The organism is Lacipirellula sp. (assembly GCF_965279485.1).
Lineage (GTDB): Bacteria > Planctomycetota > Planctomycetia > Pirellulales > Lacipirellulaceae > Lacipirellula.
This window is the reverse complement of sequence record NZ_CBDIIC010000002.1, coordinates 401,106-631,791: the sequence shown is the minus strand read 5'-3', so window position 1 is coordinate 631,791 and position 230,686 is coordinate 401,106. Positions and strand designations below refer to the sequence as shown.

Below are 230,686 nucleotides of genomic sequence, written 5' to 3'. Positions count from 1 at the left end.
CGGCAACCCGATGAGATCCGCCGACCGTTTCACACTGGTTAAGTCCCACATATTTCCACAGCTCTTTGCCATTTTCGTCGATCGCAATCAGCTCATCATGATGCTGGATGCCTTTCTCGTAGTTCGGATCGACGTTGTTGGCGATGAGCAAAGCTGGAGGCGAAGTTGGCTCGGAGGCCGCCTCGTCAAAGCGAGTGATCGGAAACCTTGCCGGACGTTCAAGAGAAACGTCAGTGAACAACGCTTCATCTTTTAATGCCGTGGCCACCGCCCGTTCCAAGTCCTCGCCGCGAAGATCCCTCGCTACTACGGTGCCATCAGGGCCAATGAGGAATGTGGCGGGCAAGGCACGAACCGTGTACTCGCGGGGAACCTGGCCGTTCGTTCCGCCAACGGCTCCCTGTACCCACGTTAGGCCTTGCTTGTCGACGAAGCGTTTGGCGATTTCCGTTGAGTTGTCGCACGACAGGCCGATCAATTCGAAGCGGTCATCATCGCCGAAGCGTTCATTGATTCGCTTGAACGTCGGCATTTCAGCGACGCACGGACCGCACCACGTCGCCCAGAAGTCGAGCACCACCAGTTTCCCTCGATAGTCGGATAGCCTTAGCGGCTCGCCGCTGACTCCTTCGGCGACGAACTCAGGGGCAACTTCTCCGGCATCTAGCGTGTCAAACAGGACGGCAGTGATGTTGCCGAGGTCAAACGGCTTGTGAGCCTGCTCGCTATCTCGCGGCGGGATGGTCACGTCGAACTTAGCTTGGCCGATCTCTTCGCCCGCTCCGCAGGCATTGGGAGTTGGCGGGTTGTTGACGGCAATCTTCAGTTCGTATTCGCCGGGAGGAACGTCAGGAATGGAGAACTTGCCAGACTTGTCGATAGGCCCCAGCATCCGAACGTAAAGATTATCTCCTGCGTCCTGTGGATCTCGCTTTCGCTGAAGGCTGGCCGGCTCATTCGTCGTCCAATCGACGTTGACGCTAGGCTGCCGGTCGAGAGCCACTTGGCCGACAACTGGTCGTCCGGTGCCGCCGATCATGACTTCAGCGGTCTCATGGGGAAGGACTTCAACTGAAGTTTGCCAGCCGGGGGCATGCTGCTGGCCCTGGTTAAATTCGGTAATGACGACTCGCGACACGATGCCTGGCCCAGGGACTGCTCGATCTAACGCAAATTCACCGTTGGCATCAGTGGTCGCTCGATATCCAAAATCCCACATGACCTGATGACGACGCGATGACTCGGACTTCGGGTTGAAAGTGATCTCGCGGCCAACATCGGGCTGATCGCCGACGACAGAACGTCCGTGTATCTTGCCCCAAGGTTTCAGTTCGATCCGCTGCTGGGGATCTAGCTTCTCAGCCTCGATCTCTGCATAACCGCTCTCGTGAAAGATGAAGACAATTGCGAGCTCGTCGCCTTGGGGCGGGAATTCGAAGCGGCCCTGCTCGTCAGTTTTCGTTACTTCCGCCCGATTCTGGCGACGATCAAATCTCCCGCCACTCATTGAAGCTCGCTTTTCAGCCGTGGCCCACCCGACCTCTGCTCCGATAGCTGGCTTCCCGTCTGAGGTGAGGACGATTCCTGACGCTCCACTTCCCGATTCCAACGGGAAATCAAACGTGACGGCACCTTCAGTCGACCGAAAAACTCGCGACGTCATCGGGAGATAGCCGGGAGCGACCACCTGCAAGAAGCGTCCTTCCATTGGCTCGTCGAACTTATAGCTATACTCGCCGCCGTTGAAAACTATGCCTCGATCACCGCTCCAATACGTCTGATCAGAGTTGGTGAATTGGTACCCGTTTCGTAGTTCGAATTCCTCGATGGGTTTTCCGGTCTTGGCGTCGGTGACCTTCCCGGTCACTTCGAGGACTGGATGCAGGACGACCCGCTTCTTGCCATCTTTAGGAGCGATTGGCGTACGGCGAGCAGACATGTATCCAGACTTCATAATGTCGCAGAGGATCGTGTCTGCGGGGGCACTCTTCCAGCTAACGAGGCCCTGGTCATCGGTATTCTCTCGGAACTCCAGCGAGCGAAAACCCCGCCAAGTATCGGAGGCGACCATGGCCCCGGAGATAGGATTGCCGGCGAGGTCGACGACTTCGACTTCGAGGTGGCTAGGGGCATCTAGCTCAAATGTCAGCGGCGGCGTCTCGTCGCTGACGGTCACTTCCTGCAAGGTTGGAGCAAATCCATCTGCTTGTGCCGTGACCAGCGATTTACCGGCTTTGCAATTTTTTAGGGCGAACTCTCCCTGATCGTCGGTGCGAGCGGTCGGAAGGTCCGTCCCAAAGCGATCGAAACCCAACCGGACGGCGGCTCCCTCGATCGGCTTGCCGCTGGCGTCCAGGATCTTTCCTTTGAGCTGTAACCCCTGCTTCAGCGTTAGGACGTTCTCTTTGCCGAGACTGACTTGCATCCCGCCATTCAGATAGTCGGGATGCTCGGCTCTAACCGACATACTCTGCGTGTCTCTAGGAGCACCCTCCCACTGCCAACGTCCATCCTTGTCCGTCGTCAATTTAGCCGGGGTGAAGACATAGCTGTCGAGTAACGGCCACGTGATCGGCATTGAAATTTCGATCTCGACGTTTGCCACAGGGTCGCCTGCGGCGTCGACGACCTGTCCCCCGACCGGTTGGCCATCGGTAAGAGCGAGTTCTAATTTCTTGGGAAGCTCGATTTTCGTTGCCTCGCTTCGCCAGGTGTAATTGATGGGAACAAAAAGAGCTTTGTCCGCGGTAAACCAAAGGTTATTGACTGTTTCGCCTTTGGCGAACTTGAAGACGGCTTTGCCCTCTTGATCGGTTTTGATTTTCTCGTTGAGGCGTTTTCCGCCAATGTTGCCGTGAAAATCAAACGTCACGTCAGCCAGGGGCTGCTTGGTGCTGGCGGAGACGACGCTTAGTTCCAGCTTCTCAACGGCATCCTCATTGTCGGAGGACTTGTCTTGTGCATCAGCTTCTTTTGCGTCGTCTTTAACTACTGCTTCGACCGGCTCTGCGGCCAGTCGCTTTACATTTACCGTGCCAATGACGCCAATGCCGATCAAAACCATCAGTGACGCGACGACAAGTCGCCAACGTTGGATCCGTATGGCTGCTAGACCGCGTTGCATCGCTTGAATCCGACGCCGGACTGAGGAAGGCCGAGCCATCGAGAGTGCCGCTGCTTCGCCGTCACCAGCGACTCGTAACGCAATCGTCGCCAAAATGCGACAGTAGCTTTGAGCGTCGTTCAGATAGCTGGCCGCTTTCGCGTCGCAGAGCTGATCACAGTCGTCGGCGTGAGCGACGCGAATCCGCCAGGCAAACGGGTGAAACCACAGCAGAATTGAGAGCCAGGACAGGATTTGGTTCCAGAGTAAGTCCCGTCCTTGTAAGTGGCTCAACTCATGGGCGAGCGAAGCACGAAGTTCTTCGCGGTTAGTGTCGGACGCTGCGGTCGCTGGTAGAAGAATTACCGGACTGAAGACGCCAACGCTGCAAGGAGAGGCGACGGCTTCGGATTGCCTGATCGAGATTGGTCCCGCATATCCCAACCAATTCGCCGCTCGCTTTGCCTCGTCAACGCTGCTAACGCCAGCGAGAGTTGAAGAATTAACCACATGAGTCAGCCTACGAATACCTAAAAACCAGCGTACTCCGAGCAAGCAAACTCCCGCTATCCATCCCATGCTGACCACGATAGGCCACGGGATAGCAGTCACGACTGATGATGGGGGCGTTTGTTGGGAGCTAGGTGCAAAAGGATCGAGGTCTTCAATGTTAGTCGACGTGTTCCAGACATTTTGGGCGGCTGGGGCAACGATCGGGGAAGCTTCTAATGGTTCGGAAGAGTGTCGACCCACAGGAAGGCCATCTGCGTTCATCTGAGCCGCAGCTTGAGTTACATCAAACGTCACCACAGGCGGAGCTGCAGGAAGCAATGCAACTTCGAGCTGAAGCTTGATCTGCGGTGCAGTGAGAATCGCCGCAATCCCCAAGCAGCATCCTCTCCACAGGAGGATACGCCAGTGTGGGTTACGGCGTGAGAGGAGTCCATGAAGGACCCAAACTACCGAGAGAAGTACAGTGATCCTGAGAACCGCCATCGTCGTCGCCGTTGCGACCGACGAGGAATCGGTGATCAACCAATCCACGATACCGTTCATACGAGACTCCCAGGCTGATTAGCCTGCTTGATCGTCTGCGAGACGTTTGAGTTCGAGAAGTTCTGACTTCGAGAGCTTTTCGGAGCGGATGAGATTCATCACTAGGTCTTTCGCGGACCCGTCGCAGTACGCATCGACGATCTGCCGAATCGTCGAGCGAAACGCCGTCTGCTGTCGAGTGACAGCTGTGTAGAGGAACGCCTTGCCGACTTTACGGCGGCTAACGTGTCCTTTTTCTAAGAGGACGGCCAGGTAGGAGCGTAATGCCGGGTTCTTGATCTGCTCAGGAAACTTTTCCTGCACTTCGCCGGGCTTCAATTCGCCATGGTTCCAGAGAATTCTCATCACGGCGAGTTCGCCGGGCGTGAATTGGCTCATGCGGCCCTCCTTTGATGTGCAGAGTCTACTGCACATGGGCCGGCTAAGTCAACACAAAAGTCAGGAATTCACGGCTGAATGATTCCGCTGCATCCACAGGCGGCTCTCATCGGCTCCATGAGCGTCTCTGCATGGCCTACCGGCTCCGTCACCGAGCGGAACACCAACGATTCGATCTGGTAGGGAATGGTAACTGAAGAATCTACGGTTCCGCTGCACGGGAGCATCCGAAGTCGCCTGCAGCCAGAGAAGTCTTGGCATCAAGAGCTTTGCTCGAGACTTGGAAGAATTGGTTTGCCTTGCTTGATGCCTGGAGCGAAGAACGCCTCAGCGTAGCGGCTCAAGTAAGCAGCTAGGCATCGCCGCGATTTATCAACGGCAACTTAGCTTTCGGAGTGAACAAGAAATCTGAGGAAACTCAAAGTACCGACGACTCGTAGCTACCCGGTAATTGCCGCGGATCGGGTGGCTGTATTCAACCTTCGCGGAAATCTTTTAGGAGTACTGTTATGGGACCAATGGGATGCATCGAACATCTGAAGTCAGTCGAAAGAACGCTAGGGCCCGAAGGATTCAAGGAGCTGGCGGGCCAGATTCACAGCATCAAAGATGATGTTTTCAGCTGCATGGAGCCCCAAGAAATCGAGCACCTGGCGACGATATCTGGAGCACACGCTGCTGGTCTGTACCTGCGGCAGGTACAGCACTCCTACCCTCACAACGCAATGTCCGGCTGGTCATTGAAGCATCAACTAGAAGCAATCTACGCCTTAATCGCGTGTGAGGTGGAGTGCCCTCTAGGACCCTTTACGGTGAACTTTGCTTCCGACCTTGAAGTTCAGCACGTCGTGGCGGAATTCAAGGAGTACCCAGTCCTTAGTTAAGTCTATCGATTCTGTTGAGTGCGTCGCGTGACGTGCCGCTCACAAAGGGCGAGGGGCCTTGGATTGCACTTGGCCCCTCGCCTTCGGCGGCGGGATCCGGAAGCCGTTAATAAGTGATTTTTTATTCTTCCAGGAGATTTGAGATGTTTCAGACTGACAGTGATTCAGAACTTCAACAGTGGGAAGTTCGTCAACGAGAGGCGAGAGTGCATATGATTGGCATTCTATCGAATGCCCTCAACTTTCTAGAGCGAGTGGACGCTCTCGAAATGGCAATCTCCACTCCGCCTGGTGAGAGTGATGCCCGAGGAGGAAAACAGGCTACCGATTTCCGCAACACTCACGCTTACTATTACAGCCTGCAAAGTGTTTGGGCGGATCTCCAAATGGCCATGCACCACGTTGGACAAAAGGTCGAGTTCATCGCGAATGATCCACCAGAAACTGAGCAGTTGCTCTCACTAGTCTTGGACAAAGAGATTGTCCTAGAGCAGCTCATTGCCGATCGCCTCATGCTGATGCTGGCATCGCCAGGTGCGGCGGATTTAGAAGAGCTGCAGAAAACCCATGATTCGACGAATGCCAGAATCGTTGATCTGGAAGACCAGCAGGTTCTCCTTACGAAAGCCGAACCCCACTACAATCGATGGGATCTTCAAGCTGACCGCACGTCATCATTCATCTATGGTCACCTTCCCACGTACATACGGCGTGTGGAAGAAGATGACATTTAAGGGCGTCAGAACTGAGTCCTCGGGAATGGCGGTTCAATGGACTGAACCGCATTTCTGCCTCATGCGTGCAGGACAACATCGCCCTCGAACGACCAAGCTATGAAGTTGTGCTGTGCTTGATTGAAAACAGGCCCACTCAGTGTGAGCGTAGCACCTAGTGAGCGTAGCAGCTTGAGTTTTGCGACTCCTGGAGAAGTGGCGTTCGGGAAGCTGACTGACAGCGTTGTCAGGAGCTCACTTGCAGTGAGAAAGAAGCCGTCATCTCGAATCGGTAACAATGGAAACTGAAGGAACCATTGAAATCGTGAGGGACGCATGGCCATGTCAATTGATGCAAATCCGCTCGCCTTCCGAGGCGTATCCTTCCTGACCAAAAAGGGTAAGTTCAAGCGACGGTATCTTCGGCAGGAGAAGCTACAAATCTGTGGCTTAAGCGAGGCGGACTTAGATGCCATCATCGAGCTTTTCTGTCCTGATCGCCCTTACTATGTGACGACTGGCAGTGGGGTCGACGATTGGTATGATCCCCATCGCCGGCTGAAGCCCGATGAAGTTCTCCGTCATCTGCTAGGAAACATTCTCCAGGAAATTATCCCCAAGCACGTGGCTCCGAAATGCTGGGGATGTACCAAATTCGTCGGCATTGACGTCGACTTTCATCCCGGTGAAGAGGACGATTTCCTCAGCCGTCGTCGACTTGTCCGCAAGGGCCTTCGCATTCTTGGGGTGCCGACTGAAGGCGTACTGGTCAGCGACACGCCATCCGGCGGAAAACATTACCGGTTCTTCTTGACTGAGGCAATCAAACTCGAACAGATCCCGTATGTCTTGGGCAAAGTGGGGATTCACCAGAAGCGTGGCCGCTTCGAAATCTTCCCCTGCAAAAAAACGGGCTATCGATTGCCATTCGCATTGCGGCCTGGCCACGAGCACAATCCCGCACGAGCCGGCATTTTCATTAGAAAGTTTATTGCCGGAGAAGTTCCAAAAGTTAACTGGATCGAGTGCCTCAGAAGAGCAGAGGCATTTGAGGCGAAGTATGGTGTGCCTCGTGAGCAGTTCCAAAGGAGCCACTCAAGCTCGCCAGTTTCTGCCCGCCCTGCCAGCTTTGCTAAACCGAAACTGTCGTCAGTCATCTGCGGAGTGTCAAAGCAGACGAGACTCACGGACGCGTCGGCGGCTGACGACCGAAGGATCGAACCAAGCTACGGAAGCAAGTCAGTCCTTCTGATGGATCAACTGTTCCTGACTGGAATTGCTGCCGCAGGAACTCGCACCCAAGTGACTCTCGACCTAGCCTGGCATTTCCGGTTCGTCCGGCGATTCACAGCTTCTGCGACCTGTGACACGCTACTCGAATGGGTTAATCGCACCGGACGGGAAACGTCGACGACCGTTATCGAAGATCTACGAGGCGGAACGCGAAAAGCAGACGCACATACTCGGGCCATCGTCGACTGGGTGTATCGTTTGCCAGAAGAGGAACGAGCTCCTCAAATGGCGAGAGGTCGATTTAGCCGAGCAGAAGTCGAGCATCTTCTCACGAAGCTGAAATATGTTCCAGCGAACGATCGACTAGAACTCGTTGAATTCGTTCTTCGCTGCCTGCAGTTCGCCAAACGACATGGGGCGTGTGACGAAACCGGTTGGGTGGCTGAAATCGCCGCCGGCGAAGTGATGCGATCCTGGCCACGATGTAGTGGCTCCTCGTACGTACGAAAACGTGAGATCCTGGCGGGAGCTGGACTGCTCCAAGTCGAGCGGGGCGAATGGAGAACGAAGAGTCGTTCAGGCCGAGCCCGCACGTATCGACTTAATGTCGAACGATCGTTATCCAGCGATGCCACGATGGAGCTTGAGCATGCGGTGGCGTATGCCTCCGCCCTTCTGAGCCAAGCCGGTGACGGTGACACAAGATCGTTGCGTCTGCAGAGTGAAAATGACAGCAAAGTGAAGGTTGTTATAAACAACCTGGAGAATCACGGTGGAGTCGGGGATCGGGGAATGGGAAACAAGGCTGAAGGTCAGACGCTCAAACTAGAACATACAACTCGTCAAAGCTTCCCATCGACGCACTCATTAGTGAACTCTAAGAAGGCCGCAATGGAGTCGCTCGCCAGCGAGTATATCTCTCTAAGAGTGGGAAACAGTTCCCTGCGGACTGGACGCGTGCCAAGTTCGGTGCCCGTCGAAGTGCAGCCTAGTCAGCCCCCTGCAATGAGTTCCTGGCACACTCCGTACCTGGACCTTCCGTTACCACCCGAGTGCCGTGACTGGTTGCTCCGCAACAGCGGTCCAGGCATGGGGATTCCAAAACGGTATCGGTTGATGATAGAAGTGGCCCAGCGATCGGTCCCGATCAAGGGGCCACTCACAGATCACTTACAGGCGGGGCTGCCTTCGGGATCCAGTGGATCGCCTGCCTTGCCTGAACCAACCAACGGAGTTTTACGAGATGCACGACATGGAGCAATCGTCCGGACCGGTTTTGGCTAACTCAGCACCGCAGGTGGCCGCACTAGGCCGTCGCCGTTGGGTGAAGCTCGCGGTCGACGAATCCCTGTTCGAACACCTGCATATTGCGGCAGCGAAGTCGGGAATGCGAATTACCCCCTACCTGAGGAAGCATCTGGAAGGAGCCCTGCCCTTCCCGAAGGGGAAATAGATTTAGCACTGGAAGTCGGCGACAGCCGCGTATCCGTTCGATTCAAAAGCCCCTCAGCTTCGCTGACTACCCTGCCCCGCTTCGCCCGTCGCCAGCAACGGCAAGATTAGCTCGGTTAGGCTAATCCACGTCTCCGCAAACAAGTCAGTCACCGCGGCTGATTGCACTGTCTCGCAAGCGTAAGGGAAACCCACGCCGATGCTGAACTGAAGGTTGGCGTCCGTAGCGAGCATCAAGTGATAACTTGCTCGAATCCATTCGTAGTTTGGTTTAACGGTTGGATTTGTTAAGTCCCCTGACTCGGAACCAGCGGCAGTCCTGAGGTCGGCGACCAATTGCCCGTCAACCACAGGGTTGCTTCGACCGATGTAGTGGCGTTGCAGCACTCGGACAATCGGCGAGGCTTCCGGTGATCGGCGAACCACCAAGTTGAGTTTGTCAGCACACCTTGTGACTGTCTCGACATAGCCTTCGAGCTCCATCTCCTTGAGTGCCCGAACGAATTGACGTCGGAACGCGTTTGGCACGGTAAAGTACGCTGATGCACCGTCAACGCTCAAGTCAACGGAAAGGTGAGGACGGGTGCCCGCGTCAACTTTGGAGCCTGGGATCGCTAGCGGCAAGAAGTCCCAGACGTGCTCCTGGAGTTTTCCGGTTATGCGACTCCGACGAGGCTCGTTCGGATCAACGCCAAGACGTGCTAAGTCTGGACGGTGCTGCACTTCGTCGCATAGACCCTGGAGTAGTTTCTTCGCTTCGTCGGTGCGGTAGATGTAAGGTTCTGAAAAACGGATTCCGTCAAACACGCACTGGCTCCGATGCTGGGGGCATTTTGAACGATCAGCCAAAGAAGCAATATAGCCTGGCGGAAGCTAGAGACATTACTGCACTCAGGATATTAAGATGGGTGGATGATAGATTCAGAAAAAAGTTCGCGTGAAATTGCCGCTTGGGTTTTCCAGGCAACTCCTTCGCTCTTCGCGGTCGATCAATACTTTTCTCGACACAATTTGGTGTATTGGGGAGCTCCCCATCTATCGAAAGCCATGGAATTGGGGGCGATTGCTTACTTCAAGCGTTCGGGGGCGGGCGGAGGCATCGTGGCTGAGGGCACCATTACCGAACTCCCGACGGAGCCAGAGAAGGTGCCGTCTCCCAGCCACCTCGGCGACGATCTCTGGATGAGTCCAGTGAAGCTCGATAAGCTCGTCGTCGGAATCACGCTCAGCGACGTTCGGCTTACGGTTGAAGACGGAATGTTACCTACCAAACAGCTTGAGTCGCTTCCAGAGCTCGCTAGCCACACACTCGTCAAGTCGCGTAACAGGACGGTGTTTTGGTTGGATCCAGAGCAAGCCTCAAGTGTTCGACGAGCTTGGCGTGGCGAGACCCCAGTGGTTCCGATCCCTGGCGAGCACTACGCGGAGGGGCGACGGCAACTCACTGAACACTACCGGATTGAACGTTGCAGCAAGCTCGTCGCCGACAAGAAGGAGGCGTTTCGTGCGTTGCATGGCAAGCTCTTTTGCGAAGTCTGTCGAGAGGACCATGTCGAGAAGTATGGGCCGGCTTGGTCTGAGCGAGTGATTGAGGCTCATCATTTGAAACCGTTGGCGAGCCTGCTTGCCCCCTGTAAGACGGAGCTGGCTGATCTCATTCTCGTTTGCCGGAACTGCCATGGGCTCGTCCATCAGGACGAGAACGCAACGAACAACCTTGAGATGCTTCGGCGGCAGTTAGCGGCGTCTTAGTCACTGAAAAGTTGAGTTGCATGACTGCCATTGTGGTGCCGCCTTCGTGCCGACTGCAAAGGTGCAAGCGTCACGCTGGCGAATCCGTTGATTGTACACTTCTTTCTCTTCTGCTGATTTTTTCAGACGTAATTGGGATACCAGCATGGCCGGAGAATCAAAAAGTTGTCGTTTAGCAGAGTTCGCGGTGGCGGGTGCAGTAGCTGCAGCAGTTGCCGTGGTGCTGTCGTTTCTCATAGGAGGATTATCGACGTCCAAACTATCTGCTGCTTCAAGTGAAGAACTTAACCAAGCGATCAATGAAGCGGAGTCAGCAAGGGAAGCCGAGGATTGGGAGTATGCCGTCGACATGACGCTTGTCGCCGCTCGAATAGATGCCTCTGATTCGCGGGTGTTCGACCTGGCGACGCAATGCGTGCGAGCTGCTTCGGGCGGCGATGACTTGGAGAAGGAATTGGCGGCCGATTTGTTCGGAAGGCTCGATGCGATGGTGTATTTTCAAAGCCCCAACCAGGTGAAGCAAGCGAGAGAAAAACTGAACAAGCTTCGAATCGACCTAGAGGGGAACGATTTCGCGGAACCTATCCCTGATGAGTTCGCTGCAGTCGACCAGTATCTAGAAATTGCAAAGAACGCTCATTTGCCAGGTACAGTGCGTAGCTATGCGATTCAGGCGACCGCCGAAGCGATTGAAGGCTTGAGCAAAAGGCAAGTCGAAGTAGCGATAGAGGGAGGCAACGTCGAAGGAGCTGACGAGCGAACCGAAAAACTGCGGCTCGCTCTGGCCGAATGCAGCAAAGACATCGCTGCCGCCGATTTCCTCAAACTAAAGCCAAGCATCGATCAGTGGCAGGCTGACTCAGAGAGCCTATCCAAATCTGTTGCGTTAGCGTCTGGTCGCGATGCTAAGCACACCGAGGAGAGCGAGCGAAAAGTCGACGCTCTTTTAGAACGAGGCATCACGCACGCCCATCAGTTGCAACCGCACATCGACAATGGATTGGAAGCCGCATTAGCACTTCAAAAGTCGGTTGAGCAGCATTTGACCTCGCTGAAGCGATTGGAGAATTGGCTTTATAACCGCCGGATCCTGGACCGAATCGCGGAGTTGGGTGAGAGTAGTCTTTCATGTCAGGAGCAGTTGAAGAAGCTCTCCGATGTGAAAGACGAGCAACTTTCAGAATACGTCCTATCTCGTTTCGAAGCGGCATGGGCGACGAACATGGATGGACTCGAATCGGACGATGGTCGGGTCGAGGCGACGAAAATGCGGATTCTGAAAACAGAGTGGAAGGAGTAGATAGATGAAGCACGCACTCGAACTTTTTGTCGCAGTCGTTAGCCTGTTCTCGATAGCGTCGCCGTACTGCTACTCATACGACGCCACGCCTGCGTCGAGGTCATTTATTCAGCACCCGGTTAACCACCCCGTGGAGCTTCGCTCAAGGGGCGTGTGGACTACTCGGACTGGGGCTTGGGGGGAATCGCTGGTTGAGCAGTCGCTACGTCTCCACGGTTTCAACGACATACGCGAATTTAAGCATGGAGGCGGGAACGGAATCGACCGAATTGCAATTCGCCGAGGTGCTAATGGGCGAATGGCGGATGTTAAGGTTGTTGAGGTTAAAACCGTACGATCGAGCGGTCCGCGGCTCGGACTGACTAGATACGGCGGAACTCAAATGTCAGAAGCTTGGCTGGCCGAAAACGTTAGACACATGAGACGATCGCTCGATCCTGCGAATAAGCAGCTTGCTTCAGAAATTAGCCGTTTCATCAGAGGTCGTCCGATCGAGTCCATTGGAGAAGTCGTTCATGTCGATACTAGACGCTTGATGTTGTCGACCTACTCTGCAGATGGACGATCTTTGCGGAGAACGCAGTCCATCCCGACCGTGCTGAGCGGCGTGGCAAAAAGCCGAGACGATGTCGCACGTTCCTGGGCGATCACCGAACGGCCGAAACTTGCGGTGATCCAGACCACATCGATGGGCGGCTGGATAGCGGCAAGGCCCCTGTTGTCTAACGTGCGGAGTTCGGTGCGGGGAGGCACCGGCGTGGCCACCATCGCTTCCAATGGGGGGCTTGAAGCCAGCCGAGGCGGTATCGTTGGGACGGTGATGAGACGTTCGGTCGGACGTGTTGTTCTTGTGGTCTCGATCGCGGTTGACGCGAAGGAGTTGTGGGATATCGACTCTGACTACAGGCGGGGAGCGATCTCTAGCCGGATGCGTAATAGACGCGTCGTAAACCGCCTGGGAGGAATGACTGGAGCATCGGCGGGAGCTTCCGCAGGATTTGCTGCCGGGGCTTACGTTGGTGCGTTTGGCGGGCCCGCAGCATGGGCGACAGTGCCTGCCGGAGCGTTCACTGGGTCGGTGATCGGAGGGGTCGGCGGGTATTTCGGTGGACGTACGCTCGCAGAAGCAGGAGCTAGTGTTTGGTACGCATCGATCGATGAGCCCGTGCGAGTGAAGCTTGACCAGACCCTATTCGAGGGAAGCCCTCCACCGCTGGCGAACTAAGGTGTTCGAGCCGCTATCTAGGAATAAGCCGGTGATGATGGACGAAGCAGCTCGAAGATAGTTTGCATCACTACCTAACCCGATGAAACGACGGCACGCTGCTCGTTTCGTGAGGTTGAGCTCTGAGTCACTGGCGTTGGTGTTAGCTTAGTGTGTTTCGAAGCGGATAAATTCGGTCGTGGAGCTTTGCCATTTCCCAACTGATGGTGTCGTCGCTCTGCTCAAGGGCCATTTCATCGACCGTCCGGTAGGCACCCTCTCTCGGTGGAGGCGGGTTCCTCGTTTCCCAGTCCAGCACCGCTTGGCGACCTTCGGGGAAATGAGTTTGCATCAACGCTGAACGGCATTCCATCGTCTGGTAGTGATCGTTGCTCTCCCGGATGGCCGCCAAAAGTTCTGAGCGACTCCACGGCTGATCGATGATGGCCAGCACCGCTGCTGCAGTGATCCTGTTACAAGGAATCTCTGACCGAAGCGACCTTCGGAACGTGCTCACCGCTAACTCGGGAAAATATTCCAACGTCAGAATGGCGAGGTCCCCAAGGCAATGCGAACTAATCGTGGGAATAATCTTGGCGATTTTTCCAGGCCGACCGTGCCGCAGGAGAATCGTGACGGCGGCATGCCACAAATGCGGATTGGGAGGCGGGCCGTTAGGATCAAGTCGACTCAGCAGTCGCTCCAGCGGTACGCACCACTCCGGATCGCTAAGCTGAGCGATCACCTTGAGGGCAGCCGAACTCGCTGATGAGGGTTTGGCGTTCAACACCTGAGCGAGGATTCTTGTCAGGTCCGGACTGCCAACTGCGTGGAGTGCCAGTAGAGCGTCTGCCTGGAACTTGGTGCCGGACTTCACATGCTCAAGCAACTCGGCGTTGCGTTGTTTGATGAGGGCGGCTTTCTGCTCGGCGATTTCTTCCAGCTGTACTCTTTCCACCAATTCGTCGAGTAGCAACCAGTCGCCGACGGCGGCTGCTAGCTGCACTTGAACCGAGGGATCATGCCAATTCTGTTCAAGCTTTTGAAGCAGATCTGACAGCGGGACGTAATCAAAAGTCAGCCTGAACGCATTGCTTTCCGGAAACCGCTCAATCAGCCCCCGCTCTGCTAACTGACTAATCGCCAGTCGAATCGCTTCAATTCCTGGGTGCAGAGTTTTCAGCCGCTCTTCTACGAAGCCTGGTGATTTTAGTGAGTGCAGGTAGGTCGTGTAGAAAAACTCGTCGAACCAGTCAGCCGTTTCATCATAGAAGTCAACGTCAATCGACTCGCCGGTCTGGCGATGGCTTAAGCAGCACCCTCGCCCATGAAAGTAGTACTCCCACTCAATTAGACCTGGAACCACCCCGTGCTGCGGAATCTCTGGATGACCGAAAGCTCCGGCTTCGGCCAACGCCTCTTCATCACCCTGTAGATGGTTTCGCATCGTGTCGGCGACAAACTGTTGCCGAGTTCGATGCTTGATTAGCCCTAGCAGCGTCCAGGACTCCCAAGGAGTCAACCCGATCGGTTCGGCGAGCCATCGCTTCCAGCTGCTACTGTCAGCACCTCTCTGGACCTCGATCTCAGTCAATCGGCGGTGCAATTCACCAATGATGGGTGGCACGGTAATGTGAGCTCCAGTGCGGCGACTCAATCAAGGTGGTTGGCTGACCTAGGCCTCTTACAATCGGCTAAGACTGTTCGTCAAAGAAATCCTGAGAGAGATCGACGAGTACATAGGTTCGGCGAGCCGCAACGCCGACCCGATGTTCGATCATCAGTTGAGCAAGCTGGACGCCGTCGATGAGCACGACCTTCTTGCCCTCGATGCGATTGACGTAATCGTGGGCGTCTTGGCTATATCTCCCCGTCGTGATGACGACTCCCTTACGGCTGCGGTGCATGTCCATGCTGCCAACGAAGCCTTGGACTACTGGGCGGCCGACGGTTCCTTCCCATCGCTTTGCTTGCACGCAGACCGTATCTAGCCCCAGCTTGTCTTCGTGAATTAGTCCATCAATGCCGCCGTCCCCTGAGGCTGGAGTGATTAGGCTGCCGCCGTGAACCCCGCCGTAGCCCATCGCGGCGAGCAATGTCAGAACGACTTTCTCGAAAAAGTACGGAGAGGAGCGTTTCAGCGTCTCCAGCAGATCGCTCGCGACTTGATCATTAAGCTCGCGGTAGGCCGCCTCCATAACCTCGTCAGGGGTTAAACTGGCGACTGTCTCCGCATTCGGCGATGGCCCCTCCCCTGCCCCCTCGTCTTTCTTAGCCGTTCTCCACTCGCGAAACTCTGGGAATCGATCGAGAACCTGCTGGTTGACCTGCTGAAGGTTTTCATTCAGAACGCTCCGCCCTCGGTCGCTGAGCAACATTAGCCCGCGTTCGGGGGACTCGATAAGTCCAGCTTTCTTCAGGTACGTGCGAGCCCAACCTACACGGTTAGCAAGGACGCGTTGCCCGCTGGGGAGTAGCTCGCTCCGCTGCTCGTCGTTTAACGTGAGAGCGTCGGCCAAGCGGTCGATCAGGTCGCTGATACGGTGAGGTTTCCCATCGGCAATTGCCGTTAAGAAGGGAAGCATGAACTCTTGGTAGTTTGGAAGGCTCATGGCCTTAAGATACTCACTAGTTAATCGCTGGAAAACGCCGCTAATCCCTAATAGCCGGCACCTTAATAAGCAGCCTGCTTGGAGCTTTCGACGCCGGTTTCGCCACCATACATCAACATTCCTAGTTCCCGTCGGATCTGATAAAAGATACTCCGAAATTGAGGGAAAGTTTTTTCGATAACGACAATCTAGTGGTCAGCAAGTCTGATGCGTCTGTCCAAATGGTGCTAACCACATAACGCTGGACGGAACAGTTGGACTTCACAAACCGATTGCGGTCATGGGCGAATCGTTCAGTAGGGTTCCAAGAAGTTAGCACTCCAGCGGAGCTCCTAGATGCGTTGGCACGTCGCCCTTCTCCTTACGGCCTTCACGCTTTCGAGTGGCGTTGCCGACGGTGCCATCACATTCCTCCCCGGACACTATTACGCATCAAACTACAACTCCAGCATCATTACGCAGTTCGACGCAGATTCAACGCCCATAGCGTCGGTTAACCTTGGCCGTGAAGTTCGAGGAATTGCGTTCGGACCAGACGGACTACTGTACGCCGTCACCCGTCCGCAGAGCTTTGGGTTTGAAGTCTTGGCGATCGATGGGCAAGGAGCGATTAAAGCCGCTTACGGAGCGGATGCCCCCTACCTCGGTGGGAATCTCTCCAGTGGAAAGATTTCAGTTGGTAACAGCCATGTCTACGTTGCAGGCGGAAGCATGGTAACAAGATTTCAGATCGGCAATCCTGCTTCAGCAACGAAATTCTACGAATCGAACAAGGTATTCGACGTCGAAGTGCTGCCATCAGGTAATTTGCTCGTCGGCTCGGGGAATGAGGTCCTTGAGCTAACGGCAGACGGGGAAGCGATACGCAGTATTGGACGTTCGCACTTCTCTGGCGTCCGGGGCGTCGAATTCGACCCAGTAACAAATAAAGTGTTCGTCGCTCACTGGGGAAGCACCGGCTTATACGAGCAGGTTGCGAGAGTGGATTGGCTAACGGGAACTTTGGAAAAAGTCGTCACTCTCCACCATCCCGACGATCTCTTCATCACGAGTGAGGGAGAGCTACTGGTCGGGTCCGGGTCGCAGATCCCTCGTTTCGTTAGTCAAAACCTACACGAGGGACGAAGCCTCGGTGGTTTTCCGAATACATTTGTGACGCAATACACGATTCCTGAGCCCGCCGCTGAGCTGATGCTTATCTTGGGGGCCATTGCGATGCTCGCCACTCACACCTTCTGCAGAGTTGAACGCCCAGTCAACCTCCGCAGATCGACTAGGGCGGACGTCCGGAGTCCGGTTTTTCAGCCCGAGAAAGAAATCGCGGTTTCTCTGGAAAATCCATTCCAAAATGGGCAGGGTTTCCTCGGAAACGGTGTATGTAACTATAGAGACCGAGATGCTCCAGGACCGGGTGAATCACTCGATAAGTACTGCCGCGAGGAGGAAGATTAGGACTTTGAGAACAGGCTAGGTCTCCCGAGGGAGGCACCAATGATTGCTTTCGTGAAGCGAATCGTTATCCGATTCAAGCTGGTCATCATCATCAAGATGAGCTGAGTAATGACAGGTATGGGCGTAACGCTCATGCCTGTTTTTTTGCTCGCCGTGCGGTGTTAACCTTGCTACGAGCTCGCCAATCGGGCACATTTGCTCCGAATCGGTCCGCACTTCCGATCAGTCCCCAGGCACTTAATCGGCTATGAGCGAATCTTCGGCAATCGACATCTTCGTGAGCCACAGTTCTCGTGATGCGGAGCTGGCGAAAGCTCTCGTGGAGCTTTTCCGCAGAGCGTACAACCTCCCCTCAGCCAAGATTCGCTGCACGAGCGTCGCCGGCTACAAACTTCCGGCCGGTGCTGATACGAATGAGCAGCTCCGACGCGAAACCGTCGAAGCGAGAGCTCTTGTCGGCATCATTACTGAGGTGAGTCGGGACTCAGCGTATGTCCTCTTCGAACTCGGAGCACGTTGGGGAGCAAAGAAATATTTAGTTCCGCTCTTAGGAGCCGGCCACGGTCCTGAAGTCCTAGCCGGCCCTCTCACAGGCTTGAATGCTCTTTCCTGTTCGCGTGATGACCTACTTCAGTTGGTCAGAAACATAGCGACTGAGCTTGGATACGAATTGGAGCCGGCCGAATCCTACTCCGGGCTCGTGGACGCCGTCGTAAGGGTCAGCGATGAGCTTGCAGTGCAACGCGGTCTCGAAACGCCCGAAGATGCGGCTGAGGACAACTCATCGGAAATCAGTGACCCTGATTGCGACTATCTGCGGGAGATGAGTCGCCCTCGAAACAATGGACGAATCGGCGGCAGCATCGATGACTGGGAAGGCCGTGAGGCGGCGGAAGCTAAAGCAACGCTCTCCCGCCTACGCGATTTGAACCTCGTCGATTACAAAGGCGATTTCTACGAACTCACCAATCTAGGCTGGCTCCTAGCGGACCAATTGTGGCATCTCAAAATTCTTGATGCACTTCCATCCTCCGGCTCTGTTAAGCACGACGAGCTGAAAGACACGGTCGAACTATCCGACGGCGTTTCGGAGTATGAAGAGCTGGAGCGGCTGCTTACGCTGCTTGAAACTGAGGGCCTCGTAAAAATATCCAAGACACGCGGCCCGTGGCACGTGAGAATCACGATGGAAGGCCTGACTCAGCGGAAGCATCGCACGCTCAAACTAAAGCGGTAGCGGCCGTCGGAGCGGTTATAGGTCTCCGCTCCAACGGCCAACTGACTACTTCTGCCAATCGAGAGAAAGCGTCCCGCACTTGCAGGAGATTTTCTTCGTGGCTGGCACGTACCGTTGCTCTGATGCGGTCGTGTTGCAACCGTTGCATCGAAAGAGCCCGTGCAGCTCATCGATGTCAGCGAGAACCAAGTCCAAGTCTTCGGAACTCAGCTTCTCCAGATTATCGTGAGAGCCAAAGTTGGCGATGAAGGCTGAACCCTCGAGCTTCGGGAAAATAGCATGCGACTTTAGCTGCGTGCATTTTCGCTTATCCAGCGTCGACTTCAATTCGGGCAGCAACTCACCTGGCATACGCTTATCGTTCACTTCATTGGGACGATAGGCGACTTTGACCCCGAGCTGCTGACATAGTTCTTTTAGAACGTTCTCAAGCAGTTTCCGAAGGTCGTTCTCGATATCTACGCCTGGCAGCTTTCTCTTCTTCTCCACGAGCTCTCGGAACGTAGCATGGGTCTCATCAAGCATGGAGCCGTTGGGAGCATCCCAGGTGACTTCCTTTAGGAGCCATCCGTGCGGAGCCATTTCGCGGCGAATGATTTCAAACCACAGGTACTCGTGAGTGAGCAAAATAATCTGCCAGTCGGAGAACTCGTCCTGGAGTAGCCGCAGCAGTCGCCGACGATGACCGATGTCGAAGCTGCTGACAATGTCGTCGAGGACGAAGAATTTGCTCGTCTTGTTGAAGAGCTTCACCGAAGCCAGAAACAGAGCAATTCCGAGGCTGTTGAGATGCGATTCGCTCAGGTACTTCATTGGCGGATGCACCTTCTCTCCGTGGAAGGTGTAGTGAAATTCAACGCCCTCATCGCCAACGATTGAAAGGTGCACCCCTTCGGTGTTCTCCGAGGGATGCATCGCACTGTAGAACTTCCCAATGTCCGATGACATTACATCCAAAGCATTCTGCATCGCTTCGGATTGGACTTTTAGGAACTCCTCGAGCGTCGTTTCAAGAGAAGTGATTTGCGTTTCAACGCTGCTGATGATTGCCGAGTCGTCTTGGTGTCCCTTGTAGTGCGAACGAATTCCGTCAATCTTCTTTAGTAGCTCAACGATGGCGGTCTCTTCATGGGTGAGCTTCTCTTTCTCTTCAGCTTCGTCGACGGTTTTCTTCTCGGCGACTAGGGCCGCTCGAACGGCCTTCTCGGCCTTTGTCAATGCGGCACTCTCGACAATAGATTCGTAGGAGGTGAAGGACATCGGCACCGCGGTGGTGTGCTCCTTCAAGGCCTTAGCAAAGTCCACCAGCTCTTTCACGAAAGTGTCAGAGCAAACTCCTTTAGGCCCTAACGTGTTCAGCTCGCCGCAAACTCGCTCGACGTCCTTCAACGCCTGAACGAATAGCGTCATGGCGTCTTTCGCGGCCTGCTGCTTTGCCTGCGTCTTCTCAAGCTGCCGAATCCTAGCGTCAACGCTCTCGCCAACCTTTGCCAAATCAACCTTCGTGAGGCAGAACGGGCACTCTTCGGACGATTCATCCTCAGCTATAATCTCTTTGCCCTTGCGAAGGAAATCACCGAGCTTGATTTCCTTCAGCTGCTCAACGCTCTCAATTAAAGTCTCATACTTCGGCGTGAAATCATCACGACGAAGATTTAGAGCTTCTAGCTCTTCGATGAGCGACGCGAGCTTCTTAGAAAGTCCCTGGAGCAGCAGCTTACGCTTTGCCTTCTCTTCTTGCTTGATTCTCGCGTTCAGCGTTGCTTCGGCCTTCAGGACAGCTTCCGAAGTTTCTTCCTCAAGCTTCACATCTAGCTCTTCGAGCAACGTTCTCAGACGGCCGTAGTACGCCTGGTCGGTGGTGACAATTTCACCGGCGAGCGAGAGGAGCTCTGCTCGATGATTCTCGATTCTTCCTTTTGCACTCGTGTATTCGAGTGTGTTTCTTATTCCTCCAAGCGTCGCTAGAATCACGTCCCGGAACGCAATCACTGCGTCGTATCCCATGATTTCAGCGACAAATCGCCGTTTGTCGCCTTTGCTCATCGAGACAAACTGCGTGAGCTCTTGGTGCCGAAGAATGAGCCGTTCATTTCCGGCGTCGATAAGATAGTTTTTCAGCTCCTCTGACGCCGGCGTCAACTTAGCGGCGAGTTTGTCTGTAAGGGTGCGAGTTCCGGCGGGAGGACCGTTCCGAAACTCAATCGCGACCGACGACTTGTCGCCGGCTGCGAGATGAACGTTCCTCAGAGAGTGCGATTTGCAGTCTTCTCTCCAGAGGTGGTCCACCTTGTTACTGAAGAACCACTCGATAGCATCGGTGATGGAGCTTTTGCCGGTGCCGTTATCGCCAAAGATGGCGACGCTTTTCGTGTTCGCCGTTAAGTCCAGACTCATGTCCGTCTTAACGCCGCGAAACCCAACGAGGTTGATTTTCTTAAGCTTCGTCACTGCTATTGTCTCCACTACGGGCAATCTGCAATTCTTTGAGCAATCCCATTTTGGTCACTTTCCCTTTGGCTCGGAGACGCGTGATACACCCCAGCGTTCCCGCGTCGACCTTCGGATTGCTTGCGATGGCGATCAGGAAGTCTTTCACAACCTGGTCGCCGGATTTAATTTCTGCATCAGACATTACTGGCGTTCTCCATGAGTAGTCGAGTGACGTTTGTCGAAAGACGAGATTTCACGGAATCGGCCATTGGCCTGATTCGCCGTGAAATGATAGGAATATACTTTATATGTTTGCGGGATGTGAGCATCCCTTACCCATTTTTGGGGTCAAAACTTATCTACATCGGAATGAGCGAATCCTCGCAGCACACAATCTCCAAACGGCTGCGAGGCCACCTCTCCGGGCAATCAAAAAACGTCGGCATCAGCAACTACGCTCGGCGAACCAGCGTCTGGTTCACTTATCTCTCGCTCGAAGTGCTCTCCGTGATGGGAAGCCGCAACGTTCGCGAATGGGAAACGTTTTTCCTGTCCGACTTTGCACGCCTTCACGGCTCCTACCCAATTTGCAACGGGCAAGCGGGGATGGAGTATCCCGAATCGTTGCTTCCGACGGCGGCAATTTCGGTCGCCTGGGAAACGTTTCAGTGAAGGCAATGAGATTACTAGAGGAGCTCCGGCCGCGAAGGTTCGCGGGCGTGGAAAGAAAAGTTCCAAGAAATCTTGGGGCGTTCACGTCACCATGCGTTCGATGGCTTTCATCGAAGGCCGGCGAGGAGTTTCTGCGTCGTGCTGTTCGTCAGTGCGAGTGGTGACGGTCGACGAATCGACGACGCCAAGCTTCGAGTAATCCTCCGGCGACCACGGCTTGATGTACTGCCATTCGGTCGGAACCGGGTCGAAGGGAATGATTGGACCCACTGGTGCGAGGAATTTGTTGAGTTCGGCAGGGGTGTAAACGTCTTGATAACATCCAACGGAGCGGACCAGGTAAACGCCGTGGAGTCCGTTCTGCTCGTTTGTGACCGCCATGCTCGGGAATTCAGGCGTGGCGTCCCCTTCGGGCGTCGATAGGCAATGCTTCACTCCCTGAGCGACGTTCTATTTCTCTGCGGTGAGCGGCGTGGGGTAATCGCTTGCTAGGTTGACGCCGATGAGTGGTCGAGCTTCGCCGACGGAGAGTGGAAAGTTGACGTAGTGCCACTTCGGGTGATCGTAGACCTGGCGATCTTCGGGACGAAATCCCCGAGCCAAGTCGGGCCAGACCGCCGCTTGCTGAAAGATCCACCTGTTCTCGTCGACATCGGCCGGCAGCTGGCGAGCGAAGTCGTTGTCGAAGCGGGGATGTCGTCGAAGAATCGCCACGATGTCGTGCCGTTGGTCATCGTCAAGCTGTTGCCAAGCGATATCGGCGATGACTTTGTGGCCGAGTGCGTTCCACGCACAGGCTTCCTTCGTGGGAAGCACGCAGGCGATCCACCAACAGGCTAAAACCGCCCAGGCCTGCTGCTTCAAAGTCATTTTATTCATGAGTGCCAGCTGAATCCTCTTCGGCCGCTGATAACGCGTGTCGCTGCACATCATGGTCGCTCACGAAGAGGCCAGCTTGAGTGACTGTCGAACTAACGGTAAGGCATGCTCGATATCGGACACATGCTTTAAGTTCACTATGACGCCGCCGTCGTAGTTCGAATAGAAGAGGAACTTCGTGTCGCTGGAGTCCGCTGCCACTCCGTGCGGGTCCTCGATCTCATTGAAATTTAGTGGCAGCGATAGGACAAGTCGCCGCTTGCGAGGCAATACCTCGAGGAAGAAATCTCCTGCGTGGTAGCTGATCGACTTCTTGTCAGCCAATTCCAGGATATTGGCGTCGAGTTCCTTTATCTGTGGGCTTAGTACGTCGAACAGTATGCGAGCTTCGGTCGACATTGATACTTTTCCAACGTCGCGTTTCGCAGCAAGCTCCTTCAAATCGGCTTGGCGAGCCGCCTCGATCGACGCCTGGTCGACATCTAGCTCCGGCCAGATGCTCAAACACCGCTTGGCAAGTGTCTTTCCTCGTTTGCTTATTTCCGCCTCAGTCCACTCGTTCTGCTCCCGAACGTACTTATTGAGGCGAACTGAACTTTCTTCGAAGCCGCCTGTAACAGATTTCTTGTCTTGGAACGAGCGATCCGAGTAAGTGCTGTTGTAACCCGTCAACGTAAGATTCCCGAGACGGTGGAGCCATGTCTTTTGGATTGCTTTCCAGTCGTCCCCCAGCATTGCCTGCCAGTCTTTGGAAAGCTTGGCGTTTTGCGGCATGATATGTTCGATCGAGTAGCCGCTGGTATCTGTCAGTTCCTTGGAGCCATGATTCTCCAATCGCTCCAGAAGGTACCCGCAGACGCGGAGCCCGTAGATGTCACGTTGCTCAAGCTCTCGCTGAAACTCTTCATTACCAGGAAAACGTGAGCTGTCGTTTTGCCGACTGAGTCCTACCTTGAGCGACTCCAGCGGCTCTGAGTCGTTGATACGATACGCTAGATTTGCGAAGACTAGCCAATAGCCACGAGTCTGTTCGCCAAGGATCGCTCGACGGAGAATGTAGCTCTCAACTAATCTGAGGGCCTCTCGGAACTCCTCAACGGCGAGAGTCTTCGTGCGGTCGTAGCAATCGAACAGTCGCATAATTAACGTACTGGGAACGTCGACGAGCCGTCGAAGTCGACCAAGGTCGTCTGCCAGCTGAGGGAATTGGCCGCTGCCGATGCTGAATGCAGCGTGGTATCGGGCGAGGCGTAGCATATCGGCTAGTAGCGGCTCCAATCCCCCTGCCAGATTGCGTAGCACAGAGAAATTGCGACGGAAGCCTTGGTAGATGTCTTTCGCCTTCTCTTGCTTGCTGGCCTGGGTTCGCAAGGCGAGGTAGTCACGCACGAACGAGTCGAACTTGTTTTCAGAACCGCGGAATAATCCTTCGATCTTGCTCCAGTAGGACTCGTAGAGTTCGGTCTGCTCCTTCTCCGACAATCTCATGAGAAGGAAATTGCGTATGAGGTCGGACTGACTCAGATCCATACCTGTGGAATTGAGGCTCTCGAAGACGAGCTGTGGGTCATCGCTTCCGCGGTCCAGCGTCACGTCGACGACCACAAGGCGTCCAATTCCACGATACACGACTTCGGGATCAGCCTCGGCGAGTAATTCCCGGAAGTAGTCGTAATTGTCCTTCAGACGCTCTGAAGGATCGGCAGGCAAATCGACTCCATCGATCATCGCTTCTAGGGTCGCCTGATCATGTCGACGCAGCACCAGTTTGTGGTGGCGGTCTCCATCTTCTTCGGCGTTTTTGAGAAAGTAGGCGTCAAGCTTTTTGGCAGTTGGACCGTCGGCACTTCCCTTCCATCCAGCTTCATCGATGTGGTCGCGAAGTGCGATCATTAGCAGCGTCAGCGTCGTCAGCCGCTGCTGGCCATCGATCAGCAACCAGCGAGTAAAGCCTGCGGATGTATCGCCTGTGGCGACATATACCAGAGAACCGAGAAAATGGCCCACAGACTCCTGACTGTCCGCAATGCTGATGATATCGTTCCAGAGTTGTTCGCATTGAGCTTCAGTCCAACTGTAGTCACGCTGAAACACGGGAATCACGAACTGCATGGTGCCGTTGATGATCTTCGTAAATGGGCGGTCAAGGGCTTTCATGATTTAAGGAATGTCTCCAAACTAGATCGACATCAATGCAGCACTAGAAACCGGAACGCTGCCAAGTTTTCTCGCTCGTTATTTTCACGTCAAGATGTTGAACGGGAGCAAATATGGCCACAGCATATGGACTTGACTTGGCGGGCTACTACGGTGGGAAAACAGCCTTAGCGAAAGCAACGAATACTGGGGACGTTATCTCAGTTACTGTGTATGGGAAGCATGCCTTCAACACGAAAAGAGAAGGCTGGAACGAACTAGATAAGTTTATTGGTGAGGAAAGGAAGCTCATTGATCAACTCAAGCCACTTTACGTCGATGTACCGCTTGATCTTCAGGAACTACCGCGTCCAACAAACCCACAGCATGTATGGCAGCTAACTAAGCGTCCAGTCGACTACGCGTTTGATGGGTTGCCCCCGATCGCAGATAAGCTGGGAGCTCCCGTCGCAAGGATGCTTAACATTCTCGAGGGTTCTCTGGACTCGTTAGGGGAGACGCTCTTTGAAACCTACCCCAGGGCATCCTTGTATCCAATGCTCGGATACTTTGCGAAATATAAAAGCAAGAGAGCCGAGATAGTTGGTGGTCGCTGGCAGGGTGACGACTTAGCGGATGTTCTTAATAGCCTAAATGTTGAGGCCGATGAGGGGGTACAGGTAAATGACGACGAGTTTGATGCGGCAATCTGTGCAATCACAGGCGTGCTCGGAAGCGAAATGACTTTGAGCGGTGATTCTTTGGATGCTAAGATTCGTGAGCGAGTATTTAAGAAATGCAGCAATTGCGGTGTTTCGGCCGAAGTGCTGAAAGGCCCCCAAGGTTATGTGCTTATTGGCACGAAGCTTGAAGGAATACGCGTCGAAATCGAACTGCAATCGCGTTTTTGATAACAACCAGTCGGCTAACAACAGCCGAGGGAATGTCGGGCCTGAGGTTGCGAATACAGGGAGCAGCTATGACCGATTTATGGTTGGCCTCAGCGATGGAGTTGGCTCGTTCTGCGACCGGGGTTTGCGACAAAAGTTAGGGGAGCCTTACGTTATTTGGTCATGCTTGAGTAGCGAGCTCGCCACCCTTCATTCGACAACGTGTTTAGGCCCGACGGTAAGTTTGATTGCATCGGCTGGGCATGTATTCTCGAACCATCGAATCAGCTGGCAATTAGCTGCTTTTGCTTTCTCGTTGTAGTAGTTGGCTAGCCACAGGTACTTGGATGCAAGCTTCTCATCTTTGGCTTCTGCGTGGCCTAGTTCAATAACATGCCGAACTAGCTCTAAATACTCGCTGAAACTTATTTCGTCGAAGGCGTATCGGAGTATGCGGTGTCCTTCCTCATTCACTTCCTCTGCACTGCTAATGGCATCCTTACGAATTAGTCCAGGATGCAACACATCGAGGTGATAGAGGCCGTCAGCGTCCTGTCGAAAATAGTCAAGCAGCGTGCCGTTTGCCAATGGAAATGCCCGAGCGGCGTTTGACTCGTACAGAACCTCCAGGTGACTGCGTAGACGGTTAGACATCAGGATTCGTGGATAAACCGCAGTTTCATCTTCAAGCAAGTAGGTCTCGATGAGACCTGGTCCAAGGGCAATCTGCGGTGCAATGTTCGGCGGATCTGCCTGTGTTAAGGCATTGGGGGGCTTTACCCATGATTTATCCCAGTACATTCCCGAAATCGTAATCGCCCCGCGAACGAGAACTTTCTGGCGAAGCAGTCGGTCATGAAGTCTCCGAACTGAGGCTAGAAGCCATGAAAGCAATCTGCTTTGCACTGGAATAAATAAGCAAATTGAGTCGGAGAATGCGTGCACCTGAAGCTGCCATGACAGTTCCTCGCCGCTCGCAAAGTCTTTCGCTTCTCCGTAGAAGGGGCTTAGGTTTTTCGCCTCGTTAAGGGCGGAAATAAGATTTTGGAGCACTTCCGGCTTTGTTTCGCATGCCTTTACTAAAGACTTCATGCCCATGATATCTACGAATGCAACGTAGCATGCCGTGAAATCCGATGTGTGGTCTGTCATGCGTTGTTTCCTTTGCCTCATCAGCAGGAGATATGTAGGCTCTCGGGATTTAGTGTACAGCTAGGACGGGGGGTCGTGTTCAATTGCGGCAATGATGACGACAGGCTCTTGGTTTATCCCATACCAATCGTCAAGACGTACGGCTGCTTCGTGGCGGAAATTCGAATGGCCTGCTCCTGATGCACGTGGAGGCGGAGCTCGCGACCCGCATCTCTGTCGCTCTTGATACGGAAGACGCGACTGCAAGCCTCATTAGCAGCTCCCTAGTTTTTATCGAGTGCCTGCAGCGGACGACGGGTTCAGGTGCAATAGCGATTTTGGCCGATGACATCGTTCGAGATGCGAATAAGCTGTGCGTGCACCCTGCATAGCCATTAACAAGGTGCGTGTGAAGGTCGAAGACACCCGTCAGTACCTCTCCGCCGCCGACAATTGTGCGTCGCTACGAACAGTATTGCCTGTGATGACTCGGGAATTGAAGAGTCGTCGGTAGGCAATTCACGAGAATCCCAGCCGTTGCCGTCTTTATCGTAAAGTAATCGGACGATATTTTAAACTTGTCAAACCGAACCGCCGGCTCGTAGCTGCCACGCTCCAGCTTGCGTCTGCCAAGCGGTGAGCAGTGTGCTGGCTTTTCCAGATTAGGGATTATGTGAGCCGATCGACTCCGCCAATCGGCAAATGTGCTACTCACCCGACTCCACCGTGGTCTTAAGTTCGTGCCTCGGGTAATGCCGCTCCCTATTCCTCGTGTGGCATTCCGTTAGCGAACGAGCGTCGTTTTGCCGAGGACCGGGTAGGTAGACTGGAAAGCTTTTTGCACCTGGAGATGGATATGGCTCACGATATCGCCAGCGTTAATGGTAAGACCTCGATGGCTTACTTCGGCGAGGTTCCCTGGCATCGGCTCGGAACGAAGCTTGATGAGCCGGCTACCGCCGCCGAAGCCATCGCCGCTGCCGGACTGGACTACGAGGTGGCTCTTCAATCGCTTTGGACCTCCGATGGCGATCCCGTCGGGATGCGGCAAGCTGTCGTCCGGTGTGACAACAGTGAAGTTTTAGGAGTCGTGGGCAGAGGCTACCAGCCGATTCAAAATTTCGAGTGCTTCGGCTTTCTAGATTCTGTCGTCGCTGACGGGAAGTTGAGGTATCACACGGCCGGAGCTTTGGGGAGAGGCGAGCGGATTTGGATGCTCGCTAAGCTTCCTGGAGAGATTCGCATTCGCGGTTCAGAAGATGTCACGGAAAAATACCTTCTCCTGTCCAATAGTCACGACGGGACGTCGGCTCTCCGAGTCTTCTTCACGCCGATCCGCGTGGTCTGTGCCAATACGCTTGCCATAGCAGAGCGAAGAAGCCGCAAAGGAGGGGTCTCGATTGCCCACAAGGGAGACATCGGAGCGAAAGTAAAAGAGGCTCGGGAAATCCTCGGATTCGCCAACCAGTTCTACGATCATCTCGAAATCCAGCTCGATCGACTCGCGGCATATCACCCCACGCGTCAGCAGCTACAGAACTACTTCGAGATGCTCTACCCAGACCCGCTGCCAACGGCTAGTTCGCGAACGCGGAACGTTCGTGGAACTCTCATGCAGCTTTTCGAGTCGGGGGCAGGGCAAGAGATTCAGGCTACAAAGAGGTCGGCATGGTCCGCGTTCAACGCCGTAGCTGAGTACGTCGATCATCACCGAGCCACTCGCGGCGGAACGAAGGAAGCTAAAGCAAGCCGGCGATTCCAGTCAGCTTGGTTCGGAGCCGGAGTTCGACGAAAAGCGGAGGCTTGGAAGCAAGCACTAGCGATGCTTAATTGAAAGTGCTGATACTAGGTGCGAGGAAGTCGATAACGCCGAGTTTGGCGGCCTTTGTAGATGTGGTAGCCTTCGTCCACCCATTGATTCTGTCGAGCATACTCCTCAAGGACATCGCGGAAGAGTTTGCTGCTATCCTCGCCGGTGCCAAACTGCTCATCCCACTCTTTCTTTCGAGGCCACGAGCCGAGAATAGAACTCCCTGCTATTGAGAGATAAACGATGCTTTTGCCGAAGGCGTAGCTTTCAATCGTTTCGCACAAGTCGTCGTAAAGGTCGATGAATTCATCATGGAGTTTCTTCAGTTTAATTGACAACAGAGCAGTAGGCCATCTGTGCTCGTAGGAGATTGCTCTGCATCTGCTACGAAGCACTCTGAGCGTGTGCCCTTGACTACAAGGGTAGTTGAATCAGTGGATTCATCGCCTACACCGGGGTACCAAAATGCTTAAAGTCAACGTCGGTCTCAGTCGCAAACTCTCTCGCGATTTCAACAGTACCGGCTTCAGCGTCAACATTGAAGGCGAAGTCTTCGCGGATGTGAGCGATGCCGAAGCGACTCTCGTTCGCATCCAGGAGTTCTATGACGTCGCGGAAGAGTCCCTGGCTCGTCAAATTGAACGTTACGAGAGTGATACGGCGATTGCCTCACGAGACGAACCCGTCGCAACGCCAAGCCCGCCAGCTCAGCCGCCGCAGCGGCAAGCCCTGAACTCCTCGACTCCCACACAACCGAAGCCGTCAGCGAAGCCTCAACCGCCGCAGAGAGCAAGCTCAGCAACAACTGCGTCGGCGACGAATAAGCAGATTCAGTTCTTGCTCAATCTCGGTAAGCGACATGGGCTCGCAACGCCCAAGCTCGAAGAGCGGATTGCCGAGGTTTTAGGTCGACGCGTTGGTCTCTACGAACTCTCCAAGCGGGAGGCGGGCACCGTCCTCGATTCGTTCACGGCCGACAGCAAGCCGGCGGCCATCCGCCGCTAGGGGCTGTTTCGGATCGCAGGACCGTTTTTTCAGGGAGGGACCATGTTCGCCGAACGTCGGCATTGGAGCTTCAGTGCCATTAACCAGTATCTTCGCTGTCCGCTGCAGTATTATTTCGAGCGAGTGCTGAAGCTACCGCAGCCTACACTCAGCAGCGGCTTGGTTCTCGGCTCAGCGGTACATGCCGCTCTGGCAGACTATCACTCGAATCTGCAACGGGGAACGCCGACGACCATCGACAAACTGCAGCGAATTCTCATGGAGTATTGGACTACGCGGGAGGCCGAACGGCCGATCCAGTACAAATCCGGCGAGAACCGAGTGGTGCAGCTGGCGGTCGGCATCGGTTTGCTGGAGACATATCTCAGGGAACCGCCGCCGATCGGAATTGTTGGCGTTGAGCAACGTTTGTTCGTGCCTCTGGTAAACAGCAGCGGCGAATACCTTGAAACTCCACTCGCGGCAGTTGTCGACCTCCTGACTCGGGACGACGGGCGACTCAAAGTTCGTGAGTTCAAGACTTCAGGTCGGGCCTACGGCGGCATGGAGGTTGATACCTCATTGCAGGCGACCTCGTACGTCAACGCCGTCTGGCAGGCGTACGGCGAATGGGCTGATGTGGAATACAGCATCCTGATCAAGACCAAGTCGCCGAAGCTACAGCGATTGACGACGACACGCAACGAATCGGACGTTGGCCGACTAGGGGATATTGTCGAGAACGTCGAACGAGCGGTCGACGAGAAGATCTTCTTCCCCATCGAGTCACCGCTGAACTGTTCAACGTGTCCGTTCCGCCAACCCTGTCTCCAGTGGAAGCCTCCACGGAATGCGATGCCCGCACTGGAGCTCTCCCGCCTGAATGGACATGCCGCATGCTCACCGAACTGAGAGGCAAAGGGGGCCGCATCTGTCAGTCCGCCCTCGATGGCACGCTTCGCTGCCCTTTGATCGTTCGGCCAACGAGCGAAGATGTTGTCACCGGCAACTTGTTTGGTTCGCTAGGGGCGATCAACCCTCGATGGTGGCTGCCGGCACTGCTCAACCAAGGGCTCAAGACGGACCGATTTCGCACGCAAGTTTATCGCAACTTCAAAATCGAACTTTGGAAGAAGCAGCCAGCGATGCCTAGGCATCTTGTCCCATGGGAAGAAGGGCAGACCGAAGTCGACGTGGCAATCTCTTGGGGGAATCCGGCGACGACCGTGTTTCTGGAGATGAAGTTTCGCAGTGATTTGTCAGCGAACACCTCGCACAACTCAGGGGCAGATGGTTTTCCGGCTGACCAATTGATTCGCAACGCTCGGATTGGCCTTTGGCGATCAGGCTGGTACGAGGAATCGAGGCTCTTCGCAGCTCAGCGGAGGGATTTTGCGTTGCTGCTAGTCAATGGTACGGGGACGCACCCGCTTGTCGAAGCCTACCGCGATACGATCCGACTGCGGCGGGCAATCCCTAAGAGCCACTTGCTGCCATCGCTTCCACGCTCGCCGTTCGTCGGCTGCTTGGGGTACGCCGAGATTGCCGAAACGCTTAAACGGCAACGCCAGTGGATGCAACGATCCGAGCAACTTCTCGTCGACCAACTCGCCGAGTATCTCGAGTACAAGCTTGGGCAGATGAACGCACCCGTAGGTTGACTCCAAGCGGGAGGATCGCTTCGTGAGAGTACTAAGCATGTCCCCTGCCCTCACTTAAGGAGCCTTGCATGAGCACTCAAACGAAGCAGCGTCCGGTCCACGAAATCCGCCTCGGAGCGGTGAAAGCGACCATCTGGCCGAATGAGACGGCCAACGGAATGCGTCATAACGTCACCTTTGCACGTCTGTACAAGGACGGCGACGACCAGTGGCGGCAGACTGAAAGCTTCGGTCGCGACGACCTGCCGCTCCTCGCCAAAGTGGCGGATCAGGCCCACGACTGGATTTTCAACAATCCAGCCTAGGGGCTGCGGTTTGCGGGATGAACGGCGTCATGGAAGGCGTCGTTCATCGCCCTGACCCACCGTCGTCACAGTGATAGACGACACTAGCTGCTGACCCATCCAGGCTCGCAGCAATTAACATGGCCAAGAAAAAATCGTCGTCCAGCAGATCCATCCCTCCCGGCCGTACCTCGCCGATCCCTGCTCGCCCCGATCGTGATCGTCGCGTCCGCCAGAACGACCGCATTGCTCGCGTCTTGGGAGTCCTTTTACTTCTCCAGTCCCGCGGTCGTTGGAACGCCCGAGCAATCGCCGATGAACTTGGCGTCTCTGAGAGAACGGTGTACCGGGACCTAGAAGTGCTCGAATTCGCCGGCGTCCCCTGGTACTTCGACGAGGCCGAACTCTGCTATCGTCTGCGGTCGGATATCAGATTTCCGACGCTCGCTCTCAGCGATGACGAAGCTTGGGGGCAAGTCGTCGCAACAGCCCTCTCGAAGGCTCCGGGAATGGTCGGGGCTGGAGCGGGGCCAACCACCCGCAAGCTCGCCGCCAGCTCCAAGCCAGCGACTCAGCAGCTGATGGCGGACGCCGGGAAGCTAATCGAAGTATTCAGCCTTCAACTGGCGGACCACAGCCAGCATCAAGAGACCATCCGCACTGTGCAGCAGTCGCTCCTGCAGCGGAAGTGCCTCACCGGCGTCTACGATAGTCCGCACGAGACGGCACCCCGGAAGCTCTGCATCCATCCCTATAGGCTCTGCCTAGTAAAAGCAGCCTGGTACGTCGTGGGACGAATTGACGGCGAGGACTCGACGAAGACGTTTCGCATCGCCCGCTTTAAGTCGTTGCGGCTGTTGCAAGAAGCTGCTGAAGTGCCGACCGACTTCAGTCTCCGCGAATATTTTGGGAATGCCTGGGCGGTGTTTCGTGGGGAGAAGACATATGACGTGGAGCTTCGCTTCATCCCTGCCGCGGCGAGACTCGTGGCTGAGACCAACTGGCACCACTCGCAGCGTATGAAGCCTCATCGCGATGGATCAGTGACGTTGCAGTTTACTGTCGATGGCATCGACGAAATCCTTCACTGGCTACTCGCCTGGGCAGGAAGAGTCGAAGTACTGCAGCCGGCGGAACTCAAAGAGCGTTTCGTCGAAAAACTTCAGCAAGCGATTACTCAGAATTCTTGAGGCAGAACTTTGCCCTATCAGTCGCGTCGGAGTTGATCTCCAGGCGACTCCCAAAGCAACCAGTGACGCTTCTCCGCCCAGCCCGTGAACACCTTGCCTCCGCTGCTCTCGGGAGGATGCCCTAGCAAGGCAACGTCGAGGCCGGCCATCGCTCGACCAAAGCGAATCTGAAACTCCTGCGGCTGTGTCGCGAACTGCTCAGCAGCCCACTCTCGGAACGATGAGCGATCGTCAGCGGATGCGAAGGAGAGGAAAAACAGCATCTGCCGCCAGGCATACGCAGCCTGCTTCACTTTGATGAGCTTGGCATGCCATTCGAGGTTTGGACGCTGAAGTTCTTCGCAAACCCAGCGAAGGCACTCCTGAGCCATTGGCAGCAACTGCCCTTGAAGCGTGCGTTGAAGATCAAGGGCGGCGAACAGCTGGGCGAGGTTCTGCGTGGTGAGGATTTGTTGCTGCTCGATGAGCATGCCGCTGATTGCTGGCTGCCAACTCCCATAACTAACGCCAGCCCGTTTCGAGCAGATATCGATCAGCGTCGGTTCGCTACTAGGCGGCGACGCGTACGTCCTCAGTTGATTGAACAAGCCACGACGTTCTTCTTTCCGCGGCTCCTGGCTCTTGAGGAGCTCATCACAGTCGATGTCGTAGTAGAGGGCGTAGATCGTTCCGCGGAGGATGTTCGATGCTTGATGAACGGACCTCACGAACGTTCCGGAGAATCGCCCCATGAAGATGTCAGCGGCCAACTCGTCAACGAGTGGGAGATCGAGGCCGGCTGTTTTGACCAACGCACGCAACTCCTGGAGGAGTTTGTTGGGCAAAATGGCCTGCGGGAATGACGAGAGAGTCAGCGAGGCGATTTCCTGCAGCGTCTGCTGAGCGACCGTTTGCGTCGACTGATTCTCCGAGCGGAGACGTTCGATGGCTGCGACCCAAGGGAGCTCTTCCAACCGCACTTGGCTTTGGAGGTCAAGCAGAAGTAGCGAGCGGCGACGCCGAAACGCCCGGTAGATGGCAGCATACAACGAACGAAGGTGCGGGTCGGCAATGCCGGCAGAGCGAACTCCCGACGTCAGCTGTGGCAGCACCTTCGCGAGCGATTCGCCCGAAGTGATGAGCCCCTTCTGAATCAGTACGTCGATCGTGTCCCAAAGAGCTTGCTCAATCTTGCGACGAATCGTTTCCGGCAACGGGGTCTCTGCTGGGACGTTGCAGTGAGCGGACTCGTCGAGCGTCAGTGGTTTGGTGATCGGAGCGAGAACTTCGATGCCGCCATTCGTCGGATAGCCCTTGAGGCGGGGCAGCACGGCAGCGGCAATCTGGTGAAATAGCGGCGTGCGGGCCTGATTGGCTTGTTGCTGACGGACTTTCTGGCAACGTTCGGAATCTGGCCAACCTCGCTTAGCATGGTAGCGGGCAAGGGCCACGCGAATTCGTCCGACGTCCCGTCCTTGAAGTGAGTGGTGATTGACGACGCAGCGTTGAAGAAGCGGCAGCAGTTGTGCAAGGCTCGACTTGCGGTGAGTTGATCGTTGGCTGTGGCGGTGGCTCTGCCGAAGCCGCTCGATCTGCTTGAGCAGCGATCTGCCACGCTCCGCCCAGTCAGCAGCGAACTGGCGGCAAGGCCAACCGCCCTCGACGGACCAATGCTCGCCGGCGAACTGTGGAGCAGCCGTTAATGTTGGACGCGGCCCATCGACTGTTTCCAGGAATAAGGCGATGACTTGATCGTAGAGGGGCGTCCAAACCTCAAGCGTCTCCTGTTGAGCCAGTAGGCCTGGCTTCGCTGAGATGCTTTGGAGCTTGCTGATCGTCTGCCCCACGCTCTGCACGAAAACCCGTTGCCCCACCCGTCGCGGCGAGTCCACAAACTCAGGGAAGAATCTGAGTTTGTCGAAGAACGGCAAGAGCTCATCAACGAGTTGACGTGCGGCGTCCGTCTGACCGTCTCTGGCGAGCCAAGCGATTGCAGCCAAGGCTCCTTCTTCCGGAACGTTGATCAGGTAACTCCCCGAATCAAGCCGTTCTGAGAGTTCGGCGAGCCCATGCTCCGACAAAAAGTAGGTATTGAGTGCCCAGCGGCTTCCCCCCGAAGCTGATAGATGTAGTCGCTGTTGAAGCTGACGTTCGTATTCCGTCAGCGGACCGCCGGCCATCACGTCGCCGGTCGCAAAACCGCCTGTGACAACTTCCGGGGTCACCCAAGCTGGCGTTGACAAAAGTGGTGTGCGAGAGCCAACCGCCAATGAGCCGTCGATCATGCCTTGAAGCACAGCCGCCCATTTCTGAGCCTTCTGCAGACTCCGCTGGCGAGTCGCTGAATCAGCGTGCTCTTCAGCCGTCGTCAACGCTTTCGCGAGCTGCAGCGAGGCATAACCTGGATTCGCGGCGTACGAGCTGTTGAGAGGTCCGGAGGCTGGACTTGAACCAGCACCTTCTCGGTCCGAAGCCGAGCGTTCTCCCATTGAACTACTCCGGAACAATTGCAAACGGATAAGACAAAGGCAAATAGCTAGTCGATGGCGTAAAGATACCCTGCCAACCCTCGCGGAGACCAGAGGACTCTTCAATCGAAATCGGAGGGAGGCCCTCACAGCCGCCACCGCAAACTAGAGGGGCGTCGCCGGCAAATGGTTCGCATTGATGACCCGCCTTCGTCAGTTCATCCGGGTAGTAATAGAGTAGGGAGTAATCAGCTCAACACAGGCAATCTGGGGAAAGGCGAATATGAATTGGTTGCGTATCGCATTGGCTCTACTCCTAGCTGCTTGGTTGGGGAGTGGGAGGTTGTACGCTGGGGAGAAGCACTCTGGCTCACAGGCTGTCGCTGAGCAAACGAATGAGGAGACCGAATCTGCGACAACGAGCATTTCTTTGGAGCAGATCTTCATTGCGGTGGGAGCATTCGTCCTGTTTGTACTTGTCGCAATTCTGGCGATTGCCTACTGCCTACAGGCTCAAGAGACGCAGCAGCACACTGCTCAGACGGGTGGGAACTCCTACGACTGGCGGGAGCGGGTTCTCGACACATACACAGAATTGAACATGTGGGAAGCCATCGGACGCGGGGACGGAGACGCACTCCGTGAGGAATTGAAGTTAGTGGAGCTGCGGAGAATTCGCCGGCAAGGCCAATAGACATTGCGACATCGGCCCAGTCGTTCGTTCCTTACCATCCGGAGTATTTTGCTTGAGCTTAAGTCCTCAAATCGGGATCTGGTGGGACGATGGCACAACTCTCGTTGCCATAACCCACGCTCCAGAATCAAACTCATCGGACGGAACGCTCATCGATAGTGAGCTCAACCATTTTGAGGAGTGGGAGCGAATCTCAGAGCAGTTCGGCCTATCGCCGAACGATGAGTACTTTGAAGTTCCACGAGGTCGAGTGTTGCTCAATCGCAGGACTGAAGAGGGAATCATCTACCACGGTAACGCTACCGATCTGTCGCGACTGCAGGTGATTTCTGCTCGGTTTAAGCTGGCCGCCTGGAAGGCACAACGAAACGAGCACTATGACATGGGGCCCGACGTGGACGCCCTTTTTGACGACGACTTCGACGACTGACCCGCCCGTGTCAGCCCGGTTCGCTATTGTGGAACCATGCTCCTGGAGAGACGCATTCCCCGCTGAGGGGATACGGCGGCGGCTACAACCCGTCGGCGACTTGTGATGCACGCAAGTGCCAAGACCAAGCTGACCGACCCTGACCGGGTGGACGGGCCGCCTTGAAGCCTGAAAACCGCAGCTCTCCAGGAGCGTTATTTAACTTCGCATCCTGCCAAAGAGGGATAATTGACGGTTAACGTAACGGTTCATCGGGGCACAGCTACCGTCGGCGGTTCTTGCATCGAGGTTGCCACGGCTCGTACGCGACTGATCCTGGATCTTGGGCTGCCGCTCTTCGATGCCAATCGTGAACCGCTCGACTCGTACCAAATTCGGCGACTCGGCAATTCGGAGATGCAGGCCAGTGGTTTTCTTCCTGGTGTAACTGGCCTGTTCGACGATCAAACTTCTCCAGATGCGATCTTGTTGTCGCACGCCCATCTCGATCACACCGGCCTGCTTGACCGAACATCGACGGACATTCCAGTCTACGCGACCGTCGGAACTAGCAAGATGGCTCTCGCGGGAGCCTTATTCGCAAACCAAGTCGCCATTCCACGCGAACGATTTCGAAAGCTAGTCCCCGAGCAGCCAGTCGTCATTGGGGACTTCACCGTCACTCCGTTCTCCGTCGATCATTCCATCTTCGATTGTGTCGCTCTCCTGATCGAAGCTGGCGGAAAGAGAATCCTCTACTCAGGCGATTTGAGATTGCACGGTCGCAAACCAGGAATGCATAGACGCCTCGTCGAGGTGCTGAGGGATCGACCAATTGACCTGATGTTGATGGAAGGAACGCATTTCGGATTGCCCGACGGCAAACGAACCACCGAATACGACCTTGAGAATGCGATCGTGGACGAGGTCTCGAAGGCATCCGGAATAGTGTTCGCTTCCTTCTCGCCACAGCACGTTGACCGACTCGTCGGGTTCATCAGAGCGGCCAAGAGAACGGGACGAATCTTCGTCCCTGATTTGTACGCCGCCTTCGTGTTGCATCTTGTTGGGAGCCAGCTTGCCGTCCCCGTACCAGGACGGGACAACGATCTTCGCGTTTACTTCCCCAACTCCATGATGGAATCGGCCGAGCGAAAAGGAATCTCGCAGAAGTTCACCGACCTGTTCGAGAAGTGCCGGATTGAGATCGACGAAATCGTATCCACGCCGGAGAAATTTCTAATGGTCTTCCGGCCATCGATGTTTCCAGATTTCACGATGGGATTTCCAGAGAATTCGAGCTGCATTTTTTCGAGCTGGGAAGGATATCTGGAACGACCGGAGTGGAAATCACTCATCGATCCGGCACGGAAAAATCCCCTCCACCTAATACCACTACATACTTCGGGCCATATCCTATCACAGGACATCGTCCGCTTGGTGAATGCGATTGCTCCGCAGCGGCTCGTGCCGGTCCACACTTTCGAGCCGCATGAGTTTCAGCGACAGTTCTCGAACGTCATTCTCCCACAAGACGGCGAGAAGATGACGCTCAGCTAAGCGACATCCTGAAGTGAGCCTAACCTGTTTCGGTTAAGCCGAAGACTCGTTGACGTCCCAGCACGGCTTGAGCCACCTGCAGATGCCTGGAAGCATCTGTTGCAAGATTGAGCGGCCACGCAAAGTCACGCGGGAATGACTCGAACCGGAATGTCATTGAGATTCCCACCGCCTGACGGGCTGCCGAACCTGCGAGCTGACTATCCATTTGACGCTCAAAGCTCTCCAGCCATCCATGTGAGCTGGCGAAGCGATCGTAGTACTGAGTGGGTGCGAGTACCACGAGATCAAGTTCTGTTGCTTGCATGATCGCCGGAGAGTCGGCATCACCTCGTTCTAGCAGGTCTGGTAAAACGCACTGACGGAACAACAAATAGGCGACGCCGTATTGTATGACTTGGATGGCAGCCGACAGTGGTGTGTTTGAATTAACCTTCAGCTCCACGATGGAATACCTATCGCCACTGCGATGGACGAGATCAATCTTGCGTCGCCCTTGGCCATCGAGCGAGCCCGCGTCCACTGGAACTTGATTCCACCAGTTGCCGGGGGTTAGCCGAGCCAGCAATCTTTCAAGCACGACCTCCGAGCTTGGATTGTCTTCGCAGAGTTCTAGGTGTTTAGTGCACCCCCAGCTGTCCGCTGAAACGCGACGATGCTGAAGCTCTGTCGCCGACCGCCATGCCGCCTCGCAGCAGTGGGACATTCGGTCGATGAGATTCTCGTTTCGAAACAGGGCGGGCGACTTAGAAAGTCGTAGGAGGGAAGCGAAATGACTGAAACGAGGAGGTGTACCAGCCCAAGTGTCGTCGAGCAGCAAGAACTCGTCCGCAACTTCGTTCATGCCTTCGAAGCAAGTATTCATACGACTCTTTGCCTGTCCTAACGAGTGATGCAAGTGTCACGTGCGAGCAACCAATTGCATCGTAGCCGTTGGTTCTGACAGACGCGGGACAGCCATCCCGCCGACGTGCTCTCGATGCATCGAAAGACGAAGCTGACAAGCGGACCACGGTTACGTCACCAACTCTCGATCAAACCATCGGCGACTCCTTCCGTCGCTTAAGTCAAGGCGAGTGCCGTCGCTGCCGCACACTATCAAACCTGCGGCCACGCCCTGCAGGCTGTTCATGAGTGATGCCCAAGGAGCACGTAGCTGTAAAATGTCCCGGACTTCTTGCTTGCTGCAGCCGCCGATCACCAGCACCGGTTTAGCCAGCAGCCGTTCCACTGGGACGCCGTGGCAGGCGGTGATTCTATGGCCCAATCCTAAGCGTGCCTTGAGTCTGATGATGTTTTCGATACCCGAACGAATTGAGTTAGCCTGAGCCCGAAGCCGGTCGCTGTACAGCTTCAGTTGACTCGCGACTTCATGAAGCCCGTCAGGCCCTTCTCGCAAACGTACGTCGGCAATCTGTTTCACCTCGACAAAGCAGAAAGTCGAAGTTGCCGAATCGAACGAGAGGATGTCAATTTTGTCAGCTGTTTTATCGCCAGAGAGTTGGAACTTAATTTCCTGGTCCACAATCGTGTTGCCGGTGCAGCAGCAAAGGGCGTGGATGACCGCGTCTTCCGGGCCACCGACGCACTTGATTCTCGATTTGTAGGCTTGCAGGATTTGAGGGCGTGCGTCGCGGAGAGGCCAACCTTCGACTCGCTCGGCGAAATGAAAGTCTTCTTCATGCAGTGCAAGCTGCACAACGGGTTTAGGCGGTGGATAAATTGGAATGTACTTTTGATGGGTCGTCCCGCTGAGGACGCCGTCCCGTAGTCGTAGATCGCGAATCAACGCGGCACCGCGATAGTAGACGGTGACGGCGTCTCTCCTGATCTCAGGAAAAAGGTCATTGTCCTGGCGAATGTTCGCCCAAAACTTCGTTGCGAGGAGGGCTTGGATGAAGTCATTGCTAAGTGAGCGGAGCATCCTGATGCCTGGTCATGACGAGGAGCAGTCGGCAGCCGAGAATCGCTTGGTGAACGAGTGCCAAAAGGCTACTCATTGACTCTGCCAATAGTGGGGCACTGCCTGCTGCGTCGGTGACGACTCAGAGTCATGCGTACCCCGCAGAGGCTCTCGTGCAACCGGAGCCAGAAGGCTTTGCTGCAGAGAAGTTCAAAGTTCGGAACCGATTTCATGAGGCGGTGTGCCCCACAGCTGTCAGATATGTGCACTATGATCCGCGACTTCCTCAATAAGAGTCCGCGAGTGCATCTGAGTGGCGAAGAAGCCAAACCCGCAGCGAAGCGATGCAGAACGTCGTGCACGACAGGTGCAGCGATTGGCTCGCGTCGTGCGAGCGTTGCATTGCATCATGGGCGGCGGTCGCTGGGATGCTGAAGCTCTCGCCCAAGAACTGGGCTGCTCAGTACGCACGGTCCACCGGATTCTCCAAACGCTTGCCGAGGCAGGCGTGCCCTATCGCTTCGACCCCGAGACCAGAGCGTATAAGGTCCCTCGGGGATTCAAGTTCCCAGGCATCGAGCCTGCTGCCGAAGCTTCGCAGGCGGGCGATTCGCGACGACTCATTGCGTCCGCTCGACGACTGCTTGGCGATCTTGAGCGAACAAGTGCGAGCTTACGTGAGCTATTGGCCAGCTTCGAAGATGGGGCCTAGCTGCTGGGCCGGTGCTTAGGCACTTCTCTCCTTGCATCCACGGGGCCACCTGCCACTGTGCGGTCGCCTGCGGATTTGCTGCAGTTTTCCTGCCGAATAGAAGTCGCCTGCGGCTGGGTATTTACGTCAAGATTACCTGCTCGCCGCGGGGGCCGTTGGTTCCCGGTTGAAAGACGCACGGTTTATTAGGGAGTTTCGAAATGAGAAGTAAGACGGGGATGTCTGCAGACCTTCAGGTTGAGACGATCGACGCTGCACGGCTACGGTATGGATCAGAGGCACGCCTTCAGCAAGTCCCGGCGGCCTACCCCAGGCTCGAGCGGGCGGAGAAAACGCAGCGTTGGGCTGACCTTATGAACGAGTACGGCACAGAGGCTCATGTGCTCCCGTTTGAGGCCGGTCTCAGTGAAGCACGAGATCTTGTCGAAGCCGTAAAGAACTTTATCAGCACAGGTGGGGCCGCGGAGAGCGTCGATGCTCTAGGGAACGAGTTGCTGGGCTTCGAGAGAACCATCGACGAAATTGAGAAGCAAGTCGAGGAAATCGCTGAGATGAAACTTTTGTCGCAGCGGATCCATATGCGGCGGCATGTGATTACTCTCCGCGGTCGAGTTGTCGCCATGGCAGACTCCCGGAAAGAGCTCTTGGCGGAACTGACCAAGTAGTTCCCTAGCCTCGCGATCGGGAGGGGAGCGCAACTCGCTCCCCTCCTGTCTGGCATTCGGACCAGGGAAGGCCCGTTGAGAGGGTACTTAATAGAGCAAGGAACGTAATTACACCTTTCGAGATCATCGGGTAGATCGTGGCATCAGTTCGTGCTGTCCAAGTGTTGAAACATCCTAACGGCAGATCGCCGTACTGGTATTTGCGATGGTGGCAACCGAAGCCGAATGGCGGTGGTTGGAAAGAAAAATGGAAGTCGACGAAGACTACCGTTAAAAAAGACGCGGAGCGTCAGCGTCGTCAACTGGAACGTGAACTCGAAGGCGGGCTGAAAGAGTGCGACGACCCGCCCTGGGATCATTTCGTTGAATTCTTCATCGACACCTATGGGGTTCGCCGACCGAAGACGACGATGTCCCTTTATGGTCACTGCCTCAACGCATTCAGTAACCTGGCCAAACCGAAACGTCTTTCAGCAGTGACTCGAATCGTCATTGAAGACTTCGCCAATGAGCGGCTCCGCCTAGGGGCGGCGGCGGCGACGGTGAATCGAGACCTTCGTCACCTGCGGGCTGCACTCCGCTGGGCAAAGCGACGTGGCTTGATTCAGGAGGCCCCAGATTTTCACGGATTGTTTATCAGGGAGGAGCGGAAGAAACCGACGATTATTCCGGATGAGGACTTCATTGCCATTCTTGCCGCTGTGAAGAATCCGGAGTTGAAGTTGAAGCATCGCTCTGCCGCCTGGTGGCGAGTCTTCCTGTATCTTTCCTTCTACCTCGGCGTGCGGCGAGGCGAACTCCTGGGGATGAGCTGGAACGACGTTAATCTCGAACGGCAGGAGGTCCGCGTCGTAGCCGGCACGTCGAAGGGCCGAAAAGAAAGAATGGTCCCGATGGGGGACGACTTGGCGGCCATCCTGAAGGTATGGCACACGGAATCAGCGGCGAAACCTAGCGATCCCGTGCTGCCGTGGCCTCATGATTCTTATCGCAGCGTGTACGCGGACTGGCATGCCATTCAGGACGCGGCCGGCATTCCGGCTGACGCCCACTACGTACCCAAGAACTGTCGGTCCAGCTGTGCCTCCGCACTCATCGCCAGCAATGTCCCGACCGTCGTCGTGAAAGACTTCTTGGGCCATGCTAATGTGGCGACGACGGAGAATTACTACATCAACACCCGCCCGGCCCTGCGGGCGGCGGCCAACGCTCGCAAAATCCACATGGACGAAGCTGGGAGTTCTGCGAGCCCCACGAACACAAGTGATTCACCGGCTCAAGGCGAATCCGAAGAAGTGTAGAACTGGCTGTAGAACTACTTCTTTTAGAATGGGTTTTCCACGGGCGATTTCGAGCGAAATGCCCGGGAAAACCAAGGTACCGGAGAAAGGACTTGAACCTTCACTCCCTTGCGGGAACTGGATTTTGAGTCGCGCTTAACGAGTGCTTCTTTTGAATTGCCTCACATTGCAAATGCGTCGTAAAGCCCTCTCAGGAAAAGAATTGACGGCGCGGTGATGTTTCGAATGGATTGTACCTGTGTCGTGTAGCGTTGCCAACATTGTCCCCAGTTTGTCCCCACGTCTGCCTTTCGGATTAGGCCGAACGAAAGACGTAGCTACACAGCAACATCGGTCGTGAACACCTCCGCGCGCAAGCTACTTGCCGTTTCGCCATGTGGCCGGCCGACGGACTCACCTGCCATCAGGCACCGGTCGCAGGAAAGAGTGGGGCTTCCGCAAATGGCTCAGGACGGTTCGTCCTGGGGCACGAGCCAAGCACGCTCCTAGACGGCTACACGCCATCAGCTTTACGACAATTTGATGGCAGTCGGTGGATTCTCCAGTTGCGACATTCGCTCAGTTTCAGCCTTCGGAAGGTGATGCAACTGACACAGGTTCAATCAAATGTGGATTGACCGAGGGACATCCCTGCAGGCCACGACGAGCGAACCGAATTTCCATTGATGGAGGCGCCTTCCTGTTATGGCAAAACAGTACAGCACCTGGCTTATTGTTAACGATAGTCGCCTGAAAGCCACTTGGCGGCCAATTGGCATACTCCCCGCGAGTAGATACCAATGGCGGCCTCAGAGTCCCCGCTCAGGATGAACTGGTGGCAGGGCAGTACTATCTCGTGGTAAATCCGTTCGTATTCGCCTGCGGGAGCGCTGGACGCATCGATGCGATCGACGATTTGCGGGGCGATGGCGTAATAGGCCCCCACGAGCTCCCTGCCTTGGTCTGACGCGAGTAGACAACCATCCCGAAAGGCCCTGAGAGTCGCAAGGACTCGCTCGCCATTCTGAGTGGATAGCGACCGTACCGCAGCCGTCGTTAGAAAACATCCTCCTCCACCGCCACCTCCAGTTGCCTTCTTCCATGTATCGCTGACTTTTCCGCCAGCGTTTTTCCATCCGCTGCTGGCTTGGCCACCGTAATACTTGGCTCCACCAGAAATCTGACTTCCATAGTACTTGGCTCCGCCCGAAATCTGGCCACCGTAATACTTGGCTCCGCCGGAGATCTGGCCACCGTAGTACTTGGCTCCGCCGGAGATCTGGCCACCGTAGTACTTGGCTCCGCCGGAGATCTGGCCACCGTAGTACTTGGCTCCGCCGGAGATCTGGCCACCGTAGTACTTGGCTCCGCCGGAGATCCGGCCACCGTAGTACTTGGCTCCGCCGGAGATCCGGCTGCCGTAATACTTGGCTCCACCTTCAATACCAGTGCTCGTCTCCCAGCCGTTGCGGAATCGATCGGAGTAGTAGCTCCACCCACCTGAAACAGCATCGCTATAATATTGCCACCCATCCCGAGCAGACTGCGTATGGTAATTCCAACCTCCACTTGCAGATCTGCCGTAATAGCGGGCCCCGTCGCCGAATCGTCTGCTGTAGTAGTCGATTCCTCCCAGTGCGTCGAAGCGATTATTCAGCTCGATCGCGATTGTCGCGACTATTACATATGGATTCAGCCCCACTGCCAAGTGCCAAGCTGCGCTAGGTCCCGCGTAGAGATAAGTAATCCCAAGAGCCCAAGCAAAATCGCTGAAAAGATTCGCCCAGCCCTGCGTTCCCTTTGAGAAGGTCAGGTCGTATTCCCCAGAGAAAATGCCCTCCCCAATTCCCCACCAACTCCTCCATACAAGGGCAGCATCCGCGTAGGCTAATGCCAAATGCAATCCCGAATGAGGATGGACATAGTTTGCAAACCATACCGCCGCTGGGTCACCGTAAGTGTTGTACATCCCATAACGGTTTTGAATCGCGTCATATTCCTCGTCGTGCCGCTTGGCCGCCGCATCTACCGGAGTAACCGGCTCTCGGCCATAATGCCGATCGTACTCACGCGGAGTACGTGGACTTGGCCCGAGGTAATGACCATACCAGGGTCCATCAATTGGTCCGCCGTCGTCCATCCTTAGATTCGAGTCCATCCACGGGTCTTCAGGAGTGGTCCGATATCTCTCGGAAGTGCCAAAGTGGTACTGCCACGCTCCAGAAGCTATTTCACGATAATACTGCCATCCACCACTGATATCGCGTCCGTAGTAGTCTGCCCCGTTCTTAATTCTACGCCCGTAATATTTAGCTGCTCCGGATGCTCGGCCACCGTAGTAATCCCATCCGCCCTTACTCCTTCTGCCGTAATACCTCCTTCCACCGCTCGCTTGACGCCTGTAGTACTTGGCCCCTTCACTGGCGTCGCTGTCGGGCGTAGATACTTTGGTCGACACGCGCACAGCCGATGGGGCCTCCTTGGAAGCGAATGCCCCCAGTCGAGATGGCATTTGCAGGTTCTGCTGCGTGGAACGAATTTGTTTTGCCAGAGCAGGAATCATGTTGTATGAGTCCCCTGAGCCTGCCGTTGCGGATTGACGACGCGACCAATCTGAGGCCGCAGCGCCCTCAGGTAGAACGGATATCGCAAGGCAAGGTCTGGACTTGGAAATGACCGATTCTCTCCAGTTGGGTTCGTGCCATCTTCGTCAGGGATGGGCGCGGGAGTCGCAGCGGGGGGGACGATCAACTGCATTCGATACGTCTTAACCGCCGACATTCGCTGCTTACTATCCACAAATCGTGACTCCTTCAATCCGCCTGGAATGGGCTGACCGTTCGAGTCAAATTGGCCATCCAAGAGTTTCTTGTTCGTCTCGCTGTCCATGTCCCGAAACAGCCGAATGAATGCGGATGTGCCACCATTGAATGCATCAGTCAGCGACCATTTCAATACGATTCCCCATCCAGTTAAATCGTAGGGTGCGCGACTTGGGCTAGCCGGGTGAGGCGGTCGGGTCACCAGTGGAGCGGAGTTATCGGACCATTCAGATACCCCGCCAACGGCATCGTCACGGGCTCGAATCGCTACTACATAGCCCACATTCGGACGGGCTGGAGTATTGTCGGGGAGATGATCGAACGTGTACGGACGCTGGACGATAGCTGCAAACTCAATACCATTCACCTGGAGATCATATATTGCGATTCCGTTGACTTCATTCCATGTGAGTATCAGCCGATCATGTCGCCGGTCGGCCGGAGACTGCAAGAACGGTGGGCCAGGTTTGTCCGGGCGCGTGGCAATCGTTGCGGGATCGGACCAAGTACCTGCTCCATCCGCGGCGCTGACACCACGAACCCTAACCTGCTGATGCTGGTTTGCAAGAAGTCCCCCAAGGAAGACGCCCTTCGAGGCATTTTGTCGAACGTCCTCGGCACCAAATCGGATGTCGTAAGTATCAGCGTCGGCGACGTCCATCCAACTCAGCCGGAGCGAACTCGCACGCCGAGACGCTTCGCGTTCCGCGTTCATAGAACCGAACAGGACTGGCGGTACAGGTTTTGTGGGTACGGGCATGCCGCAACTCCGTCAGAACAAAGGACAAACACTTTCCTTGTACATTAGGGGACAATGATCTTCGTGGTGTTGCGATCGAACTGATAGTAAATGGGCAGTTTACGCCGTCCGTGACCATCCACGGGATTGTCGCATTCAATCAAGATTTCCCACTCATCATCATCGGCTTCATGTCCTCGAATCCCGCGAATACGACCTCGGAAATCCTCCGCCACATTCGCTTCAAAGAGATCAGCAGCGCGAACAATCACATCCAGTCCGATCCTGAGCATCCCGAAGTATTGCACTCTGCCCACGAGGAAGACGACCGCGTCGTTCTCGATTCGCATGACCGCTTCGCCCGGCTGTACGCACTCCCCAACGTCCTTGAAGACTGCTGTCACGATTCCAGAAATCGGAGATGTCAGGTAACTTTCCGCGAAAGTCACCTGAAGTCGACGGACTTCAGCATCCATCGCAGCGTTCTCGTCAGCAATGATCCTCTCAGTGTGCGGAGCGCTCACCGCAGCGATGGATTGCTGCATTTTTTCGCTTGAGAAGCCAGCCTGAAGCTGCTTGTGGGAAATACTGTTGTCAAGGCGTGGATGGAAGAAGGTCGGGTTGTCGGACTCGGAAATCTGCTTCCCAGTATTTTTAGTTACTGATTCCTGGGACTTATCAATGAATTGTCCTTCCTCCTTGCGCCATTCAAAGTCATTTGAATTTTCCTTCTTTCGCCGGGAGTAAGGAAAGGACGCCATGCGCTCAGATTTGTGCTTCTGCACAAGCTTTTCGGTCTGATCGTCGGTTACCTCATACACTTTAGTGTCCAGCTCCTTTTCATCCGGCGTGTCGTATTCACTATTAACACCGATCGTGTTGCGCACGCTAGTTTCTGTCGTCACCTTGTAGTCATTGGAGACCGATGATTCAGTCTTGACTTGAGTGACAACCGCTGGCGCACCGTTTTGCTGACTGGTTTGGTGGGCTTGATCAATAGCTGAAAAGCGATTTGTTGCCTCCGTTTGCAACTGAGGCAGGAGACCCAAGATTGACTGAAACCCTTGCGTCAAAGCCTGCTGGATCGCTGCAGCATGCTTGAATCTATCGAAGTATGTCCCTTCGCGACGCGCGATTGCCTGGTCCAATGCGGCTGCGATCGACTCATTTCTGAGTGCGAACAGATAAGGTGATGCTACGCCAGCTGTCATGGCGCCCGCAACTTCAGCAGAGTCATACTTCAGTCGAGCATTGTCATCTCGATTCGGTGAGTTCGCAGGTAGGCCGTGGCCCGGGTGGCGTGGGTCGTTTACGTCCGAGATTGTTTCCCCGAGGTGAGCATACAACTGTTCTTCGATGCTGTATGCCTGCACCGTCTGGCCGAGATACGCAGGGCCTGTCTTGTTCTGGTGGTTATAATTCTGCTTCGCAATGACGCCTGGCACACTGAAGCACAGGTCTGCGGAACGGCTTGGGAGAACCTGGAGATGACGGATGTTTGCTGTGGTTTCTGGCATGTTGGCAGCGCCTGTCCTGGGGGGGGTGAAGTCGGATTCTGCGTTACGACAGCTTTACAGCAGGTACCATTAGCTGACAGTCTACGTAGGAATCGTGGGTGGACTTTGCCCAGATAGCAGTCAACTTGTCCAGGCTCACTGTGTATGACTCACCAGGTTGTAGCTTACCAAAACTGTCTTCCTGTGCAGGTTGGGCTTGCTTGTAGCCAAACTCTACGACTTCTCCCACGTCATCAACACGGATGGTAAGCAGGACTGGCACAGCGAGGATTCTCTGCGAGTCGGCCTTAATTTCCGCTCCGCCCCACAAATAGGTAACCTCGTTCCTGCGAATCTTGACACGAAAACGATCCATGCTGGACTCCAGTTGCTTCGAGTTGAGTGATGAACAGAAATGGCGGACAGTGAAAGGAGATGAGCAGTAGGTCCACCAAGTCTAAGGTGATCCAACCGGACCTTTGTAAAGCAGCTTCCAAGGCTTGGCATCACCGTCGAACCGAAGCAAATACTCCTGTGCGAGTCCGCGTCCATGTGTAATGCGGAGCACACGAGTTGTAACCCATTCGAGATGAATTGGGCATGCGGAATCAATGTCGATCTGAACAATATGAGGTCCAGGATCAGTTCCCGATGCCGGATACTCATTTCGGCCACAAGTCAATGGAAACAGATCCTCACCCTTCCAACCAAAGGCTGTGAATCCGGCAGTCCCGTAGCAGATGGCGAATGTGCCTCGATCATTCTTGGCTGGCATCAAGACTCGCCCGTTTGCACACAAGTCGATGCCATCGGGTACGGAGTATCGCTGCGCGCTCTCGTTGAAGAATGCCTCAACGACATCGTGGCGCGAACCTCGAATGTGAACCTGGAGATCGGAAGATTCGTTGCCAGCTTTGTAGATGGTGGTGCATGGCTGGCACCAGCAGTAGACAGTAGGGCAGCATTGGCGAGCGCGTTCGGCGAGTAAAGGAGTGCTGTTGAAAGCTGTAGCCATGAAGACTAAGAGAACTGCGGTGCCACGAGCCATGTTTGGAACTCCGGAGGGGCTGTTTGGAGAGATGCTTAAGACTCGATAGGGTTCTACCAATCGAGGCGCCGTCGCTTCGCTCAAGGCGCAAATTCGAGATTCGATTGAATCGGGCTACGAGTTGGATCGTTCCTGGTTCACCTCAGTGCGCGGTGAAGCGAACTGAGCGCAAATTACAGACGGTTCGTCGAAAGCAAAGGACACTCAGTTGGATCGCTCTGAGCGTTGGCGGGCTACCCTTTGGAGGTTTCTCTGAAGTCGCTAATGCGGCAATCTCAATGGACAGGGAGTCATGCAAGAGGGGGCGTCAAACGGAATCGTGAAACGGGCTTGAGGCATTTTGAGTGGTACTACGCGTTACTCAACATTCAATCTCATGCGAAACAACCTTATTGATGAATAGCTCGCTGCAATTCGCCGGGGCCGTCAACCGTTCGAGTTGATGATCCGCAACGTGCGTTTGCAAGTCCTTGCTCTGCGATACCGCGGCGCGGTCGCCGATAATTAGTTGGCACTAAGCGCGGATGGCTCTGCTCTCGCTCCGCTAACCAACGATCTTCGCCTCCTCATTCCGATCGATGGACAAGTTCATTTCTCGCCGACGTTATAGTTGAGTCGGACAGCTCATTTGTGAATTGCTGCATTGAGGGTTTCAACAACGAGCTGTAGCCGCGAGAGCTGTTCCTCAATTCAGCTTTACTATGCTTCATGTCTTAGCGATTTAACCTCCATCGCCAGTGCATTGAACTTCCTCGAGGCGTCTTCATGGGACATCATGGATTCTTTGGAGTAACACAGCGAAGTTGCCTCCACGACAATGTCGTCCAGTCTTGCATTTATTTCATCGCTAATGCCGTTACTTAACGCGTCATGTGTTCTCTGCACCTCCTCAAGCAGATCCAAGTACATCGAGCAGATCGATTCGCACTCAAGGCCGATTTCTGCGATGTCAGATGAGGAAGGTGTCGTCGCTTTTGTTAAACTGTCAAAGTAAGTCATAGCGGGTACGGTAGTTCCGCTAGTATGTCCTCTTTTCTGCAGATTGACAACACAAATAAGTGGCGATGGTCAACTATGTTGAGTTTCTGTGCGCTAGTGTCGTACTCAACGAAGGGGATGCTCATATCCTGTTGTCGGCTCCTGAGTTTGCCAAGAGCCTCTGTTGTGTCTCGGATTGTCACTTGTTCTTTGTCGGAAAAGTGATGTAGGTCGCGTATCGCGGCGAGGAGTTGCGCACGAGTAACGCCAGTTCTGAGTTCCGATGCCGGGATATCGATTAGAGCTCGAACTATATAGTAGTTCAAATAAGAAGACTCTACGTTTCCGGTGTGTTGTTCGACGCCTAGCGCCTGCAGTATCTGAATTAGCTCGGGATACGTGGCTTGCAGGTTTTCGCTGATGGCCTCATCGACCCTGCCCGCATCGATAAGCTCTCGCTCTTGTAAGCACCTTTCGTCAACTCCATGCAACTGGCAGTAAACTCTCAGTAGCTCATGTAGGATACCGACATTCCCAAAGCATAGATTCTTGAATCGCTGTCGCACTTCCTCGCGTATGGTTATGTTCAGAAGCTCGGCACCAGAGTCTATTATCGAGTCGAATTCCTCGTCGTGCCATGGCTCGACAGGTATTATGCTGAGTCTGCCGCTGAGGTCTCTGTTGTAAAATTGAAGCTTATTAGACTCTTTCCATACTCCGAGTATTAGAAATCGCACTCCTAGTTCATGGAATGTTTTTAAGTCAAATGCTAGTCGCTTCTGCACATCGGCCGCTAAGTAGTGGAAGTTCTCAAGAACAATGAGGCGACGTTCGTTCAAGAGGCTCAGCAGACCGCATAAAGACTGTGCATCGGGAAATTCGTACGTTTGGCCTTGAAGTACGACAGTGCCCCGGCCGCTGCGCCATATGTTTGCTTGGGTTTGCTGTTTAACATTGCTTGGGACGTTAAGGTAGGCAATTGGGTGGTTGCGGCTTGCCACCGCAACTCCTGCATTTCGAATAATTTTTGCGTATATCGTATTTATGTTGTCCGATGGTGAGCAATGCACGGTATTGCAATGCGCGTCGGGCAGGTATCGTTTTCTGAGGCAAGTCTTGCCTTGTTTCGCTCCTCCGTGGATCACTAGGTGCGTCTGGGCTTTTATGGCTCGCTTGAAAGCGCCGTCGGCATTTTGGCGTTCGACATACGATAGGGGCAGCTCAATTCCTATGCCAAATACTTCCTGAAGTTGGGGCATGTTTCACCTCAAAGTTGTGATGCCGGGGTGTGAAAGGAACTCGTTCCAGATAGCTCTAGGTACTTCGCTAAGGAATTCCGACCTCTTGCTTAATGTTTCGATCCTAGTGCGATATGAGGTAGCGATGTGGTTAAATATCCGCTCTGGAATCACTAGTGAGCGTTTGGCAGGCGGCGCGTTCGGCACCTGAAGTTGAAGCCAAAATGCCTCTTCCTCGTTTCGCAACAGTGCTAAAAAAGCGAGGCTAGATCGTACTCTTTCCGTGAAATCCTTACGGCGAAAAGCGAATGTGCGTGATTGACTTGCCCTAGTCACGTCATCTACCGGTGTGACAATTGCGATTGCGTCGATATAAGCTGGCTCAAAGAGTAGGTTGAGGTGGGCTGCGACGACCTTGCCATCAATGTCTAGCAGCGGAACTCCGCGATGACTGTACCTGCGCAACATTTCCTTCTCTCTGAAATACTTTATGCAATTTTGAATTTGCGAGCCCTCGTAGCCCCAGTGAACCAGGCTGGCCTCAAGCTCGCGTTCATCGGTGACAGAGCGTCTTAGCAGTTGAGCAAGATGAATTCCTAGGAGCAGCGGATAGCGAGCAACTACGTCGATATCGGCGTAGAAGAGATTCGCAATGGCATTAGAATCGCGCTGATGATGTGAGTGATAGCCGGTCAGTAGCCCGTCAAGCAACGCGTAGTTGCTCATTGAGCTGTGATTTGGTTGATTCGCAAATTGACGCGCTAGCGAGTTGCTAGAAAGCATTTGTCTCCAAAGCGCTACTAGTCGTCGCATGCTGTCTGAAGCTAAAAGCTCCAGAAGTGACAATATCCGCGGCCTAGAAGTGGCAAAAACGGTCCTAATAAATTCTTGGCATGCACTGTTGCTGAAAGTTTCAATTGGCCCTGAACCATCGGGTGAGGTGGGGACGGCGACGGACCTGCCGTCTCGCTGCACCTGCGCTAAGCTGGCGTCACACCTCAGTTGCAGAACCTTTTCGTGTTTCGGGGGGCCCACCTGAATGATATCGTGATCCGGAAGAGGATGCTGACTGTGTTGAATGTTGACGAACGTCTCTGGCCAAGCAGGTAAGTATATGCGCCAAAGTGCGTCACCATGCGTGTCATAGAGCCATTGACGAATCTGCGTTACTACGTGCTCAAGGACTGGGGTATCGGATTGGTCGAGATCATCCAGGCAGAGCACGAGGTAGCGAAACGGCAGTTTGTTCTCACGGGCGAGAGTTTTACCGAGAAACTGAAAAGCTGCGTTTACAAACGTTCGGTCATCAACACCTCGGCTATTAATGTGCAAGCCGCGGTACTCGAAAGCAGAGTAGCCTGCGATGCGTTGCTGGGTAGCATGGTGCGGCGAGTCCCATCCGCCAACTAAGTCGTCCCAGATGGCGTAGTCGTTGAGCGAGGTTAGGTCGCAGTTGTGCCTTCTAAAGGCACTCTCAATGTCTAACTTCACTGATGGGAAGAAATAGTTGTCAAATTGCTCGGCGGTCGAAATTCCGCGGCATCTAACGTTCAGTATCAGCTTATGGTCGTACCGATGGGAATTAGTGCTTGGGCAGTGAGACCTGAGGAAGTAGTTAACCAAGGTGCTCTTGCCGATACCTGCCTCACCGATGAGTACAACCAGCTTCTTGCCGCTGTCATCCCAGAATTGTTCGTTGAGCAGGTCTTCGTATGGAGTTTTGCTCGTTGGGCAAGTGTAATCGGAGGCTTTCCACGCTCGCTCAGAAACATAGAGCTGCGCGTCTGAGGGTAGGAATGTCCCCTTCCCTGGTAGTATCTGCTCGTTGAACGCAGAATTGAAAGCCTCGCGGAAGCACTTCGCAATGGCGTTTTTGTCCACTGCCTTCCTGCTGCTTTGGAATGGAAGGAGCGCTGTACGCAGGTGGGGGTGTTGCATTGAAGATTGAATGCCGGCGTTCTGGCTAACGAGTTTATTAAAGAGACCAGTCAACTACGCAGATCAGGTAGTTGGCGATTCGGAAATTGAAACTAGCGGGCGTAGATATTGTTATGAGGCCTTGTTGGAAGAGGGGGGGGCGTTGCTGTTTCAGCGGATAAGAATTACTGGTGTAGTCGCTTGTTGAGTTTTCGCAAATTGAGTGATAGCGGTTTTAGATCAATATGCTGGTCGAGCAGTTGTGATTCTTACAGTTCTTGGCAACAATTTTTTGGATAATTTCGAAGTGAGTTGTTCCAGTTGTCAAATTGCATAGAGTCGCGAATGTTTTAAGCGAACTCCTTAATGTCGTGGAACTCGCGGGACTTGGCTGGCGGTAGTCGCAAGTCGACGCCAATAGACCAATAGAAATATGGCATTATTCATATGCCCGTACCACTTTTCGAAAGGCGTGCCGTCGTGGAGCGTTTGGGGTCGACTCAAGGGTTGCATGCGTCGTGGCCACGCATTCAACGAGCCATCGTTCGTAAACATTAACTAATAAGACCTGTTCGTCGCCGAATCGAGTAGATGGTGGAATGATGGGAGGCCGAAACGGCGTCGCCGATTGCGAATAGCCTATGCTTACTGCCATTACTCTTCCGTTGTGGGAGGGCATTCACGAATCGGGATTTCTATTCGTGGATCGAGAAGCCAATCGAGCAAAGAGTCTATTGGCTTTACGGTGACTGCGGCTCAGCTGATTCTCTAAGCGTTCGTGGCCTGTGTCGAAGGGATTTTGTACCGCCAACATCTCCACGTATTTCTCGCGTGGCAAGATAAAATTCGGGAAATTTTGGTGGATATTGTGGAAATAAAAGGTTCCAATGTGCCTGTTGCCCAGGTAATTGAAGGTTTGGAGGTTCTCAATGGCAGGCGGAGGAGGGAATCCTGAGGAAGCTGTTAGGGGCGAACTAGGGCGTCACTTTGAGGGAACCCCGATCTTCTGGATCGTGACTATTGCCGGTTTAATTTCAACCCCACTAAGCTTGCTCTCACAGTACGGGTTTCACTGGATTGCGATCTTTTTGTTTTTCGCCACCTCTTTCTGGTGGTACTCGGAGGTCTGGAAGCCAAAAAGGCGACTTCCAGGGCAGTTAGAGCGTCATGCTAACTCGCTCCGAAAGAGGCTTCTGTTTGCGATCCTGCCGGTATGCAGCTTTGTTGCTTTCTTAGTCCTCGTTTGGTGGAGAGTGTCCGGCTTAGAGCTCTTTCGGCAGGAGTACGATCAAGATCAAGTTGAGCTTTTAGAGCATGGAACCGTTACGAAGTACTTTGGGGAGGGCGTAGCCGAACGCACTACGCCAGCTGAAAGGTCCCGCCATGACCGCGACGATTGGATTCGCCTTCTAGAAAAAGGTGCTCAAAGTGTTGATGCTGGCGCGGACATGCTTTTCATTCGAGCAAAGCGCTTCGATAAGAATTTTCAAACGTTCACGATTGAAGTCCATTGCGCAGGTAACAGCGTTGCTGCAACCCTCCACGGCGTCGGGTTCTTGGTTCATGACCCGCCCGGCGGCGGCGACAACCGAATTTATAGAGAGATCCCCTGCAGGCCTGATCCGGATGGCCAATCGCGGCTTTATCGAGTTGATATACAGAGGCCGAATTCCGGTGAAGAGGTCTGGCTGTTCCTCTCAGTGAAACCAGTAGGCAAAGCCGCCAATTTCGATGCACTCAACCTTCAACTCACGGTGTACAGGTGATTAACACGAACATACGAATTGTTTGCGCGATGATGTCTTTGGGCATTTGCCAGGCTGCCGCGCAGCAGGGTCTTGCAGCTCCAGTCACCATCCGTGGCGTTGTCGCGGATTTGACGGGGATCGCGCACGAAGACTCTCAAATTACGATCACACTCCGAATCGTTGATTCCGGTAGGGAGCTGTCCCCGAAGGATCGAACGCTGATAGCCATTGCCGATAAGAGCGGCAATTTCACATTTCAACTCACCGAAGGACAAATTCCTGATACGGACGCTAGAGTGGCGCTCAGTGCTTCCGGCTTCGCCTTTGTTAATGGGATACGAACCCCTGTACAGACAGATCAGGAGTTGTTCGGACTAGCCGGGCAGAGAGGAACCTCCGAGGGCGGGGCGATTCCGAGTGATGACGCTCGTGAGACTCAATCTGTCGTGCTTGTGGTACCTAAAGCAGAGCAGACGTGTCGAGCGTATCAATGCCGTTGTTCTCGCTATAGATTGCGAAGATGTCGATGACTTAAATTGCAGGCTGATCCGACGACGTTAATTGCTGAGGTTCAGCTGGCCGCCTCGCTGGGGTGGGAGACCAAGGCGATGCGGTGGACATTCCACGCTGAATGAAGGCGATTCTCAGCGAACGTGGCGATACGAAGTCGCTTCAGGCAATAGGCCCTCAGACTGGACACGTATTAACTCCTCGTGACTTATTATCCATTCTCCAATCTCGCCTCGTCCACGATCTTGCTTCATTGCCATTATTCTGCCATGCCGGCACCATTCTCTTACGGCAAATTGTTCCTTACTTACGATCGGGGACACTTCGTCAGTTGTATACCATTCTTTCGCAGGCTTCAGTGTGATAGCTCACGACTTTCAGACAGCGGCGGGGGCCGCATAATGGTCTCTGAAGGAGTTCCGAGAGATGGAATCGAACGAGCAGGAGTCAGGCCGACGGCGCAGGCGTTCGTATGACGAGTCGTTCAAGCGCGACGCGGTGCGGTTGGTGTCGGAAGAGAAGTACTCATTCAAGGCGGACGCGGCGGCGGTGAACGTCTGCGAGCAGTCTGCGAGCCTGGCATGCCAAGTTCGCCCCGGCCCTAACGCCCTGTGGCGAGCACGCCACCGTCGAAGAGCTGCGCGACGAAGTGGCCCGGCTACGAAAACAGCTTATGCGGGCGGAGCTGGAGCGTGAAATCCTAAAAAAAGCCACGGCCCCGTATTGCTAGAGACAATGGCACGAAGGAGTCGCTGTGAAGTGCGCCTGGATCACGCGGCATCGCGATTTGTATCCGATTGTACTGTTTTTCGAGCTGCTGGCCGTCTCGAAGGCCGTTAGGCCCACGAAGCCCCAGAGCGATCCGACGAAACAGGCGGCGCCCAACGTGCTCGACCACGACTTTACCGCCGAGAAGCCGAACCAGAAGTGGGTGACGGACATTAGCTAACTGCCGACGTTCGCGGGCTGGGTCTACCTGGCGGTCGTCGTCGACCTGTTCAGCCGCAAGGGAGTGGGCTGGTCGATGAGCGACTCGCTCGCGACGCCGCTGGTGGCTTCGGCCCTCAGACGGTCGATCGAGTCGCGGCGTCCGGTCGGCCAAGAACTCCTGCATCACAGCGACCGGGGCTGCCAGTATACCAGCGACGCCTATCAGCAGACGTTGAGGCGGCTGGGCGTCGAGTGCTCGATGAGTCGAACGAGCGAGTGCTACTACAACGCGGTCGCCGAGCGGTTCTTCTGGTCGCTCAAGCATGAGTGGACCAAGCACGAGTCGTTAGCCGACTTGGAGTCGCGGTCAAGTCCAGCCTTGTAGTTGCGGTCTGAAGAGACGATATCATCGTCAATCTTTCCACAGTTATCGCAGATTGACGATTTCGGATGCCCCCTCCCCCGATCCGACGAACACTAGATTAACCGCCGCAAAGCTCGGGCTGGCCTCAAAAACCGCATCTCCATGCAATCAGCCCAGATCCACGCGAATTCTTGGCCTGCTCGATGTTGTTGGCCCGTGACTAGTGGCATTTTCGCCAAGAAACAAGTAATTCCTTGCTACCGCGAACGAACGTGGTAACCTTTTAGGATTTCACACTGGTGCGTGAATGTCTGGTGGTGCGCCGCTCATCGGGATTGATCTGTTTGCTGGTGCGGGCGGAATGAGTCTAGGAGCAGGCCTGGCGGGAGTGAATGTCGAGTTCGCAGTCGAACGCGATGCCTTCGCCGCGAAGACATACGCTCACAATCATCCTAAGACCGTGCTGCACCAAGGGGACGTACGCAACGTCAATCGGAATCTGCTGGAGCGATGGCTTGTTCATCGTGATAGCATCGTTTTGTTCGGTGGCCCTCCGTGTCAGGGATTCTCATGGTCGAATCTAAAGACCAGGTCGACAGCGAATATCGACAATTGGTTGTTTACCGAATTCGTAAGGGTCACGCGCCTACTTATGCCAGCATGGGTTGTTTTCGAGAACGTGCAAGGAATTGTTAATACCGCGGAGGGGGCATTCGTCGAGGAATTGACAGCCGACCTACGTGGACTGGGATACGAAACTCAGGCCGAACGACTGAATGCAAGTCAGTATGGTGTACCGCAGCATCGTACTCGGTATTTTCTAGTCGCTTCCAGAGATGGAAAACGCTTCGCCTTTCCGACAGCGGCTGCCTCCGCTGCCCGTACGGTCAACGACGCGATTCGTGACCTTCCGAGGCTATCAAACGGCCACAGTACATGTTTCTCGAAATACGGCCGCTCCAAACCTTCTAGCTATGGCAGTAGGCTCCGCCAGAAACGCCAAGGTTGCTGCAATCACCTTGTGACGAACAATGCGCCACTCGTAATTGAAAGATACCGTCACGTCCCTCAGGGCGGCAACTGGGAGGATATTCCCAGCCGATTAATGAGAAATTATGCTGATCGCAAGCGTTGCCATACCGGAATCTATCACAGGCTCCGAGCCGATCTGCCGTCAATTGTTATAGGCAACTACAGAAAGAATATGCTGATCCACCCAGTTGAAGATCGTGGGCTATCAGTTCGCGAGGCGGCTCGTATTCAATCATTTCCTGATCGCTATCAATTTTTCGGATCGATTGGTTTTCAGCAACAGCAAGTGGGGAATGCCGTGCCGCCGCTTCTTGCGAAAGAAGTATTTAGGTCCCTGAAATCTCATCATGGCCTCAATGAGTAGTATGGACAATCTTAGTCTTGAAGATGCGCTGAGCGCCCGTGCAAGAAAAGACTCAGATGCAGATGATCTGTTTGTGCGCTATCAATCGATGAAGGCGTATCTGGCAAAGGATTTCTATCCGTGGGTGCAAGCCGAGTGTCCTTACTTTACTGATCACGGAATTCTTCACGTCGAATCTGTTTTGCAGACGGTCGCCAGTTTGGTTTCACCGCATCTGCGAGCGAACAAGGCCAGTGAGCTCACCAGTTTGGACATCTTCCTTCTTATGACCAGCGTGCTGTGGCATGACGTTGGGAATGTGTACGGGCGATCTGGTCATGCGGAGAAAGTTGCGGCAATGACACAGGAGGTCAGGCGGCTGGGATTTCCAAATCCAGATATCCAACGGTTGGTGGCTGAAATTGCGCTTGCCCATTCTGGTGAAGATGGGCTAACCAAGCCTCGCTTGACAGAAGATGTATCGACGGCGAATAAGCAATACACCGTTGACACACGGTCGCTTGCAGCAATTGTAAGATTCGCTGACGAAATTTCGGAGAATCAAGCACGCATTAGTCAATCGTTGTTGCCTTCCGTCCCCAAGGAAAACCGCATTTATTGGGAATATGCGGGTTGCGTAACGGCGTCGATCGCTGTCGTGAACAGGCATTTGGTTCGCGTTAGCGTTACTGTCCCTCACGACGCTGCAACAGTGCGACATGTTATTGCTGAGGGTTCAGCGGATTCGTGCCAACGTTCGTTCGCCAATTCCACGGGCAAATTTGACATTTCGTTGATCGAATACATCATTTGCAGACTTGAAAAAATGAACAACGAGCGCGCGTATTGCGCCCCTCGTTTCGCTCGCTACGCAGACATCAGGCAAATTGAACTGTCTCTAACTCTGACCAAAGACAACGCCCGTGTGACTAACTACAGCGATGTTGTCGTGCTAGGCGACGGAGGACTTCACCAGCAAGACTACCCGCATATTGCGCTCTTCAGAGGGTTCTTCGAGGAGTACGAGCGTTGGAAACCAGACGAAATTGAGAAGGCATTGGCGCCATGATTATCACCGTAGAAACTGTAGATGTTCCGCAGCTCGCGACAAATCCCTTCGTCGTTGAGACGCCTGAGAAACTGTCGCCTCAAGAGATAGTAGCGCTCTTCATTGAAAAACACACGCCCATCGAAACCCTCAAGCAGCGAAAGCATACGTTCATCTGGGGTTCTCGTGGTTCCGGCAAGAGCATGATGGCCCGATACCTTGAGCCTCGTTGCCAGCATCTCTTGGTTGGTGGGTTGGAAGCGTTCTTTCAATCCGCCAATCCCTATCTCGCCATATACTGCCCGTGCAAAGAAGGTCATTTAAACCGGAGTGAATTGCAGCTACTTGATAGGTCATCGGCGCTCACGATAAGCGAGCACGCGATCAACCTTCTTGTCGCTGATCGTAGCGTTGCATGCCTGAGAAGTCAGTTTCCGCCGGGATTCTTCGAAGCAAACCGTTTAGTTAACTTCGCGCGAAGAGTGGTCGGCTTGTTCGACCGCGCTTCAATCGCTGCATCATTGGAGATCGCAGATGCCACCATCAAGGTCGATGACGGCCCATTAGAGTGGCTCCAGGCGATTCTCGACGCTGAGAACAGATCCATTGCTAGGTATTTGCAATCACTTGCTTTGCATCGAGTTCCTGCGGCGTACACCGGAGCAACTAGCGGATATCACGATTTCCTTCTGCCTTTCTTCAGGCTTGTGAAATCTCTTCCGAAACTCGAGTCTGCGAGTTCCTACATACTGCTGGATGATGCAGATCGCTTGACAACGGATCAACAAAGCGTCGTCAACGAGTGGATGGCTAATCGAGACCACGCAGTGGTATGTCTAAAGGTATCCTCGCGACGCGATCACTATCGCACCATGACAACGCGTTCAGGATCCACGCTTGAGCAGCCACATGACTATTCGGAAATTGATGTTGACGAACTTTATACGCGGTCTAAGTCTGAGTTTTGGGAAAAAGTGCGCTTGATCTCGGACAAGAGATTGGAACTGGCGAAGCTATCGACCCGGGATATTCGCGAGTTTCTGCCAGCGGATGCAGGCGAGACTGCGTTATTGGAAAGGATGAGAGAAGAAGCTGCTACGGAATGGGAAGAGGTCGGTCAGCCGGGGCGGAAGAACGATTTTGTTCACCGCTACGCAGTTCCTCGACTATTTCAGCACCTTCGGACGACTAAGAAGAGAAAGAGCTACGCAGGCTTCGACACGCTGGTAGATTTGTCTTCGGGAGTTGTGCGGGATTTCCTTGAGCCTTGCTATCTAATGTTCGATGCAGTGGTTTCCACAGGGATATCTCCGGTCGATATAACAAGCATTCCTCCGAAGATTCAGGATGACGTTATTTACAGATATTCAGAAGAGTTCCTGCTTGGCAAGTTCGAGAGTTTGCGACAAGAATTACCTCCCGAGAAGTGGGGGACACTCGATCGACTTCGTACGCTTGTTGAATCTTTGGGACGGCTATTCTTCAAGCGACTGCACGATCCTGATGCTCGCGAGCCGCGTGTGTTTTCATTCACAGTTCGTGGTGTTCTTTCGCCCGAGGCTAGAGAGGTGCTGGCACTCGGGGAACAGCAGCGGTACTTCCAGCACCGAACTTACAGTTCAAAGGAAGGCGGAGGTCGAGACGATTGGTACATATTAAATCGACGGCTTTGCCCCGTGTATAAGCTAGACCCAAGCGGCTTTGAAGGACGCGTCCAACTAGCGGCCGAGATGGTCGACCTCGCGTGCCAGGATACCGACCGCTTTGTCCGCACTAGGCTCAAAGTCCACGAGAAGGATCAAACGGCTCTGCTACCATTCGAAGACGAAAATGAATCCGATGAAGTTGCCAATTGAAAATCTTAGACGGCAGGGCGGCATAGACGCCGTGAACCCGAGTGAACCGGATGATCTATTCATCACATGCGCGAGCTTTGAAGAGCGTAGCCACTTCGTATCGGACAACCTGAGCCGCTCCTATCAGGCTCGGCATGCAATTGCATACGTGAACCGCGAATTCATTGTTGGCAGTGACGGCGCTGCCACACGAAGCCACCTCTATGCGATGCTTGCTGCACTAGCGCGACACTCACCTTCAGTGCGGGCGGTTGAAGGCAGTTGGCTCAATGACATGGACCAGATTAACTCACTCAGGGAAGCCCTGGGGTTTTCGTGCGAGGAGCAACCGACAAAATCACGGATTACGGTCGATTGCACGACATTTAATCGCGAGTCATTGATATCTCTCCTTTTGTTGATACGCACTGAATGGCCGACGTGTATAGTGCGCGTGGTCTATGCATCTCCCGAACGGCACGGGGAATGGCTCAGCAAAGGCTTCCGGTCCATTAGAAATATTATGGGACTCGGCGGAACTCAACTTCCTGGCCGAAACACGGTGGTCGCCATCCTCTCGGGATTCGAACAGCATCGCACCCTACGCATTATTGAAGAGCATGAACCAGTGAGGGTTCTGCTCGGGATGGGCTCGCCTCCTACCTCACCTGAGTTTCTGGACCGCAATGCGGGCGAGCATGCCCTAGTTCTTTCACGTCAAGATGTCGACCGGTTCGAGTTTGCTGCAGGAGACATAGGCAAATGTCGAGACGATATTGAACGAGCGATTACGCCTTACATCAACAAATACAATATCGTACTAGCACCACTCAGCACTAAGCTTTCAACCATCGCCGCGTTACTTGTCGCAGAGCGGTATCCGCAAATTCAGATGACCTACTGCTTACCCGGCGAATATAACGTTGAAGACTACACTCATGGAGTTAAGTCAGTGTTCCTTGAGAACTTACCAGCTCCTGGAAGTAAGCCATTCGTTGCATAGGAGTGCAGGCTATGAGTGAGGTGCAAGATAAACCAGATCAGACGCCAGGTGATAGCGATTGGCGAACGGAGCGCTTTCGAGTTCTTAATGATGGTTTCATTCGTGTTGTCGACTTTATGGGGTCCGATGACGCTGTAGTTCAGGCGGCTAGAATCTCCTACGGCGCCGGCACGAAGCAAGTACACGAAGATCGTGGTCTAATTCGCTACCTAATGCGCCATCGCCACACAACTCCGTTCGAGATGTGTGAAATCAAACTTCACGTGCGAACACCGATGGATTGCTGGCGGCAATGGATCAGGCATCGCACAGCTAATGTTAACGAGTACTCGACTCGTTACTCGGAGGCGATTGATGCTGTGCAACAGACACGGCCTACCGAATGGCGGGCCCAATCGCAGGCAAATCGGCAAGGTAGTGGCGATTTCCTAAGCGTGAGTGAGGGGGAGCAATTAACGCGTCGAGAGGAAGAATTCCAGCGGCTTGCTAGAGATGTTTATGAAGAAAGATTGGTGGCTGGCGTTGCTCGAGAGCAAGCCCGGAAAGATCTTCCAATAGCCACATACACCGAAGCTTACTGGAAAGTTGATTTACATAACCTCCTTCACTTTCTTGCACTGCGGATGGACTCGCATGCGCAGTACGAGATTCGTAGCTACGCCAATATTATTGGAAATCGGATCGTCTCAAAATGGTGTCCTCTAGTTTGGGAAGCATTCGTCGACTACCGGCTAGAGTCAGTAACGATTTCGCGACTCGAACGAGAAGTGTTGCGATTCGTAGCTGCGGGCGATAGTGGCGAAGCGATTGCGGTGGCTGAGTCTTTTGGCTGGTTGGAACGGGACGGCAAAGGGCTAAGAAGAAATCGTGAGCGCGCCGAGTGCGAAGATAAACTAGTGGATCTGGGGCTTGCTGCGCCCTGGTGAGTCATTCAAGAAATGTATACCCTCAATGAAATTTCTTGGGGTTTTTGCAGCACATGTACGCACTCATTTCTGAACCTCATGCGTGCGACTTCATGCCGAGTTACCTCGGCCTAACAATCACATGCAATCTTCAGACTCTTATGGGCTAAAAGTAACTCCTTTCGGACAGCCGCCGCGGTATCTAAAGTGATGTAACTACAATCGCTACACTATCGGATATGTCTGTAGCCCGCAGGCGACATCAGCAATCCCTCTGTCTGAATGCGCATCAACTCATCGCGACTTATAATCCACTCTTTCGCTTTTCCACGGCCACATGCTCGCTTCGCCGCGTTGATACGTTTGTGACGGCACCACTCTCGCACAGTGAATGGCGCCTTATGAACAATCAACGCAACCTCTTCTGTTGTGTACCACTCTTTGACGGCCTGCTGTCGAAGGAGTTGGCCGAGCGCCGATTCAATCCGGACGAGGTGGGCAAGAAATTCAGCGTCCAATGGTCGCATCGTGGGTTCTTGAGAATTGCTGCTCATCATTCCTCGCTCTGGTAAGAAATGTGGTCATAGCCGACTCTGGCAGATGGCGACAACGCCCTGACTTAGAGGCTCACTCAATTCGATAGTTGGCTAGCGTCAAGTATTCCTTCAGCTGCGGGACGATCGGATCCGGCGCTCAAAAGTTGGCATTCCGTTCGCACTCCGCCATCCTCGCTTATCGTAATTGCAACAATTTGCTGATTACCGAGACTTCCAAGTTGCCGCAGAGCGTCTTCCCAGGCCTTCACAATTTTAATTTGCTCGCGCGCTTCGACGACTGCGGCGCGCGCCTTCTCGTAGGATTTGCGGGTGATACGCATTTTGACTCTCCTTAATGAAGTCCAAGGGGGAGCAATTCTGTCGTCGGACGTTGTCGGTTCCGCACACCGCGGGCACTGGGACAACTTTAGGTCACTGAACCACTTTGCATTGCACACATCGCAAACGAAGTACTGGGGCATCTGGCGCATTGCCTCACACAAAATCGATTCTTCTGGTGTTGTATCTCGCACTGCATCGTTGCTTCTTGACTGTCCTCTTAGTACAGCATTAGCATTCGAGTACGATTGGCAAGCGCGACGATTGATGGGTATGTAGGGAGAGGAGATTCACACCTGATGCACCACGGTGCAGACGGCAAGGTGTATGATTCAATCGATCTTCAACGGTCTCAAACTCTTATTGCGTCCGCAGAATGTTTACAATAAAAATTTCTCATTGCATAAACTCCTAATTCTCCATCAGTTGGGGCGTTTACATGACCGGAAAGAGCGAGACCGTCAGCTTTCGACTCGACCACGACATGGTAAAACAGCTTTCACGCTGTGCCGATTTGCTCGGCGTTAGCCGAGGGGAGTATGCCAAGAGATTGGTGATCGAAGGATTGACGAATAGTTTTGCCGAAACAGCGAAGAGTTTATTGTTGGCCATACGGCATGATCTGAGCCTGCTTCGCGAAGAGCACCTGACTTCAACAAACGCTTTGCTCGTCACAGCAGGCAAGATGACCCCAGACAAAGCGGTCGAATTCATTGACCGTGTGATGCTCAAGAAATCTGAACCTGACGCGTAAAGGTCCGCGGATATGCTCTCGATCGGGGCGATGAAAGCCGGACAGAGCGACTACTACACGAATCTCGCCAGAGAAGATTACTACCTAACAGGAGGAGAGCCGGAAGGACGCTGGGATGGCAGCGGCGCGAAGGCGCTCGGGCTGTCCGGCATTGTTACGAAAAACGAACTTTCTCGCCTGTTTGAAGGTTTTTCGTCTGAGGGAATTCCGCTCGTTCAAAATGCCGGGAAGAGTAATCGGCAAAGCGGTTGGGATTTGACGTTTAGCGCTCCCAAGTCGGTTAGCTTTCTCTGGAGCCAACTTGATCAGCGGCGGCAGGAAGAGATTCAGATCGCCCACCAAAAAGCTGTCGCAGCGGCGATCAACTACCTCGAACGTCATCGGGCCTTCTCGCGAATCGGCAAAGCGGGAGCAGAACGCATTCCCGCCAATCTCGTCGTTGCACTCTTTGAACATAGCTGTTCGCGAGCCTTCGACATGCAGCTTCATACGCATGCTTTGGTGCTGAACCTAGGAATCGATGACAACGGCGTAGCCCGTTCAATTCTCTCTAGTCCCATCTACCAGTCCAAAATGCTCGTGGGAGCTTTTTATCGGTGTGAGCTTGCCAGTCAGATCCGGGAACGGCTCGGCCTCGACCTGGAGCGCCCCAGATCTCGTTACGGAAAAGTTGCTTGGTTTGAAGTCACGGGGATCAGCGCAAAGATTCTTGCTCACTTCTCCAAACGACGTGAGGCAATCCTCAAGGAACTCAATGAACGCGGCCTGGAATCCGCCAGCGCCGCCGCCTTCGCCGCTTTAGGAACGCGCGAACCAAAAACCATCGTGCCGCCGAGAAGTGAGCTGCACGCCCGCTGGAAAGCAGAGGGACGAGAACTCGGATTTGAACCGGAACAACTCGCCACTCAAACGCAGAAGCTTTCGTTACCGGAAGTGGATAAACGGTTTCAAGCAGTCTTGGCTGAAGCAGTCGCAATTGTCACCGACAACAAAAGCTCCTTTACGCAGAGCGACCTCATCAGGACCACTTTGGAAATCGCTCAAGAGCATTGCCTGCCTGCTGAGTATGTTGCGGGAAGAGTTGCTGAGAACCTTGTCTTGTCGCCTGATCGGTTCGTCTCCCTTGGGGCTCGCGATGGGCAAGCCGTTTGGACGACGCGTGAAGTGCTTCAGCTTGAGGGCGAATTCTGTCAGAACGTGCAGCAGTTGCGGGAGCGCCGTTTTCGCGGAGTCTCCAATTCCATGATCGAAAGCGTGCTAGGGCGACCGCGCGGGGAGGGTAAAGAACAATTCCTCCTAGATGTTGAACAGCAAGAAGCAGTGCGCTACATCGCCCAAGGCAAGGAAAGCGTCAAATGCATCTCGGGCTTCGCCGGAACGGGCAAAACTCAAATGCTCGCAGCCGCCAAAGAAGCCTTGGAGAGTGAAGGCTATCGAGTGATCGGCGCGGCACTTGCCGGAGTCGCCGCACGTGCGCTTCAAGAAAACGCCGGAATTGAATCCTCCACCATTCGAGCCAGAGAATACCAACTTTATCCCGATGCCAGTACCGTTTGGAAACACCACGCGTCCCAATTGTGGCGAGCGGCGAAAGGACAGGAAACGTGGGCCTTTCCCAAACTCACCATTGATCACAAGACGGTGCTGATTGTCGATGAAGCCGGAATGGTTGGCGTTCGTGATTTTCAACTGCTTGCCAGGGCGGTCGTCGAACAAGGAGGAAGCCTTCTCGCCGTCGGCGACCATCGCCAATTAGCGGCCATCGAGCGCCCTGGCGCGTTCGAGTTTCTGGTGAACGAACTAGAGGGAGCGTCGCTAACTAAGATTCGCCGCCAACGCGATATCGCGGATCAACACGCCGTTACCGATATTGTGGCCGGTGATCCCGAAGCCGCTTTGCGCCATTACGCCAAAAAGGGACAGTTCTTCGTTGGACCCGACAAGAGTCAGGTCGAAGAAGCATTGGTTTCTGACTGGCGACGACACGGCGGCGCCATTGAGCCGTCTGAGCATCGCATCTTTGCCGCGACCCGGGCGGAGGTGCAACGACTGAACCAACTCTGTCAGTGGGAGAGGGTCCAGGCTGGGGCCCTTGATGCTTCCGAACGAGTCTCCTATCGAGAACAGTTGTTCATGGTTGGCGATCAGGTCAGATTCGACGCGTCCGCCCGCGCGCTGGGAATTCGTAAGGGGGAGCAAGGCACGATATTAGCCGTCAAGGAAGGATTTACTGGAAAGTACGTTTCCGTTGCGCTAGATGCAGATGAGGCATCGCTGCGGGAACGCTTTTTGGATGGGGTGAAGCATCATGCCAAGCAGATGCTCAACGCGGCAATCGGCGAGAGAACGGAACGTCTCTCGCGACGACAGGGAATCGTCGTTGTTCCGCTGGAGTGTTTGAATCCTCAACTCGCCCCGTATCGGGGGTTATCACTCGACTATGCGATGACGACCCATTTGGGGCAGGGGCAAACAGTCGCCAACAGCTATGTCCTGCTCGGCGGCGGCATGACAAACCGGGAGCTCTCCTATGTTCAGGCGAGCCGCCACCAAGCGAACCTCTATCTTTACGCCACTGCGGAGCAAGCTGGCGCTCCACTCACTGAACTCGCCGCAAAACATCGCCCCCCTGCCCTTCTATCAAGCCAGCGTGCCGCTGATGCTCCAGCCCGCTCGCCACTGGTCGAGCAGATGAAGTGTTCCGCGTCGGAATCGCTTGCGTCGAACTATCTCCGAAAACTGCAAACCCACGAACAGGAGACCACTCATGTCGTCGAGCCCTAGGACACTCACTGAAGATGAAATCTCGCTTCGCGTCGCTGCTCCAGTTTTCTTCGAAGAACTGATCGGCGCCCATACAGCGTCTTTGGTTGAGAAAGGGGATCCCGAAGCGTTCACCTCCTGGAAAGAAATCCGACAGCAGTCGGATCGTGAATTCGCCAGCCTTTCAGCGGAAGAGCTTCTGCAAGTGAACGAACAACGGCAGGCCCAGCCGTTTGAAAGGCAAAGCATCGAATTTGCTGCGGCGCTTACTCGATTCGCCGCTGAGGCCGACATTCCTCTGGACCAGCACAACATATCACCTCATCAGGCGGTCGCGTGCTATTCCAAGATCATACGTAACGAGTGGGAGCAAGACCTCGCCGCTAGCGAAGAGGGGATGCCTCGGGAAGACTTACGTTTCGTTGCCGCCCGAGAAATTGAGCAGTCTAAAGCGGAGTATCTTGAACTAACGGAACCCGCCAAGCAAAAGTTTGGGGAGATGTCCCAAGCCGCCCGTAACGAATTCTTGGACGATCAGCGTCAAGTCGGCCAGGCAGCTCTTCAAGCCCAGCGTCAATCGCTTCAGCAATCTCCGGCCCGCGATATTGATCCTCCCGAGCACGACGATTGAAGGGCGTGATTTATCGTCGCTTGCAGGCTTCGCCTAATTGGGCGAAGCGACGATAAATCACCTCTCTCAGCGGTTAATCCATAACGGAGATGGGTGCTGAAAGAATTTAATCATGGAGGATAAAAATGAAAATACCTGCAATTGAAATTTGTGCGACTGACCCTATAAAATACTTTTCGTATTTCAAAGTCGAGAGACCTGCTGACGCTGGTCCGAACTGGGTCCACCCGTTGGACCGTTTATTCGTGAAGGATCCGATTCGGCACAACGTCCGACAGACCTTACGACTTTCGATCCCCGTCATGCAGGCTGACGATCGGGCGGCGGCGGCCGAGGTGATGGCGGCCATGCTGCTGATGTATAAGTTTACGGACAATCATTTGCGGATGATCGATTACGTGCACACCGTCCGTTTGTACGACGAGATTTACAAGTACGTTTTGCGAACGGAGAAGGCAGTCGGTTCCAACGAACAAAATTGACGCGCAGGCGGCCGTCAAGACAACGCCAAGGACTGGATTCATGTTGCGTCCCTTTCGGTGGCTTGAGGCAAGAATTGCCGACTATCAGAACGGACTCTATGAGCTGCTTCCCCATCTTGTTCGGGAAATGCTCATATGCACAGTTCTCGTTATCTTAGCCTTCATTTTTGGCGGACCGATCATCGGCGCCTTATCGCTCTGCCTGCCGCTGTACACAGCTGTTCTTTTCACGCTCAACTACTTCAACCACGAAAGACTCAGTCGCCGCAAGGGACACCGTCTCCAGCGGGATGACAGAGTGAGACGCAAAGCTCACGAACTGTGCGAGAGGAGTTGTCCGGGAGATCCGGGAATTCTATGGGGTAAGGTTCGTATTCCGACTAAAGACAGCGAGAAAAACTTTCTGATCGTCGGGAATATCGGCAGTGGCAAGACGCTTGCGATTCGCACGTTGATGAAGGATCAACTGCCATTGGTCAACCCCGCCACAGGTCGCAGGGCGCTGATCTATGATTCCAAGCAAGACTGTCTCCAAAGTCTTGCCGGCATGGGACTGCGATGTCCGATGCATGTCTTCAACCCGTTTGACGAACGGGGAGTCGCGTGGGATATGGCGCAAGACATTGACAGTATTCCCATCGCGAACACGTTTGCGGAGTACATCATTCCTAGCTCTCCCCATGCCACTCAAAAATACTTCGAGGAGGCTCCGCAAGCGCTTCTAGCGGCAGTGCTGCAGGTCTTTCTCAAAATGTCGCCGGGAAGATGGACCTTTCGGCAGTTGCTGCTAGTGATGCAATCAATTGAACGGATAGAGCAGATCGCCGCAAAGGATCACGACGCGCACGAAACGGTTCAAGCCATCCTCTCGCAAATTGGCTCACGCGGTAGAGGGAATTTGCTCTCAACGATTGTGGCCAAAACACGTCAATACAAGACGATCGCCGCCTGCTGGGAATCGGCTAGAGGAAGAATCTCTGTGAAGCAGTGGCTCAGGGAATCTTCCATCCTCGTGCTTGGCAACTACGAACCGGCGAAGGCAGAGATCAATCGCTTGGCGAGCATGTTTATCGACCGGTTGTCGAAGGAGGTTTTGTCGCTGCCCGAGAATAGCGGCAGGCAAACGTGGCTCTTCTTCGACGAGTTAACGGAGGCGGGGGAACTACGTGGCCTTGATAGTCTTGTCTTTCGTGGCAGAAGCAAAGGATGCGTTTCGGTTCTAGGATTTCAGGATATCGGTGCGCTCTATGAGGCCTACGGACGTGAGCGAGGGGATGCGTTCATTTCGCAGTGCGGCAATCGTCTCTACTTACATCTGAAGAGCCCCGAAACGGCAGAGTGGGCGAGCAGGTCCATTGGAAAGCGAGAATCGTTTCTGGAAGACCAACACGGCAGACTCAACACCGAGGACGTCGTCCCCCCCGAGCATTTTTATAGACTTCCTGAGACCAATCCCCACACCGTCGGGATGCACGGCGTTTACGTGAACGGCTCGCTAGGCTGCTGGACGGCTCACTACGCGCCGCCGGAACTCTGGCCACTGCTGCCGACTGAGAACAGGCAAGTCGAAAGTTTCCGCCTAGTGCCGCAATCGCGGTACGAGCTGCAGCCTTGGTCAGAGAACGACGCGCGGCAATTCGGCATCCTCTTTCCGAGCAGTCCGGCAAATAGTGACGGCCCGAAAGGACCGCACTTTGAGGAGGAGGGGCCATTAAGCGGGATGCGGCGATTCACGCTATAGATCGGCGCAAAGGCAAGCATGGCCCGGCCTCGATCACTTCCTCATCCCCTAGCTAACGTTGGTATGACAGCTTAGTGATGAAACGATACTGCAGGAAATCTATTCCGCCCAATCGATTGGAAACCGCTCTCGGGAGACAATGAATGTCACAGCCACAAGCAACTGCAGCGATTGAAGTTCAAATGGGTAGTTGGATTAACGTCATTCAACTGTGCTTCGGGCCTTATTTCTGGAAGTACTACGCAACAGTTGACGGCATCGAGCACCAAGTATCGTTCAAGACGCCGACTGCGATTCCGGTCACGCCGGGATTTCATATGGTTGAGTTCTATGTGCGGGGATTACTCGAAAAGCGGCGGCGAAACTGCACGCAGCAAATTGGAATCAATGTGTCGCATGGGATGGTCCAGGAAGTACGCTATCGTATCGTCTACTTTCCATTTGGGATGATTCTGAACGAATTCCGCATGGGCTATGTGAAACTCTACAACACAAAGCCAATGGGCATGTACGGCTACGCCTACGGATCGATGCCCCAGCAGCCCCACTATCAGCATTTTTCTCAAGGGGGACAGCAGAATGGGCACTATGCGCCGCCTCAGTATCCCCCGCATGTCGCCTCGCAGTTCACGGATCCATTCACCGATCAAGGACACGGCCAACAAACGGCGACATCCTACGCGGCGGCAAGCGCGAAGACCAAGTACTGCACACAATGCGGTTCCGAACTCGTCGCCGGCAACCGCTTCTGCGGGGGATGCGGCCAGCAAACCAACGCTTAGTCTTGAACGTGACTGCAGGGGAGAAAATGGCAGACGCCAAGTCACGGCTGGAAACACTCATCTTTCGATGCGAAAGCTGCAACGGAAAGCTGTCGGCTAAGCTTTCGTCCGTCGGTAAGACGTTCACTTGTCCAAAGTGCCAAGCCAGGGTGACGGTACATGCACTGACGTTTTCACAGAAGGCGGGAAGCGGAGTTTCCCAAGAAGCCATCAATGAGTTTGTGTTTGCCGTAAAGCTCATTGCTTGTAACCCCGTTTTCGTGTTGTCGGATGAGTGCGACAACTCTCAATTGATGAATCGCTATTGGGTGATTCAAGGAGATCAGGCATCCTATCCTGGCGAAGTGCTGACCTTGCTCACGGGATTTGCAGGCGAGTGCGAACGCAATCTGCAACTCCATCGGGCAAACGGCAGACCGCTCCCGTACGTCGACTGGGAAGGCGTTTGCGTGGCTAGAAGCTTTGCCAGGCTCTATCGAGCGATGAAAGGCTGTGACGAATGCTTCGCTACGCCATTTCATGTCCCCGATGAGTCGTGGTTCGATGAGAACAGAAGCGAGGAAGATATTCTCAAGGTAGTTGTGCCGCTCATCGAGAATCTCGGGCCCGCTTCGAAAGCTTTTACGAAACGCTTTCAAAATTCAGAAAGCTTCAATCGCCGTGCTCTCGAAGTAGCCTTTCGAGACGCGGCGATCGACCCTGGACGAAGACCAGCTCCACCAGTGAAGCCGCCTTCCATCGAAGAGCCCGTAGAGAAACCGACGGCTGCAGCGCCTTCCGCTAGTTGCTCGCGATGTCATGCCACGCTGCAGCCGCATCATCTTTTTTGCGGCGCCTGCGGTGCGCCCAAGATTCGTCAGTGTCACTCCTGCAACAGGCCTGCAGAAGCTAGTGACCGCTTTTGTCCCGGATGCGGAACTTCGCTGGCGAAGTAGGGGAGTCGTTGATCGTTGCGTTCACGCAGACCAAGCTGGCGCTCATTGCCGCCCCTCTGGACTCCCCGGCTAGCCCCTTCTACTGTGAAGGGAAATGCTATCCACGCCATACCTTTCGCCCATTCAAGGCTTGAATTGGACGGTTGTTGCCACCGGGAGCATAGGCCTCAATTTTCTCTAACTGCTCCTGTGACACTTCAATTGGAGTGTCGAACAAGAAGAACGGAATGCCTTCCGTGCACGGAGGCGTCGTCAGTGACCCCATATAGTAAAAGTAACTAGAACCTTGCGGATATAGCGACTTGGGATTGATGGTTTTTTTCGCAACTTTCTCAGCGAAATGCGCAGGTCTATATCTCACCTTGTCGTTCACAATTAGTTCGATTAGCTTTCCCAGCTCAGCATTCTCTTTTCCAACGTTGACGTGAACTCCGAGGACTAGCTTCTTGGATTTTTTTTGCGTTACTGTGTGGGTGTGAACTACATGAATTTCCATCGCAGAATACTTCCCGTCGAACGTGTGCTCTGACGGCGTATGCAGATGGAAATTACTAAAGAAGTATTGATTGCCCTCGTGTTCAACGTATCCCCCGGCGGTTGGCGAAGGTGACTCGACTTCGAGGTGTGACGATGTGAACACGAAATCAGAGAGCGCTACCGCTCTGTAGTGTTTGAAGCTGGGCAGCGGAGGAGCATTCTCAACTGTGACGGCAGAATCAATCGCGATCGGTGACTGTCGACGGCCGTTTGCTTTGCTGCCTTTAAGGAGGTGCCACAGTTGCGGAGGAAGGTTGTGCCCGTAATCCCAGCTGTGATTTTGCATCGCAGTTATCCTTTGCTTGGAATGACAATCAGCGCGATTGCTGCAGGAAGAAGAGAGAGCGGGCCTCAATTTAGCACAATCCGAGCAATTTTTTCACTGAAGCTGCGAAAAATCGAACGCGAGAGACGGCCTCTGACGCGAGATCCGAGGCAATTCCGACTCTTTATACTATCGCAAAGCAGGCCGCGAAATCGCCTTCTAGATGCTTGTCACCTAGAGAAGGGTGATTTCTTCTGCCTCGCCGCACGTGGTGAGGAAGAGGGGTTTCTTCGTCGTCCGCTCGGTACTTGCAGGGAGTTTCAGCCCGCGGACAGCCTTCTAGTAGCTTCATCGATTGGAAAGCCACTTTCACCCTAAGAGGGTTATCTTCTCGACCTCGCCTCGCGTAATCTCTTGCTGCCGGCGATCGTAAAGGCGGGTGGTTCGCGGATCGGCATGACCCGCCATGCGTTGAGCTTCGAGCAAATCTCCGCCGTTCTCTAGATAGTTAGTGATGCCAGCGCCGCGGAAGCTGTGATTGCTGATGGCAATGTTGACGCCAGCCTTTCTGGCACGGCGCTTCACCATTCTCCAAGCATCAATGCGACTCATCCGTCTATCGGTCAGTACGGCCGAGCGACCGCGGGTGGTGAGGAACAGAGGCTTATTCTTCGCCTTCTTGGTTTTGGTGCGATCCCGCTCATCGGTGATCGTCTCGAAAGGGAAGGCATCGACACCGCCGACCGCAGCAATGTATTCATCAAGATACTTTTCCAGCTTGTGCTGCACCGGCATGGTGATCACTTTGTCATTCTTTTCGCTCAGCCGCACCTTCCAATGCTTGCCCTCGGGATAGTAATCGGTGACGTTCATGCCCACTGCCGCGTCGACCCGGCCGAAGGTGGCAGCCATCACACTGATGAGTGCTCGGTCACGGAGGCCAACTACCGAACGGATATCGATCGCGGCAAGAAGTTCCTTCATTTCATCAGTATCAAGAATTGGCGTCAGACCCTCGCGAACCACATGTTTCGGGCCCCGGACGGCGTGAGCAGGGTTATTCGGCACGACCTGGCCGACGACGAGCCAATCAAACAGCATTCGCAGCGCCGCTAGGTGCTGCTTGACCGTCGGCTTCGATTTGTCCTTGAGCAATTCCTCGATGTAGGTCGAGACGTGGTACGATTCGATCGATTCGACGGCCAGCCGGTGGTTCTCGCACCAACTGAAGAATTGACACGCGGCCCGGAAGTACGCTTCGCGAGTGTTTGGGTTCCGAATCTCGTCGGTGAAGAATGTGGTGAAGCGTTTCTTTGCTTTGGAGCCTATGTCGGCAACGATAAGTGGCACGTCGCCGACATGCGGAGCCGGTTTCCGCACCGCCGCAGGTAGTGCTTCGCTCCGGCCTCCCGAGATCTGGGGACTAATGCCCTGCCCTATTGCGGGTTTAGAACTTGGTTTTAAAGTCGCCGTACTCGCTACCTATCCTCCACCAATTAAGCAACATAAAGGACGTTATGTATCATAATAGTTGGCTGTTTGTCGAGATTTTTTTCGACCTTATTGCAACGAGTCGCGGTTCGCGAGGCTCCAAGCGGTCCGCTTGCTAAAATGCTGGAGGTGTTGTGTGACGGTGTTCGAGAACAGTCAAAATGCTTAACAACGATGACTTCAATGAGGTTCGAGGACTTTCGACGGTGGTCCAGAGTGCCTGAATGGCGACGCCGATTTTTTTCAAAAGGATCGTTGTGGAGTTAGATTGCCTGATTTTTCCACTGCAGCGGCAGCTCGACAAAAAAGCAGTTTACGGGCTTGAGACTCGTCGCCGTGGTATTTTCCAACCAATGATGGTCGGAGACGCTTGCCGCGAGACGGTTTCCATTTGGTAATGTTGCTGGGTGCACCGCTTCAGGCCGGTGAAGGACGTCTGTTTGATGACCCAACCAACAGAGCAGTAACACGGCTTGACATTACTGAGTTGTACGTCATAAGTGGACCACCGACGCGTAAGCATCGTTCAATTATGCTGCGCGTGGTGGTTAAACGACTTCTAGTCTTAGCACATTGGCGCTAGCAAAGATTTCTTACGGTACATGCCATCCAACTTTCCAAGCAAGTCGTGATCTCGTCCACGCCTATTAGCTCCTGCCATCATGACCGATGCCGTTTTGTTGAGCGATCGACAGCAGATTTTGCTTGGCCGCCTCGAAGACCTCGCAACGGCGATTGTTCAACAGCGACTCCCCGCTAACGTCACAGAGATTCTCGGCTTTGGGAGCTTCTTCCGAGGCGATGCTTCGCCTCGGGACGTTGATTTGTTGTTTCGTGTAGCCGACGAACAGACGGAAAAATATCAGCGTTTTATTCACATACTTCGAGCTGTGCGAGAAGACGTTAATTTTCAAGTTCGCCATGACAGACCCGTCGATGCATTTCTAGAAGTTTGCAAGAGCGGTCACGACGTTACCCCCGTTGACGACGACGAGCGAATCTTATTCAGCGAGTGGTTGGCTCCCTACTCGTGGTCGATGTTATTCCCCGCGGCCATTTACGCTGGAGCGAGTTGGTACGATGCAGCCAACTTCACTCGCCGTTTAATGCTCAAACGGTTTCCAAAACTCAACATCGTCAGCTACCTCCGTTTATCTGACGATGCGGAGAACTTTGGGCTGCGAACCGGCTTCGTCGTATCGCTTTGGTCGAATCGCAGTCCCGCCATGCGTCTCAATGTCCTCAAACTCCTGTCGCCAGTGCACACGGTCGAGGCGACGTTGAAGGACCTTCGGCACCTTGATCAGCAAATACACCTTCTGCGGTTGCATATTGCTGAAATTCGTTCGCTCATTGGAGCCCTCAAAACTACGCGGCGCAACACTTCTGCAATCTCCAATTCGCACACCTGGTACAGAAACTGGATGAAGAGGCGGAAAAAGAAAGCCATCCTGCCGAGCGCCTACGACACTCTAATTGCCGCCGACTGGCTACTCCGCGACGACGATTACGTCGACGGGGCGTTCTTCCCGACTGAGGAGATTTCCTATGAGAGCGAGATGCCGTCGATCATCCGAAACGCGGCAACTAAACGTAGGCTGGTAAAGGAACTTTGGAAACAATTGGAGCTAGGAAAAGACGCTGCGCGTTTGTTGATCACGTTGAAGAGCGATGTTAGCGATTCTCCGCTCACGGATTATCAGTATGTGCTGCTGGAACTCCTTAATGGTCGCTCTGAGAAAGTGCTCGAAGAGAAGCGGCAAATTCTTCGTGGATTTGGTATACGCTAGCCGCGTCGTTAAAACGAATTTCTAGCCTCATCGTCACTTGAACTGGAGAATGGCGCTCTCGTCAGGGCCATACTCGCGATAGAGCGGCAGGCGGTGCTTGCCGAGGAGTTCATGAAACTCCATGCTTCTCGCGTCTTGAAGGAATGTCATGAGTCGCTCTGTTTCCCCCTTGATTCCAATACCGATTGGATGCTGCTCTTCGGCTAGATGGCGAGCCTTCACCTCTAAATGTTCAAGCACCCCGTCGCTCCATTTAAAATGCTCCATCGTAAACATTTGAGGGTAAGCATCATCGCGTTCCTCCATTGCATAGTGGTGCCCGTTGAGGACTCTTACCGATGGCTTTCTTAGGATCACTTTGTTGTCCCATCCCTCGGCAATGACCTTCGTCACTGGCGCGCGTAGCGGAAACACATGCTGCAGTTTCTCTGGCCAGGGGGGAATGGGAGGAGTGCTGAAACCTGGGCCGAAGCGATCAACGACGAGGCCCTCAACGCGACGAAATCCCCCCTTCTTGCAGAGATCGACGATCTGTCGGGCTGTTTTGTCGCCGAAACAGACAAACTCATCCAAGTCGGCGTTGAGAATCCAGTCATCCCCGTTGATGAACGAGGCGAGGCAGGACTCCTCGAGATCGATGAGTTGATGGGCGTAAGGTGAGTAGGCTTGGCTCGCGACATGCGCGTGAATGGTTTGCCGAGGCGCCAGGCCAGTGCGTGCGATGTAATCTTCGACGATGGTTTGCAGGACAGAGTCCCCGACAATAAGCAGGTGTATCTCGTCGACCTCCTGTGCAAGGTAATGCTCAAGGAAGTGCGGAAGCAAACCGGAAGTCCGACAGATCACTGAGAAGGCAATGAGCCGTGAGCGAACATTGCTCGAAACTGGATAACTCTTCTCAATCTCACCGACAATAGCAGAACCATCGACCGAACGACTGGGCTGAGGAATCCATGCAGCACCCTGCTCTCTCTCCGGTTTGATGATATACCACGTCGGCCAGTGCGCATCAGGCGTGACGGCTACCTTCACGTCTGCACGAGCCTCAAATTCTGACACCGCACGCGCAACTCCGAAGTCTCCTTCAGGTAATTCTCCGTCAAGAAAGTCATGACCACAAAGAATACCTCCAGGTCGAACTTTGGGCCACCATAGAGACAAATCGCTAACGCTTGATTGGTAGGAGGGATTAGCGTCTAAGTGTACGAAGTCGAGGGATTCGTCATGAAATCGAGAGGCCGCTTCGATAGACAACTCTCGCCACACTCGGAAGCGGCCCATGTGCGGATGAAGTTCTCCCAAGCAGGCACGGTACGCCATCTCGTGATCTTCGTCACTGAGGTTGCAGATATCTCGGTAGTGTGAGAGGTGGCGCCACGCGTCGACGAGATGAAGCTTTCTCCCCTCCCACGTATCGAGCAGCTGGCGCGCAAATTCGCCGCGACCGACGCCCACCTCAACTCCCTCATTCACCAAGCCTAACCGATTGAACAGCGTTGGAAGTTCCAGGCGACTAAAGATACGCAGGTGCGGTGGATAAGCGGCGAGGCGGACCGAATGTTCGATTAGAGTGGCCCGCTCCCCCATTGGAATTCCGGCGAAATGCAGCAGCAAATTATTCCAGCTCCGAAAAGCATGGTAGCCATGAAATCCCGGCTGGGGCGTTAGATGCGGGTAGACATGGCAACGATCGGCCCATAAGGGGTCATCCAGTGATTCAATGATTGCCTGCTGCTCCCACCAGTGGTGGTGTGTAAGATCTTCTCGCGCATAAATCGCATCCAGGAATCGCCTCGACCATGTACAGTTACGTACAAAGAAAACGCCCGCGTTGACGTTATCGTGGTTGCGCTGAATCACCAGATCTTTGTCTTCGTGCTGCAGCAACTGACGAAGGGCGATGCTGGGATCCCACAAGATGGCGTCGACATCAGTCCAAATCACCCAGTCATATTCCGCAAGGATTTCCTTTACCGCAAGGATCTTACTCCAAGAAGCTGGGCGAGAAGAATCCAGTAGGTGATCGAACACTTTGAAATCGTAGCCGTAGCGGTCGCAATACGCTTGCTTGGCGGGATTCACAATCGCGGCGAGTTCGTTGTACTGCTCTCCATGCCAAAGCGTCACCATCGCAAATCGCATGAGCTACTTTTCCTTCAGTGGCGTTAAAGCGATGTCACATAAGACCGCTAAGACGCGACGTGTCGATCTCCTCCCACGTCGCGCCAATGCTTTCCTCAGATCGCAATAATAACATAGCGCCCTCACCGCTCAACAATAAATGCCATCCCACCCACCGATAAGTAGCGGGATTCGCTGGCACCCATATGGTGCGAGATCGATTTTACCCGCGAGGCAAACTGACGAAGGTCTGGTGAGGCTCTCCTGTCGACTAAGTGCTGGGCCGCGTAGATGGCGCTTCCGGCGTGACGAGACCACGCCGGCGATCAACGTCAATCGATGAAGTAGGAGAAATTTTAACTCTATGACTCAATCATGAAGATCGCTGCGGTATCGGCGTATCCAAAGCGTATTTGTTGCGACACCGTGAGCTGCAGGGTTGCCTTTCTCAGCGCACGGCTTCTCCCCATTCTCGACTTACGACACGCAATCAAACTTCTGTATAGTTACGCATGCACGAAGCCCCAGTGAGCAGACGGAGCTGCGTAATCTCTGCGAAATTTGCCTGCTACGATCGATGGTTTGTCCTTGAAGGCGCGATGAAACTCTATAGGCCGTTCTTAGTCGAACTCGGTCCAGGTGAAATTCGCCTCATCACACGCATTAAGCGTCAAGGGCAGCAGCAAGAACTGTGGCACCAGTTCGCGTACGAGCTAGCACCGTACATCGATTGCACGACGAACGATTCCGGACTGACTGCCGTTCTCCTGGAAGCGATGCGGTGTAATGAACCAATTTGGTGCGAGGCGCCGATTTCCTCAACGCTGTTGAGGAACCTGCGATATTACATGCATGCCATGCGGTCGCTGTACCCGTCCCTAAACATTGTGGAGATCCAGGCGGACTCCTTGCCGAGAAACCGCCAAGCGAGCGCCGCTTCGGAGCGAGCGATGGGTTTTTCGTGCGGAGTGGACTCGTTTTGCTCACTGCTCGACTGGCATCACGCATGCAGGCAACCTGAGTTTGCAGTTACCCGCCTATTCTTCGCTGATGCAGGATCTCATGGATCGGGGGACGCTGCAGAATATCTCTTCCAGGAAAGGAAGACCAAAGTCGAGGCAGTCGCGGCGCAGCTTGGCTTACCGGTGACCACTGTTCGCTCGAATGTTCACCTATTTGGAGACTTGCCGTTCGAGCATACGCATGTAGCCCGGACAATCAGCTGCGTGATGCCGCTGCAAGGATTCATCACAACGTACCTAGTTCCTTCGACTAATCGCTATCTAGACCTCTGCCCTGACGGCTCAACGCCGCTCGCCGACCATCTGCTTTCATCAGAATTAGTTGAGGTGGTGCACGACGGCGCCCAGTACTCGCGAATTGAGAAATGTCAACGAATTGCATCGTGGAAGCTGACGTACGACCATCTCAACGTATGCACCATGGAAACGCCAGAGGCTCGGAACTGTTCTGCCTGCAACAAGTGTGCGAGAGCTATGTTGACTTTCGATATGCTGGGGTATCGAGAAGAGTATCGCAGAGCGTTCGACTATTCCAAATTCAAGGAATCAAAACGACAGTTCGTCGAGCGGATGCGGCAGCTTGGAACGGCGTCTCCAAATTTCTATTGGCGCGAGATCGTCGAATTCGCCGCCACACATGGATATCGATTAGATGAATAGTGTGATGTCGCGTCCATGCAACTCAGCGAGCTGCTGGGCGGAGTCATACAGTGAGGTCTAACGACGCATGAAGATACGCGCTTACTGGTACCCGGAGCAGAATTTTGGAGACCGGCTTACTGAGATTTTCCTCCGAGAGTACGGCTTGACCCCTGAGAGAACTGAGCCTGATACAGCGCAAATCGTGTGCGTTGGCAGCGTGCTGGAAATGATCCCAGAGCACTACTCGGGAATTATTTTCGGAGCAGGCTGTATGATGGAAGGGACGAGAAAGAGATTTTCCAAGGCAACAATCTCCGCGCTCCGGGGAAGACTTACGCGGGAGCGAGTGTCAGCAACCAATGAGATTCCGCTGGGAGATCCGGGCTTGCTCATTTCGCGGTGGCCGATCGAGGGCCGCTCAATTCACTGGCCTCTTGGCATTCTCCCCCACTACGTGGATCAGAGCGATCCGCGTATCCATGCGATCCAGGCTCGCTACCCCCGCGACGTTCGGATAATTGATGTGCGCTTAGATCCCCTGCTTGTTGTCGAAGAGATTTCGCGGTGCGAGTGCCTTCTATCATCTTCACTGCACGGATTAGTGGCGGCCGATGCGATTGGCGTCTCCAACCGTTGGGTCGTGCTAAGCAACAATGTGTGCGGTGAAGGGTTCAAGTTCAGAGATTACTATTCTGCGATGGACATTAATGCGATTCCTTGCGCCATAAGTGAAAACGATTCTCTTTCGCATCTAACACAGCTTTGCCGCCAGCCATCGCCTCGAATTCCGAGCATTGCAGATTCGCTTCACGTCACACTGCAGAAGATCTCTACGACAATCGAGTGAAGCTGATCTCGGCCTTTAGGCTCTCCGATTGGTTGCGCGAATTAACACCACGTAACAAGCATGAACTTTTCTTGCACACTTGGCTGACTCGACTGTGAATCGCGGCTATTTGTAGGCCAACCAGAGGACTGGACGGCGCGAGTCAGTCGACGAGGGCAGTAAAGTGCCCAGCTTCGGTAACACGAACAACCTGTCGCTCAAAGCAGGATAGCGAGCCGCATTTACTGCGATGATTTAGAAATACGTTAAGCAGGCGCTCTGATAGAAAGGCTGGAGCCCTCTGCTGGTAGCGATCACGCGTCGAAAGGTTCATGGCAGTCTCAATGGAGAACAACAGCCCGAAGAGCCATGTGCAGTACTGATTAAATAGACATGCCCGCATGATGAACATATTGTAAAAACAAGCCTCGTGCCCGTGCATGACTTCATCATACGCGGCAATGTATTCCGGCGATATCGACGCGATTGCATCGCGACATAGCTTTAAATCGGATGCGAAGTGAACTGATTCGTACTGGCTGGCTACACTTTGCCCCATACCCGCTGCTTGCAGGTTTGTTTTGACAGGTACCACAATGTCGTGGCGTGCCATCGTATCGAGCACCGTATGCTCGTCGAGACCGAGTGACTCAATAGCGAGTGATCGATCACCGATAAAATCGCTTCTCCCAATCGGCTCGAGTAGGTTAAGAAATCGTCGGTAGTGCATCACCCCGTAAAAATCCGCGGGATGGTTTCGCCACGCCCAGTACATTGGCGTGAGTTCACAGTACCAATCGTTTTTGGATGAGATCGAATCCCCAGAATCGTCTCCAACTGTCCCCGCGATCAACGATCCACTCGACGCCCGACCTCCGTGTACTGGCCAGACGAAAGGCGTAGAGATGGTCGGGTACGGGAGATGGTAGCAGACAGTGATAATTGCCTGCCTCTGAGGTCTAATCATCTTCGCATTCCCCCCCCTGAAGACGCACGGTGATCCAATCTGCTGCTCGACACGGAATTGCACGAGCGAGTTAACCACCCTGAATCAAGTAGCGACGCAACTGCGACACGAGAAATCGAATGGCTGCGGACCGTGTCAGCGACGTTTCAGCGAATTTCATGGCATTAGCTGCGATCTCGGCGCATTGACTTGAATTTCGATTGGCCCATTCGATTTTTTCAACTAGGTCGGATAGGTCTTGAGCTACGGGAATGAAGTTAACGAAAGGAACAAGGCCGCCGTGCCAGTATTCAACATCGGAGCGATCCTGAACAAATACGGGGCGCCCTGAGAAGAACAACATTTTCAAACGCCCTGAGTAGCCGTACCCTTCGATGTCGATCAGGTAGCGATAATCGCAGTGATCCGGCAGGCTTTTGAAGACTCCCGCGGGTCTCGAGCGAGTCTCCCCTGGCAAGCGATGCCATTGCATGCCGATTGCCTCAATAAGATCAGGATTCTCCTTGGCGATTTCCAGCAACCGTTGCCGCCATCGATTCGTTGTAGCGGCGCCAATCCAGAACGCTTTTGGGACTTGAACGGGACGCCGCGAGGACTGAGTGATTTCTAGGCACATTTCGTCATAGTCGAAAATGCCCACCTCCTCCCAATTCATAAAAATGTAGTCTGGCACAGGAATTACGCGACTCGTATCAGTGCGGACAGTACAGCAAGCATGAACCTCGTTGCTGGCGTTCGTTGGCAGCAACTCAGGGGCTTTGTCCGTGCTGTGAACGACCAAGCGAAACGAATTCGGAAATGGACGCTCGAATTCCGAGAATGCTATCCGCAGCATGTCAGCGACAGTTTTTGTACGCGTTGCATAGCCATCGTGCGGCGTAATTCGTAATTCATCCGAATGCACGCAATAATCAGCAGAGGTGGTGCCGAACTGGGCGTCCATTTGGCTAGCTCACATTCTGTGAGGATCTAGGGCGCGGTCATCACTAGGCCGATGACACTGAGCGAAAATGCTTTTGGGAGGCACTCAGTGCGGCCGAGATTACTTGGTGCATGTCAAAGTAACGGTAGGAAGCCAATCTCCCGCCAATAAGATACCCTTTTTCTAATGCCATCTTTCGATATTTCGAATGCAATTGTCGATTCGCGTCGGTCTCGATCGGGTACGCTGGCTCCGATCCTTCGCTTGCCGTCGATTCGCGCGTCACCCACGTGACTTCGCTCGCGTCACTTAAAAAATGCTTGTGCTCCGTGCGACGCGTCCATGGAATGTCGACGTCTGCGAAATTCAAAACAGCTGCTCCTTGGACGTTCTTGCGCGGGATACGTTCGTGCTCTAGATTTACATAGCGCCAGTCGAGCCGCCCATGGCAGTTCTCGAACAGCGCATCGAGAGCACCCGTGTAAAGTACGGTTTTCGCTAGTGACGTAAACCGCGACTTCTCCTTGATAAAGTCCACGCTTAATTGAACCTCGATGCCATCCAGCATGCGCATGATCAGAGGCGTGTAGCCACCGCAGGGAACTCCTTGAAAGCGATCCGTAAAGTAATCGGTACTAAAAGTCTCGCGAACGGGAAGTCTCGCGAGTATTGAGGCGGGAAGTTCACGGGGATGTCGCCCCCATTGCTTCCAGGTGAATCCCCGAACCAGCTTTTCGTAAACTGACTTGCCCAACGTTGCGAGCGCATACTCCTCTAGATTATGCGGCTGACGATGTAACTCGATCCGATCGTCATCAAGCCGTGCCTTCAGCGATTCCGGCTCCACCTCGCCGTAAATCTCGTAGAGCGTCTGTAAGGTGAATGGAAGCGAATATAGCCGCCCCTTAGCAAGGGACATCGCGCGGTGCCGATATGGCGAAAATGTCGAGAACAGATTAATGAAGCGCCAAACGCGCTCGTTATTGGTGTGAAAGATGTGCGGACCGTACTGATGAATGGTAATACCGTCGGAGTCACGGGTGTAGCAGTTGCCGCCTATATGGTTGCGCCGATCGACTACCAAGCAGGTCGCACCGGCCTCGCGTGCGCACCACGCGAACGTACTGCCGTACAATCCGGCGCCGACAACGACAAAATCGTATTTGGGGGCAGCCATCTCATGCTGACATTTTAGTCGCTTGAAACGTGAAAGCACTCATACCGCATGATGCTCAAATCGATTTTTCGAAATGCTGATAATCCTTCGCGTGCTGCCAAGCTCCGCCCCACGTCCATCCCAATTCTGTGAACGCCTTCACAATGGGGTGGCTCGCTAGGAGCGTGCCGGGAACTTTTTCGTCGTAAGTCCCCCCGCGCGGGCTGACTTCTCTCCCTCTTACGTAGGGATTCAGTAGTGGGTTAATGTCTATCGCACGCCCCCATGCGTGGTATGAAAGCACGTCGGTTCCGTCAATTTCACGATAGTTGAATGCCGAAGAATTGTTCGCCTCCATCGACAGACAATCATCCCACTGGCCATTTCGCAAGAAAGAGGGATGAGCCATCGGGATCGCGGAATGGATCGGAAAGCGATGATCGCGGGCAATTCCAAAAACAATCGAAACATCCCTAGTTAAATCGCGGTCGATCACAACCTGCCCGCGATGCAACTTTCCATCAAAGGAATAGTATTCAACCTTTAACAGCTCCTGTCTCGCGATGATCTCCTCCGGGCAGTCAGCCCTGACTCCTTGGAAGGCCTCATCGCGAGTAAAGTTACAGTCGACCACCGAAGTGCTCCTGGGTAAGTCGCTTAGGCAGAGCAGAGAAATTTCCATAAGGCGTGACCATCCCGCTCAGCGGCTGCTGCACGAATTAAGTGCTGCAGCAGCTCGGAAATGCGGCGAAGTGCATCTGTAAATGGCGAGCACGCCGATCATACCATGGAGCGTCAGCTTCTCAAGAAAAATCGCATATGCCACAGGAATTTGGCGTTGCATGACGCTCACCGTTTCGAGGACGATGGCGGCCGCCTCGGAGCTCACTGCGGCATCGCAGGCAAGGCTCCACGGCACTCAGTAATGGCCGTGGCGCGATACGAACCGCCATGACCGTAAGCCGCGCCTTCAGGGCTTGCTACCGAAGGCAAACCATCTGCAAACACTTGCTGCTCACTCCGACGCACTCATTCAGTTTCATCGAGCGGGCACCTATGAAACTCTACCGCCCATACCTTGAACAAGGGATCGCCGGCACCTTCAGGGTTGTCACGCCAGTTCAGCTTGGCGACAGACTGATAAGCTTGTGGCACGAGATTCCTGACGCTTACGCGCCCCATGCTAGTTACGCGACAAACAATGCAGGTCTCGTGGCACTCTTGCTCGAGGCGATGCGTTGCAATGAAGCTATTACCTGCGAAGCTCCCGTCTCAGCGAAGCTGCTTCGCAACCTTCGTTACTACATGCATGCGATGAAGTCACTGTACCGCTCACTAAATGTCGTGGAGATCCACGCAGAGTCGATTCCGACGGCGAGCATTCCATCCTCGACTGTGTCGCACAGGGCAATGGGGTTGTCGTGCGGTGTTGACTCTTTAAGCACGCTAATGGACTGGTCGTATCGGTGCCAGCAGCCAGAGCGAAAGCTGACCTGTCTGTTCTTCGTAGACGCCGGATCCCACGGGAGGGGGCATGTTGCAGAGGAATTATTTAAAGCTAGGCTGCGAAGGGTTGAGTCTGCAGCGAAGCTGATCGGGCTACCCCTCATCGTCATTTGTTCAAATGTCAATGAAATTGTTACTGTTCCGTTCGAGGATTCGCACGCAGCCCGGACTGTTAGCTGCGTGCTTTCCCTTGAAGGATACGTGGGATCGTACTTGATGGCTTCCACCAATAGTTACCGAGACCTGTGCCCTGACGGTTCCAATTCGTTGTGTGATCAGCTTCTGTCATCAGACCGAATGGAAGTCGTCCACGACGGAGCTCAATTTTCGCGAGTTGAAAAAACTCAACGCATTGCGTCCTGGGATATGACTCATACTCATTTAAATGTTTGCACGATGGTGACACGCGAGGCGCGTAATTGCTCCTCGTGCTTCAAATGTATGCTTACCATGCTTGCGCTTGAACTCCTGGGACTTCAGGGCGAGTATTCCGCCGTATTTGACTATTCATCATATCGCAAGCTTAGGGGAGATTTCATTGCACGCATGCACGCTCGCGGCACCGGTTCCCCCAACTTCTACTGGCGAGAACTTGTCGATTATGCCGCCAAGAGTGGAAGCTCGCTTTAGCTGGAGAAACTTGTTTCGTAATGACCGGTAGAAGCGGTATGTGTGAAACGAAAGACTGCCAGTGTTTAATCAAGCGAATAGAGCATGCAGCGTGACTACTCATCTAAATGACACATGCGAAGCCCCTCCGCTTTTAGGACGGCTGCACGCAGCAATCTTGCTGGCCAGCCTGAAAATCAAATAAGTAAACTGCGCAATTCGGTCAGGATTGGCGGTAGAAACGACTGGTCGCTTTCAATTCCGACGGACAATATTTGAAGTGGATTGCTATGCCGGGGGGCGGCACTGATCTTCGCATTGGACGTTCACCGGCGGAACTGCAGATCGAATTAGGCCACCTATTGTCACTCTTCCGTTTATCACTCTTCCGTCGGGCAATACAGTTATGCACTCTTCCATTTGCCCAGCATCGTCGGCAAGCCTCGCCGACCCGCACATCGATGAATAGGCGCCATCTAGTTCGAGTGTGAAGGACTCGTCATACGATCGACCACGACGGCGGGCATCCTTCTGCTCGTTCGCTTCCATCTTTCGGACCTCCTCAGAGACCATTATCCGGCCCCCGCCACTGTCCGAAAGTCGTGGGCTATCGCAGTATTAATTCGAGACCTCTTCGGTGTAGACATGGCATCCGGGAAGAGCAGCTTCAAGTCGTTCAACACCTTGCGGGGTTACACGCGTCCGCGAAAGATCTAATGACTTAAGTCGCTGGAGTTTCTCAAGCGGCGCTAGATCTTCATCCCCGATGTTAGTGTCGTTGAGCCATAACCTTTCCAATAACTGAAGGGTTGCCAAGTCCGGTAGGTCCTTCCCCGAAATGCCAGTGGCTTCAAGCGAAAGATTACGCAGATTCTCGAATTTATGAATGCAGGTTAGCCCATTTGCAAAACTAGAGGCCGCGAGTCTCATTGACTTTATATTTAACACAGGTACGAGTCGGGAGACTTCACAGAGGTCTACGAACGCTGCATCGATCAATAAGTCTTCTAGATTCGTCAGATTCTTTAGGAACTCCAATGGCGGTGCGCTCATAGTTGGTGGAACTATCCAAAGCGACCGGAGCTGCGTCAAACGGCCAATCGATGCGTACGCATCGGAATCGATGTTGCATTTAAAGAGATAAAGTCGACTCCACCCGTCAATGTGCGATAACTCAGTGATGTGATCAGACGTGACGTTCATCCGATTAAAGCCAATGGCTCTAACCGAATGTGCTTTACTAAGTTGCCTTAAATCCGCGAGTAGTGTAGACGGTCCGAATCGTACATCTTTAACCCTGCCGAACAGACTGTTCCCGGCTATGCGTCGCAAACGCTGCCGAAAATAACCGTCAGAACCGTCGCTTTCAGCGTATGGCCATATGGCCTGGTCATAGTAGACCTCGCCGCCAGTTCTAATAGCCGCGGCAATGAGTTGATTTTCATGGCGGGCGCGTCGATATTCAATTCCTAACCAGCTAAGCGCTGCGCATACAATACTTACTAGGATAATCAAAGTGCGTAGTCGAAAGCTTAATGGAATTCGTCTTGCAGCAGTTTGATTGACCATGAGCGCGCGTATTTTGCGACTAGGGGTAAGCGTGAGAGTGACCAGCCTCAAATTCCTGTGCCACCCGCTATGAAGGTTTCGGTTAGGGTGACTTCTCTGCACTGCTGGAGCCGAGGAGAGGGCTGAGGCGTAGCCGAAGTCCTCTCCGGAGCGGAAGCAGTGCAGCGGTCGGCGAACACGGCCGGGGCGACGTACCCCAGCGAACCGTGCGGCCGACGATGGTTGTAGTCATCTTTCCAAGCTGCGGTGAGCTTCCTCGCCGCAGCCAAACTCGTGAACTCCTCCACAGCCAAGAACTCATCGCGCAATCGACTGTGGAAGCTCTCGACGTAGCCGTTTTCCCAGGGGCTGCCCGGCTCGACGTAGAGCGTCTCGACGCCGACCTGGGCGAGCCACTTCCGCACAGCGTGAGCGATGAACTCGGGTCCGTTGTCGCTGCGAATGTGCTGCGGCACGCCCCGCATCGCCAACAGCTCGGCGAGCGTATCGATGACGTCTTCGCTGGTGATGCTGCGATCTACTTTCAAGGTCAGGCGTTCCCGTGTGTACTCGTCCACGATTGACAGCCACTTCAGCGGACTCCCGGCGGTGGTCCGGTCGAACACGAAGTCCCACGTCCAGACGGGGTCTTTCGCCTCCGCACGCTTGTGGACGAGGCCATTGGCACTCGTGCCTAATCGCCGGCGTTTTCGCTTCTTCTGCGGCACTTTCAGCCCTTCTTGTCGCCATAGTCGCAGCATCCGCGTCGCACTGGCTCGATAACCTTCCGCTCGCAATAGCACCCCGATCCGGCGATAGCCGAACCGTGGACGCTCGCGCACCAACTCGCGAATTCGCTTCAGCAGCGCTGCTTCGTCGTCGCGCGGGCGGCTCTGACGCCGCTGACTAGAACGAGGCTGACTCAGGACTCGACAGGCCCTTCGCTCGGACGTCTTGAACTGTGAACGCAACTCAACGACCGCCTCACGCTTCCGGGAAGGGCTCCCCAGTTTCCCTCCGTGATGTGCTTCAGCATCTGAATGTCGAGGGCTTGGTCGGCCACTAAACGCTTCAGGCGAGCGTTCTCGTCTTCCAACTTCTTCAGCCGGACCGCCTCCTCTGACTTCATGCCCCCGTACTGCAGGCGCCAACGCTCCAGCGTCGACTCGCTCACTTCGAGCGATTGCAGCCCTGCCGACAAATCCTTCCCAGCGGTCAGCATCGCATCCGCGTCACGCAACTTACGAACAATCTGCTCCGGCGAATGACGACGACGACGTTTCGTACTCATCTGCGGGTCTCCTCGCCCCAAGGGCTGATTCGACCTTCATGACGCATGGATCAGGAAATCGATAGCAGGCCAAGAGGAAAGCAAGTTGGGAGATACGGCCTGGCGTGTACAGGCTTCCAATCAACGACACGTGAATAAAATGAGCCAGTAAACCATTAGGGGCGTAGTAAAATGGCTTAACAAGGAAAGGTTGCGGGAAGGGCTGGCCACGCGGGCCAGACGACGCCGACGTTCCCGCACCTACCATCTGCCAGCGCTTGGTCAGCCGGATCAAGGTGCAGCAAAGCTGTGGAGACGCCGGGCCCAGGCGCATTCACTCCCCAACCAACTGTCATAACAGTGTGGGGGGAAATGTTTACTGTAGAAGTGCGGGTTTGGGTAAAGGTTTTACTTGTTTGGAAGGTTTTCGTCTGCCAAAAGCACGGAAAAATGTAGTATGTACAAACGCAATTGACGAGAATCGTTAATTTTCTCGTGGCGGTGCATTCTATGAGAGACGTTGGTGCCGCGGAAACTGTACCAGGATTTGTTCCAGGTCCAATTGAGAACCCACCGGCAGTCGCAGTAACGGTCGTTGGTCCAGCAATATACGAGACAGGCGTACATGCTAGCCCCGACGGGTCAGTTAATTTAACAGGATTGCTTGCCACATAACGATAAACGTTCGGGCCATCGTAGTACTCCATAGGATCTCGACTCATCCACCTCCCTAACTGGATGTGTAAGTACCGCCGCCGGTTGATCTGCAGGCCACTCTCCAGGTCAATCTCTCTTCCGGTAAAGCGGTACTCCCACTGATAATCGGTCCCTGAGTACGCAGAGAAGTTGGGGTTGAGCGGTTCGCTCTGCCCGTAGGGCTGATAGGCGAAGCGTTCCTGCACGGCACCCGCACTGGTTGTCAGAGCGACGACGTTGAACAGAGCGTCTTGTAGGGCATAGAGCCGATTGACGTATCCTGGCCCGACGTCGAAACGATCTCGGAGCACGAGATTGTCAACGTAACGGCTCCCCCACACCTGTTGCTGATCGGCGCTCGTCGAAGAGCCGAGCCGTTCCTCGATGACCTGCCATTGATCCGAGTAGTAATAATGGCGAACCGTGCCGAAGAATCCAGGAATGGACTTTACTGCCCTTCGATTGAGTCCATCGTATTGATATTCCGCGACGACGCCGCTCGAATCAGCTAGCTTCACAAGTCGATTCCAGGCGTCCCACGTTGCTGTATAGGAGTCGTCGAGCGTACCGGGCTGAGCCAACGAACTCATGTTGCCATTGGCATTGTAGGCCGGTGTTGCCCAGTCAAGACCTACTGTTTCGCTGATGTCAGTAATTTCGTTGACCGTATTCGAAGTACGGGTCTGCGTAAGGGCGCTTTGCACCGTCTGGCTGAAGCCTGACCAATTCCCAGTTTGATCAAGCGTCCAATCTTGCGTCAGCGTCGGACTTCCGGTCAATCCCGTGTTTGCGCCATTCAGCAGGCCCCGATCAAAACTAGTCAGCCGATTAAGCCCGTCGTAGCCGTAGAGCTCGTCGAAAAACGCGGAGTTCGTTCGAGCCACTTCATCTCGACGGTAGGTGCGGTTGCCGGCCCGATCATAGCCGTAGCCAAGTCGCACTAACTCAGTCGAGCCTTGCTTCCACTGGAGGTCGACGATTCTCCCGAATCGATCCATCCCCGCGTATGGATTGCTGCCGCTGCTGGTGACGAGCGTGTACTCGACGTCGGTCGAAGGCTCGGGATACTTCTCGATGACGAACTGCCCGAGTCCGAGATATTCGTATGTGGCAACGTCGGTGCCTTTCCAAGCGAGTTTCTCGATCCGACTAAGCTTGTCGTTCTTTCCGCCTGACGAGCCGTAGCCGTAACTCAGGGCATTTGAGTTGGGATATGTGGAACCGGTGGGGCGGATCGTGTTGGTTGACCCATTCTCGTACGCGTACTGCACCTTCGGCGACGTACTCACGTTCACCGCCGCTCCATGCTGCTGGTATTCGGTCGCCAGTTGACTGAAGTCATTGTAGGCATACTGGACGTCGCTCGTGACGCTTCCGCCACTCGTGGCTGAGCGGCTAAGAACATGTTGTAGACGTTGGCGATTATCATAGGTCCATTCGAGCCGCCGCACGGCGCCGTCGACGCCGCCCGCAATCGTCGTCACGCGATCGTCCGTTTGTCGGCCGAGCTTGTCGTAGGCGTACTCGTGAATCGAACCATTCTGGTCCGCCATCTTCGTGCGCTGGCTTTGGCGATTGTATTCGTACGTCACGTATCCATTGTCGGGACAGGTCGTCATGCGGAGCAAGTCTTTGGTCGCCACGGCCGAATTCGTCAGGTCAACGCCGTACGCGTACGTCGTCGTCTGGCTGCCCGTCGTGCCGTTGATGGCTGTGAGCGTGGCGACTTGACCGTCGGCCGTGTAGGTCGTCTGCACCTCCTCGGTCGGCGAACTTCCGTAATTGCTAACGACGCTTGTCACTCGGCGTGCTGCGTCGTAACCGCTGCGCGTCACTTGACCGACGGGATCCGTTTGATCTAGTATCTGGCCGGAGGAATTGAACGCGATCGTCGACACGAGCATGGTGTCGCTGGGAGCGGGCGCCGACGAAGGTCGCGTCGGCGGCCCGGCGTTGTTGTTCGTGCCATAGTTGGCCGTCGCCGTCAGGCGTCCGCTCCCATCATACCAGGAGGCTGAATAGCTATCTCGGCTCTTGGGCTGACTTCCCGAATGCCCGTTTAGGGCACCGTTCCCGGTGGCGTCGTGCCACCGCTGCTTCGCCGTCGAGAAGGTAACATTGCTTGCCGCGTCGTACTGCTGTTGCGACTCTTCGAAGATGACGTCGTTCGTCACGCTCTGTGGCGCATCATCGCCGGTGCCGCTGTAGTAGCCGACGTACCTCGCTGCTTGACGACCGATCGCGTCGTATACGGTCTTCGTGAATGCCTGACTCCCTGCCGATAGGCTCTTCAGAACATTCCCCCCCGCATCGTACCAAGTATTGTCGATGAGCGCATTGCCGGCGACGCCGGCATCGCTGACGGCGTACCGCTTCGTTTGATAGACGCTGCCGCGACTGTCGTAGAACACTTCGTTCTTGCCGGTCAAGACGTTCGGGGCGCCAGTTCGCTCCTGCCGAGCGACGACGGTACGATTGAGGTTGTCGATCTCCGCGACGTCATGGAACACATTCGTTCCGTCCGTCGTGATCACGGTGGTCCGCCGATCACGCCAGTCGTAGCGGTATTCGACGATGCGATCATTGGCCGAGACGCCGTCGACTGGACTAGTGACCTTCGTCAGCAGGCCGTCGAGCGAATTGTTTCCCGAACCGTAGGCGTCGGCGTCGTATTGGTTGATCGCAACTGCCTTCATGTTGTTCGGCGAGCCGCTGCCGGCGGGATTGGCGTCGGTCGCCCCGTCGTCGTTCGTGCCGACCCAACTTGACAGCCCAAGTCCCCGCGCGTCGTAAACCGTGCGAATGATCGTTCCGGCCGGCGACTTGGCGTAGTTATGCCGCCCCATCGCGTCGTCGCCGAAGTCGGTCTGATCGTAGTTGACGCCGCTGCTGCCGCTGCCGCTCGCGGGTATTGTATGATAAATCCGCGTTGACTGAAGGCGTCCGTCGTCGTACTCATTATGCATCCAGGCTCTCCAACTTGATTGCGGGAAGCTGTCGCCCGCGGTCAGCGCGCCTGAGTTCTCGACGCCGCTGCCGCGGACGGCGTTGATCTCGTCGACGATCTGGCCGCTGGCGTCGGTCCGCGTGATCGACACGGGGTTGACCAGCGTGTAGCTGTTGGTCCCGATGAGATAGCCTTTCGCGCGGCGAACTTCATGGTCAGCATCTAGATAAACTGTCCATTCAACAGTCCTTACCGTTTGGCCGTTGACGTCATGAGCCGGATCTCGCGTCTCGACGATGCGGCCCATGCCGTCCGAGATGTAATTCGTAATGAGGTTCAAGCCGGTGGGGTCTTGGGTCCTTTGCGACACCGTTCCCGTTGTATCGTCATAATCGTATTCGGTGACTGTGCCACGCGGATCAGTTTCTTTTTCAAGACGGCCTTGAACATCGAATTCCTGAATCTGCGTATTCCCTATGAGCCAGGCGCCGCCGTTTTGAGGGGCGTCAACGTCAGGCAGGCCAGTCGTCACCTTTTTAAGCTGGGTCTTGCCAGTATGAAATTCGTTCGTGAACGTCGTTTCGACCGGATCGCTGCCGCCCGAGGCGTCGCTTCGGTAGACAATCTGCTTCGTGAGCACATAGATCGTCGCGGCATTCGTTCCGGAGCCAACAGTGTGGGAGCCGTACTCCGCCTTCTGTAGCTTGATCGACGAGCCGGCGGTTCCTTGTTGGACTTGCTTGGATTCAGGATAGCCGGGAGCGGTCTGGTCATCCGCGTAATACGTTGTAATCTGAACTAGCCCCTTGTTCGCGTTCAGTTGCACATCGAGCGTCGGGTCGGAGTCATCGTAGGGCGTGGCCGTCATGTCGATTGCCGACGGACTGTAGCGATGCGTAGCGCGTCCGACGGCCTTCGAGTGGTTGCCGAGAGAGCCAGCGTTGTCTTCGAACCGAACGTAAGTGATCCAGCGGTCGCTACCCTGCTGATTGTCCACCAACATGTCTTGGCTGATATGATTGGCGTAGACGATCTTCGTCGACCCGTCCGGCAGCGTTGCCTCGGCCCGCAATTGCCAACTATTGTATCCGTCAGCAAATCCGCTCTCCGTGTAGGAGATCGCATAAGTCTGACTGCCGCCGTGAGTCTTTGCCTGGATAACTCGCTGAGTGCTTGGATCGTATTGGTAAGCCTTCGAAGCCACTGCAGCGATCTGACTGTCGCTCGCTCCTTCGGGATCAATCAAGCTGGCATAGGCAGTTGGTCCTACGACGTACTTCAGGCCGCCGACGTAACCCGTCGGCGAATTTGATGTGTAATAGCGGTAATAATGAACCGAAACATTTTCCCAAGAAACGCCTTGAGGCGTTTGCAACGTAACCGTCTTCAGGTCTCCGGCATTGCCCTTATGTGCAATCGTGCTGTCGTAGTAAGCCAGCAGCACTCGCCCGACGGCCGTTTGATGAGGCTGGGCGACGGTTCCTCGATACAGCGTCACCATCGTCACGAGGTTATCCGTGTAGTCGAACACTCGCGACTCGACGTCGTCTCCGACCGTCCGCCTTTTCTCGATAATACGGCCCGCGTTCTGTAAAAATTCGGTTACTTGGCCGCCAGGAGTAATCTGCTTGGAGACGAGCTCTGTGATGGCATCGAATTCCCAAACCGTTCCATCGGGGTCGGTGATTCGCCAGATATTGGCGTCGCGAACAAGGGTTTGACGCGCACCAAATTCGGCAGTGTAAGTTGAACCGCTCTGGGTGAACCAAATTGACTTAGCGCCACGGCCCGGCGTCCAGACGAACGCCAGTTCGCCGCCGCTCCCTTGAGTCATGTACGCGAATGCGTCCATCATCCAGTTGGCACCGACGTTGCCCTGGAAATTCGCCGGCACCCCATCATTGTTCCAACGATTCGACCAAGTGAGACGAAAATTCCCTGCATGCGGCGTCAATAAGTAACTGTTAGACTCTTCTACTCCCCCGGTCGCATAGTTCACAGGGCATGTTCCGCCACTGCACCCGGAGTTTGCGCCGCTGCACTCGCACTCGTCAGGGCATTGTGGATCGGGAGTTGGCTTAGGTTGCGTGCCCATGCGATTGCTTCCTGTCAAAAGTTCCGTTCGTGGGAACCCGATTGCAATTGACGGTAAAAGCTATTCAGTCGGCAGAAGACGAAGTCTCATCTTGCGTGGCTTCAATTGCTCTCCTTCCCAGGCGCCATCGGATGCCGGCGTCAGTCGGCAACGGCGTCTTCCGTCGCTCCCGAAGAAGAGCAAGTGGCCTTGTTCGCAGCCCCAAAAAAGCTCATTCGGCCCTTCGCCTTCAAGAACGCGCCCGCCGTCCCCCAAACGAATTGGCCAGCGATTGTGCCCTAAGCGGTCATAGATAAAACGTTGACCACTGATTGATTCGCTAAACGCCCGATCCTCCGCCGTCATGCGACGAAGCAAATGCACTTCCGGCTTCCATTGACGGCGCAGTTCATCTAAGAACTGCAAGCAAAGCTGTTCGTGCTCGAATCCAGGAATCGTTGTGTTATGGCCGTAAAGAGACCACTTTCGATAAAATCGGTGCTGAAATAGCACGTCGCCGCCAAAGTCATGTTGCTGGAGCGTAAACAGAAGCTCCCCAGAAGCAAACTTATCCGGCCAACTGATCGGTTGATCTAGGCGCTGCCAAGCGAAACGGAACGTTTCCTTGTCGCCGTAGACGTGCTGATAGTAGAAGTTGGAATGCTGGTTGTACCAGTTGCACAAATGCAACGCTTCCCAGCAGCGCGATTTGTCGAGCAGAATTTGACCGCTTTCCTGGTCTGGTGACTCTTGAGGATTTGCCCCAAAAATCTTCCACAGCGGGCTATTAAGCGGCGTGCGAAAATGTGCAGGATCAGGCCAAAAGACAGTGCCACTGTCTTTGTACTGGGGCGAATCAAGTAGGTACGTCGGATCACGAACGGGAACATTATCGGCGTCGAGAAAAAGGACTTCCCGAAACTTGCTATGCAGGATTGCGTACGGCTTTAGCTCCCATCCCCGCAACCGCCGATGCGGGTGTTCCTTCAGAACTGACGCAGCATTGACACACGTTGCGCCGTACGACTCCAGCAAGCGCACAAGTTCTGGATCAAACTCATCGTCGTCGAGTGCCCAAACCTCAATTGGGAGGTCGCAGCCAAGGAACCGTAGCAGTCGGACCAGGACCCAAGCACAGGCTCCGTATTTAACCCCGCCTCCGCAGGTAACGATGCCGCGGCCTTCGAACTTTTTGTCTTGATATGAAGCTATTGTTTTGAGGAAGTCATCCGCATGGGCTGAAGCCGATTCAACTGTCAACTCCATTGGCATCGCTTATTCCTCGAAGTCATGCAAGCGACAAAAGCATCGAACTGGGAGCAGGCGTGTGGGCATGGTAATCAATTCTGATGCGGATTACAAGAAAGAATTTCGATTCGGTTGATAGAGTCTTTTATTTGATCGCACGCAATGGTGATTAATGCTAAAGACGGCCTCGGATGTGTACCTCGCGTCGCTGGGATTCTTGCCAGATGCCGTCATCGATCAAGCTCCCGCGCGCACTGCTGGCTCTATGTGCATCCACAGTTTGTTTGGTTCAGTGGTCGCCTACGCCTTTCCCCATTGTTGAAGCCCTGAGGTCCGCATGTGCGAAGAGTCGACGAGCATGCAGTACGAATTCGCATACGGTTTTATGCAATGAGAATCAACGGCGGGCAACTATGCCCAGCAAGGAATGCTTTCTGTCAGCACTTTGCGCGGGTTCGCTACGCCGAACCGGGGACTGAATGTGCTATTGGTGGACAATTTCCTGACCATTGAGTAGCGTCTCTGTTCGTGGCATTATCGGCCATGAATCAGAAGCTTGTTTTCATCGACCTAGAAGTGGGAGGACCGAACCCCAAACGCCATCCGATCATCCAGCTTGGAGCAATCGCTGTTGATTCACGTTTGGAAGTCCTCGAGGCCTTTGAAGCGAAAATACGCTTCAATCACAGAAGCGCTAATGCCTACAGTCTGCGCAAGAATTCGTATCATCCAGGCATCTGGGCTACCGAGGCGTGCGAGCCGAAGGCGGTTGCCAAGGAGTTTGCGCAATTCCTGCGAAGGCACGCGACCGCTGCCACCATCTCCAACAAAGGAGACAGCTATCAGGTGGCGCAGCTTGTGGCCCACAACGCTCACTTTGACGGATCGTTTCTCATCGATTGGTACGAGCGATTGGGGGTCTATCTTCCTGCCAAGCGGCAACTGCTGTGTACGTTGCAGCTGGCGTTGTGGCGTTGTGTCACCTCAGGAGAAAATCCCCCGGCCAATTTTCAGCTGGCAACGCTGTGTGCACACTTTGGCGTGCCGCTCCATGCCGCAAAAGCTCATGACGCCCTAAGTGACGTGACCGCCACGGTGCAGCTGTTTCGGGCACTCGCGCCCGCCGTCGATTTAAGCCCTCGTCGACCTGGGTATGTCTGATTTGAGTAGTTGTCCCGCCCGAGGTGCGATCACACGGAACCACTATTTAGTGAGGAGAAGTTGTGCTACTGGAGGTGCGACTTCGTCGTCGATCGCACGAGCGCCGGCGCCAGAATAGGGATAGAGATGTCCCAGTAATGAAGCGGCTCGCTTAATGAGGCTGTTCGTTACGAAGTCTTCCGCAGAGTTAGCTTTTTGTTTGCGCGGCGGAGCAGGATTTTTGACGTTACTAGTGTCAGCGATGTTTAATCTCTACACACTCTTATGTGGGACCTCGTTGGCCGATGCCGTAACTGCGAACGTAGCGACTACTAGGAAAACAGTGCCCTTCATCGAGGCATTCTTTCACAAACATGCCCCCGTGAGGCCGTGCCATGTCGTTCCCAGGCTGATAAATAAGGTTCTTATAGCGATGTGTTATGTGCTTGATCGCAGGGAGTGATGCTTTTCACTGCTGCCAAGTGGCGATAATGATTACAGCTATACGGTAAGGAATAAAAACTTGCTTAAGGATTGATTTGGTCGCATCATCGCTCCAGAAACTTTTATTTGGAGGATGTATGACCAACGAACTAGAAACGGAAACTAAGAAGCAGAAATCCGGCGGCGGCAAAGGGGAAACAAAGCCCGTCAAGTCATTTCGTGACGGCGGAATTTCCGCGATGATTTGGAAACGGGAATCATCAACCGGCTTCCCCTACTACGAGTACTCAATCAGTCGCTCATGGAAAGCATCTACCGGCAAAACCGGCTACTCGTCTAACTACTTCGCAAAGAACCAAGCCCAGCTGCTGAACGTGATTCAGCAAGCGTCTACTTGGATTGCCGAGAATGAAGCTCAGCTAGTTCAAGCCGAGTCTTTGGCCGCGTAGATGAAGGGGGCAGGCTCTGCGCTTGCAGGTCTGCGTGCGAAAAGGGGCCGCAGAGGCCCCACTTCTCCCGTCTAGAATCAGCCATTTACGTAGTCTGAAATTTCTGGCCTTACCGTGCGGAATGTAGTAAAATGTTACTATGTCAACTCAACTTCAAATCTCACTTGCTCCTGATGTAGAAGCGCGCCTGCGGGCCCAGGCTAGTGCCTGCGGCGAAGAGTTGGAGCGTCACGCTGAGCGAGTCTTAAGCGGAACCTTATTGGCGCCGTCACTGGATGAGGTTCTCGCTTCCTTCCGCAAAGAGGTTGCCGCAAGTGGAGCCTCTGACGATGACCTCGACTCCTTCTACGAAGGATTGCGGGACCAAGTCTTCAATGACCGCAAGCCGAAGAAGAGTGCGTGATAGTCGTTTACGATTGCATGCTTTTCTTTCGCTCTGCCGCTCGTCCTGAGCGAGTTTCCAGGCTTTTTGAATTGGTCGATTCCGGCAAAGTAACGCTCGCCCTAGGGGCTGAAGTTCTTGCCGAAATCCATGACGTGCTGAATCGCACCGAACACCAAAGCAAATTCGCTACCCTGACGCCTGAGGCGGTCACTCTCTTTCTGCAGCACTTCCTCCGCACCAGCTTCTGGATTGACGCTGTGCCGGAGCAATACGAACTGAAGCGAGACCCGAAAGACAGCAAATACATCAATCTCGCTCTGGCGTCAGGAGCGGCTTGGCTGGTCACTTGGGACAAAGATCTGCTCGAACTTAGCCGTTCTGATTCTGCCGTCGGCCAGGAGTTCAGGGCCCTCTATCCCCGCCTGCGCATCGGCACGCCGGAGAACTTCTTAGCGGAATCGTTCGCATAGAAGCGAGACCATACTCGCAGGCACTACCGTCTTCGGTATACTTTGGTGCGTTGATTGCCAACCGTTCACAATTACGGATCTTGCTATGGACGCGATGTTCTTTAAGTTCGTGAAGGAAGAATGGAAAGACATTACAGAGTCTGCAAATCAAGTGTGGACAGACCACCAACTTCGCTGCCATGGAACTCACTCTCGTGAAATCTTTGACGCTGTGAAGGAGTATTGTGGTCAACCAGTCCCAAGCGACATGCCTGAACTGGCAAAAAGAATGATTGATCACTCAAAGTTGATTCTGAAAATCCACCGGAGTCGACCAGACTAGATGCTAAGCCGCCCGGTCAACCTCTAGTGGTTCAAACGCCTTCACAATGTTTCTTCTCCAGCGGACCGAGTCCATCAGCACCTGGCCGAAACCGGCTGCCTTTCGCTTCTTATTGACCAACCGAACTATTTTTCTGAGCTGACGCCAGACCGGCTTGTAAGGTTCAAACGGCAAGCCGTTTATCTCCACCGCCAGCCGCTCGGCCGTCCGGTGACACGCAATGGACAGGAAGTAAGCCCGCAGCTCGGTATACCGCTCCCGGGAGATGAGCACCCGAGCATGGAACTTTTCGTCCCGCACTGGAACTTCATCCTTCGAGCATTTCTTCTTGAAATCCCCCCTCTTCAGGTAGATGGAATACCCCTCAATCTGAATCGGAGCTTCGCGGATGTCTCGAAGCTGAGACTGCTCGGCCGACTTCATCGGATGGCTGCCTTCGGTCGCCATCAGCACCCAGGTCCGGTCGAACCTGACGTACTGAAGGTTGGCGAGCCCCTTCTCTTTACGACGGGCTCGAGTCCACTCGCTCTGGACGACCTCGTACTTTTCGAGCAACTTCTTGTCGATGGCTCGAGGGTCTTTGCCCTCGCCTACCGTCCCTTGAACGTAGTGACAGTAGCCATGCCGCAGCAAGCAAGTTGCGATTCGTTGCACGAACCCCGTCACGGAAGTCGTCTCGTACTTGTATGGTTCATTTCTCATTTCCAGCTCTCCTTTTTATGGAGACTCAAACTGCAAGCCGTCATAAAAAGGGGCAAGCTTCTTGCTTGCCCGGAGAAAAACATTCAATGCGAAATCAGCTTGGCGACTGATGCGGAACTGTCCATCGTTCTCGCCTCACGCCAAGTAGGTGACTTCGCAAAACCTCGAAGGAAAAACCTAGCCTTCGATTTTTGCGAACCTTCCATGCCACGCAGCCGCATTCATTTCTCGCGGGCTGCTACTAAACTCTTAGCAGCAGCCCGCCCAATTTCATGCTAACCGTGTTGCTAAACACCTCGGTGAAAAACCGTCGTGTGCAAAGCACACGTCGCCTGTCCACCGCCAATTCGCTGCCAAAAGACTTCTCTTCTCCCGAAGAGAACTCGTTTGACCACCATGCTTCCAACCAAGGACCGCCGGAGGCCTCGACATGGAGGGCCTCCGGCACAGTTATCCGTCTGGCTTTGTAAGCCAGTCGTCGCTTTCGTCGGCTCTCATGCTCGGGGTACCACCCCCAAGCAAGCACGGGTCATGACTGCCTTGCCATGACCATCGGGACGGCTCCGCCGCCCGACAGTTCGAGACCTTCGTCTCGACCACCGCCCGGAACTCTCACACGCTCCCGCGTGCTTGAGCTCCGGCTCTCTACTTGCGACCCGCTCCCTCGCCGTCGAATTTAAAGCACCAAGGCGACGAGCCTTGGCACCGGTTACCAACCGGCCTCGACGGCGATTCCTACGTTAGTCAGAATCTTCACGTTTCGAATCTCGTGGGTGAGAGGTGTGACCCTCATGGCGAACGATTCTAGGTGCGGCCGCCAGGCCGTCCTACTTTCCACCTGGCACTTTCGTGCCCGGCGATTTCCGGGGTACGAGTCTAGAAGCTCCCCCTACCGTGTGAATCATCCACTTGTCCCCCTCGGCCCTTCGCTATCGCGAGTGACCGAGAATCTCGGCAATCGACTTTCGAAACATTTACCGGCAAGCGATTACTCGCCTTTCATCGTTGAGCTTTTCACGTCACCAGACTTACTGGTGTACTCGAAGGACGTCACTCCCCCGACACGGCCTCTTGCGAGGCTCGTGGCTCCCGACGCCGGACAACGTTGAACGCTCCCAGAAGGAGACGAACCCCGCGTGTGGATTTGGCTGCACAAGTGCAGCCGCACCGACTTTGAATACTGACGGCTCTGACCAGAACTTCTGTCAGAGAATTTCCGTATCGCCCCGCATCGGGGCGAGAAAAGAACATTGAACTATAGGATAGAATGATGAGATTACTTCGAGCGTCATCGCTGCCATACAAAGGCAGCGAGCGATTTCGAGATTACTTCATCAAGCCTCCTTCGCACTGAGCGAGCATGTCTCCATGCACTCAGCGCTACCGGCAGAACGCGTGAGGGATGGTAAATCCCCTCTCCTTGGCCTGGTTGGTGACCAAGCTAAACGGATGCGTTCTCCAGACGGATAACTGCTGCCAAAGCGTTTACGAACATCGACAGTCGGGAAAACCTATCCTGGTTTCCCTGAGTGTCCGTATAACACGCAAACTGCCCCTAATCAAATCCTGCCAGGCAGTCGCTTCTCCGGCTAGTCAAACCTTCTTCGGCTCTGTTTTGATTGTGCCGCAGCGGTCAAGGTCCGCTCGTCGGAGCGCACCGGGAAGTCTCGCTGCTGCTTTGCTGCGCAAAGGCTCCACCTTGACTCGCCGCGGATGGCGGCACGCAGAGCCGATTCTCGGTTCATTTAACGTATAAATAATGTGGAGGAATTAATGAGCATTACTGTGAAAGAAAAGGAGCATTGGAAAGAACGTATCGCGCAAAAGATTGAGCGAGCCATCACCGAGCTGCTTGAAAAGAGCGACCCGCGGTACATGGAGCAAGTCTCGCTCCAGGCGCGTGAGAAAGCTATCGAGGCGCTTGGGGGAACGCAACTCTTGAGCGATCTCAACGCACTTAGTGAGCAGGAAGACGCCGTCCAAAAGGAGATCGAGAACACGCAGCAAAAGCTTGCCGACTTGGCAAAGCGAGTAGGCATCAAACCTGTAGCCCGCTACTACGGTTCTCGCGACAACATCGAGACGTGGGAGAAAGCTGTGGCAACCCGACAAGCGATTTCTGAAAGGGAACTGCTGTCCAAAGACGCTCTGGGCCAACAGGTTCTCAAGCTTCGCGGCGAGCAAGAAGCGCTCCTGGATACGGTTTGGCTGAGTACTTCACCTCTCCAGATTCGGGAACTATGGAAGAACGTTACCGAGCTAGTCTCTGGCGAATTGCCCGAACTGCAGAAGAAAGTTCTTTCGACGTCGCCTCCGAGCGGACACGCCAAGGGGACGAGTGACCAGTCCGGTTCTCGCGACTAGTTCGCACAGGCTCATTCGCCGATGCAGGTCGACGACGCCTCGCGTCAACTTGTCGGCGGTGAGCCTTTCGACAATTTCCACACGGTTTCGCGCCGGAATTCACTGAATCATCTTCGACGACACAGGATTCTTTCCGATCTGGATGACAACCGATTCCTTGCATCTGCTTTGTTTTTCAAGTTCCCGTCGAGAGGCATCACGCTCGGAGCTGCTCTGCAAAGTTCGCGGCCAGACCTTGCGGAACTGTCACTCTCTTTGCCGGTCGAGGCAGCGCGGCGTTTATTGATGCCGCAGCGACTGTCACTCCTCCAACGCAGGCAATTTGCATTTCATCCGCCGGGTGCGGAAACGCAATTTACCTTTAACTTATGGAGAAAAGAAAAATGAAAAAGCAAAGCAACAAGACAACGAACAAACCGGTTCACACCGTCCGCATCGGAGCTGTGTCCGCGAGCGTATTTCTCAATGATGGGAAAGACGGCGCGAAGTTCCCGTCGGCAATCATCCGCAGGTCATACAAGACCGAGGCGGGTTTCAAAGACTCGTCGAGCTACGGCGGAAGGCACCTCAATGAGTTGGCGGCAGTCGTCTCAGGTCTTCAGGCATGGTTCGCAGCCAACTACCCTGACACCGGCAAGTAGGCCGGTCGGCGGGCGGGGCGATTCGTCCCCGCCCGCTTTTTCTTATCTTCGTTGGAGGGTACAAGAAGCGTCAGCTTCGGAGCTTCTGGAATTATCGGGCATTTGTCGACAGCATCAGACTGAGCAACTCGCAGCACGGCTTCGGCGGCGGCGAGCTTTTCGCGTACGTCGTGAGCGACGATGGATGCCATCCCCAACATTCGGCAGGCATCGGCATGGAATCCCGTGAGAGCGAGAGCCTTGGCAATGGTTCGGAGGTCGGCTTCCGACCGCGACAGCAATTCCGGTAGTGTCATTTCCATAGCCAGGAAACCACGTTGGTTAATTGAGATACGTGTTCCCAATTTAGTGGTTGGGCACCCGCAATGTTAGTACCTAACGCCACACTCATTTTATGGAAATGATACCTTGTCGGCTTTTGCGACAGGAACACCCCAAGACGAATCGGACCAACAAAGGATGGGTTCAGAATTGTGAGGTAATCGGAAATTAAAGAGTCTTCCTTCTTGCGACCTATCATCCTTTAGGGCCCCGGCAGGGTGACACCCCAAACGATGACAGGCCGACGAAGGAAGAAGATAGTGGCTATGCAGCGGACTTTTCTGCTTTGCACTGAGTAGAAAGGAATTGCCTAGCGCCTCGCTCCAGTACCATGCGGCGGTAGACCGAGAAGGCAGAGGTCTTCGCTTGTTTGGATCTTAGGTAGCCTTCCGCAAGAGTTGCACCCACATGCTCAAGCATTGACTCTTCGAGGTCGGCGAGTTCCGTTGGCGTTAATGCCATGAGGTACGCATCGACTGCTGATTGATCGGGCGCCACATTCTCAATGGGCGAACTAATTCGTGGCATCTCGGCGACGACGGCGGGCTTCGTTTGCAGTTGCTTCTTGGGCGGAGCATACCCTTCTCGAATCGACTTGACCAAGTACCCAGCCGGATTTCGGATCGACTCGCGATCCTTCTTTTCAAGTAAGCGGTCGAGCACCTCCATCTGCATCTCGATCAACTCCGCCGGAAACTCACGCACAATTTCCGTCGCAACGGACGGCGTCACGCCGCGATCCGCTAGTCTCTTAATCAATTGAGATTCTTCTTTGCCGAGTAGCTCAACTTGCGGAACTGCTTTCTTGATGAAGACAATCTTCCATTGGCCGCGACTGATCTTAACGTATCGCTGTGCTACCGGCATCGCTTCGAGGAAACCCACCGCTTCCAATTCATCGATCGCTGGTTGAAGTCGACGCTTCAGTTGCCCCGTATCGTAGTTGCGGCTGACGCCAATGTGCTCGCAGGCAAACTCTGCGAGATCGAATTCCCAGCGGGACTTATGATAAAACCGTTTGTCGAGAAAACGGTACATCCGTTTCGCCGCGGCGTATTCAAGCTGCCGAAAGAGCCCGAGGTCAATCGCCTTCAAGTAGCCCGATTTGAAACTGCGAAAGACGACTTCGTTCCACGCGAATGATGAAAGAGGCTGCTCGGAGTTGCTGCTGCGTAATCGCTTCAGCCTTCGTTCTTGGTCGTAGAGCGTGACTTGCTCCAGGATGTGAAAGTTTTCGTCAACCCATGTTTGCTCGTCTTTATCCCACCATGCCTTGTCGTAGTAGAGCGTAACGCCAAGCCAGCGCTTGAGCGACTTCTCCAGGCGATCGTAACTCCGACCTTCATGGCGCCAACCCAAGATTTGGATGAGTTGGTAGCGACTGAAGTTCACTTTTCGTTCGGTGAAGCGATTTTGCTTCGTAAGTTGAATGAGCCCGAGGATCACTTCGTCGTCGAGTGAAGTCGGCAGCCCGTACTTGTCGGACGCTGAGATTGTGAGCCGCCGCGTGATCATTTCTGATCGACCAGAATCGAAAATGCGATCTTCGAAGACGAGCGTCTTTTGATTGTCGGGAACGCGGTCGGCGATTGCCGCCAGCGGGAATTCAGCGAGATTCAGTTCATCACGTCCATCATCGAGGTCGAATGGCAGCGGCGACTTGGTGACTAGTGATTCAGTGCGATTAGCATCTTCCATCATTTCTTTTAAAAAAAAGCAGCAACAGTCCTCTGTTGTTGCAAGTTACTTAAAGTTATTAACACAAGAGTTACACCCTTGAAAAGCCTTTTTTTATCGAATACTTACCCTCGTTTTTTCTGTCTCATTTCACCTTAGAGCGAGAAGATTCCCTGTCTCGTTTCCCTTCAGTCCCTGCTTCATTTCACGCTAGTTCCCTGTTTCATTTCCCTCTAGCCAGTAGAGATTCCCTGTCTCGATTCACCGTAGCTCCCTGTCTCACTTCACCGTAGTGAGCCCAAACGTCCATTGCCTGAGTTTGTAGGCAATTCCTGTCCCGCTTCACTCTAGTTGGCTGGATCAGACGATCACGCGACGATGGAACCCTGCTTCATTTCCCTGTAACTTGCAAGGGATTTCTGCACGCCTTCCCTCTAAGGGATTGACGTACGTTTTCGGCAGGTCTGGTTTATGATCTAACGCCGGAAATGAGTCGGGGATTGATTCAATGCAAGCATGCTTGCTGACTTGCTGGCGGACTTGCCGTATTGAAAGTCGTGATTACTGCATCGTGCATGCGCAGCTGTGAAGCATCCTGAATGGTCAGCTTGGATGCCTGAAAGAAATAAAGCGTCACAGCAAAAAAACATGCTTGTCAGTCAGGATGTTTTCGCGCTAGGGTCGAAACATGATGATCGTTTGCGCAAATTCCAAAGGCGGCGTGGGCAAGAGCACCCTCGCGACGCACCTTGCCGTGTGGCTCTTCGACCTTGGCTTTCAAACGGCGTTACTCGACACGGACAAACAACGGTCGAGTTCGCAGTGGATTGTTGAGGCGGAGCCCAAAATCACCGTTCGTGTCGCTGACACTCCCGAGGAATGCCTTTCTAACGTCCAAGAATTGCTCTCCAGCCACGATTTTGTGATAGGGGACGCTCCAGGCGGGCTCGAAGATTTGAGTCGCACCTTGCTCATTCTCGCGGATCTCGCAATTTTCCCGATTTCGCCCTCGATTCTCGATGTGAGGTCGGTCGCTGGGGCGACGACAGTCCTTCGATACGCCCAGGGAATCAATGGCGGTAAACCAGAGGGGCGACTTGTGCTCAATAAGATGAAGACCCGGGACACTATTAGTAAAGAACTGAAGGAGGGCGCTCCGCAGCTTGGACTTCAGGTCGCCCAGCACGTTGTTCGTGACCTGCAAGCGTATCGCGATGCGGCGCAACAAGGGACGGTGGTTGCAAGATTTGGCCGCAAAGGTGCGCAGGCAGCAGCCGATCTCGATGGACTATTTCGAGAACTTGTGGGAGATATCGTTACCGTAAAACAACACGCAAGGAGGCAACGCGTAGGCAATGGCTGAGAGAAGATCAATTGGAGCGGCGATGGAAATGACGCCGGAGAAGAGGGCGTTCATTAGTGGGCAATCGAAGCCACCAGGGGTTTCAATGACGCCGGTCTCGGCAAAGGATGCTTCCGAGCAAACGATAGACGTTCAACCTTCGAACAAGAAGGTTGAAGCCGATAAAGACTCGTCACCGCGGCCCCAACGTCGGAATAGGCGCTCCACGCATGATACGCCAAGTTCCAGCCAGGTTCTCGATCAGATGCTTGTGCCGGTGACGATTCGGCTCCCACGCCGGACTGCTCAGTCGCTGAGACGAGCTCACTTAGAACAAAGGTTGAAAGACGCCAAGCCTGATACACAGCAAGAAATTGCCGAGGAAGCGCTTGTGGACTGGCTAGCCAAATATGGCTATCTCGACTAGTTCGAATCAACGGCCGCCAGTGGGACCAATTGAGTTTTTTGTGAGATTGTTTGATCTCTCAGGTACGCCTGATACCTCTCAAGGGCCTCCGAGTAGGGAGTTGGCGGGAGGCATGACGGCAACGCTACGGAAATCAGTTTGCCGTTAATTCGGAAAAGGCAACTGATCGCAAATTGGAAACTCTCGCTTGCATTTTCGCCGGTCGTATGAACGAGCACCGCGCCGTCTTCTAGCGTATTGGGGATCGATTCATCCGTTGTAACGACTGACCAGCACCCATTGAAAGCCTGGAAATAATCTCTCGCTTCTGCCGGGGTGGCTCCATCTTGGTAGAACTTCGCAAGCGCGACGCGAACGTCACTACTCAAAGGGTTGAAGACGAAAGAGTACCCCAGCCTTTGGAATAATGCCAAATAAGCAGATTTTAGTAGGCACCCTTCGATTACGCCGTCGGGTACGAAGGTTGAACCGCTCACTTGCATAGGTTGAATATCTGATGGGATGAGCTTTGGATCTCTCAAAAATGGTGTGGCGACGAGATTTCTGTTTCCATCGAAAACACCGGCCTGCTGAAATCTTTGCTGAGCTCTCCTGTCAGAGAAGAATAACTCAACTTGTTCGCCTTGCGGGGTGGTAAGTTGCCAATTTCGGACTCGTCGAAGAAGTTCTTGCGGAGTGGTCATCGGAAGATTCAGCAGGTCGATCAGCAGCGGCTCAATCGTTCTTCCGAAATACCCATCGACGTCTTTGCGCTGAATGACTGTTTTGCGTGAGGCAGTGTGCAGAGCTGCATTCAACACGTGGCCGTTGGAGAGTTCTGCGTTCTCATCATCGCGGAGCGTGATTGGGCAAACGAACCTCTGTACTGCCTTGCCTGTGACTGCCGTATAGTTGGCGACAAACCACGCTAACTCTTGCGCATTGATGGCCATCACTATCTCCTGTGGACTAGAATGTGCGACAAATCGCATCTCTGGAATGGCGTCTCGCCAGGCTCTAAAGCAGAAAGCCACCGCCCTCGCAAGCCTGATCTGCTTGGGTCAGTCAATCACACGCCCGATGAAATCGATCATTTGCGCCGCTTCTGTGTTGGCGAAGCGATCGCGGATGTCAGTGCAGTCGCTGCTCGGAAACATGAACATGAAGTTATCGTCCGAATACAGTTCGAGCACCGAAGTGCTGTAATCGCTTTGAGCAGCCGCATCAAAAAGCGATTTTGACGCTGTGTGCACGCCGCCTGCCAATAAGTCTGCAAGTTGCAGGGAGGTCGAGGCTTTCGAGTCTGCCTCAACAATCTGTTTTAGTTGGAGCGGAAAGGAAATGCTGGCTACATCCGAGATGCGAAAGTCGGCGACATCGGTGTGCATCATGCTGACGATTGCATCATGATACTTTCGCATCGCGGGCGATGCGTCATGCGTCAATGTATATTCACCTCCGGAGCGAGATTCCAGCTGGCTCACTAAGCCGAATAGCAACGAGGATGCGACGTTGGTACTTGTATTTGGGCTTGATATCTCACGTCGAAATTCGGGGTGATTGTCCGCTACCGGTGTCAAAAGATCGCCAAGATGTTCGTTGCTTCTGAGCGTGCGTGCATGGCTACAGAGGGCGTCAATGTCAACCGACTCTTTGGTTGCAGATGCTCTGATATAGAGACGCATCAAGGATTCGAACTCCTGGGCGCCAAAAATCGTTGGCCCAGTTCGGCACAGAACGCTTGCCATCGCGTGGTTGAATCCGTCCTTATAAAAGTCAAATCCTCTCGCGCAAAAAGAGGGCTCGATGCAATCATCCAGGAACTTCAAGACGCAGAGGTACTGCTTGTCCGCTACAAACGAGATTCCACGATGAGTCTGAAGGCATTCTCGCTGTACTGCCAGCAGTGCCGACCAATTCTGCGAGCGCCTAGCGAGCGCCTGGTGCTTCAACTCGGGGGACTGCAAGCTAGGGAAGTATTGGGCTTTTAAGGCTTTCGCGTCGTCTTCGCTGATGAATAGTGCTGACAGCACAAGGAATCGTTGTTCCTTGTTCAGGAGGTCGCGTCCGGTGTAGCCCGATTCGTCAAGAAAGGCCTGCTGCATAGCTGCGCCTCGCCGTTGACCTGTATGGAAGTAATAGGGATTAGGCGGGAGGGCTTGAGTGTCGTTTGGGCAGAGCAAGGCCAGTTGCAAAAGTATCGGTCAGGCTTCGGCAATAATAGGCATAAATATGCTGAAGTTGGGTTGTTTGGCGGTGGCCTTAATGGGCTTGGTTCAGTTCGATTGTCGCGATCCGATTAACTGTTGAAATCGCATAGGGCTTTCATACTAAGCTCCCATCCGATAACTCGCTTCAGCATTCGTGCGGTGCCTTGGATAGTCACTGCCATGCAACTATCATCGCTACAGTGGCGATGCATTGGGGATTGTGGTCGTCTCTGGGTGAAATCGCCGAGCGGAATAATCTCCCAAACTACCCCGTCGTTTGGTTGAATGATTGCAGACCTGCACACACGTAAGGAATGACTGGTGAAAGACCCTATTCGCGATACGCCACTACGAGATCCGGGCCAGTCACTGAGGGAATCGCTTGATGATTTGCTGTTGGATGTTGCGTACCCATGGTTTATGACGGCAATTTTGGCTGCCGTGATCGCTGGGATGGAATGGTGGCGGTGGTGGTTCGTCTCCCCGCCAGTTCCAAAAACATTGACGTTCATCGCCGTCGTTATCGTTGGCATCGCGTCGTGGAAATGGCGCTCTGTCAAAGCTGAGGCGAGACTTATCAAAACCGGTCTCAAGGGAGAACGCTCAACAGGGCAGTTGTTGCAGAGCGAGTTGCTGCCCGTGGGCTACGAAGTCTTTCACGATTGTTGTTTCGATGGTTTCAATGTTGATCATGTGGCAATTGGTCCGGGCGGCGTTTTTGCTATCGAAACTAAAACTCGTTCCAAGCCGCTTGGTGACGCTCGCGTCACTTACGACGGTCAGCGGGTGCTAGTCAACGGGATGGAACCGGACCGAGACCCAGTAGTCCAGGCACGCGCGGGAGCATCGCGTATCCGAGACGTATTGACGGAATACGCCGGATTTGAAACGGAAGTGCGCGGCGTAGTCCTCTTTCCCGGGTGGTATGTTGAGTCGAAAGGCAAGGCTCAAACGTGGGTTCTGAACCCGAAGGCTTTCATCTCTTGGGCTCAGAAGGAACCTCAGCGGCTGACGCCAGAACAGGTCCGCGTGCTCGCATTCGGTTTGGCACGCTACATTCGAAGCACTTTGGATGCGTGAAGGGCGATCGCCAATTCAAGCGATGTATCGCTGGTCTGAAGGCTGCCGGTGTTTGTCTACGCAATCACTGGTGATGAATGAGCGTGGCGCAGTACAAGACTCACTGACTTGTATCGCTCAGCAGTCGCTGAGGTGACTGTCACGATGAGGCAGAAAACACCAGAGCAATGGCAGCCTGCTCATGGTTGGGCAGCATGTGTCGATAACGCTGAACCATTTCTTCCGTCTGGTGGCCGACCCAACTATTAATGATTCGCTGATCAATGCCAGCTGCGGCTGCATTGCTGCAGAATGAGTGGCGAAAAACGTGCCAACCTCTCAGCTTATTCCATTTGGTATCGCTTAGTGTTTGCTTAAAGTAGTCGTGCGCGGTATCGGCATCGAGCGGCTGGGGAGCGACCATTCGGTGTCCGCGCGTTGCCGACGCCTGATGCCAGAATGTCGAACCTGTCCCCGGGTGCGACGACACGAGACTCTTCATAGCGTCGCGGAGCGGTGGAGACATCGGAACGCGGCGAGTCGTTACTTTATCGTGCGATCTCTTCCGCTCGTGAATCGTGATGACGTTTTCTACAAAATCAATATCCGTCAGTTTCGAGCGAATCATCTCCGATCGTCTGGCGCCGGTGTGGGCCGCAAACATAAACATGGGGTGTACCGCCGGTTGCTTGCCAAAGGCCTTGACTCTTTCCAAGAGCTCGTTGATTTCGCGTGTCGATAGAAAGGCGCATTCCCAAAGTTCGGCAGCCTCGGCGACAGATGCATTGAGCACGCGTTTCTGAACTTCAGCAAACGTCATAAAAGGCAATTTCTCTTCGCCTTTCGGATACTTTAGCCCCCTCGAAGGAAACTCCTTTTCAATCAATTCGTGCTGGCGGCCCCAATTCCAGACGGTTCGTAGCGTGACGATGGCTTTCTTAATCGTCGTAGATTTGACTCGGTGGCCGTGAAGACCTTTGTCCTTTGATCGCTCTTGGATGTAGCCTTGGAGCTGCGAAAGCGTGAGTGACTGAATGAACAGAGTTTTTCCAAAATGCTTTTCAAGCTGCCTTTGGTGAATCTTCATCCCGGCAATTGTTGACTTCTCCAAGCTCCCTTCGGGAAGATTGGCCCAAAACCGCTCAAAGAGACAGGCGAGCGTTAGCCCACTAGCAGTCGGAGTCTGCGGCGGAACGGAAGCAGAGAAGGCAGTCGCATTACGGCGAACGTCTGCCAGTAAAAATCCGGCTAGGTCGCCATGCTCGGGTGCCTGCAACGTACCGAGCTGCAGGCGATGGAGATTATCCTCCAGGCGAGCCAACGCTGCTTGGGCTGTTTTTTCACTTTTGGTTTCGAGCGAACGAGCGTACTTAATGCCAGCGTAGCGAAAGACGATACGGTAAGCGCTTCCACGTTTTTCGAGCGATGCCATGACGCGATTTTCCTCGCGAGTTGCGAGAAGACCATCGACGCATCGCAATGCGAGAGCAACACTGTCCCCAGATTGTCCCCAGTGGTCGTTCGCACCACTGAGGACCACTTGCAGTTATTTGTTGCAAGTCGTTGGGACGAAAGAAGTACCGGAGGCCGGACTTGAACCGGCACGCCCTTGCGGGCACTGGATTTTGAGTCCAGCGCGTCTGCCAATTCCGCCACTCCGGCATGAGTTACCGACCGAAGTCGGCAGGCATTCCAATAACCTACGTCGATTTGGCCCGGCGTCAATTGCCTCAGGCTCAATTGCCGGCATCGACGCCGATTTTTGGGCTGAATTCCCGCGGAGCAGCCGGAAAAATCGGCGTCCGCCGTCAGCTGAGTGAAGCTTGCCCTACCACAAGTGCTCCACCCGCGCCGTCAGTCCGTTCAGCATGATCGTGTCCGACACGCCGCCGTAGTTGCTCGACTGCACCGCGTCGATGTAGTCGCTGGTCGTCACGGCGTTGAACCAGAACGACTGCGTGTACCCGGCGGCGAACCGCCAGCGGCCGCGGGGGCCGGTCCAGGCGACGCCGACTTCGTAGTCGAGCAGCGTCGTGATGCGTTGGTCGTTCCAGTTCGCCTGCACGAACGTCGAGTCGAGGTCGACGTTCGTCATCGAATAGGTCGAGCGAAAGCTGCCCGCCATCGGCGACAGGCTCGTGCGGCCGTAGAGTGACAAGCCACGGCTGCCGATGTTGCGACCGCCGTCGAGGGCCAGCTTCATACCGCCGCCGTCGAAGTCGACGTCTGATTGCGTATCGATCTGGCCCGACAAGAACTCGCCGGTTTGGCCGAAGGATTGTTCGAGTTTGCCGTAACGCAGGCCCAGGCCGCCGTTGATCCAGTAGCGCTCGCCTTGCCGCAGCCGCGTGCGGTACTCCAGATCGGCGAGTTGGAAGTCGAACTCGCTCCGAGCGGTCAGCCCGGTCGCCGACGCGCCGAGGTTGAGTCCCGGAAAGTGGACTAACGAATCGACGGAACCCGGAATGCCGTTAATCGTTGGCGGGCCGATTGAATTCGATGCATCGCTCTCGAAGTAAGTGTACGAAGCGGCGATGCTCGAGTGTTGGCTCATCGCCATGTCGCCGCCGATGCGGAAACCTGGGTTGTAGCCGATGTCGGTCTGAGCGATCTGACCCAGCGGCACGCCCGGAGTGCGAACCTGTTGGGCGTGAGCGACGTCGACGCCCGTTGGATTGAGGTACAGAAACTCGCCGAAGAACGAGAACAAGATCGGCGGCGGAGTTTCGACGACTTGCATCGCGACCGGTGCACACGGCGCGAACGGGACGCTGCACGCCCCATAGGGTTGAGCTGTGCCGCCAATGGCCGTTTGCCACGGCACGCCGCCCGCGACCGTCGGAGTTCCGCCGATCATCGGCCCGCCCGCCATCGCCGGGCCGACCAGTTGCGGCTGTTGCTGTACAATGATCGGCGGCGTCGTAGGGACGTCGCCGATCGCATCGAGATGGACGGCGCCGTCGGCTCCCATCATCACTTGCGCGGCCGCCTCGCCACCCATGCAGACGATGGCGGCGACCAGCGCAGCGAGCATCGGCGCCCGTCGGCGAAGCGTCACGCAAAGTTTTGAAGCGGCGGCGAATTTCATAGCAGCTCAGCGATCGGCTGGAGTAGCGCAGAGCGCAAAGTTCGGCCTCGTCGGACGAAGAGGCCGCGCGACTTTAATAGAAATCGCCAGATTTCGAGTCAATGCCAGCAAGAACCGCTAGCACCTCAAGTAGCCGCGGGTCAACGACCCGCCGGAGCGAAACAAAAGAAAGTTAACCGGCAAGGACGCCAAGAGCGCCAAGGAAAAGCGGGAAGTTTGAAACCGTCGACGGCCACAGGTGAGTGAATATGAGACAAGGAGCGCAGTCGCTGGCTAGGGCGTTACTTATCGATCTCTGCTTCTCATTTGCGTTCATTCGCGTTTATCGGTGGTTCCTGATTTCTTCCTTGGCGCTCTTGGCGGTTGCATTTGGTGTTTGGGGCCTTTGTTTCACCGCTCCGGCGGGTCGTTGACCCGCGGCTACTGCGATATGCTAAATCGCATGCCGCCGTCACCCGCCACCGATCTGCCTGCCCGCTTGCTCGCCGCTTGGCCGGCGGCCGCGTGGAGCGACGTCCACGTGCTCGTCGCCCTCTCCGGCGGGCCCGATAGCGTGGCCCTCCTCCGCGCGCTCCTTGCCGCGAAGCAGCAAGTCGGCGGCGCCGGGAAGCTCTTTGCCGGACATGTCGACCATTCTTTGCGCGGCGACCAATCGACCGCCGACGCCGAATGGCTGGCCGCCGAGTGCCGCCGACTCGGCGTGCCCCTCTTCATCGAAAAAGCGAACGTCGGCGAAGTTGCCGAAGTCCGCGGCGACGGCATGGAAGAGGCCGCGCGAACCACGCGCTACGCAATCCTCACCCGCATGGCGGAGACGCTCGGCGCCCGCTTTGTCGCCCTCGGTCATCACCGCGACGATCAGCTTGAAACGATTCTCTTCCGCTTGCTCCGCGGTTCAGGCCTCCGCGGGTTGGCCGGAATGCCCGCCACCCGGCCGCTTTCGCCGAGCGTCGTCGCCGTTCGCCCGCTGCTTGGCGTTGGCCGCAGCGAGATTGCCGACTACTTGGCCGCCATCGGCCAAGCGTCGCGGGAGGACGAAACGAATCAAGACGCGGAAGTCGCCGCCCGCAACGCCGTGCGGCATGAGCTGCTCCCTCCCATTCGCGGGCGTTTCGGTAAAAGCGCCGAGGCCGCGATCTTGCGCACCGCCGAGCAAGCCGCCGCCGCGCAATTGTTTATCGACGAGCAAGCCGCGGCGCTGCTAGCTGAATGCCAGATGGTTCACGAGCGGTCGGCTGCTGGCGATACCACCAGTGTCACGTTGCAGACGACACCGCTTGCCGAAGCGGCGCCGCTTCTCATCAGCGAAGTCCTCCGCCAAGCCTGGCGCACCGCTGCCTGGCCCGAGCAAGCAATGACCTACCATTGGTGGCGTCAACTTGCCCAGTTTGCTCAATCGCCGGAAAACGCGTCGCCTCTCAATCTCCCCGGCGACATCCGCGCCAGCCGCCCCGCGCCAGGAGTGCTATCACTGCGTCGCGGGACGTTGTCTTGACCGCCAGACGCCGCCGCATCTACTATCCGTAGCTCAGTTTGCGCAAATATCGCCGCCCGCTCCGCGCTCATGACGACGCGCGGTCGTGCAGCGCGTGACAAAACAGATCCATCGTGGCCAAAGCAAGGAAGCTGCCGCCATCGTTAGCCGCGTAGTCAACGTCTGTTGGTCGGTCTTCAAATTCGGCGTCGGGCTCGCGCTCGTCGGCGTCGTGTTGATCGGTCTCTACATGTACGTGCGGATGGATGATGAGATCCGCCGTCACGTCGAGGCGTTCATCGGCGAGCGCTATCCGCACCTCGACGTTAGCGTCGGCGGCGCGCGATTGATCGAAGGTCGCGGCATCGTCGTCTACGACGTCGAGTTCGTGCCGAAGGGCGACCGTCAACTTCGCGACGAACTACTCGTCGTCGACGAACTCCTCATCGTCTGCGACGTCGAAATCACGACGCTCATGCGCGGCACGCCGCCGATACAGCGCGTTGAAGTGAAGAATCCGCGGATGTCGCTCTTCCGCACCAAAGAGGGCGTTTGGAACTTCGATCAACTCATTCCGCACCATCCCAGCGGGATGCCGATTCCCCCGGTCTCTATTCGCGGCGCCGAGGCGACGCTCGCCAACGACGCCGCACCCGACAGCCAGCCGATTGTGTTGCGCGACATCGACTTGACGGTGACTCCCACGGCGCAGCCCCCGGCCACGGGCGGTTGGCCGTCGCTCAAAATCGAAGCGACTGGCGGCGGACCGCAACTCAAGCAGTTCGAACTGCGCGGCACGGTCGATGGACCCCAGCAAGCCGTCGCGGCGACGGCGACGCTCAAGGGGATTCAGGTGGACGAGCAACTCGTCGCGTGGATCCGCCCTGCCCTTCCTCCAGCCGTCGCCGGGACGCGCGTCGCCGCCCAAGTTGACGGCACCCTGAGCGTCGCCTGGCAGCGCTCGAGCGGCGCGCTGCCGACGGGTAACGTCGCTTTGCAAGTTCGCGGCGGTCGCGTCGAAGACCCGCGTCTCGCTCGCCCGATCACCGAGCTCTCCGCACGAATCCAACTCGATCCGCAGGGCCTCAAAGTCGAAGATCTTCGCGCCAAGTGGGGCTCGTCAATCCTGGCCGTGGCGCTCAACCGCCGCGGCTGGGCGCCGAACGCGGGCGTCGCGCTCACTGCCCGGCTCGACAACGTGCCGCTTGATGCGGAACTTCGTCGTACGTTGGCGGCAGCCGCCGATCCGCAGTATGGCCCGCCGATGAAGATTGCCGGCGTCTTGGGCGAGGAGTGGGACAACTACTCGCCGCACGGTGTCGTCGACGGCGCGCTCACTGCCCGCTTCGACGGCACGAAGTGGTCGCCCGCCGCGACGCTTAACGGGCGCGAGTTGTCGTTCGAATCAGAAAAGTTCGCCTACCGTCTCAACGGCGGCGCCGGCACGATCTCGTTCAAACCTCGCGACGACCAGCGCGGCGCGCCCGCGCTCCTCGACGTCAACCTATTCGGACTGACGACCGGCGGGCAGCGCGTCAACATCGTCGCTCAGGTGACTGATCCCAAACCGGGCGCCGCTGGTTGGGCCAAGATCTCCGGGCAAGACCTCGAAGTCGACGACCGCGTCATCGCCGCCCTCGATCAGCGTATTGCCGAAGAGACTGACGGAACCGCTCGCAACGTGATCGCCTCGATTCACCCTGCGGGAAAATTCAATCTCGACTATTGGCAGATTCAGCGGCCGAACCCCGGCGACAAACCGCAGGTCTCGATGCAGATTAGCGTCACCGACGGCCGCGTGAACTATGACGCTTTCCCCTACCCGCTGCAGAAGATCCAAGGCGTCATCTCCGCTCAAGACGATCAGTTCACCTTCACGAATTTCCAGTCAGGCGGCCGGCAGACGATCAACGCTCGCGGTCAACTGATGCCGGTCCAACCGGGCGGCCCCCACGAACTCTGGCTCCACTTCGAAGGCCAACAGGTTCCGCTCGACCTCAGCCTGTTCGAAGCGCTTCCCGAACCAGTCCGCAACGGTTGGAAAATGCTTCAGCCGAACGGCTCGATCAACGTCACCGCCGACGTGCGCCATCGCATGGGCCAAGGGGCGCCGACGTTTAGCATCGTCGTCGAGCCGCAAGCCAATTCGACGCTGCGCCCGCAATTCTTCCAGTACTACATGGAAGACGTGAAGGGAACGATTTCGTACTACGACGGCACCGTGACGATCGACAACCTCACCGCACGCCATCAGGATGGCGTGACGCTCGGCACCAAGGGGCGTGGAACGTTCACGACCGACCGCGGGTGGGAGTTCATCCTAAGCGGCCTGTGGGCCGACGGCATCAAGGTCCGCCCTGCGCTGATGACCGCGATGCCCGAGAAGCTCCGTCGGCTCATCGATTCGCTCCGCCCCAGCGGCGGCACGTTCGCCCTCCACGGCAGCGAACTAGCCTTCCGCCAGGCCGCCTCTGCGATCTCGCCGCTCGAAACGACGTGGGATCTCAATCTCGAATGCCACCAGACCGATCTCCACTGCGGCATCGACGTCGAGAGCGCTTCAGGCTCGATCCACCTCCGGGGACGCTCGAACCAACAGCAGAGCTTCAGCGAAGGCGAACTCGATCTGGAAAACGTCAACTACCAAGGCATTCAGCTCACTAACGTGAAAGGCCCGATGTGGGTCGATGAAAGTCGCGCCCTCTTCGGCAAATGGGCGACCGAGCAAACCGGCCAACCCGAACGCCGCGTCTCTGGCAACGTCTACGGCGGTACGATGGTCAGCAACGCCTGGGTTCGCTTCGCGCATGCACCGCAGTACAGCGCGGAAGTCGCCATCGCCGGCGCCGACTTGAACCGCATGATGGTCGAACGCTTTGGCGCACGGCAGTCGTTCTCGGGCAAGATCGACGGCAACGTCGCCATCGCCGGCGAAGGCCCGTCGCTGGCCCGCCTGACCGGCGAGGGAAAAGTCCACATCCGCGAAGCGAACATCTACGAGCTGCCGATCTTGGTCAGCCTGCTAAAGATCCTTCGCCATGGCGCCCCCGACAGCACCGCGTTCAACCAAAGCGACATCGAGTTCCGCATCCAGGGCCCCCACATCACGCTCAGCCGCATCGACTTCCTCGGCGACGTCGTCGACCTCTATGGCTACGGCGAGACCGGCTTCGACGAACACGTCAAACTCCTGTTCCGCGCCGAACTCGGCCCGCGCGAGTACGCCCTCCCCATGGTCAAGCACATCGTCGGCCAAACGACCAGCAACCTGATGCAACTCTACGTCGACGGCACGCTCACCGATCCCAAAGTCACCACCGAAGCCTTCCCCGGCTTCAACCAAATGATCCAGCAGATTCGCACCGACTTTGAAAACGGCAACGGCGCGGCGCCCAGGCAGGCGACGCGAACCGACCCATTCGGCAGGCCGATTGGGAAGTAATCGAAGAAGTGGTGAGTAGCTCCCCGCATTCCTGAACCCTGAACCCCGAACCCCGAGCCCTGACCCCTCAAAAAAAGCCTATCCTTTAACGCCCCCCACAGCCCCGATCCTCAATCCCTCACCGGAGGCGCAGATCATGAACGTCAGCGCAACCACAGGAGCCTTCGCCAGCGCGGCGGGCGCCCCCCTCTCGCAACTCGCGGGAGCGGAGACGGAACGAGCCTCGAAAGATGCGGCGGTGCAGCAGCGCCAAGCCAAGTCGGACGCCAAATCCGAAGCCGCCGCCGGCATCGGCGAGACGGAGCAAGATCAAGGAACATCTGAACGCGACGCCGACGGCCGCCGCTTGTGGGAACTCCCCTCCGAAGCCGGCCGTCCCGGCGCGGAGCCGGCGCCGCCGATCGAACACCATCAAGTCAAAGACCCCACCGGCATCGCCGGCAACTCGCTAGATCTCACCGGCTGATCTCTTCATTTCCCCTCCCTGGGAGGGAGGGGCTAGGGGAGGGATTCCCGACGCAACCACACCGCAGCCGCCAAGCATCCCACCACGCCAACTACAATTCCCCAACCAACCCGATAGAATAACCCGGCCGCAAGCAATATCTTCCCCACTGCCCACTGCCCACTGCCCACTGCTCACTCCCACTGCCCACGCAGCCATCTGACTCAGCTCCCCATGCAGTTCACCAAAATGCACGGCGCCGGCAACGACTACATCTATGTCGATTGCTTCCGCCAGCCGACGCCCGCCGACCCCGCCGCGCTCGCCCGCGCCGTTTCCGACCGTCACTTCGGCGTCGGCGCTGATGGTCTCATCCTCATCTGCCCCGTCGACGGCGCCGATGCAGAGATGCGAATGTTCAACGCCGACGGCTCATACTCGGAAATGTGCGGTAACGGCATCCGCTGCGTCGCGAAGTTCGTCCACGACCACGGCATCGCCGTCCGCGACCAACTCCGCATCACCTCCGCCGGCAAGCCGTTCGTCCTCGATCTCGAAACCCGTAGTGGCAAGGTCGAACGCGTTCGCGTCGACATGGGCGAGCCAATCCTCACCGCCCGCGACATTCCGACGACGCTCGCCGGCGATCCGCCGATCGACGCCCCGTTTGAAATCGCCGGCCGCACGCTCGCCGTCACCTGCGTCTCGATGGGCAACCCCCACTGCGTCACCTACGTCGAAAGCGCGACCGACGAACTCGTCCTCGGCGTCGGCCCGCAAATCGAAACCGATCCCCGTTTCCCCCGCCGCACAAACGTCGAGTTCATCGAAGTTCTCAATCGCGAAACGGTTCGCCAGCGCACCTGGGAGCGCGGCTCGGGCGAAACGCTCGCCTGCGGCACTGGCGCCTGCGCCGTCTGCGTTGCCGGTGTCCTCACCGGCCGCACCGAACGCCGCATCACGTCAAAGCTTCTCGGCGGCGATTTGCAACTCGAGTGGGACGAAGCCACGAACCACGTTTACATGACCGGCCCCGCCGCCGAAATTTTTACAGGCGACTGGCCCGCGTAAGAATCATCACTGCCCACTGCCCACTGCCCACTGCCCACTGCCCACTGCCCACTGCCCACTGCCCACTGCCCACTTAAGATCGGCTCCAAGGATGGACCCCTCCCCCAAACCACTCGATCGCACCCCGCTCTGGATGCGTGCCGCCGGCCTCTTCGCCGCCGGCGGCGTTCGCGCCTGGATGAGCACCCTCGAGTATCAAGCCCTTTTCTACGACAAGAACGTCGATCCCATCCATGGCGTCGGCGGCCAGCGGATCTACGTCTTCTGGCACGAATACATCCTCATCCCGCTCTATATGCGCGGCCACTGCAACCTCACGATGCTGCTGAGCAAGCATCGCGACGCCGACATCCTCTATCGGGTGGCGCATCATCTCGGTTTCGAGTGCGTCCGCGGCTCGACGCATGGCGGCGCTGCCGAAGCACTGCTCGAACTTTCGCGCCGCGGTCAGCACATGCACCTCGCGATCACCCCCGACGGCCCGCGCGGCCCGCGGCGCAAGCTCGCCCAAGGTCCGATCTATCTCGCTTCCAAGCTCGGCCTGCCGATCGTCCCGTTCGGCATGGGACTCGATCGCCCGTGGCGTGCGAAAAGCTGGGACCGCTTCGCCGTCCCGCGCCCCGGCTCCCGCGCCCGCGCCGTCGTCGGACCAGAGATTTACATTCCGCCGGGGCTGAGTCGTCCCGAACTCGAAGAACGCCGCCTCGGCGTCGAGACGCTGCTCACGCAACTTTGCGACGAGGCCGAAGATTGGGCCACCACCGGCGAACGCCGCAAAGGCGCCGTCGCCGTGGTCCGCCAAGGCATCGATCCACAGATCGCAGCCCAGCGCCGCAACGAGTCCAGCAAGCAGCCCACTTCAGCAGAGCAACCGGCGCCGCCCACGCTCAAAGTAACTCCCGACGACGCCCGCGCCGCCGGCTAGGATGCCTCACCCTAGCCCTGGGCTCCGCCCGGGGGTCGGCCTCCATCTCGCGAAACGTTGCCGCACGTCGCACCACCCCCGGGCGAAGCCCGGGGCTAAAAGCGACGCGGACTTAAGCAAGCCTCTACCCCAAGAACTCCACCGCCCCGGTCTTGATGTCATACATTGACCCGACGATCTTGATCTTGCCGGCCTGTTCCAAGTCGTGCAGGATCTCGCTCTGCGCCCGAATCTGAGCGACTTCGCGCAGCACGTTCGTCCGCGCGACCGCATCGACGAACGCCGGATTCTTGCCCGTCCGCTCGCCAGTGAATTCAGTCTTCGCGACGGCCGGCTTGATCCGTCCGAGCAACCCGGTGAGGTAACCAAGCTCCACGTCGTCGATCGCGCCCGCAACGGCGCCGCACGAGGTGTGCCCCATTACCAGTACGAGCTTTGCTCCTACGACAGCGCAGGAAAATTCCATGCTGCCGATGATGTCGTCATTGACCACGTTCCCCGCGATCCGCGCATTGAACGTATCGCCAATCCCCATGTCCAAAATAATCTCGGCCGGCGCCCGCGAGTCGATGCAGCTCAATAGCACCGCCGCCGGAAACTGCCCCGTCGAGCTGGAGATCTGCTCACGCAAGAAGTTTCGTTCCTGCCGCTCGCCCGTGCGGAACCGCATGTTCCCCGCCTTCACCAAGACGATGACGTCGTCAGGCGTCATCTTGTCGCGCTGCTCCCGGGTGAGCGCGTCGTAGGCCATCGCCGGTGTAGCGGTGGCGCCCATGGTCCCGGCCGCAGCGGCGACGCCGCAGCAACCGAGAAAACCACGCCGATTCCCGTTGAACAAAGAATCACGCCCCATCGTGCGACCCCTGGAAAGACGAATTGCGGTGAAAGTGGACTATGCTCAGCGGAAACATAGCACATTGCCGAGATCGCTAATGTTTTGCCGGAAGTCGTCCGCCAGCAAGCGTGATTCATCCGCACGACCCGCGTATCCGGCCCGTCACGTAGCGCTCATCTGAACGACGTTCAGCGCTCCAAGCCGCAACGCCCATTTAGCCCCGCCCGCTCGCGGCAGGCGGAACTCACCGCAATGCCCGCTCCCACACGGTCGCCCGGCGCGGTATGCGGCGCTCAATGCGCAATGCCTCGGCCAGCTCTCGCCTCACGTGAGCCCAACGGTCATAGGCGTAAAATAGCGGTAGCGATCCTGCAAGCGCCGCGATGCCCACGAATGCCAGGAAATCGCCAAGCATTGAAGACGCAGCCACTGTCGAGGCGACCGCCCCGCCAACGAGTAACATCGAGCCCGCAAGCATTAGCGCCAGCCCCAGCCACTTGGCGAGTTCGTTCATCGTCATGCCTGCCGCTGGCTTCGCGTCAGCCGGCACAACGCTTCGCGATGGTGTTTTGCCGGCAATTGTGGATGCCGGGATGGAAACACTCGCCGCGCCTTGAGCTTCGCCTCGCCGACGAAACCACACCAAGCTCCCGCAACAAGGACACGGCGCGTCCCGCGTCAGCGACGGCTCAATCCGAAAGCGGCTCCCGCATACCTCGCAGTGACCTGGATCCCCTTCGGGCGTTCTGGAAGAAGGAAGCATCAGAAATTCTCGCCGCGCGGCTGTGAGGAAAGTCGGCTTGCAATGATGCCGCCGATTGTATGCTGTCGCGATCGTCCACACGATCTTCGCACGTCAAGCAACGAAATTGGCCGCGTCAAAAAACAAAAACTTCGTTGCTGAAATCGGCCACTCACTTTGTTAGGTTGCAGGTTCGTTGTAACGCCATCCCGGACGGCGTCAATTGGTGGCCAATCGTGCCACTGCTGGCTCGCCCAGCAGTGCGCCCCGTGTGCCCGCGTCACACTGTTAGACAAGCCAGCAGTGGCACTGGGCGCCCGGGCCCGGGGAACTGCCAAAACCGTTCACCGAGGCGACATATAGGCCGCAAACAGCCGCATCGTAACATCAACGGTGAAGTAGACTTACAGCGGCGTTTTGCCTAAATTGCCAGCTCGTGTCGCGAAAAATCGACTTTGCGACACAATGCGACACGCGACACGACATCAAGCGACACGACACCCAGAATCCTCCGCCATGGCGAATCCCGACTCCAGTTCTACTCCCGACGCGACCGCCGCCGAAAACGAAGCTCCCGATCGCTGGCGCGAGGTCCGCTTTCGCCACTCCCCCTCGTTCGTCGACGTGCTGCGTGAGGCCCGCTGTTCGCTGCTCGTCTCGACCTACCAGGCGGGCAAGCTCCTGTCGATCGGCCTCGCCGACGGCAAGCTCCACTTCTCGTTCCACAACTTCGACCAGGCGATGGGCGTCGCCGTCTCGCCGCAGCAGGTCGCGGTCGGGGCCAAGGGACAAATCTGGTTCCTGCGAAACAACGCGCAGCTCGCCCCCAGCATTGAGCCGGCCGGCCGCTACGATGGCTGCTACCTCGCCCGCACCGCTCACGTCACCGGCGGCATCCACTGCCACGAGATGGCCTGGGGCGGCGATCGCGGCGACGAGTTGTGGGTCGTCAACACGCTCTTCTCTTGCCTATCGACGCTCCACGACGACTTCAGCTTCGTTCCCCGCTGGCGGCCGTCGTTCATCACGAACCTCGCCGGGGAAGATCGCTGCCACATGAACGGCCTCGCGATGGATCGCGGCCGGCCCCGCTTCGTCTCGATGATGTCGCAGACGGACACCGCCGCCGGCTGGCGACCGACGAAAAGCACGAGCGGCGTGATCCTCGATGTCGTCAGCGGCCAGCCCGTGACGCATGGCCTCGCGATGCCCCACTCGCCCCGCTGGTACGGCGAGCGGCTGTGGGTGCTCAACTCCGGCTTCGGCACGCTGGAAGTCGTCGACCCCGCGAGCGGTCGTCGCGATGCGGTCGCCGGCATGCCCGGCTACACCCGCGGGCTAGGCTTCAGCGGCCCGTTCGCGTTCATCGGTCTCTCGAAAATCCGCGAGACGGCCGTCTTCGGCGGCGTGCCAATCGCCGAGCATCGCCACGAACTCAAGTGCGGCGTCGGCGTCGTCGACCTCCGCACCGGCAAGCCGGTCGCTTCGCTCGAGTTCGAATCCGGCGTCGAAGAAATTTTCGACGTCCAAGTGCTCGAGAACACCGTCTGCGCCTCGCTCTGCGGCCCGCGGCCTGATCAAGATGGCGCTCAAGATATTTGGCTCGTGCCGCGCCCCGATCAGGTCGAACAGCTCGCCGCAACTTCCACCGTCGGCGGTCGCCCCGCAGCGAGCGGTAATCGCGGCCCCGCATTTCCGACGTCCGAGGCTCACGCCTTCGGCGGCAGCGACGTTACGCTCAGCGACGCCCAGTTCCAAATGGTGCTCAATCAGGCCCTCCGCCTGCAGCGGGAACGCCGCATCGGCGAGGCGATCGAGCTCTTCCAACGCGCCACGGCGGCCCGGCCGCAATCGGCGGAAGCCTGGAACCATCTCGGCAACGCCCTGCAAGACGCCGGTCAGCAAGAGCAAGCCCTCGACTGCTACCGCCTGGCGGCCGAAGCGAACCCGACCTTCGGCCCTGCCCTGCAAAATTTTGGTTACCTCCTCGTCGCGCAAGGTCGCGTCGACGAAGGTCGCCAACGCCTCGAAGAAGCCCAGCGCGTTCAGCCGGCGCCGGTGAACCACGTCCTCATCGCAACGGCGCTGCCGGTCGTTTACGAATCAATCGAAGACGTTCGCCATCGCCGCGAGAGTCTGCTCGCGCGCGTCCAACAGGTCGTCAATGACGGCGTCACGATCGACACCACCGCGACTCTCGTCCCGACAAACTTCTTCGCCGCTTACCAAGGCGAGAACGATCGCGACCTCCACGCCAACCTCGGCCGCATCTACCGCGGCGTCGATCTCACGCGAGGGCGACCGGTCGACAAGTCGCGTCCCCGCCCGCGGATCGGTTTCCTTTCCGCCTACTTCCGCGACCACACGATCGGCCGGCTCAACATCGGCCGCATTGAGCGTCTCAATCGCGACAAGTTCGAAACGGTCGTCCTCTCCGTTGGCCGGCATCAAGACGCGCTCGCCGATCGCTTCCGCCAGGTGGCCGACAAATACGTCGAAATCAACCGCGACGTCGCTGCGGCTCGCCAGTTAATCGCCGACCAAGAGCTCGATCTGCTGTTCTTCGCCGATGTCGGCATGGACGCCCTCAGCTACACGCTCGCCTTCTCGCGAATGGCGCCCGTGCAGGCCGTCACGTGGGGCCACCCCGTGACGACCGGCAGCTCGACAATGGACCTGTTTTTGTCGGGCAAAGAACTCGACGGCCCCAGCGGCGAAGGGCACTACACCGAACGCTTGGTTCGCTTGCCCAACCTCGCCACCTACTACTACCGACCGCAGTTGGCGACGCCTGCGAAGAGTCGCGCTGATCTTGGCCTCTCGCCCGATGCGAATCTCTACATCTGCCCGCAAACGCTCTTCAAGTTCCATCCGGCGTTCGACGAACAGCTTGCCGGCATCTTGCGGCGCGATCCGCACGGCGAGTTGGCGCTCATCGAAGGCCGCACGGCCAACTGGACGCGGCTGCTGCGCGAGCGCTTCGCCCGCAGCATGCCCGACGTGGTCGATCGCATCAAGTTCTTGCCGGCGCTGCCTAACGAAGACTTTTTGCAACTGCTCGCCCTTGCCGACGTGATGCTCGATCCGCCGCAGTTCGGCGGCGGCAACACCAGCTACGAAGCGTTCGCCGTCGGCACGCCGATCGTCACTTGGCCCGGCGAACTCATGCGCAGCCGCATCACGCACGCCCTTTACGCGAAGATGGGAATCAGCTCGCTAACTGTCGACTCAGGCGAGGCATATATTGCTCGCGCGCTGGAACTCGGCACGAACGCCGCGCTCCGGCAAGCGATCCGCGCCGAGATTCTCGCCAAGTGCGGCGTGCTCTACGAGGACGACGCCGAAGTCCGCGACTTCGAGCACTTCCTCCTCACGGCGACAGGGCGATGAACGTGAACGCCGCGCCGACGGAACGGCCTCCCCGCAGCGCTCGCATCGACGGGCTGCTGGCGATCAGCGGCGCCGTCGCGCTAGCGACAACGATCGGCCTCACGCGACTCGCGGCGACGGACGTTGCCGATGCGCTCACCCGCAACACGGTGCGACTCTCTCTGGCATGGTACGCCGCAGCGCTCTTCATGATGATGCGGATGCAACGCGACGATTGGGCCATCCGCACGCGCTTGGGCCAAGTCGCCCGCTGGTGCTGGACCTGGGGCGTCGTCGTCTTCCTCGTCCATCTGGCGATGGCGTTTCACTACTTCCACGGCTGGTCGCACGCCCATGCGTTCGAAACGACCCGTCAGGCGAGCGGCGTCGGCGAGGGGGTATTTGTCTCCTACTTCTTCACGCTCTGGTGGACCTTCGACGCGGCGGTATGGTGGGCGGCCCCCCGCTGGTATGCTGACAGGCCCGCGTGGATCGGTCGCACGCTCCACCTGTTTATGTTGTTCATTGTGTTCAACGGCATGGTCGTCTTCGAATCGGGACCGATTCGCTGGGCCGGCGTCGTGCTGTTCATCGCCCTCCCCGCCGCGTGGCTGCTGAGCCGACGCCCCCGCCTGGATCACGCCGTATGACCGCCTCGAACGCCGAACCGTCGGCTCTCGCCTCACCCTCACGCTCCGGCCTCGTCGCGTGGACGCCGTTCTACTACGGCTGGGTGAACGTCTTCGCCGCCGCGCTGATGATGCTCGCGACGTTGCCCGGCCGCACGCAGGGGCTCGGCCTCATCACCGAACCGCTGCTGGCCGATCTCAAGCTCGATCGCACGACGTTCGCTCAGATCAATCTGTGGGCGACGCTCATCGGGGCCCTCTTTTGTTTGCCTGTGGGACGCTGGCTCGATCGCAGCGGGGCACGGCTGGTGCTCGTCGTCCTCGTGTTCGGCCTCGGCGCCGTCGTCCTCGGTATCAGCCGCGTTGAAACGACTCTCATGCTTTTCCTACTGATCACCGCAACCCGCGCCATCGGCCAGAGCGCCCTCTCCGTGGCGAGCATTGCGCTCGTCGGCAAATGGTTCCAGCGCCGCATTAGCATCGCGATGGGCGTTTATGCACTGCTCGTCGGCTTCATGTTCGTCGTGGCGTTCGGACTCGTCGGCTATGCCGTGCAAGCTCAAGGCTGGCGAACCGCCTGGGGAGAAATCGGCATCGTCCTGCTGGCGGGGTTCGCCCCGGCGGCATGGTTGCTCGTTCGCAGCACGCCCGAAAGCGTCGGCGTGAAACCTGATGATGCGAACGCGGTCGAAGCCACGCCCATGGGCCTGACCCTCTCCGAATCACTGCGAACGCCCGCCTTCTGGGTCTTCGCACTGGCCACGTCGATCTACGGACTGGTTTACTCAGGCTTTGGACTGTTCAACCAATCGATCGTCGAGCAGCTCGGCTTCACCGCGGAGGATTATCACAAGACGCTGATCATTGCCACGTTCGTCGGACTCGCCACGCAACTGGTCGGCGGTTGGCTCGGCTGGAAGTGGTCGCTCCGCGGGTTGATGATGCTGGCGATGGGCCTCTACGGCGCGTCGCTGTTGTGGCTTCCCTCGGTCACGGGGCGTTCGGAACTCTTTTCGAACGCCGTGCTGATGGGCGCCGCCGGCGGCATGGTAACGGTCGTCTTCTTCGCCATTTGGCCTGAGCTCTTCGGCCGCCGCCACCTCGGCCTCATCCAAGGCGCTGCGCAGCTGCTCACCGTGCTCGCCTCCGCGGTAGGTCCGCTGCTGTTCGCCGAGTGCTTCGCCCGCACTGCCTCTTACAACGCGATGTTCTACGCGTTGGCCCCGGCGGTGCTGATTCTCGGCCTCGCCGCGTGGTTCGTTCCCCGACCTTCGCTCGCTGCAGCAGGAACATAAAAGCCACCGGCTCCGCCGGTGGACGTAGTACGCCAGACGCAATTTCAAACTAGCAGCGTCCAACGGCAAAGCTGGTGGCTTTTGTTGGCCATGGGGTGCGCAGTACACGCTACCCAAGCGCCGGATCGCTCAGTCCCCACTCCCCCGTCTCGACTCGCCCCGCAAACCGCCGTTCAAATGGCCTGCCGCCGTCGACGAACACCGAAAGATCGTACCAGCGATCACTCGCCACCAGATCGATCGGAATGACAAACGATTCGCCCGCTTGCAGCACGCGTTCGATTGGCGTCGCTCCATACGCATTGTCGATGATTGACACGATCTCTGGACTGCGCGAGACGTTACGAACCTTAAGTTCAACGGATCCGGCGGCACGTTTCGAACCAGAAGAAGAGGCTGGTTCGACCAGCGTCACTTCCACCGGCGATGCCACTCCCTCGCCACGGTAGCGACGATAGAACCCGTTGGGGCCGTAGACTTCCACGTCGTAACGGTCGTGTGGAAACTCATTGATCGCCCAAGCATCCGCAAGCTCGTCGCCAGCCTTCACGGCGTAGTTCCGCACCCGCAAGTCATCGCCATGCCGGCTGTAGGCGATGAACGGCGCGCCGGCCGAACGACTGCCGAAGCGTTCGTTTCCAGCCGCGAAGCTAATACTCAGTTCCCCCGTCTGCGGATCAACGGCGCCGTTGACGGCGAGTTCATACGGCAGAGGCGCCGCCGGCCGCTGTCCTGCTTCTTGCCGCGGCATCACGTCACTGCTGTTCGGCTCCTTCCGCATCGCCGCGATCTCATCGGCCGACAACGCGTGGAAGTCTGCCGGCGGCGCCTTGAACTGCGCCTGATGAATCCCTTCCAAGAACGCATCACGGTGGGGGTACGGCAGTTCGACCGCGCCCGTCGGCGGCTCCGGTTTGAATGCCGACGTGAGATCGCCGCACACAGTCCGCCGCCACTCGCTGATGTTCGTTTCCTTGATCGGCTTCCCCGTGCGGTGCTCCAGCAGCTGTTCTAGGAACTGGAGCACTGAAGTGTGATCAAAAACCTCCGAGCAAACCGCCCCGCCCCGGCTCCACGGCGACGCGATGACCATCGGTACGCGGTAGCCAAGCCCAATGGGACTATCGCGGCAATCATCCGGACCCTTCCGCTTCGACTCCTGCTCGCGGGTGACGTATTCAACGGCCGCATCGATCCCGTCGGAAACCTTGCCCGCGTCCGCCGCCCCAGGCTTTGGCGGCACGAAAGGCGGCACATGATCGAAGTAGCCGTCGTTCTCGTCGTACGTGAGGACGAACACGGTCTTCTTCCACACCTCGGGCCGCCGCGTAAGAATCTCCAGCACCTCGGCCAGATACCACGCCCCGTACCACGGCGAGCCGGGGTGGTCGGAGAATCGCTCCGGCGCCACCAGCCACGAGACGGCCGGCAGCGTGTCGTTATCCACGTCACGCCGGAACTGATGGAGCACATCCCCCTTGGGGACTTCCATCGTCCGCGGCGTCCCTTGATCGTCGTACGCCATCTCGACGACCGAGTGGTAGCCCGGATCGCCGCTATTCGTGGTGAATGCCCGCTCGTGGATGCGTTGCTGCTCTGGCGGCAGCTTCTTGAAGTTCGCCGCACTCCACTTCTTGATCTCCGCATTCACGGTGATCAGTTCGCCCCGTGCGGCGCCGAGGCGGACGCCCTCCTCCAGGCTGATTGTCTTCGCCGCGCGCTTTTTCTCCAACTGGGCGATTTCTTCCCGCAGGCCTTTCGCGTGGGCTTTCAGGTAGCGGTTGTGAGCCGGCGAGAACCTCACGCCGTAACGCGTGAACCACTCGATTGGGTTGTCGGTAAAGTTGGCGAGCCACGCTTCCGCTTCGCCATACAGGCCGGTCGAGACGCTAGTCTCGTTCTGATAGATCTTCCAGGGCACTCCCGCCGCTTCGAGCCGCTCGGGGTACGTCTTCCAGCTAGCCTCACGATCGTAGTTGACGTCGGAGTTCTGTACACAGGCCCACGAGTCGGGCGACGGTTGCTCGCGGATTGTGCCGGTCCATAGGTGGAGCCGGTTCGGCGTCGTTCCGGTCAGCGACGAGCAGAAGTTCTGATCGCACACCGTAAAGGCGTCGGCCAGGGCGTAGTAAAACGGGATGTCATCCCGATCGTAGTATCCCATCGTCAACGGCATGTCGCGGAACTCTTCGTGCCCCGATGCCTTTGCTTGCAACCACTGGTTACACTGGCCGCCGTTGCGCGCGTCGACCTGATCGGTCCAGCTATGGGGCAGCGAACCCATCCAAGTGGCGTTTGTCTCTTTGATGTTCAGCCGAAACGGCACGTAGCTGGCGCCGGCATTGTTCGTCTGCACCCACACCGGGTTGCCGTTCGCTAGCGTCAGCGCCCGCGGGTCGTTGTAGCCGCGCACGCCGCGGAGCGTGCCGAATGCGTGGTCGAACGAGCGGTTCTCCTGCATCAGGATCACTACATGCTCGGCGTCGAGGTAGGTGCTCCCTGGCTCCGGCGCGATCGCCAGCGCCTTCTCGATCGACCCATGCAGCGCCGCCCACATGCCGGCGCCAGACAGGAAGGCCGCCTTCTTGAAGAACTCTCGTCGCGTATCCATCAGCTAGGGTTCTCGAATCAGTTCGCTTGGTGATGCTAGCGAGGCCGGCCGCCGTCGCCCCATCTATTATGATTGCTCGGCCGCACCGTCTGAAGTAGGGCGATGTGCGCAATTTGGGCGGCATTCTCAGTTCGCCTCTCGCGGCCTGCATGCGTCTGTCAGCGTAATATCCGTTCATGAAGGCTTGTCGAGCAATGCCCGCGGCATTTCGCGCTTGGCCGTTCACCCCCCTAACGCTAAGCTACCCCCGCGCCGCCTGAGAGGTCGACTTCACATGTTGCGCAAATTGCAGGTACGAATGTCGCGTCATGACGACGCGGCGAGGCACGGAGGCCGTCGTTGAGATGAAGTATTTTGCGCAGGCGCTGAGAGATGCATCGCGACACAAAACGGTGCTGGCCGCGGCAATCGCATGCTCGCTGGCCGTGGCGGTGTTGTGGAGCCTGAACATCGCGGCCCTCTTTCCGATCATTCAGACGACGCTCAACGGCGAGTCGCTCCAATCGTGGAATCAGGAGCGGATCGATCGCGCCGAGACCGATCTTGCGACGCACGAAGCTGACCTCGCCGACATCGAAAAGCAGCTTCTAGCGGCGAATCCTGGTCAGCGGCAAACGCTCGAAATTGAGCGCAGCAAAACGAATGCGCTCATCACGCGCGACAGGCTCACGGCCGAGTGGGCCGGCCGCATCCAGCCAATTTTTGAGCGCTGGATGCCTTCCACGCCGTTCGCAACAGTCGTGCTCGTTGTCTGCGTCATCGTGGCCGCCACGGCCGTAAAACAGCTGCTGGCCGTGATGAACCAGATGCTCGTGGCGTACGTTTCCCAGAGCATCGCCCGCGACGTGCGGAGCCGCGTCTTCAACAAAGCGCTCGCGCTCGATCGACCGCAATTCAACAAGCAAGGCGTCAGCGGCTTCACCGCCCACATCACGCATACGACCGACATGTTGGCGCAGGGGATCACCGCCTTCTACGGCGGCGCCGTCACCGAGCCGTTGCGGATCATCACCTGCCTCATCCTCGCCGCGTTTATTTCGTGGCGGCTGACGCTGGCCTCGCTGATCTTCGCGCCCCTCGCGGCGTTCCTGATGCTGCACCTCAATCGCCGCATCCGCTCGCTCTCGTACCGCGTGCTCGATCGCTCGCTCGGCTTCCACCACATCATGATCGAGGTCTTCAACGCCCTCAACACGGTACAGGCCTACTCGATGGAAGACTTCGAGCGCAAACGCTTCCGCGAGGCGACCGGCGCCATAAAGCGGACGGCGCTCATGGCGACGTTCTACAACACGCTGTCGAGCCCGATCACCGAACTGCTCGGCATTGGCATGCTCTGCACCGGCCTGTGCGTCTCGTCGTACCTCGTGATCTTCCGCGCGACGTCGATCTTCGGCATTCCGATGACCGACACGCCTTTCGAGCCGGCGATCATCACCGTCTTCTTCGGCGCCCTCATCGCCGCGGCCGATCCCCTGCGGAAGCTGTCGGGCGTCATCACCGGTTTGAACACCGGTATGGCCGCCGCCAACTTGCTCTACCCGATGCTCGAAATGGATTCGGGTCTCAAGGAACCGTCGGCGCCGAAGCTGCTTCCTGCGACGCACAAGCAGGTCGAGTTCCGCAACATCAGCTTCAGCTACGACGGCCTGCAGCAGGTGCTCGACGATGTCAGCCTTACCGTTAGACGGGGCGAGCACCTGGCAATCGTCGGTCCGAACGGCGGCGGCAAGAGCACGCTCATCAGCCTATTGTGCCGCTTCTACGATCCGGTTGAGGGCGAGGTGCTCATCGACGGCGTCTCGCTTCGCGATCTGCCGCTGAGCGAAGTTCGCCGCAAGATCGCCCTCGTCACGCAGCAGACCGAGCTCTTCAACGAAACGATCCTCCACAACATTCGCTACGGCCGCTGGGATGCGACTGAAGCAGAAGTGATCGCCGCCGCGGAACTCGCGCGGGCCCATGAATTTATCAGCGGCTTCACCGACGGCTACCAAACCGTCGTTGGCGCCAATGGCCAACGCCTCAGCGGCGGCCAACGGCAGCGGATTTCGCTCGCCCGTGCGTTCTTGAAGAACGCCGACATCCTCATTCTCGACGAAGCGACCAGCCAGATCGACGTCGATAGCGAACGGCTGATCCACGACGCCCTCGACGACTACGGCCGCGAGAAGACGATGATCATGATCACCCACCGCGAGAGCACGCTGTCGCTCGCCGACAAGGTGGTGCGGGTGGAGTATGGCAAGATCGAGCAAGTGAAGCACGAATCGCGCGCAGCGTAGGTGGTGGACTCCTAGCCCCGGGCTCCGCCCGGGGGCGCCCCTACGCAGGACCACGCCTACCGGTAGGCAAGCCGACCCCCTGACGGAGCCAGGGGCTAGGGTTAAGCGCGGCTCATGCCTGCTTCAGTCTCGCGATGCCGAAGCCCGACTTGCCAAACCCATTGCCGTTGTAAAGCAAGTAGGTCTTCGCACCTTGCTGCTGCACCCAGCAGTACTCCATCATCTCCGAGTCCCATCCCGCATCGCCCATCGCGATGCCGACTGCATCGTCGCGGCGGGTCCACTCGATGCCGTCGTTTGATTCTGCGTAGCCGAGCCGGTAGGCCTGCTGCGGCCGCGTGCGGTAGTCGGTCGTTGAGCGATACGAGTAAAACATCCCGTAGCCGGTGCCACGGCGGAAGACGCAGGGCCGGCCGATCGCCTCGCCGTGGGCCGCCTCGACGCACGAGCGGCCGGTGATCCGCCAGTGAATGCCGTCGGGCGACTCGGCGTACTTCACGTGGTAGCTCGGCTCCCAGCGGTCGTGGATCAGCTGCCAACCGGTGCACGAGATGTACCACATCCGCCATTGGCCGCCGTCTTGCATCACGCAAGGCGCCGTGGCGAAGAACGGCTCGTCGAGGCTGCGATCGATGAGCGGCCCAGTCGCATACCGCTCGAACGACTCGCCACCGTTGCGACTGACGGCCATGCCGATTGATAGGCGATACGGTACTGTGCCGACGACGTTCCAGCCAATGTAGTAGAGCCGTTGTTCATCGCAGTGGTTGATGAGCCACGACGGCATGATGCCGCTGTCGTCGAATGAACCGGCCGGCCCGAACTCAAGCACCGGCTGCGGATCGAACGCCGTCACCTGCGGCGGCTGGTTCTCACTCAAGGCGGCGAGATCGACCCGCAACCGCGCAATCCGCGACTTGCCTGCGGCGTCGCGCGTGCTTACATAGACGCGCCACTCTCCTGGTCGGCTCGCGTCGACGACGGGGAGCGTCGCATGCGTGTGCGCCCACTCCGCTTCGCCTGCCGGCTGCCACACCACGCCGAGCTTTTCCCATTCCATGGTTCGCATCCATTCCGTTCACGGCGCGACGAGCGGCGAGCACGCTGCGCGAGTTTTCGTCGGCTTAGAAATCGATGTCGGCGCTCGACACCTTCGACGCCTTCGTCGCATCGGCCTTGTAGAGCGACCACGCCTCGGTGTCTTTGGTGATGTTCGCCCCCATGCCGATGAGCGTTCCCTCGCCGAGCGTGATCTGGTCCTTCAGCGTCGCGTTGACGCCGAGGAACGAATACTTGCCAATCCGGCAGTGCCCGCTGATCACGACGTGCGACGTGATGAAAGTGTGGCTTTCGACCGTCGAGTGGTGGCCGATGTGGTTGCCGCTCCAAATGACGACGTTGTCGCCGATCGACGCGAACGGTTGAATCGTATTATCTTCCAAAATAAAACAGTTGTCGCCGATTTGCTGCTCGGGAAACGTCGTCGCCCGGCTGCTGATGTACGAGATTAGCTCATAGCCGCGCGACTTCAGGTCACTGTAGATTCCCTCGCGGAGTCGGTTCATCTTGCGGTGCGACATCGGCGCGAACGCGCTCACCTGGCTCGGCGGATAGCGCTGTTCGAGATCCTCGAGCGCCACCACCGGCAGCCCCTCAAATTCCGCCTCTGCCGGCAAGAACTCGCGGTGGACCGTAAACGCCACGACGCGATGCGGGCTATCGTGCCGCAAATAAAAATGGGCGAGCGAGGCAAAATCCTTCACGCCGAAGATGACGACGTCGGCCATGGTTTACCTCGGTTCCCGATAAACGTACGTGGTGTATTCGTAGAGTCCGTAGTCGGCGCGGAAGCGGATATGCCGGCTCAGCCGTTGCCGCAGGAAGGCCGCGAGTTGATCGAACGGCAGATGAAACAGGTCGTCCCGCTCCCAATCGACATGCTTCGACATGACGTTGAACGCCAAGCCGCGGCGGGCGGCAGGGAAGACGCGTTCGAGCAACCGCTGCGTGTAGTCCCACATCGCGTCGAACGTCATGCCCCGCTTCTCGGTAAGGACGCCGTTCATCACGATGTAATCGACTTCGGGGAGCGGCGCCGCGTCGGCGAGCGCGTCGAGGCAGTGGAACTCCACGCCCGGGAACTTCTGCTGCGAGAGTTCCACGAATTTTGGCGAAGCGTCGAGCCCGATGTACCGCAGGTCGCCGCTGCCCTGCTCTTGCATGTACTGCCACAGGTGCGCTGTCCCGCAGCCAAAGTCGAGCAGGCTCACGCCCGGCTGCTGGGCGTCGGCGCCGAGAAGTTCGAGCATCACGCGATAGCGGGTCGCGGCGTCGTGGGGGTTCGGCCAATCGACTCCCAAATGGGTGTCGCCATGCCGCTCCAGGCACCCTTCGTAATGCTCGATCAGCGATTGATAATCGACCTGCTCCATCCGTAGCGTTGTCGCAAAGTGGCGGGCGTTTGACAACCGGCAAAGTTTTTCGGTTGAGCCCTAAACACCGCTCGTGGCCGCACTTCTAGCCCCGGGCTCCGCCCGGGGGTCGCGCACCATGCCGATGGAGTGTCGCTCCTGCTTCACACCGACCCCGGGCGGAGCCCGGGGCTAGGGACGCGGTGCGCGGTAGGCGGGAAAGAATTTCGTTCCTGCAGGCGCCGCGGCTGCAAGCCGCTCGTAAGTCTCGTGCTGCAAGATTCGCCCGCAGAGATAAACGGGCCGCGTCTCGGTCGACCATCCTTGCTTAAACCGCGTCAGCCCCGAATCGCTGGCATTCGTCCCGGCGCCGGCGCCGAGCGCCGCCCACCGCACGCCTTGTTCGGCGAACTGCTGCAGCGCCGTTGAAAAAATCGCGAACGACGCCGCCAAGCCGTAGCCCCGCTCGTTGTAGGCGCCGAGATGGTAGTAGGCGACGCCGCGGTCGACATACCAGAGCGTCATCCCGCAAATTCCCTCCGCATCGGCAGCGGCGAATGCTTGGAACCCCGGCACAGCGAACTGCTTCGCAAACGACTCGGCTGAGAAACGAGCAATGCCCTGAATGCCGTGCCGCTCGATGAGACAATCGTAGAGCCCTTGCCACGCCTGCAACGCCGCCGCGTCTTCGGGGGAGACGTTCTGCACCGTGACGTTTTTCAGCCCTTTGCGAATGTTGCGGCGATGGTGACTATCGACGATCGCATCAAGCGGCCGACTGAGGTCGGTCGCGAAGTGCTGCTTGTACGCGTAGCAAACATCGGGAAACGTCGCCGCAAGCAATTCGGGCGACGCTTCCGCAAACGAATCGGTCACGCCGTAAACGCAGACGAATCGATCCGCGAGCGCGGCGAGGTCGTTGTCCAACTCGTTCCAGTCGCGGCACGCAAGCAACGGGTAAGGGCCCACGGCGTCTTGCCCAGCGGCGCCGGGAATCGCCTGCCCGAGGAAGAATCCGCCCGATCGCGGCAATTCGACCACTTCGCCGAATTCGCTAAGCGACTCCGCATACGCCCGGCTCGCGTAGCCAGCGGCGGCGCTCATGCCGACCCGCCGACGATGTGGTCAGGATTCAGCGGCTCCTTGAGCACATCGAGCAGATAGCGGCCGTAATCGTTGTTGATTGCGCTGCCGAGCCGCTCAAGCTGCTGCGCGTCGATGAACCCTTTGCGGAACGCGATCTCTTCGATGCACGCGATCTTAAGCCCCTGGCGGGCTTCGATCGTTTGCACATATTGAGCCGCCTGCAGCAGCGTTTCATGCGAACCGGTATCGAGCCACGCGAAGCCGCGGCTGAATCGCTCGACCCGCAAGGCGCCTCGCTCCAGGTAAACGCGGTTGACGTCGGTGATCTCGAGTTCGCCGCGCGGCGAGGGTTTGAGATTCGCCGCAATGTCGACGACCGTGTTGTCGTAAAAGTAAAGCCCCGGCACGGCGTAGTTCGACTTGGGCGCCGTCGGCTTCTCTTCGAGCGACAGGACGCGGCCGTCGCCGTCGAACTCAACGACGCCGTAACGCTGTGGGTCCTTTACCGGGTAGCCGAAGATCGTCGCCCCCTCTTTGCGGCCCGCGGCGTCCATGAGCATCGCGTGGAAGCTTTGGCCGTAGAAGAGGTTGTCGCCGAGCACAAGCGCGCAGTGATCGTTTCCGACGAATTCGCGGCCGATGATGAACGCCTGAGCCAAGCCTTCAGGCCGCGGCTGAACGGCGTACTGAATCGAGAGGCCAATCTCGCGACCGTCACCGAGCAGGCGTTGGAAGCCGCCGATGTCCTCGGGCGTCGAGATGAGCAGCACCTCGCGGATGCCGGCAAGCATCAGCACCGACAGCGGGTAATAGACCATCGGCTTGTCGTACACCGGCAGCAGCTGCTTGCTCGCCGCCCGCGTCAGCGGATAGAGCCGCGTCCCCGCCCCGCCGGCGAGGATGATTCCCTTCTTGAAGTACGTGGCGTGCGACATGGCGGCGGATCAACTGAGCATGAAAGCCACCGGCTCTGCCGGTGGACGGAGTAAATGGCGAGTTCGGCGGCACATCGTCCACCGGCGGAGCCGGTGGCTTTTACCGATGCGACGCGCTGCGTCAGTCTACCGCGATTCGCCCGCCAGCCCCAGCCGCTCGCGCTGATAGTCGCCGCTAGAAATCCGGCTAATCCACTCCCCGTTTTCAAGATACCAAGCGACCGTCGCCGCGAGCCCTTCCTCAAATGTTCGCTGCGGTTCCCAGCCCAGCTCCCGACGAATCTTCGTGGCGTCGATCGCGTAGCGGCGATCGTGGCCCGGGCGGTCCTTGACGAAATTCACTAAGGAGTCGCACGGAAAATGGGGCAAATCGGGCCGCAAGTGATCGATCAGCCGGCAGATTAGCCGCACCACGTCGAGGTTGGCTCGCTCGCTGTTGCCGCCGATGTTGTAGGTCTCGCCCGGCACGCCTCGCTCCGCCGCGGCCCGCAACGCCCGGCAGTGGTCTTCCACGTAAAGCCAGTCGCGCACGTTGAGTCCGTCGCCATACACCGGCAACGGCTTTCCTTCGAGCGCGTTGAGGATCATCAGCGGGATCAGCTTCTCCGGAAACTGGTACGGCCCGTAGTTGTTCGAGCAGTTCGTCACCAGCGTCGGCAGGCCGTAGGTGTGGTGATAGGCCCGCGCGAGATGATCGGACGCCGCCTTCGACGCTGAGTAGGGCGATCGCGGCGAGTAGGGCGTCGTCTCGACGAACGCCCCGTCATCGCCGAGCGAGCCGAAGACTTCGTCCGTCGACACATGCAGGAAGCGAAACGCCTGCTGCCGCTCGCTGGGTAGCGCTCGCCAGTAGTCGCGGGCCGCGTGGAGCAGCGTGAACGTCCCCACGACATTCGTCTGCACGAAGGCCGCTGGCCCGTCGATCGAGCGGTCGACATGCGACTCAGCCGCGAGGTGAATCACCGCGGTTGGCTGTTCGGTCTTCAGCAACTCGGCGACGAGCGCTTCGTCGGCGATATCGCCCTGCACAAAGCGATGCCGCGGCTCGTTGATCACAGGCTGCAGCGAATCGAGATTCCCCGCATACGTCAGCTTGTCGAGCGTGACGACGCGCGTCGCCGGTTCCTCGGCGATGATTTGTCGAACCAGGCAACTGCCGATGAAGCCGGCGCCGCCGGTGATGAGGTAGGTTCGAGTCATGCACTCCAGCCGTCGGGGCCTGCCAATCGAAGTTTAGGCGGCCCGCTTCAGCCGCGTCGCTAAATCTTGGGGCGGTTCTTCCGGAACTTCGCGACCCAGGAACTTGTCGAGCCGGCTGCGGAACTGCTTCCAGGGCCGCATGATCTCCCGCACGACGCGATACGAGGTCATGTCGACCATCGCTTCGTAGCGTTCGTTCAGCTCGGTCAGCTGACGGTTGTCGCTCTCCAGGCCCTCGACGTACTGATTGACGACGCGCGCCTGGTCGACCTCGTGCATCAGCCAGTGGAGCGTATTGTAGCGATGTTTGTAGATTTCATCGCGGTACTTGCCGCCGAAGTGGTGGTCGATCATCGAAAACATGCGGAACGTCAGCATCAGCTGCCGCCCACGGTCCATTCCGGTCCACAGCCCGCCGGCATGCTTGCGGTAGGCCGACATCGGCTCCTTAGTGAAGCCGATGTTGCCGTGGGCGGCGTTCAGGATGTTCAGCGGCCAGTCGCCAAGATTCGTCTGCGTGAACCAATCGGGCAGCCGATCAAACAGCCGGTTCCGGAACATGCAGCCGCTGGTCGGGATGAAGTTATCTTCGAATAGATCGTGAATCGTCGCTTCTTCGCGATCGAAGTTGTCGGGCCACACGTCGGCGCCGGTGATTCCGTCGGAATAGATGCACTTCACCGGATGGAAGTGGATCGCCCAGTCGGGCCGCTCGTCGAGCTTGTCGGCCTGAATCTGCAGCTTATTCGGGTTGAGAAAGTAATCGTCACCCTCCAGGATCACGACGTACTTACCACGGCATTCAGCGAACGTGTTGACGAAATTCGGCGAGCCCCCTTGGTTCTTTGCCGGCAACCGCGGGCGGATGGTCTCCGGATAACGGCGGGCGAAATCGCGGACGATCTCGCGGGTGCGGTCGGTCGAGCAATCTTCGCCAATGACGATCTCCAGCGGAAAGTCGACCCGCTGAGCCAGCGCGCTCTCGATTGCTTGCGCGATGTAGCGTTCATGGTTGTACGTCACCATGCACACGCTGACCTTGATTTCTCCGCCTGCTTGCTCGCTCACGCCGCCCTCCGCCGTCCAATCGCCAGGTTGCCGAGTATCGTGCCGATGCTCGCGATCATCGACTCGTCCACCGCCGTGCCAGTCGGCAGTTGAAGTAAGCGGTCGCACAGCCGATCGGTCTGGGGGAGGCGTCTCCCCGTCGCTTCGTGCGCCGCGCGGTACGGTTCCATCCGGTGGCAGCCCGGTGAAAAGTACTTCTTGGCGAGCACGTTCTCTTCGTGCAGCTTCGCCACTAGCTGATCGCGGGTCTGCCCGGCGTCGCGGGCCTCGACCTCGACGACGATGTATTGGCAGTTGCTCTGTTCAAACGGCGGCGGCGACAGCAGTCTCACGCCGGGGATGCCTGCCAGCGCCCGCTCGTAGGCGGCGAGATTGATCCGATTGCGGGCGATGAAGTCGTCGACGCTCTCCAGCGAGGTGAGCCCCATCGCCGCCGAGAGTTCGTTCATCTTCGCGTTGGTGCCGACGTCGCAGACTTCGCCCCGCTCCAGGCCAAATGCCCGCATCCGCCGCAAGCGGGCGGCGAGATCGTCGTCGTTGGTCGTGATGGCGCCCCCTTCGGCGGCGTTGACGAACTTCGTCGCATGGAAGCTGAACACCTCGGCGTCGCCAAAGTTGCCCAGCATCTGCCCGCGCTGCGTGCATCCCAGGGCATGGGCCGCGTCGTACAGCACCTTCAATCCGTGCCGCTCGGCGACGTCGTCGAGTCCTGCGACGTCGCAAGAACGCCCCCAGACATGCACGCCCAGGATGCCGGTCGTCCGCGGCGTCACCAGCCGTTCCACTGCGGCCGGATCGAGCGTGTGGGTCGTCGGATCGACGTCGGCGAATACCGGCGTCACGCCGAGCCAAGCCAGCGCATGGGCCGTCGCCGGGAAGGTGAATGAGGGGACGATCACTTCGCCCGTCATGTCGAGCGCCCGGATCGCCAGCTCCAGGCCAATCGTCGCGTTGCATACGGCGACGCAATGACGCACCCCCAGATACTCGGCAAGCCGCTGTTCGAACTCTTGCAAATAGGGTCCGTCGTTGGTCAGCCAACGACGGTCTAATAAGTCGATAAATCGCTCTAGTAATCGCTCACGGTCGCCGATGTTCGGACGCCCGACGTGAAGCGGTTCGGCGAAGTGCGGCGTGCGACGCGACATGGGCGTAAGTTACTAGCTACAAAGGAGAAAACGCTAAAGGCCGAATGCGGCGAGTAACGTAACGGAGATGTTTTCGACGAGCAATACGGATCAGGTTTTTAGACGCTAGCTCGACGATTTTCGAGCCAATGATCTTGTCTATCCGACTACTTTTCGGCATATTCCCCCCTGCCCTCCAGGCAATCTATTTGGGCATGCTCGCCAAGCACCTGTGCCCACCTCCTGCTTCAACTGACGGAACACCTATGGCAGGCGCCCACTCGCCCAGCTGGTTTGAAACCCGCCGACAACATCTCGACCCCGTTGGCCTTCCGCGCGATCTGCTCTGCAACGCCGCGCAGGTGAACGCCGTCGAGAAGCATTTCTCGCCGCTGCTAAAGAACCCCGCCGTACGCGACGCGATGGTGCGCGACGAGGTGCCGATTCCCGCAACCGATGATCGCGAAGGGTACTTCGACGATCGCCACCTTTCGTACTGGCTCTCGGGGTACGAAGACATGCAGGTCATCCGCCAGATGATCCCGGACAGCGCGCTGAGCCGCGTGCTCGACTTCGGCGGCGCCAGCGGTCGCTTTGCGCGTCACGTCATCTTGGCCGATCGCGCTGCTAGCGTCACGATCGCCGAGCTGAACGTCAATCACGTCGCTTGGGTCGACCAGCATTTCGGCCCGTCGGTGCGGGCGGTGAAGGTCAGCCCCTACCCATATTGCCCAGTCGCCGACAACAGCATGACGCTGTGCGTCGGCATGTCGGTGTTCACCCACATCGACAGCTACGAAACGGGCTGGCTCGCGGAAATCCACCGCGTCCTCGATGAAGGCGGCTACGCCTTCCTGACGATTCATTCCGAACACACCTGGGGCGTCCTCGACGAGCACACCGGCGTCCGCCGCACGCTTGCCAACTGCCCCAGCTTCGCCTCGGCTTGGGAACGCGGCAAGCCGATGCCCGCCGAGCGAATGGTGTTTACCTACAACGAAGACTCGATCGAACACAACTGCAACGTGTTCGCTCACACCGACTACATTCGCCGCTGCTGGGGCAAATGGTTCGACATCGTCGAAATCGCGCCCGGCGCCCACCATGGTTTCCAAACGGTCGTCGTGCTTCGCAAGCGGACGAAAATGCGTTTGGCGGCTGCGGGGTGAGATGGCAGATGGATGAAGGCGGAACGGATCGCCTCGTTGGCCCGCCTCCCATCGGCGTCGTCTGAAGAAATCAGGAAGACAGACTTCAGGAATCTATCGCATGCGTATCGCTTTCTATTCCACCCTACAAGGTATGTCGTGGGGCGGCAGCGAAGAACTTTGGAGCGCCGCCGCTGAGGCGCTGCTGCGCGATGGACACCAGGCCTGTCTCCAGTTCCGGCAGCGTCGCTACGTGCCGCAGCAACTGCGGCCGCTGCTCGATATGGGCGCTGAAGTCACTCCCCGTCGCGGTCCGTTTTTTGGCGGGCGGATTCGGAAGCTGCTCCGGAAGATGCGGTCGCCGAATTACAACTTGCTGAAGTGGTTCCGCGCGGCTCAGCCCGACTTCGTGCTGATCTCCGTCTCGTACCACATGGACGATCTGCAAGTCGCCCACGCCTGTAAAGAAGCGGGCATTCCCTACGGCATCCTGGTCCAAGCGGCGAGCCCCTACCAGTGGACCGATCCGTGGAACGCCGAATCGCAACGGACTGCTTACGCCAACGCGGCCCGCTGCTATTTCGTCTCCGCGCAAAACCGCGACATTCTCGAAGCGAACCTGGGCGTTGATCTTTCCGACGCCGAGATCGTCGATAACCCATTCAACGTGAGCGTCGACGCCGCGCCCGCCTGGCCCGTGGCGACGAACCCCTGGAAGCTGGCGTGCGTCGCCCGCGTCCATTTCCAATCGAAGGCGCAAGACGTCCTGCTGCAGGTGATGCGGCAATCGAAGTGGCGTCAACGTCCGCTGGAACTGACGCTCCACGGCAGCGACGGCGGCAGCCTGAAGCAATTCAAGTCGCTCGTGAAGCTCTACGATCTGCAGAAGACCGTGAAGCTCGGCGGCTTCGTCGATAACATCGAAACCGTTTGGGCCCGCAATCACGGCCTCATTCTTCCATCACGCTACGAGGGCAACCCGCTCGCGATGATCGAAGCGATGATGTGCGGCCGAATGCCAATCGTTACCAACGTCGGTCGTGCGGCCGAACTGATCGACGACAACCATAGCGGCTTCATCGCCGCCGCAGCGACCGTCGAACTCGTCGACGATGCCCTGGAACGCGCGTGGCAACGTCGGCATGAGTGGCAAGAAATCGGCGCGAACGCCGCGAAGGCGGTGCGGAAGCGCCACAGCCTAAGTCCGGCGCAAGACTTTGCCAATGCGATCGTCGCCGCCACGCAGCCGCGACGTCGGGAGGCTGTCAGCCCGGTTCGCATTGCGGGCGCGATCAACGCTGCCTGAACAGATCGGGCGCGAGAATTCGCGACCGACGAATCCCTACCCCCGGGCTCCGCCCGGGGGTAGTTTTCTATTCCGATTGAGAATGCCCCTTGTGGTGCGACCCCCGGGCGAAGCCCAGGGCTAGAATGTGTTCAGCATGAGTTCGCGAGAGCTCATTGCAAAACAAAAAACGCCGGCAATCGTCTCGTGACGACTGCCGGCGTTTCGCGTTACTTACCGGTGACGTTCAGCGTGTCCTACACGCCGCCCGCTTCGAACTTCGCGTCAAGCACCTTCTGCAGTTGATCGTTGATCTCCTCCAGATGCGCCCGCGAGAGTTCATCGAGCTTCACTTCGTCGTTCTTGAGCGTGTCGCCCACGACGCGGTGAATCTCTTTCAGGTGCTGCCGGGCCAGGCTGCGGGACTCGGCAGGGAACTGGTCGCCGCCGCCCATGAACATCGCGTACGCGAGCGGCATCCCGCCGTACCCCTTCGGGCCGAGCGTGATGTCGACTAGGTACTGCAGGTGGCGACGTTGCAGATTGCGGCGAACCTTCGACAGCTTCACTTCGACCGCGTCTTCGCCATCTTCAGGCTCTTCGATCTTCTTCAGGTCGGACCAGATCGCGTCGGTGAAGGTCCGGAAGACCTCGGCTGTTTGCAACGGCTTCTGGTCGGGGTCGACCATCGCTTCGTTGCTTTCGATCAGTTCGAGCCGGGCAGACGAACCGAACATTTCCGACAGCGGAATGTTCTGGATCGCTTCGACCTGAGCGTAGTACGGGATGCCGACCTTGCCGGCGTACATTTCCATGTCGGCGCCCCAGTGATACCAATGCTCGGTTGTCACGCGACGGAGCAGCTCCGGCCGCATCGGGATCGGCTCATCGATCAGAATGTTCTTCGCGATGAACTTCAGGGCGTCGCGTTGCTTCTTGCCGCTCACCGGGGTGATCGGGTCGTGGGCATTCTCGCCGCCACGGGCGTCGCGCGAAATTTCGCGACCGCCGATATACTGCGTCGCCAGGAAGGCGGCGTCGCCATACTGGTTGAGCACCGTCAAGAACGCCGGTCGCAGCCGCGCCCACGAATCGCCGTCCTTCACGAGATTCTTTTCCATCTCCTTCAGGACTTCGTTCGAAAGCTGAATCCGCTGCTTGGCGTATTCCAACGTGTCGGAACCGAGGTCGTAGACATTGACCCGCGGATCGTTCGACATGTAGAGGTCTTCGTCGGTCGCGTACTCGAGACCCGTTTCCGGCGACCGAGCGGCGACCTTCTTCAGCTCGTCCTTCTCACTGCCCGAGAATTGCTTGTAGGCGTACTCAATCGCCCAGTAGTCGTACGGGCCGAGCGTCGTCGTGGCATAATCGCCTTGCTTCTGCCCTTCGAGGGCGATGTTCACTGGCGTGTAATCCATCACGCTGCCGACGAGACCCTTCTCGTGGGTGATCGCCGTGTCGTGAACTTCGTCGAGGTCGAGCATCGCACTAGCGCGGAAGTTATGCCGCAGGCCGAGCGAGTGGCCGACTTCGTGCATGACAATCGACTTGATGACTTGGCCAATCAACTCGTCCGGCACTTTGCCGTCTTTGTTGCTGGCGCGTCCGGCCAACGCGATGGCCGCCATCCGGAACTGATCCTGCATCGAGTTCGAATACTGGCACGCCGCACAGCCGCCGTTCGCCGCCGCTTGCTCGTTGAGCGCGGCCTGGAACGAGCTGAACGATTCCGGCACCACTTCCATCGACTTCTTACCGCCGTGGCTGTGGTTCGGGCCGTGGGCATGCAGCATCCGCTGTTGCGAAGCCGGCAGGCCGTAGCCGTAGCGAGCCGCCATGATCGGGCTCACGATTTCGCCGACCGCGACAATCGCGTCATCGTCCTTGTCGTCTCCGCCATCCGAACCGCGGCTCCCGACCAGGTAAGCGTGATTTTGCTTCCAGAAGCGAATCCAGCTGGCGTCGAAGATGACGTCGCCGTCGATCATTTCGCCAGTGATCGGATTCGAACGGAGGTTCGACATCGCGAACGTCATCGGCGTCGTGATCCAGCGGAATGTGCAGTAGTTGACGTCTTCCGGATCAAACTCGTCGCGGTCGTTCTGCCAGCGAACGCTCAGCGCGTTACGGAAGCCAACCTTTTCGAACGCTTTGTTCCACTCCAGGATGCCCTCTTCGACGAAGGGGCGATACTCGTGCGGAACGGTGTCTTCGACCCACCACACGATCTGCTTCTTCGGCGCCGAGAGCTCGGCCTCGGGGTTCGCCTTCTCCAGGCGCCAACGGTTGATCCGCCGCACGAACTGCGTGTCCGGATCTTCAGAACCGAAGTCTTTGGTCGCGCTCAGGAAGTGACCGACGCGTTGGTCGGCGAAGCGCGGGCGATAGCCGCCGTCGGGCATCTTCACGAGGCTGTAGTGCAGCACCATCGTCACGCCGCGCGGGTCGATCGTTCCCGAATCACCGGCCATCGACGAGCGGCCCATGCCGCTGCCGGCGAAGGTGACCATTACCTGCAATTCAACGTTGTTCGGGTAACCCTTCACCTTGTGCCAGCTCGAACGGCTCCGATCGAGCCCGCCGACCGGCAGGTTGGCGAAGTTGGTGAGGAAGATGTCGCCGAAGTCGATCAGCACGCCGCCGCCGGGGGCGTTGTCGCTGACGATCGGCAGAGCCATCAACACCGAGTCGGTGTAGTTCTGTTGAACGGCCTTTTCGAGCGGCGTCCCCTTGGGGGCTTCGTACCGCAGGTTCTTGCGAATCAGTTGGACGCGATCGCCGACGCGCTTGAACGAGACGACCCATTGCTCGCCGAAGTTGAGCGCGGTGCCCGCCGACGCGGCGCCGCGGGCGATCGACATCGGCGCGAGGAACGGCTGATTGAAGTCACCCCCCTTGATCACCCCGTAGAGGTGCTCTTCATCTTGGTAGAGATCGAACAAGCCTTCGATCTTCTTTGCGTCCTTGGTCACCTCGGCGAAGTCTTTGAACTTCGACGGACGAGCTGGCGCAGATTCAGCGGCTAGTGCGGCCGGGCTGGCGATTGCTCCTGCAACCGTCGCGGCGAGTAAGGAGAGAGACAGCAAGCCTCCGCGTCGGAGTCGCTCGACCAATCCAATAGCCCTCATGCTTGATTCCTTACGATGAATAGGGAGACGCCGTCACGGCGTCTGAGTTTTTTGCGGCGCCCAAGGAGGCGAAACGGGCATGCCAGGCTGGCAGGAAGCTCGCCGGCGGCCCGCAAAAAGTCGCCAGACGGAGCAGCAGTCTCCTTCAATATTCTCTGGCTGACCCATTTAGTCCACTACGGACGCCGAAATTAGGGGTTCGCTCGTAACGATCAAAACGGCCGAGTCCGGCTGATTTTTCGTCAGATTAGCGGTGATTCCGACAGATTCGCCTCAGAACCGGTCGGGCGGGAACAGCCGCTGGCCGTCGCCCGCGATCGAGTGGGGATCTCAAGGCCCCTTGAGCAGTGCTCCCAGACACGGCTAGGTTGGTCGAGCGAGCTCCCTCGGAGATAGAACGAAAGCTCGCTTAATCTCGTCCAGCCGCGACAACCCCCGAGGCCCTCAGTGCTGTACCAACGACTTCCCTTCGCGTTCGCTCTGGTCGCCTTGCTTCTGCCCGCCCCGCGCCTCTTGGCCGTTGATTCGGCTGCTGATTCTTCGCCGCTGCGGGCCGAGCTGATCAACGTGCAGAAGCTCGCCGACGACGCCCCCCACAGCGCGTTCACTGATCTTATCTACTGGCAAAATCAGTTCATCTGCGCGTTCCGCCAAGGGCGCAGCCATGTCTCCACCGATGGCCGAATCGCGGTCCTCACATCGCTCGACGGCGAGAAATGGAGCCGTATGGCGACGCTTACGCTTCCCGATCTAGACCTCCGCGACGCCAGTCTCTCGGTGACCCCTGACGGGCGGCTGATGCTGCTCGGCGGCGTATCGCCTCGCAAGGAGGATCACGCATCGGCGCCGACCGGCTCGTTTGTCGCCTTCTCCGACAATGGTCGCGAGTGGACCAAGCCTGAAGTTGTCGTTGAGCCGGGCCGCTGGCTGTGGCGCGTCACATGGCGCGATGGGAAAGCCTACGGCGTCAGCTACGCGGCGCCCAAAGAGCACCCGATGGCGTCACTCCTGGTGAGCGACGACGGCGTGAAGTTCACGCCGCTCGTGGCGAAACTATTCGGCGAGGGGTATCCCACGGAAGCGGTGATCCGCTTCGCCGGCGATGGCACGGCCTACTGTCTGCAGCGTCGCGACGGCAAACCTGCCGTCAATTCCGCATACTTGGGAGTCAGCCAGGCGCCTTACGAGCAGTGGAAGTGGACCGACCTGCACGAGTTCTTCGGCGGGCCGAACCTCCTACAACTTCCCACTGGCGAATGGATTGCCGCCGGCCGCATCATTCGGGAAGGGAAGCCGACAACCGACATTGCCCTCCTCGACGTCGAGCAGGGCAAGCTCATTCCGCTGCTTTCGCTCCCCAGCGGCGGCGATACCAGCTATCCGGGGCTCGTCTATCGTGACGGCGTCCTGTGGGTGAGCTACTACTCGAGTCACGAGGGTAAGACGAGCATCTACCTTGCTCAGGTTCGGCTGACGCCGAAATGATGGGCTACTTAGACTGATCGCATTCGCTAATGTCAGCGCATAAAAAAGGCCCCGTTCGTTTGAACGGGGCCTTTAAGTTTCATTCGTGAGCGTCGCAGCAAGTCGCTTACGACCGCTTCCGGCGGCCAGCCAAGCCGACGCCGCACAGCGCCAAGCCGGCCATTGCCAGGGTGGTCGGCTCCGGCACGACTTCCGATTGCGGGACGATCGAAATCTGGAAATTGTTCTTCGACACCGAAGCGGCGCTTCCCGCCTGGCTGATGCTGACCAACGTGTTGTTCAACACGACGTCGGCCCGCGTGGCGCCCGTGACGAACGGCACGCCGAGCGTCGTCAGCTGGTTCTGCACGTCGATGAACACGTTCAGCGCCCAAGGCGAGGCGACGCCTGCGTCGGACACCAAGTTCTTCGCCAGCGAGGCGTTGCCGATCACGGTGATCGGGGCCACGGCGACGCCGTCGATCTCGGTGATCTTGACGTTCATGATGGCGCCGACCGAGATTTGGGTCGCCGCGGTTCCGACGCCAGCCAAGGTGTAGGCGCCGTTTTCCGAGAGGTTGATCGAGCTGATGGCGACGTTGTTGCCGTTGCCGTCTTGGCCGTGAATCGTGAAGTTCAACTGACCGTCCGTGATGTCCGCGCCGGCGCCAGTGGAAGACGACGTGAACACCGTCGGTGTAAAGTTGAGGCCCGTCGCGAACGGCGAGGGGGAGTTGTAGAGGGGAACCCCGTCGGTACCCGAGGATTCGACGACGTTCAGAAACGTAACGCCCGGAGCGACCGGACCGAAGTTACCGTAGTTCACCGAGGCGGCTTGCAGCGACGCCGTCGAGCAGATCGCCAGAATCAGCGCGAGCGCGCTCCACCGAGAGAAGTGTCCCGTCTTAACCATTAGTCGCTGTTCCTCGTTGTGCGGCCGGGTGCTAATCAATGGGTTCGGCGCGGGCCGGTTGCGGATTTTTGCCGCACGTTGCCCGAGCACCGATTGTAGGCAGCCATTCCGACCTGTGCAAACAAACAGCAGTTGCTGGCAGCGAAAGTTGCGAGAAAAGCCGAGCAATTCACCTGCAAATTGCAAGGGAACACCCCAATTCACGGCGAATGATTGCACTGCCTCGGCCGGGCCTTAAGATTGCGTAATCTTCTGCGCGAGACTCTCTCAACTCGCTATTTTCCGATTCCACTCCCGCAGGCACGAAGCCGATGCACGACGAAGCCACCTATATCTGCGATAACTGCGGCGAGGAAATCGTCATCCCGGTCGACGTCGCGGCGGGACACTCGCAGTCCTATGTCGAGGATTGCCCCGTCTGCTGCCACCCGCAGGTGATCCATATCGAACTTGACGACGAAGGCGACGCAAACGCCTGGGGCGAGGCGGAGTAGTCGCTAATTCATCCCTCCGTTCGCGCGGACCGTTTGCCCGTTAATCCAACCCGCTTCGGGGCTCAGCAGAAACGCCACGACCCGCGCGATGTCCTCCGGCTCGCCGAGCCGGGCGAAGGGATTGAGGTTCGCCAACCGACTGACCGTCTCCGGCGACTTGCCATCGAGGAACAACTCCGTGGCCACCGGCCCCGGCGCTACAGCGTTCACACGGATCGAACGCCCGCGCATTTCCTTCGCCAGAATCATCGTGTAGACGTCGACCGCCGCCTTCGTGGCGCAATAGGTCGCGTAGCCCGGCAATTGCAGCAGCGTGGCGCTAGTCGAGAAGTTGACGATCGCCCCGCCGTCGCGCATCCGTTTGCACGCTTCCCGCAGCGTGAGGAACGTGCCACGGACGTTGACGTTGAACATTCGCTCGAACGCCGCCTCTTCCGTTTCGGCGATCGGAATCATGCTCATCACGCCGGCGTTATTGACGAGCGCGTCGACGCCGCCGAAGGCTTTTTCGGTTTCGTCGAATAGCCGCACGACGTCGGCCGACTTCGCAACGTCGGCTTGCACGGCAATCGCCTTGCCGCCGCTCGCACTGATGGCGGCGAGCGCTTCATCGGCCGCCGCGCGATTGCCAGCGTAGTTGACGACGACGGCGTAACCATCCGCAGCGAGCCGCTCAGCAATTGCCCGACCAATGCCGCGTGACGCTCCAGTGACGATGACGCTTTTCTGTTCGACGCTCATGACGCAACCTCGCGTGAGACGGGGAATGGATCGCCATTCCAATCTCTCGCCTCCGGCTACATCATGCAAGCGCTCAATCCACCGGCTGGATCACCAGCGAATGCCAGCCAGTCGAATAGGTCTCAAAACCGGGCGCCTGCGCGTGAGCGATGCAGCAAGCCTGCCCGCGATAGTCGCCGGTCGTGAAATTCTTCCGCTCGGCGAGAATGCTCGAGAGGTCAGGCAGGCTGAGCCGTTCCTGCAGTTGCTTGCCCCACGAGTCGGCGAGGATCGTGCCGTCGCCGTCGGTAATGACGCAGCGGGTCGCGGCCCGCTCCTCTTCAGCGACTGGTGCGCTCGTCATGATGGTCTGCGCGAGGGCTTCCCAGTTGAAGACGATGCCCAGCACGCCCAGCAACTTGCCGTCGGCTTTCCCGTCTTGCCGTACGCCGCAGGAATAGATCAGCGACAACTTGCCGTCGACCAGCGGCGACCGATTGGCCGTTTGGAATCCGAATTCGTCCCCTGAGCCGCTCGCAGCGGCTTCGCGGAACCAAGTCTCGCCCGCTTGGCTCATGCCGACTGACTTGTATTCATGCGGCCGACCATTGGCCACCACTCGGCCATGCAAATCGCACAGCACCAGATCGTAGTAGACGGTGTACGCGCTGAGGATAACACCCATCCGCTGGCTCGCATGCCGCAGCGCTTCGGCCGTCGGATTGGCGAGGGCATCGACGACACTTTGGTCGGTCGCCCACCACCGCACGTCGCACGTCCGTTCGTAGAGGCAGCGATCGATCAGATCGATGTTGGTGAGCGCGATATCGGTCAGCCGCGTGCCGCGGACTTTGGTTCCCAGCACATCGACTAATTCTTCGATGACGCGCTTCGTTTGATTGGCGAGCGAATCGGCCGCTTGGGCCGTCTTCGCCGAGAGATCTTGCATCTCTTGCGCGACGACGCCGAAGGCGGCGCCAGCCAGCCCAGCGCGGGCCGCTTCGATGCGGGCGTTGAGCGACAGCAACTTCGTGTTCGTGTTGATGTCGCGAATCTCGCCGATTGCCGCGTCGAGCGAGTTCGATAAATCTCCCAATAGCTCGGAGAACGAGCGCTCGCGGCAATTATCCGCTTGGTCGCCGGCGATGGTCGATTTGTCGGTGAGAATGGTCGCTGACATAGTGGTCACGCTGTTCGATCCGTGGGAGGACTTCACAACCACGCCGCCTACGGGGGAAGTCAACGAAAAAATGTAGGTTCGTCCCCGTGGCGAGCCACCTGCCGTGCGCATTTCCCGAGTCGATTTTTCACATCGCCTGGCGCCGCTTCTAACGGTTATGCCGTCGGCGGACCAAGCGTGTGCACATTCCGTCGACTACAATTCAGCGGCTGAACTTATGTGTCGAAATCCGCGACAGTTGCACCTCGCCCGCGACCAGGCTCCCATGACCCAACCGCTGATCCCCCAACGCCACGCGCCGGTGAAACTGGCTGACTTCGATCCGCGCCACATCGACGGCCAGTGGAACAAGCAGACCGCCGCCGAGCGGATCGCTGAGAACACCGCGATCTCTGGCGAACTCGCCTACCGCCTGTATGCGGAAAACAAACGTTCGGTCCTGCTCGTCCTCCAGGGAATGGACACCTCGGGCAAAGACGGCACGATCCGCGCCGCCACCACCGGCATCAATCCGCTCAGCTTCGCCATCACCGCGTTCAAGCAGCCGAGCGTCGAAGAACTCGAACACGACTTCCTCTGGCGGATCCACAAAGCGACGCCCGCGCGCGGGCACATCGGCATCTTCAACCGTTCGCACTATGAAGACGTGCTGATCGTTCGCGTTCACAAGCTAGTCCCCAAGTCGGTCTGGCGCGGCCGCTACGAAGCGATCAATGGCTTCGAACGTCACCTCGCCGCGAACGGCACGACGGTCGTGAAGTGCTTCCTTCATATCAGCAAAGACGAACAGCGCGAACGACTGGAAGCCCGCCTTGCCGATCCCACGAAGCGTTGGAAGTTCGCCAAGGCCGATCTCGACGAACGGAAGCTGTGGGACGACTACCAAGAGGCGTACGCCGACGCCCTCACCCGCTGCAACACCGAGCATGCCCCCTGGCATATCATCCCGGGCGATCGCAAGTGGTATCGCAACCTCGTGGTGAGCAATCTGCTTCGTGAGACGCTGGAAAAGATGAATCCGCAGTTCCCCGCTGAGGAAGCGGGCCTCGAACAGATCAAGGTCGTGTGACGCGATATGCGTTTCGCGAAGGAAGCAAAGACAGCCCGCGAATTACGCGAATCACCGCAGATAAATTCAATTCACTGATTCTTCATTCGCGCGAATTCGCGTGATTCGCGGGCTCCTCCCCCCGCCTCCTTCGTGCGTCCTTCAAGCCTTCGCATCTTCGTGGTCAATCCTCCCACGCAGGACGATCCGCCTTGCCGCCCTGCCCCGCCGGCCCCATAATCCCCGGCATGAGCTCACCAGAACATGCCGCGGCAGCGATCGATCAGTCCACTCCCTCGTCGACTGGTCGTCATATCGACTTCGACAAATTGCCAACGCTCTATCACGATCCCAGCTTTTGGGGCATGACCGTCACCCAGTTCTTGGGGGCGTTTAACGACAACCTCTTCAAGCAGATCGTGATGTTCCTCTCGGTCATCACCATCAGCGCCGCAGCGATTGTGGAGCAAGCTCCGCCTGCGGGCGCGCCGCCAGCCGCGGTTGCAAATGGCGCCAACGCCGAGGCGCCGCTCGGCGACGCCTCGGCCGAGAAGAGCAAGGTCGAAGACCGCCAAGGGACCGCCGACATGATCTTCGGCATCCCCTTCCTATTAGTCACTGGTTATGCCGGCTATCTCGCGGATCGCTACGGCAAGCGTTCGATCATCATTTGGTGCAAGGTGGCCGAGGTCTTCATCATGGCTGCCGGCGCCATCGCTTTTTACTACTACGTGCCGGGCCAGCTGACGTTTCTCTACGTCGTGCTGTTCCTCATGGGGACGCATAGCGGGTTTTTCGGGCCGGCTAAGTACGGCATCCTGCCGGAAATGCTTCGCCCATCGGACCTGCCGCGGGCGAACGGTTTTATTTTGATGACGACCTTTCTCTCGATCATCCTTGGCGGCGTCGTGGCCGGCGTGCTGAAGGAATATTTCGAAACGCAGCTCTGGCTTGCGTCGGTCGCGTGCATCTCGATCGCCGTCGTCGGTACTATCTCGTCTCTCTGGGTCCGCCGCCTGCCTGCCGCGAACCCCGAGATGAAGTTCGAATGGTCGTCGTTCACTGTTCCCCCCGACATGCGCGCCCTGCTCCGCGCCGATCGACCGCTCTTGATGGCTCTCATCGTGTCGAGCCTCTTCTGGATGCTCGCCGGCATGGTGAAATCGGCCGTCACCGCGGCAGGGCTCATCGATCAACAAGTTGGCGAAGTCGCCACGAGTTACCTCTTCGGCATCGTCAGCGTCGGCATCGCCGCTGGCGCCGCGATCGGCGGCCTCGCCTCGAAGGGGAAGGTTGACTTTCGCGTCCTTAAGGCGGGCGCTTTGGGGATGCTGATCTCAATGCTTCTGCTCGCCATCCCCAGCAGCGGCGACCCGGCTGACCTTATCGGCCCCGATGGCAAGCTAACCCATTTGCCTGGCATCGGTGAAAGTCGCCAATGGATCGGCTACTATGGCGGACTCGCGACGCTGCTCTTCCTCGGCATCTCAACCGGCTGCTTCGCCGTGCCGCTGCAAGTCTTCATGCAGCAGGCGCCGCCCGAGGGAAAGAAAGGACGCATGATCGCCGTCATGAATCAGGCGAACTGGGTCGGCATCGTGCTCAACGGCGTCATCTACGGTTGGATTGCCTCGCTCATCGAAGCCAACGGCTGGCCGCGTTGCACTGCCTTCCTGTTCATCGCCGCGCTGATGCTGCCGATTGTGCTGTTTTACCACCCGAAGGCAGACGCTACCCCCCCGCCCTCTGCATAGCGCGACGAGAGGTCGCGACGATGCGGCTGCTACGGCGAGCATCACTAACGAAAAGCCGCGGATCATGCGAATCTGCGCGAATGGAATGCAGTGCAGCACTCTCGATTTGCCACAATTCGCGTGATCCGCGGTCCGTATTCCCTTACTTCCTTCGCGCGTCTTCGTGCCCGCCGTGCCTTCGTGGTGAAGGCCTTTCGCTTTAGCTCTTCGCCGCTTCTTTCGCGGGCTCAGCCGGCGCTTCGTCTGCAGGCGCCGCCGACTGCTCTTGCTCCTGCGCCTTGGCCTTCGCAGCGGCCGCCGTTTCGGCGGTGATCACCTTCGCGTCGTCGAACTGCATATCGACGAGCGCCGCGACGGCCTTGTCGCCGTCGAACGCCTTGTCATCAACCGCCACCTTCGCCGTCAGCGAACTAAGATCGACTTCGACGTCCTTAACGCCCGGCTGAGCGGCCAAGATGCCCTCGACATGGGCTACGCACGATTCGCAGTGCATCCCCGGCACGCTGAAGTCGACGGTCGGCGCGCCAGCTTCATTGAACTTGGCCACCGTCACAACCGGCGCGTTCGCATCGCCGGTCTTCGCCACGTCGACGGACGAAGTCCCGCAACCAACGGCCAACAGCGCCGCACCCAACCAAGCCAACCGTTTCATCGCATGCTCCTTTAACTCTTTGTGGGAGGGGTCTCCGACCCCGATGCAGGATTGCAAACCGCAGCTCATTCGAAGAGGTATGCGTTATCGGCGTCGGAGACGCCTCCCACAGTTCAGCTTCATCGGCGGTTCCGAAAGAAAAAACCGCTACTTCGCCACGGGCTCCGAAAGCTCGACTAACTCGCCCTTCTTCGCCATCTCGCGGATATCTTGCGTGATCTTCATCGAGCAATACTTCGGCCCGCACATGCTGCAGAAGTGGGCGCTCTTGAATGTATCCTGCGGCAGCGTCTCGTCGTGGTAGCGGCGGGCCGTTTCCGGATCGAGCGACAACTCGAACTGCTTGTTCCAGTCGAACTCGAACCGCGCCTTCGACAGCGCGTCGTCGCGATCGCGGGCGCCCTTGCGTTTCCGCGCGATGTCGGCCGCGTGAGCCGCAATCTTGTAGGCGATCATCCCCTGCTTGACGTCTTCCTGCTCCGGCAGGCCGAGGTGTTCCTTCGGCGTCACGTAGCAGAGCATCGCCGCCCCCGCCCAACCGGCCAGGGCCGCGCCAATGCAGCTCGTAATATGGTCGTAACCTGGCGCGAAGTCGGTTACCAATGGCCCGAGCACGTAGAACGGCGCTCCGTCGCAGACCTCGATCTGCCGTTCGACGTTCATCGCCACTTCGTCCATCGGAATGTGGCCTGGTCCCTCGACCATCACCTGCGTGCCGCGGGCCCAACCGCGGCGGGTCAGTTCGCCCAGCACGTCGAGCTCCGCGAACTGCGCCTTGTCGCTCGCGTCGGCCAGCGACCCCGGTCGCAGTCCGTCGCCGAGGCTCCAGGTGACGTCGTACTGCCGCATGATGTCGCACAAGTCTTCGAAGTGCTCGTACAGCGGGTTCTGCTTCTTATGGGCCATCATCCACTTGGCGATCAGCGAACCGCCGCGGCTCACGATGCCGGTGGTGCGGCCCATCGTCAGGTGCAAATGCTCCATCTTCACGCCGCAGTGGACCGTCATGTAGTCGACGCCCTGCTTCGCCTGATGCTCGACCATGTCGAGGAAATGCTGCGGCCGCATCTCTTCGATGTCGCCGCCGAGCTGTTCGAGCATCTGGTAAATCGGCACCGTGCCAATCGGCACCGGCGAGGCTTCGATAATCGCCTTGCGAATGCCGTCGATGTTCTTGCCGGTTGACAGGTCCATCACCGTGTCGGCGCCGTAGTGGACCGCGGTGTGGAGTTTTTCGAGCTCGCCGTCGATGTCGCTGGTGACGGCTGAGTTGCCGATGTTCGCGTTCACCTTACAGCGAGCGGCGATGCCGATCGCCATCGGTTCGAGCCGGCCGGCCGCGTGGACGATGTTCGCCGGAATCACCATCCGGCCCGCCGCCACTTCCTCGCGAATCGTTTCGGCCGGCAGCGACTCGCGCTCGGCGACGTAGTTCATCTCGCGGGTGATGTTGCCGGCGCGGGCATGCTCGAACTGGGTGATCGGTTCAGCCATCGAAGGGCGATCCTCTAGAGTCAGTCGCCCCGCCGACGAGGCCGCGGCAGCAGCGAGGAAAATGCTGGAAAGTCAAGCGGCCCTTGCACTTCGGGCCGAATTAGTCAGTTCATCCTATCGGTCTCAATTTGAATGTCAATCTGCCGGTAGTGCCAGGGTTCAACCGCCGAGCGATTCCGGGCAAAGGGCCGCGCCTCGCCTCTCAAGCAACGGCCCAATCCTTGTCTAACTGCGCCGAAACGTAATCTTTCCAAGGGATTGCTGACATTGCCCGTCGACTGTCCCCCGGCAACAATGGACCTACTCCCCTGGCACCCCCGCTCCGCACACTGCAAGGATGCACGTCGCGAATCCACCTAGCGCCGCTGCTTCGTGAAGATCTCCCGCATTTGAAATCTGTGTTCATTTGCGTCCCTCGGCGGTTCCGATATTAACGCCGCCCTTCCGATTCGCCGTCCAAATAACTATCGTGTCCCGCCCCATCGTGAAGCCCGTTCCCCGCACTATCGCCGTCGGCGACGTTCATGGCTGCAACACAGCCTTGAAGACGCTGCTCGACGGCCTGCAACTCACCCCGCACGACACGGTGATCTTCCTCGGCGACGTCGTCGACCGCGGCCCCGATAGCCGCGACTGCATCGACCAGATCATCGCCCTTGGCGAACGTTGCCGCGTTGAGTGCATCCAGGGGAACCACGAGCAGATGATGCTCGACGCGATCGACGGCACGATGCCGATCCAAGAGTGGCTGGTCCACGGCGGCGCCGAAACGCTCGACTCGTACGGCAAGAACTTCGGCGTCGGCGGCATCAAGCCCGACCACGTTGAGTTCCTCCGCACCTGGGGCGACGTCGTCGAACGCCCCACGCATTTCTTCGCCCACGGCAACTACCTCGCCAGCCGCCCGCTCACGCGCCAACCGTGGCGCGACCTCCGCTGGCAATCGCTTAAGTGGCACACGCCCGAAGCCCATCTCTCCGGCAAAACCGGCGTCGTCGGCCACACCGCCAACAAGCAGGCCGAGATCCTTAACCTCGGCCACCTCGTCTGCATCGACACCTACTGCCATGGCGGCGGCTGGCTGACTGGCTTCGACGTCACCACCGGCCGCGTCTGGCAAGCCAAAGAAACCGGCGAGTTCCAATCCGCCGACCTCCCGCCGATCAAGTCGCTTGCGGCACTGCGCTTCTAGCCCCGGGCTCCGCCCGGGGGTCGGCAACCATTCCGGTAGACGTCGCCGCGCGCTCCATGATCCGCGTCCAGTCCTTCTCTGCTGCGCCGTTCGCATCGCCCACCGCCGCCGGGTACACTTACCGGCGTCGCGTCCCCCTCCTCCACTCTCGCGAGCAATCGCCTCATGGTTCACCTCGCCGCCAAGTTTGCCTGCGTCGTCGTTCTACTACTCCAAGTTGCCCCCGCACTCGCGCAGTCTCGCGCCGAGGGAATGGCCGCCGCCGCGAACGCCTTCCTCGCCGCGCTCACGCCCGAGCAGCGCACCGAAGCCGTCGTTGCGTTCGATTCGCCACAGCGTCGCGATTGGCACAATATCCCCAAGGACGATCGTAAGGGCGTCGAGTTCCGCGCCCTCTCGCCCGAACAGCGCCAACTCGCCCTCGACCTGCTCCACTCCGGCCTCAGCGACGAAGGCTATGGCAAAGCGCTCAAGATCATGTCGCTCGAGAACAACCTCCGCGAAGGCGAGAAGAACGTGCAGGGCGCTCCGCTCCGCGATCCCGAGCGGTACTTCATCACCATCTTCGGCGAGCAAACCGACGCCGGCGCCTGGGGGTGGAGCTTCGAAGGCCACCACTTCTCGCAGAACATCGCGGTGAAAGATGGCACGATCGTCGGCGACACGCCCAGCTTCTGGGGCGCCAACCCCGCGACGCTGATCACGTTCGTCGAAGGCGGCCCAGAAGTCGGCACGCGGACGCTTGCCCAAGAAGAACAACTCGCGTTCGACTTGCTCACGAGCCTCGACCAGTCGCAACGGGCCGAAGCGATCACCGCCGACAAGCCGCCCGCCGACTATCGCGGCCCCGGACAGCCGGAACCACCCCGCTCCGCCCCCGAGGGGATTCCCGCCAAGCAACTGACCGATCTCCAAAAAGAGACGCTCCGCTCGCTGCTCGCCGCCTTCTGCAACAACCAGGCGCCCGAACTTGCCGCCGCCCGTCTCGCCGAGATCGACGCCTCGGGCTTCGATCGCGTCCACTTCGCTTGGCAAGGCGCCGAAAAACCGGGCGTCGGCCACGCCTACCGCATCCAGGGCCCGACGTTCCTGCTCGAACTGGTGAACATCCAATCCGACCCCGCCGGCAATCCTGCGAACCACATCCACTCGGTGTGGCGGAGCCTCAATCACGACTTCGGCGTGGCTGACTAGCTATTCGCTGATCAGCGTTTGGCAGCTGTTCGTCTCGCCGAATCATTCTCCCAGCTCACGATGCTCATCGTAGGCTAGTTCAAGTCGCGCAATCCGGCCTTCTGCGCCGGCCGTTCGCTCGCATGCTGCCCGTTGGAGTAGGTTGGATCGATCGCCGTTGTCGCTGAGAACGGCACATCCTCCTCTCTTCCGTTCGGAGCCGTAGTCATGAACGGTCGCCGTCGTGAATTCCTCGCTGACGTTGGTCGCGGGATGTTGGTTGCTAGCCTGGGGGCGACCGCCTCGTTGGAGTTGGGCATCGTCGGCGGTTTCGCCGACGAACCGACGAAGCGCCTCACCTTCGGGAAGCTCGAGCCTCTCGTCGCGCTGATGCAAGAAACGCCGCCGGATCGGCTGATGCCCTTGCTCGCCGAGCGTCTTGCCGCGGGCGCTGAGCTTAAGACGTTGGTCTGCGCAGGCGCGCTCGCGAACGCGCGTGCCTTCGGCGGCCAAGATTACACCGGGTTCCACACGTTTATGGCGCTGGCTCCGGCGCTGCAGATTGCCGACGAGCTTCCGATCGACCGACGCCCGTTGCCGGTGATGAAGGTCCTGTACCGCAACAGCAGCCGCATTCAAGATCAAGCTGCCGATCACCACGATGTCCTTCAACCGGTAGATGTCGCATCCGGCGCCGCGCCAGGTGCCGATGAACTGCGCGCTTCCATCCGTGCGATTGATTGGAACCTCGCCGAAAATCAATTCGCGCGGCTTTCCAACGATTCGGTCGCCGATGCTTTCAATCAGCTTCAAGTCGCGGTCCAAGACGAACCCGACGTTCATCGAGTGGTTCTGTCCTGGCGGGCCTGGGTGATGCTCGGTCTGGCGGGGCCGGAGTACGCTCAAACATTGCTGCGGCAGTCGGTTCGATACTGCCTAGATACCGAACAGCGGATGCGTGACAAGAACTACCCGCACTCCGGCGTTCGTGAATTGCTGCCTCGCCTGCTCGACGAGCACCGCCTCCTCGCCAAGCCGCTCGGCAATCGTCCGGTCGACGACCAATGGGTCGAGCGGCTAGCCCGCGAGATTTTCGCCGGTACGCAGGAACAAGCGGCGACCGCCGTTGCTGCGGCGATTGCCGAAGGCATCGATCCCGAGGCGATCGGCCAAGCGCTTTCGCTCGCTGCGAATATGCTCGTCCTACACGACCCAGGCCGCCGCCCTGAGCAGACCGCGGCGGGCAAGCCGGCGGGCTGTGTCCATGGCGATTCCCCCGGCGTGCACGCCTCCGACGCCGCCAACGCGTGGCGCAACATTGCCCGCGTCGCCAACCCTCGGAACCGGGTGGCCAGTTATATCGTGGGGGCGTACCACACCGGCGGTCAGATGCGCTACGTTTCCAAAGATCACTTCCCGTATGCGGAAAAGCTTGAGGAATTGGACGACGTAACCAACGGCGTCGCCCTCCTCGCGGAAACCGAGCGCGCGATCCAAGCCAACGACCAAGCCCTCGCCTGCGCGCTGGTCGATCGCTACAGCCAACTCGAACTGCCCGCGGCGCCCATCTTCGATCTGATGCGCAAGTACGCCGTCAGCGAGGATGGCGCCCTCCACGCCGAAAAATACTTCCGCACCGTCACCGAAGAATACGCCGCCACCCGCCCCGCATTCCGTGCGCGGCAGTTAGTGGCGCTGGCCCGCGTCACCGCGAGCGAGTACGGCTATCCTGCGCCCGGCTATCAGCAGGCGTGCGAGTTGCTGCGTATCAGTTGATGCGGCCGCGCAGACTCAGAGTGCATCCCCTTAGCGCTCTTGGCGGTTCTATTCAATGCGGCAAACCTATCCGTTTGCATCGCCGCTCCCCGCCAGTTATCTTGTTCCACTGCTCTCGGGCGGCGAAAGCCCGTGGCGACTCCCGAGTCGCCGCGAAGGGAAGTCGGTGAGAATCCGACGCGGACGCGCCGCTGTGATGGACGTTTGATCGACCGATCTGATGCCACTGTTTCGAGTTCGCTCGAAATGGGAAGGCGATCGGCCGAGATGTCTGAAGCCAGAAGACCGGCCTGGGAGCGAACGTTCGACGCTATGCGTCGGGCGCCCGTTTTCCGTCTTCGCGTTTAGGACGGGCCGGACCTGGCTTCTTGCGCCTCATTTTCGCTGAACCGCTGCGTGGCGGTCGGCGTCGAGGGCGTTTTGCCAGTTCTTGCCCTTCTGGCTGTTCGTCGTGAGCGAACTTCCCGCGCAGACTCCTGCCCACCTCGGCCTCGCGATTAGGCCATGCGGCGATCACAGCCGCAGCTGGAATTCAGCTAATGACGAGACTTTTACGGTTCCGTGCGGCGCTCGCGTGCGCCCTCATGCTCGCGGCGAGCTACGCCCCTTCACATGCTCAAGCCGTCGGCATCGACGCCTACCAGCCGACTCGCAACTTTACCCTCCCCGCCGGCGGCGACAGTTCGGGCGGCAACGTCCTGTTCGACGCCATCCCCGACGGTCGGCTCCTGCTGCTCAATGGTGTGAACGTTTCCGTCGAGACGGCCCCCAAGAGCGGCGCCTTCAATTCGCTCGGCGACATCCCCGGCTTTTCGTTGATGTCCTGGGGCCCCGGATTCCTCGCCGTCTCGCCTGACGGCACCCGCGCCGCTGCTGGCAGCAACGCGGGCGGCACAATCGCCGTCTTCGAAACCGCCAATCCCGCGAGCGTCACCATTTTCAACGGCGACGACTTCGCCGGCGATTGGATCGACAACCGCTACCTCGCCATCGCCAATGGCATGTCGGGCCCGCGGGTCGAGATCCTCGATACGCAAACTGCCACGATGACTCCGGTGATCACCAACATCGGCGGCGCCTCTGCCGGCGTCGCGATCGATGCGGCCGGCAACCTCTACACCGGCAACGGCTACGGTTACAACACGGGCGGCAGCTCGACCGGGTGGATCAAGGCCTTCGCCGCCGCCGATTGGCAAAACGCCCTCGCCACGAACACCCCGCTCAACTTCGAAGCCACCGGCACGCCGGTCGCCGATTTGCTCTCGGCCTACCCTTTCGGCTTCGACGGTTCGGGCAACATGTTCGTTGGCGGCGCCGACTTCTTCGGCGGCTCGAATGACAAAGGCTACGCCGCGCTGATCAGCGCGGACGCCATCGCCGACGCATTGGCCAATCCACAAGCCGCGCCGCCGATCAACGGGAACTCGCCGGCGAGCGTGCTGCGCAAGATCGCCAGCCCGCAAGACACGATCGACTCGCTCCAACCGCCAACGTGGAATTACAACGCCGGCACTGGCGAGTTACTCCTCGGCTATTACCAAAACGGTGCGGTGACCGCCTACGCCGCCGTGCCGGAGCCCGCGACGCTGCTGCTGATGGCGGCGGGCGCTGGCGCCGTCGGTTTGCTGATGCGTCGCCGGTCGCGCTGCTTGGCGATCGCCCTGTTGGTGCTGACGGCTGCCCCGACGGCGGTCGAGGCCTCGCCTTACGACGCGTTCAATTTCAGCGACGTCGATTATTGGGTCGGCACAGGCAGCAACCGCGCGGCGCTGGTCGTCGACTTTTATTACCCCGCGGGCAATGCGAGCTATGTGTGGGGCTACCAATGGGATGGCACGGCGACGGGCGAGCAAATGTTCCGCGCGATCGCCGGCACGACCCTCGTGCGTGAACGCGACGGCGGGCCTGAGTTGGGAACTTTTTCTGGGAGCGACAATCGTCTCTACCTGCGGGCGAGTTCCTTCGGCGGCGGCCTCGGCAACTCGATCTTCGGCATCGGCTACGACGCCGACGGCGACGGCAGTTCGTTCGTTTCGAGTTTCGAGGGCGTCGAGACGGGCGCCGCGACCGATAGCGACGACTACTACCGCGAAGGTTGGTTCACCGGTTACTGGAGCTACTGGATCTCTGACCCCGCCGCGCCGGCGTGGGGCTACTCGGGCCTTGGCTTCTCGAGTCGCGAGCTGACCGATGGCTCGTGGGATGGCTGGAGCTACGTCGATTTCATGACCGGCGATAGCGGAACGCCGGCCGTGCCGACGCCCGCGCAAGTCCCCGAGCCCGCCGCGTTTGCACTCGCCGCCTCTGCCGCCTTGGCGATGTTCACCATCCGCCGTCGCCAACGGTGAGGCGCCATTGAGCGGCATTCAGCGACTGACAACGGACGACTGACCACGGACAAAACCAATCAAGGAAGTCCCATGCATGTTTCCACGACCCCGTCCTGCCGGCGCATGTCGGCAGGGCGGTTCTTCCTAGCCCTGAGCTTGGCCGCCTCGCTTGCTTCGACCGCGGCCGCCCAAAGTCCCTACGCCACAACGCTCGTCGCCCACAATGGCGCCTTCGGCGGCGCGGCCCTCTACAACGATTCACTCGCCGTCCTCGGCGAACCAACCCGCGTTGCCAACAACAACGACCCCGTCATTGGCACGGCGCCTTATCACATCAAAATCGTCGAGCCCGCGTACAACCGCGATCTCAACGGCAACAAAATCATCACCACGCTCAGCCGGCGGTCGAACGGCGGCGGCTACGACTACGGTTTTATTACCGTCAAATTCGATCAGCCGATCGTCGATGATCCGGTCAACCCGTACGGCATCGATCTGAACGTTTTTGGCAATTCGTTTTACATCGGTAACGGCTTCGTCAGCGATTCCAGCGACATGCGGGCGTACAACCTCGTCGGCGGCCTGTTCGCCGAGCCGGTCGTGATCTCGGTGAGCCCTGACAACGTCAATTGGTACACCTACGCGAACGGGCCGTACGGCGACACCGCCTTCCCGACGCAGGGAACGCAGTGGAGCGGCGCGCAGTACGACGCCATCGGCAACGGCTGGACCTCGACGCCGACCGATTTCACGAAGCCGGTGAACCCGACGCTCGATGCGGTGCTCGGCATCCAGGGGCAGCAAATTTCAGCGGCCAACGCGATCGGCATGTACCTCAACTCCGGCGGCGGCACGGGAATCGACCTTGCCCCTTCTGGGTTCTCGTCGATTCAGTACGTGCGCGTCGAGGCGACCGCCCAGTTCCGCGATGGCGAGATTGACGGCTTTGCCGACGTGCGGCCGATGACGCTTGGCGATTCGCTCTCGATCACCCCCGCCAACGTCGACGCGGGAACGCGGCTCTTCTTTCAGCGGACGGCTGACCCGACGAAGTCGGCGGTGATTGCCGACTTCTCCGCCGTCGCCGACTTGGCGAAGCTGACCACCGGCCCGCTCGCCGATGAGACTGCCCTCGCCGCGCTCGCCGGTAAGAATGTGCTCGCCAATTTCGCACTGGAAGTGACGACTCTCGTCGGCGACGCCCCGGTCGCGTTCGCCGCTGACTACCGCCTCAGCGTAAGCAGCGACTACGCCGGCGACGGCAGCGATCTGCAGGTGTTGGCGTGGCTGGACGATGCCTGGAGCGAGACGCCGTTCACCTTCGACGCGACCGCCGGCATGGCGGTGCTCGAAGATTGGACCGCTGGCGAAGCGTGGCTCGCGATCGTCCAAACCGCCGCCGCGTCCCTGCCCGGCGACTACGACGACAACGGCCTCGTCGACGGCGCCGATTTCCTCGCCTGGCAACGCGCATTCGGCGGAGCGACGCCGCTCCACAACGAAACCGCCTCGCCGGGGATTGTCGATGCCGAGGACCTGAATGTGTGGAAGCAGCATTTTGGAGTGAACGGCGATGCAAGCACGGCGGTTGTGCAAGTTCCAGAACCGAGCGCGTTCGCGCTGGCACTCGTGGTCATAGCCCCGTTTGCATGTCGCAAACCTCGGCGCTCATAAAAGAAATTCCCTCTGGCCCCCTCCCCCTCAAGGGGAGGGAACCACACGTTCATTTAATTGCAACCAGCAGCTGCGGCGCTTCAAACCTCGTCGGTAACTCAACCCATGAACTACCGCCGAACTCACCGCGCCACGCATCCCGCATTCACCCTCGTCGAGCTGCTCGTAGTTATCGCCATCATCGCGATCCTCCTCGGCCTGCTCCTCCCCGCGGTCAGCAACTCGCGCGAGGCCGCGCGGCGGACGCAGTGCCTCAGCAATCTCCGCCAAATGGCCCTCGCTGCCCACATGTATGCCGACCGCCACGCCGGACGGTATCCAATCGCGTATTACTCGGAGCAACGCGACGGCGTCCACTACTCCTACTGCTGGGACCTCACCACGATCAAGCCGCCCGCCGCCGCGGCGTACGTCGTGCCCGGGATTTTGTGGGAGGACGCTGGGCCGCTGGAGATTCAGCAGTGCCCATCGTTCGACGGCGCCGCGAACTGGGCCATCGATCCCTACACCGGCTACAACTACAACACGAGCTACATCGGTCACGGCGAAGGCGAGAACATCCCCGAGCCGGCGACGCAAAAGTCGATTCAAGCCCCGACCCGCACCGCGATCTTTGGCGACGGCCAGTACGCCGCCGGAGCCAACAAATTTATGCGGGCGCCGTTCGACAGCGAGGGAGACGACGCGTTCAACGGCCGCTACGCCGGCACGCAAGGCTACCGGCATCTCGACACGACGTGCGTCGCCTTCTGCGACGGCCACGCCGAAGTCCGTGCCGAACGATTTACGGAAACCGACGACTACCAGGGCGCCAAGCAAATCGCCACCGGCACCGGCTTCCTCTCGCCCGACAATTCCATGTACGGCGAACCCGAATAAAACGATTGCATTCGCTTGGCGCTCTTCGCGCTCTCGCCGTCCTTGGCGGTTCCCCACTCAATCTGCTAGGTTGCCCAGCAACGGACCACTGACAACGGACCACTGCCGCTCAACCAAGCATGCCCGCCGCCCGCCAACAGCCTGACCCCAACGAAATCCTCTCCGTCACGCAACTCTCCGCGCGGCTGAAGGGGGTGATGGAGGAGAACTTCCCCTCGGTCTGGGTCGCTGGCGAAATTTCTAACTACTCGCAGCCGCAGTCGGGCCACTGCTACTTCACGCTGAAGGACGACGGCGCCCAGCTTCGCGCCGTGATGTGGCGCAACACGGCGGCCAGATTAAAACTCGCCCTCCACGACGGCATCGAAGTCGTCTGCCGCGGCCGGCTCGATCTTTACCCGCCGCGCGGCAGCTACCAGCTCGTCGTCGACGAACTCCAGCCTAAAGGGATGGGCGCCCTCGAACTCGCCCTCCGCCAGCGTCGCGACAAACTTGCTGCCGAGGGGCTGTTCGACTCAGCCCGCAAACGTCGCCTGCCGACGTTTCCCCGCCGCATCGGCGTCGTCACCAGCCCCACCGGCGCCGCGATCCGCGACTTCTTGCAAGTGATGCACCGCCGGTGGCGCGGCGTCGAGGTCCTCGTGTTCCCGGCACGCGTGCAGGGCGACGGCGCTGCCGAGGAAATCGTCGCCGGCATCCGCGCGGCGAATAAGGTGCAGCCGAAGATCGACGTCCTTGTCGTCACCCGCGGCGGCGGTAGCCTCGAAGACCTCTGGTGCTTCAACGAAGAGGCCGTCGTCCGCGCGATCGCCGCGTCGAAGATCCCCACAATCTCCGGCATCGGTCACGAAATCGACGTCACGCTCGCCGACCTTGCCGCCGATGTGCGAGCGCTCACCCCGAGCGAAGCGGCCGAGCGCGTCGTCCCCTCCGCCGCCGATCTGAACGATGCCCTCCGCAGCCTCGAACACCGCCTCCGCACCGCGCTCACCACTCGCGCGGCCCACTACCGGCACCGCCTCGACGCGATCGCCAGCCGCCCCTCGCTCAGCCGACCGCTCGAAGCGATTCATCTCCGCAGTCGCCGGCTCGACGAACTCGCGCTCCGGCTGCGAGCCGCCTCGCAAACGCTCCTCCGCGACCGCCGCGGCGCCGTCGAAACGATGGCCGCGAAACTCGAAACGCTCAGCCCGCTCGGCGTCCTCGGCCGCGGCTACAGCCTCACCTTCCGCCAAGGCGAATCGAAGCTGATCACCTCCGCCGCGAAGCTGAAACCAGGCCAGCGCCTCGTCACCCGCTTTCAACAAGGCACAGCCGTCAGCATTGTCGAATCGACAGACGACCAATAACCTTTACTCGCAACTCGCAACTCGCAACTCCACCAGGCAGCGCCGTGGCCAAGAAGAAACCAGAAGCCGAAGCCGAACAACTCACCTTCGAGCAATCGCTCGCCGAGCTCGAGCAAATCGTCGCCAAGCTCGAGGGGGGCAAGCTCGGCCTCGGCGATTCGCTGGCCGCCTACGAGCAAGGGGTCAGCCGGCTGAACGGCTGCTACCAGCTCCTTCGCCATGCCGAGCGGCGGATCGAACTCGTCCAGTCGCTCGACGCCGAGGGGCGGGCCAAGACGGTCCCCCTCGACGACGCCGATGATGAGGATTTATCCGAGAAATCGGCCTCCCGCAGCCGCCGGCGGACCGCCCGGCCGGCCGGATCGGACGCCGCCCGCGTGGACGATGAGGCCAGTTTGTTCTAGCATGACGGCTTGCTGGGAGCGCGAGGAAGCCTCCCCCGTGACCTGCTGCTCGACGCCCATGGCCGCCGCTCCCACCTCAGATTCCCCCCCGCTCGACGCCCAGCGTAGCGAGCAGATCGAAACCGCGCTCCGCCGTTGGGCGCAGTTCGACGCCAATTGCCCCGCCCAACTCGGCGAGGCAATCCGCTACAGCCTGCTCGCCCCGGGCAAACGGTTGCGGCCCCACCTGGTGCTGCTCGCTGCCGAAGCCTGCGGCGGCGCGGTTGCCATCGAGCAAGCCCTTCCCGCCGCCGTCGCGGTGGAAATGATCCACGCCTACTCGCTGGTCCACGACGACCTACCGGCGATGGACGACGACGACCTCCGCCGCGGCCGCCCCACCTGCCACAAGCAATTCGACGAGGCGACCGCCATCCTGGTCGGCGACGCGCTCCTTACCCGGGCGTTTGAGGTGCTGGCCATCGGCATCCAGCCGGGCGAACGGGCCGCCCGCTGCTGTGCCCTGCTCGCCAAAGCCGCCGGGCCCGAGGCCCTGGTTGGCGGCCAGGCCGACGATTTGGCCGCCGAATTTCGTCACATCGGCCTCGAACGACTACAATCAATTCATCGGCGGAAGACCGGCGCCCTGTTCCGCGCCTCGCTGGAACTCGGCGCCGTCGCGGCCGACGGTTCGGCGGAACAGCGGCAAGCTTTGGTCCTGTTCGGCGAAAAACTGGGACACGCGTTCCAAATCGTCGACGATTTGCTCGACGTCAGCGGCAACGAAGCGAACGTCGGCAAGCGGATCGGTAAAGATCGGCATCGCGGCAAGGTGACGTACCCCTCCCTGCTCGGCGTCGAACCAAGCCGCCAACGTGCCGCGGAACTCATCGAAGAAGCGTGTCAGGCAATCGATTCATTCGGAGCGGCGGCGCAGCCGCTTCGCGAACTGGCGGAATTCGTGGGGCGTAGGAGCCGTTGATGACAACGCTGCTAGAAACGATTCGCGATCCGGCCGATCTCCGCGGAATGACCCTTCCGCAACTCGAGCAACTCGCCGGCGAAATCCGCGAGGTCCTCTGCGGCTTGATCGCTTGCCGCAGCGCGCACTTCGCGTCGAACCTCGGCGTCGTCGAACTCGCCATCGGTCTCCACCAGGCGTTCGACTTCAAACGCGACCGCCTGATTTGGGATACCGGACACCAGATTTATCCCCACAAGCTCCTCACCGGCCGCTACGAGCAGTTCCAGTCGATGCGCACCAAGGGGGGCCTCATGGGCTACCCCAACCCGGCTGAGAGCGAGTACGACCTGTTCATGACCGGTCACGCTGGGGCGAGCGTTTCAACAGCGCTCGGCCTCGCCAGCGGCGACGCCTTCCTACGCCCGGAAGAAAATCGCCACACGGTCGCGGTGATCGGCGACGGCGCCTTCCCCTCCGGCGTCGTGTTCGAAGCCCTCAACAATGGCCGCCGGCAGAGCAAAAAACTGCTGGTGATCCTCAACGACAATCGGATGTCGATCTGCCCGCCGGTCGGCAGCGTCTCCGACTATCTCGATCGCCTCCGCATGAACCCCGCCTACGCGGGGCTCAAGGGCGAGATCGCCAAGATGCTCAACCGCGTGCCGCTCCTCGGCGATCCGGCCGAGCGGTTCTTGGTGCAGCTGAAAGAAGCCGCCAAGGCGGGCCTCAGCGGCGGCATGATGTTCGAAGACATGGGCTTCCGCTACATCGGCCCCATCGACGGCCACAACATCGGCCTGCTCCGCAAATACTTCAAGATGGTGCAGCGGATCGACGGGCCGGTGCTCCTGCATGTCGTCACCGAGAAAGGTCACGGCTTCCACCCGGCCGCCGCCGACCCCGTCACCTACCACGCCCCGCCGCAGTTCGAACGGCAGCAAGACAAATACGTCATCGCGAAAAAGGGCCCCTCGGCGCCCGCGTACACGAACGTCGCCTCGCAGGCGATCTTCGACCAAATGCGCGCGAATCCGAAGGTTACCGTCCTCACCGCCGCGATGTGCCAGGGGAACAAGCTCGAAAAGGTCCGCGAGGAATTCCCCGACCGCTTCTTTGACACCGGCATTTGCGAAGCCCACACGGTCGCGTTCGCCGCCGGCCAGGCGAAGGTCGGCATGCGGCCGATCGTCGACATCTACAGCACGTTCATGCAACGGGCCTACGATCACATCTTCCAGGAAGTCGCCCTGCAGAATCTGCCGGTCACCTTCATGATGGATCGCGGCGGCCTCGCCGGCCCCGACGGCCCGACGCATCACGGCGTTTTCGACTTCGGCTACATGCGGGTCTTCCCGAACATGGTCCTCATGGCTCCCGGCGACGCGGCCGACCTGCCGGCGATGCTCGACTTCGCGTTGAAGTTCGACGGCCCCTGCAGTCTCCGCTACCCGAAGGCCAGCGCCGTCACGATCGAGCGCGAACAGGCGCCGATCGAACTCGGCCGCAGCGAAACGATCCGCACCGGCGCCGACGGCTGCATCGTCGTCTGCGGCGCCCTCGTCCGCCGCGCCCTCGAAGCGAGCGACCGCCTCCGCGAGGAAGGCCTCGACGTCGGCGTCATCAACGCCCGCTTCCTCAAGCCGCTTGATACCGAGGTAATCGTCGGCGCGATCCGCGACCTGCCGTGGGTCGTCACGATGGAAGAAGCCTCGCTCATGGGCGGCTTCGGCAGCGCAGTCCTCGAAGCCGCCGCCGACGCCGGCGTCGACGCCAGCCGAGTCCGCCGCCTCGGCATCCCCGACCACTACGTCGAACACGGCGAACGCGACGAACTCCTCGCCGATCTCAGCATGGACGTCCCTGGCATCGTCGCCACCTGCCAACGCCTGGCCGCGGGCATCCCAACTCGCTAGTCGCGCACACGGGGTCGGGGGCCTTTTGCCACCGGGTGCTCTCCACTCAGAGCAATGTCGCTAGTGGCAAAAGGCCCCCGACCCCTTCCGGCATCCATCACGTCGCGGCCGGGCTACCTACCCCAATCGCCCAACGCTATGCTCTGCGGTATGACCGCACCAGCATCACTAAAATCCCCCCGCCGCCTTCGCGCCATCCTGCTTGTCGACGGCAGCCGCCAGGCCCTCGCCGATCAGGCCGCGAACCTTCGTTCGATCATCGAACGCCACCTCGACGTCGCTGCCTCGCTCGACAACTTTCACGATCCTTTCCCTGAAGTCGACGCCGATTTGGTCGTCGTCTTCGGCGGCGACGGCTCGATCCTCCGCGCCGCGCGACAAATGGGTTTCACCCAGCTGCCGGTCCTCGGCGTCAACCTCGGCCGCCTCGGCTTCCTCGCCGAAATCCAGCCTGAAGACCTCGACGAAATCCTGCCGCAGATCGTCGCCGGCCAGTACCGCGTGGTGAAGCACCTCATGTTCGAGTGCAGCGTCCATCGCAGCGGCCATGAAGAATCTCGCACGCTTGGCCTCAACGAGGCGGTCGTGCTAGCAGGCCCCTCGTTCTCGATGGTCGAGATCCAGCTGTTCGTCGACGATCACCTCGCGACCACCTATAGCTGCGACGGACTCATCGTCAGCACCCCTGTCGGTTCGACCGCCTACAACCTCGCCGCGGGCGGCCCGATCATGGAAAAAAGCCTGCAAACGCTGGTCGTTTCGCCGATTTGCCCCCACACGCTCACCAATCGTCCGGTCATCGACTCGGCCGACCACGTCTACGAACTCGCCGTCCCGCAGCCGAACGAAGGGACGACCCTGCTGGTCGACGGCAAGCCAATTGGCCAGGTCTTGGCGGACGACCGCATTCGAATCGAGCGCTCCAGTGCAGAATTCCAGTTGATCGAAGTCCGCGGACGTGGATACTACCGGACGCTGCGAGAGAAACTCGGCTGGGGCGGACGCCTCAAGCTGAAGGAATCGTAGCAGTACTCGCGTCCCCTAGCCCCGGGCTTCGCCCGGGGGTGACGCACCGTTTAACTCAACCGTAACGCGACCCCCCGGCAGAGCCGAGGGCTAGAAGCTGGACCGCATCGCGAGTCCCGCTCACAAAACCAAACCCGCATGGAGGCGTGGTCGATGAACCTTCACCTGGCTCGCACGAGCTGTTTCGTCGCTCTGTTTTTCTCTTCCTTCGTTTCGCTGGCCGTCGCCGCCGAAACCGCAGAAAAAACGTCGACTTCTGCTCCGGCTGCCGCCGCAGCCCCCGCCAGCGGCGAGAAGTATCTCCTCCGCTACAAGTTCGCCATGGGCGAAGATCTCCGCTACGACGTGAAGGTGTCGACTAAGCTCCGCAACATTCAGGACGAGACCAGAGAAGAAGTCGAAACCGATACCGAATCGGTGAAGTCGTGGAGAGTGACCGACGTCCTTCCCAACGGCGAAATCGAATTTATGCACGTCGTCGAATGGATCAAGATGTCGAACCAATCGCCCGGCCTGCCTGTGAACAAGTTCGACAGCCGCACGAAAGATCCAGTTCCGCAAGGCTTCTCAACCGTGGCTCGAGCGATTGGGATTCCGCTGTCGATCGTCCGCATCGCTCCCGACGGCAAGGTGACCTTCCGCGAGCAGAAGCATCCGCAGCAGAAGCCTCAGGAAGACATGCCGATCACGCTCGGCCTGCCTGTAGGCGAGATCGCCGTCGGCGAAAAGTGGAGCCACCCCTACAACGTCACCGTCCCCCGCAAGGGAGGCGCCATGCGGCAGATTCAAACCCGCCGCGTGTGCAAACTCCGTGACGTAAAAAACGGCGTCGCCATTATCGACGTCGAGTACCAGATCCTCACGCCCGTCGACTCCTACGCCCAGTCTCAACTCGTCGACCGGCTCACCGACGGCACGGTCCGCTTCGATATCGCTAAGGGCCGCACCATTGCCCAAGAGCACAACATCGATAAGCGCATCCTGGGCCACAGCAGCAAGGCGAGCAGCCTGCACTTCGTCTCGAAGCTCCAAGAACGGCTGCTGCCGAGCGAAGTAAAGGGAGCGAAGAGCGAAGTCCAACAAGCGTCGGCGGTGATTGAGACGAAGCCGGCGGCGAAGAAGTAATAAACCCTGAGGTCCCCTCCCCCTTGAGAGGAGGGAGCCAGAACACATAATCCGGTGAGGCTCGTGTTCGAATAAGCTTCTACGCTGAGACGCACAACTCAGTCTCGTCCCCTTAAGTAGACCGAGAATCGCATGCTCCTAGCCGAAGTCGACGTCGTCGAAACCGTCGTCCATTCAGGCATCACCTTCGGCACAGCCATCGCCATTGTCTGCTCCTGGCAGCGCAATAAGTCGATTCTGCTGGCGATTGTGGCCGGATTTTTCAGCTGGTTTTACGTCGTATACTTTGCATTAACGCGCCGAGCGGACGAAAAGTGAGTTAGTCTCTCGCCGCCGATTCTGCCTGCTTCCAGTACCAACCCGACGCCGCACGAGCCTTGCCGATGAGTTCTCAAACGCTCAAGTACTGCCCGACTTGCGGCGCCCAGATCGCCGCGAACTCGCAGATGTGTCCCAAGTGCGGCGCCATTCAGCCGACCTACCTGGGCGAGGCGACGCGCTCGGTCGGCAAGCTGCAAGTCGATCCCGCGATTCGCGATGCCGCGTCGAAAAAGATCACTGCCGGCATCTGCGCCATCATGCTCGGCTCGTTCGGCATTCATAAGTTCGTGCTCGGGCTGAACACAGCCGGCATCATCATGGCCCTGACGACGATCCTCACCTGCGGCGCCGGCGGGATCATCATGGGCACGATCGGTCTCATCGAGGGGATCATCTACCTCACGAAGTCCGACGACGAGTTCTACGAGACGTACATCGTCGACAAGAAGTCCTGGTTCTAACCCACTGCTAGGGGCCCCCACGGCACGTCGGACTGGTCGCTTCAGCGACCAGTCCAATGCGGCCTCCATCCCCAGCGACGCCGCCTCTTCGCGTAACTCGCAGGGTGGCCGAAAATCGCCGCTCAGCGCCCTAACGCGCATCTGCTAGGCTGAACTCACGACGTCGAAGCTGCGCGCCGACCGCTCTTTGACATCCGACTCAGTCCAATCGCGTGCGCGAGAAGTCTCAGCTTCCCAGCGATGCGGGAGGCGTCTCCGACGCCGATTCCGCGCCCCACTCCAACGGCTCACGAAGCGTCGCCAGCAGTCTTGATGTCGCCCCAAATGCGACATCTAAAAAGCGACATAAAGCGTAACACACTACGTCGCAACGATTTACGGAGTGTCGCTAGTGTCGCTTAAAATCGCATTTCGCTCGCGAAGCGATGCGACACGACTAGCCCCAGGCTCCGCCCGAGGGTCGGCCTCCATTCCAAAAGACGTCGCCGCGCAGTGCGACCCCCGCGCGGAGCCCGGGGCTAGGGCCGCTACGCCTTCGTTTCCGCCGCTTCCTTCGCCGCCGTCCCTTCGACCTCGTGCACAATCACAATGTCATGCACGCCAGTCGCATTCGGATTATCCGGTCCTGCGGCCAAGTGCGAGCCGCCGACGATAATCAGACGATCGCCCTTCGCGGCCAGCCCGGCGTCACAGGCCCAGTCGTCGGCGTGCCGAATCAGTTGCTCGACATTGGTCGCCGGCGCCCCGCGCAGCGGGGTGACGCCCCAGTAGAGGCACATCTTCCGCAGCGTCGTTTCACTTGTGCTGACGCCGATCGTCGGCACAAAGCTCCGCTGCTGCGAGAGGCCGAGCGCCGTCCGGCCCGAGTGGCTCGCGACGACCACCAGCTTGGCCCCCAGCGAGTGGGCCATGGTGCCTGCCCCGCGGACGACGGCGCGAGTGATCTCCTGCAAGTTATCGGCCCGCGGCCGCGTCATCTCGCGCGGTGGCCGGCCCGCCATGCTTTCCTCGGTTACCTGCGCGATGCGGTTCATCATCTCGACCGCTTCACGCGAGAATTTACCGATCGCCGTCTCGCCCGAGAGCATGCACGCATCGGCGCCGTCGAGGATTGCATTGGCCACGTCGGTCGCTTCGGCCCGCGTCGGCCGGGGCGAGTCGTGCATGCTGTCGAGCATTTGCGTCGCGATGATCGACGGCTTCTGCAGTTCCTGGCAGACGCGGACGATCCGCTTCTGCTCGACCGGCACGCGCGCGACGTCGATCTCGACGCCCAGATCGCCGCGGGCCACCATCACGCCGTCCGCTTCGGCGACGATCTCTTCGAGCCGCAGCAATGCCTCGCGTTTCTCGATCTTCGCGATAACGCCCGCCTTCGAACTGCTCGACCGCACAATGTCCTTCAACGTCCGCACTTCGTCCGGCGACCGCACGAAGCTGAGGCTGATGTAGTCGACGCCCGCCTTCGCCGCCCAAATGGCGTGCTGATAATCTTCGACGCTAATGGCCGGAGCGCTCAGCTTCACGTCGGGCAGGTTGATCCCCTGCCGGCTGCGGATCGTGCCGCGCTGCACCACCGAGGTTCGCACGCGGCCCGGCTTCACTTCCTCGACCCGCATGCTCACCGTGCCGTCGGCGAGCATCACGATATCGCCGACCGACAGCTCTTCGAGCAGCGGCTCGTAGGTGGCGGTCAGTTCGTTCGGCGCCTTCGATTCGTCGTCGACGAAGAAGAACTCATCGCCCAGGCGACAAAAGATGCTTTCGCCCGGAATCTCGCCGAGGCGAATCTTCGGGCCGCCGAGGTCGGCGAGGATCGCGAGCGGCTGGTTGAGATCGCGGCTCACTTGCCGAATGCGATCGACGAACACCTGCTGCTGTTCGGGTCCGCCGTGGGCCATGTTCAGGCGGAAGACGTCGGCGCCGGCGAGCACGAGTCCAGTGAGTTGCTCGACTTCGCCGCAGGCGGGGCCGACGGTGGCCACGATCTTCGTGCGGGCCCATTGAGCGCGGGGGGCTGAGAGCGGATTTCCGTCCATGGCGTGATCTCGCGACCCGCGGGGGTCGTGCGGCGGGGAGAGGGGGGAAGGTAAGGGGGCGTGTATTGTGCCTACTGGACGGCGGAATGGGAATACGGTCAACTCACCCCATCGCCCCGCTGCGGAGGGCCGTACGCAGCCTTTTCTTCCATCCGCACGTCCACTCCGGCGACCCGCAACGGGCCGTCCTACACTACATGTCCTATTGGCAAGACAAAGTCTGCGTCGTTGCCGGCGGATCTGCCGGTTTGGGGCTGGCGATTGGCCGCGCCTTAGCAAAACGTAATGCTCGCGTCGTGCTCATCGGCCGTCGGCAGGACGCGCTCGACGCCGCGGCAGGCGAGTTGCAACGGGCCGGCGGAAACGTTACTTCGATTGCCGGCGACATGGCTTGGCAGGAAGACGTCGACCGCGTCGCCGCGGAGGTGACGGAAAAGTTCGGTCGCGTTGAGATGCTTTGCAACTGCGCGGGCCGCTCGACCCGCGGCAAGGTGCTCGATGCGGCGCCCGAAGATTTTCAACAATTGTTCGAAGCGAACTTCTACACGATGGTTCGCGCCACGCGGGCCTTCGCGCCGCTGCTCCTGAAGAGCCGCGGCCACTTGGTGAACATCGGCTCGCTCGCCAGCAAGGTGGCCCCGCGCTACACCGGCGCGTATCCGGCCAGCAAGTTCGCGATCGGTGCCTACACGCAGCAGTTGCGATTGGAACTCGGTGACCAGGGCGTCCACGCGATGCTCGTCTGCCCGGGGCCGTTCACTCGCGACGACAACGGCAAGCGCTACGCCGCCGACGGCGTCGGCGTGCCAGCCGCGGCTCACGCCCCCGGCGCGGGCGCTCACCTCAAGACGCTCGACGCCAACGTCGTTGCCGAGCGGATCCTGAAAGCCTGCGAGCAGCGGCGCGCTGACCTGGTAATCCCCGCGAAGGTCCGCATCCTCTGCGCGCTCAGCCAACTCTCCGCGAGCTGGGGCGATTGGCTGCTCACCCGTTCGACGAAGTAATCAAAGCCACCGGCTTGTCTGGTGGGCGTTTAGCGCGAAAAAAAAGGGCCCCACTTGGCCCTGCGAGGATGCCAAGTGGAGCCCTTCGGCGTGCGTCCCGACTCGCAACTGCCCCGTAGCGGGAAGAGTTACTGCGCCATGCGTCGGCGCCCGTGCGAGAGTCAGACACGTCTGGGTCGTCCAGGAGTGCGAAGATTGCGGGCTTCGCTGACGAGTGACGTGCCGTGTTGGACGAGAGCTACTAATGCAGCTCGCGTGCCAATCGCTGCTAAGCGATTACTCCTCGCGCGCATCTGCGAGCAAACGCCGCGTTCACTCGCTGCATGCCGCGGCATTGAGAGCAGGCAACGTACACCGTTGCCATCGAGAGTGAAGAGCCGCACTCGCGCCGCTTGTAGCCCTTACAAAAGTGCTTGCACTTTCTGGCTACCATCGCAGAGGGGTTAGCGAATCAGCCGCAGCGATTGCACGACGATCGCCGCAATGCCAACAAGCGCGAGGACGTTCTTCGTTGATTCGAACCAACTGAAGCCGCTGCCGTGCGTCGCTCCGCCATCCGCCGCCACATGCATCATCGTTGCATTCGTCGCGGCCGGCAGCGTCGCGCCTGAAGGGCTCTCCTCAACCGCCTGCCAATCGCCGTGGCTCGTCGTCGCTGCAAAGCTAAGGGCCGACTCGGCCTCGCTCGAGTGACCGCGCTTCACGGCCGCTGCATCAGCGCTGTGATTCGGCGAGTGCATTCCCACCAGCATCGCGCCCGCGCCGCGGTTGATATTGTCGGCCTCCAGCTGCGATTGCGGCGGCTCGGCGTGGGCGATCGCCGCGGCGCCTTGCGTTCCGCTGCCAATGTTCGGCGCCAAGCTCGCGAGGAAGTGTTCCACCCGCCCGCCAAAACTGCCGAGCGTCGTTCCCTGCCCTGCCCCGAACAACACGCCGGCGAGTTCGCCCCGCGCGTTAAAGATCGGCCCGCCCGAATCGCCTTGCCGGGCTTCGACGTCGAGCTCCACCATATGCTGCGGCAGGTTCTCCGCAGGGGCGTAATACTGCGTGCAACGGCCGGTCGCGGCGCGGTAATTCCCCGAGCCGTAACCACAGATCGTCAGCTGCTCGCCCGCTTGCGGAGCGGTGGCGGCCAGCTTCACCGGCGCCGCGTTCGGTCGCCAGACGACGAGCGCCGCCAGATCCCAATCGGAATCGACCTTGAGCGGCCGCGCCTTCGAGCGGAACCCGTCGGGGAAGATGACTTCCACTTCCCCATTGCCGTCGCGCACGACGTGCCAGTTGGTGACGACCAGTCCGTATTGATCGCGGACATCGACGAGCGTACCGCTGCCGTACGAGGTCGCATCTCCTTCCGGGACGACGATCCGTGCCACGGCCGGGTGTGGCTGCTGACTAGTGAAGTCGACCGCCGACCGCGGCGAGCCCACGGGCGTAAAGGCGCCTGGTTCAATCGCTTGCGGCGCGCCGAGTGAGTTCGCCCGCGCCGATGCGAATAGCGTCAGCCACGCCATCGCGAGCATGGCGATAGGCCGTAGCATCGCCATTCGCATCGTCGAGAACATTGCCGGGCGGCGGTGGAAGGTGACGAACGGCGTCGTCGATCGACGCGCGGCAGGATGGTGGGAAAGCGACCGAACTACCGCCCGTTGCGAGCCTCGTCGGCAGCTGCTTTGCGAGTCTCTTCGTTCGCGACGATCATCCGCAGCAGCCTTGCTTTCAGCTGGGCGGCGTCATCCTCACGGCGAAACTGTTTGGCGCCGTTCGAGCCGCCGGCGATGGCGGACGGCTCTCCATGCGTCGCGGCCAACCTGCCCCAGCCCGTCGAAGGCGAGGGGATGATCGGCGTGGCGGAATCCATGGCCAACTCCTTACGCAGCAATCGGACGCCCGCCGCGGAGGTCTGCGTCGCGGGGCGGGAAGTCTCGGCCGCCGTTGTAGAGCAATTTCAAACGCTCGAGCTCGGCTCGAAACGCGTTCTCCGCCAATCCGGTGAGCGTCAGCCGAGCGGGGTACCCAGCCAGAAAAACAGCGGCGTCACGGGCCTCGTCGAGCAGATCCTCGGGGAGGTAGAGCGTGGCTCTTATCTTTGGGCGCTGGTCGTCTGTGCATGGCGGCATCCTTGTCGCTGGCGTCTCCAGAGTTGTTCATCGAACCGCCTGCAGGCGTTGCATCAAACGTCAGACGTTTCCCCCACCAGCTTCGCTAGTCGGCACAACTGGCAGCGCCACGGGGTCGGGAGCCTTTTGCCACTGGAGGTTTTCCAATGAATCCAATACCGCTAGTGGCAAAAGGCTCCCGACCCCTTCCGCGGCTACATAAACGCCCTGCCGCCAGCTAGAATGGCGGATCCGCGAACCGCCGCCCCGCTCGACCGGTCCGGTAAGCTGTAACGGCATCTTCTGCCCGATCCCTGACCTCCGACCTCCCGCCCGCTCCCCGCCATGATCGCCATCATCGACTACCAAATGGGAAACCTCCGCAGCGTTCAAAAAGCGTTTGAACGCGTCGGGCACGCGGCCGCCATCACCGCGGATCCGCAGGTGTTGGAGCGGGCCGACCACATTGTGCTCCCCGGCGTCGGCGCCTTTGCCGATGCGATCGCCGAGATCCGCCGTCGCGAATTGGTCGAGCCGATCCTGGGGGCGATCAATTCCGGCAAGCCGTTCCTGGGGATCTGCCTCGGGCTGCAGATGCTGTTCGACGTCGGCTACGAAGACGGCGTCCATGAAGGGCTTGGCGTCATCCCCGGCGAGGTCCGCCGCTTCGACGTGCCGGCGGAATACAAAGTCCCCCACATGGGTTGGAACCACGTCGCCCAGCGCCGCCCGGCGCCAATCTTCAAGGGGATCGACGACAACGCCCACTTTTACTTCGTGCATTCGTACTACGTTGTGCCGAAGGACGAAGGAGTGATCGCCGGCGAGGCGTCGTATCCGAACCCGTTCTGCGCCGCGATCTGGCGCGATAACCTCTTCGCCACGCAGTTCCACCCGGAGAAGAGCCAAGGCGTGGGACTGCAGATGCTTAAGAACTTTGCGGAACTCTAGCTTCTTACCAAAATGGCGAGTCGTGGACCCAAACCCGATCAAGCATGTGGGTAGCTTGATGAAGACGATTCGTCTTCGCTTGGAACCGCAATTTGCGGCTGCTGGCTTTAACTTTGAAGCTCGTAGTCGAGCCGGTGTGTCGCCAGGAGAACCCAGATGGATTGATTTTCGCAATGCGTCCACGCTGCTATCGATACGATACATCCCTCGCGAAGCTGCGCTCGTGGCTGAGCAATTGGATGAAGTCAGCGGGACCTGCCGTGAGGCGGCGACCACCCTGAATTCGCCTCGTTCTCTTGAAGAACTCATGTCCCGTGTGGACGTTTTCGTCGAGGAAGTTGAGAGGCTTCTGATTTCCGGTTGATACGGCCTGACGCTTGAATTCGGCCACTCACTCTGCGATGATTTCAGTAGTTCGCCCGTCCGTTTTCACCCCTCGCTTCGGGGTTGTTTGCTATGCAGGTTTGGCCCGCGATTGATCTGTTAGGGGGCCGCTGCGTTCGGCTGCAGCAGGGCGATTATGCCCGCGAGACGGTCTTCTCCGACGACCCGGCGAGCGTCGCCGCCGGCTTCGAGCGCGACGGCGCCAAGCATCTTCACCTCGTCGATCTCGACGGCGCCCGCTCGGGCAAGCCGATGAATCTCGACGCGGTGCGCAAGATCCTCGCCACGGTCGACATGGAATGCGAACTCGGTGGCGGTATTCGCGACGAAGCGACAATCGAGTCGCTGCTCGATCTCGGCCTGTCGCGAGTCGTTCTCGGCACTTCGGCGCTCAAGCAGCCCGAGTGGTTCCGCGACATGATCGCCAAGTATCCCGGCAAGCTGGTGTTGGGCCTCGACGCCCGCGACGGCTTCGTCGCCACGCATGGCTGGCTGGAAACGAGCAGCGTCCAAGCGGTGGAATTCGTGCAACTCTTTGCGAACGACCCGCTCGCTGCCATCATTTATACAGACATCGCGACCGACGGCATGCTGCAAGGACCGAACGTCGCGGCGATGAGCGAGATGCAGGCCGCGGTGAAGCTGCCGGTGGTCGCCTCGGGGGGCGTCACGACAGCGCAAGACGTTGCCGACCTCTCCGCCGCTGGCCTCCACAGCGCCATCATCGGCCGCGCGCTATACGCCGGCACCCTGACGCTGAAAGATGCCCTCGCCGCATCGAAAACGCCCGTAGCGAGTCCAACCTAAAACAAACAAATACAAAGTCATGAACCGCCAAGGACGCCAAGTACGCCAAGGAAATACAAGAACAATGGTTCTTCCCTTGGCGCTCTTGGCGTCCTTGGCGGTTAAGCATTTAGGCGTTTAGTTACCTTCCCATTTTCACCCGACGACAGCCCAGGAGCACTGCCGCCAGACTTGATCATTCGCAGTCACCGGACACTCACCTTCTCTTTTCGAGGAACGGGGATCGAATCATGGTTAAGAACATTGCGGACATTAGGAACCTTGCCATCTGCGGCCACGGTAGCGCCGGCAAGACGACGCTGATTGATCAGCTGCTCGTCGAAACCGGCGCCGTCAAAGGAAACCCGAGCGTCGACGCCGGCACAAGCGTCTGCGACTTCGACGACGAAGAAAAACAGCACAAACATTCCATCGAGGCCTCGCTCGTTCACCTCGATCACGCCGGCCGGCACTTCAACTTTCTCGACACGCCCGGCTATCCCGACCTGGTTGGTCAAATGATCGGCGCCCTCCGCGCCGTCGAGACCGCTCTCATCGCGGTCGACGCCCACGCCGGCGTCAAAGTGAACACTCGCCGCGCTTGGGCCGAAGCTGGCAGCGCCGGCTGCGGGCGAATCATCGTCCTCACGAAGCTCGACGCCGAGAACGTCGACTTCCCTGCCTTGGTGGCCTCGATCAAGGAAGCGTTCGGCAACGGCTGCATTCCGCTCAACGTCCCCATTGGCACCGGCGATTCGCTCAGCGGCGTCATCAACACGCTGATGATCCCGGCGAACGTCGAAGGCGCCGTCGTCGATCCGCGGCCGATCCACGAAGCGCTTGTCGAGTCGATTATCGAAGTCGACGAACAGCTGATGGAACGCTACTTCGCCGGCGAAATGCCGTCGGACGAAGAGCTATCGCAACTGATGGCCAACGCCGTGGCGGCGGGGACGCTCACGCCGATCGTTTGCGTTTCGGCCAAGAAGCATGTCGGCATTGCCGAGTTGCTCGATTTGCTCACGCTCGCCGCCCTGGCGCCGACCGCCATCGCTCGTCATGCGCTGGTCAACGGCGACGACGTGACGCTCAAACCCGATCCATCGGCCCCCCTCGCGGCGCAAGTTTTTAAGACCCGCATCGATCCGTTCGTCCAACGGCTCAGCTTCCTGCGCGTCTACGCCGGGACGCTCCGCCGCGACGCGATCGTCCACGCCGGCGACGCCCGCAAGGGAGTGAAGCTTGGCGCCTTGCTCGAAGTCCAAGGGGGCGCCACGCACGCCGTCGACGAAGCGGGCCCGGGCGATATCGTCGCGGTCGCCAAGTGCGAAGACCTCCACACCGGTACCACGGTCGGCGACGTTGAACTGCCGCCGATCAGCTTCCCCACGCCGATGGTCGGCCTCGCCGTCGCGCCGAAGAACCGCGGCGACGAAGTGAAGCTTTCCGGCGCGCTCCATAAGATCACCGAGGAAGATCGCACGATCCATTTAGAGCACGACCCCGAGACGAAAGAGATGGTCATCACCGGGATGAGCGAGCTTCATTTGCTCCTCACGAAGGAACGGCTCAAGCGCCGCGACCACGTCGAGATCGAAACGCACGAGCCGAAGATTCCCTACCGCGAGACGGTGCAAATCGAAGCCGACGGCAGCTACCGTCACAAGAAGCAGTCGGGCGGCAGCGGGCAGTTCGCCGAGATCCACGCCCGGATCTACCCATTCCCCGAAGGCGCCGATCCGGTGGCGTTCGCCAGCAAGCAACGCTTTCCGCAGCTGAAGAACACGCACTACCACAAGGCGGCGAACTTTTTGTGGGTCGACACGGTGGTTGGCGGCTCGATCCCCGGCAACTTCATGCCCGCGATCGAGAAGGGATTTCTTGAACGCGTGAAGAGCGGCGTCATCGCCGGGTATCCGGTGCAGAACGTCTGCGTCGAGGTTTACTACGGCAAAGACCATCCAGTCGACAGCAACGAAACCGCCTTCCGCATCGCGGCCAGCAAGGTCTTGGCAGAGATCTTCAGGAAGGCGAAGCCGGCCTTGTTAGAACCGGTCGTGAACCTGCACATCAACGTCCCGGCCGTGAACGTCGGCGACGTGTCGAGCGATTTGCCCGGTCGCCGCGGCCAGATGGTCGGCATGGAGTCGTCGGGCGGGAACATGACGACGATCGAGGCGAAGGCGCCCCTGTCGGAGGTGACGACCTACGCCCGTACGCTCTCGTCGATGACAGGCGGCCAGGGGAGCTTCACGATGGATTTCTCCCACTACGACGTCGTTCCGGGAAATATCCAGCAAGAGGTGTTGAGCAAGGCGAAGCTCAAGGAAGACGAAGATTGACCCGGAAAATGGGACCTGGCGTCTGCGGCAAACCGTCGATTCCGCCGCCGACGCCGGCCCATTTCTCGACGAGACGGGAGGCGGCAACTAGCCTGGAAGCTGACGCTCGCCATCGCTTTGCCCCCTCGTCGCCATGCCTCGCCGCACCGCCGCCGCCCGTTTCGTGAAGGTCGGCGGAGCTGCGCGCCCACCGTTCGCTCCGTGGCTGCTGAGGGCGTTCTTGGCCGTCGCGTTCTGCGGAGACTTCTCGCTAAAGCCGGCCGCGGCGATCACCATCCAGTTCGATTACACGCACGACCAAGGCATCGGCTTCTTCGGCACCGCGGAGAATCCGACCCTCGCGCGAACAACGCTTGAGTTCGCCGCGAAGACGTTCACATCGTTCACCGATACGCTGGCGGCGATTGAACCCGGGGGCGGGAATCGCTGGAACGCCCTCTACGTCGATCCGTTGACGAACACCTACAAGTCGACGGTTGATCTCACGGTTCCGCAGAACACGCTCATCGTTTATGCGATGCCGCTCGATCTTGCGGGACAAACGCTGGGGCAGGCAAGTCCCGGCACCCGGTCGTTCATCGGGACGCCGACGGCGGCGTTTAGCGCTGCGGTGACCAATCGCAATCAAGGCAATTCCAGCGTCGACTTCGCGCCGTGGGGGGGTATGATCGCCGTCGACATGTTTGATTCGTCAGGCGTCGCGCGCAACTGGCACTTCGACGTCAACACGCCGCCGTCGCCGGACGAGTATGACTTCTATACGGTTGTCACGCACGAGCTAGCCCACATGCTCGGCTTCGGCACGTCGGCGGCCTTCAGCGCCGACGTGCTCAACGGTACGTTCATAGGCGCCTACTCGCAGACGCTCTACAACGGCGTCGTGCCGCTATCGGGAGGACAGCACTGGGCGTCGGACGTCACCAGCCCCCCGTACCTGCCGGGGACGCAGCCGCGACCTTCGCTCGGTCCGACGTTGCCCCGCGGGGAGCGCCGGCTCTTCACGCCGCTCGACTATGCGGCGCTCGCCGACGTGGGTTGGCAAGTTCCGGCCAAACTCTACCAGTTGCCCGGCGACTTCAACGGCGACCACATCGTCGATGGCGCCGACTTCCTCGTCTGGCAGCGAAACTTTGGCAAGTCAGGAATATTGCCCGCCGACGCGAACGTCGACGGCGTCGTCGATGCATACGACGCCTGGATTATGCAGCAGAACTACGGCGCTATGGGCGCCCAGTTCCCGCTTGACGCCGTGGCGGGAACAAGCGTGCCGGAGCCGACCAGCGTCGCGTTGACGCTCTCTGCCGCGGCTGTCTTGTTTGGCTGCATGCGACGACGCAAATCTCAAAGCATCATGAACGACGTGATGGCCGCTTCCTGCACCCACGTGAACGCGACGTAAATCAGGGCGCAGAGCACAATCTGGACGATGGTAATCGTTAGCGCCGAGAACGGCGTCGTCGGCAGCGCCACGGCGATCACGGCGCTCGTGATGAGTGCGGGAATAAGATACTGCGGCGCCATCCCGTACGCCGAGCCCGTGATCTGCAGCGCGAGCCGGAGCGTCGCGTTGGCGATGGCGATCATCACCACCATGCTGACGGCATGGGTGAATTCGGGCGGCTCAACGGAGCAAAAGCCGCACGACATCTGGAGCGCCCAGGCGGCGGCGGCGAGCGCCACCGGCACGAGCGCCGCCAGCATCCACAGAGCATCGTACTGAGCTAACGAAGGGCCCACGGTTGTCCCCCGCCTAGGTGACAATCTATCCAGCGTCGGCGCCCTACTCGAACCCTAACATGGTTTGCGAGGCGTTTTGGCCACACGCGTCAGTTTTTTCGACAAACTCGCGGGACGTGCCGCGACCGTTCCGGTGGGTGAGATGCCGGTAGGGTCGACCGTTGGCGCGGTCGATGCGGAGCCCTCGCGACGCTAGCAGCGTTTGGCCCTCGCTCGGGCGATCTTCCCCTCCGACCGCTGCAAGCGGTAAAATAGCTAAACTTGCCTCACACGCCGCGCCGAAAAGAACCTCCAAGGGGCAGGCCGTGTCCTAGCTCCCGATCCTTACTCAAGTCGCCAGGACCGCACTCGATGATCGCTGCCGGTTGCCGCTGTACTTGCCCCGCGTGACGCGGGATCTTCTTCGTCGCGTCGCCGGTCGTGGCGTCGCACCCTCCGATCATCCGTTCGAAGCTCACGCCCTTCGCACGTCCCTCCGCTCGCCGACTCCGCCACCAGAGGCGAACTGCCATGGCCACCGATTTCCGTTTGAAAGATCAATTGCCCGACATCACCGAGCGGATCGTCGCCACGTACGATCGCGCGGGCAAGATGAACCATCTCGATCATTGCCCGCTGCCGCGGTACGACGAGATTGTCGCCGCGATCAATGAGTTGAACGAGATCATGTTCCCCGGCTACCGCCGCCGCGAGGGACTACATCACGGCAACATTGGCTACTACGTCGGCGACCTCGTCGATCGGCTCCACGATCGCCTGACGACGCAGATTGGCCGGGCACTCCGCCACGAAGCGGGCGCGACGAGCATTTGCGATGGGCTGGAGGATTACGAAGCCCTCGGCCAGGCGAAGACGATTCAGTTCCTCGATCAGCTTCCAGAACTGCGCGAGATCCTCGCCACCGACGTCCAGGCCGCCTACGACGGCGATCCCGCCTGCAAGACGCCGGCCGAAGTGATCTTTTGCTACCCCGGTTTGGAAGCGATCACCGTCTACCGGCTCGCTCACCTGCTGTACGAGCTCTCGATCCCGTTCATCCCGCGGATGATGAGCGAGTGGGCCCATAGCCGCACGGGTATCGATATTCACCCGGGCGCCACGATCGGGCGGCACTTCTTCATCGACCACGGCACGGGCGTCGTCGTCGGCGAGACGAGCCATATCGGCGACCATGTGAAGCTCTACCAAGGCGTCACGCTCGGCGCGCTCAGCTTCCCGACCGACGAAGACGGCCAACTCGTCCGCGGTCAAAAGCGGCATCCGACGCTCCAAGACGGCGTCGTCGTGTATGCGAACGCGACGATCCTCGGCGGCCGTACGGTGGTGGGGCATCACTCGGTGATCGGCTCGAGCGTCTGGCTCACCCGGAGCGTCGAACCGCATACAACGGTGGTGCTTGAGGCGCCGAAGCTCCGCCTCCGCCACGACACGCCCGACGACATGCGACCCGAACTAAACTACCAGATTTGAGCGCCAAGTAGCCGCCGGTCAACGACCGGCCGGAGCGGCGCGCTATCCGGTCCCCGCCAACCATGGCTTGGCGCTGCCTACGGCATTGCGCTCTTTGCCCCCGCGCATCCCGACTGCTACGATATCGCACGTCGCGCACCCCTTTCACGCCGCCTGCGAACGTAGCACATGCTTCTCGGACCGATTTTTCAGGTAGAACTCGTCGCCGCCGCCCGGCAGGGTCGGCAATACATGGTGCGACTGATCTACGCCCTGATTATCTTGTTCGTCCTGTGGGTTTCGTACTCGTCGATGAGCGAGCTGCAATCGCTGAGAGCAGGCGGCGGAGCGCCCTCGATTAGCGACGTCGCCCAGATGGCGACGACCTTCTTCATCGCCTTCAGCTGGGTACAACTGCTCGGCATCATCGCCGTCGCGCCGGCGATGGCCGTCGGCACGATTGCTTCGGAACGCGAACGGCGGACCATTGAATACCTGTTCGCCACCGACCTTTCGAATTTCGAAATCGTCGTCGGCAAGACGTTCGCACGGCTGCTGATCGTTGGGCAGTTGGTGCTGGTGAGCCTGCCGATCCTATTTATCTTTCGTTTGCTCGGCGGAATTTCGGCCAATCTGCTGGCCGGCTCGTTCATCACCGCCGCCAGCACCGCGCTGGTGCTGACGGCGCTGAGCGTTTGCGTTTCCGTGTGGTCGCCTCGCTCGCGAGACGCCGTGATGCGCGTCTACCGCCTGCTGGCCGTGTTGCTCATCGTGCCGGGCGTGCTGTCCGCCATGTTGATGATGTTTCAGTTGCAGCTTCAACGGCGTTCGGCGCTGATCGACGCAGCCCAGGCAGTACTGCAATTTGTGCTCTCGCTAAATCCAGTGGTCGTCCTCGGCCAGTCGATGCGCAGTATTTTTGCCGCCGGCGCCGGGTTCGACTTCGAGCCGGTGTTGAAGATGGCCGCCTGGCACGTCGGCTTGTCTGCCGCATTAATCGGCCTCGCCATGTATGCCGTCCGTCGCGTCCATCTCCGCGACGCGAGCCGCGGCGACGCGAAGCAGCAGAAGAAATTGGAACGTCGCCGCGGCATGGAAAAGTTTCGTTGGCGTCCCGAACTCTCCAGTAACGCGATGCTCTGGAAGGAAGCCTTCGCCCCCACGGCGAAGACGAAGCTCGGCATGCTCGGCTCGTTCGCCAACGCCATCATCGTCGTCGTTGCCATGGGGCTGACGGCGTACTTCTTCATCTGTGCGAAATTCGAAATCCTCGACTTCAACGCCGAGGCGTATTACGTCTTCACGGCGATGACGACTGGGTTTCTCGGCTCGGGGCTCCTCCTGATGATGGCCGGCCGCGGCGCTGGCTTGGTGACGCTTGAGAAAGAACGCGACTGCTGGATCTCGCTGCTGTCGACGCCGCTCAGCGGCGGCGAGATTATGCGGGCCAAGCTGCTGGGAAACCTCTATTCAGCGCGCTGGGGGTTGCTGCTGCTGATCATTATCTGGTCGTTGGCCGTGACGTTCGACGTCCGCTTCGCCCTGATGATCCCGCCGTTGCTCATCAGTTTCACGCTGGCGGCGATCTTCGTTTCCCAGGTCGGGCTCCACTACTCGCTCGTCTCGGCGACGAGCCTTCGCGCGATGGGCTACACCCTGGCGACCGTCTTCTTCTGCGGCGGCGGGTACCTGTTCTGTTGCTGCAGCATCGCCGCATTTGGTCGCAGTTCGGACGCTTCGGAAAGTTTGATGGCCATGGGCATGGCGCCCTGCATTCCCTTCCTGCTGGTGGCGCCGGTGGCCTACACGATCGGCGACATGAACTTGCGCGGCGAGTCGGAGTTCGCCGTCGCCTACATCGTTGGCATCATCGGATACGCCGTCGTCAACGCCTTGCTGGCCTCCGATCTAGCACGCTCGTTCGATCGGCGGGTCGGGCGGACGATCGAACGCTCCGAAGCCGCGCTCGGCGGACTCGCTTAGCAATGTTGGATAGCCAAGAGGTATATCGCAATGCTGCGAGGATCGTGCTGATCTCCCCCGCGCAGCGCGTGCTGCTCTTCGAGGCGAGAAACAATCAGGGGGATCACTTTTGGGTGATGCCCGGCGGCGGGCTCGAGTCTAGCGAGACATTTGTGGAGGCGGCGCAACGCGAGCTGTGGGAGGAAACGGGGCAAATCCTCGAGATGGGACCGTGGATTTGGATTCGCTGCCATACCTACAAGTGGGACGGAATTCACTGCAATCAACGCGAGCATTTCTTCGTCGCGCGGTCCAGCGACGAAACGGTCAACGGCGCGAACGCCGATTCGTACATCCTTAGTCACCGCTGGTGGAGCATGGAGGAAATTGCATGCTCGACGGCATTGTTCGCGCCACGGCGTTTGCCAACGCTGCTGCCGCCGATCTTGGCGGGCGAGTATCCCGAGGACGCCATCGACGTCGGCGTCTAAACCCCGCGAGCCAGCAAATCGCCCGGCGAGTCGAGCCGTTTGCCTGGCGCCACCTTGCAGAGCCAGATGCCGCCAAAGTAGAGGCCGACTAGCGGCACGCCCATCAGCAGCATGCTGTACGGGTCGGGCGACGGCGTCAGGACCATCGCCAAGACCGTGATCACGATGATCGCGACCTTCCACTTGGCCCAGTAGCTCTCGATCGAGAAGATGCCGATCCGCTCGAGCAGCAGCATGACCAGCGGCAATTGGAAGCTCAACCCAAAGCCGAGCGGCATCATCAGCACGAAGCTCACCCAGTCGCTAAGCTGCAAATCGGGTTGCGTTTCGGTCCGCTCGTAGTACCACAGCATGAAGTCGAGCAGTGGTTGGAAGGCGAAGAAGAACGCCAGCAGCGCTCCGCCGATGAACAATCCCAAACCAATCGGCAGGTAGGTGTACACGTAACTCTGCTCGTGGCGGTAAAGCCCCGCCGCGATAAATTCCCAAATGAAGTAGAAGATAAAAGGGCTGGAGAAGACGACTCCCGCGATGAACGCCGCTTTGATGTAGATCGAAAACGGCTCCATCGTACTGTGGCCGACGACTCGTAGGCGTTGGTCTTGATCAGTAGGTTGGAACAAGCGGAGCTGGATAAGCTCGTCGCGATTCAGGCCCTTCGCTGGAGCCTCCGGTTCGTCGGTCGCTTTCGCGTCGCCGTCGGTCGTAGCTGCCGCCGGTGCGGCTTGTTTGAGCTGCGGGTACTGCTCTTCAATCAGCCGCCGCAAGTCGTCGGGGGCGATGAGATATTGCGAGACGATCAGCCCCGACTTTTGCATTTCCTCGGCCGTGACGACGGTTCCGCCGTGGTCCGCGTGGCCGCTGGCCTTGAGTTCTGCGGCTAGCTCGTGCTGCTGTTGTTCCGCTTGGCGTTGGTAGAACCTTTGCAGCGAATCACGAACCGGCGTCTGGACGTAGGCGACGATGTCGTTGGCAAACAGCAGCCCGAACAGGAACCCGATGAACAGCGCCGCGATCGACTTGAACAGCGCCCGCCGCAACTCTTCAAGATGGTCGCCGAACGACATCTTCGACTGCTCAAGCCGGTCTTCATCTTCAGGTCGCATCGGCATGGCAGGCGGAGTGGCGAAACGGTTGAACTGAGGGGGAAACGAGCGACGCGACGAGGGCAGAAAACTGCCAACTCGGCTCTCGCAACTCGCAGCTTCCATGTTACAAACGACCTGCTGCGGCGACAACGCGCGCCGCATCCCGCCGCCGCGTCCTAACTCGCACTCAAGCATAGGTTTCCGACCGACGCCATGACTCCTCGTTGCGACTACTTGCTCCGGTTCGAGCCCCTTTTTCGCCGTTACTTGTGGGGAGGACGCCGACTGGGGACGATGCTCGGCAAGGCGATTGGCGCTGGGGACGACTATGCCGAAAGTTGGGAAATTGTCGATCACGGCGCCGACCAGAGCGTGGTTCTTAACGGTCCTTTGGCGGGGCGGACATTGGGCGACCTCGTCCGCGAGCAGCCGGCCGCACTCCTCGGCGATGGCGTGACGACGGAGAGCTTTCCGCTGCTGTTCAAGTTTCTCGACTGCAACCGCACGCTATCGGTGCAGGTCCACCCGAACGACGAGCAAGGCGCCCAGCTCGATCCGCCCGACCTTGGTAAGACGGAAGCGTGGGTCGTCATCGCCGCCGATCCTGGTAGCAAGATCTACGCGGGACTGAAGCCGGGCGTCACGGCGGAGCAACTGGCGGCCACGATCGCCGCTGGTCATTGCGAGACATGCCTCCACGAGTTCGAGGCCCGCGTCGGCGACTGCGTCTTCATTCCGGCGGGAACGGTGCACGCGCTTGGCGCGGGATTGGTGATCGCCGAGATTCAACAGGCGAGCGATACGACGTTCCGCCTCCACGATTGGAACCGCGTCGACGCTGCCGGCAATCCGCGACAACTGCACGTCGACGAATCGCTCGCGACGATCGACTACACGCGTGGCGCCGTGGCGCCGCAGCAACCTGCGGCACACGAAGCGGGACGCGAGCGGCTCGTCGAGTGCGACAAGTTTCTGCTCGACCGAGTGTCGATTGCCGCCGGATCAGGCGCGACGTTGGGCGGCGGCGATTCGTTTCACCTGCTGGCGGTTCTCGCGGGAGCGGTGGAAGTCACCGCTGGCGGTCGGAAAGAAGTTCTGAAAGCAGGCGAAACGGCACTCCTTCCCGCGGCGGTGGAAACTGCCCCGGTGCTCGCCCGAGAAGCCGCGCTGCTGCTTGATATCTCGCTTCCCGGTTAGCAGGCGCCAACGCTAGCAAACAGGCGCCAGCTCCTCTTTGCTGGAATCGTCGGGCTTCTTACAATCCCCGCGCGTCGCTCCCCGCACTGCGCACCCGTTCCCGGATTGTTCGATGGCCCGCCAACTCCACAGCAGAATCTTGCTGATCGTCGCCGCCGCGTCGGCGATCGGGTGTTCGTCGACGATCCATCGTCCGCAGTTGCGAAGTCCCGGTCCGGCTAAGTACCAGCGGGCCAATGCCGAGGCGTTCGACCCCTATCCGCTCCCCGACTTGGGACCGGAGATCGACGGCGGCCGTCCCCGCGAGTTTGGCATCCCGCGGAACGAAGTCGAGCGAGCCCAGGACTATTCGATCGTTCAAGCGGCGCGCCGCAACTCGCTGACGACGCAGGCGCCGGCCGTGCCGTTCGTGGGCGGTTCGTCGGTTCCGATGACCATGCCCGGTACGACCGCTCCAGCGTTCACGCCGACGACTCCCAGCGTGCCGTCATACACTCCATCGGCCCCGGTTTACTCGCCGCCCGCCGCGACAGGCGTGCCGAGCTATCCGACGATTCCGACCACGCCAAGTTACAGCCCCCCCACCGGCCAGCCTGGTATCCGCTACTAATCGCTCTCGCCGTGTCATCACTAGCCCCGGGCTCCGCCCGGGGGTTGCGCACCATGTCGTGGAACGTCGCCCCTACTTCACGCCGACCCCCGGGCGGAGCCCGGGGCTAGAAATCCGGCGGAGTGCCGCGAAGCGTTGCGAGCGGCGCCACTGGGGCCGGCGGGCCCCGCGAGCTATCATGCAGGATGTTGATTTATTCGCATCCAGGCAGTTAGCAGAAGCAGTTACCCATGGCGTCCCCTCCCGGAAAGCGCGGCCCCGGTAAGCCCCGCGCTGGCAAATCGAATAGTGGGAGTGGTCGCCCCGGCAAACCAGCTGGGCGGAAGCCGATCGGCGCCAAGTCGACCGGCGACAAACCCGCCGGGCGCAAGACTACCGGCGGCAAGCCGGCGGGCGAGCGTCGCTCCACGGGCGACAGGCCGCTCCCCAGCCGACCGCCAAAGCGTCGGCCGACCCTAGCCGGCCCGCGGCCCGCCAGCGAGCCGCGCGAAGGCGAACGGTTGCAGAAGGTGCTCGCTGCCGCTGGGCTCGCGAGCCGCCGTGACTGCGAAGAATACATCTCGGCTGGTCGCGTGCAGATTGACGGCGAGACCGTCACGGAGCTCGGCGTCCGCGTTGATCGCGCCCGCCAGGAGATCAAGGTCGATGGCGAGCCGCTGCCGCGCATTCGGTTGCAGTATTTCGCCGTTCACAAGCCGCCGGGGATCGTTTCGACGAATCGCGACCCCAGCGGTCGGCCGCGCGTGATCGACCTGCTCCCCCCCGGCGTCGGCCGCATGTTCGCCGTAGGCCGCCTCGACATGGCGAGCGAGGGTCTGATCCTCGTGACCAACGACGGTCCGCTGGCCGATCAACTCACTCACCCGCGGCATGGCGTCGAGAAAATTTACGACGTGCTCGTCGCCGGTCAGCCGGCGCAAGACGTGCTCGACCAGGTGAAGCGCGGCGTTCACCTGTCAGATGGGTTTGTCCACGCCGTCGACGTCCGCGTGAAGTCCTCCAAAAAGGGGGTTACGCAGCTGGAGATGGTGCTCGACGAAGGCCGCAACCGCGAAGTGCGGCGGCTGCTGGCCCGGTTGGGCCACAAGGTACAGCGGCTGATCCGCGTCGCCGTCGGCCCGATTCGACTGGGCGAAATGCCGCGCGGCGCCGTGCGGATGCTCACGCCTGACGAAGTGAAGAAACTGCGCGAAGCGGCCGCGGCCGGCCCGAAGGAAGAAGCCGAACAAGCAGCCGCCGGGCGTCCGCCGCGACGCGGAGCGGGCGGCCCCAAGCGAGCGACGACGCGGACCCAGCGCCCTGGCGGCGGTGGTCCGGCTGGCGATCGGAAGCCGGGAGGCCGCAAGCCGCTGGGCAACAAGCCTGCCGGCGGCCGGAAGGCGCCCGCGAAGCCCCCTCGCGTGGTCGGCGGCTCGGAGCCGACTCGCAGCCTAATCGGCGACGACGGCTCGTCGGCGGTCGCTCCGCGCAAGCCTGCCGGGAAGCCGCCGCAAAAGGCAGCTGGCGGCGGCAAGAAGCCGGGACGTCCTGGCGCGTTCCAACGGAAGACCGGGCCGCAAAAAGGCCATCGGAAGCCTAAGCCGGGGGGCAATCGGTGAGCGGAGGAACTTGCAGCAAGGAAGCCAATCCGCTCGGAGCGGCCCACTACGCCGACCAGGCGGCCCAGACGACGGCCCGCGTGATTGAGAACGTGCAACTGGCGAGCGGCACCTACCGCATCCGCCTGGAAGCCCCGGAGATCGCTGCTCGGGTGACGCCCGGGCAGTTTCTGATGTTGCGGCTGGCCGGCGGCAGCGACCCGCTGTTGGGGCGGCCGCTGGCCCTCTACGACACTTGGCTCGGTCCCGATGGCACGCCACAGGGCGTCGATGTCGTTTACCTCGTGGTCGGCCGGATGACGGGGCGGCTCGCCCAGGTGAAGGCTGGCGACGCGATCGAAACCTGGGGCCCGCTCGGCAACGGCTTTTCCAATGAGCCGGTCGATCATCTGATCATGGTGGCCGGCGGCATCGGCCAGACGCCCTTCCTGGCCCTGGGGCGTGAAGCCCTCGGCGGCCGCCACTATGGCGATCCCTCGCGGCAACCGCTGCGGGCGGGCCGCGCGACGCTCTGCTACGGCGTCCGCGCGGCGGACTTGCTAGCGGGAGTCGATGACTTCCGCGGCGCCGGGATCGATGTCCGCGTGAGCAGCGACGACGGCAGCGTTGGTCGTCAGGGGCTCGTGACGGCGACGCTGGGCGAACTGCTCGACGATGCGGCCGCGAAGGGCGAAACCTCGATTCGCATCGCCTGCTGCGGGCCTGAACGAATGATGGAGGCGGTCGCCCATCTCGCGATCGAACGTGGCGTGGCCTGCGAGCTTTCGCTCGAAACCCCGATGGCCTGCGGCATCGGCATCTGCTTCAGTTGCGTCGTAAAAGTCCGGCAGCCCGACGGCGAGTGGGACTACAAGCGGACCTGCGTTGAGGGCCCGATCTTCGCGGCGGAGAAGATTGAGTGGTGAGAGTGGAGCCGCCACGCCGCGGGCAGTAACCTGAGGCAAGCTTGCCTCAGGCTAGCAGCGGCGAGCACTTCGCTCCCCGCGCACCGTCTTTCCCACGTACTCACCTAAACACCCACTCACCCGCGCCGCAGGCGCGCAGAAAGACCCCGGCCGATCCCGACCAGGGTCTTTCCTGTGATCCGATTCTGCAGCGACCAGACTAGGCGGTGGCCTTCGTCTTCAGTCCCTTCACCGCCTTCGACAACCGCGACTTCAGACGAGCCGAGGCGTTGGCGTGCAGGATGTTCTTCGCAGCGGCCTTGTCGAGCTTCACGACGGCGTTGCGGAATTCGGTTTCGGCGGCAGCGACGTCGCCGGCGGCGATGGCGGTGCGAACCTTCTTGATTTGGGTCCGGAGGGTCGAGCGTACCACGCGATTGCGGGCACGGCGGTCGATACTCTGACGGAGACGCTTCTTGGCACTCGGTGAACTGGGCATCGTGTTTTTGCGATGTGGGGTCTGAGAATTCGGATCGGCCGGCGGCGCCTCGTACGCCGCACACACCCATGATCGGCCTACGGCCGTCTGGCGAATCAACCACTATTGCGTAATGAGGCGATCTTGTCCAGCCGGTCCGACACATCCCGGTACCCATAATCCATGCCGGCCAGCTCGGCGAGGTGGCGTTCGGCCCGGTCGAGCTCCCGGAGGCCCGTGGCAAGGACTCCGGCCCGATAGAGGGCCAGTTTCCGCACTTCCTCCTCACCTGTCTCCGTGGCTTCAATCGACTGTTCGTAGTGGGACAGGGCGAGCTTGTATTGCTCGATTTTCTGGAAACATTCGCCCAGTTCCAGCAAAACGAGGCTTTTTCGCTTGGGATCGCTCCGGGCGGCCTGAAGGGCGGTGATCGCCTGCTTGGTTTTGCCGGCCCGTTTGAACCGCTGCCCTAGCTCGAACTGCAGCCGCGGGTTGTGCGGATCGCGGTCGACGCGGGAGGCGTAAACTTCCAGTTCCACCCGGTTCACCTGAACTCGAGCCCGTTCGAACAACTGTTTCGCTTCGGGCGTTTTCTGGCTTTCAAAAAACTTCTGAGCCGACGCCAGTTGGCTGGCGGCGTGGCGCACCTGCAGGTCTTCCAACCGCTCCCGAATCTGCAGATTGCCCCCGCCGGTGGCTTGGTTGGCAAGCTCCAGCGTCTGCTGAGCGTCGTCCAGGCGGGCGTCGTGCAGGTAGAGGTCGGTCAGCCGCAGGTAAGCTTCGGCCGTTGCGGGGTCTCGGGCAATCTGGGCCTTGTACCGATCTTCTGGCGAAAGCGCCCGCTCGGCGGCCTCTTCCTCGGTATCTTCGCCCCCCTTCGAGAGCCGAGCAACTGACATCGTTGCTCCCGTCGCGGGCGAGCCGTCAGTTGCTGGTTTGCCGCCGAGGAGCGCCGGATCGTATCCGCCGCGATGGATCGTGCGCTCGACGGATAGATTGCGGATCGCCTGCTGCGCTTCCTCGTCGTGCGGCTTGGCCTGTTCGACGCGATGCCAACAGGCGATTGACTGGTCGAACTGCCCCATCCGCTGCAGCGCGAGCGCGGCTTGCCGGTTCACGACCGGGTCTTTGCCGTCGACGTCGAGCGCCCGGCGGAGGTAGCTGAGTTGGGCCTCGTCAACGTGCAACTCATTGCAGGCCGCGGCCATCGCGAGCAGCGATTGGATATCCCACGGATTGAGGGCGAGGGCCCCGCAACCGGCGGTGAACGCCTGCATCCACAGCCCTTGTTGGGCCGCCTTCGCCATTGCCGAGCGATGGGACTTGATCTTGAGAGCCGCGAGCTTGGCGCCTTTTTTATTGTTGTTGTATTTTTTGTGGAGATTGGCGAGGAACGCCTGTAGGAACACGACGTTCGCCGGGTCTTCGGAGACGCACTGCGTGTAGAGTTCGTTGGCGTACTCGTGGTCGCCCTTTTCGACGCAACGCTGGGCGTGCTCGAACGTCTTCGTGAGGCGATGGCGTACGCTCGCCGCGAGGGGAGCAGGGCCGCGCGGGGCGGAGAGCGGAGCAGTTTGCGAATCCGTCGCCATGTGAGTCGTGCCGGTTCCGGGCGTGCACTGAAAAGCGAAACGAATCTTCGGCTCGCGCTGGTGCGCAAGCCGGGCCTCTGGTTGCTATTCTAACAGCAGCCCGGGCCCCAGCAACGTTGTGGCCGCAGATGCCGCCGCCACGCCGTACCAACCTTATAAATGGCAAAATCCACCGGTAAATCGTTCCTTATCGGAGCCGGTCCTGGAGACCCAGGGCTCCTGACCCTGCGCGGCCGACAGCGGCTCGGCGAGGCCGACGTCGTGCTGTACGACTACCTGGTGAACCCCAGGATCCTCCAGTACGCTCGCTCCGACGCTGAACTTTGCTGCCTTGGTAGGCATGGCCACGGGCGGCTGGTGACGCAGGAAGAGATCCACGAGCAAATGATCGCCGCCGCGCGGGCCGGCAAAATCGTCGCCCGACTCAAAGGGGGTGATCCCGCGATCTTTGGCCGTACCGCGGAAGAACTGGCGGCGCTCGATGCGGCCGGCGTGCCGTACGAAGTCGTTCCCGGTATTTCCTCCGCTCAGGCGGCCAGCAGCTACACCGGCATCCCGCTCACGCATCGCGACTCGGCGTCGTGCGTCGCGCTCGTCACCGGTCAGCAGTCGCGCGATCGTGAAGACTCGCTCGACATGGAAGGGCTTGCCCGTTTTCCCGGCACGCTCGTCTTTTACATGGGGGTGACGTCGGCGCCGCAGTGGTCGGCCGAGTTGATTGCCCATGGCAAGCCGCGCGATACGCCCGTGGCGATTGTCCGCCGTGCGAGTTGGCCGCAGCAGCAGGCGATAACGACCACGCTTGGCGAACTCGCGACCGTGCTCGCGCCGGGCAAGGTGCGGCCGCCGGCGATCGTCATCGTCGGCGAAGCGGTCGCGGCGCGGGCGGCTTCCGACTGGTTCGCCGCGAGGCCACTTGTGGGGCGGTCGATCTTGGTAACGCGGCCTGCTGGGCAATCGGAGGGATTGGTCGAAGCGCTCACCGAACTCGGCGCCGCCGTTTACTACCAGCCGGCAATTGAGATCGGCCCGCCGCGCGATTGGGCGGCGGCGGACGCGGCGATTCGCGACTTAGCGTCATTCGAGTGGCTGGTCTTCTCGAGCTCCAACGGCGTGCGTTATTTCCTCGACCGCTTGGCGACGCACAAGCTCGATTTGCGGGCGATCGGCGGCTGCAAGATCGCGGCGATCGGACCCGGCACGGCCGAGGCACTGCGCGAGTATCGCTTGCACGCAGACCTGCTGCCGGAAGAATACCGCGCCGAATCGCTGGCCGAGGCCCTGGCGCCGACGGCAAAGGGCGCGAGCATCTTACTTCTGCGTGCGAGCCGCGGTCGCGAAGTCTTGGCGGAGAAGCTCACCGCCGCCGGGGCCAGCGTGCGGCAAGCAGTCGTTTACGAGAGCCGCGACGTGAAGACGCCTGATCCCGAGATCGTCGACGCGTTGCGGGAGGGCCGCATCGAGTGGGCGACCATCACGAGCTCCGCGATCGCTCGGTCGCTGATCGCGCTGTTCGGCGTCGATTTGAAGCAAACAAAGCTCGCCGCCATCAGCCCGCTCACAGCCGGCGTCCTTACCGAAGCCGGCTACAAGGTTTCAGCCATCGCCGATCCCTACACAACGGCCGGCGTCGTCGACGCGATCCTCACCGCCGAACAGTAGCCGCGGGTCAACGACCCGCCGGAGCGCTGATCGTTTGGCTCAACGTCGCAATGCGTCGGAGAATGCAGGTTCAAATCGTACGGCAACGCGGCATCGGTACTCGCTCCGGCGGGGGCGTTGCCCCGCGGCTGCTAGCGCGATGCGAGCCGTTCTGGATAGACCACGAACTCGACGCGGCGATTCCGCGCTTTGCCGGCGTCACTGGAATTTGACACGACCGGGTGATTCCCGCCGTGGCCGATGACGAAGAGCTGGTTCGGCGCCATGACGCGCTTCTGAGCCAGCGAGTTGTAGACGGCCAGGGCCTGGGCGGCGGACAGATGGTGGTTCGTCGGGAATTGCTGCGAGTGGGTCGCGCCGTCGTCGGTGTGACCCTCGATGCCGATGAGATTGTCGGGGAAGTTCTGCCGCAGGTCGGCGGCGACGTTGTCGAGCAGTTGCTCGCCGCCATTCTGGAAGTAGTTGCTGCCCGGCATAAAGACGCGGTCGGCGGGAATCTCGACCCGCACGACGTCGCCGTCTTGCCGTACCTCGACGCCAGGGATCTGCTTAACGGTGAGATTCTTCAGCAGCGTATTGTTCGGGCGAATCTCGGCGCCTGCCCGCTGCTTCGAGGTTGCGGCGAGTTGCGTGCTCATCTGGGTAAGCTGGTCGTTGTTCGTCCGCATCGCCAGCAATTGATCGGTCGTCGTTTGCAACTGCGTCCGCGTGGCGCCGACTTCGTCGCTCAGCAACTGCACTTGTTGCTTTGATTGGGCGAGCAGCGACTCAAGCTCTTGGTTGTTCTTGTCGAGCGAGGCGGCCCGCGCTTGGTATTCCTGGTTTTGCTGAGCCAGGGTCGTCACTTGCTGCTGCATCGCGAGCTGCGCTTGCTGCTGATTGGGCGCAATCGACAGCTTGCCGCAACCGGCAAGAAGAGCGAGCGTCGCGATGGTAAGAACGGTGCGGTGCACGGCGCGAGTGACAGGCGGCGTGATGGGTGGGGCCTCGAAGCGGGCGAACGGTAGCATTGCCGCGAGCAGGGAGCAAGGGCGGTTCGCGGTAGTGCTAGCGGGCGAGATGGGGTCGGGGGCCTTTTGCCACGTCCGACTTTGCCTGGAATGCAGAGCGTCTAGTGGCAAAAGGCCCCCGACCCCTTCGGCGTAGCCCGCTCAAATGCTCGGATAAACGCCATAAAAGCGTTTGATGAAATTCCGATGCCAGCGTGACGCGGCATGCGGTTCCCAGCCGAAGCGGGCGAACAGCCGATCGCTCAGCCGCACGTTCGCCGCATCGCAGAGTAACGCATCGGTTCGCTTCAACGCTGCAATCCGATCCAGCTCGTTCACTGCCGCACAAAACGTGGCGTACGACGAGCCGGCTGTCGAGACGATGTACTTCAGCGCCAGATAATTCGAGTGGCCCAGCGGCTGGTTGTAGTAGATCAGGCAGCGATCGCCCTCGCCGCGAGCGTGATAGCGAGCCGCGGTCGGCCAGAAGTCCCGCCACGACATCAGCTTTGGCCAAGGACGCAGATGGATCGCCGTCACGCGGCCGCCAGTTGCTTCAATGACGCCGTAACGCCGCCGACGCAGCGCCTCGCGGGCGGCTTCGGCGTCGAACTCGGTAATCGTCTCAAATAATCGACGCATGATTCGTTAGCTACTCGGCCCACTCCTCTTCCACGCCCCAAATGGCTTCCTTGATATTCCGCCAGATGACGAGCATCGCTCCCAGCATGATCACGCCGATCGCGAGAACCGACGGCAGCAGCCAGCCGAGTTCGAAGATCGATTGGTAGCTTCCGGGCTCCTGGTTCCAGAACCAGGCCCAACACACCGTCACCACGGCCGTGGCGAGGCACAGGAATGGGCCATAGGGAATCATGTCGTCGCGGCGGAATATGAACTTCGTGAAGCCGACGATGAGCCCGGCAAACGGTGCGATGAAGAAGATGAAGATCGTCGGCTGCCAGCCTAGGAAGGCGCCGATCATCATCATGAGCGTGACGTCGCCGAAGCCCATCGCCTCTTTCCGGAGGGCGACGCGGCCGACGATCCGCACGGCCCACACCATGGCGCTGCCGCCGATCATGCCGACGAGCGCCGTGAGCAGCGTCAGCCACCCTGCCCCGCCGCGATACCAAACGGCCGTGATGCCGGCGAACCCGCACACGCCGATGATCGCCGAATCGGGCCGCAGGAGTTCCCGCAGCGAACGGGCCGTGAGGACTCGCAGCCCGAATACCAGCCCGCGGCGCCAGCGCATGATCCGCGGCGTCAGCGCGATCCACCAAATGGCATAGCAGGCGAGACCGATCCACAGTCCGGTCGTTTGCGGCGCCCCGCCTAGCCAAGTTGGCCAAGCATGCGGCGCGACGAGCGACAGCGGCTCGACGTACAGCGCGCTTCCTTTCATCGCCTCCGGCGGGACCGGTATGGCAATCTCGACGCCGGCGACGGGGGCCACGCTCCGTTCAGCGACGTGCGGCAGCAGCGACATTGGCAGCGCCGCCGCGAGCAGCAACGCGAGCAACGTGCCGGGCGTCGTCACGCCGTCGGGGATCGTTTTTTCGTCGAAATCGATCAAGCTCGCGGCGAGCATCAGCGTCATCAACAGCGCGTGCGAGAGAAACGTCGCCAGCGTGATCGACGCCGGCGCGACGAGGACGCCTAGCTTAAGACTAGCGCCGAAGAGCGCCTCGAACTGATGATGGAGCAGCCCCTGCCGTTCGACTTCCCACCAGTAGAGGCCGGCCCACAACGATGCGGTGGCAATCTCGACGCACAGCGGCCGCAGCCAGAAGCCAACGCCATGCACCTTCGATTCGCGGCGCAATCCGAACCAGCCCCACACCGGAATGCGATCGCTCAGCCGTCGCGCGGGCGCTCGGTCATGCGGCGGCGACCAGGGCGAGATCAGCCGGCGATTGTATGCGAGGGCGTAGGTCGCCCAATTAACGTACGCGCCGGCCGCCAAGCCGGCGACGGCGGCGATGAGGAGTCCGATCCAAAGCGGCGGGGCGAGCATCATGCAATCGCTGGAGTGAACGGTGCGGCCCCGCGGCCCGCGCGGGTAAAAATCGGCATCGCGATCGAACCAAATCGCGGTTAGGCCAAGCCGAGCGCCGCGATGATCTCATCGGCAATATCGGCTAGGCTCTTACCTTCGGTATCGACCTCAAGCGTAGCACATGCCCGATAATGGGGCGTCCGCTCGGTCAAAAGGCGAGAAATCTCGGCCCGGCCGCCGGCGGCGGTCAGGTTCGGGCGGCGCGCGGCGGTGGCGGGATCGCCCGTGATGCGGCCTTCCAGCGTCTCGACCGAAGCCTGTAGCCAGACCACGGCGCCGCAACCGCGGATCGCTTTGCGGTTCACCTCCCGCAAGATGGCGCCGCCACCAAGGGCGATGACGGTCTGCTGACGCAGGCAGAGGAGATCGACAACGATTGCCTCGAGATCGCGAAACGACGTTTCACCATCGTCGGCAAAGATCGCGGCAATCGATTTGCCGGCCCGCTCTTCCACCTCGACGTCGGCGTCGCCCCACTCCCAACCGAGGCGCGCGGCAAGCGCCTGGGCGACGGCCGTCTTGCCGCTGCCGCGATAACCGATCAGCGCGATCGAGTTGACTTCCATGAACCGTACCGAAGAGAGATGAGGTGCGAAGGGCGCTCGCGCTAGTCGTTGTCCGAATCGTCTGGAGGTAGATCGATTCCATCGTCGTCCGGCCGCTCAGGCGGCGGGAAGTACTTCACCGGGCCGATCGCCCGCTTGAGGACTTCCCGCATCAGCTCGGCGGGGGCTTCCTGCCGCGTGAACAGGAAGAACTGCAGCATCGCCTGCCTTACGAACATCTCGACGCCGGTCACCGTCGCACAGTTGCGCGAGCGGGCGTCTTTGATCAGCAGCGTCGACTCGGGGTTGTAGACTGTGTCGAACACGAGCATGTTTGGCTTGAGGAACGTCTTCTGGATCGGCGATTCGTCGACATTGGGATGCATGCCGATCGGCGTGCAGTTGACGATCACGTCGCACGGCCCGCGATGCCGCGCCTCCCAGTCGATCGCCTTCGCCTCGAACGTGTTCGCCAGCCGCTCGGCCCGCGGCATCGTCCGCGAGGCGATCGTGATCGTCGCCCCCCGCTTCCGCAGTCCGAAGACGATCGGCCGCGCGACGCCGCCGGCGCCCAGCACCAGCACGCGCTTGCCTTTGAGCGGACTCGGATCGGCGCCGACTTCCCCGAGGGCATGCTCCAGGCAGTCCATCGCGGCGTTGTAGTCGGTGTTGTAGCCGATGATTTCCTGGCCGTCGAAAATCGCCGTATTCACCGCGGCGATGCTCTTCACCGCCGGGTCGACCTTGGTCAGGCTGCGGGCGATCTGTTCCTTGTGCGGAATCGTGACGCTGAGCCCTTTGATGCCGAGCCGCGTGGCGTCTTCCATGAACAGCGCCAGCGCATCGGCTGGGACACGGAACGGCACGTAGACGGCATCAATCCCCGCCGCCTGAAACGCCGCGTTGTGAACGTGCGGGCTGAGACTATGCCCGACCGGGTCGGCGATGACGCCGAACACGGTGGTGTTGGCGCCGATCCGTTCGTAGTTGTAGATCTCGGTCATCTGCTTGTAGCTGAGCTGACCGGGAGCGAGCGTCCGCTCGTGGTGGAACGTCGCGTAGGTGAACGGAGCGCCGAACTTGCCGGCCAGAATTCGCGACGGCGTCCCGATGTCGCCCATGCACATGCCGACGGTCGGAATCTCGCTCTCCTGCATCATCTCAAGCATCCGCAAGTTGTCGTGCGGCGAGTTCGCCATCGTGGCGAGCTTGATGATGTCGGGATTGAGCTGCGTCATCCGCGCGTGAAGGTCGCGGAGGTCGTCGGGCGTCTTGCGGAAGTTGTGGTAACTGACGATACGCTTCGTCCGGCCGAAGCGCGGGATCTGCCCGGCAATATCTTCTTCGAGGTCGACGTAATCGACCCCTTCGGCAATCGCCTCGCGCAGCAGGAGCAGCCGCGCTTCCTCGGAGCCGGGCCACTTGCCGCCATCTTCCTTACGGCGGCAGGTGATGATCACCTGGCACCCCTCGGGGCGGCCTGCCATCAGCCGGCGGATGTTCACTTTGCCGGCCACGTAGTCGAGGCGCAGCTCGACCATCTTGGCGCCTTGCTCAGCCAGATGCTGATGCTCGGCCATGATATGTTTGTGGCGGCTACGACCAATGGCAACGCAGATCATGGGGGCTCTACACTTGCAAGAAGGATGCTTGACCCTCGGGGGCGGGCCATAGCCGGTCCATTGTGAACCAATCGGCCCGATCGATCAAATCCGCTTGAACTGCCGGTCGAGCTGTTCGCGGGTGAAAATCAGGGCGGTGGGCCGGCCGTGCGGGCAATGATGGTGGTCCTGGGCGAGCCCCCGCTGCTCCAGCAGGGTTTCGATTTCCTGCGGGGTGAGGCGATCGCCGTATTTGACGGCCGCCTTGCAGGAGATCATGTGCAGGAGTTCGTCGAGCACATCGCGGGAATCGGGCGTTTTTCCGCCGGCCAGAATTTGCTCCACCAAGGTGCGGAGGACCTCGGCCGGGGCGAGGTTCGCGAGCATCGCCGGGTAGGAGGAGACGAGGACCGTCTCGCCGCCGAAGCCCTCGACCTCCATGCCGAGCTTCGCAAGCACCTCGCGATTCTCGACGGCAGCGGCCGCTTCGCTGGCGGCGAGGTCGACCGGCTCGGGGACGAGCAAGCGTTGGCTCTCGACGGCGCCGGCGAGGACCCGCTCCCGTAAGGCTTCGTAAAGGATCCGCTCGTGGAGGGCGTGTTGGTCGATTACCTCGAGTCCTTCTTCGGTCTCGGCGACGAGGTAACGGTTGTGGATCTGTAAGGCTCGCGGAGCGCGGAGCGACTCGATGCCGGCGTGGGGTTCGTCGAAACGTTCGGTGGCGGAGCGGGCGTACTCGGCGCGGAAAGGATTGCCGTCGCTCGCCGCTGCATCGTCTGCGAGGTTCCGGTTGGCTTCGTCAGCCGCCAGCGGAGATAAGGAAGCGTGCGGCGCCGGCGAGCGCCCGCCAAACGGCAGCGGCGCGACGCGATGGAGTTGCAGTGCGCTGCGCTGGTCGCGATCGGCGAAGGGGACGAACTCGGGGACCTGCCCGTCGCCAGTGGCGGGGCCAAGTTGCCGCTTTGCCCAGTCCCATAAGCCTTGCGACGCGGACGGGGTCGACGCCATGATTTCATCGTCGGCTGCGCTGCCGCTCGGCGGGTTCGAGGCGCGGGCAATGAGATCGGTCGAGAGGAACTTCGTCCGCAGCGTGCCGAGCAACTGACTGTAAACGCGGCCGCCGTCTTGGAAGCGAACTTCGAGCTTCGTCGGATGGACGTTGACGTCGACCGCCGCCGCCGGCATCTGCAGATGGAGAAAGCAGACAGGGAAGCGGCCTGTCAGCAGTAGGCCGCGGTACGCCTCGCCGAGGGCGTGCTGCAGCGAGCGGTCGCGAATGAAGCGGCCGTTGAGGAACAGGTACTGGAGGCGGTTGTTCGGCCGACTGTGGGTCGGGTTCGCGACAAAGCCTTGCAGCGAGATGTCGTCTTCGGCGCTTTCGATTGAGATCAAACTATCGGCCAGATCTTGCCCCAACAGCGCCGCGATCCGTTGCCGTGCGTCGCCCGGCGGCAGGTCGTGGATGAGCCGGCCGCCATGGTTGAGTGTGAAGTGAACGTGCGGATGGGCGAGCGCGAGCCGCGTGAGCGCCTCGGTGAGATGGCCCATCTCGGTTTGCGTCGTGCGCAAGAACTTCTGCCGCACGGGCGTGTTGAAGAAGAGGTTGCGAACCTCGACGGTCGTGCCGCAGGGACCGCCGGTCGGGCGGAGCGGTTCGGCGGCGCCACCCACGACTTCGAGCTCCGTGGCGAGCGGTGCATCGACCGGGCGGCTGCGAAACGTCAGTCGGCTCACTGCGGCGATCGAGGCGAGTGCTTCGCCGCGGAAGCCGAGCGTGGCGACGCGGAACAAGTCGTCGGCGTCGATGATCTTGCTCGTCGCGTGGCTGGCGAGGGCGAGTTCGAGTTGCTCGGGCGCCACGCCGCAGCCGTCGTCGACGACGCGGATCAGCTCGGTCCCCCCCTGCTCCACCGTGACGTCGACCCGCCGCGAGCCGGCGTCGAGCGAGTTCTCGACTAGCTCCTTGACCACGCTCGCCGGCCGCTCGATTACCTCGCCCGCAGCGATCTTGTTGACGACGCTCGGCGGTAGTTGGCGAATGGTGGGCATTGGATTTCGTCCGTGGTCAGTGGTCCGTCGTCAGTTGCTGGGGATGTCACCAGCCTTTTTGCAACTGACAACGGACCACGGACAACTGACCTGCTTCCTTAATTCAATCCAAACTCTTTAATCTTCCGATAGAGCGTTCGCTCGCCGATGCCGAGCATCTCGGCCGCTTCTTCGCGGTTGCCGCCGGTCGACTTGAGCGTCTCGGCGATGAACAGCCCCTCGATTTCCGCCATTGGCCGGCCGACGAGTTCGCCGAGGCCAGCGCTGGCGCCGACCGGTTCGGGTTGTTCGCCCGGCGTGAGTAGTTCCGGCGGCAAATCATCGACGTCGAGCACTTCGTCGAAGTCGACCACCACCATGCTCTCAATCGCGTTCTTCAGCTGCCGGACGTTGCCGGGCCAGTTGAACGCCATCAGTCGCCGCCGCGCGGCGGTCGTCATGCTTTTGATCTTCTTGTGATGCCGCGCGCTGTGGAACTGGATGAAGTGCTCGATCAGCAGCGGAATGTCTTGCGAGCGTTCGCTCAGCCGCGGCAGGCGGACCGTGAGGACCTTCAGCCGGTGGTAGAGATCTTCGCGAAAGGTGCCGCTTTTGATCGCTTCCTCAAGGTCGCGGTTGGTCGCCGAGAGGATCCGCACGTTGACTTTGACCGGTTCGTTTGAGCCGACGCGAGTGATCTCGCCGCTTTCAAGGACCCGCAGCAGTTTGATTTGCGTCGGCAGGGGCATATCGCCGACTTCGTCGAGGAACAGCGTCCCGCCGCTGGCGTACTCAAACTTGCCGACGCGGTCGGCGCTGGCGTCGGTAAACGCTCCGCGGATGTGGCCGAAGAGCTCGCTTTCGAGGATGTTCTCGCTGAGGGCGGCGCAGTTGAGCGCGACGAACGGCCGGTTCTTCCGCGGGCTGTTCTGGTGGATCGCCTGAGCGACGAGTTCTTTGCCGGTGCCCGTCTCGCCTTGGATGAGCACCGTGGCGTCGGTCGGGGCGATCCGCTGCAGGCGGGTCACCACGTCGTGCATTTGCGGGCTGTTGCCGATGACTCCTTCGAAGCCGAACTTCTCGTCGAGCCGGCGATTGAGCTCGGCGTTCGCCCGCCGCAGATGCTGCGTCCGCGAGGCGCTGTCGACCACCGAGCGGAGCTGCTTCAAATCGAGCGGCTTTAGCAGGTAATTGAAGGCTCCCTGCTGCATCGCCTCGACGGCTGACTGCACTGAGCCGTGGCCGGTGACGAGAATCACTTCGGCGTCGGGGAGGAGCTCCTTCGACTTGGCGAGGAGCTCAAGGCCGGTCGAGTCTTTCATCCGTAGATCGGTGACGACGACCTCAAAGGCGTCGCGGGCGAGCATCGCCATCCCCTCGGCGCCGCTCGTAGCGACGGTGCAGTCGTACCCGACCCGCGCCAGGCTGTCGGCGACCGCCTCGGCGTGCGCCGCCTCGTCGTCGACGACGAGCACCTTAATCGGCGGACCAGCTTTAGCGGCGGTGGGAGTCGACATAGCTAACGATGATACGGGGGCTGCCGCCGGTGAAAAAGGGGAAGGAGCATTAACCGCTCAATCGCGGCGGCGCTGGGAGTTCGATCGTGAACTGCGTGCCGCGGCCGACTTGGCTTTGGACGTTCACGCGGCCGCCGTGGGCTTCGATGATCTTGAGCGTTGTCGGCAGGCCGAGGCCCGAGCCGCCTGGTTTCGTCGAGTAAAACGCCTCGAACATGTGGGCGGCCGTGTTGTCGTCGATGCCGACGCCGGTGTCGATTAGGTGGAGCGTGACGTAGTCCCCGGCCGACGTTGTGCGGACGACCAACTGCCCCCCTTTCGGCATTGCTTGCTTCGCGTTGAGTAGCAGGTTGATCAGCGCGCTGCGGAACGACTCGGCGTCGAGCATCACCCGCGGCAGATCGGGGTCGAGGTAACGGACGATCTCGACGTGGGCCGCCTCGGCCTCGGGGGTGAAGAAGTCGAGCGTCTCGTTGATCTCGGCGTTCAGGTCGGTCGGCTGGCGATGCAGTCGGCGGATCTTCGCGAAGTTCAGGAAGTCGTCGAGCAGATCTTGCAGCCGTTGGCATTCACGCTGCATCACGTCGATCCGCTTCGCGGCGCGGCGTTGGGCGGGCGTTTGCGCCTCGGCGAGATCCTCGGCGAGCAGCTCCATGTTGAGCCGGATCGTCGAGAGCGGGTTCTTGATCTCGTGGGCCAGCGCCCCGGCCAGTTGCGCCATTTCGGCGTACTGGGCGATGAGCCGCTCGTAGGCGTCATCGGTGGAGAGTGGCGTCGTCATGGCGATTGATCAGCGCAAAGCTGCGGGGTCCCAATGAATGGGACCCCGCAGGTGTTTTTCATCAACTGTAGAGAGTCGGCGAAGCTTAGGCTTCGACGGTCTCGGTTTCCGACTCGGCCAGCTCACGCATGGCGACCTTGCGGCTCAGCTTGACGCGATCTTGCTCGTCGACCGCGATCACCTTCACCTTCATGTGATCGCCGACCTTGCAGACGTCGCCGACCGACGCGACGTAACCGTCGGCCAGTTCGCTGATATGGCAGAGGCCGTCGCGGCCCGGCAGGATTTCGACGAAGGCGCCGAAGTCCTTAACGCTGGTGACGACGCCGTCGTAGATGCGGCCGACTTGGACACTGGCCGTGAGGGCTTCGACGCGAGCCAAGCCTGCCTTGGCGGTCGCTTCGTCGCTACCGGCAATCGTGACCGTGCCGTCTTCTTCGACGTCGATCGTGACGCCCGTATCTTCTTGAATGCCGCGGATCGTCTTGCCGCCGGGGCCGATGAGCAGACCGATCTTGTCGGGGCTGATCTGCGTGCGGAACAGACGCGGGGCCGACTCGGCGACGCCGGCGCGGGGCCGAGGAATCGCCGACAGCATGCTGCGGAGGATTTCAATCCGAGCTTCGCGGGACTGGGCGAGCGTCGCACGGATGATTTCTTCGCTGATGCCGTTGATCTTCAGGTCAAGCTGGATGCCCGTGATGCCGTTTTGCGTGCCGGCGATCTTGAAGTCCATGTCGCCGTAGTGATCTTCGTCGCCGATGATGTCGGTGAGTAGGACCCACTTGTCTCCATCCTTCACCAGGCCGACCGAGATGCCGGCGACCGGGTTCGTGATCGGGACGCCCGCAGCCATCAGGCCGAGGGTGGCGCCGCAGACCGAAGCCATCGAGCTCGAGCCGTTCGACTCGAGGATGTCGGAGATCACGCGGATCGTGTAGGGGAACGCATCGTGGTCGGGGAGAATCGGATTGACGCTCCGCTCGGCGAGGGCGCCGTGGCCGATTTCACGACGACCTGGGCCGCGAATCGGGCGGCATTCGCCGACCGAGAACGACGGGAAGTTGTAATCGAGCATGAACCGCTTCGAGAACTCGTCGAACAGACCGTCGACCCGTTGCTCGTCGCGGCCGGTGCCGAGGGTGATCGTGATCAGAGCCTGCGTTTCGCCGCGTTGGAACATGGCCGAACCATGGACGCGGGGGAGCAGATCGACTTCGCACTCGATCGCGCGGAGCGACTTGTAATCGCGGCCGTCGGCGCGGGTGCCGTCGAGGATCAGATCACGGACGATCTTCGCTTCGAGGTCGTGCCACGCCTTCGAGAACGAGACGTCGCTGTAGGGGGAGTTCGCGTCGGGAATGAGCGCGGCCTTGGCTTGTTCCTTGACGACCTTCATCGCGTCGGCGCGATCATGCTTGCCGGGCGTTTGCTTCGCCTTACGAGCTTGATCGTAGAAGCCGCTAGTGAGGGCTTCGTAGCAGCCATCGTTAGCCGGTAGGCTGAAGGCCTTCTTCGGCTTGCCGATCTTGTCGATCAGCTCTTGCTGCAGGTCGCAGAGTTCCTTGACGTACCCGTGAGCGACGATGATCGCTTGGGTCATTTCCTCTTCGGGAAGCTCGCGGCCGAAGCCTTCGATCATCAGCACGGCGTCTTTGGTGCCGGAGATGATCAGGTCGAGCGTGCTGGCCTCGAGTTCGTCTTGCGTCGGGAACGGCACGAACTTGCCGTCAATGATGCCGAGGCGGACCGAGCCGAGCGGGCCTTCGAACGGCAGTTCGGAAATGCCGAGGGCCGCGGCGGCGCCGTTCATCGCGAGGACGTCGCCGTCGGTTTGACGGTCGCTCGACATCACGAAGGCTTGAATCTGAACTTCGTCGTTGAACCCTTCCGGGAACAGCGGACGGATCGGACGATCCATCAACCGGGCGGTGAGGGTTTCCTTGGTCGTGGGGCGACCTTCGCGCTTGATGAACCCGCCCGGGAACTTACCGGCGGCGGCGACGCGCTCGCGGTAGTCGCAGGTGAGCGGGAAGAAGTCGATGCCGGGACGAGGCTTGTCGGTCGCGGCGGCGACGAGGACGACGGTGTCCCCATATTGAACGGTGACGGCGCCGGCGGCTTGCTTAGCGAGGGCGCCCGTTTCGATCGAAAAGGTGTACTGACCGATCTGCTTTTCAACTTTGATACGCTTCAATTTCTTGGTTCCTACTTTTGTCGTTGCGAGTCGTTCGCAGATGCGCCGTTTCCCGTCGAGGGCCTGAGAATCTCAGGCAGCCGGCGGGCGAGACGCGAACACGCAAGCATACCCGCGCCTTGAGCGCGATGATGAGCGGCGCGGCCGAATAGAGACGGCAGGGGACGCGGCGCCACGCAAAGTTGGCGACGTACCGACTCGGAGCCCCCCGCAGCGGGAGCGTTCGCAGAGAAGTTCGCGAGGCCGACCGGCGAGCTTGCCGGGGGCGATGCTCACTGGTTCGGCGAAGGCGTTACTTGCGGATATCCAGACGCTGCAACAGATCGAGATACTTTTGCGGATTGGTCCGCTTCACGTAATCGAGCAGACGACGACGCCGGCTGACCATGCCGAGCAAGCCGCGACGGCTGGCGAAGTCTTTCTTGTGAAGCTGCAGATGGGTCGTCATTTCCGCAATGCGGGTGGTCAGGATCGAAATCTGAACCTCCGGCGACCCGGTGTCGCTTCCCGTACGGCCAAAATCCTGGATCAACTCGCTCTTGCGTTCTTTCGTGACTGACATCTGTTCTTTCCGCGTGTTCTGTCGCTCTAGCGCTGGCCTGGGCCGAGTTGGTCGCAGCTGCCCCGGTGACGGGAGGCGACCCCTCTCGCGACGCCTCCGGCGACGCGAGCACAAAACTCATGCTGGCGAGACTGCTACAACTCTTCCTACAACAAGACACTGTGATAAAAACTGGTAACGATTCCCACTAATGTACAGATGCTTGCTGGGAACGCAACCGCACCTGCAGCGGGGAGTTGGGACGAATTTTACTTGGCTGCGGCGGCCTGGCGGCTGGCTAGTTGTCGCTTTGTGTCGCGTTTCGCGTTTTTGGCGACATTAATCGCAAGTTGTTTTCAGGTAATTGTTTAGGTGTTGTCGCGTCGCGTCTTCCGTGGAGCTTTGGGCGACACGTCAGTTTCGAATGCCTCATCAGTCGCCCCCCTGGGCCTAGCGATCCTGCAACGTTTCCTTTACCCCGCACTGGAAGTGCTGGGCTATTGTTGCGAGGTCCCTCTGGGGCTTCCTTACGGTTAACGCTTGGCCGTTTACCGACGGGATTGAAGGGCTTTTTCTCCAAGCCGCTTCCCTTCATCCTAGCGGTGATTCGCTTACCTGCCGAACCCCTATTTTCGGCCACTTGGGGTCGCGGCCGCCAACGAAAAACGGCCCTCTCGAAAGGTTCGAGAGGGCCGCTGCGGCATGGTGAGATTGACGGGGTCGGGGGCCTTTTGCCACTGGTAGTCGTCAATTCAGAAGCGAGTCGCCAGTGGCCAAAGGCCCCCGACCCCTTCGGACGCGACTCTACTTCTCCGTTTCCTTCGCCTCGGGCTTCGGCGGCATTTGCTTCCGATCGGCCTTTAGCTCCTTGTCGAGCCCCGGCACTTGCGCCGCTCCGCTCGGGACGTGGATTGACGCCCCCTCGAAGTCTTTGCCGACCGGTTCGTACTTGCCGCCGAGGTGTTCCGCGAGGAACGCTTCGGTGACGGCGTTGAACGACTTACGGTTCGGCTCGCGGGCGAAGCCGTGGCCTTCGTCGGGATAGAGGACGTAGGTGACCGGAATCTTCTTTTCCTCCATCGACTTGACGATTTGATCGGCTTCGAGCTGCGTGACGCGCGGGTCGTTGGCGCCTTGGCCGATGAGGAGCGGCTTCTTGATCTGGTCGACCTTGGTCATCGGCGACCGCTTGAGCAACTCCGCCTTGCCTTCCTCCGTGTCGACGTCGCCGACGCGGATCTTCATCACGGGCATGAAGGAGGCCCAATAAGGCGGGATGTTTTCGAGCAGCGTGACCAGGCTCGACGGGCCGACGATATCGACGCCGGCGGCGAAGACGTCGGGGGTGTACGTCAGGCCAACCAGGGTTGCGTAGCCGCCGTAGCTGCCGCCCATGATGGCGACTTTGTCCTTTTGGGCGATTCCCTTCTCAACGGCCCAGTTAACGGCGTCGATCAGGTCGTCGTGCATTTTGCCGGCCCACTCGCCGTTCGCCGCGTTGACGAACGACTTGCCGAAGCCGGTCGAGCCGCGGTAATTCACGGCAAGCACGGCGTAGCCACGATCGGCAAGCCATTGATGCTCGGGATCGAAGCCCCACGCATCGCGGGCCCACGGGCCGCCGTGGACGTTGAGCACTAGCGGCACCGGCTTGTTCGGCACGCCGTCGCCGTCAGGGTCGCTGCCGGCCGGCAACGTAAGGTACGAAACTAGCTCTTTTCCGTCGCGCGTCGGAATCAGCACCGGGTGCATCTTCACGAGCGGGTAGCCTTCGAGATCATCACGGCTGTTGAACAGGAAGTGGGCCTTCCCCTCGCCGCGATCGTAGCGATAGAACTTCACCGGCCCGTCGTCGAGCATGAACGCGACGGTCCATTGCTTGTCGTCGAGCGTGCGGCTAGTGACGATCACTTCGCCGTCTTCGACCGTCTTTAGGTAGTCGAGATCTTTCTTGATCGACTCGTCGAGGATGTCCCACTCGGTCTTTTCGTAGGTGAAGGCGACCGCTTGGATCGTCTTTTCGGTCGGGTGGACAAGGACTTCGCCGATGTCGGCCTTAGGGTTCTCGGCGATCAGCTTCTTTTCGTCGGTCTTGAGATCGATCGAGAAGAGGGCGCTCGTGTTGCGGTCGCGGCTATCGAGCAGGTAGAGCACCGTGCCGTCTTTGTTGAAGCCGGCGGGCGAGGTCGACATCGCGTCCTCGGGGCCGACCTTCATGAAGGTGACCCAGTCGGTAATGCCCTTGTCGCCCGGCTTGCCGGCGTCGCCTTCGGCCGGTTCGAGGACTTCGTTGCCGCCGTCGGCCGTGTAGGTGAAGGCGAAGCGAACGTTGTAGTCGTCGTCGGTGATGAACGCGGCGTAGCCGGGGTTTTCCTGGATCAGCTTGCGGTCGCCGGTCTTCAGGTTGACGCGGTAGATGTCGTGCAACTGTGGATTGCGATCGTTCAGGCCGACGAGGATTTCGTCGGGGAACTTTTCGCTCACGCCTTCGATGGTGGCGTGGATGTTGTCGAGCGGCGTGAGGTCGGTCGTTTTGCCGGTGGCAACGTCGGTGGCGTAGAGATGCCAATCTTCGTCGCCGCCCTTGTCCTGCGTGTAGAGGATGTGTTCGCCGGTGTAGGCCCAGCTGTAGCCGCGGATGTCGCGAGTCTTGTCGTCGGTCACTTGCTTGGCGGCCGACATATCGTCGATCGGGGCGACGAAGACGTTGAGAATGCCGTCGACAGGGGCGAGGTAGCTCATCCACTTGCCGTTGGGGCTAATGCGAGCGGAGGCCTTCTGCGGATTGCCAAACAAGACGCTACGGGGGATCAACTTTTGCTCCTTGGCTGAGGCGCCCTGATCGGCCGGGGCGTCGTTGGTGGTCGCCGCTGGAGTCGCTTCCGCGGCCTTTTCGCCTTCGGCGGGGGCCGCTGGCGTCGCGGCTTCGTCGGCGGCCGCCTTCGATTCCTCGACGCGCGGCGGGGGGCTGCAGCCTGCGGTGATCGCTAAAGCGATTGACGCCAGAAGAGCCTGAATGCTCATGGCTCGGTTCAGACTTGATTTGTGAAAGAGACCCATCAAACTCGCGCCTCCGATGCTAAAGCCTTGCTGGATATGGGGATCAGTGCGCCCGTATTGTTCCGCCAAGCGGGGCGGTCAGCAACCCACGAACGAGATTTCGCATCGCAGGCGCGCTTCGAGTAGACTGACGCCAAGTTAGCAGGTGGCTTTTAGTGGTGTTGAAAAGCGGTTGGAATCACTCGACGCGACAGCCGAATCGCCGTCGCCGCGGACGCCTTATCGTCCGTTGGCGTGGCTGGCCGTCGCGGGCGGGCTCGGCGTGGCGGCCGATCATGCACTCCATTCGCGGCTCGAGGCGAGTTTGTTCGGCGTCTGGTGGATTGGCGCGGTGATCGCGCTTGTTTGTGCCGTTTGCGCGGGTCGCCGCGGGGGCGACCGTGCGGCAGCGGCGGCGCTACTCGTCGCGGCCGGGTGGATCGGCGGGGCTTGGCACCATGCTTGTTGGAACGAGTTCCCTGCCGGCGATCTTGGCCGGTTCGCGCGGGAGGAATCGGCTCCGGCATGTGTGGTGGGCGTACTCGCCGACAGAGTCAAAGTTTCGCCGCCGGGTGATCGCAGTCCGTTGCGGGCGATGCCGGCGCCGCTGATCAGCGAGACGACGCTCGAAGTCGAGCAGATTCGCGACGGCGTCGGTTGGCGGACGGCGGGCGGGCTGACGCGGTTGCGGGTGGCGGGCGAATTGCGTGGCGTTGGCACGGGCGATCGCGTCGTCGTGTTCGCGCAGCTCGCGCGGCCGGCGCCGCCGCTCAACCCGGGCGAGTACGACTGGGCGGCGCACGAACGCCGCTTCCGGCGAAACAGCGAACTTTACTGCGAACATCCCCGCTGCGTCACGGTGACGAGCGCTGCTCCGCGGGTCGGCCGCGATGCGCCGCTGGCTGCGGTGCGCGATTGGTGCGAGCAGCAACTCACGGCAAATGTGCCGACGCGCGACGCTCCGCTGGTGCTCGCGACGCTGCTCGGCGATCAGGAGCGGTTGAGCGAATCGACCAAGGATGCGTTTCTGAACACGGGGGCGATTCACCTGCTCGTCGTGTCGGGCGCCCACGTAGCGCTGCTGGCCGGGATGGTGTGGTGGATCGTGCAAGGCGTGCCGCTCGGCAATGCGGCGCGGCTGGGGGTGATGCTCGCCACCGTGGCGATTTACGCGCTCGTCGTCGGGTTGCAGCCGTCAGTGACGCGGGCGACGATCCTCACGGTGATGACCGTCATCGCACTGGTGAGCGGGCGAACGCCGTCGCTGGGGAACATCCTGGGGTTGGCGGCGCTCGCGGTGCTCGCGCTCAACCCGTCCGAGCTGTTCCGGGCGGGGACGCAGTTTAGTTTTCTGGCCGTGGCGATTTTGTTTGTCCTCTCGCGCTGGGAGTGGCGGGGCGAGCCGCGCGATCCGTTGCGGCGGATGATCGTCTCGTACTACTCCTGGCCGCGGCGAGTGGTGCGGCGTGCGGGGCAAGCGGTCGTCGCGATGATCGTGTCGTCGCTGGTGGTCGGCGTCGCAATGGCGCCGCTGGTGGCGTATCACTTTCACATCGTGACGCCGGCGGGGATTCTGCTAACGCCGCTGGCGGGGCCGCTCATTGCGGTCGCCCTTGGGGCGGGGCTGGGCGTGGTGACGATCGGCTGGTTCGTGCCGCCGGTGGCGTGGGGGCTCGGGTGGGTGTGCGGAACCTCGCTGCACCTGGCGGAGTGGCTCGTGCAATTTGCCGCCGAGATTCCCGGCAGTTTTTTCTACACGGCGGGTTTTCCGGGGTGGTGGTCGCTCGTGTTTTACGGCGTCGCTGGGTTGTGGATCGCTCTGCCCTGCTGGCGGCCGCGGTGGCCGGTGCAAACTTCCGCCGCGCTCGTGTGGGTCGCCATCGGGTACGCGGCGATTGGCTTCGGCCGCGTGGCGCCCGACACGCTGCGGTGCACGTTCCTCGCGATGGGTCACGGCACTTGCACTGTGCTCGAACTGCCGAGTGGGCAGACGGTGCTGTACGACGCGGGGAGTCTCGGTTCGCCTGAGGCAGCGACCAAGTCGATCGCCGCCTTCCTGTGGTCGCGCGGCATCAACCGGATTGATGCCATCGTCCTGTCACATGCCGACATCGATCACTACAACGCGCTGCCGGGGTTGCTTGAACGCTTTCCGATCGACGTCGTTTACATTTCGCCGATGATGTTCGACCCGGTCGCCACCGGCGGCGATCTCACGGCGCCGAATTATCTGCGAGATTGCCTCGTTGCCGCCGGGATTCCGCTCCGTGAAGTGTGGATGGGCGACCGCCTACGGACCGCCGACGCCGACGTGACGATTGAAGTTCACCATCCCCCGCGCGAGGGGCTGATGGCTCGCGACAATGCGAACAGCTTGCTGCTGGCGATCGAATTCGACGGCCGCCGCATTTTGCTGCCGGGCGATCTCGAGTCGCCCGGCATTGAGCAGGTGATCGCCGACCCGGCGCTGGACTGCGACATTTTGCTGGCGCCCCACCACGGTAGCCCGCTGAGCGACCCGCCCGGCTTCGCGGCGTGGTGCACCCCCGAGTGGGTGATCTTCAGCGGCGGCGAGCGCGACCGAACCATGCTGTCGCAGCAGTCGTATCAGCATGCAGGGGGCGTCGTGCGCCGCACGGCCGTGGATGGCGCCATCAGTTGCATCGTCCGGCGGCAAGCCGCACTCGACGTCTCGACCCACCGCTCGCAGTAAGTTCCCGCCCTGCAACATGTTGCTAGTGAACTGTAATTGAGACGCTGTCGCAACAAGATCTCTGTCACGCTCTAGCGTCGTTGCGAGCAATTCCCTATCTTTACGGAGTCGGAATCTGTGGAGGGAATCGAAATTAGGTAGTTCAGCCGTGCCCAAAATGGGCGCGCCGTCGCGCTCAATCGCGCAATCCATGGCGGCGTGAAAAACTTCGGCGAGCGCTGACTTCGTTCCCAGCCAATTTCCAATTCGTCCCGCCCGCATCGCCCGCTTTACACCTCGACCATCGGTGACTTGGCGTCGCGCCGAACTCACCTGATTCACGATACGAAAGGAATCACAGCCGATGTCCACGGTCACCCCCAAGGGTTTACACAAACGCTCGAAGCGCGAGCCAGTCGACCCTAACGGCACGGCGATCGACGTCAGCGAGGCGATGAGCAACGCCGCGCTGCTGAAAATGGTTTCCTCTTACATTCGCGCTCGGCGCCCCTTCAAGGAATTCGGCTTCAATTGGCCGATCGTTTCTTGGATCGGCATGGTCCATGTGATGGCCGTCGCCGCGCTGTTCTTCTTCAGCTGGCCGGCGTTTATCACCTGCGTCGTCCTGGCGTTCATCACCGGCAGCTTCGGCGTTTGCATGGGCTACCACCGGTTGCTGACGCACAAGAGCTTTCAAACCTATCGCCCCGTCCGCTGGTTGCTCGCCTTCCTCGGCGGCCTGTCGGGCGAAGGCTCGGCGCTCACTTGGGTCGCCAATCACCGGAAGCACCACGCCTTCAGCGATCACGAAGGCGACCCCCACTCGCCGACCGATGGCGCGTGGTGGAGCCATGCGTTCTGGTTCATGCCGAACTTCGGCCGCAAGTGGCACGCGGAAGTTCTCAATCGCTACGCCCCCGACATGATGAAGGACAAGGTGATGGTCGCACTCCATTACCTCTTCCTGCCGTCGCACCTTGCCTGCGCCATTGGCCTGTACGTGATGGGCTACTTCGGTCCCGAAAGCTGGGGCCTTGGTTCCAACTGGGCCGGCTGGTCGATGGTCTTCTGGGGCCTCGGCATGCGGATGGTTTACGTCCTGCACGTCACCTGGTTCGTGAACTCGGCGACTCACCTGTGGGGCTACCGCAACTACGAAACGACCGACAACAGCCGCAACCTGTGGTGGGTCGGCATCCTCGCCTTCGGCGAAGGTTGGCACAACAACCACCACGCCTACCAACGCGTCGCTCGTCAGGGCCATCGCTGGTGGGAAGTCGACGTCACCTACTGGTCGATCTGGATGATGGAAAAGGTCGGCCTGGCGTGGGACGTGGTGCGGGTGCGGGATATCCCGAAAGCTCGGGCGTAAAGCGGCGAGCGTTTCCGCAGGATTTGAAAAAGATCAACGAGCGAGGCGTCCGAATGGGCGCCTCGCTTTTTTTATGAACTGGTGGCGCTGGGGCTCAAACTGGCGTGTCGGAGCAACAAGCGGATCCATCTTGCGTTCGACAGCCGCCGAGATTCAGATTCGTTTCCGCCACTACCTGCGGCCGCGCCGCCCCCGATTGAGATCGTGCGTAACCTGCGCCACAAACTCCGACCAACATGAATCGACCAGAAGACGCCCCCGGTGCATTTCAAGCGGCTTGGAATGCTCACGACATGGCCGTGCTTGGCAGCCTCTTTACTGACGACGCGACGTTCGTGAATCGTTTCGGGCACTTCGTCCGGGGCAGCGATGCGATCGTGGCGCTACACGCTCCGATCCATGAAACGATCTATCGCGACTCGACGCTTGCGAACGAGTTGCTCGACGTCGCCTACATTGCTGACGGAGCGGCGGTCGTACATTTCTGGAGTCGCCTCACGGCGGGCGTCGCTCACCCGGCTGGGCCGCATCAGGTCGATACGCTGATCCTTGCCGTGCTGATAAAACAGGGCGAAACGTGGCGCATTCGCGCGCTGGAAAACGTGACCCTCACCAACCCGAGGACCGGCGAGGCGATCTTGCGCGGGTGAATGCGCAGCTCTGCGGCGGTCGTTAGCGCGGCGACTGTGTTGCAGGCGTTCTTTGCGGTACTCGTGCGCGGCGGCTAAAATTTGCGACGGCGCTGGCTCGCCGACGAGCGACTTTGTTTTTTTGCGTGGCTGGGGGATGGTCGTTGATGAATTTGTTTAATCACAAAGTCGAGGTAACGTTCGTCGACGACGCCACCGGCGGGGCGTTCGCCTCGGCCGGGATGGAGGCTGCTAATCTTCCCGAAACGTTTGAGATCAGGACGTCGCTGCGTCTGGGCGAGTCCGATTGGTCGGTCGTGCACGCGGAGCCGCGGACGCGGGCGGAGTGCGCGAAGGCTGGTGCGCTAACGCTGCGGCTGCGGAAGATCGAGACGATGCCAGCGGAGGAGATCGCGTTCAGTCAGCTCGATATCACAGAGAACATCGACGACAATCGGAATCTTGAGAAGGACGAGTGGATCGCCACGACGCCGCTCAATGCGAGGATTCCCAATCCTGAATCGGCCGGGTTGCCCGCGCGCGGCGCCGACGCCGACGAGGTGTACCGCGCGGCGCTAGTGATGTCGGCGATTAGAGAATCGATCTCGCTGCCCGACGACGGCGTTTACTGTCCGATCTGCCATATCGCCAGCGTCGATCTCGCGAAGTTGCGAACGCCTTGTCCGCAGTGCGGGCGCGAGTTGTTGAAGTTTGGGTGGACGTAGGGCTATTGAGATCGTGCGCTGCTGGCGACTGTAGGTTGCATGGCCTCGACGGCACTCCGACGCGGCCATGTCGGCGTGAGTAAAGCTGGCTTCCGCCAGTAGTCTCATTTAACAGCCGCGTCAGGCCAGGTACACGGCGCCTGCTGATTTGATTTAGAGTCAGAGAAGAGTTACGCCGAAGGCGTTGCACATCGTAGCCCAGGGTAGTTCGCGTTAGCGAACCACCCTGGGGATGCGAGGGCTAGGACGATCATCTACGCTGAAAGCGTTACACAATCTGCCGTTGAGTCGCATTGTGTAACGCTTTCAGCGTAGGGGGCGGGTGAAAGGTTGCTTACCCAGGGTAGGCCGCTGGCGCGACCAACCCTGGGCTGCGATGTGTAACCGCGTTGCGGTATAAAACGCTTAACATGCTGGTTTATTCGTCAGGGATGCTTTATGGCTAATTTAGTCCCACTGCTGGTACTGTTTTTGAGTGCGTTCGCCGTCGCGCTTCTGGTAAGCGTTCCCGATCCGATAACTTACTATATGCATACAGGGGCGATTCGTTCCCGCATACTTCGTGGGCCACCGCCGTGGCAGCGGGATCGCGAGCCGTCGGTCGACGGATGCTTAGAAGTCATATATTTACGCAACTAATAGTATGCGTTTGGTCTCGCCCATTATCGGCAGGTTACCGACGTTTCCGAGAAGGCGGGCGAAGTGATGGCGAACAGTGGTTCGAAGTTCAGCACAGACTATCTGCTAAATGAGCAGATGTACTCTGCGCTGTTGGCTTTGCCTGGCGTCTTGACGGCTCTTCTCGGCGCGCACAAGGTCGTGGCAATGTACGGCTGGGCCGCCAAGATTCACCCCAGCTTGGCTTGGCAGCGGATGGACGACCACACGGACCGACTGCAGTACTTGATCGAAGATTCAATCGATCAGCGAATCATCGTTCCGGGACAGTCTGACTTTTATTTCGAAGTCCCCGAAAAACGGCTCGCAGTGATGTTCTGCCACGAGAGCGACATTCACCTCGATGGCTCTGATGATGAACTCTTGAAGCGATTCATGGCTAGCGACCCATTCGCCCAAATGCGGTGGCGCACGCAAGCCGAGGTTGAAAAGATGATGGTGCAAAAGGATTGAGGATGCTGCAGGCGGGACGCCGGTAATGCGGCCGCCAATTGTTCCCAATATGATGCGTCGCGTAACGAATCACCTACTTGATTGCTAAAGCTGTTTCGTCAACGAAGTGACTAATCATGGAAAAATTCCTTCCTCTAATGTTCGCCGTCGGCGGGTATGGCGCGTTTCTCGCCGTGATGGCTGCCACCTATCAGCAGTTGCCGCTGCGCGTCGCCTCGCATTTTGGCGTGGACGGCGTCGCGAACGGCTGGGCTTCGCGCGATTCCTACGTCTGGACGTTGATCGTCATTCTGACGGCGGTCACGCTGATGATGGCGGGGACGGCTGCCATCATCCGCATCACGCCGACGAATCTGGTCAATCTTCCCCACCGCGAGTACTGGCTTGCGCCCCAGCGTCGCGAAGCGACAATCGGGGCGGTCGAGCGTTTCGGCTTCGTCATGGCGGGGCTGACGTCGCTGTTGTTTTTGGCGATTCATCTGCTCACGGTCGCGGCGAACGAGTCGCAACCGGCCGTGCTGTCGAGCGCCGTCTGGTGGCTGCTGGGAGCGTTTTTGGCCGCGACTGGGGCCATGCTCTTTCTGCTCTATCGGCGGTTTTCCCGCGTGCCGGCGGGGAATTGAGAGCGGCGAATTCACGCGAGTTTTCGGTGCTGTCATCGTTACTGCATCGTTCGCAACACTGGTTGCTCGACGCGAGTTGAAAAAATCGCGGCAAAAAATCTCTTGCTAGAACCGGACCTTCTGCCGACAATACAACCGTGATGACCACGTATCTGTACTACTTCTGGTTTAGCTTTACCGACGCGTTCTTTTTTAGAACGGGCGTCGTGGCCGGAGGTTGTGCATAGACGAATCATCGCTAAGCACCAAACCAACCGAAGCCCCGGGCGCCCTAGGACGCCCGGGGCTTTTTTCGTTTTTGCACTGAATTTATTTGCCCTTTGTCACCCCGAGGTACTCCGAGGGGTCCGCTCACCTAGCTAAACGAGCGGATTCCTCGGAGTACCTCGGAATGACGGGTGCTGATTGATTCAAGGCGCCGTCCAAACTCAAGGAACCAAACCCATGTATTGGAGCTCATCCCGATGATTGTTGTGATGAAACGTTCAGCCAGTGAAGCGGATATCAATGCCATGATTGCTCATGTGGAATCTAAAGGGTTGAAGCCCAACGTTATTCGTGGTTCGGAGCGGACTGTGATCGCCGTTGTCGGCGATGAGCGGATTGCCGGCATCGGGTCGCTGGAAAGCGGGCCGGGGGTCGATGAGGTGCTGCCGATTCTGGCGCCTTACAAGCTTGCCAGCCGGGAGCTGAAGTCGGAGCCGACCGTGGTGCAGGCCCTCGGCATGAAGGTCGGCGGCGTCAACATCGGCGTCATGGCCGGGCCTTGTTCGGTCGAGAGCGAGGAGCAGATCATCGCTTCGGCGAAGGCGGTGAAGGCGGCAGGCGCGACGGCCCTTCGCGGCGGGGCGTTCAAGCCGCGCACCAGTCCGTACAGCTTCCAGGGGATGAAGGAAGAGGGCCTCAAGCTGATGGCCGCGGCCCGCGACGTGACGGGGCTGGCCGTCGTGACGGAAGTCGTCGCCAGCGAAGACGTCGATCTTGTTTCGAAGTACGCCGACGTGCTGCAGATTGGCGCCCGCAACATGCAGAACTACCGGTTGCTTGAAGCGGCCGGCAAGTCGCCGCGGCCGGTGCTGCTGAAGCGCGGCCCGAGCGCGACGGTCGACGAATGGTTGCTGGCCGCGGAGTACATTCTCGACGCCGGCAACCCGAACGTCATGCTTTGCGAACGCGGCATCCGCACGTTCGAGACGCACACGCGATTCACGCTGCCGCTGGCCTCGGTGCCTTACGTGCAAGCGAAGACGCATCTGCCGATCGTGATCGACCCCAGCCACGGCACCGGCCACACGCACCTGGTGACCGCGATGTCGCGGGCGGCGATTGCGGCGGGCGCCGACGGGATCATCGTCGAGGTTCACCCGAACCCCGACAAGGCGATGAGCGATGGCTACCAGTCGATGAACTTCGATCAGTTCGCCGAGATGATGAAGCAGTGCGGGCGGATTGCCGAGGCGATGGATCGGAAGTTGGGGTAGCGAGTTGTTAGCCCCTGGCTCCGCCAGGGGGTAGCACATCGCAGGACGACGCCTAACGAGATGGAAGCCGACCCCCCGGCGGAGCCGGGGGCTAGACGAGGACGCCACATGTCTCATGTCAATCTCGACGCTTACTTCCAGCGCATCGGCTACGCCGGCGAGTGGACGCCGACGCTGGAAACGCTGCAGGAGCTGCACCGGCGGCATGCCGAGTCGATTCCGTTTGAGAATCTCGACTCGCTGCTGCGTCGGCCGGTGCGGATTGATCTTGATTCGATCCAGCGGAAGCTCGTCGAGGAGCAGCGCGGCGGGTACTGCTTCGAGCAGAATGGATTGTTTAGCGCGGTGCTCGAAGCGGTTGGCTTTCGGCTCACGCGACTGGCGGGCCGCGTTGTCTACATGGGCGATCCGCATGCGTTTCCGCCGCGGACGCACATGCTGATCCGCGTTGACGTCGGCGACGAGTCGTATCTTGCCGACGTCGGGTTCGGAGGCATGGTGCAAACGGGGCCGTTGCGGCTGGCGGTCGATGTCGAGCAGTCGACGCCGCACGAACCGTTCCGCATGATCCGTTGGGAGAACGATTACCTCATGCAGGCGAGCATTCGCGGCGGGTGGGTTCCGCTCTACCGCTTCACGCTCGACCCGCAGGCGCCGTCGGATTACGAGGTCGGCAATTGGTATGTGTCGACGTATCCCGAGTCGCTGTTCGTGAATCATCTCATGGCGTCGCGACCGGCGCCGGGCGTGCGGTATGCACTGCGGAACAATGAGCTGGCGATTCACCATCTCGGCGGCAACACGGAGCGGCGGACGCTGCGGACGGCGGAGGAAGTACGCGCGGCTCTGCGGGAGTTGATGCAGATCAAGTTGCCGGAAGGGGCGGAACTGGACACGTTGCTCGAGCGGTTGGCGAACTCGCCGAGTTACTGATCTCGCTCGCTACGCGGAGCGCACCACTAGCCCCGGGCTCCGCCCGGGGGTTGCGCATCGCAAGGCCACGCGTACCGAGATGGTGACCGACCCCCGGGCGGAGCCCGGGGCTAGGAGGAGGCGAGCTGCGGGCGAACTAGTGGTTCGCCAGCCACGCGGCGATTTCGCGGTGGATGAGCGCCGGCTGTCTGGCGAGTAGCAATGTATGCTCGCCATCGACGATATTCGCGACTCCCGGCGCATTGACGCCGGCCGATTCGGCGAACGTCTTGAGGTGCTGCTCAAGCTCCTCAACCGTCGCGAGTTGCTCGGCCGACAAACGATAGACCGCGATCATCGGCTCCGCGGCAGCTTTGTCGAGCGATGTGATTTCGATCGTCCGCTTGTCGACCGGTCGCCAGGCGAGGCCGAGCGGTTCGAGCACCTTGTCGAGGGCCGGTTCCCAGGGCGTGCCGCTAGAACTACAGGCGATCCGCGTGTTCGGCCAGAGCCGCACGTCGGCGAGTGCCGGCCAATCGACGAGCACGGCGACTTGCATCTCTTCTTGCCAGTGGCGGAAGATTTCGCGCAGCGGCGTGTATTGCGAGAAGGTGAACGTCGCGGGGGCGCCGAGTCGTTCTTGCAACGCCACCGCCGGCGCGACGCCGCCGATGAGCGCGGCGGGGTACTTGCTGCGGTGCGGTTTTTCGAGGGCCGCGCGGCTTCGTTCGAGCAGCAGCAGAACGTCGTACTGCACCGCTTCGCCCGCCGAGACTTTTAGCTGCTTGCCGTCGATGGCGAGCGTTCCGGTTCCGCCGGCGGCTTGCCACGTGTCGGGCGCCACCAGCTTTTGAATATTCTCAGCAAGCCGCGCGATTGCTGGCTCGTCGCCGGCGAGGTCGTCGACGGCGTACGTCACGTCGCGGCGTGGGTTGTTGCCGCCGCGAATGAGGACAATCTGATCGTTCACCACCACCGGCTGCAGACGCAGCGGCTTCAACGCGGCGGTGAGAAAGTCGAGAATCGTCGCGTCTTCGACGGCGGCGGTCGCCGGCTGTCCAGCAGAGACGGCGGCGAGTTGGAGTTGCTCGGGCGCCACGCTGATCGGAATGCCGCTCATTTGCACCGACAGATCGAGCAGTCGGCAGAGTGGTATGTTGTTGACCTTGAGCCGCGGCGTTTTTCGCTCGAGTAGCGTGGCGACACTTTCGGCGGTGGGGGCGCCCGCCTGCTGATCGCGGCGCACGGCGTCTGGGGCGGGCGGTGCTTCGGCGGCAGGTTGATCGGCGCCGGCGGGGGCTTCCGAGTTAACGCTGAGGGCGGCCGACTCTTGTTCAGGGAGTTGGCTCTCCTCGATCGGGTTTTTCGGCGGGCCGCTGCGGAGCGTCGAGAGGCTGAGCCCCTCGGGATCGATGTCGAGCGGATCGATCCGCAGCCGCGGCTCGTCCTTTTCTTTCTCGGCTTCCGGCTCGGCCGTTGCGGGGTCGTCGGCAGCAGCTGCGGCGGGCTCCGTCGACTCGGTCGGGGCGGGAGTGGCCGGCACGTTGGCGGCGAGTTGATTGTCGGCCGGCGCGGCGGGCGTCTCCGCGAAGGGATCGTCGGCGAGCGCGACTTCGGTTTGCGCTGCGGCCGCGGGTTGAGCGGCCGGTTGCTGCTCGTCGATTGCGGGGGCAGACTCGAGCGCAATTGGATCGGCGGGCGGCGCTGGTTCGGTCGCAGCGATCGTCGTCGGATTCGCGGGGATGCCGTTCGGTTGAGTTGTGGCGACTGGCGCAGGCGCAGGCGGAGCGAGCGGCAGCGTTGGATCGTCGTCGCCTCCCAGGATCAGCGACAGCGCGCCGATCATCACGGCGGCGCCTGCAAGTCCGCCGCCGGCAACCATTGCCGGGAACTTGATGCGGCTCCACAACGATGGGGCGGGAGGGAGCGTCGTCGGCGCTGGCGGAGGGGCCGCAGCGCTGGCGGAGGGGATGCTCGCGGCGCTCTCTGCGATAGAACCAGTGGCGACAGTGCTCGGCGGATCGCTAAACGCATCGACGGCGTCGTCGAAGTTCGACACCACCACGGTCGATGTCGTAGGCGGCGCCGTTTGCACTGCAGGCGTCGCGGCGGGAATGTCGGCGAGCGCATCGCTCGCATCGAACACCGTCGTCGCCACGGCCACTGCAGCGGCGGCAGTCTTCGCGGGGCGAGCAGCGGGCTTCGCTGCAGGCGTCGTCGCTGTTGGCGCGTCGGCCGTATGAGCGGCGACAGTCGGCGCGGCGGCGGCAGGCGCCGACGGCACATACCCCGCCGGAGCCATCACCTGCACCATCATGTTGCAGCGCGGGCAGGCGATGATCTGGCCGATCATCGACTCCTTGCGCACCGTTAGCACGGCACGGCAACTGACGCAGGTGACTTTGAATGGATCCACGCGTGCTCTCGAACGACTCTGTTCCCAGTTCCCCTCAGGTTTTTATTGTACCCGAACCGTGCCCAGTTAGCGGGTCTGGGGAAGAAATGCTGCGGGCAGCCGATCGCCACGTTTTTCGGCGGCAGTTCGCGTCGTGACGATAATCCGTTCCGCAGCGCCTGTTGTCGTCGGTTCGATAACGTAGACCAGCTTCTGCCGCGGGTCGGCGGGGCCGGTGGCCTGGCGGTCGGGATTCGCCCGGAGGAGGATTTCGAGCAAGATTTCGCTGGCCGGCCGGTCGCGCAGATCGAGCCCCAGCGACTGGTTCTTCGTGATGCCGTCGAGTTGCAGATCGCTGCCGGCGATGGTGATTTCGAGCCCCGTGTCTTCGGCGAGCAGTGCGACGGCTTGCTCGAGCGATTCCTTGGTGAAGCTGAGCGAAGTTTTTGCGGCGAGTTTTTCGGCCGTAGATGTCGGCGTCTTCGCTCCCGCTGCGGCGCTCGCGATCGCTGCGTCGCCGCCGTGCGGCAGCGTGAGCAGCAACTCGCCGGCGGTGAGCAGATTGTGTCCTGCCCTCGCCGGCAGATACGCATTGACGACGGCTTGCCGATCGTCGACGCCGCTGCGAGCGTAGCGGGCGAGAATCCGCAACATGCCGGGGAGCCGCGCGATTACCTTGCGACCATAGGGATGCCACGTCGCTGCGGCGAGTGCGTCCTCCACTTCCTGTGGCGCCGCGGCGATCCGCTCGCGCATTTTCGCGGCGAGGCGGATCGCCGGCACGTTGAGCGTCGGCGTCGCGCGGAGTTCGAGGAACAAATCGTCTCGCAAGTCGGCGCTTAGCATGACGGCGGTGGCTTCGTTGCCGAGCAGCCGCTGGATCACATCGTGGAGCGGCGCCGCTTCGGCGGTGAGCAAGTCGTTGCCGCTGGCTTGCAGGAATTTTGGCGCGACGATGAGCGTGGCGGCATGCTCTGCGTCGGAGTGCGCCACGAGGGCTTCGATGTCGCGGACGAGCGGCGGCGCTTCGCCGGCGGATTCGACGAGGTCCTCAGCGAGCGCGGCGGGGGTGATGATCAGCGCCGGCGTCGGTTCGTTCGCAAGGAAGTAGGCGCGACCGCTCTCCGTGCGAATGGCGACGCCTTCAATTTGCGAACTGGTTGCTTTCGCCGTGCGCTCAGTAAGTGCCGCGCTATCGAACGGCTCCGCGAACTCCACGCGCAGCGTCGTTTCCAGTTTGTTGTCGTCGCTCACGGTCACGGCGACGAGCAGCGCGGCGACTTCACTCAATTCGCCGCCGAGCAGCGACTCAAGTTCCGCGACGGCGCCCTGCCCCCACGGGCCGAGCGCGGCGCGGAGTCGGTCGCCCTCGGCGTGGCGCGCGATGTCGGCGGGGCGGAAGTAGAGAAGGCATTGCGTGCCGGCGGGGACATAGGCGAGCGAGATCGGCGGGCCGCTCGTTGGCTCGCCCCAGAGGAGTTGGCCGGTGGGATCGTCGACGAGTTCTGCGGCGGGAGGGGCTGCGTCTGCGGGCGGAATTTCGTTCGCGGGGGGCGTGGCGGGGGAGGCTTTCGGAATTGTAGCGCCGGGGGCGGGACGCCCCGGCTCGCTTGGTTGCAGAGGGGGATCGTTTGCGCTGAAGGAATTGATGAGCAGGTAGGCGATGAAGGCGACCGCTACAACGGCCGAAATGACGCTGCTCGCGATCCAGAGCCAGCGGCGATCGGGTTGGGGGCGACGGGGCCGCAGGCTACTGCGGGGGATGTCGTCGAGGTGGTTCGGATCGTCTGGCGGCATATCGGTTCGCGGCGGCAGAACAGTCGCGGCCGCCCGTTCGTAATGTTAAATAACGTAAAGTTGAGTAGCTGCAACGCAGCCGTGGCAACTTGAGTAGCCGCGGCTCAACGAGCCGCCGGAGCGGTGATCGTTGGATTTACCTCGTCCGAGTTCCGCTCCGGCCGGTCGTTGACCGGCGGCTACGAGTTGGCCGGCCAGCAACGTACCGAGCTAGCTGCGTTGCCCGCTCGCGGCAATCGCTTTATTATCCACCCAGGCGACGTTCCCACCACCCAGGCACCGCAACCGGGACTTACAATGAAATCTTCTGAGGCGGCCCAGTTCTATTTCAGCCGCGCGGCCGATCAGTTGGAGCTCAAAGAGAGCATGCGGCGGCGGCTGATCATTCCCCGCCGCGAAATCCAGGTGCAGGTCTCCTTCGAGACCGACAAGGGCGAGGTCGCCACCTACGTCGGCTACCGCGTTCAGCACAACAACGCCCGCGGCCCAATGAAGGGGGGCTTTCGCTATCACCCGCAGGTCGATCTCGATGAAATTCGCAGCCTCGCGGCGCTGATGACGCTGAAGACCGCGGTGGTGAACATTCCCTACGGCGGCGCAAAGGGAGGCATCGCGGTCGACCCGCGGACGCTGAGCCGCACCGAGAAGGAGCGAATCACTCGCAAGTTCATCGACCAGATTCACGACGTCATCGGTCCCGACATCGACATCCCGGCGCCCGACATGGGAACCGACGCCGAGACGATGGCGTGGATCATGAGCCAGTACAACAAGTACCACGGTTTTAATCCTGGCGTCGTCACCGGTAAGCCGGTTGAGTATTACGGCATCCCCGGTCGTGAAGAAGCGACCGGCCGTGGCGTGGGCATTCTCACGCTGAAAGTGTTAGGCCGACTTGGCCGCAAGCCGCAACAATCGCGTGTCGCGATTCAAGGCTTCGGCAACGTCGGTTCGCATGCGGCGAAGTACCTCGCCGACGCTGAGTGCAAAGTCGTCGCCGTCAGCGATGTGAGCGGCGCCTACTACCGTGCGGAAGGGCTCGACGTGATGAGCGCCATTCGCTATTCGAACCAGAACAAGAATTCGCTGGCCGGCTACAAAGAAGCTGAAAAAATTCCGGGCGATCAGTTGCTGGAACTCGACGTCGACGTGCTGATTCCCGCGGCGCTCGGCGGCGTGATCAACGAATCGAACGTCGACCGCATCAAGGCGCCGATCATCATCGAAGCAGCCAACGAACCGGTCCGTCCCGAAGCGGACGAAATTCTCGCGAAAAAGGGAACGCTGCTCCTCCCCGACATCCTCGCCAATGCCGGCGGCGTGACGGTTAGCTACTTCGAATGGGCGCAAAACCGCCAGTTCTACCACTGGAATCTCGACCGCGTGCGGCAGGAACTCGAACGAGTGATGTCGCAGGCGTTCGAATCGGTGTGGAATCTGTCCCGTGAGCGTAAGGTGAGTCTGCGGACCGCGGCGTTTATGGTTGGCATCGAACGCGTCGCGAAGGCGACCGCTCTCATCGGCGTCGCGTAGCCGCTGTAGCCGCGACCCGCGGTAGCCGCGGCTCAACGAGCCGCCGGAGCGAACCTCGAACGAGCTAAACCCAACGATCAACGCTCCGGCCGGTCGTTGACCGGCGGCTACGAGTGTGCCGGCGGCCACTAGCGCTTACCACCGATACCAGGGGCCGAGCCAGAACGAAAAGCTGAACGCCGCGAAGGTCGGAATCGCCACGGCGACGATCGCGGCGAGGAGCAGCCACGCGCCAGCAAACTCGCGAGTTTGCAGCGGAACGATTGGCAACGGTCCTGGCGCCTTTCCCTGCCAACGAAGGCGTAGAAGGTTCAGGCTGAAGAACAGCATCGCCAGCGTGAAGTAATTCGATGGCCAAGCGGCGATGAAACCGATGTTCTCCAGCGGTGCGTCGAAGTCGATGAAGTCGTTGACAATTTGAACCGCGGCGATGAGGGCGACTCCCAGCAGGAGAAGCAAGACGGGCCAACCTTCGGCGACGGGAGGAAGGTTCAGCGAGGTTTGTGATATGGCTTCGGCGGAGGAACGCCAACTACTCGCATGCCAGAAGCGGTAGATCGAATACGTGACCAAGAGCGCCGCCAATATCGCTCCGCCGAGGCATTCCCACCAGTTGGGCTCGAAAGAAACGCTATGGATGTCCGGGGAGAATTGGCTGAGCATACCGGAATAAAACCAGATTCCTGCCCCGCTTGCGGACAGCAGCAGGCCGACGATGCCGAGAACTCGCGGATGCAGCGCTTGCTTGAGGCCGCTAGTTGACATGACGGCGGAGAGCGTGACTAACGCCGCAATAGCGCAGGCGGCGGCAACCGACATGGCGAGTAAAATTCGCCATTCGTCGGAAATCGCGGGGATCCCGTACCGGTTGTAGATCGTCGCATCCGCCGCATCGACGCCACGGCAACCCACATGCACAAGGAAGGCGATCAGCGTTCCATTTGTTGCAATGTAGATCGCGATGCCGATACAGCCCGCCCATACTAGAGTCTCAACGATGAGTCGCCGCCGCGGCCGAACTTTCTGAGCAGCGCGAATCGAGGCGTCAGCCATTGCGATTAGCACCGCTATCTTCCAGACGATATCGGTAAGTAAGTCTTCGTAGATGTAGGCCGACTTCATCGGCAATTTGAAGAGTTGCCACTCTCTCAAATATCGGGCTGTGACGCACGCAGCAATCGTCGCGGCAAGCATGAGCCGCAGCGTGGATTCGCAGCGCAAGGCCGATTGGAGCGAAGTCGATCCAACGTCGAGGGTTCCGCCCTTCTGGCGGATGACGTATGCCTGATGTAACAGGCCGCCGACGATCGCGGCTGACGCTGTCGCGAGCAGCGGGGTCTGCAGGGTGCTGACTAAAAAACCGAGGAAGTCGTTGCTATAGAGGTAACCTCTGTAATAGGAAAGCGGCGCGCCTCCGATTGCCATTCCGATGGCTAGATAAAGCGTCCATACGAAGAGCGAGCGGAGGTCGATTCGAATGTTAGGTCGGTTTGAACTCAATCCATTTTGCTCCGACGAGAGAATAAGCGAGGTAGCCGCGGCTCAACGAGCCACCGGAGCGGTGCTCGAACGAGCTGAATCCAACGATCGCCGCTCCGGCCGGTCGTTGGCCGGCGGCTACTTTGCTCGGCTACTCGGATAATTCTAGCAAGATTTCCGCCGCCTGGGTGATCTGCTCCGTCGTCACGTCGAGATGCGTTACCGCGCGGACGCGGTATTTGCCGAAGGGATACATGCCGACCCCGTGCTCGGCGAGTCGCTTGCAGAAGTCGGCCGCTGTGCCGAGGCGTTGGTCGAGATCGAAGATGACGATGTTCGTATCGACTTGCGCCGGCGCGAGTCGCAGCGTGTGCGATTGTCGCACGGCGTCGGCAAGGATCTGAGCGTTGGCGTGATCGTCGGCGAGCCGTTCGACATGGTGGTCGAGCGCGTAGCTCGCCGCGGCGGCGAGGTGGCCGGCTTGCCGCCAGCCGCCGCCGAGGGCTTTGCGCAGGCGGCGAGCCTGTTTGATGTGGTCGTGCGAGCCGACAAGCGCCGAACCGACCGGGGCGCCGAGGCCTTTGCTGAAGCAGATGCTCACCGTGTCGAACAGTCGGCCCCACTCCCGCGCGGCAATGCCGCTGGCGACGACGGCGTTGAACAGGCGGGCGCCGTCGAGGTGACGGGCCAGCCCGTTCGCGGCAGCCCAGGCGGAAATCTTTTCGACTTCGGCGAACGGCAGCACGCGCCCGCCGCCGCGGTTGTGGGTGTTTTCGAGGCAGACCATCCGCGTGCGGGCGTAGTGAACGTCGTCGGGCCGGATCTTGTCTTCGAGGTGGCTGAGCGTGAGAAGATGCCCTTCGGCGGCGATGCCGCGACCGAAGACGCCGAAGAATTGGGCCGAGGCGGCTTGTTCCTGGTTGAGGATGTGGCACTCGGCCTCGCAGAGGAATTCGTCACCGGCGCCGCAGTGGAGCCGCACGCCGATTTGGTTCCCCATCGTACCGCTGGGGACGAACAGGGCCGCCTCCTTGCCCAGCAGGTCGGCCGTTTGTTCCTCGAGGCGGCGGACGGTTGGGTCCTCGCCAAAAACGTCGTCACCCACCTCGGCGGCGGCGATGGCGGCTCGCATGGCGGGGGTGGGGCGGGTGAGCGTGTCGCTGCGGAGGTCGATCATGGGGAAGGGGGAGGGTTCAGGTGTCGGGGTTCAGGAATTCGACATGAAAGCCACCGGCTCTGCCGGTGGACGGAGTAAATGTAGAGTCAGCCCAGGCGGAAGTTCGTCCACTGGCGGAGCCGGTGGCTTTTACAGTGCGCCGGTTTCAACGGGGGGTGAAACGCCCGCCCCCGCGGGGTACCTTGGAGCGTTCCTCACTATCCTGCATCCCGCAACCAGCTTCAAGCTTCGCCGCCATGCCGCTCGCCATTCCACGCATCGACACTCGCGACCCTGGTTCGGCGGCGCAGATTGCCGCGCTGCGGGCGAAGCTGGCCCCCGAGGGGAACGTCGTCAGCGAGGCGGGACGGCGGAAGACGATCGAAGTCTTCGGCGAACCGTTGACGCCGGTGCAGGTGGTCGAGCGGATTTGCGGCGACGTGCGCGAGCGCGGCCTGCCGGCGCTGCTGGAGTACACGGCTAAGCTTGATGGTAAGCAACTCGCGGCGAGCGACCTGCGCGTGCCGGCCGCGGAACTGGCAGCGGCCCACGCGGCGGCCGATCCCAAGCTACTCGACGCGGTGCGGCGGATTCGCGAACGCATTCTAAAATTCCAGCAGGCGATTCTCCACCAGACGGTGACCGTGCCGACGGAGCATGGCGGATATCTCATGCAGCGCTACCTGCCGCTGCGGCGGATCGGCGTGTGCGTGCCGGGCGGCGCGGCGGCGTATCCGTCGACGGTGCTGATGACGGTCGTCCCCGCGCAGGCCGCGGGTGTGGAGCAGATCGCCGTGGTGGCGCCGCCGACGGCGTTTGGGTCGTACAACCAAGACTTGTTGGCGACTTGCCATGAGCTGGGCGTCACTGAGGTTTATCGCGCGGGTGGGGCGCAGGCAGTGGCGGCGCTCGCTTATGGCGTCGACGGCTTGGAAAAAGTCGACAAGATCGTCGGCCCGGGCAATCTGTTCGTCGCGCTCGCCAAGAAACATGTCTTTGGCGAGGTCGACATCGATTCGATTGCCGGGCCGAGCGAGGTGATCGTCATCGCCGACGAGACGACGCGGGCCGATTTCACCGCGGCCGATCTCATTGCCCAAGCGGAGCATTCGCCTGGCTCGGCGATCCTCATCACCTGGCACGCGCCGCTCATCGATGCAGTGGCAGCGGAACTCGAAAAGCAACTTGCGACGCTCGAGCGGGGCGATCTTACGCGGCCGTCGCTCGAGGCGTTTGGCGCCCTCGTGCTCGTGAAGAACGCCGACGAAGCGGTGACGCTGGCGAACGAACTCGCCACCGAGCATCTCCACCTCGCGGGGCCGGCTGCCGAAAAGCTGGCCGATCGCATTCGCTACGCCGGCGCCATCTTTCTCGGCGCTTACACGCCGGTGCCGGTGGGCGACTACGCTGCCGGCCCGTCGCACGTCTTGCCGACCGGCGCCACCGCCCGTTTTGCGAGCGGCCTGTCGGCGAACGACTTCCTCCGCACCAACAGCATGATCCACTTCACCGAGACCGGCCTCGCCGCGATCGCTGACGACGTTCTCACCCTCGCCGCGAAGGAAGGCCTCACCGGGCATGCGAACAGCGTGGCGATCCGTCTTCGAAACAACTGAACCACGACGGCACGAAGGACACGAAGAGAAAGCACAAAGAGTGAACCGTGGTGATTCAGCGGTTCCGTCATTTCCATCTTCCTTCGTGAAACCCTTTGTGCCTTAATGCCTTCGTGGTTTCTCCCTCAACAAAAAAATAAACAAAAGATGTTCCGACCCAACATCACCGCGATGCAAGGCTACGTTCCCGGCGAGCAGCCGCGGGGGATGGAGTTTGTCAAACTCAACACCAACGAGAACCCCTTCCCTTGCTCGCCCGCAGTGAAGGCGGCGATTGGGCGCGTGTGCCAAACCGGGCTGCAGCGCTATCCCGATCCGATGGCGACCGCGTTTCGCGAACGGGCGGCGGAACTATTCAAGCACGAGGTTCCCGGCATCACGCCCGATTGGATTCTGTGCGGTAACGGCAGCGACGATATTCTCACGATTGTCACCCGCAGCTTCGTGGCGCCGGGGGGGCTGATTCGCTTTCCGCGCCCGAGCTACATCCTCTACAACACGCTCGCGGCGATTCAGGGGGCCGAGTCGGAGACGGTCGATTTTGAGAGCGACTGGACGCTCGGTTCCGCGTTCACTGCGGCGAACGAGCGGCTGCAACTCGCCTTCGTGCCGAACCCCAACAGCCCGACCGGCACGGTGATCGCGCCCGACCAGGTGGCGAAGCTAGCCGCCGCCCTCCCCTGCCCCCTCATCGTCGACGAGGCTTACGCCGACTTCGCGACGACGAATTGCCTCGGCTTGGTCGTCGAGAACGAGCGGGTGATTGTCACGCGGACGCTCAGCAAGTCGTACAGCCTCGCCGGGCTGCGGTTCGGTTTCGCAGTCGCCCAGCCGCAAATCATCGAGCAGTTGATCAAAGTGAAGGACTCCTACAACTGCGATTCGCTCTCGATCGCCGGGGCGACGGCGGCGATCGACGATCAGACGTACTTTGCCAAGACGCGAGACGCAATAATCGCGATCCGCGAGCGAATGGCGGGAGCCCTGCGCGGTCTCGGGTT

Annotated in this window: 188 protein-coding genes, 2 tRNA genes, 1 pseudogene and 1 riboswitch (2 of these 192 only partly in view); of the genes and pseudogenes, 105 read left to right on the top strand and 86 right to left on the bottom strand. The window is 59.1% G+C overall.

Annotated elements, in window-relative coordinates; genetic code table 11:
• Window positions 1-4,159 carry the 5' portion of a carboxypeptidase regulatory-like domain-containing protein gene (locus ACQY7R_RS10065; protein ID WP_428305470.1) on the bottom strand. The gene continues 761 nt to the left of window position 1, outside the view, so only the first 4,159 of its 4,920 coding nucleotides appear in the window; the start codon lies at window positions 4,157-4,159; the stop codon falls past the left edge of the window.
• An 18-nt stretch (window positions 4,160-4,177) separates the two neighbouring features.
• The gene (locus tag ACQY7R_RS10060; RefSeq protein ID WP_428305469.1) at window positions 4,178-4,537 is read right to left on the bottom strand and encodes a BlaI/MecI/CopY family transcriptional regulator; all 360 of its coding nucleotides are present in this window, start codon (window positions 4,535-4,537) and stop codon (window positions 4,178-4,180) included.
• A 1,027-nt stretch (window positions 4,538-5,564) separates the two neighbouring features.
• Here ACQY7R_RS10060 and ACQY7R_RS10055 point away from each other — a divergent pair.
• Both ACQY7R_RS10055 and ACQY7R_RS10050 read left to right on the top strand, forming a co-directional pair.
• Window positions 5,565-6,155 carry a hypothetical protein gene (locus ACQY7R_RS10055; protein WP_428305468.1) on the top strand — a complete coding sequence of 197 codons (591 nt, stop codon included), beginning with the start codon at window positions 5,565-5,567 and terminating at the stop codon, window positions 6,153-6,155.
• Between the two features lie 321 nt (window positions 6,156-6,476).
• On the top strand, window positions 6,477-8,651 hold the full coding sequence (locus tag ACQY7R_RS10050) for a hypothetical protein (protein ID WP_428305467.1): 2,175 nt from the start codon (window positions 6,477-6,479) through the stop codon (window positions 8,649-8,651).
• Window positions 8,652-8,873: 222 nt separating this feature from the next.
• Here ACQY7R_RS10050 and ACQY7R_RS10045 read toward each other — a convergent pair whose 3' ends face one another.
• Window positions 8,874-9,626 (bottom strand): hypothetical protein, encoded by a 753-nt coding sequence (locus ACQY7R_RS10045; protein ID WP_428305466.1) that lies wholly within the window; start codon window positions 9,624-9,626, stop codon window positions 8,874-8,876.
• Window positions 9,627-9,920: 294 nt separating this feature from the next.
• On the opposite strand from ACQY7R_RS10045, the gene ACQY7R_RS10040 reads away from it, so the two are divergent.
• Together ACQY7R_RS10040 and ACQY7R_RS10035 are read left to right on the top strand one after the other, a co-directional pair.
• Entirely contained in the window at window positions 9,921-10,571 is a 651-nt protein-coding gene (locus ACQY7R_RS10040) for an HNH endonuclease (RefSeq protein ID WP_428305465.1), read from the top strand.
• A gap of 145 nt (window positions 10,572-10,716) precedes the next feature.
• Window positions 10,717-11,871, top strand: a complete 1,155-nt coding sequence (locus ACQY7R_RS10035; RefSeq protein WP_428305464.1) for a hypothetical protein — start codon at window positions 10,717-10,719, stop codon at window positions 11,869-11,871.
• Window positions 11,872-13,238: 1,367 nt separating this feature from the next.
• Here ACQY7R_RS10035 and ACQY7R_RS10030 read toward each other — a convergent pair.
• Both ACQY7R_RS10030 and ACQY7R_RS10025 read right to left on the bottom strand, forming a co-directional pair.
• A complete protein-coding gene (locus ACQY7R_RS10030) occupies window positions 13,239-14,702 on the bottom strand; it encodes a DUF6896 domain-containing protein (RefSeq protein WP_428305463.1) in 1,464 nt (487 codons plus the stop codon).
• 67 nt (window positions 14,703-14,769) lie between these two features.
• Entirely contained in the window at window positions 14,770-15,687 is a 918-nt protein-coding gene (locus ACQY7R_RS10025) for a restriction endonuclease (RefSeq protein ID WP_428305462.1), read from the bottom strand.
• Between the two features lie 336 nt (window positions 15,688-16,023).
• Here ACQY7R_RS10025 and ACQY7R_RS10020 point away from each other — a divergent pair, with 336 nt between their 5' ends.
• Window positions 16,024-17,139 carry a hypothetical protein gene (locus tag ACQY7R_RS10020; protein ID WP_428305461.1) on the top strand — a complete coding sequence of 372 codons (1,116 nt, stop codon included), beginning with the start codon at window positions 16,024-16,026 and terminating at the stop codon, window positions 17,137-17,139.
• Between the two features lie 247 nt (window positions 17,140-17,386).
• Complete coding sequence (locus tag ACQY7R_RS10015; RefSeq protein WP_428305460.1) at window positions 17,387-18,376, top strand: TIR domain-containing protein; 990 nt, start codon at window positions 17,387-17,389, stop codon at window positions 18,374-18,376.
• 45 nt (window positions 18,377-18,421) lie between these two features.
• Here ACQY7R_RS10015 and ACQY7R_RS10010 read toward each other — a convergent pair whose 3' ends face one another.
• The gene (locus tag ACQY7R_RS10010; protein WP_428305459.1) at window positions 18,422-20,827 is read right to left on the bottom strand and encodes an AAA family ATPase; all 2,406 of its coding nucleotides are present in this window, start codon (window positions 20,825-20,827) and stop codon (window positions 18,422-18,424) included.
• Window positions 20,814-21,011: a hypothetical protein gene (locus ACQY7R_RS10005; protein ID WP_428305458.1), complete on the bottom strand. Its 198-nt coding sequence runs from the start codon at window positions 21,009-21,011 to the stop codon at window positions 20,814-20,816. The genes ACQY7R_RS10010 and ACQY7R_RS10005 overlap by 14 nt, the downstream gene beginning before the upstream one ends.
• Window positions 21,012-21,178: 167 nt before the next feature.
• On the opposite strand from ACQY7R_RS10005, the gene ACQY7R_RS10000 reads away from it, so the two are divergent.
• Entirely contained in the window at window positions 21,179-21,481 is a 303-nt protein-coding gene (locus tag ACQY7R_RS10000; protein ID WP_428305457.1) for a hypothetical protein, read from the top strand.
• An 81-nt stretch (window positions 21,482-21,562) separates the two neighbouring features.
• Here ACQY7R_RS10000 and ACQY7R_RS09995 read toward each other — a convergent pair whose 3' ends face one another.
• Genes ACQY7R_RS09995 through ACQY7R_RS09985 form a run of 3 tightly spaced genes read right to left on the bottom strand, consistent with a single transcriptional unit; the run spans window position 21,563 to window position 24,517 of the window.
• Window positions 21,563-21,916: a hypothetical protein gene (locus tag ACQY7R_RS09995; RefSeq protein ID WP_428305456.1), complete on the bottom strand. Its 354-nt coding sequence runs from the start codon at window positions 21,914-21,916 to the stop codon at window positions 21,563-21,565.
• A 15-nt stretch (window positions 21,917-21,931) separates the two neighbouring features.
• Window positions 21,932-22,360 carry a S1/P1 nuclease gene (locus ACQY7R_RS09990; protein ID WP_428305455.1) on the bottom strand — a complete coding sequence of 143 codons (429 nt, stop codon included), beginning with the start codon at window positions 22,358-22,360 and terminating at the stop codon, window positions 21,932-21,934.
• 60 nt (window positions 22,361-22,420) lie between these two features.
• Window positions 22,421-24,517 carry a DUF262 domain-containing protein gene (locus ACQY7R_RS09985; protein ID WP_428305454.1) on the bottom strand — a complete coding sequence of 699 codons (2,097 nt, stop codon included), beginning with the start codon at window positions 24,515-24,517 and terminating at the stop codon, window positions 22,421-22,423.
• A 113-nt stretch (window positions 24,518-24,630) separates the two neighbouring features.
• Between ACQY7R_RS09985 and ACQY7R_RS09980 the strand changes: the two genes are divergently transcribed.
• Window positions 24,631-25,407, top strand: a complete 777-nt coding sequence (locus ACQY7R_RS09980) for a hypothetical protein (protein WP_428305453.1) — start codon at window positions 24,631-24,633, stop codon at window positions 25,405-25,407.
• 189 nt (window positions 25,408-25,596) lie between these two features.
• On the opposite strand, the gene ACQY7R_RS09975 is transcribed toward ACQY7R_RS09980, so the two are convergent.
• The gene (locus ACQY7R_RS09975) at window positions 25,597-26,538 is read right to left on the bottom strand and encodes a hypothetical protein (RefSeq protein ID WP_428305452.1); all 942 of its coding nucleotides are present in this window, start codon (window positions 26,536-26,538) and stop codon (window positions 25,597-25,599) included.
• 835 nt (window positions 26,539-27,373) lie between these two features.
• Here ACQY7R_RS09975 and ACQY7R_RS09970 point away from each other — a divergent pair.
• Window positions 27,374-28,351 (top strand): DUF932 domain-containing protein, encoded by a 978-nt coding sequence (locus tag ACQY7R_RS09970; RefSeq protein ID WP_428305451.1) that lies wholly within the window; start codon window positions 27,374-27,376, stop codon window positions 28,349-28,351.
• 11 nt (window positions 28,352-28,362) lie between these two features.
• Here the strand turns inward: ACQY7R_RS09970 and ACQY7R_RS09965 are convergent, their stop codons facing one another.
• Window positions 28,363-28,665, bottom strand: a complete 303-nt coding sequence (locus ACQY7R_RS09965) for a hypothetical protein (protein WP_428305450.1) — start codon at window positions 28,663-28,665, stop codon at window positions 28,363-28,365.
• A gap of 127 nt (window positions 28,666-28,792) precedes the next feature.
• On the opposite strand from ACQY7R_RS09965, the gene ACQY7R_RS09960 reads away from it, so the two are divergent.
• The 5 genes from ACQY7R_RS09960 to ACQY7R_RS09940 all read left to right on the top strand — a co-directional run bounded on the left by ACQY7R_RS09960 (window position 28,793) and on the right by ACQY7R_RS09940 (window position 32,446).
• On the top strand, window positions 28,793-29,332 hold the full coding sequence (locus tag ACQY7R_RS09960; RefSeq protein WP_428305449.1) for a hypothetical protein: 540 nt from the start codon (window positions 28,793-28,795) through the stop codon (window positions 29,330-29,332).
• A 42-nt stretch (window positions 29,333-29,374) separates the two neighbouring features.
• The gene (locus ACQY7R_RS09955) at window positions 29,375-30,223 is read left to right on the top strand and encodes a RecB family exonuclease (protein ID WP_428305448.1); all 849 of its coding nucleotides are present in this window, start codon (window positions 29,375-29,377) and stop codon (window positions 30,221-30,223) included.
• Window positions 30,208-30,972 carry a hypothetical protein gene (locus tag ACQY7R_RS09950; protein WP_428305447.1) on the top strand — a complete coding sequence of 255 codons (765 nt, stop codon included), beginning with the start codon at window positions 30,208-30,210 and terminating at the stop codon, window positions 30,970-30,972. The genes ACQY7R_RS09955 and ACQY7R_RS09950 overlap by 16 nt, the downstream gene beginning before the upstream one ends.
• 68 nt (window positions 30,973-31,040) lie before the next feature.
• Window positions 31,041-31,277, top strand: coding sequence for a hypothetical protein (locus ACQY7R_RS09945; protein WP_428305446.1), 237 nt, complete (start codon window positions 31,041-31,043; stop codon window positions 31,275-31,277).
• Between the two features lie 119 nt (window positions 31,278-31,396).
• Window positions 31,397-32,446, top strand: coding sequence for a helix-turn-helix transcriptional regulator (locus tag ACQY7R_RS09940; RefSeq protein ID WP_428305445.1), 1,050 nt, complete (start codon window positions 31,397-31,399; stop codon window positions 32,444-32,446).
• A 17-nt stretch (window positions 32,447-32,463) separates the two neighbouring features.
• Here ACQY7R_RS09940 and ACQY7R_RS09935 read toward each other — a convergent pair whose 3' ends face one another.
• Window positions 32,464-34,668: a hypothetical protein gene (locus ACQY7R_RS09935; RefSeq protein ID WP_428305444.1), complete on the bottom strand. Its 2,205-nt coding sequence runs from the start codon at window positions 34,666-34,668 to the stop codon at window positions 32,464-32,466.
• 188 nt (window positions 34,669-34,856) lie between these two features.
• Window positions 34,857-34,928, bottom strand: a tRNA-Arg gene (locus ACQY7R_RS09930).
• Between the two features lie 711 nt (window positions 34,929-35,639).
• Here ACQY7R_RS09930 and ACQY7R_RS09925 point away from each other — a divergent pair.
• Together ACQY7R_RS09925 and ACQY7R_RS09920 are read left to right on the top strand one after the other, a co-directional pair.
• Window positions 35,640-36,017: a hypothetical protein gene (locus tag ACQY7R_RS09925; protein ID WP_428305443.1), complete on the top strand. Its 378-nt coding sequence runs from the start codon at window positions 35,640-35,642 to the stop codon at window positions 36,015-36,017.
• Between the two features lie 396 nt (window positions 36,018-36,413).
• A complete protein-coding gene (locus ACQY7R_RS09920; RefSeq protein WP_428305442.1) occupies window positions 36,414-37,556 on the top strand; it encodes an MBL fold metallo-hydrolase in 1,143 nt (380 codons plus the stop codon).
• 19 nt (window positions 37,557-37,575) lie between these two features.
• Here the strand turns inward: ACQY7R_RS09920 and ACQY7R_RS09915 are convergent, their stop codons facing one another.
• Window positions 37,576-38,421 (bottom strand): hypothetical protein, encoded by an 846-nt coding sequence (locus tag ACQY7R_RS09915; protein WP_428305441.1) that lies wholly within the window; start codon window positions 38,419-38,421, stop codon window positions 37,576-37,578.
• A gap of 150 nt (window positions 38,422-38,571) precedes the next feature.
• Window positions 38,572-39,480, bottom strand: a complete 909-nt coding sequence (locus ACQY7R_RS09910; protein ID WP_428305440.1) for a hypothetical protein — start codon at window positions 39,478-39,480, stop codon at window positions 38,572-38,574.
• 292 nt (window positions 39,481-39,772) lie between these two features.
• Between ACQY7R_RS09910 and ACQY7R_RS09905 the strand changes: the two genes are divergently transcribed.
• The 3 genes from ACQY7R_RS09905 (at window position 39,773) to ACQY7R_RS09895 (ending at window position 42,137) form a co-directional block, all read left to right on the top strand.
• Window positions 39,773-40,171: a helix-turn-helix domain-containing protein gene (locus ACQY7R_RS09905; RefSeq protein WP_428305439.1), complete on the top strand. Its 399-nt coding sequence runs from the start codon at window positions 39,773-39,775 to the stop codon at window positions 40,169-40,171.
• A 200-nt stretch (window positions 40,172-40,371) separates the two neighbouring features.
• Window positions 40,372-40,836, top strand: a complete 465-nt coding sequence (locus ACQY7R_RS09900) for a hypothetical protein (protein ID WP_428305438.1) — start codon at window positions 40,372-40,374, stop codon at window positions 40,834-40,836.
• A gap of 161 nt (window positions 40,837-40,997) precedes the next feature.
• Window positions 40,998-42,137, top strand: a complete 1,140-nt coding sequence (locus tag ACQY7R_RS09895) for a tyrosine-type recombinase/integrase (protein WP_428305437.1) — start codon at window positions 40,998-41,000, stop codon at window positions 42,135-42,137.
• 715 nt (window positions 42,138-42,852) lie between these two features.
• Here the strand turns inward: ACQY7R_RS09895 and ACQY7R_RS09890 are convergent.
• The 8 genes from ACQY7R_RS09890 to ACQY7R_RS09855 all read right to left on the bottom strand — a co-directional run bounded on the left by ACQY7R_RS09890 (window position 42,853) and on the right by ACQY7R_RS09855 (window position 52,318).
• Window positions 42,853-44,679, bottom strand: a complete 1,827-nt coding sequence (locus tag ACQY7R_RS09890; RefSeq protein ID WP_428305436.1) for a CFI-box-CTERM domain-containing protein — start codon at window positions 44,677-44,679, stop codon at window positions 42,853-42,855.
• Window positions 44,676-45,599: a hypothetical protein gene (locus tag ACQY7R_RS09885; RefSeq protein WP_428305435.1), complete on the bottom strand. Its 924-nt coding sequence runs from the start codon at window positions 45,597-45,599 to the stop codon at window positions 44,676-44,678. Before ACQY7R_RS09885 ends, ACQY7R_RS09890 begins: the two co-directional genes overlap by 4 nt.
• Before the next feature lie 143 nt (window positions 45,600-45,742).
• The gene (locus ACQY7R_RS09880) at window positions 45,743-47,194 is read right to left on the bottom strand and encodes a hypothetical protein (protein ID WP_428305434.1); all 1,452 of its coding nucleotides are present in this window, start codon (window positions 47,192-47,194) and stop codon (window positions 45,743-45,745) included.
• Between the two features lie 43 nt (window positions 47,195-47,237).
• Window positions 47,238-47,549, bottom strand: coding sequence for a hypothetical protein (locus tag ACQY7R_RS09875; protein WP_428305433.1), 312 nt, complete (start codon window positions 47,547-47,549; stop codon window positions 47,238-47,240).
• An 81-nt stretch (window positions 47,550-47,630) separates the two neighbouring features.
• Window positions 47,631-48,221 carry a hypothetical protein gene (locus tag ACQY7R_RS09870; RefSeq protein WP_428305432.1) on the bottom strand — a complete coding sequence of 197 codons (591 nt, stop codon included), beginning with the start codon at window positions 48,219-48,221 and terminating at the stop codon, window positions 47,631-47,633.
• Between the two features lie 699 nt (window positions 48,222-48,920).
• Complete coding sequence (locus ACQY7R_RS09865) at window positions 48,921-49,220, bottom strand: hypothetical protein (RefSeq protein WP_428305431.1); 300 nt, start codon at window positions 49,218-49,220, stop codon at window positions 48,921-48,923.
• On the bottom strand, window positions 49,217-50,458 hold the full coding sequence (locus ACQY7R_RS09860; protein WP_428305430.1) for a hypothetical protein: 1,242 nt from the start codon (window positions 50,456-50,458) through the stop codon (window positions 49,217-49,219). Before ACQY7R_RS09860 ends, ACQY7R_RS09865 begins: the two co-directional genes overlap by 4 nt.
• A 3-nt stretch (window positions 50,459-50,461) precedes the next feature.
• Window positions 50,462-52,318, bottom strand: coding sequence for a hypothetical protein (locus tag ACQY7R_RS09855; RefSeq protein ID WP_428305429.1), 1,857 nt, complete (start codon window positions 52,316-52,318; stop codon window positions 50,462-50,464).
• A 965-nt stretch (window positions 52,319-53,283) separates the two neighbouring features.
• On the opposite strand from ACQY7R_RS09855, the gene ACQY7R_RS09850 reads away from it, so the two are divergent.
• From ACQY7R_RS09850 to thyX, 8 genes are all read left to right on the top strand, one after another.
• Complete coding sequence (locus ACQY7R_RS09850; protein ID WP_428305428.1) at window positions 53,284-54,120, top strand: hypothetical protein; 837 nt, start codon at window positions 53,284-53,286, stop codon at window positions 54,118-54,120.
• A 1,246-nt stretch (window positions 54,121-55,366) separates the two neighbouring features.
• Window positions 55,367-55,561, top strand: a complete 195-nt coding sequence (locus ACQY7R_RS09845) for a hypothetical protein (protein WP_428305427.1) — start codon at window positions 55,367-55,369, stop codon at window positions 55,559-55,561.
• On the top strand, window positions 55,562-55,927 hold the full coding sequence (locus ACQY7R_RS09840; RefSeq protein WP_428308888.1) for a transposase: 366 nt from the start codon (window positions 55,562-55,564) through the stop codon (window positions 55,925-55,927).
• 286 nt (window positions 55,928-56,213) lie between these two features.
• Window positions 56,214-57,302, top strand: a complete 1,089-nt coding sequence (locus ACQY7R_RS09835) for a DNA cytosine methyltransferase (RefSeq protein WP_428305426.1) — start codon at window positions 56,214-56,216, stop codon at window positions 57,300-57,302.
• Between the two features lies 1 nt (window position 57,303).
• Window positions 57,304-58,350, top strand: a complete 1,047-nt coding sequence (locus ACQY7R_RS09830; RefSeq protein ID WP_428305425.1) for an HD domain-containing protein — start codon at window positions 57,304-57,306, stop codon at window positions 58,348-58,350.
• The gene (locus tag ACQY7R_RS09825) at window positions 58,347-60,185 is read left to right on the top strand and encodes a hypothetical protein (RefSeq protein WP_428305424.1); all 1,839 of its coding nucleotides are present in this window, start codon (window positions 58,347-58,349) and stop codon (window positions 60,183-60,185) included. The genes ACQY7R_RS09830 and ACQY7R_RS09825 overlap by 4 nt, the downstream gene beginning before the upstream one ends.
• Window positions 60,169-61,167, top strand: coding sequence for a hypothetical protein (locus tag ACQY7R_RS09820; RefSeq protein WP_428305423.1), 999 nt, complete (start codon window positions 60,169-60,171; stop codon window positions 61,165-61,167). The genes ACQY7R_RS09825 and ACQY7R_RS09820 overlap by 17 nt, the downstream gene beginning before the upstream one ends.
• A gap of 11 nt (window positions 61,168-61,178) precedes the next feature.
• On the top strand, window positions 61,179-62,093 hold the full coding sequence (gene thyX / locus ACQY7R_RS09815) for an FAD-dependent thymidylate synthase (protein WP_428305422.1): 915 nt from the start codon (window positions 61,179-61,181) through the stop codon (window positions 62,091-62,093).
• A 209-nt stretch (window positions 62,094-62,302) separates the two neighbouring features.
• Here thyX and ACQY7R_RS09810 read toward each other — a convergent pair whose 3' ends face one another.
• Entirely contained in the window at window positions 62,303-62,458 is a 156-nt protein-coding gene (locus tag ACQY7R_RS09810) for a hypothetical protein (RefSeq protein ID WP_428308887.1), read from the bottom strand.
• Between the two features lie 15 nt (window positions 62,459-62,473).
• Between ACQY7R_RS09810 and ACQY7R_RS09805 the strand changes: the two genes are divergently transcribed.
• Window positions 62,474-62,644, top strand: coding sequence for a hypothetical protein (locus ACQY7R_RS09805; protein ID WP_428308925.1), 171 nt, complete (start codon window positions 62,474-62,476; stop codon window positions 62,642-62,644).
• A 59-nt stretch (window positions 62,645-62,703) separates the two neighbouring features.
• Here ACQY7R_RS09805 and ACQY7R_RS09800 read toward each other — a convergent pair whose 3' ends face one another.
• Window positions 62,704-62,949: a hypothetical protein gene (locus ACQY7R_RS09800; RefSeq protein ID WP_428305421.1), complete on the bottom strand. Its 246-nt coding sequence runs from the start codon at window positions 62,947-62,949 to the stop codon at window positions 62,704-62,706.
• Window positions 62,950-63,386: 437 nt separating this feature from the next.
• Between ACQY7R_RS09800 and ACQY7R_RS09795 the strand changes: the two genes are divergently transcribed.
• The 7 genes from ACQY7R_RS09795 (at window position 63,387) to ACQY7R_RS09765 (ending at window position 71,035) form a co-directional block, all read left to right on the top strand.
• On the top strand, window positions 63,387-63,701 hold the full coding sequence (locus ACQY7R_RS09795; RefSeq protein ID WP_428305420.1) for a hypothetical protein: 315 nt from the start codon (window positions 63,387-63,389) through the stop codon (window positions 63,699-63,701).
• Between the two features lie 12 nt (window positions 63,702-63,713).
• Entirely contained in the window at window positions 63,714-66,485 is a 2,772-nt protein-coding gene (gene mobF, locus ACQY7R_RS09790) for a MobF family relaxase (protein ID WP_428305419.1), read from the top strand.
• Window positions 66,469-67,095 carry a hypothetical protein gene (locus ACQY7R_RS09785; protein WP_428305418.1) on the top strand — a complete coding sequence of 209 codons (627 nt, stop codon included), beginning with the start codon at window positions 66,469-66,471 and terminating at the stop codon, window positions 67,093-67,095. The genes mobF and ACQY7R_RS09785 overlap by 17 nt, the downstream gene beginning before the upstream one ends.
• A gap of 230 nt (window positions 67,096-67,325) precedes the next feature.
• A complete protein-coding gene (locus ACQY7R_RS09780) occupies window positions 67,326-67,577 on the top strand; it encodes a hypothetical protein (protein WP_428305417.1) in 252 nt (83 codons plus the stop codon).
• Window positions 67,578-67,617: 40 nt separating this feature from the next.
• Entirely contained in the window at window positions 67,618-69,318 is a 1,701-nt protein-coding gene (locus ACQY7R_RS09775) for a type IV secretory system conjugative DNA transfer family protein (RefSeq protein WP_428305416.1), read from the top strand.
• 143 nt (window positions 69,319-69,461) lie between these two features.
• Window positions 69,462-70,100 (top strand): zinc ribbon domain-containing protein, encoded by a 639-nt coding sequence (locus ACQY7R_RS09770; protein WP_428305415.1) that lies wholly within the window; start codon window positions 69,462-69,464, stop codon window positions 70,098-70,100.
• Window positions 70,101-70,126: 26 nt separating this feature from the next.
• Entirely contained in the window at window positions 70,127-71,035 is a 909-nt protein-coding gene (locus ACQY7R_RS09765; RefSeq protein WP_428305414.1) for a zinc ribbon domain-containing protein, read from the top strand.
• 97 nt (window positions 71,036-71,132) lie between these two features.
• Here ACQY7R_RS09765 and ACQY7R_RS09760 read toward each other — a convergent pair whose 3' ends face one another.
• Both ACQY7R_RS09760 and ACQY7R_RS09755 read right to left on the bottom strand, forming a co-directional pair.
• Entirely contained in the window at window positions 71,133-71,858 is a 726-nt protein-coding gene (locus ACQY7R_RS09760) for a carbonic anhydrase family protein (protein WP_428305413.1), read from the bottom strand.
• Between the two features lie 348 nt (window positions 71,859-72,206).
• Window positions 72,207-73,187 carry a tyrosine-type recombinase/integrase gene (locus ACQY7R_RS09755; RefSeq protein ID WP_428305412.1) on the bottom strand — a complete coding sequence of 327 codons (981 nt, stop codon included), beginning with the start codon at window positions 73,185-73,187 and terminating at the stop codon, window positions 72,207-72,209.
• 365 nt (window positions 73,188-73,552) lie between these two features.
• Here ACQY7R_RS09755 and ACQY7R_RS09750 point away from each other — a divergent pair, with 365 nt between their 5' ends.
• Window positions 73,553-73,726 (top strand): hypothetical protein, encoded by a 174-nt coding sequence (locus ACQY7R_RS09750; RefSeq protein ID WP_428305411.1) that lies wholly within the window; start codon window positions 73,553-73,555, stop codon window positions 73,724-73,726.
• Between the two features lie 264 nt (window positions 73,727-73,990).
• Window positions 73,991-75,118, top strand: coding sequence for a hypothetical protein (locus tag ACQY7R_RS09745; protein ID WP_428305410.1), 1,128 nt, complete (start codon window positions 73,991-73,993; stop codon window positions 75,116-75,118).
• A 33-nt stretch (window positions 75,119-75,151) separates the two neighbouring features.
• On the opposite strand, the gene ACQY7R_RS09740 is transcribed toward ACQY7R_RS09745, so the two are convergent.
• Window positions 75,152-77,260: a class I SAM-dependent methyltransferase gene (locus ACQY7R_RS09740; RefSeq protein WP_428305409.1), complete on the bottom strand. Its 2,109-nt coding sequence runs from the start codon at window positions 77,258-77,260 to the stop codon at window positions 75,152-75,154.
• A 578-nt stretch (window positions 77,261-77,838) separates the two neighbouring features.
• Here ACQY7R_RS09740 and ACQY7R_RS09735 point away from each other — a divergent pair.
• Window positions 77,839-78,921 (top strand): hypothetical protein, encoded by a 1,083-nt coding sequence (locus ACQY7R_RS09735; protein WP_428305408.1) that lies wholly within the window; start codon window positions 77,839-77,841, stop codon window positions 78,919-78,921.
• A 67-nt stretch (window positions 78,922-78,988) separates the two neighbouring features.
• Window positions 78,989-79,750: a polysaccharide pyruvyl transferase family protein gene (locus ACQY7R_RS09730; protein WP_428305407.1), complete on the top strand. Its 762-nt coding sequence runs from the start codon at window positions 78,989-78,991 to the stop codon at window positions 79,748-79,750.
• Window positions 79,751-79,892: 142 nt separating this feature from the next.
• Here the strand turns inward: ACQY7R_RS09730 and ACQY7R_RS09725 are convergent, their stop codons facing one another.
• The 4 genes from ACQY7R_RS09725 to ACQY7R_RS09710 all read right to left on the bottom strand — a co-directional run bounded on the left by ACQY7R_RS09725 (window position 79,893) and on the right by ACQY7R_RS09710 (window position 83,408).
• Window positions 79,893-80,696, bottom strand: a complete 804-nt coding sequence (locus tag ACQY7R_RS09725) for a DUF4422 domain-containing protein (RefSeq protein ID WP_428305406.1) — start codon at window positions 80,694-80,696, stop codon at window positions 79,893-79,895.
• Window positions 80,697-80,766: 70 nt separating this feature from the next.
• Window positions 80,767-81,639: a glycosyl transferase family 90 gene (locus ACQY7R_RS09720; protein ID WP_428305405.1), complete on the bottom strand. Its 873-nt coding sequence runs from the start codon at window positions 81,637-81,639 to the stop codon at window positions 80,767-80,769.
• A 43-nt stretch (window positions 81,640-81,682) separates the two neighbouring features.
• Entirely contained in the window at window positions 81,683-82,795 is a 1,113-nt protein-coding gene (gene glf, locus ACQY7R_RS09715; RefSeq protein WP_428305404.1) for a UDP-galactopyranose mutase, read from the bottom strand.
• Window positions 82,796-82,850: 55 nt separating this feature from the next.
• Entirely contained in the window at window positions 82,851-83,408 is a 558-nt protein-coding gene (locus tag ACQY7R_RS09710) for a M15 family metallopeptidase (protein WP_428305403.1), read from the bottom strand.
• A 422-nt stretch (window positions 83,409-83,830) separates the two neighbouring features.
• Between ACQY7R_RS09710 and ACQY7R_RS09705 the strand changes: the two genes are divergently transcribed.
• The gene (locus ACQY7R_RS09705) at window positions 83,831-84,910 is read left to right on the top strand and encodes a hypothetical protein (protein WP_428305402.1); all 1,080 of its coding nucleotides are present in this window, start codon (window positions 83,831-83,833) and stop codon (window positions 84,908-84,910) included.
• A gap of 1,727 nt (window positions 84,911-86,637) precedes the next feature.
• On the opposite strand, the pseudogene ACQY7R_RS09700 reads toward ACQY7R_RS09705, so the two are convergent.
• The 3 genes and pseudogenes from ACQY7R_RS09700 to ACQY7R_RS09690 all read right to left on the bottom strand — a co-directional run.
• Window positions 86,638-87,728 (bottom strand): annotated as a pseudogene (locus tag ACQY7R_RS09700) (IS3 family transposase); the annotation flags it as partial.
• 176 nt (window positions 87,729-87,904) lie between these two features.
• A complete protein-coding gene (locus ACQY7R_RS09695; protein ID WP_428305401.1) occupies window positions 87,905-93,244 on the bottom strand; it encodes an RHS repeat-associated core domain-containing protein in 5,340 nt (1,779 codons plus the stop codon).
• A 261-nt stretch (window positions 93,245-93,505) separates the two neighbouring features.
• A complete protein-coding gene (locus tag ACQY7R_RS09690) occupies window positions 93,506-94,696 on the bottom strand; it encodes a hypothetical protein (protein WP_428305400.1) in 1,191 nt (396 codons plus the stop codon).
• 519 nt (window positions 94,697-95,215) lie between these two features.
• Here ACQY7R_RS09690 and ACQY7R_RS09685 point away from each other — a divergent pair.
• The 5 genes from ACQY7R_RS09685 to ACQY7R_RS09665 all read left to right on the top strand — a co-directional run bounded on the left by ACQY7R_RS09685 (window position 95,216) and on the right by ACQY7R_RS09665 (window position 97,882).
• On the top strand, window positions 95,216-95,833 hold the full coding sequence (locus ACQY7R_RS09685) for a 3'-5' exonuclease (protein ID WP_428305399.1): 618 nt from the start codon (window positions 95,216-95,218) through the stop codon (window positions 95,831-95,833).
• A 560-nt stretch (window positions 95,834-96,393) separates the two neighbouring features.
• Window positions 96,394-96,705, top strand: a complete 312-nt coding sequence (locus ACQY7R_RS09680) for a hypothetical protein (protein ID WP_428305398.1) — start codon at window positions 96,394-96,396, stop codon at window positions 96,703-96,705.
• 139 nt (window positions 96,706-96,844) lie between these two features.
• Window positions 96,845-97,108, top strand: coding sequence for a hypothetical protein (locus tag ACQY7R_RS09675; RefSeq protein ID WP_428305397.1), 264 nt, complete (start codon window positions 96,845-96,847; stop codon window positions 97,106-97,108).
• Window positions 97,105-97,560, top strand: a complete 456-nt coding sequence (locus tag ACQY7R_RS09670) for a putative toxin-antitoxin system toxin component, PIN family (RefSeq protein WP_428305396.1) — start codon at window positions 97,105-97,107, stop codon at window positions 97,558-97,560. Before ACQY7R_RS09675 ends, ACQY7R_RS09670 begins: the two co-directional genes overlap by 4 nt.
• Window positions 97,561-97,645: 85 nt before the next feature.
• On the top strand, window positions 97,646-97,882 hold the full coding sequence (locus ACQY7R_RS09665; protein WP_428305395.1) for a hypothetical protein: 237 nt from the start codon (window positions 97,646-97,648) through the stop codon (window positions 97,880-97,882).
• A gap of 3 nt (window positions 97,883-97,885) precedes the next feature.
• Here ACQY7R_RS09665 and ACQY7R_RS09660 read toward each other — a convergent pair whose 3' ends face one another.
• On the bottom strand, window positions 97,886-98,584 hold the full coding sequence (locus tag ACQY7R_RS09660) for a hypothetical protein (RefSeq protein ID WP_428305394.1): 699 nt from the start codon (window positions 98,582-98,584) through the stop codon (window positions 97,886-97,888).
• A 1,761-nt stretch (window positions 98,585-100,345) separates the two neighbouring features.
• Between ACQY7R_RS09660 and ACQY7R_RS09655 the strand changes: the two genes are divergently transcribed.
• The 3 genes from ACQY7R_RS09655 to ACQY7R_RS09645 are packed head-to-tail and all read left to right on the top strand — an operon-like array spanning window position 100,346 to window position 101,589.
• Window positions 100,346-100,948 carry a hypothetical protein gene (locus ACQY7R_RS09655; RefSeq protein WP_428305393.1) on the top strand — a complete coding sequence of 201 codons (603 nt, stop codon included), beginning with the start codon at window positions 100,346-100,348 and terminating at the stop codon, window positions 100,946-100,948.
• Window positions 100,949-100,969: 21 nt separating this feature from the next.
• A complete protein-coding gene (locus tag ACQY7R_RS09650; RefSeq protein ID WP_152099882.1) occupies window positions 100,970-101,335 on the top strand; it encodes a hypothetical protein in 366 nt (121 codons plus the stop codon).
• A complete protein-coding gene (locus ACQY7R_RS09645) occupies window positions 101,332-101,589 on the top strand; it encodes a hypothetical protein (RefSeq protein WP_428305392.1) in 258 nt (85 codons plus the stop codon). The genes ACQY7R_RS09650 and ACQY7R_RS09645 overlap by 4 nt, the downstream gene beginning before the upstream one ends.
• Here ACQY7R_RS09645 and ACQY7R_RS09640 read toward each other — a convergent pair.
• Window positions 101,568-101,780, bottom strand: a complete 213-nt coding sequence (locus tag ACQY7R_RS09640; protein ID WP_428305391.1) for a hypothetical protein — start codon at window positions 101,778-101,780, stop codon at window positions 101,568-101,570. The genes ACQY7R_RS09645 and ACQY7R_RS09640 overlap by 22 nt on opposite strands.
• Before the next feature lie 394 nt (window positions 101,781-102,174).
• Window positions 102,175-103,608 (bottom strand): replication initiator protein A, encoded by a 1,434-nt coding sequence (locus tag ACQY7R_RS09635; protein ID WP_428305390.1) that lies wholly within the window; start codon window positions 103,606-103,608, stop codon window positions 102,175-102,177.
• 667 nt (window positions 103,609-104,275) lie between these two features.
• Between ACQY7R_RS09635 and ACQY7R_RS09630 the strand changes: the two genes are divergently transcribed.
• Window positions 104,276-104,950, top strand: a complete 675-nt coding sequence (locus ACQY7R_RS09630; protein ID WP_428305389.1) for a division plane positioning ATPase MipZ — start codon at window positions 104,276-104,278, stop codon at window positions 104,948-104,950.
• Window positions 104,951-104,972: 22 nt separating this feature from the next.
• Window positions 104,973-105,356 (top strand): hypothetical protein, encoded by a 384-nt coding sequence (locus tag ACQY7R_RS09625; protein ID WP_428305388.1) that lies wholly within the window; start codon window positions 104,973-104,975, stop codon window positions 105,354-105,356.
• On the opposite strand, the gene ACQY7R_RS09620 is transcribed toward ACQY7R_RS09625, so the two are convergent.
• Together ACQY7R_RS09620 and ACQY7R_RS09615 are read right to left on the bottom strand one after the other, a co-directional pair.
• Window positions 105,353-106,288 (bottom strand): hypothetical protein, encoded by a 936-nt coding sequence (locus ACQY7R_RS09620; protein WP_428305387.1) that lies wholly within the window; start codon window positions 106,286-106,288, stop codon window positions 105,353-105,355. The genes ACQY7R_RS09625 and ACQY7R_RS09620 overlap by 4 nt on opposite strands.
• Before the next feature lie 108 nt (window positions 106,289-106,396).
• Window positions 106,397-107,440, bottom strand: a complete 1,044-nt coding sequence (locus ACQY7R_RS09615; RefSeq protein ID WP_428305386.1) for a DUF3800 domain-containing protein — start codon at window positions 107,438-107,440, stop codon at window positions 106,397-106,399.
• 426 nt (window positions 107,441-107,866) lie between these two features.
• Here ACQY7R_RS09615 and ACQY7R_RS09610 point away from each other — a divergent pair, with 426 nt between their 5' ends.
• Entirely contained in the window at window positions 107,867-108,625 is a 759-nt protein-coding gene (locus ACQY7R_RS09610) for a nuclease-related domain-containing protein (RefSeq protein WP_428305385.1), read from the top strand.
• A gap of 139 nt (window positions 108,626-108,764) precedes the next feature.
• Here the strand turns inward: ACQY7R_RS09610 and ACQY7R_RS09605 are convergent, their stop codons facing one another.
• From ACQY7R_RS09605 to ACQY7R_RS09595, 3 genes are all read right to left on the bottom strand, one after another.
• On the bottom strand, window positions 108,765-110,036 hold the full coding sequence (locus ACQY7R_RS09605; RefSeq protein WP_428305384.1) for a tyrosine-type recombinase/integrase: 1,272 nt from the start codon (window positions 110,034-110,036) through the stop codon (window positions 108,765-108,767).
• 146 nt (window positions 110,037-110,182) lie between these two features.
• Window positions 110,183-110,266: transfer RNA gene (locus ACQY7R_RS09600), tRNA-Leu, on the bottom strand.
• Window positions 110,267-110,432: 166 nt separating this feature from the next.
• On the bottom strand, window positions 110,433-111,692 hold the full coding sequence (locus ACQY7R_RS09595) for an Lpg1974 family pore-forming outer membrane protein (RefSeq protein WP_428305383.1): 1,260 nt from the start codon (window positions 111,690-111,692) through the stop codon (window positions 110,433-110,435).
• Between the two features lie 442 nt (window positions 111,693-112,134).
• Between ACQY7R_RS09595 and tilS the strand changes: the two genes are divergently transcribed.
• The 5 genes from tilS to ACQY7R_RS09570 all read left to right on the top strand — a co-directional run bounded on the left by tilS (window position 112,135) and on the right by ACQY7R_RS09570 (window position 119,049).
• Window positions 112,135-113,187, top strand: coding sequence for a tRNA lysidine(34) synthetase TilS (gene tilS, locus ACQY7R_RS09590; RefSeq protein ID WP_428305382.1), 1,053 nt, complete (start codon window positions 112,135-112,137; stop codon window positions 113,185-113,187).
• Window positions 113,188-113,281: 94 nt separating this feature from the next.
• The gene (locus ACQY7R_RS09585) at window positions 113,282-116,608 is read left to right on the top strand and encodes a hypothetical protein (protein ID WP_428305381.1); all 3,327 of its coding nucleotides are present in this window, start codon (window positions 113,282-113,284) and stop codon (window positions 116,606-116,608) included.
• A gap of 136 nt (window positions 116,609-116,744) precedes the next feature.
• Window positions 116,745-117,074, top strand: a complete 330-nt coding sequence (locus ACQY7R_RS09580; RefSeq protein WP_428305380.1) for a hypothetical protein — start codon at window positions 116,745-116,747, stop codon at window positions 117,072-117,074.
• Between the two features lie 213 nt (window positions 117,075-117,287).
• Window positions 117,288-118,124, top strand: a complete 837-nt coding sequence (gene dapF, locus ACQY7R_RS09575; RefSeq protein ID WP_428305379.1) for a diaminopimelate epimerase — start codon at window positions 117,288-117,290, stop codon at window positions 118,122-118,124.
• A 91-nt stretch (window positions 118,125-118,215) separates the two neighbouring features.
• The gene (locus tag ACQY7R_RS09570) at window positions 118,216-119,049 is read left to right on the top strand and encodes a lysophospholipid acyltransferase family protein (RefSeq protein WP_428305378.1); all 834 of its coding nucleotides are present in this window, start codon (window positions 118,216-118,218) and stop codon (window positions 119,047-119,049) included.
• A 124-nt stretch (window positions 119,050-119,173) separates the two neighbouring features.
• Here ACQY7R_RS09570 and ACQY7R_RS09565 read toward each other — a convergent pair whose 3' ends face one another.
• Complete coding sequence (locus ACQY7R_RS09565; RefSeq protein WP_428305377.1) at window positions 119,174-119,902, bottom strand: carbonic anhydrase family protein; 729 nt, start codon at window positions 119,900-119,902, stop codon at window positions 119,174-119,176.
• 226 nt (window positions 119,903-120,128) lie between these two features.
• Window positions 120,129-120,398, bottom strand: coding sequence for a hypothetical protein (locus ACQY7R_RS09560; RefSeq protein WP_428305376.1), 270 nt, complete (start codon window positions 120,396-120,398; stop codon window positions 120,129-120,131).
• A gap of 744 nt (window positions 120,399-121,142) precedes the next feature.
• Between ACQY7R_RS09560 and ACQY7R_RS09555 the strand changes: the two genes are divergently transcribed.
• From ACQY7R_RS09555 to ACQY7R_RS09545, 3 genes are read left to right on the top strand one after another with little or no spacing between them, the layout of a single operon-like run.
• Window positions 121,143-124,016: a TIGR03032 family protein gene (locus tag ACQY7R_RS09555; RefSeq protein WP_428305375.1), complete on the top strand. Its 2,874-nt coding sequence runs from the start codon at window positions 121,143-121,145 to the stop codon at window positions 124,014-124,016.
• Window positions 124,013-124,645: a hypothetical protein gene (locus ACQY7R_RS09550; protein WP_428305374.1), complete on the top strand. Its 633-nt coding sequence runs from the start codon at window positions 124,013-124,015 to the stop codon at window positions 124,643-124,645. The genes ACQY7R_RS09555 and ACQY7R_RS09550 overlap by 4 nt, the downstream gene beginning before the upstream one ends.
• Complete coding sequence (locus ACQY7R_RS09545; protein WP_428305373.1) at window positions 124,642-125,919, top strand: MFS transporter; 1,278 nt, start codon at window positions 124,642-124,644, stop codon at window positions 125,917-125,919. Before ACQY7R_RS09550 ends, ACQY7R_RS09545 begins: the two co-directional genes overlap by 4 nt.
• A gap of 109 nt (window positions 125,920-126,028) precedes the next feature.
• Here the strand turns inward: ACQY7R_RS09545 and ACQY7R_RS09540 are convergent, their stop codons facing one another.
• Complete coding sequence (locus ACQY7R_RS09540; protein WP_428305372.1) at window positions 126,029-128,530, bottom strand: phosphocholine-specific phospholipase C; 2,502 nt, start codon at window positions 128,528-128,530, stop codon at window positions 126,029-126,031.
• A 308-nt stretch (window positions 128,531-128,838) separates the two neighbouring features.
• On the opposite strand from ACQY7R_RS09540, the gene ACQY7R_RS09535 reads away from it, so the two are divergent.
• Complete coding sequence (locus ACQY7R_RS09535; RefSeq protein ID WP_428305371.1) at window positions 128,839-130,815, top strand: ABC transporter ATP-binding protein; 1,977 nt, start codon at window positions 128,839-128,841, stop codon at window positions 130,813-130,815.
• 112 nt (window positions 130,816-130,927) lie between these two features.
• Here ACQY7R_RS09535 and ACQY7R_RS09530 read toward each other — a convergent pair whose 3' ends face one another.
• The 8 genes from ACQY7R_RS09530 to ACQY7R_RS09495 all read right to left on the bottom strand — a co-directional run bounded on the left by ACQY7R_RS09530 (window position 130,928) and on the right by ACQY7R_RS09495 (window position 138,663).
• Window positions 130,928-131,875, bottom strand: coding sequence for a hypothetical protein (locus ACQY7R_RS09530; RefSeq protein WP_428305370.1), 948 nt, complete (start codon window positions 131,873-131,875; stop codon window positions 130,928-130,930).
• Between the two features lie 64 nt (window positions 131,876-131,939).
• Window positions 131,940-132,602, bottom strand: coding sequence for an acetyltransferase (locus ACQY7R_RS09525; RefSeq protein ID WP_428305369.1), 663 nt, complete (start codon window positions 132,600-132,602; stop codon window positions 131,940-131,942).
• A gap of 3 nt (window positions 132,603-132,605) precedes the next feature.
• Window positions 132,606-133,283, bottom strand: coding sequence for a class I SAM-dependent methyltransferase (locus ACQY7R_RS09520; protein ID WP_428305368.1), 678 nt, complete (start codon window positions 133,281-133,283; stop codon window positions 132,606-132,608).
• 135 nt (window positions 133,284-133,418) lie between these two features.
• Window positions 133,419-134,330, bottom strand: coding sequence for a GNAT family N-acetyltransferase (locus tag ACQY7R_RS09515; protein ID WP_428305367.1), 912 nt, complete (start codon window positions 134,328-134,330; stop codon window positions 133,419-133,421).
• Entirely contained in the window at window positions 134,327-135,247 is a 921-nt protein-coding gene (gene rfbA / locus ACQY7R_RS09510; protein ID WP_152099774.1) for a glucose-1-phosphate thymidylyltransferase RfbA, read from the bottom strand. The genes ACQY7R_RS09515 and rfbA overlap by 4 nt, the downstream gene beginning before the upstream one ends.
• Window positions 135,248-135,373: 126 nt before the next feature.
• The gene (gene rfbB / locus ACQY7R_RS09505; RefSeq protein WP_428305366.1) at window positions 135,374-136,447 is read right to left on the bottom strand and encodes a dTDP-glucose 4,6-dehydratase; all 1,074 of its coding nucleotides are present in this window, start codon (window positions 136,445-136,447) and stop codon (window positions 135,374-135,376) included.
• Between the two features lie 33 nt (window positions 136,448-136,480).
• Complete coding sequence (locus ACQY7R_RS09500) at window positions 136,481-137,515, bottom strand: glycosyltransferase (RefSeq protein WP_428305365.1); 1,035 nt, start codon at window positions 137,513-137,515, stop codon at window positions 136,481-136,483.
• Window positions 137,512-138,663, bottom strand: a complete 1,152-nt coding sequence (locus ACQY7R_RS09495) for a DegT/DnrJ/EryC1/StrS family aminotransferase (protein WP_428305364.1) — start codon at window positions 138,661-138,663, stop codon at window positions 137,512-137,514. The genes ACQY7R_RS09500 and ACQY7R_RS09495 overlap by 4 nt, the downstream gene beginning before the upstream one ends.
• 245 nt (window positions 138,664-138,908) lie before the next feature.
• Here ACQY7R_RS09495 and ACQY7R_RS09490 point away from each other — a divergent pair, with 245 nt between their 5' ends.
• On the top strand, window positions 138,909-139,811 hold the full coding sequence (locus ACQY7R_RS09490; RefSeq protein WP_428305363.1) for a class I SAM-dependent methyltransferase: 903 nt from the start codon (window positions 138,909-138,911) through the stop codon (window positions 139,809-139,811).
• Window positions 139,812-139,911: 100 nt separating this feature from the next.
• Window positions 139,912-141,096, top strand: coding sequence for a glycosyltransferase family 4 protein (locus ACQY7R_RS09485; protein WP_428305362.1), 1,185 nt, complete (start codon window positions 139,912-139,914; stop codon window positions 141,094-141,096).
• 236 nt (window positions 141,097-141,332) lie between these two features.
• Here the strand turns inward: ACQY7R_RS09485 and ACQY7R_RS09480 are convergent, their stop codons facing one another.
• A complete protein-coding gene (locus ACQY7R_RS09480) occupies window positions 141,333-144,206 on the bottom strand; it encodes a zinc-dependent metalloprotease (RefSeq protein ID WP_428305361.1) in 2,874 nt (957 codons plus the stop codon).
• 447 nt (window positions 144,207-144,653) lie between these two features.
• Here ACQY7R_RS09480 and ACQY7R_RS09475 point away from each other — a divergent pair, with 447 nt between their 5' ends.
• A complete protein-coding gene (locus ACQY7R_RS09475) occupies window positions 144,654-145,691 on the top strand; it encodes a sialidase family protein (RefSeq protein ID WP_428305360.1) in 1,038 nt (345 codons plus the stop codon).
• Between the two features lie 106 nt (window positions 145,692-145,797).
• On the opposite strand, the gene ACQY7R_RS09470 is transcribed toward ACQY7R_RS09475, so the two are convergent.
• On the bottom strand, window positions 145,798-146,583 hold the full coding sequence (locus ACQY7R_RS09470; RefSeq protein WP_428305359.1) for a PEP-CTERM sorting domain-containing protein: 786 nt from the start codon (window positions 146,581-146,583) through the stop codon (window positions 145,798-145,800).
• Window positions 146,584-146,894: 311 nt separating this feature from the next.
• On the opposite strand from ACQY7R_RS09470, the gene ACQY7R_RS09465 reads away from it, so the two are divergent.
• On the top strand, window positions 146,895-147,077 hold the full coding sequence (locus ACQY7R_RS09465) for a CPXCG motif-containing cysteine-rich protein (RefSeq protein WP_428305358.1): 183 nt from the start codon (window positions 146,895-146,897) through the stop codon (window positions 147,075-147,077).
• 3 nt (window positions 147,078-147,080) lie between these two features.
• On the opposite strand, the gene ACQY7R_RS09460 is transcribed toward ACQY7R_RS09465, so the two are convergent.
• Window positions 147,081-147,818, bottom strand: a complete 738-nt coding sequence (locus tag ACQY7R_RS09460) for an SDR family oxidoreductase (protein ID WP_428305357.1) — start codon at window positions 147,816-147,818, stop codon at window positions 147,081-147,083.
• A gap of 73 nt (window positions 147,819-147,891) precedes the next feature.
• Complete coding sequence (locus tag ACQY7R_RS09455; RefSeq protein ID WP_428305356.1) at window positions 147,892-148,977, bottom strand: methyl-accepting chemotaxis protein; 1,086 nt, start codon at window positions 148,975-148,977, stop codon at window positions 147,892-147,894.
• A gap of 265 nt (window positions 148,978-149,242) precedes the next feature.
• Between ACQY7R_RS09455 and ACQY7R_RS09450 the strand changes: the two genes are divergently transcribed.
• Entirely contained in the window at window positions 149,243-150,046 is an 804-nt protein-coding gene (locus ACQY7R_RS09450; protein ID WP_428305355.1) for a polyphosphate kinase 2 family protein, read from the top strand.
• A 227-nt stretch (window positions 150,047-150,273) separates the two neighbouring features.
• The gene (locus tag ACQY7R_RS09445; protein WP_428305354.1) at window positions 150,274-151,779 is read left to right on the top strand and encodes an MFS transporter; all 1,506 of its coding nucleotides are present in this window, start codon (window positions 150,274-150,276) and stop codon (window positions 151,777-151,779) included.
• 199 nt (window positions 151,780-151,978) lie between these two features.
• Here ACQY7R_RS09445 and ACQY7R_RS09440 read toward each other — a convergent pair whose 3' ends face one another.
• Both ACQY7R_RS09440 and thiC read right to left on the bottom strand, forming a co-directional pair.
• Window positions 151,979-152,431, bottom strand: a complete 453-nt coding sequence (locus ACQY7R_RS09440) for a heavy-metal-associated domain-containing protein (RefSeq protein ID WP_428305353.1) — start codon at window positions 152,429-152,431, stop codon at window positions 151,979-151,981.
• A gap of 147 nt (window positions 152,432-152,578) precedes the next feature.
• Window positions 152,579-153,925 carry a phosphomethylpyrimidine synthase ThiC gene (thiC, locus tag ACQY7R_RS09435; protein WP_428305352.1) on the bottom strand — a complete coding sequence of 449 codons (1,347 nt, stop codon included), beginning with the start codon at window positions 153,923-153,925 and terminating at the stop codon, window positions 152,579-152,581.
• Window positions 153,926-154,394: 469 nt separating this feature from the next.
• On the opposite strand from thiC, the gene ACQY7R_RS09430 reads away from it, so the two are divergent.
• Window positions 154,395-155,117, top strand: coding sequence for a metallophosphoesterase family protein (locus ACQY7R_RS09430; protein ID WP_428305351.1), 723 nt, complete (start codon window positions 154,395-154,397; stop codon window positions 155,115-155,117).
• A 165-nt stretch (window positions 155,118-155,282) separates the two neighbouring features.
• Window positions 155,283-156,311 (top strand): DUF3500 domain-containing protein, encoded by a 1,029-nt coding sequence (locus ACQY7R_RS09425; protein ID WP_428305350.1) that lies wholly within the window; start codon window positions 155,283-155,285, stop codon window positions 156,309-156,311.
• A gap of 74 nt (window positions 156,312-156,385) precedes the next feature.
• On the opposite strand, the gene ACQY7R_RS09420 is transcribed toward ACQY7R_RS09425, so the two are convergent.
• Entirely contained in the window at window positions 156,386-156,520 is a 135-nt protein-coding gene (locus ACQY7R_RS09420; protein ID WP_428305349.1) for a hypothetical protein, read from the bottom strand.
• Here ACQY7R_RS09420 and ACQY7R_RS09415 point away from each other — a divergent pair.
• From ACQY7R_RS09415 to ACQY7R_RS09360, 12 genes are all read left to right on the top strand, one after another.
• Window positions 156,519-158,066, top strand: coding sequence for a hypothetical protein (locus ACQY7R_RS09415; protein WP_428305348.1), 1,548 nt, complete (start codon window positions 156,519-156,521; stop codon window positions 158,064-158,066). The genes ACQY7R_RS09420 and ACQY7R_RS09415 overlap by 2 nt on opposite strands.
• A gap of 100 nt (window positions 158,067-158,166) precedes the next feature.
• A riboswitch (cobalamin riboswitch) is annotated at window positions 158,167-158,374 on the top strand.
• A 231-nt stretch (window positions 158,375-158,605) separates the two neighbouring features.
• Window positions 158,606-160,414: a PEP-CTERM sorting domain-containing protein gene (locus ACQY7R_RS09410; protein WP_428305347.1), complete on the top strand. Its 1,809-nt coding sequence runs from the start codon at window positions 158,606-158,608 to the stop codon at window positions 160,412-160,414.
• Window positions 160,415-160,486: 72 nt separating this feature from the next.
• Window positions 160,487-162,070: a hypothetical protein gene (locus ACQY7R_RS09405; protein WP_428305346.1), complete on the top strand. Its 1,584-nt coding sequence runs from the start codon at window positions 160,487-160,489 to the stop codon at window positions 162,068-162,070.
• Window positions 162,071-162,175: 105 nt separating this feature from the next.
• Window positions 162,176-162,949 (top strand): type II secretion system protein, encoded by a 774-nt coding sequence (locus ACQY7R_RS09400; protein ID WP_428305345.1) that lies wholly within the window; start codon window positions 162,176-162,178, stop codon window positions 162,947-162,949.
• 119 nt (window positions 162,950-163,068) lie between these two features.
• Window positions 163,069-164,298, top strand: a complete 1,230-nt coding sequence (gene xseA / locus ACQY7R_RS09395; protein WP_428305344.1) for an exodeoxyribonuclease VII large subunit — start codon at window positions 163,069-163,071, stop codon at window positions 164,296-164,298.
• A gap of 44 nt (window positions 164,299-164,342) precedes the next feature.
• Complete coding sequence (xseB, locus tag ACQY7R_RS09390; RefSeq protein WP_152099753.1) at window positions 164,343-164,702, top strand: exodeoxyribonuclease VII small subunit; 360 nt, start codon at window positions 164,343-164,345, stop codon at window positions 164,700-164,702.
• Between the two features lies 1 nt (window position 164,703).
• Window positions 164,704-165,663, top strand: coding sequence for a polyprenyl synthetase family protein (locus tag ACQY7R_RS09385; protein ID WP_428305343.1), 960 nt, complete (start codon window positions 164,704-164,706; stop codon window positions 165,661-165,663).
• On the top strand, window positions 165,663-167,558 hold the full coding sequence (dxs, locus tag ACQY7R_RS09380; protein ID WP_428305342.1) for a 1-deoxy-D-xylulose-5-phosphate synthase: 1,896 nt from the start codon (window positions 165,663-165,665) through the stop codon (window positions 167,556-167,558). Before ACQY7R_RS09385 ends, dxs begins: the two co-directional genes overlap by 1 nt.
• Before the next feature lie 150 nt (window positions 167,559-167,708).
• Window positions 167,709-168,584, top strand: a complete 876-nt coding sequence (locus ACQY7R_RS09375) for an NAD(+)/NADH kinase (RefSeq protein ID WP_428305341.1) — start codon at window positions 167,709-167,711, stop codon at window positions 168,582-168,584.
• Between the two features lie 153 nt (window positions 168,585-168,737).
• Window positions 168,738-169,709, top strand: coding sequence for a hypothetical protein (locus tag ACQY7R_RS09370; RefSeq protein ID WP_428305340.1), 972 nt, complete (start codon window positions 168,738-168,740; stop codon window positions 169,707-169,709).
• A gap of 132 nt (window positions 169,710-169,841) precedes the next feature.
• Window positions 169,842-170,027 carry a hypothetical protein gene (locus ACQY7R_RS09365; RefSeq protein ID WP_428305339.1) on the top strand — a complete coding sequence of 62 codons (186 nt, stop codon included), beginning with the start codon at window positions 169,842-169,844 and terminating at the stop codon, window positions 170,025-170,027.
• 65 nt (window positions 170,028-170,092) lie between these two features.
• On the top strand, window positions 170,093-170,491 hold the full coding sequence (locus tag ACQY7R_RS09360) for an NINE protein (protein ID WP_428305338.1): 399 nt from the start codon (window positions 170,093-170,095) through the stop codon (window positions 170,489-170,491).
• A 527-nt stretch (window positions 170,492-171,018) separates the two neighbouring features.
• Here ACQY7R_RS09360 and pyk read toward each other — a convergent pair.
• Complete coding sequence (gene pyk / locus ACQY7R_RS09355; protein ID WP_428305337.1) at window positions 171,019-172,530, bottom strand: pyruvate kinase; 1,512 nt, start codon at window positions 172,528-172,530, stop codon at window positions 171,019-171,021.
• 86 nt (window positions 172,531-172,616) lie between these two features.
• Between pyk and ACQY7R_RS09350 the strand changes: the two genes are divergently transcribed.
• Window positions 172,617-173,534 (top strand): SDR family NAD(P)-dependent oxidoreductase, encoded by a 918-nt coding sequence (locus ACQY7R_RS09350; protein WP_428305336.1) that lies wholly within the window; start codon window positions 172,617-172,619, stop codon window positions 173,532-173,534.
• A 443-nt stretch (window positions 173,535-173,977) separates the two neighbouring features.
• Here ACQY7R_RS09350 and ACQY7R_RS09345 read toward each other — a convergent pair whose 3' ends face one another.
• The 3 genes from ACQY7R_RS09345 to ACQY7R_RS09335 form a co-directional block, all read right to left on the bottom strand.
• Window positions 173,978-175,075, bottom strand: a complete 1,098-nt coding sequence (locus ACQY7R_RS09345; RefSeq protein ID WP_428305335.1) for a S1 family peptidase — start codon at window positions 175,073-175,075, stop codon at window positions 173,978-173,980.
• 98 nt (window positions 175,076-175,173) lie between these two features.
• Entirely contained in the window at window positions 175,174-175,395 is a 222-nt protein-coding gene (locus ACQY7R_RS09340) for a hypothetical protein (protein ID WP_152099743.1), read from the bottom strand.
• A 10-nt stretch (window positions 175,396-175,405) separates the two neighbouring features.
• Entirely contained in the window at window positions 175,406-175,654 is a 249-nt protein-coding gene (locus ACQY7R_RS09335; RefSeq protein ID WP_428305334.1) for a hypothetical protein, read from the bottom strand.
• 324 nt (window positions 175,655-175,978) lie between these two features.
• Here ACQY7R_RS09335 and hisH point away from each other — a divergent pair, with 324 nt between their 5' ends.
• From hisH to ACQY7R_RS09310, 5 genes are all read left to right on the top strand, one after another.
• On the top strand, window positions 175,979-176,584 hold the full coding sequence (gene hisH / locus ACQY7R_RS09330) for an imidazole glycerol phosphate synthase subunit HisH (protein ID WP_152099741.1): 606 nt from the start codon (window positions 175,979-175,981) through the stop codon (window positions 176,582-176,584).
• Window positions 176,585-176,642: 58 nt separating this feature from the next.
• Entirely contained in the window at window positions 176,643-176,948 is a 306-nt protein-coding gene (locus ACQY7R_RS09325) for a hypothetical protein (protein ID WP_428305333.1), read from the top strand.
• A gap of 92 nt (window positions 176,949-177,040) precedes the next feature.
• Window positions 177,041-177,775 (top strand): 1-(5-phosphoribosyl)-5-[(5-phosphoribosylamino)methylideneamino]imidazole-4-carboxamide isomerase, encoded by a 735-nt coding sequence (gene hisA, locus ACQY7R_RS09320; protein ID WP_428305332.1) that lies wholly within the window; start codon window positions 177,041-177,043, stop codon window positions 177,773-177,775.
• Window positions 177,776-178,005: 230 nt separating this feature from the next.
• Entirely contained in the window at window positions 178,006-180,096 is a 2,091-nt protein-coding gene (locus tag ACQY7R_RS09315) for an elongation factor G (protein WP_428305331.1), read from the top strand.
• Between the two features lie 133 nt (window positions 180,097-180,229).
• Complete coding sequence (locus tag ACQY7R_RS09310) at window positions 180,230-181,495, top strand: dockerin type I domain-containing protein (RefSeq protein WP_428305330.1); 1,266 nt, start codon at window positions 180,230-180,232, stop codon at window positions 181,493-181,495.
• Here the strand turns inward: ACQY7R_RS09310 and ACQY7R_RS09305 are convergent.
• Both ACQY7R_RS09305 and ACQY7R_RS09300 read right to left on the bottom strand, forming a co-directional pair.
• On the bottom strand, window positions 181,438-181,833 hold the full coding sequence (locus ACQY7R_RS09305) for a hypothetical protein (RefSeq protein ID WP_428305329.1): 396 nt from the start codon (window positions 181,831-181,833) through the stop codon (window positions 181,438-181,440). The two genes, ACQY7R_RS09310 and ACQY7R_RS09305, sit on opposite strands and share 58 nt — an antisense overlap.
• A gap of 266 nt (window positions 181,834-182,099) precedes the next feature.
• On the bottom strand, window positions 182,100-182,345 hold the full coding sequence (locus ACQY7R_RS09300; protein WP_428305328.1) for a hypothetical protein: 246 nt from the start codon (window positions 182,343-182,345) through the stop codon (window positions 182,100-182,102).
• On the opposite strand from ACQY7R_RS09300, the gene epsC reads away from it, so the two are divergent.
• The 3 genes from epsC (at window position 182,344) to ACQY7R_RS09285 (ending at window position 185,735) form a co-directional block, all read left to right on the top strand.
• A complete protein-coding gene (gene epsC / locus ACQY7R_RS09295; protein ID WP_428305327.1) occupies window positions 182,344-183,303 on the top strand; it encodes a serine O-acetyltransferase EpsC in 960 nt (319 codons plus the stop codon). The genes ACQY7R_RS09300 and epsC overlap by 2 nt on opposite strands.
• Before the next feature lie 168 nt (window positions 183,304-183,471).
• The gene (locus ACQY7R_RS09290; protein WP_428305326.1) at window positions 183,472-185,265 is read left to right on the top strand and encodes an ABC transporter permease; all 1,794 of its coding nucleotides are present in this window, start codon (window positions 183,472-183,474) and stop codon (window positions 185,263-185,265) included.
• 2 nt (window positions 185,266-185,267) lie between these two features.
• A complete protein-coding gene (locus tag ACQY7R_RS09285) occupies window positions 185,268-185,735 on the top strand; it encodes an NUDIX hydrolase (RefSeq protein WP_428305325.1) in 468 nt (155 codons plus the stop codon).
• Here the strand turns inward: ACQY7R_RS09285 and tatC are convergent.
• Window positions 185,732-186,847 carry a twin-arginine translocase subunit TatC gene (gene tatC / locus ACQY7R_RS09280; RefSeq protein ID WP_428305324.1) on the bottom strand — a complete coding sequence of 372 codons (1,116 nt, stop codon included), beginning with the start codon at window positions 186,845-186,847 and terminating at the stop codon, window positions 185,732-185,734. The two genes, ACQY7R_RS09285 and tatC, sit on opposite strands and share 4 nt — an antisense overlap.
• Window positions 186,848-187,036: 189 nt before the next feature.
• On the opposite strand from tatC, the gene ACQY7R_RS09275 reads away from it, so the two are divergent.
• From ACQY7R_RS09275 to ACQY7R_RS09260, 4 genes are all read left to right on the top strand, one after another.
• Window positions 187,037-188,020, top strand: coding sequence for a type I phosphomannose isomerase catalytic subunit (locus ACQY7R_RS09275; RefSeq protein ID WP_428305323.1), 984 nt, complete (start codon window positions 187,037-187,039; stop codon window positions 188,018-188,020).
• Between the two features lie 112 nt (window positions 188,021-188,132).
• A complete protein-coding gene (locus ACQY7R_RS09270; protein WP_428305322.1) occupies window positions 188,133-188,630 on the top strand; it encodes a hypothetical protein in 498 nt (165 codons plus the stop codon).
• Between the two features lie 230 nt (window positions 188,631-188,860).
• Window positions 188,861-190,228 (top strand): pseudouridine synthase, encoded by a 1,368-nt coding sequence (locus ACQY7R_RS09265; protein ID WP_428305321.1) that lies wholly within the window; start codon window positions 188,861-188,863, stop codon window positions 190,226-190,228.
• Window positions 190,225-191,133, top strand: a complete 909-nt coding sequence (locus ACQY7R_RS09260; RefSeq protein ID WP_428305320.1) for a dihydroorotate dehydrogenase electron transfer subunit — start codon at window positions 190,225-190,227, stop codon at window positions 191,131-191,133. The genes ACQY7R_RS09265 and ACQY7R_RS09260 overlap by 4 nt, the downstream gene beginning before the upstream one ends.
• Window positions 191,134-191,332: 199 nt before the next feature.
• Here ACQY7R_RS09260 and rpsT read toward each other — a convergent pair whose 3' ends face one another.
• Both rpsT and ACQY7R_RS09250 read right to left on the bottom strand, forming a co-directional pair.
• Window positions 191,333-191,611 carry a 30S ribosomal protein S20 gene (rpsT, locus tag ACQY7R_RS09255; RefSeq protein WP_428305319.1) on the bottom strand — a complete coding sequence of 93 codons (279 nt, stop codon included), beginning with the start codon at window positions 191,609-191,611 and terminating at the stop codon, window positions 191,333-191,335.
• 95 nt (window positions 191,612-191,706) lie between these two features.
• Window positions 191,707-193,182 carry a hypothetical protein gene (locus ACQY7R_RS09250; RefSeq protein WP_428305318.1) on the bottom strand — a complete coding sequence of 492 codons (1,476 nt, stop codon included), beginning with the start codon at window positions 193,180-193,182 and terminating at the stop codon, window positions 191,707-191,709.
• 159 nt (window positions 193,183-193,341) lie between these two features.
• Between ACQY7R_RS09250 and cobA the strand changes: the two genes are divergently transcribed.
• A complete protein-coding gene (cobA, locus tag ACQY7R_RS09245; protein WP_428305317.1) occupies window positions 193,342-194,844 on the top strand; it encodes a uroporphyrinogen-III C-methyltransferase in 1,503 nt (500 codons plus the stop codon).
• 131 nt (window positions 194,845-194,975) lie between these two features.
• Here cobA and ACQY7R_RS09240 read toward each other — a convergent pair whose 3' ends face one another.
• The 11 genes from ACQY7R_RS09240 to ACQY7R_RS09190 all read right to left on the bottom strand — a co-directional run bounded on the left by ACQY7R_RS09240 (window position 194,976) and on the right by ACQY7R_RS09190 (window position 210,129).
• On the bottom strand, window positions 194,976-195,797 hold the full coding sequence (locus tag ACQY7R_RS09240) for an OmpA family protein (RefSeq protein WP_428305316.1): 822 nt from the start codon (window positions 195,795-195,797) through the stop codon (window positions 194,976-194,978).
• Between the two features lie 198 nt (window positions 195,798-195,995).
• Window positions 195,996-196,475 carry a hypothetical protein gene (locus ACQY7R_RS09235; protein ID WP_428305315.1) on the bottom strand — a complete coding sequence of 160 codons (480 nt, stop codon included), beginning with the start codon at window positions 196,473-196,475 and terminating at the stop codon, window positions 195,996-195,998.
• A 10-nt stretch (window positions 196,476-196,485) separates the two neighbouring features.
• The gene (locus ACQY7R_RS09230) at window positions 196,486-197,856 is read right to left on the bottom strand and encodes a prepilin peptidase (RefSeq protein WP_428305314.1); all 1,371 of its coding nucleotides are present in this window, start codon (window positions 197,854-197,856) and stop codon (window positions 196,486-196,488) included.
• Between the two features lie 77 nt (window positions 197,857-197,933).
• Window positions 197,934-198,461 carry a shikimate kinase gene (locus ACQY7R_RS09225; RefSeq protein ID WP_428305313.1) on the bottom strand — a complete coding sequence of 176 codons (528 nt, stop codon included), beginning with the start codon at window positions 198,459-198,461 and terminating at the stop codon, window positions 197,934-197,936.
• Window positions 198,462-198,502: 41 nt separating this feature from the next.
• On the bottom strand, window positions 198,503-200,062 hold the full coding sequence (aroE, locus tag ACQY7R_RS09220; protein ID WP_428305312.1) for a shikimate dehydrogenase: 1,560 nt from the start codon (window positions 200,060-200,062) through the stop codon (window positions 198,503-198,505).
• Window positions 200,063-200,146: 84 nt separating this feature from the next.
• Window positions 200,147-202,090: a DNA mismatch repair endonuclease MutL gene (mutL, locus tag ACQY7R_RS09215; protein WP_428305311.1), complete on the bottom strand. Its 1,944-nt coding sequence runs from the start codon at window positions 202,088-202,090 to the stop codon at window positions 200,147-200,149.
• A 98-nt stretch (window positions 202,091-202,188) separates the two neighbouring features.
• Entirely contained in the window at window positions 202,189-203,586 is a 1,398-nt protein-coding gene (locus tag ACQY7R_RS09210) for a sigma-54-dependent transcriptional regulator (protein WP_428305310.1), read from the bottom strand.
• A gap of 49 nt (window positions 203,587-203,635) precedes the next feature.
• Window positions 203,636-204,367, bottom strand: coding sequence for a two-component system sensor histidine kinase NtrB (locus ACQY7R_RS09205; protein WP_428305309.1), 732 nt, complete (start codon window positions 204,365-204,367; stop codon window positions 203,636-203,638).
• Between the two features lie 85 nt (window positions 204,368-204,452).
• Complete coding sequence (locus ACQY7R_RS09200; RefSeq protein WP_428305308.1) at window positions 204,453-206,564, bottom strand: polyribonucleotide nucleotidyltransferase; 2,112 nt, start codon at window positions 206,562-206,564, stop codon at window positions 204,453-204,455.
• Window positions 206,565-206,856: 292 nt separating this feature from the next.
• A complete protein-coding gene (rpsO, locus tag ACQY7R_RS09195; protein WP_152099716.1) occupies window positions 206,857-207,126 on the bottom strand; it encodes a 30S ribosomal protein S15 in 270 nt (89 codons plus the stop codon).
• 783 nt (window positions 207,127-207,909) lie between these two features.
• Complete coding sequence (locus tag ACQY7R_RS09190; protein WP_428305307.1) at window positions 207,910-210,129, bottom strand: S9 family peptidase; 2,220 nt, start codon at window positions 210,127-210,129, stop codon at window positions 207,910-207,912.
• A 208-nt stretch (window positions 210,130-210,337) separates the two neighbouring features.
• Here ACQY7R_RS09190 and ACQY7R_RS09185 point away from each other — a divergent pair, with 208 nt between their 5' ends.
• The 8 genes from ACQY7R_RS09185 (at window position 210,338) to ACQY7R_RS09150 (ending at window position 219,730) form a co-directional block, all read left to right on the top strand.
• On the top strand, window positions 210,338-212,857 hold the full coding sequence (locus ACQY7R_RS09185) for a ComEC/Rec2 family competence protein (protein ID WP_428305306.1): 2,520 nt from the start codon (window positions 210,338-210,340) through the stop codon (window positions 212,855-212,857).
• 343 nt (window positions 212,858-213,200) lie between these two features.
• Window positions 213,201-214,208, top strand: a complete 1,008-nt coding sequence (locus tag ACQY7R_RS09180) for an acyl-CoA desaturase (protein WP_428305305.1) — start codon at window positions 213,201-213,203, stop codon at window positions 214,206-214,208.
• A 236-nt stretch (window positions 214,209-214,444) separates the two neighbouring features.
• Window positions 214,445-214,858 (top strand): SgcJ/EcaC family oxidoreductase, encoded by a 414-nt coding sequence (locus ACQY7R_RS09175; RefSeq protein ID WP_428305304.1) that lies wholly within the window; start codon window positions 214,445-214,447, stop codon window positions 214,856-214,858.
• Window positions 214,859-215,004: 146 nt separating this feature from the next.
• Entirely contained in the window at window positions 215,005-215,562 is a 558-nt protein-coding gene (locus tag ACQY7R_RS09170; RefSeq protein WP_428305303.1) for a hypothetical protein, read from the top strand.
• A 705-nt stretch (window positions 215,563-216,267) separates the two neighbouring features.
• Window positions 216,268-216,693, top strand: coding sequence for a hypothetical protein (locus ACQY7R_RS09165; RefSeq protein ID WP_428305302.1), 426 nt, complete (start codon window positions 216,268-216,270; stop codon window positions 216,691-216,693).
• A gap of 116 nt (window positions 216,694-216,809) precedes the next feature.
• Window positions 216,810-217,316 (top strand): DUF1648 domain-containing protein, encoded by a 507-nt coding sequence (locus tag ACQY7R_RS09160; protein ID WP_428305301.1) that lies wholly within the window; start codon window positions 216,810-216,812, stop codon window positions 217,314-217,316.
• 476 nt (window positions 217,317-217,792) lie between these two features.
• Window positions 217,793-218,797 (top strand): 3-deoxy-7-phosphoheptulonate synthase, encoded by a 1,005-nt coding sequence (gene aroF, locus ACQY7R_RS09155; protein ID WP_428305300.1) that lies wholly within the window; start codon window positions 217,793-217,795, stop codon window positions 218,795-218,797.
• A 108-nt stretch (window positions 218,798-218,905) separates the two neighbouring features.
• Complete coding sequence (locus tag ACQY7R_RS09150; protein WP_428305299.1) at window positions 218,906-219,730, top strand: arylamine N-acetyltransferase family protein; 825 nt, start codon at window positions 218,906-218,908, stop codon at window positions 219,728-219,730.
• A gap of 136 nt (window positions 219,731-219,866) precedes the next feature.
• On the opposite strand, the gene ACQY7R_RS09145 is transcribed toward ACQY7R_RS09150, so the two are convergent.
• Both ACQY7R_RS09145 and ACQY7R_RS09140 read right to left on the bottom strand, forming a co-directional pair.
• Window positions 219,867-222,125 (bottom strand): hypothetical protein, encoded by a 2,259-nt coding sequence (locus ACQY7R_RS09145; protein ID WP_428305298.1) that lies wholly within the window; start codon window positions 222,123-222,125, stop codon window positions 219,867-219,869.
• A gap of 66 nt (window positions 222,126-222,191) precedes the next feature.
• The gene (locus ACQY7R_RS09140) at window positions 222,192-223,901 is read right to left on the bottom strand and encodes a hypothetical protein (RefSeq protein WP_428305297.1); all 1,710 of its coding nucleotides are present in this window, start codon (window positions 223,899-223,901) and stop codon (window positions 222,192-222,194) included.
• 297 nt (window positions 223,902-224,198) lie between these two features.
• Here ACQY7R_RS09140 and ACQY7R_RS09135 point away from each other — a divergent pair, with 297 nt between their 5' ends.
• Window positions 224,199-225,434 carry a Glu/Leu/Phe/Val family dehydrogenase gene (locus ACQY7R_RS09135; RefSeq protein ID WP_428305296.1) on the top strand — a complete coding sequence of 412 codons (1,236 nt, stop codon included), beginning with the start codon at window positions 224,199-224,201 and terminating at the stop codon, window positions 225,432-225,434.
• Between the two features lie 135 nt (window positions 225,435-225,569).
• On the opposite strand, the gene ACQY7R_RS09130 is transcribed toward ACQY7R_RS09135, so the two are convergent.
• Complete coding sequence (locus ACQY7R_RS09130; RefSeq protein WP_428305295.1) at window positions 225,570-226,859, bottom strand: hypothetical protein; 1,290 nt, start codon at window positions 226,857-226,859, stop codon at window positions 225,570-225,572.
• 205 nt (window positions 226,860-227,064) lie between these two features.
• Window positions 227,065-228,090 (bottom strand): threonine aldolase family protein, encoded by a 1,026-nt coding sequence (locus tag ACQY7R_RS09125; protein WP_428305294.1) that lies wholly within the window; start codon window positions 228,088-228,090, stop codon window positions 227,065-227,067.
• A 236-nt stretch (window positions 228,091-228,326) separates the two neighbouring features.
• On the opposite strand from ACQY7R_RS09125, the gene hisD reads away from it, so the two are divergent.
• Both hisD and hisC read left to right on the top strand, forming a co-directional pair.
• Window positions 228,327-229,685 carry a histidinol dehydrogenase gene (hisD, locus tag ACQY7R_RS09120; protein WP_428305293.1) on the top strand — a complete coding sequence of 453 codons (1,359 nt, stop codon included), beginning with the start codon at window positions 228,327-228,329 and terminating at the stop codon, window positions 229,683-229,685.
• A gap of 147 nt (window positions 229,686-229,832) precedes the next feature.
• Window positions 229,833-230,686 carry the 5' portion of a histidinol-phosphate transaminase gene (hisC, locus tag ACQY7R_RS09115; RefSeq protein WP_428305292.1) on the top strand. The gene runs 202 nt beyond the window's last position, so the window shows 854 of its 1,056 coding nt (coding positions 1-854); it begins with the start codon at window positions 229,833-229,835; its stop codon lies off the right edge, out of view.

What these genes read in the sequence shown, in the direction of transcription:
- mutL (WP_428305311.1), bottom strand. Translation starts at nt 202,090, where the DNA reads ATGCCCACCATTCGCCAACTACCGCCGAGCGTCGTCAACAAGATCGCT.
- ACQY7R_RS09945 (WP_428305446.1), top strand. Translation starts at nt 31,041, where the DNA reads ATGAGCACTCAAACGAAGCAGCGTCCGGTCCACGAAATCCGCCTCGGA.
- mobF (WP_428305419.1), top strand. Translation starts at nt 63,714, where the DNA reads ATGCTCTCGATCGGGGCGATGAAAGCCGGACAGAGCGACTACTACACG.
- ACQY7R_RS09480 (WP_428305361.1), bottom strand. Translation starts at nt 144,206, where the DNA reads ATGAGGGCTATTGGATTGGTCGAGCGACTCCGACGCGGAGGCTTGCTG.
- ACQY7R_RS09495 (WP_428305364.1), bottom strand. Translation starts at nt 138,663, where the DNA reads ATGTCGCGTCGCACGCCGCACTTCGCCGAACCGCTTCACGTCGGGCGT.
- ACQY7R_RS09975 (WP_428305452.1), bottom strand. Translation starts at nt 26,538, where the DNA reads ATGACAGACCACACATCGGATTTCACGGCATGCTACGTTGCATTCGTA.
- ACQY7R_RS09545 (WP_428305373.1), top strand. Translation starts at nt 124,642, where the DNA reads ATGACCGCCTCGAACGCCGAACCGTCGGCTCTCGCCTCACCCTCACGC.
- hisH (WP_152099741.1), top strand. Translation starts at nt 175,979, where the DNA reads ATGATCGCCATCATCGACTACCAAATGGGAAACCTCCGCAGCGTTCAA.
- ACQY7R_RS10060 (WP_428305469.1), bottom strand. Translation starts at nt 4,537, where the DNA reads ATGAGCCAATTCACGCCCGGCGAACTCGCCGTGATGAGAATTCTCTGG.
- ACQY7R_RS09445 (WP_428305354.1), top strand. Translation starts at nt 150,274, where the DNA reads ATGAGCTCACCAGAACATGCCGCGGCAGCGATCGATCAGTCCACTCCC.
- ACQY7R_RS09345 (WP_428305335.1), bottom strand. Translation starts at nt 175,075, where the DNA reads ATGCTACGGCCTATCGCCATGCTCGCGATGGCGTGGCTGACGCTATTC.
- ACQY7R_RS09760 (WP_428305413.1), bottom strand. Translation starts at nt 71,858, where the DNA reads ATGCAAAATCACAGCTGGGATTACGGGCACAACCTTCCTCCGCAACTG.
- ACQY7R_RS09825 (WP_428305424.1), top strand. Translation starts at nt 58,347, where the DNA reads ATGATTATCACCGTAGAAACTGTAGATGTTCCGCAGCTCGCGACAAAT.
- ACQY7R_RS09730 (WP_428305407.1), top strand. Translation starts at nt 78,989, where the DNA reads ATGAAGATACGCGCTTACTGGTACCCGGAGCAGAATTTTGGAGACCGG.
- ACQY7R_RS10015 (WP_428305460.1), top strand. Translation starts at nt 17,387, where the DNA reads ATGAGCGAATCTTCGGCAATCGACATCTTCGTGAGCCACAGTTCTCGT.
- ACQY7R_RS09800 (WP_428305421.1), bottom strand. Translation starts at nt 62,949, where the DNA reads ATGCGTATCACCCGCAAATCCTACGAGAAGGCGCGCGCCGCAGTCGTC.
- ACQY7R_RS09135 (WP_428305296.1), top strand. Translation starts at nt 224,199, where the DNA reads ATGAAATCTTCTGAGGCGGCCCAGTTCTATTTCAGCCGCGCGGCCGAT.
- xseA (WP_428305344.1), top strand. Translation starts at nt 163,069, where the DNA reads ATGCCCGCCGCCCGCCAACAGCCTGACCCCAACGAAATCCTCTCCGTC.
- ACQY7R_RS10025 (WP_428305462.1), bottom strand. Translation starts at nt 15,687, where the DNA reads ATGAGCCTTCCAAACTACCAAGAGTTCATGCTTCCCTTCTTAACGGCA.
- ACQY7R_RS10035 (WP_428305464.1), top strand. Translation starts at nt 10,717, where the DNA reads ATGGCCGGAGAATCAAAAAGTTGTCGTTTAGCAGAGTTCGCGGTGGCG.
- ACQY7R_RS09705 (WP_428305402.1), top strand. Translation starts at nt 83,831, where the DNA reads ATGAAACTCTACCGCCCATACCTTGAACAAGGGATCGCCGGCACCTTC.
- ACQY7R_RS09660 (WP_428305394.1), bottom strand. Translation starts at nt 98,584, where the DNA reads ATGAGAAATGAACCATACAAGTACGAGACGACTTCCGTGACGGGGTTC.
- ACQY7R_RS09745 (WP_428305410.1), top strand. Translation starts at nt 73,991, where the DNA reads ATGACCGATGCCGTTTTGTTGAGCGATCGACAGCAGATTTTGCTTGGC.
- ACQY7R_RS09160 (WP_428305301.1), top strand. Translation starts at nt 216,810, where the DNA reads ATGGAAAAATTCCTTCCTCTAATGTTCGCCGTCGGCGGGTATGGCGCG.
- ACQY7R_RS09555 (WP_428305375.1), top strand. Translation starts at nt 121,143, where the DNA reads ATGGCGAATCCCGACTCCAGTTCTACTCCCGACGCGACCGCCGCCGAA.
- rfbB (WP_428305366.1), bottom strand. Translation starts at nt 136,447, where the DNA reads ATGACTCGAACCTACCTCATCACCGGCGGCGCCGGCTTCATCGGCAGT.
- dxs (WP_428305342.1), top strand. Translation starts at nt 165,663, where the DNA reads ATGACAACGCTGCTAGAAACGATTCGCGATCCGGCCGATCTCCGCGGA.
- ACQY7R_RS09385 (WP_428305343.1), top strand. Translation starts at nt 164,704, where the DNA reads ATGACGGCTTGCTGGGAGCGCGAGGAAGCCTCCCCCGTGACCTGCTGC.
- ACQY7R_RS09830 (WP_428305425.1), top strand. Translation starts at nt 57,304, where the DNA reads ATGGACAATCTTAGTCTTGAAGATGCGCTGAGCGCCCGTGCAAGAAAA.
- ACQY7R_RS09535 (WP_428305371.1), top strand. Translation starts at nt 128,839, where the DNA reads ATGACGACGCGGCGAGGCACGGAGGCCGTCGTTGAGATGAAGTATTTT.
- ACQY7R_RS09910 (WP_428305440.1), bottom strand. Translation starts at nt 39,480, where the DNA reads ATGCTCCGCTCACTTAGCAATGACTTCATCCAAGCCCTCCTCGCAACG.
- ACQY7R_RS09635 (WP_428305390.1), bottom strand. Translation starts at nt 103,608, where the DNA reads ATGGAAGATGCTAATCGCACTGAATCACTAGTCACCAAGTCGCCGCTG.
- ACQY7R_RS09405 (WP_428305346.1), top strand. Translation starts at nt 160,487, where the DNA reads ATGCATGTTTCCACGACCCCGTCCTGCCGGCGCATGTCGGCAGGGCGG.
- ACQY7R_RS09720 (WP_428305405.1), bottom strand. Translation starts at nt 81,639, where the DNA reads ATGGACGCCCAGTTCGGCACCACCTCTGCTGATTATTGCGTGCATTCG.
- rfbA (WP_152099774.1), bottom strand. Translation starts at nt 135,247, where the DNA reads ATGTCGCACGCCACGTACTTCAAGAAGGGAATCATCCTCGCCGGCGGG.
- ACQY7R_RS09580 (WP_428305380.1), top strand. Translation starts at nt 116,745, where the DNA reads ATGAACGTCAGCGCAACCACAGGAGCCTTCGCCAGCGCGGCGGGCGCC.
- ACQY7R_RS09565 (WP_428305377.1), bottom strand. Translation starts at nt 119,902, where the DNA reads ATGGGGCGTGATTCTTTGTTCAACGGGAATCGGCGTGGTTTTCTCGGT.
- ACQY7R_RS09550 (WP_428305374.1), top strand. Translation starts at nt 124,013, where the DNA reads ATGAACGTGAACGCCGCGCCGACGGAACGGCCTCCCCGCAGCGCTCGC.
- ACQY7R_RS09165 (WP_428305302.1), top strand. Translation starts at nt 216,268, where the DNA reads ATGGCGAACAGTGGTTCGAAGTTCAGCACAGACTATCTGCTAAATGAG.
- rpsT (WP_428305319.1), bottom strand. Translation starts at nt 191,611, where the DNA reads ATGCCCAGTTCACCGAGTGCCAAGAAGCGTCTCCGTCAGAGTATCGAC.
- dapF (WP_428305379.1), top strand. Translation starts at nt 117,288, where the DNA reads ATGCAGTTCACCAAAATGCACGGCGCCGGCAACGACTACATCTATGTC.
- cobA (WP_428305317.1), top strand. Translation starts at nt 193,342, where the DNA reads ATGGCAAAATCCACCGGTAAATCGTTCCTTATCGGAGCCGGTCCTGGA.
- ACQY7R_RS09620 (WP_428305387.1), bottom strand. Translation starts at nt 106,288, where the DNA reads ATGGCCATCAATGCGCAAGAGTTAGCGTGGTTTGTCGCCAACTATACG.
- ACQY7R_RS09735 (WP_428305408.1), top strand. Translation starts at nt 77,839, where the DNA reads ATGAAACTCTATAGGCCGTTCTTAGTCGAACTCGGTCCAGGTGAAATT.
- ACQY7R_RS09210 (WP_428305310.1), bottom strand. Translation starts at nt 203,586, where the DNA reads ATGTCGACTCCCACCGCCGCTAAAGCTGGTCCGCCGATTAAGGTGCTC.
- ACQY7R_RS09880 (WP_428305434.1), bottom strand. Translation starts at nt 47,194, where the DNA reads ATGCCAGAAACCACAGCAAACATCCGTCATCTCCAGGTTCTCCCAAGC.
- ACQY7R_RS09250 (WP_428305318.1), bottom strand. Translation starts at nt 193,182, where the DNA reads ATGGCGACGGATTCGCAAACTGCTCCGCTCTCCGCCCCGCGCGGCCCT.
- ACQY7R_RS09650 (WP_152099882.1), top strand. Translation starts at nt 100,970, where the DNA reads ATGCAGGTCGACGACGCCTCGCGTCAACTTGTCGGCGGTGAGCCTTTC.
- ACQY7R_RS09645 (WP_428305392.1), top strand. Translation starts at nt 101,332, where the DNA reads ATGAAAAAGCAAAGCAACAAGACAACGAACAAACCGGTTCACACCGTC.
- ACQY7R_RS09795 (WP_428305420.1), top strand. Translation starts at nt 63,387, where the DNA reads ATGACCGGAAAGAGCGAGACCGTCAGCTTTCGACTCGACCACGACATG.
- ACQY7R_RS09340 (WP_152099743.1), bottom strand. Translation starts at nt 175,395, where the DNA reads ATGGATTCCGCCACGCCGATCATCCCCTCGCCTTCGACGGGCTGGGGC.
- ACQY7R_RS09175 (WP_428305304.1), top strand. Translation starts at nt 214,445, where the DNA reads ATGAATCGACCAGAAGACGCCCCCGGTGCATTTCAAGCGGCTTGGAAT.
- ACQY7R_RS09885 (WP_428305435.1), bottom strand. Translation starts at nt 45,599, where the DNA reads ATGGACGTCGCCGACGCTGATACTTACGACATCCGATTTGGTGCCGAG.
- ACQY7R_RS09805 (WP_428308925.1), top strand. Translation starts at nt 62,474, where the DNA reads ATGAACAATCAACGCAACCTCTTCTGTTGTGTACCACTCTTTGACGGC.
- ACQY7R_RS09205 (WP_428305309.1), bottom strand. Translation starts at nt 204,367, where the DNA reads ATGACGACGCCACTCTCCACCGATGACGCCTACGAGCGGCTCATCGCC.
- ACQY7R_RS09985 (WP_428305454.1), bottom strand. Translation starts at nt 24,517, where the DNA reads ATGAAAGCCCTTGACCGCCCATTTACGAAGATCATCAACGGCACCATG.
- ACQY7R_RS09540 (WP_428305372.1), bottom strand. Translation starts at nt 128,530, where the DNA reads ATGGATACGCGACGAGAGTTCTTCAAGAAGGCGGCCTTCCTGTCTGGC.
- ACQY7R_RS09375 (WP_428305341.1), top strand. Translation starts at nt 167,709, where the DNA reads ATGACCGCACCAGCATCACTAAAATCCCCCCGCCGCCTTCGCGCCATC.
- ACQY7R_RS09300 (WP_428305328.1), bottom strand. Translation starts at nt 182,345, where the DNA reads ATGGCAGTTCGCCTCTGGTGGCGGAGTCGGCGAGCGGAGGGACGTGCG.
- ACQY7R_RS09130 (WP_428305295.1), bottom strand. Translation starts at nt 226,859, where the DNA reads ATGGCAATCGGAGGCGCGCCGCTTTCCTATTACAGAGGTTACCTCTAT.
- epsC (WP_428305327.1), top strand. Translation starts at nt 182,344, where the DNA reads ATGGCCACCGATTTCCGTTTGAAAGATCAATTGCCCGACATCACCGAG.
- tatC (WP_428305324.1), bottom strand. Translation starts at nt 186,847, where the DNA reads ATGCCGATGCGACCTGAAGATGAAGACCGGCTTGAGCAGTCGAAGATG.
- ACQY7R_RS10055 (WP_428305468.1), top strand. Translation starts at nt 5,565, where the DNA reads ATGTTTCAGACTGACAGTGATTCAGAACTTCAACAGTGGGAAGTTCGT.
- ACQY7R_RS09325 (WP_428305333.1), top strand. Translation starts at nt 176,643, where the DNA reads ATGAAGACGATTCGTCTTCGCTTGGAACCGCAATTTGCGGCTGCTGGC.
- ACQY7R_RS09775 (WP_428305416.1), top strand. Translation starts at nt 67,618, where the DNA reads ATGTTGCGTCCCTTTCGGTGGCTTGAGGCAAGAATTGCCGACTATCAG.
- ACQY7R_RS09615 (WP_428305386.1), bottom strand. Translation starts at nt 107,440, where the DNA reads ATGCAGCAGGCCTTTCTTGACGAATCGGGCTACACCGGACGCGACCTC.
- ACQY7R_RS09485 (WP_428305362.1), top strand. Translation starts at nt 139,912, where the DNA reads ATGCGTATCGCTTTCTATTCCACCCTACAAGGTATGTCGTGGGGCGGC.
- ACQY7R_RS09410 (WP_428305347.1), top strand. Translation starts at nt 158,606, where the DNA reads ATGACGAGACTTTTACGGTTCCGTGCGGCGCTCGCGTGCGCCCTCATG.
- ACQY7R_RS09335 (WP_428305334.1), bottom strand. Translation starts at nt 175,654, where the DNA reads ATGCCGCCATGCACAGACGACCAGCGCCCAAAGATAAGAGCCACGCTC.
- ACQY7R_RS09290 (WP_428305326.1), top strand. Translation starts at nt 183,472, where the DNA reads ATGCTTCTCGGACCGATTTTTCAGGTAGAACTCGTCGCCGCCGCCCGG.
- ACQY7R_RS09425 (WP_428305350.1), top strand. Translation starts at nt 155,283, where the DNA reads ATGGTTCACCTCGCCGCCAAGTTTGCCTGCGTCGTCGTTCTACTACTC.
- ACQY7R_RS09415 (WP_428305348.1), top strand. Translation starts at nt 156,519, where the DNA reads ATGAACGGTCGCCGTCGTGAATTCCTCGCTGACGTTGGTCGCGGGATG.
- ACQY7R_RS09820 (WP_428305423.1), top strand. Translation starts at nt 60,169, where the DNA reads ATGAAGTTGCCAATTGAAAATCTTAGACGGCAGGGCGGCATAGACGCC.
- ACQY7R_RS09785 (WP_428305418.1), top strand. Translation starts at nt 66,469, where the DNA reads ATGTCGTCGAGCCCTAGGACACTCACTGAAGATGAAATCTCGCTTCGC.
- ACQY7R_RS09420 (WP_428305349.1), bottom strand. Translation starts at nt 156,520, where the DNA reads ATGACTACGGCTCCGAACGGAAGAGAGGAGGATGTGCCGTTCTCAGCG.
- aroE (WP_428305312.1), bottom strand. Translation starts at nt 200,062, where the DNA reads ATGATCTGCGTTGCCATTGGTCGTAGCCGCCACAAACATATCATGGCC.
- pyk (WP_428305337.1), bottom strand. Translation starts at nt 172,530, where the DNA reads ATGGACGGAAATCCGCTCTCAGCCCCCCGCGCTCAATGGGCCCGCACG.
- ACQY7R_RS09310 (WP_428305330.1), top strand. Translation starts at nt 180,230, where the DNA reads ATGCCTCGCCGCACCGCCGCCGCCCGTTTCGTGAAGGTCGGCGGAGCT.
- ACQY7R_RS09940 (WP_428305445.1), top strand. Translation starts at nt 31,397, where the DNA reads ATGGCCAAGAAAAAATCGTCGTCCAGCAGATCCATCCCTCCCGGCCGT.
- ACQY7R_RS09865 (WP_428305431.1), bottom strand. Translation starts at nt 49,220, where the DNA reads ATGACTTACTTTGACAGTTTAACAAAAGCGACGACACCTTCCTCATCT.
- ACQY7R_RS09455 (WP_428305356.1), bottom strand. Translation starts at nt 148,977, where the DNA reads ATGTCAGCGACCATTCTCACCGACAAATCGACCATCGCCGGCGACCAA.
- ACQY7R_RS09265 (WP_428305321.1), top strand. Translation starts at nt 188,861, where the DNA reads ATGGCGTCCCCTCCCGGAAAGCGCGGCCCCGGTAAGCCCCGCGCTGGC.
- ACQY7R_RS09275 (WP_428305323.1), top strand. Translation starts at nt 187,037, where the DNA reads ATGACTCCTCGTTGCGACTACTTGCTCCGGTTCGAGCCCCTTTTTCGC.
- ACQY7R_RS10020 (WP_428305461.1), top strand. Translation starts at nt 16,024, where the DNA reads ATGCGTTGGCACGTCGCCCTTCTCCTTACGGCCTTCACGCTTTCGAGT.
- ACQY7R_RS09680 (WP_428305398.1), top strand. Translation starts at nt 96,394, where the DNA reads ATGACCAACGAACTAGAAACGGAAACTAAGAAGCAGAAATCCGGCGGC.
- ACQY7R_RS09970 (WP_428305451.1), top strand. Translation starts at nt 27,374, where the DNA reads ATGGCTCACGATATCGCCAGCGTTAATGGTAAGACCTCGATGGCTTAC.
- ACQY7R_RS09640 (WP_428305391.1), bottom strand. Translation starts at nt 101,780, where the DNA reads ATGGCATCCATCGTCGCTCACGACGTACGCGAAAAGCTCGCCGCCGCC.
- ACQY7R_RS09370 (WP_428305340.1), top strand. Translation starts at nt 168,738, where the DNA reads ATGAACCTTCACCTGGCTCGCACGAGCTGTTTCGTCGCTCTGTTTTTC.
- hisD (WP_428305293.1), top strand. Translation starts at nt 228,327, where the DNA reads ATGCCGCTCGCCATTCCACGCATCGACACTCGCGACCCTGGTTCGGCG.
- ACQY7R_RS09960 (WP_428305449.1), top strand. Translation starts at nt 28,793, where the DNA reads ATGCTTAAAGTCAACGTCGGTCTCAGTCGCAAACTCTCTCGCGATTTC.
- ACQY7R_RS09570 (WP_428305378.1), top strand. Translation starts at nt 118,216, where the DNA reads ATGGACCCCTCCCCCAAACCACTCGATCGCACCCCGCTCTGGATGCGT.
- rpsO (WP_152099716.1), bottom strand. Translation starts at nt 207,126, where the DNA reads ATGTCAGTCACGAAAGAACGCAAGAGCGAGTTGATCCAGGATTTTGGC.
- ACQY7R_RS09915 (WP_428305441.1), bottom strand. Translation starts at nt 38,421, where the DNA reads ATGAATACTTGCTTCGAAGGCATGAACGAAGTTGCGGACGAGTTCTTG.
- ACQY7R_RS09170 (WP_428305303.1), top strand. Translation starts at nt 215,005, where the DNA reads ATGAATTTGTTTAATCACAAAGTCGAGGTAACGTTCGTCGACGACGCC.
- ACQY7R_RS09850 (WP_428305428.1), top strand. Translation starts at nt 53,284, where the DNA reads ATGGCAGGCGGAGGAGGGAATCCTGAGGAAGCTGTTAGGGGCGAACTA.
- aroF (WP_428305300.1), top strand. Translation starts at nt 217,793, where the DNA reads ATGAAACGTTCAGCCAGTGAAGCGGATATCAATGCCATGATTGCTCAT.
- ACQY7R_RS09450 (WP_428305355.1), top strand. Translation starts at nt 149,243, where the DNA reads ATGACCCAACCGCTGATCCCCCAACGCCACGCGCCGGTGAAACTGGCT.
- ACQY7R_RS09525 (WP_428305369.1), bottom strand. Translation starts at nt 132,602, where the DNA reads ATGGCCGACGTCGTCATCTTCGGCGTGAAGGATTTTGCCTCGCTCGCC.
- ACQY7R_RS09890 (WP_428305436.1), bottom strand. Translation starts at nt 44,679, where the DNA reads ATGATTCCTGCTCTGGCAAAACAAATTCGTTCCACGCAGCAGAACCTG.
- ACQY7R_RS09955 (WP_428305448.1), top strand. Translation starts at nt 29,375, where the DNA reads ATGTTCGCCGAACGTCGGCATTGGAGCTTCAGTGCCATTAACCAGTAT.
- ACQY7R_RS09900 (WP_428305438.1), top strand. Translation starts at nt 40,372, where the DNA reads ATGAGAAGTAAGACGGGGATGTCTGCAGACCTTCAGGTTGAGACGATC.
- ACQY7R_RS10000 (WP_428305457.1), top strand. Translation starts at nt 21,179, where the DNA reads ATGAGCGAATCCTCGCAGCACACAATCTCCAAACGGCTGCGAGGCCAC.
- ACQY7R_RS09515 (WP_428305367.1), bottom strand. Translation starts at nt 134,330, where the DNA reads ATGAGCGCCGCCGCTGGCTACGCGAGCCGGGCGTATGCGGAGTCGCTT.
- ACQY7R_RS09920 (WP_428305442.1), top strand. Translation starts at nt 36,414, where the DNA reads ATGCAGGCCAGTGGTTTTCTTCCTGGTGTAACTGGCCTGTTCGACGAT.
- ACQY7R_RS09625 (WP_428305388.1), top strand. Translation starts at nt 104,973, where the DNA reads ATGGAAATGACGCCGGAGAAGAGGGCGTTCATTAGTGGGCAATCGAAG.
- ACQY7R_RS09440 (WP_428305353.1), bottom strand. Translation starts at nt 152,431, where the DNA reads ATGAAACGGTTGGCTTGGTTGGGTGCGGCGCTGTTGGCCGTTGGTTGC.
- ACQY7R_RS09360 (WP_428305338.1), top strand. Translation starts at nt 170,093, where the DNA reads ATGAGTTCTCAAACGCTCAAGTACTGCCCGACTTGCGGCGCCCAGATC.
- ACQY7R_RS09675 (WP_428305397.1), top strand. Translation starts at nt 96,845, where the DNA reads ATGTCAACTCAACTTCAAATCTCACTTGCTCCTGATGTAGAAGCGCGC.
- ACQY7R_RS09630 (WP_428305389.1), top strand. Translation starts at nt 104,276, where the DNA reads ATGATGATCGTTTGCGCAAATTCCAAAGGCGGCGTGGGCAAGAGCACC.
- ACQY7R_RS09270 (WP_428305322.1), top strand. Translation starts at nt 188,133, where the DNA reads ATGGCCCGCCAACTCCACAGCAGAATCTTGCTGATCGTCGCCGCCGCG.
- ACQY7R_RS09190 (WP_428305307.1), bottom strand. Translation starts at nt 210,129, where the DNA reads ATGAGCATTCAGGCTCTTCTGGCGTCAATCGCTTTAGCGATCACCGCA.
- ACQY7R_RS09180 (WP_428305305.1), top strand. Translation starts at nt 213,201, where the DNA reads ATGTCCACGGTCACCCCCAAGGGTTTACACAAACGCTCGAAGCGCGAG.
- ACQY7R_RS09560 (WP_428305376.1), bottom strand. Translation starts at nt 120,398, where the DNA reads ATGAACGAACTCGCCAAGTGGCTGGGGCTGGCGCTAATGCTTGCGGGC.
- ACQY7R_RS09285 (WP_428305325.1), top strand. Translation starts at nt 185,268, where the DNA reads ATGTTGGATAGCCAAGAGGTATATCGCAATGCTGCGAGGATCGTGCTG.
- ACQY7R_RS09665 (WP_428305395.1), top strand. Translation starts at nt 97,646, where the DNA reads ATGGACGCGATGTTCTTTAAGTTCGTGAAGGAAGAATGGAAAGACATT.
- ACQY7R_RS09605 (WP_428305384.1), bottom strand. Translation starts at nt 110,036, where the DNA reads ATGGCATCGCTCGAAAAACGTGGAAGCGCTTACCGTATCGTCTTTCGC.
- ACQY7R_RS09860 (WP_428305430.1), bottom strand. Translation starts at nt 50,458, where the DNA reads ATGCCCCAACTTCAGGAAGTATTTGGCATAGGAATTGAGCTGCCCCTA.
- ACQY7R_RS09725 (WP_428305406.1), bottom strand. Translation starts at nt 80,696, where the DNA reads ATGATTAGACCTCAGAGGCAGGCAATTATCACTGTCTGCTACCATCTC.
- ACQY7R_RS09140 (WP_428305297.1), bottom strand. Translation starts at nt 223,901, where the DNA reads ATGCCGCCAGACGATCCGAACCACCTCGACGACATCCCCCGCAGTAGC.
- ACQY7R_RS09350 (WP_428305336.1), top strand. Translation starts at nt 172,617, where the DNA reads ATGGGAATACGGTCAACTCACCCCATCGCCCCGCTGCGGAGGGCCGTA.
- ACQY7R_RS10005 (WP_428305458.1), bottom strand. Translation starts at nt 21,011, where the DNA reads ATGTCTGATGCAGAAATTAAATCCGGCGACCAGGTTGTGAAAGACTTC.
- ACQY7R_RS09235 (WP_428305315.1), bottom strand. Translation starts at nt 196,475, where the DNA reads ATGCGTCGATTATTTGAGACGATTACCGAGTTCGACGCCGAAGCCGCC.
- ACQY7R_RS09750 (WP_428305411.1), top strand. Translation starts at nt 73,553, where the DNA reads ATGGCGACGCCGATTTTTTTCAAAAGGATCGTTGTGGAGTTAGATTGC.
- ACQY7R_RS09150 (WP_428305299.1), top strand. Translation starts at nt 218,906, where the DNA reads ATGTCTCATGTCAATCTCGACGCTTACTTCCAGCGCATCGGCTACGCC.
- tilS (WP_428305382.1), top strand. Translation starts at nt 112,135, where the DNA reads ATGCCGCCGTCACCCGCCACCGATCTGCCTGCCCGCTTGCTCGCCGCT.
- ACQY7R_RS09460 (WP_428305357.1), bottom strand. Translation starts at nt 147,818, where the DNA reads ATGAGCGTCGAACAGAAAAGCGTCATCGTCACTGGAGCGTCACGCGGC.
- ACQY7R_RS09980 (WP_428305453.1), top strand. Translation starts at nt 24,631, where the DNA reads ATGGCCACAGCATATGGACTTGACTTGGCGGGCTACTACGGTGGGAAA.
- ACQY7R_RS09365 (WP_428305339.1), top strand. Translation starts at nt 169,842, where the DNA reads ATGCTCCTAGCCGAAGTCGACGTCGTCGAAACCGTCGTCCATTCAGGC.
- ACQY7R_RS09765 (WP_428305414.1), top strand. Translation starts at nt 70,127, where the DNA reads ATGGCAGACGCCAAGTCACGGCTGGAAACACTCATCTTTCGATGCGAA.
- ACQY7R_RS09230 (WP_428305314.1), bottom strand. Translation starts at nt 197,856, where the DNA reads ATGATGCTCGCCCCGCCGCTTTGGATCGGACTCCTCATCGCCGCCGTC.
- ACQY7R_RS09875 (WP_428305433.1), bottom strand. Translation starts at nt 47,549, where the DNA reads ATGGATCGTTTTCGTGTCAAGATTCGCAGGAACGAGGTTACCTATTTG.
- thyX (WP_428305422.1), top strand. Translation starts at nt 61,179, where the DNA reads ATGAGTGAGGTGCAAGATAAACCAGATCAGACGCCAGGTGATAGCGAT.
- ACQY7R_RS09950 (WP_428305447.1), top strand. Translation starts at nt 30,208, where the DNA reads ATGCTCACCGAACTGAGAGGCAAAGGGGGCCGCATCTGTCAGTCCGCC.
- ACQY7R_RS09315 (WP_428305331.1), top strand. Translation starts at nt 178,006, where the DNA reads ATGGTTAAGAACATTGCGGACATTAGGAACCTTGCCATCTGCGGCCAC.
- ACQY7R_RS09400 (WP_428305345.1), top strand. Translation starts at nt 162,176, where the DNA reads ATGAACTACCGCCGAACTCACCGCGCCACGCATCCCGCATTCACCCTC.
- glf (WP_428305404.1), bottom strand. Translation starts at nt 82,795, where the DNA reads ATGGCTGCCCCCAAATACGATTTTGTCGTTGTCGGCGCCGGATTGTAC.
- ACQY7R_RS09530 (WP_428305370.1), bottom strand. Translation starts at nt 131,875, where the DNA reads ATGGAATGGGAAAAGCTCGGCGTGGTGTGGCAGCCGGCAGGCGAAGCG.
- hisA (WP_428305332.1), top strand. Translation starts at nt 177,041, where the DNA reads ATGCAGGTTTGGCCCGCGATTGATCTGTTAGGGGGCCGCTGCGTTCGG.
- ACQY7R_RS10050 (WP_428305467.1), top strand. Translation starts at nt 6,477, where the DNA reads ATGTCAATTGATGCAAATCCGCTCGCCTTCCGAGGCGTATCCTTCCTG.
- ACQY7R_RS09870 (WP_428305432.1), bottom strand. Translation starts at nt 48,221, where the DNA reads ATGGCTCGTGGCACCGCAGTTCTCTTAGTCTTCATGGCTACAGCTTTC.
- ACQY7R_RS09490 (WP_428305363.1), top strand. Translation starts at nt 138,909, where the DNA reads ATGGCAGGCGCCCACTCGCCCAGCTGGTTTGAAACCCGCCGACAACAT.
- ACQY7R_RS09470 (WP_428305359.1), bottom strand. Translation starts at nt 146,583, where the DNA reads ATGGTTAAGACGGGACACTTCTCTCGGTGGAGCGCGCTCGCGCTGATT.
- ACQY7R_RS09595 (WP_428305383.1), bottom strand. Translation starts at nt 111,692, where the DNA reads ATGAAATTCGCCGCCGCTTCAAAACTTTGCGTGACGCTTCGCCGACGG.
- ACQY7R_RS09465 (WP_428305358.1), top strand. Translation starts at nt 146,895, where the DNA reads ATGCACGACGAAGCCACCTATATCTGCGATAACTGCGGCGAGGAAATC.
- ACQY7R_RS09770 (WP_428305415.1), top strand. Translation starts at nt 69,462, where the DNA reads ATGTCACAGCCACAAGCAACTGCAGCGATTGAAGTTCAAATGGGTAGT.
- thiC (WP_428305352.1), bottom strand. Translation starts at nt 153,925, where the DNA reads ATGGCTGAACCGATCACCCAGTTCGAGCATGCCCGCGCCGGCAACATC.
- ACQY7R_RS09835 (WP_428305426.1), top strand. Translation starts at nt 56,214, where the DNA reads ATGTCTGGTGGTGCGCCGCTCATCGGGATTGATCTGTTTGCTGGTGCG.
- ACQY7R_RS09225 (WP_428305313.1), bottom strand. Translation starts at nt 198,461, where the DNA reads ATGGAAGTCAACTCGATCGCGCTGATCGGTTATCGCGGCAGCGGCAAG.
- ACQY7R_RS09740 (WP_428305409.1), bottom strand. Translation starts at nt 77,260, where the DNA reads ATGCGATTTGCGATGGTGACGCTTTGGCATGGAGAGCAGTACAACGAA.
- ACQY7R_RS09990 (WP_428305455.1), bottom strand. Translation starts at nt 22,360, where the DNA reads ATGAATAAAATGACTTTGAAGCAGCAGGCCTGGGCGGTTTTAGCCTGT.
- ACQY7R_RS09125 (WP_428305294.1), bottom strand. Translation starts at nt 228,090, where the DNA reads ATGATCGACCTCCGCAGCGACACGCTCACCCGCCCCACCCCCGCCATG.
- ACQY7R_RS09685 (WP_428305399.1), top strand. Translation starts at nt 95,216, where the DNA reads ATGAATCAGAAGCTTGTTTTCATCGACCTAGAAGTGGGAGGACCGAAC.
- ACQY7R_RS09690 (WP_428305400.1), bottom strand. Translation starts at nt 94,696, where the DNA reads ATGCCAATGGAGTTGACAGTTGAATCGGCTTCAGCCCATGCGGATGAC.